This window comes from Flavobacterium sp. AC274, assembly GCF_979258275.1.
In genome coordinates this window covers 4,152,344-4,383,029 of the sequence record NZ_OZ409852.1, presented here as the reverse complement: position 1 = coordinate 4,383,029, position 230,686 = coordinate 4,152,344, and the positions used below count along the sequence as shown (strand labels likewise).

203 protein-coding genes and 16 pseudogenes (2 of these 219 cut by a window edge) are annotated in these 230,686 nt (G+C 33.1%); 98 read left to right on the top strand and 121 right to left on the bottom strand.

Annotated features, from left to right (window positions below):
* The 8 genes and pseudogenes from ACZZZT_RS19900 to ACZZZT_RS19865 all read left to right on the top strand — a co-directional run.
* Nucleotides 1-804 carry the 3' end of a SusC/RagA family TonB-linked outer membrane protein gene (locus ACZZZT_RS19900; RefSeq protein ID WP_463461665.1) on the top strand. 2,262 nt of this gene lie to the left of the window's left edge, so only the last 804 of its 3,066 coding nucleotides appear in the window; the start codon falls outside the window, past its left edge; the stop codon is at nt 802-804.
* Between the two features lie 11 nt (nt 805-815).
* On the top strand, nt 816-2,297 hold the full coding sequence (locus ACZZZT_RS19895) for a RagB/SusD family nutrient uptake outer membrane protein (protein ID WP_463461664.1): 1,482 nt from the start codon (nt 816-818) through the stop codon (nt 2,295-2,297).
* Between the two features lie 12 nt (nt 2,298-2,309).
* Nucleotides 2,310-3,929 carry a hypothetical protein gene (locus ACZZZT_RS19890; RefSeq protein ID WP_463461663.1) on the top strand — a complete coding sequence of 540 codons (1,620 nt, stop codon included), beginning with the start codon at nt 2,310-2,312 and terminating at the stop codon, nt 3,927-3,929.
* A gap of 11 nt (nt 3,930-3,940) precedes the next feature.
* On the top strand, nt 3,941-5,614 hold the full coding sequence (locus tag ACZZZT_RS19885; RefSeq protein WP_463461662.1) for a family 16 glycosylhydrolase: 1,674 nt from the start codon (nt 3,941-3,943) through the stop codon (nt 5,612-5,614).
* A 78-nt stretch (nt 5,615-5,692) separates the two neighbouring features.
* A complete protein-coding gene (locus ACZZZT_RS19880) occupies nt 5,693-6,457 on the top strand; it encodes a glycoside hydrolase family 16 protein (RefSeq protein ID WP_463461661.1) in 765 nt (254 codons plus the stop codon).
* A gap of 321 nt (nt 6,458-6,778) precedes the next feature.
* Nucleotides 6,779-7,362 (top strand): annotated as a pseudogene (locus ACZZZT_RS19875) (RNA polymerase sigma factor).
* A 51-nt stretch (nt 7,363-7,413) separates the two neighbouring features.
* Entirely contained in the window at nt 7,414-7,557 is a 144-nt protein-coding gene (locus ACZZZT_RS19870; RefSeq protein ID WP_165587188.1) for a hypothetical protein, read from the top strand.
* Between the two features lie 578 nt (nt 7,558-8,135).
* Nucleotides 8,136-9,200 (top strand): tetratricopeptide repeat protein, encoded by a 1,065-nt coding sequence (locus ACZZZT_RS19865; protein ID WP_042564114.1) that lies wholly within the window; start codon nt 8,136-8,138, stop codon nt 9,198-9,200.
* Nucleotides 9,201-9,329: 129 nt separating this feature from the next.
* Here the strand turns inward: ACZZZT_RS19865 and ACZZZT_RS19860 are convergent, their stop codons facing one another.
* The gene (locus tag ACZZZT_RS19860) at nt 9,330-9,986 is read right to left on the bottom strand and encodes an endonuclease III domain-containing protein (RefSeq protein ID WP_042564115.1); all 657 of its coding nucleotides are present in this window, start codon (nt 9,984-9,986) and stop codon (nt 9,330-9,332) included.
* A gap of 460 nt (nt 9,987-10,446) precedes the next feature.
* Here ACZZZT_RS19860 and bcp point away from each other — a divergent pair, with 460 nt between their 5' ends.
* Entirely contained in the window at nt 10,447-10,899 is a 453-nt protein-coding gene (bcp, locus tag ACZZZT_RS19855; protein ID WP_463461660.1) for a thioredoxin-dependent thiol peroxidase, read from the top strand.
* A 287-nt stretch (nt 10,900-11,186) separates the two neighbouring features.
* Here bcp and ACZZZT_RS19850 read toward each other — a convergent pair whose 3' ends face one another.
* A complete protein-coding gene (locus ACZZZT_RS19850) occupies nt 11,187-12,647 on the bottom strand; it encodes a TonB-dependent receptor (protein WP_042564117.1) in 1,461 nt (486 codons plus the stop codon).
* A 91-nt stretch (nt 12,648-12,738) separates the two neighbouring features.
* Here ACZZZT_RS19850 and ACZZZT_RS19845 point away from each other — a divergent pair, with 91 nt between their 5' ends.
* From ACZZZT_RS19845 to ACZZZT_RS19835, 3 genes are read left to right on the top strand one after another with little or no spacing between them, the layout of a single operon-like run.
* Nucleotides 12,739-13,503 (top strand): MBL fold metallo-hydrolase, encoded by a 765-nt coding sequence (locus tag ACZZZT_RS19845; RefSeq protein WP_302095362.1) that lies wholly within the window; start codon nt 12,739-12,741, stop codon nt 13,501-13,503.
* Between the two features lie 13 nt (nt 13,504-13,516).
* Nucleotides 13,517-14,020, top strand: a complete 504-nt coding sequence (locus tag ACZZZT_RS19840; RefSeq protein ID WP_042564119.1) for a hypothetical protein — start codon at nt 13,517-13,519, stop codon at nt 14,018-14,020.
* 44 nt (nt 14,021-14,064) lie between these two features.
* Nucleotides 14,065-14,487 (top strand): hypothetical protein, encoded by a 423-nt coding sequence (locus tag ACZZZT_RS19835; protein ID WP_463461659.1) that lies wholly within the window; start codon nt 14,065-14,067, stop codon nt 14,485-14,487.
* 211 nt (nt 14,488-14,698) lie between these two features.
* Here the strand turns inward: ACZZZT_RS19835 and ACZZZT_RS19830 are convergent, their stop codons facing one another.
* From ACZZZT_RS19830 to ACZZZT_RS19805, 6 genes are all read right to left on the bottom strand, one after another.
* The gene (locus tag ACZZZT_RS19830; protein WP_463461658.1) at nt 14,699-15,031 is read right to left on the bottom strand and encodes a hypothetical protein; all 333 of its coding nucleotides are present in this window, start codon (nt 15,029-15,031) and stop codon (nt 14,699-14,701) included.
* A 14-nt stretch (nt 15,032-15,045) separates the two neighbouring features.
* Nucleotides 15,046-15,180, bottom strand: coding sequence for a hypothetical protein (locus tag ACZZZT_RS19825; RefSeq protein ID WP_256365461.1), 135 nt, complete (start codon nt 15,178-15,180; stop codon nt 15,046-15,048).
* 111 nt (nt 15,181-15,291) lie between these two features.
* Entirely contained in the window at nt 15,292-15,936 is a 645-nt protein-coding gene (locus ACZZZT_RS19820; RefSeq protein ID WP_463461657.1) for an alpha/beta hydrolase, read from the bottom strand.
* 200 nt (nt 15,937-16,136) lie between these two features.
* The gene (locus ACZZZT_RS19815) at nt 16,137-16,463 is read right to left on the bottom strand and encodes a hypothetical protein (protein WP_302095365.1); all 327 of its coding nucleotides are present in this window, start codon (nt 16,461-16,463) and stop codon (nt 16,137-16,139) included.
* Between the two features lie 5 nt (nt 16,464-16,468).
* Nucleotides 16,469-17,725, bottom strand: a complete 1,257-nt coding sequence (locus tag ACZZZT_RS19810) for a dihydroorotase (RefSeq protein WP_463461656.1) — start codon at nt 17,723-17,725, stop codon at nt 16,469-16,471.
* Nucleotides 17,726-17,854: 129 nt separating this feature from the next.
* Entirely contained in the window at nt 17,855-19,783 is a 1,929-nt protein-coding gene (locus tag ACZZZT_RS19805) for a BatA domain-containing protein (RefSeq protein WP_463461655.1), read from the bottom strand.
* A 293-nt stretch (nt 19,784-20,076) separates the two neighbouring features.
* Here ACZZZT_RS19805 and ACZZZT_RS19800 point away from each other — a divergent pair, with 293 nt between their 5' ends.
* Nucleotides 20,077-21,189 carry a lactonase family protein gene (locus ACZZZT_RS19800; protein ID WP_463461654.1) on the top strand — a complete coding sequence of 371 codons (1,113 nt, stop codon included), beginning with the start codon at nt 20,077-20,079 and terminating at the stop codon, nt 21,187-21,189.
* Nucleotides 21,190-21,274: 85 nt separating this feature from the next.
* On the opposite strand, the gene ACZZZT_RS19795 is transcribed toward ACZZZT_RS19800, so the two are convergent.
* Nucleotides 21,275-22,627, bottom strand: a complete 1,353-nt coding sequence (locus ACZZZT_RS19795; protein ID WP_463461653.1) for a DEAD/DEAH box helicase — start codon at nt 22,625-22,627, stop codon at nt 21,275-21,277.
* Nucleotides 22,628-22,868: 241 nt separating this feature from the next.
* Between ACZZZT_RS19795 and ACZZZT_RS19790 the strand changes: the two genes are divergently transcribed.
* Nucleotides 22,869-23,483 (top strand): hypothetical protein, encoded by a 615-nt coding sequence (locus ACZZZT_RS19790; protein WP_463461652.1) that lies wholly within the window; start codon nt 22,869-22,871, stop codon nt 23,481-23,483.
* A gap of 15 nt (nt 23,484-23,498) precedes the next feature.
* Here ACZZZT_RS19790 and ACZZZT_RS19785 read toward each other — a convergent pair whose 3' ends face one another.
* The 3 genes and pseudogenes from ACZZZT_RS19785 to ACZZZT_RS19775 form a co-directional block, all read right to left on the bottom strand.
* Entirely contained in the window at nt 23,499-24,263 is a 765-nt protein-coding gene (locus ACZZZT_RS19785) for a TIGR02757 family protein (RefSeq protein ID WP_463461651.1), read from the bottom strand.
* A 116-nt stretch (nt 24,264-24,379) separates the two neighbouring features.
* A pseudogene (locus tag ACZZZT_RS19780) lies at nt 24,380-24,829 on the bottom strand (ABC transporter ATP-binding protein); the annotation flags it as partial.
* Between the two features lie 216 nt (nt 24,830-25,045).
* Nucleotides 25,046-25,258: pseudogene (locus ACZZZT_RS19775) on the bottom strand (ATP-binding cassette domain-containing protein); the annotation flags it as partial.
* A 133-nt stretch (nt 25,259-25,391) separates the two neighbouring features.
* Between ACZZZT_RS19775 and ACZZZT_RS19770 the strand changes: the two are divergent.
* The 3 genes from ACZZZT_RS19770 to ACZZZT_RS19760 all read left to right on the top strand — a co-directional run bounded on the left by ACZZZT_RS19770 (nt 25,392) and on the right by ACZZZT_RS19760 (nt 26,503).
* Nucleotides 25,392-25,745 carry a hypothetical protein gene (locus tag ACZZZT_RS19770; RefSeq protein WP_463461650.1) on the top strand — a complete coding sequence of 118 codons (354 nt, stop codon included), beginning with the start codon at nt 25,392-25,394 and terminating at the stop codon, nt 25,743-25,745.
* Nucleotides 25,742-26,110 carry a phosphodiester glycosidase family protein gene (locus ACZZZT_RS19765; RefSeq protein WP_463461649.1) on the top strand — a complete coding sequence of 123 codons (369 nt, stop codon included), beginning with the start codon at nt 25,742-25,744 and terminating at the stop codon, nt 26,108-26,110. Before ACZZZT_RS19770 ends, ACZZZT_RS19765 begins: the two co-directional genes overlap by 4 nt.
* Nucleotides 26,111-26,206: 96 nt before the next feature.
* Nucleotides 26,207-26,503, top strand: a complete 297-nt coding sequence (locus ACZZZT_RS19760) for a hypothetical protein (protein WP_463461648.1) — start codon at nt 26,207-26,209, stop codon at nt 26,501-26,503.
* Here ACZZZT_RS19760 and ACZZZT_RS19755 read toward each other — a convergent pair.
* From ACZZZT_RS19755 to ACZZZT_RS19730, 6 genes and pseudogenes are all read right to left on the bottom strand, one after another.
* Entirely contained in the window at nt 26,500-26,802 is a 303-nt protein-coding gene (locus ACZZZT_RS19755) for a DUF6787 family protein (protein WP_318803934.1), read from the bottom strand. The genes ACZZZT_RS19760 and ACZZZT_RS19755 overlap by 4 nt on opposite strands.
* Nucleotides 26,803-26,834: 32 nt before the next feature.
* Complete coding sequence (locus ACZZZT_RS19750; RefSeq protein ID WP_463461647.1) at nt 26,835-27,266, bottom strand: DUF6146 family protein; 432 nt, start codon at nt 27,264-27,266, stop codon at nt 26,835-26,837.
* Between the two features lie 205 nt (nt 27,267-27,471).
* Entirely contained in the window at nt 27,472-28,035 is a 564-nt protein-coding gene (locus ACZZZT_RS19745) for a hypothetical protein (RefSeq protein WP_302095372.1), read from the bottom strand.
* 105 nt (nt 28,036-28,140) lie between these two features.
* Entirely contained in the window at nt 28,141-29,091 is a 951-nt protein-coding gene (locus ACZZZT_RS19740; RefSeq protein ID WP_463461646.1) for a D-2-hydroxyacid dehydrogenase, read from the bottom strand.
* 204 nt (nt 29,092-29,295) lie between these two features.
* Complete coding sequence (gene serC, locus ACZZZT_RS19735) at nt 29,296-30,366, bottom strand: 3-phosphoserine/phosphohydroxythreonine transaminase (protein WP_302095374.1); 1,071 nt, start codon at nt 30,364-30,366, stop codon at nt 29,296-29,298.
* 93 nt (nt 30,367-30,459) lie between these two features.
* A pseudogene (locus ACZZZT_RS19730) lies at nt 30,460-31,532 on the bottom strand (acyl-CoA reductase).
* Nucleotides 31,533-31,667: 135 nt separating this feature from the next.
* On the opposite strand from ACZZZT_RS19730, the gene ACZZZT_RS19725 reads away from it, so the two are divergent.
* Both ACZZZT_RS19725 and ACZZZT_RS19720 read left to right on the top strand, forming a co-directional pair.
* The gene (locus tag ACZZZT_RS19725; protein WP_042564137.1) at nt 31,668-32,018 is read left to right on the top strand and encodes a 4Fe-4S dicluster domain-containing protein; all 351 of its coding nucleotides are present in this window, start codon (nt 31,668-31,670) and stop codon (nt 32,016-32,018) included.
* 157 nt (nt 32,019-32,175) lie between these two features.
* On the top strand, nt 32,176-33,342 hold the full coding sequence (locus tag ACZZZT_RS19720; protein ID WP_302095376.1) for a hypothetical protein: 1,167 nt from the start codon (nt 32,176-32,178) through the stop codon (nt 33,340-33,342).
* A 281-nt stretch (nt 33,343-33,623) separates the two neighbouring features.
* Here the strand turns inward: ACZZZT_RS19720 and ACZZZT_RS19715 are convergent.
* A pseudogene (locus tag ACZZZT_RS19715) lies at nt 33,624-34,076 on the bottom strand (class I SAM-dependent DNA methyltransferase); the annotation flags it as partial.
* 124 nt (nt 34,077-34,200) lie between these two features.
* Entirely contained in the window at nt 34,201-36,951 is a 2,751-nt protein-coding gene (locus ACZZZT_RS19710; protein WP_463461645.1) for a TonB-dependent receptor, read from the bottom strand.
* Between the two features lie 320 nt (nt 36,952-37,271).
* Here ACZZZT_RS19710 and ychF point away from each other — a divergent pair, with 320 nt between their 5' ends.
* From ychF to ACZZZT_RS19665, 9 genes are all read left to right on the top strand, one after another.
* Entirely contained in the window at nt 37,272-38,366 is a 1,095-nt protein-coding gene (ychF, locus tag ACZZZT_RS19705; RefSeq protein ID WP_029269139.1) for a redox-regulated ATPase YchF, read from the top strand.
* A gap of 428 nt (nt 38,367-38,794) precedes the next feature.
* Complete coding sequence (locus ACZZZT_RS19700; protein ID WP_463461644.1) at nt 38,795-39,469, top strand: TIGR02117 family protein; 675 nt, start codon at nt 38,795-38,797, stop codon at nt 39,467-39,469.
* 6 nt (nt 39,470-39,475) lie between these two features.
* Nucleotides 39,476-40,147: a lipoprotein gene (locus ACZZZT_RS19695; protein WP_463461643.1), complete on the top strand. Its 672-nt coding sequence runs from the start codon at nt 39,476-39,478 to the stop codon at nt 40,145-40,147.
* Between the two features lie 97 nt (nt 40,148-40,244).
* Nucleotides 40,245-41,159, top strand: coding sequence for a YihY/virulence factor BrkB family protein (locus ACZZZT_RS19690; RefSeq protein ID WP_084540193.1), 915 nt, complete (start codon nt 40,245-40,247; stop codon nt 41,157-41,159).
* Nucleotides 41,160-41,271: 112 nt separating this feature from the next.
* Entirely contained in the window at nt 41,272-41,796 is a 525-nt protein-coding gene (locus tag ACZZZT_RS19685; RefSeq protein WP_463461642.1) for an NADPH-dependent FMN reductase, read from the top strand.
* Between the two features lie 3 nt (nt 41,797-41,799).
* Nucleotides 41,800-42,777 carry a transglutaminase domain-containing protein gene (locus ACZZZT_RS19680; protein WP_463461641.1) on the top strand — a complete coding sequence of 326 codons (978 nt, stop codon included), beginning with the start codon at nt 41,800-41,802 and terminating at the stop codon, nt 42,775-42,777.
* A gap of 97 nt (nt 42,778-42,874) precedes the next feature.
* Nucleotides 42,875-44,050, top strand: a complete 1,176-nt coding sequence (gene pncB, locus ACZZZT_RS19675) for a nicotinate phosphoribosyltransferase (RefSeq protein WP_463461640.1) — start codon at nt 42,875-42,877, stop codon at nt 44,048-44,050.
* A gap of 161 nt (nt 44,051-44,211) precedes the next feature.
* Entirely contained in the window at nt 44,212-46,086 is a 1,875-nt protein-coding gene (locus ACZZZT_RS19670) for a DNA topoisomerase IV subunit B (protein ID WP_042564145.1), read from the top strand.
* 49 nt (nt 46,087-46,135) lie between these two features.
* Nucleotides 46,136-48,853, top strand: a complete 2,718-nt coding sequence (locus tag ACZZZT_RS19665) for a DNA gyrase/topoisomerase IV subunit A (RefSeq protein WP_463461639.1) — start codon at nt 46,136-46,138, stop codon at nt 48,851-48,853.
* Between the two features lie 49 nt (nt 48,854-48,902).
* Here the strand turns inward: ACZZZT_RS19665 and ACZZZT_RS19660 are convergent, their stop codons facing one another.
* The 11 genes and pseudogenes from ACZZZT_RS19660 to murQ all read right to left on the bottom strand — a co-directional run bounded on the left by ACZZZT_RS19660 (nt 48,903) and on the right by murQ (nt 58,470).
* The gene (locus tag ACZZZT_RS19660) at nt 48,903-49,877 is read right to left on the bottom strand and encodes a cytochrome-c peroxidase (protein ID WP_463462473.1); all 975 of its coding nucleotides are present in this window, start codon (nt 49,875-49,877) and stop codon (nt 48,903-48,905) included.
* 35 nt (nt 49,878-49,912) lie between these two features.
* Entirely contained in the window at nt 49,913-50,686 is a 774-nt protein-coding gene (locus tag ACZZZT_RS19655; protein ID WP_463461638.1) for a hypothetical protein, read from the bottom strand.
* 67 nt (nt 50,687-50,753) lie between these two features.
* Nucleotides 50,754-52,238, bottom strand: coding sequence for an alkaline phosphatase PhoX (locus ACZZZT_RS19650; protein ID WP_463461637.1), 1,485 nt, complete (start codon nt 52,236-52,238; stop codon nt 50,754-50,756).
* 157 nt (nt 52,239-52,395) lie between these two features.
* On the bottom strand, nt 52,396-53,022 hold the full coding sequence (locus ACZZZT_RS19645; protein WP_463461636.1) for a 3'-5' exonuclease: 627 nt from the start codon (nt 53,020-53,022) through the stop codon (nt 52,396-52,398).
* 2 nt (nt 53,023-53,024) lie between these two features.
* Nucleotides 53,025-54,944: a DUF294 nucleotidyltransferase-like domain-containing protein gene (locus ACZZZT_RS19640; protein WP_463461635.1), complete on the bottom strand. Its 1,920-nt coding sequence runs from the start codon at nt 54,942-54,944 to the stop codon at nt 53,025-53,027.
* A 146-nt stretch (nt 54,945-55,090) separates the two neighbouring features.
* A complete protein-coding gene (locus tag ACZZZT_RS19635; protein ID WP_042564570.1) occupies nt 55,091-55,462 on the bottom strand; it encodes a hypothetical protein in 372 nt (123 codons plus the stop codon).
* A gap of 142 nt (nt 55,463-55,604) precedes the next feature.
* Nucleotides 55,605-56,179 (bottom strand): annotated as a pseudogene (locus ACZZZT_RS19630) (DUF1572 family protein).
* A gap of 214 nt (nt 56,180-56,393) precedes the next feature.
* On the bottom strand, nt 56,394-56,966 hold the full coding sequence (locus ACZZZT_RS19625) for a pentapeptide repeat-containing protein (RefSeq protein ID WP_042564152.1): 573 nt from the start codon (nt 56,964-56,966) through the stop codon (nt 56,394-56,396).
* A gap of 62 nt (nt 56,967-57,028) precedes the next feature.
* On the bottom strand, nt 57,029-57,163 hold the full coding sequence (locus ACZZZT_RS19620) for a hypothetical protein (RefSeq protein ID WP_463461634.1): 135 nt from the start codon (nt 57,161-57,163) through the stop codon (nt 57,029-57,031).
* A gap of 35 nt (nt 57,164-57,198) precedes the next feature.
* Complete coding sequence (locus ACZZZT_RS19615; protein ID WP_042564154.1) at nt 57,199-57,420, bottom strand: DUF6095 family protein; 222 nt, start codon at nt 57,418-57,420, stop codon at nt 57,199-57,201.
* A 237-nt stretch (nt 57,421-57,657) separates the two neighbouring features.
* Nucleotides 57,658-58,470: an N-acetylmuramic acid 6-phosphate etherase gene (gene murQ, locus ACZZZT_RS19610; RefSeq protein ID WP_463461633.1), complete on the bottom strand. Its 813-nt coding sequence runs from the start codon at nt 58,468-58,470 to the stop codon at nt 57,658-57,660.
* A 178-nt stretch (nt 58,471-58,648) separates the two neighbouring features.
* On the opposite strand from murQ, the gene ACZZZT_RS19605 reads away from it, so the two are divergent.
* A complete protein-coding gene (locus tag ACZZZT_RS19605) occupies nt 58,649-59,791 on the top strand; it encodes a helix-turn-helix domain-containing protein (protein ID WP_073393520.1) in 1,143 nt (380 codons plus the stop codon).
* A gap of 156 nt (nt 59,792-59,947) precedes the next feature.
* On the top strand, nt 59,948-62,335 hold the full coding sequence (locus ACZZZT_RS19600; protein WP_463461632.1) for a TonB-dependent receptor: 2,388 nt from the start codon (nt 59,948-59,950) through the stop codon (nt 62,333-62,335).
* Between the two features lie 193 nt (nt 62,336-62,528).
* Here ACZZZT_RS19600 and ACZZZT_RS19595 read toward each other — a convergent pair whose 3' ends face one another.
* Nucleotides 62,529-63,197 (bottom strand): ZIP family metal transporter, encoded by a 669-nt coding sequence (locus ACZZZT_RS19595; RefSeq protein WP_463461631.1) that lies wholly within the window; start codon nt 63,195-63,197, stop codon nt 62,529-62,531.
* Between the two features lie 89 nt (nt 63,198-63,286).
* On the bottom strand, nt 63,287-64,051 hold the full coding sequence (locus ACZZZT_RS19590) for a class I SAM-dependent methyltransferase (RefSeq protein ID WP_042564159.1): 765 nt from the start codon (nt 64,049-64,051) through the stop codon (nt 63,287-63,289).
* 131 nt (nt 64,052-64,182) lie between these two features.
* On the opposite strand from ACZZZT_RS19590, the gene ACZZZT_RS19585 reads away from it, so the two are divergent.
* From ACZZZT_RS19585 to ACZZZT_RS19575, 3 genes and pseudogenes are all read left to right on the top strand, one after another.
* On the top strand, nt 64,183-65,346 hold the full coding sequence (locus ACZZZT_RS19585; RefSeq protein WP_042564160.1) for a THUMP domain-containing class I SAM-dependent RNA methyltransferase: 1,164 nt from the start codon (nt 64,183-64,185) through the stop codon (nt 65,344-65,346).
* A gap of 91 nt (nt 65,347-65,437) precedes the next feature.
* Nucleotides 65,438-65,674 (top strand): hypothetical protein, encoded by a 237-nt coding sequence (locus ACZZZT_RS19580; RefSeq protein WP_042564161.1) that lies wholly within the window; start codon nt 65,438-65,440, stop codon nt 65,672-65,674.
* 241 nt (nt 65,675-65,915) lie between these two features.
* Nucleotides 65,916-66,607, top strand: a pseudogene (locus tag ACZZZT_RS19575) (aspartate/glutamate racemase family protein).
* Between the two features lie 85 nt (nt 66,608-66,692).
* On the opposite strand, the gene ACZZZT_RS19570 reads toward ACZZZT_RS19575, so the two are convergent.
* The 3 genes from ACZZZT_RS19570 to rlmD are packed head-to-tail and all read right to left on the bottom strand — an operon-like array spanning nt 66,693 to nt 69,434.
* On the bottom strand, nt 66,693-67,502 hold the full coding sequence (locus ACZZZT_RS19570) for a DUF6048 family protein (protein WP_463461630.1): 810 nt from the start codon (nt 67,500-67,502) through the stop codon (nt 66,693-66,695).
* Entirely contained in the window at nt 67,474-68,010 is a 537-nt protein-coding gene (locus tag ACZZZT_RS19565; RefSeq protein WP_463461629.1) for a DUF6452 family protein, read from the bottom strand. Before ACZZZT_RS19565 ends, ACZZZT_RS19570 begins: the two co-directional genes overlap by 29 nt.
* Nucleotides 68,011-68,021: 11 nt before the next feature.
* Nucleotides 68,022-69,434 (bottom strand): 23S rRNA (uracil(1939)-C(5))-methyltransferase RlmD, encoded by a 1,413-nt coding sequence (gene rlmD, locus ACZZZT_RS19560; protein WP_042564165.1) that lies wholly within the window; start codon nt 69,432-69,434, stop codon nt 68,022-68,024.
* 332 nt (nt 69,435-69,766) lie between these two features.
* Here rlmD and ACZZZT_RS19555 point away from each other — a divergent pair, with 332 nt between their 5' ends.
* Nucleotides 69,767-70,642, top strand: a complete 876-nt coding sequence (locus ACZZZT_RS19555) for a sensor histidine kinase (protein WP_463462472.1) — start codon at nt 69,767-69,769, stop codon at nt 70,640-70,642.
* Here the strand turns inward: ACZZZT_RS19555 and ACZZZT_RS19550 are convergent.
* The 4 genes from ACZZZT_RS19550 to epsC all read right to left on the bottom strand — a co-directional run bounded on the left by ACZZZT_RS19550 (nt 70,639) and on the right by epsC (nt 74,073).
* Nucleotides 70,639-71,085 (bottom strand): hypothetical protein, encoded by a 447-nt coding sequence (locus ACZZZT_RS19550; protein ID WP_073393534.1) that lies wholly within the window; start codon nt 71,083-71,085, stop codon nt 70,639-70,641. The genes ACZZZT_RS19555 and ACZZZT_RS19550 overlap by 4 nt on opposite strands.
* A 108-nt stretch (nt 71,086-71,193) precedes the next feature.
* A complete protein-coding gene (locus tag ACZZZT_RS19545) occupies nt 71,194-72,180 on the bottom strand; it encodes an aldo/keto reductase (protein WP_463461628.1) in 987 nt (328 codons plus the stop codon).
* Nucleotides 72,181-72,394: 214 nt separating this feature from the next.
* The gene (gene cysM, locus ACZZZT_RS19540; protein ID WP_463461627.1) at nt 72,395-73,282 is read right to left on the bottom strand and encodes a cysteine synthase CysM; all 888 of its coding nucleotides are present in this window, start codon (nt 73,280-73,282) and stop codon (nt 72,395-72,397) included.
* Entirely contained in the window at nt 73,282-74,073 is a 792-nt protein-coding gene (epsC, locus tag ACZZZT_RS19535; protein WP_463461626.1) for a serine O-acetyltransferase EpsC, read from the bottom strand. The genes cysM and epsC overlap by 1 nt, the downstream gene beginning before the upstream one ends.
* A gap of 193 nt (nt 74,074-74,266) precedes the next feature.
* On the opposite strand from epsC, the gene ACZZZT_RS19530 reads away from it, so the two are divergent.
* On the top strand, nt 74,267-74,968 hold the full coding sequence (locus tag ACZZZT_RS19530; protein WP_463461625.1) for a DUF1003 domain-containing protein: 702 nt from the start codon (nt 74,267-74,269) through the stop codon (nt 74,966-74,968).
* A 14-nt stretch (nt 74,969-74,982) separates the two neighbouring features.
* Here ACZZZT_RS19530 and ACZZZT_RS19525 read toward each other — a convergent pair whose 3' ends face one another.
* The gene (locus ACZZZT_RS19525) at nt 74,983-75,249 is read right to left on the bottom strand and encodes a DUF2752 domain-containing protein (protein WP_089075948.1); all 267 of its coding nucleotides are present in this window, start codon (nt 75,247-75,249) and stop codon (nt 74,983-74,985) included.
* Nucleotides 75,250-75,372: 123 nt separating this feature from the next.
* Here ACZZZT_RS19525 and ACZZZT_RS19520 point away from each other — a divergent pair, with 123 nt between their 5' ends.
* Both ACZZZT_RS19520 and ACZZZT_RS19515 read left to right on the top strand, forming a co-directional pair.
* The gene (locus ACZZZT_RS19520; protein WP_073393544.1) at nt 75,373-75,558 is read left to right on the top strand and encodes a hypothetical protein; all 186 of its coding nucleotides are present in this window, start codon (nt 75,373-75,375) and stop codon (nt 75,556-75,558) included.
* Entirely contained in the window at nt 75,548-76,099 is a 552-nt protein-coding gene (locus ACZZZT_RS19515) for a Smr/MutS family protein (RefSeq protein ID WP_463462471.1), read from the top strand. Before ACZZZT_RS19520 ends, ACZZZT_RS19515 begins: the two co-directional genes overlap by 11 nt.
* Before the next feature lie 139 nt (nt 76,100-76,238).
* Here ACZZZT_RS19515 and ACZZZT_RS19510 read toward each other — a convergent pair whose 3' ends face one another.
* On the bottom strand, nt 76,239-77,216 hold the full coding sequence (locus tag ACZZZT_RS19510) for a hypothetical protein (protein ID WP_463461624.1): 978 nt from the start codon (nt 77,214-77,216) through the stop codon (nt 76,239-76,241).
* 83 nt (nt 77,217-77,299) lie between these two features.
* Here ACZZZT_RS19510 and ACZZZT_RS19505 point away from each other — a divergent pair, with 83 nt between their 5' ends.
* Nucleotides 77,300-78,424 (top strand): cysteine desulfurase family protein, encoded by a 1,125-nt coding sequence (locus ACZZZT_RS19505; RefSeq protein WP_463461623.1) that lies wholly within the window; start codon nt 77,300-77,302, stop codon nt 78,422-78,424.
* Between the two features lie 88 nt (nt 78,425-78,512).
* On the opposite strand, the gene ACZZZT_RS19500 is transcribed toward ACZZZT_RS19505, so the two are convergent.
* From ACZZZT_RS19500 to ACZZZT_RS19485, 4 genes are read right to left on the bottom strand one after another with little or no spacing between them, the layout of a single operon-like run.
* Nucleotides 78,513-79,073: an L-threonylcarbamoyladenylate synthase gene (locus ACZZZT_RS19500; protein ID WP_463461622.1), complete on the bottom strand. Its 561-nt coding sequence runs from the start codon at nt 79,071-79,073 to the stop codon at nt 78,513-78,515.
* Between the two features lie 2 nt (nt 79,074-79,075).
* A complete protein-coding gene (locus ACZZZT_RS19495) occupies nt 79,076-79,996 on the bottom strand; it encodes a glycosyltransferase family 2 protein (RefSeq protein ID WP_463462470.1) in 921 nt (306 codons plus the stop codon).
* A complete protein-coding gene (locus tag ACZZZT_RS19490; protein WP_463461621.1) occupies nt 79,996-80,313 on the bottom strand; it encodes a galactosyltransferase-related protein in 318 nt (105 codons plus the stop codon). Before ACZZZT_RS19490 ends, ACZZZT_RS19495 begins: the two co-directional genes overlap by 1 nt.
* Complete coding sequence (locus tag ACZZZT_RS19485) at nt 80,310-80,789, bottom strand: glycosyltransferase (protein WP_463461620.1); 480 nt, start codon at nt 80,787-80,789, stop codon at nt 80,310-80,312. Before ACZZZT_RS19485 ends, ACZZZT_RS19490 begins: the two co-directional genes overlap by 4 nt.
* A 501-nt stretch (nt 80,790-81,290) precedes the next feature.
* On the opposite strand from ACZZZT_RS19485, the gene ACZZZT_RS19480 reads away from it, so the two are divergent.
* The gene (locus tag ACZZZT_RS19480) at nt 81,291-82,058 is read left to right on the top strand and encodes a Kdo domain containing protein (protein WP_463461619.1); all 768 of its coding nucleotides are present in this window, start codon (nt 81,291-81,293) and stop codon (nt 82,056-82,058) included.
* Here ACZZZT_RS19480 and ACZZZT_RS19475 read toward each other — a convergent pair.
* From ACZZZT_RS19475 to ACZZZT_RS19465, 3 genes are all read right to left on the bottom strand, one after another.
* Complete coding sequence (locus tag ACZZZT_RS19475) at nt 82,039-82,824, bottom strand: glycosyltransferase family 2 protein (protein ID WP_463461618.1); 786 nt, start codon at nt 82,822-82,824, stop codon at nt 82,039-82,041. The two genes, ACZZZT_RS19480 and ACZZZT_RS19475, sit on opposite strands and share 20 nt — an antisense overlap.
* A gap of 1 nt (nt 82,825) precedes the next feature.
* Nucleotides 82,826-83,896 carry a glycosyltransferase family 9 protein gene (locus ACZZZT_RS19470; protein ID WP_463461617.1) on the bottom strand — a complete coding sequence of 357 codons (1,071 nt, stop codon included), beginning with the start codon at nt 83,894-83,896 and terminating at the stop codon, nt 82,826-82,828.
* A 118-nt stretch (nt 83,897-84,014) separates the two neighbouring features.
* Nucleotides 84,015-84,830: a 2,3,4,5-tetrahydropyridine-2,6-dicarboxylate N-succinyltransferase gene (locus ACZZZT_RS19465; protein ID WP_302095423.1), complete on the bottom strand. Its 816-nt coding sequence runs from the start codon at nt 84,828-84,830 to the stop codon at nt 84,015-84,017.
* A 276-nt stretch (nt 84,831-85,106) separates the two neighbouring features.
* On the opposite strand from ACZZZT_RS19465, the gene ACZZZT_RS19460 reads away from it, so the two are divergent.
* The 3 genes from ACZZZT_RS19460 (at nt 85,107) to ACZZZT_RS19450 (ending at nt 87,951) form a co-directional block, all read left to right on the top strand.
* Nucleotides 85,107-85,742, top strand: a complete 636-nt coding sequence (locus ACZZZT_RS19460; protein WP_463461616.1) for a PAS domain-containing protein — start codon at nt 85,107-85,109, stop codon at nt 85,740-85,742.
* Between the two features lie 172 nt (nt 85,743-85,914).
* On the top strand, nt 85,915-86,331 hold the full coding sequence (gene ruvX / locus ACZZZT_RS19455; RefSeq protein WP_042564573.1) for a Holliday junction resolvase RuvX: 417 nt from the start codon (nt 85,915-85,917) through the stop codon (nt 86,329-86,331).
* Between the two features lie 123 nt (nt 86,332-86,454).
* Nucleotides 86,455-87,951, top strand: a complete 1,497-nt coding sequence (locus tag ACZZZT_RS19450) for a malate:quinone oxidoreductase (protein WP_463461615.1) — start codon at nt 86,455-86,457, stop codon at nt 87,949-87,951.
* Nucleotides 87,952-87,990: 39 nt separating this feature from the next.
* Here ACZZZT_RS19450 and ACZZZT_RS19445 read toward each other — a convergent pair whose 3' ends face one another.
* Nucleotides 87,991-90,213, bottom strand: coding sequence for an FUSC family protein (locus ACZZZT_RS19445; protein WP_463462469.1), 2,223 nt, complete (start codon nt 90,211-90,213; stop codon nt 87,991-87,993).
* A 199-nt stretch (nt 90,214-90,412) separates the two neighbouring features.
* Here ACZZZT_RS19445 and def point away from each other — a divergent pair, with 199 nt between their 5' ends.
* The 3 genes from def (at nt 90,413) to mazG (ending at nt 92,423) form a co-directional block, all read left to right on the top strand.
* Nucleotides 90,413-91,003: a peptide deformylase gene (gene def, locus ACZZZT_RS19440; RefSeq protein WP_042564191.1), complete on the top strand. Its 591-nt coding sequence runs from the start codon at nt 90,413-90,415 to the stop codon at nt 91,001-91,003.
* 63 nt (nt 91,004-91,066) lie between these two features.
* A complete protein-coding gene (locus ACZZZT_RS19435; protein WP_042564192.1) occupies nt 91,067-91,552 on the top strand; it encodes a DUF5606 family protein in 486 nt (161 codons plus the stop codon).
* 100 nt (nt 91,553-91,652) lie between these two features.
* Nucleotides 91,653-92,423, top strand: a complete 771-nt coding sequence (mazG, locus tag ACZZZT_RS19430) for a nucleoside triphosphate pyrophosphohydrolase (protein ID WP_302095428.1) — start codon at nt 91,653-91,655, stop codon at nt 92,421-92,423.
* An 8-nt stretch (nt 92,424-92,431) separates the two neighbouring features.
* Here the strand turns inward: mazG and ACZZZT_RS19425 are convergent, their stop codons facing one another.
* Nucleotides 92,432-93,103, bottom strand: a complete 672-nt coding sequence (locus ACZZZT_RS19425) for a Crp/Fnr family transcriptional regulator (protein WP_463461614.1) — start codon at nt 93,101-93,103, stop codon at nt 92,432-92,434.
* A 203-nt stretch (nt 93,104-93,306) separates the two neighbouring features.
* Between ACZZZT_RS19425 and ACZZZT_RS19420 the strand changes: the two are divergent.
* The 8 genes and pseudogenes from ACZZZT_RS19420 (at nt 93,307) to ACZZZT_RS19385 (ending at nt 101,926) form a co-directional block, all read left to right on the top strand.
* Nucleotides 93,307-95,692, top strand: a pseudogene (locus ACZZZT_RS19420) (heavy metal translocating P-type ATPase).
* 114 nt (nt 95,693-95,806) lie between these two features.
* Nucleotides 95,807-95,998, top strand: coding sequence for a cbb3-type cytochrome oxidase assembly protein CcoS (ccoS, locus tag ACZZZT_RS19415; RefSeq protein ID WP_042564196.1), 192 nt, complete (start codon nt 95,807-95,809; stop codon nt 95,996-95,998).
* Between the two features lie 2 nt (nt 95,999-96,000).
* Nucleotides 96,001-98,185, top strand: a pseudogene (ccoN, locus tag ACZZZT_RS19410) (cytochrome-c oxidase, cbb3-type subunit I).
* A gap of 7 nt (nt 98,186-98,192) precedes the next feature.
* On the top strand, nt 98,193-98,387 hold the full coding sequence (locus ACZZZT_RS19405; protein WP_463461613.1) for a CcoQ/FixQ family Cbb3-type cytochrome c oxidase assembly chaperone: 195 nt from the start codon (nt 98,193-98,195) through the stop codon (nt 98,385-98,387).
* A 1-nt stretch (nt 98,388) separates the two neighbouring features.
* Nucleotides 98,389-99,327: a cbb3-type cytochrome c oxidase N-terminal domain-containing protein gene (locus ACZZZT_RS19400; protein WP_302095432.1), complete on the top strand. Its 939-nt coding sequence runs from the start codon at nt 98,389-98,391 to the stop codon at nt 99,325-99,327.
* 6 nt (nt 99,328-99,333) lie between these two features.
* Nucleotides 99,334-100,752, top strand: a complete 1,419-nt coding sequence (gene ccoG, locus ACZZZT_RS19395) for a cytochrome c oxidase accessory protein CcoG (protein ID WP_463461612.1) — start codon at nt 99,334-99,336, stop codon at nt 100,750-100,752.
* An 11-nt stretch (nt 100,753-100,763) separates the two neighbouring features.
* A complete protein-coding gene (locus ACZZZT_RS19390) occupies nt 100,764-101,213 on the top strand; it encodes a FixH family protein (RefSeq protein WP_073393591.1) in 450 nt (149 codons plus the stop codon).
* An 11-nt stretch (nt 101,214-101,224) separates the two neighbouring features.
* Nucleotides 101,225-101,926 (top strand): sulfite exporter TauE/SafE family protein, encoded by a 702-nt coding sequence (locus ACZZZT_RS19385; protein ID WP_463461611.1) that lies wholly within the window; start codon nt 101,225-101,227, stop codon nt 101,924-101,926.
* A gap of 2 nt (nt 101,927-101,928) precedes the next feature.
* Here the strand turns inward: ACZZZT_RS19385 and hemN are convergent, their stop codons facing one another.
* From hemN to ACZZZT_RS19360, 5 genes are all read right to left on the bottom strand, one after another.
* On the bottom strand, nt 101,929-103,293 hold the full coding sequence (gene hemN / locus ACZZZT_RS19380; RefSeq protein ID WP_463461610.1) for an oxygen-independent coproporphyrinogen III oxidase: 1,365 nt from the start codon (nt 103,291-103,293) through the stop codon (nt 101,929-101,931).
* A gap of 187 nt (nt 103,294-103,480) precedes the next feature.
* Complete coding sequence (locus ACZZZT_RS19375; RefSeq protein WP_463461609.1) at nt 103,481-103,888, bottom strand: hypothetical protein; 408 nt, start codon at nt 103,886-103,888, stop codon at nt 103,481-103,483.
* Nucleotides 103,889-104,002: 114 nt separating this feature from the next.
* Nucleotides 104,003-104,350 (bottom strand): hypothetical protein, encoded by a 348-nt coding sequence (locus tag ACZZZT_RS19370; protein WP_463461608.1) that lies wholly within the window; start codon nt 104,348-104,350, stop codon nt 104,003-104,005.
* Nucleotides 104,351-104,462: 112 nt separating this feature from the next.
* Entirely contained in the window at nt 104,463-104,885 is a 423-nt protein-coding gene (locus ACZZZT_RS19365; protein WP_042564206.1) for a DoxX family protein, read from the bottom strand.
* 114 nt (nt 104,886-104,999) lie between these two features.
* Nucleotides 105,000-106,628 (bottom strand): acyl-CoA carboxylase subunit beta, encoded by a 1,629-nt coding sequence (locus ACZZZT_RS19360; RefSeq protein ID WP_463461607.1) that lies wholly within the window; start codon nt 106,626-106,628, stop codon nt 105,000-105,002.
* A 264-nt stretch (nt 106,629-106,892) separates the two neighbouring features.
* On the opposite strand from ACZZZT_RS19360, the gene ACZZZT_RS19355 reads away from it, so the two are divergent.
* The 4 genes from ACZZZT_RS19355 to ACZZZT_RS19340 all read left to right on the top strand — a co-directional run bounded on the left by ACZZZT_RS19355 (nt 106,893) and on the right by ACZZZT_RS19340 (nt 108,553).
* Nucleotides 106,893-107,483, top strand: coding sequence for a TetR/AcrR family transcriptional regulator (locus tag ACZZZT_RS19355; RefSeq protein WP_463461606.1), 591 nt, complete (start codon nt 106,893-106,895; stop codon nt 107,481-107,483).
* Between the two features lie 68 nt (nt 107,484-107,551).
* Nucleotides 107,552-107,947, top strand: a complete 396-nt coding sequence (locus ACZZZT_RS19350) for a hypothetical protein (protein WP_463461605.1) — start codon at nt 107,552-107,554, stop codon at nt 107,945-107,947.
* A gap of 64 nt (nt 107,948-108,011) precedes the next feature.
* Complete coding sequence (locus ACZZZT_RS19345) at nt 108,012-108,332, top strand: DUF3817 domain-containing protein (protein WP_463461604.1); 321 nt, start codon at nt 108,012-108,014, stop codon at nt 108,330-108,332.
* Between the two features lie 14 nt (nt 108,333-108,346).
* On the top strand, nt 108,347-108,553 hold the full coding sequence (locus ACZZZT_RS19340; protein ID WP_302095442.1) for a hypothetical protein: 207 nt from the start codon (nt 108,347-108,349) through the stop codon (nt 108,551-108,553).
* A gap of 75 nt (nt 108,554-108,628) precedes the next feature.
* Here the strand turns inward: ACZZZT_RS19340 and lpxD are convergent, their stop codons facing one another.
* The 3 genes from lpxD to prfB all read right to left on the bottom strand — a co-directional run bounded on the left by lpxD (nt 108,629) and on the right by prfB (nt 111,935).
* Nucleotides 108,629-109,627 (bottom strand): UDP-3-O-(3-hydroxymyristoyl)glucosamine N-acyltransferase, encoded by a 999-nt coding sequence (gene lpxD / locus ACZZZT_RS19335; protein ID WP_463461603.1) that lies wholly within the window; start codon nt 109,625-109,627, stop codon nt 108,629-108,631.
* Between the two features lie 620 nt (nt 109,628-110,247).
* Nucleotides 110,248-110,694, bottom strand: coding sequence for a peptide-methionine (R)-S-oxide reductase MsrB (gene msrB / locus ACZZZT_RS19330; RefSeq protein WP_463461602.1), 447 nt, complete (start codon nt 110,692-110,694; stop codon nt 110,248-110,250).
* Nucleotides 110,695-110,836: 142 nt separating this feature from the next.
* Nucleotides 110,837-111,935, bottom strand: a protein-coding gene (gene prfB, locus ACZZZT_RS19325) for a peptide chain release factor 2 (RefSeq protein WP_463461601.1) whose coding sequence is annotated in 2 segments (ribosomal slippage) — nt 110,837-111,871 and nt 111,873-111,935 — 1,098 coding nt in all. Because the reading frame shifts where the segments join, the coding sequence is not laid out codon by codon here.
* A 150-nt stretch (nt 111,936-112,085) separates the two neighbouring features.
* Here prfB and ACZZZT_RS19320 point away from each other — a divergent pair.
* Nucleotides 112,086-113,104, top strand: a pseudogene (locus ACZZZT_RS19320) (threonine aldolase family protein).
* Nucleotides 113,105-113,235: 131 nt separating this feature from the next.
* Here ACZZZT_RS19320 and ACZZZT_RS19315 read toward each other — a convergent pair.
* Complete coding sequence (locus ACZZZT_RS19315) at nt 113,236-113,556, bottom strand: YbaB/EbfC family nucleoid-associated protein (RefSeq protein WP_042564215.1); 321 nt, start codon at nt 113,554-113,556, stop codon at nt 113,236-113,238.
* Nucleotides 113,557-113,624: 68 nt separating this feature from the next.
* On the opposite strand from ACZZZT_RS19315, the gene ACZZZT_RS19310 reads away from it, so the two are divergent.
* From ACZZZT_RS19310 to ACZZZT_RS19295, 4 genes are all read left to right on the top strand, one after another.
* The gene (locus ACZZZT_RS19310; RefSeq protein ID WP_463461600.1) at nt 113,625-115,760 is read left to right on the top strand and encodes a S9 family peptidase; all 2,136 of its coding nucleotides are present in this window, start codon (nt 113,625-113,627) and stop codon (nt 115,758-115,760) included.
* Nucleotides 115,761-115,830: 70 nt separating this feature from the next.
* Entirely contained in the window at nt 115,831-116,871 is a 1,041-nt protein-coding gene (locus ACZZZT_RS19305) for a PLP-dependent cysteine synthase family protein (protein WP_042564217.1), read from the top strand.
* 355 nt (nt 116,872-117,226) lie between these two features.
* A complete protein-coding gene (locus ACZZZT_RS19300) occupies nt 117,227-118,135 on the top strand; it encodes a LamG domain-containing protein (protein ID WP_463461599.1) in 909 nt (302 codons plus the stop codon).
* Nucleotides 118,136-118,350: 215 nt separating this feature from the next.
* Complete coding sequence (locus tag ACZZZT_RS19295) at nt 118,351-118,770, top strand: hypothetical protein (RefSeq protein WP_463461598.1); 420 nt, start codon at nt 118,351-118,353, stop codon at nt 118,768-118,770.
* A gap of 135 nt (nt 118,771-118,905) precedes the next feature.
* Here ACZZZT_RS19295 and ACZZZT_RS19290 read toward each other — a convergent pair whose 3' ends face one another.
* The 6 genes from ACZZZT_RS19290 to ACZZZT_RS19265 form a co-directional block, all read right to left on the bottom strand.
* Complete coding sequence (locus tag ACZZZT_RS19290; RefSeq protein WP_463461597.1) at nt 118,906-119,406, bottom strand: hypothetical protein; 501 nt, start codon at nt 119,404-119,406, stop codon at nt 118,906-118,908.
* 2 nt (nt 119,407-119,408) lie between these two features.
* Nucleotides 119,409-119,684, bottom strand: coding sequence for a hypothetical protein (locus ACZZZT_RS19285; protein ID WP_463461596.1), 276 nt, complete (start codon nt 119,682-119,684; stop codon nt 119,409-119,411).
* Nucleotides 119,684-120,208 carry a hypothetical protein gene (locus tag ACZZZT_RS19280; RefSeq protein WP_463461595.1) on the bottom strand — a complete coding sequence of 175 codons (525 nt, stop codon included), beginning with the start codon at nt 120,206-120,208 and terminating at the stop codon, nt 119,684-119,686. The genes ACZZZT_RS19285 and ACZZZT_RS19280 overlap by 1 nt, the downstream gene beginning before the upstream one ends.
* 283 nt (nt 120,209-120,491) lie before the next feature.
* Nucleotides 120,492-120,779: a hypothetical protein gene (locus ACZZZT_RS19275; RefSeq protein WP_463461594.1), complete on the bottom strand. Its 288-nt coding sequence runs from the start codon at nt 120,777-120,779 to the stop codon at nt 120,492-120,494.
* A 14-nt stretch (nt 120,780-120,793) separates the two neighbouring features.
* Nucleotides 120,794-121,165 (bottom strand): hypothetical protein, encoded by a 372-nt coding sequence (locus ACZZZT_RS19270; RefSeq protein ID WP_463461593.1) that lies wholly within the window; start codon nt 121,163-121,165, stop codon nt 120,794-120,796.
* Nucleotides 121,166-121,221: 56 nt separating this feature from the next.
* Entirely contained in the window at nt 121,222-121,461 is a 240-nt protein-coding gene (locus tag ACZZZT_RS19265) for a hypothetical protein (protein WP_463461592.1), read from the bottom strand.
* Between the two features lie 465 nt (nt 121,462-121,926).
* Between ACZZZT_RS19265 and ACZZZT_RS19260 the strand changes: the two genes are divergently transcribed.
* Nucleotides 121,927-122,682: a hypothetical protein gene (locus ACZZZT_RS19260; RefSeq protein WP_463461591.1), complete on the top strand. Its 756-nt coding sequence runs from the start codon at nt 121,927-121,929 to the stop codon at nt 122,680-122,682.
* Nucleotides 122,683-122,760: 78 nt separating this feature from the next.
* Here the strand turns inward: ACZZZT_RS19260 and ACZZZT_RS19255 are convergent, their stop codons facing one another.
* The 4 genes from ACZZZT_RS19255 to gcvT all read right to left on the bottom strand — a co-directional run bounded on the left by ACZZZT_RS19255 (nt 122,761) and on the right by gcvT (nt 126,993).
* Complete coding sequence (locus ACZZZT_RS19255) at nt 122,761-123,474, bottom strand: YebC/PmpR family DNA-binding transcriptional regulator (protein ID WP_007811539.1); 714 nt, start codon at nt 123,472-123,474, stop codon at nt 122,761-122,763.
* Between the two features lie 392 nt (nt 123,475-123,866).
* On the bottom strand, nt 123,867-124,142 hold the full coding sequence (locus tag ACZZZT_RS19250; RefSeq protein ID WP_463461590.1) for a hypothetical protein: 276 nt from the start codon (nt 124,140-124,142) through the stop codon (nt 123,867-123,869).
* 71 nt (nt 124,143-124,213) lie between these two features.
* Nucleotides 124,214-125,695 carry a S41 family peptidase gene (locus ACZZZT_RS19245; RefSeq protein ID WP_463461589.1) on the bottom strand — a complete coding sequence of 494 codons (1,482 nt, stop codon included), beginning with the start codon at nt 125,693-125,695 and terminating at the stop codon, nt 124,214-124,216.
* A 215-nt stretch (nt 125,696-125,910) separates the two neighbouring features.
* Nucleotides 125,911-126,993 (bottom strand): glycine cleavage system aminomethyltransferase GcvT, encoded by a 1,083-nt coding sequence (gene gcvT, locus ACZZZT_RS19240; protein ID WP_463461588.1) that lies wholly within the window; start codon nt 126,991-126,993, stop codon nt 125,911-125,913.
* Nucleotides 126,994-127,444: 451 nt separating this feature from the next.
* Here gcvT and ACZZZT_RS19235 point away from each other — a divergent pair, with 451 nt between their 5' ends.
* The 3 genes from ACZZZT_RS19235 (at nt 127,445) to ACZZZT_RS19225 (ending at nt 129,830) form a co-directional block, all read left to right on the top strand.
* Nucleotides 127,445-128,293 carry an NAD(P)H-hydrate dehydratase gene (locus tag ACZZZT_RS19235; RefSeq protein ID WP_463461587.1) on the top strand — a complete coding sequence of 283 codons (849 nt, stop codon included), beginning with the start codon at nt 127,445-127,447 and terminating at the stop codon, nt 128,291-128,293.
* Between the two features lie 384 nt (nt 128,294-128,677).
* On the top strand, nt 128,678-129,457 hold the full coding sequence (locus tag ACZZZT_RS19230) for a HipA family kinase (RefSeq protein ID WP_042564233.1): 780 nt from the start codon (nt 128,678-128,680) through the stop codon (nt 129,455-129,457).
* Entirely contained in the window at nt 129,447-129,830 is a 384-nt protein-coding gene (locus tag ACZZZT_RS19225; RefSeq protein WP_463461586.1) for a DUF3037 domain-containing protein, read from the top strand. Before ACZZZT_RS19230 ends, ACZZZT_RS19225 begins: the two co-directional genes overlap by 11 nt.
* Before the next feature lie 408 nt (nt 129,831-130,238).
* Here ACZZZT_RS19225 and ACZZZT_RS19220 read toward each other — a convergent pair whose 3' ends face one another.
* Nucleotides 130,239-131,345: a pectate lyase family protein gene (locus ACZZZT_RS19220; RefSeq protein WP_463461585.1), complete on the bottom strand. Its 1,107-nt coding sequence runs from the start codon at nt 131,343-131,345 to the stop codon at nt 130,239-130,241.
* Nucleotides 131,346-131,635: 290 nt separating this feature from the next.
* Between ACZZZT_RS19220 and ACZZZT_RS19215 the strand changes: the two genes are divergently transcribed.
* Entirely contained in the window at nt 131,636-132,148 is a 513-nt protein-coding gene (locus ACZZZT_RS19215; RefSeq protein ID WP_463461584.1) for a Crp/Fnr family transcriptional regulator, read from the top strand.
* Between the two features lie 201 nt (nt 132,149-132,349).
* On the opposite strand, the gene ACZZZT_RS19210 is transcribed toward ACZZZT_RS19215, so the two are convergent.
* From ACZZZT_RS19210 to thrA, 7 genes are all read right to left on the bottom strand, one after another.
* Nucleotides 132,350-132,856 (bottom strand): GNAT family N-acetyltransferase, encoded by a 507-nt coding sequence (locus ACZZZT_RS19210; protein ID WP_463461583.1) that lies wholly within the window; start codon nt 132,854-132,856, stop codon nt 132,350-132,352.
* A gap of 368 nt (nt 132,857-133,224) precedes the next feature.
* Entirely contained in the window at nt 133,225-133,581 is a 357-nt protein-coding gene (locus tag ACZZZT_RS19205) for a HutD family protein (RefSeq protein ID WP_463461582.1), read from the bottom strand.
* Between the two features lie 86 nt (nt 133,582-133,667).
* Nucleotides 133,668-133,901, bottom strand: a complete 234-nt coding sequence (locus ACZZZT_RS19200; protein ID WP_463461581.1) for a hypothetical protein — start codon at nt 133,899-133,901, stop codon at nt 133,668-133,670.
* 549 nt (nt 133,902-134,450) lie between these two features.
* The gene (locus ACZZZT_RS19195) at nt 134,451-136,316 is read right to left on the bottom strand and encodes a YaaC family protein (RefSeq protein WP_463461580.1); all 1,866 of its coding nucleotides are present in this window, start codon (nt 136,314-136,316) and stop codon (nt 134,451-134,453) included.
* A gap of 150 nt (nt 136,317-136,466) precedes the next feature.
* Entirely contained in the window at nt 136,467-137,756 is a 1,290-nt protein-coding gene (thrC, locus tag ACZZZT_RS19190) for a threonine synthase (protein ID WP_463461579.1), read from the bottom strand.
* 346 nt (nt 137,757-138,102) lie between these two features.
* A complete protein-coding gene (locus tag ACZZZT_RS19185; protein ID WP_463461578.1) occupies nt 138,103-139,038 on the bottom strand; it encodes a homoserine kinase in 936 nt (311 codons plus the stop codon).
* Between the two features lie 144 nt (nt 139,039-139,182).
* On the bottom strand, nt 139,183-141,630 hold the full coding sequence (gene thrA, locus ACZZZT_RS19180) for a bifunctional aspartate kinase/homoserine dehydrogenase I (protein WP_463461577.1): 2,448 nt from the start codon (nt 141,628-141,630) through the stop codon (nt 139,183-139,185).
* A 629-nt stretch (nt 141,631-142,259) separates the two neighbouring features.
* Here thrA and hutH point away from each other — a divergent pair.
* The 4 genes from hutH (at nt 142,260) to ACZZZT_RS19160 (ending at nt 147,381) form a co-directional block, all read left to right on the top strand.
* A complete protein-coding gene (gene hutH, locus ACZZZT_RS19175; RefSeq protein ID WP_463461576.1) occupies nt 142,260-143,774 on the top strand; it encodes a histidine ammonia-lyase in 1,515 nt (504 codons plus the stop codon).
* 48 nt (nt 143,775-143,822) lie between these two features.
* The gene (locus ACZZZT_RS19170) at nt 143,823-144,467 is read left to right on the top strand and encodes a DUF47 domain-containing protein (RefSeq protein ID WP_042564245.1); all 645 of its coding nucleotides are present in this window, start codon (nt 143,823-143,825) and stop codon (nt 144,465-144,467) included.
* A gap of 32 nt (nt 144,468-144,499) precedes the next feature.
* A complete protein-coding gene (locus tag ACZZZT_RS19165; RefSeq protein WP_073393638.1) occupies nt 144,500-145,834 on the top strand; it encodes an inorganic phosphate transporter in 1,335 nt (444 codons plus the stop codon).
* Between the two features lie 149 nt (nt 145,835-145,983).
* A complete protein-coding gene (locus ACZZZT_RS19160; protein WP_463461575.1) occupies nt 145,984-147,381 on the top strand; it encodes an SMI1/KNR4 family protein in 1,398 nt (465 codons plus the stop codon).
* Between the two features lie 169 nt (nt 147,382-147,550).
* On the opposite strand, the gene ACZZZT_RS19155 is transcribed toward ACZZZT_RS19160, so the two are convergent.
* From ACZZZT_RS19155 to ACZZZT_RS19145, 3 genes are all read right to left on the bottom strand, one after another.
* Nucleotides 147,551-148,066, bottom strand: a complete 516-nt coding sequence (locus ACZZZT_RS19155; RefSeq protein ID WP_463461574.1) for a DUF421 domain-containing protein — start codon at nt 148,064-148,066, stop codon at nt 147,551-147,553.
* Between the two features lie 94 nt (nt 148,067-148,160).
* Nucleotides 148,161-149,531, bottom strand: a complete 1,371-nt coding sequence (gene rimK, locus ACZZZT_RS19150; protein WP_042564249.1) for a 30S ribosomal protein S6--L-glutamate ligase — start codon at nt 149,529-149,531, stop codon at nt 148,161-148,163.
* 139 nt (nt 149,532-149,670) lie between these two features.
* The gene (locus tag ACZZZT_RS19145) at nt 149,671-152,217 is read right to left on the bottom strand and encodes an ATP-dependent Clp protease ATP-binding subunit (protein WP_073393641.1); all 2,547 of its coding nucleotides are present in this window, start codon (nt 152,215-152,217) and stop codon (nt 149,671-149,673) included.
* A 257-nt stretch (nt 152,218-152,474) separates the two neighbouring features.
* On the opposite strand from ACZZZT_RS19145, the gene gyrA reads away from it, so the two are divergent.
* Complete coding sequence (gyrA, locus tag ACZZZT_RS19140) at nt 152,475-155,111, top strand: DNA gyrase subunit A (protein WP_463461573.1); 2,637 nt, start codon at nt 152,475-152,477, stop codon at nt 155,109-155,111.
* Between the two features lie 47 nt (nt 155,112-155,158).
* Entirely contained in the window at nt 155,159-156,430 is a 1,272-nt protein-coding gene (locus ACZZZT_RS19135) for a tetratricopeptide repeat protein (RefSeq protein WP_463461572.1), read from the top strand.
* A 74-nt stretch (nt 156,431-156,504) separates the two neighbouring features.
* Here ACZZZT_RS19135 and ACZZZT_RS19130 read toward each other — a convergent pair whose 3' ends face one another.
* From ACZZZT_RS19130 to ACZZZT_RS19100, 7 genes and pseudogenes are all read right to left on the bottom strand, one after another.
* Nucleotides 156,505-156,924 carry an OsmC family protein gene (locus ACZZZT_RS19130; protein WP_042564253.1) on the bottom strand — a complete coding sequence of 140 codons (420 nt, stop codon included), beginning with the start codon at nt 156,922-156,924 and terminating at the stop codon, nt 156,505-156,507.
* A 364-nt stretch (nt 156,925-157,288) separates the two neighbouring features.
* A complete protein-coding gene (locus ACZZZT_RS19125) occupies nt 157,289-159,259 on the bottom strand; it encodes a DUF349 domain-containing protein (RefSeq protein WP_463461571.1) in 1,971 nt (656 codons plus the stop codon).
* A 248-nt stretch (nt 159,260-159,507) separates the two neighbouring features.
* Nucleotides 159,508-159,714 (bottom strand): hypothetical protein, encoded by a 207-nt coding sequence (locus tag ACZZZT_RS19120; protein WP_463461570.1) that lies wholly within the window; start codon nt 159,712-159,714, stop codon nt 159,508-159,510.
* Between the two features lie 610 nt (nt 159,715-160,324).
* Entirely contained in the window at nt 160,325-161,074 is a 750-nt protein-coding gene (locus ACZZZT_RS19115; protein WP_042564256.1) for a shikimate dehydrogenase family protein, read from the bottom strand.
* Nucleotides 161,074-162,469, bottom strand: a pseudogene (locus tag ACZZZT_RS19110) (tetratricopeptide repeat protein). The gene ACZZZT_RS19115 and the pseudogene ACZZZT_RS19110 overlap by 1 nt, the downstream one beginning before the upstream one ends.
* A 191-nt stretch (nt 162,470-162,660) precedes the next feature.
* Nucleotides 162,661-163,857, bottom strand: coding sequence for an aspartate aminotransferase family protein (locus tag ACZZZT_RS19105; protein WP_463461569.1), 1,197 nt, complete (start codon nt 163,855-163,857; stop codon nt 162,661-162,663).
* Between the two features lie 75 nt (nt 163,858-163,932).
* Entirely contained in the window at nt 163,933-165,615 is a 1,683-nt protein-coding gene (locus ACZZZT_RS19100) for an OstA-like protein (protein ID WP_463461568.1), read from the bottom strand.
* A 439-nt stretch (nt 165,616-166,054) separates the two neighbouring features.
* On the opposite strand from ACZZZT_RS19100, the gene ACZZZT_RS19095 reads away from it, so the two are divergent.
* The gene (locus tag ACZZZT_RS19095; protein ID WP_463461567.1) at nt 166,055-167,926 is read left to right on the top strand and encodes an alpha-amylase family glycosyl hydrolase; all 1,872 of its coding nucleotides are present in this window, start codon (nt 166,055-166,057) and stop codon (nt 167,924-167,926) included.
* Between the two features lie 78 nt (nt 167,927-168,004).
* On the opposite strand, the gene ACZZZT_RS19090 is transcribed toward ACZZZT_RS19095, so the two are convergent.
* The 7 genes from ACZZZT_RS19090 to rsfS form a co-directional block, all read right to left on the bottom strand.
* Nucleotides 168,005-168,787 carry a superoxide dismutase gene (locus ACZZZT_RS19090; RefSeq protein ID WP_042564261.1) on the bottom strand — a complete coding sequence of 261 codons (783 nt, stop codon included), beginning with the start codon at nt 168,785-168,787 and terminating at the stop codon, nt 168,005-168,007.
* Nucleotides 168,788-168,795: 8 nt separating this feature from the next.
* Nucleotides 168,796-169,065, bottom strand: coding sequence for an acyl-CoA-binding protein (locus ACZZZT_RS19085; protein WP_463461566.1), 270 nt, complete (start codon nt 169,063-169,065; stop codon nt 168,796-168,798).
* A complete protein-coding gene (locus ACZZZT_RS19080) occupies nt 169,066-169,719 on the bottom strand; it encodes a phosphatidylserine decarboxylase family protein (RefSeq protein ID WP_042564263.1) in 654 nt (217 codons plus the stop codon).
* Entirely contained in the window at nt 169,709-170,596 is an 888-nt protein-coding gene (locus ACZZZT_RS19075) for a phosphatidate cytidylyltransferase (RefSeq protein WP_463461565.1), read from the bottom strand. Before ACZZZT_RS19075 ends, ACZZZT_RS19080 begins: the two co-directional genes overlap by 11 nt.
* A gap of 1 nt (nt 170,597) precedes the next feature.
* Nucleotides 170,598-171,215 carry a lactate utilization protein B/C gene (locus ACZZZT_RS19070; RefSeq protein ID WP_463462468.1) on the bottom strand — a complete coding sequence of 206 codons (618 nt, stop codon included), beginning with the start codon at nt 171,213-171,215 and terminating at the stop codon, nt 170,598-170,600.
* A gap of 102 nt (nt 171,216-171,317) precedes the next feature.
* Nucleotides 171,318-173,243 (bottom strand): ATP-dependent zinc metalloprotease FtsH, encoded by a 1,926-nt coding sequence (gene ftsH, locus ACZZZT_RS19065; RefSeq protein WP_042564266.1) that lies wholly within the window; start codon nt 173,241-173,243, stop codon nt 171,318-171,320.
* 15 nt (nt 173,244-173,258) lie between these two features.
* On the bottom strand, nt 173,259-173,630 hold the full coding sequence (gene rsfS / locus ACZZZT_RS19060) for a ribosome silencing factor (RefSeq protein WP_042564267.1): 372 nt from the start codon (nt 173,628-173,630) through the stop codon (nt 173,259-173,261).
* A gap of 94 nt (nt 173,631-173,724) precedes the next feature.
* Here rsfS and ACZZZT_RS19055 point away from each other — a divergent pair, with 94 nt between their 5' ends.
* A complete protein-coding gene (locus ACZZZT_RS19055; protein ID WP_463461564.1) occupies nt 173,725-174,453 on the top strand; it encodes a biotin--[acetyl-CoA-carboxylase] ligase in 729 nt (242 codons plus the stop codon).
* A gap of 220 nt (nt 174,454-174,673) precedes the next feature.
* On the opposite strand, the gene ACZZZT_RS19050 is transcribed toward ACZZZT_RS19055, so the two are convergent.
* Together ACZZZT_RS19050 and pyrE are read right to left on the bottom strand one after the other, a co-directional pair.
* Nucleotides 174,674-175,066: an SRPBCC family protein gene (locus tag ACZZZT_RS19050; RefSeq protein ID WP_115845136.1), complete on the bottom strand. Its 393-nt coding sequence runs from the start codon at nt 175,064-175,066 to the stop codon at nt 174,674-174,676.
* A gap of 222 nt (nt 175,067-175,288) precedes the next feature.
* A complete protein-coding gene (gene pyrE / locus ACZZZT_RS19045; RefSeq protein ID WP_042564270.1) occupies nt 175,289-175,939 on the bottom strand; it encodes an orotate phosphoribosyltransferase in 651 nt (216 codons plus the stop codon).
* Nucleotides 175,940-175,946: 7 nt separating this feature from the next.
* On the opposite strand from pyrE, the gene ACZZZT_RS19040 reads away from it, so the two are divergent.
* Nucleotides 175,947-176,549 (top strand): NUDIX hydrolase, encoded by a 603-nt coding sequence (locus ACZZZT_RS19040; RefSeq protein WP_463461563.1) that lies wholly within the window; start codon nt 175,947-175,949, stop codon nt 176,547-176,549.
* Between the two features lie 320 nt (nt 176,550-176,869).
* Here ACZZZT_RS19040 and ACZZZT_RS19035 read toward each other — a convergent pair whose 3' ends face one another.
* The 3 genes from ACZZZT_RS19035 to ACZZZT_RS19025 all read right to left on the bottom strand — a co-directional run bounded on the left by ACZZZT_RS19035 (nt 176,870) and on the right by ACZZZT_RS19025 (nt 179,978).
* Nucleotides 176,870-177,403: a hypothetical protein gene (locus ACZZZT_RS19035; protein WP_463461562.1), complete on the bottom strand. Its 534-nt coding sequence runs from the start codon at nt 177,401-177,403 to the stop codon at nt 176,870-176,872.
* 62 nt (nt 177,404-177,465) lie between these two features.
* Complete coding sequence (locus tag ACZZZT_RS19030) at nt 177,466-178,068, bottom strand: hypothetical protein (RefSeq protein ID WP_463461561.1); 603 nt, start codon at nt 178,066-178,068, stop codon at nt 177,466-177,468.
* A 182-nt stretch (nt 178,069-178,250) separates the two neighbouring features.
* The gene (locus tag ACZZZT_RS19025; protein ID WP_463461560.1) at nt 178,251-179,978 is read right to left on the bottom strand and encodes a M14 family metallopeptidase; all 1,728 of its coding nucleotides are present in this window, start codon (nt 179,976-179,978) and stop codon (nt 178,251-178,253) included.
* Between the two features lie 511 nt (nt 179,979-180,489).
* On the opposite strand from ACZZZT_RS19025, the gene ACZZZT_RS19020 reads away from it, so the two are divergent.
* A complete protein-coding gene (locus tag ACZZZT_RS19020; protein ID WP_042564277.1) occupies nt 180,490-181,839 on the top strand; it encodes a DEAD/DEAH box helicase in 1,350 nt (449 codons plus the stop codon).
* 222 nt (nt 181,840-182,061) lie between these two features.
* Nucleotides 182,062-182,508 (top strand): hypothetical protein, encoded by a 447-nt coding sequence (locus ACZZZT_RS19015; RefSeq protein WP_042564278.1) that lies wholly within the window; start codon nt 182,062-182,064, stop codon nt 182,506-182,508.
* Nucleotides 182,509-182,672: 164 nt separating this feature from the next.
* Here the strand turns inward: ACZZZT_RS19015 and ACZZZT_RS19010 are convergent, their stop codons facing one another.
* From ACZZZT_RS19010 to ACZZZT_RS18995, 4 genes and pseudogenes are all read right to left on the bottom strand, one after another.
* Nucleotides 182,673-183,251 carry a PhnA domain-containing protein gene (locus ACZZZT_RS19010; RefSeq protein ID WP_302095490.1) on the bottom strand — a complete coding sequence of 193 codons (579 nt, stop codon included), beginning with the start codon at nt 183,249-183,251 and terminating at the stop codon, nt 182,673-182,675.
* 266 nt (nt 183,252-183,517) lie between these two features.
* A pseudogene (gene coaD / locus ACZZZT_RS19005) lies at nt 183,518-183,975 on the bottom strand (pantetheine-phosphate adenylyltransferase).
* 112 nt (nt 183,976-184,087) lie between these two features.
* On the bottom strand, nt 184,088-184,780 hold the full coding sequence (locus ACZZZT_RS19000) for a DUF421 domain-containing protein (protein WP_463461559.1): 693 nt from the start codon (nt 184,778-184,780) through the stop codon (nt 184,088-184,090).
* Between the two features lie 108 nt (nt 184,781-184,888).
* A complete protein-coding gene (locus ACZZZT_RS18995; protein ID WP_463461558.1) occupies nt 184,889-185,860 on the bottom strand; it encodes a D-alanine--D-alanine ligase in 972 nt (323 codons plus the stop codon).
* Between the two features lie 352 nt (nt 185,861-186,212).
* Here ACZZZT_RS18995 and ACZZZT_RS18990 point away from each other — a divergent pair.
* Together ACZZZT_RS18990 and ACZZZT_RS18985 are read left to right on the top strand one after the other, a co-directional pair.
* Nucleotides 186,213-186,832 (top strand): annotated as a pseudogene (locus ACZZZT_RS18990) (PASTA domain-containing protein).
* Nucleotides 186,822-187,862, top strand: coding sequence for an RluA family pseudouridine synthase (locus ACZZZT_RS18985; protein WP_463461557.1), 1,041 nt, complete (start codon nt 186,822-186,824; stop codon nt 187,860-187,862). The pseudogene ACZZZT_RS18990 and the gene ACZZZT_RS18985 overlap by 11 nt, the downstream one beginning before the upstream one ends.
* A 122-nt stretch (nt 187,863-187,984) precedes the next feature.
* Here the strand turns inward: ACZZZT_RS18985 and ACZZZT_RS18980 are convergent, their stop codons facing one another.
* From ACZZZT_RS18980 to ACZZZT_RS18935, 10 genes are all read right to left on the bottom strand, one after another.
* The gene (locus ACZZZT_RS18980; RefSeq protein ID WP_463461556.1) at nt 187,985-188,599 is read right to left on the bottom strand and encodes a hypothetical protein; all 615 of its coding nucleotides are present in this window, start codon (nt 188,597-188,599) and stop codon (nt 187,985-187,987) included.
* A gap of 10 nt (nt 188,600-188,609) precedes the next feature.
* Complete coding sequence (locus tag ACZZZT_RS18975; protein ID WP_463461555.1) at nt 188,610-189,053, bottom strand: ATP-binding cassette domain-containing protein; 444 nt, start codon at nt 189,051-189,053, stop codon at nt 188,610-188,612.
* The gene (locus tag ACZZZT_RS18970) at nt 189,050-189,850 is read right to left on the bottom strand and encodes an ATP-binding cassette domain-containing protein (protein WP_463461554.1); all 801 of its coding nucleotides are present in this window, start codon (nt 189,848-189,850) and stop codon (nt 189,050-189,052) included. The genes ACZZZT_RS18975 and ACZZZT_RS18970 overlap by 4 nt, the downstream gene beginning before the upstream one ends.
* Nucleotides 189,851-189,955: 105 nt before the next feature.
* Nucleotides 189,956-190,807, bottom strand: coding sequence for a sulfurtransferase (locus ACZZZT_RS18965; protein WP_463461553.1), 852 nt, complete (start codon nt 190,805-190,807; stop codon nt 189,956-189,958).
* Between the two features lie 52 nt (nt 190,808-190,859).
* Entirely contained in the window at nt 190,860-191,249 is a 390-nt protein-coding gene (locus tag ACZZZT_RS18960; protein ID WP_463461552.1) for a DUF1398 domain-containing protein, read from the bottom strand.
* 138 nt (nt 191,250-191,387) lie between these two features.
* Entirely contained in the window at nt 191,388-192,380 is a 993-nt protein-coding gene (locus ACZZZT_RS18955; protein ID WP_463461551.1) for an alpha/beta fold hydrolase, read from the bottom strand.
* A 273-nt stretch (nt 192,381-192,653) separates the two neighbouring features.
* Nucleotides 192,654-193,496, bottom strand: a complete 843-nt coding sequence (locus ACZZZT_RS18950) for a maleylpyruvate isomerase N-terminal domain-containing protein (RefSeq protein WP_463461550.1) — start codon at nt 193,494-193,496, stop codon at nt 192,654-192,656.
* Nucleotides 193,497-193,499: 3 nt separating this feature from the next.
* Nucleotides 193,500-193,712 (bottom strand): hypothetical protein, encoded by a 213-nt coding sequence (locus ACZZZT_RS18945; RefSeq protein WP_463461549.1) that lies wholly within the window; start codon nt 193,710-193,712, stop codon nt 193,500-193,502.
* Nucleotides 193,703-194,029: a mechanosensitive ion channel domain-containing protein gene (locus ACZZZT_RS18940; protein WP_463462467.1), complete on the bottom strand. Its 327-nt coding sequence runs from the start codon at nt 194,027-194,029 to the stop codon at nt 193,703-193,705. The genes ACZZZT_RS18945 and ACZZZT_RS18940 overlap by 10 nt, the downstream gene beginning before the upstream one ends.
* Nucleotides 194,026-194,361 carry a hypothetical protein gene (locus ACZZZT_RS18935; protein ID WP_463461548.1) on the bottom strand — a complete coding sequence of 112 codons (336 nt, stop codon included), beginning with the start codon at nt 194,359-194,361 and terminating at the stop codon, nt 194,026-194,028. The genes ACZZZT_RS18940 and ACZZZT_RS18935 overlap by 4 nt, the downstream gene beginning before the upstream one ends.
* Before the next feature lie 234 nt (nt 194,362-194,595).
* On the opposite strand from ACZZZT_RS18935, the gene ACZZZT_RS18930 reads away from it, so the two are divergent.
* Complete coding sequence (locus ACZZZT_RS18930; RefSeq protein WP_463461547.1) at nt 194,596-197,589, top strand: LamG-like jellyroll fold domain-containing protein; 2,994 nt, start codon at nt 194,596-194,598, stop codon at nt 197,587-197,589.
* Between the two features lie 232 nt (nt 197,590-197,821).
* On the opposite strand, the gene ACZZZT_RS18925 is transcribed toward ACZZZT_RS18930, so the two are convergent.
* The 6 genes from ACZZZT_RS18925 to ACZZZT_RS18900 all read right to left on the bottom strand — a co-directional run bounded on the left by ACZZZT_RS18925 (nt 197,822) and on the right by ACZZZT_RS18900 (nt 202,557).
* On the bottom strand, nt 197,822-198,259 hold the full coding sequence (locus ACZZZT_RS18925) for an acyl-CoA thioesterase (RefSeq protein ID WP_463461546.1): 438 nt from the start codon (nt 198,257-198,259) through the stop codon (nt 197,822-197,824).
* A gap of 74 nt (nt 198,260-198,333) precedes the next feature.
* Nucleotides 198,334-198,921, bottom strand: coding sequence for a hypothetical protein (locus tag ACZZZT_RS18920; RefSeq protein WP_463461545.1), 588 nt, complete (start codon nt 198,919-198,921; stop codon nt 198,334-198,336).
* Between the two features lie 6 nt (nt 198,922-198,927).
* Nucleotides 198,928-199,953, bottom strand: a complete 1,026-nt coding sequence (locus ACZZZT_RS18915) for a saccharopine dehydrogenase family protein (protein WP_463461544.1) — start codon at nt 199,951-199,953, stop codon at nt 198,928-198,930.
* A gap of 51 nt (nt 199,954-200,004) precedes the next feature.
* On the bottom strand, nt 200,005-200,472 hold the full coding sequence (locus tag ACZZZT_RS18910) for a hypothetical protein (protein ID WP_463461543.1): 468 nt from the start codon (nt 200,470-200,472) through the stop codon (nt 200,005-200,007).
* Nucleotides 200,473-200,506: 34 nt separating this feature from the next.
* Nucleotides 200,507-201,217 carry a hypothetical protein gene (locus tag ACZZZT_RS18905; protein ID WP_463461542.1) on the bottom strand — a complete coding sequence of 237 codons (711 nt, stop codon included), beginning with the start codon at nt 201,215-201,217 and terminating at the stop codon, nt 200,507-200,509.
* 68 nt (nt 201,218-201,285) lie between these two features.
* Complete coding sequence (locus ACZZZT_RS18900; protein WP_463461541.1) at nt 201,286-202,557, bottom strand: Na+/H+ antiporter; 1,272 nt, start codon at nt 202,555-202,557, stop codon at nt 201,286-201,288.
* Nucleotides 202,558-202,939: 382 nt separating this feature from the next.
* Between ACZZZT_RS18900 and dnaK the strand changes: the two are divergent.
* Nucleotides 202,940-204,825 (top strand): annotated as a pseudogene (dnaK, locus tag ACZZZT_RS18895) (molecular chaperone DnaK).
* Nucleotides 204,826-205,019: 194 nt separating this feature from the next.
* On the opposite strand, the gene ACZZZT_RS18890 reads toward dnaK, so the two are convergent.
* Nucleotides 205,020-205,643: a transposase gene (locus ACZZZT_RS18890; protein ID WP_463461540.1), complete on the bottom strand. Its 624-nt coding sequence runs from the start codon at nt 205,641-205,643 to the stop codon at nt 205,020-205,022.
* A 157-nt stretch (nt 205,644-205,800) separates the two neighbouring features.
* Between ACZZZT_RS18890 and corA the strand changes: the two genes are divergently transcribed.
* From corA to ACZZZT_RS18810, 16 genes and pseudogenes are all read left to right on the top strand, one after another.
* Nucleotides 205,801-206,871, top strand: coding sequence for a magnesium/cobalt transporter CorA (gene corA, locus ACZZZT_RS18885; protein WP_463461539.1), 1,071 nt, complete (start codon nt 205,801-205,803; stop codon nt 206,869-206,871).
* A 63-nt stretch (nt 206,872-206,934) separates the two neighbouring features.
* Nucleotides 206,935-209,027, top strand: a pseudogene (gene pta, locus ACZZZT_RS18880) (phosphate acetyltransferase).
* A gap of 187 nt (nt 209,028-209,214) precedes the next feature.
* On the top strand, nt 209,215-210,399 hold the full coding sequence (locus ACZZZT_RS18875) for an acetate/propionate family kinase (RefSeq protein ID WP_463461538.1): 1,185 nt from the start codon (nt 209,215-209,217) through the stop codon (nt 210,397-210,399).
* A 105-nt stretch (nt 210,400-210,504) separates the two neighbouring features.
* Nucleotides 210,505-213,249, top strand: a complete 2,745-nt coding sequence (locus ACZZZT_RS18870; protein WP_463461537.1) for a helix-turn-helix and ligand-binding sensor domain-containing protein — start codon at nt 210,505-210,507, stop codon at nt 213,247-213,249.
* 244 nt (nt 213,250-213,493) lie between these two features.
* Entirely contained in the window at nt 213,494-216,289 is a 2,796-nt protein-coding gene (locus ACZZZT_RS18865; protein WP_463461536.1) for a SusC/RagA family TonB-linked outer membrane protein, read from the top strand.
* 213 nt (nt 216,290-216,502) lie between these two features.
* Complete coding sequence (locus ACZZZT_RS18860) at nt 216,503-217,966, top strand: RagB/SusD family nutrient uptake outer membrane protein (protein ID WP_073393679.1); 1,464 nt, start codon at nt 216,503-216,505, stop codon at nt 217,964-217,966.
* 73 nt (nt 217,967-218,039) lie between these two features.
* Nucleotides 218,040-219,410: a glucoamylase family protein gene (locus ACZZZT_RS18855; protein ID WP_463461535.1), complete on the top strand. Its 1,371-nt coding sequence runs from the start codon at nt 218,040-218,042 to the stop codon at nt 219,408-219,410.
* Nucleotides 219,410-220,135: a carboxylesterase family protein gene (locus ACZZZT_RS18850; RefSeq protein WP_463461534.1), complete on the top strand. Its 726-nt coding sequence runs from the start codon at nt 219,410-219,412 to the stop codon at nt 220,133-220,135. The genes ACZZZT_RS18855 and ACZZZT_RS18850 overlap by 1 nt, the downstream gene beginning before the upstream one ends.
* A gap of 10 nt (nt 220,136-220,145) precedes the next feature.
* Nucleotides 220,146-222,446, top strand: coding sequence for a beta-glucosidase BglX (bglX, locus tag ACZZZT_RS18845; protein ID WP_463461533.1), 2,301 nt, complete (start codon nt 220,146-220,148; stop codon nt 222,444-222,446).
* Nucleotides 222,447-222,592: 146 nt separating this feature from the next.
* Nucleotides 222,593-222,973 carry a glycerophosphodiester phosphodiesterase family protein gene (locus ACZZZT_RS18840; RefSeq protein ID WP_463461532.1) on the top strand — a complete coding sequence of 127 codons (381 nt, stop codon included), beginning with the start codon at nt 222,593-222,595 and terminating at the stop codon, nt 222,971-222,973.
* Nucleotides 222,958-223,377 carry a glycerophosphodiester phosphodiesterase family protein gene (locus ACZZZT_RS18835; protein ID WP_463461531.1) on the top strand — a complete coding sequence of 140 codons (420 nt, stop codon included), beginning with the start codon at nt 222,958-222,960 and terminating at the stop codon, nt 223,375-223,377. The genes ACZZZT_RS18840 and ACZZZT_RS18835 overlap by 16 nt, the downstream gene beginning before the upstream one ends.
* 84 nt (nt 223,378-223,461) lie before the next feature.
* Nucleotides 223,462-225,375, top strand: coding sequence for a discoidin domain-containing protein (locus tag ACZZZT_RS18830; RefSeq protein WP_463461530.1), 1,914 nt, complete (start codon nt 223,462-223,464; stop codon nt 225,373-225,375).
* Nucleotides 225,376-225,494: 119 nt separating this feature from the next.
* Nucleotides 225,495-226,882: pseudogene (locus tag ACZZZT_RS18825) on the top strand (M20/M25/M40 family metallo-hydrolase).
* 258 nt (nt 226,883-227,140) lie between these two features.
* On the top strand, nt 227,141-228,709 hold the full coding sequence (locus ACZZZT_RS18820) for a tetratricopeptide repeat protein (protein WP_463461529.1): 1,569 nt from the start codon (nt 227,141-227,143) through the stop codon (nt 228,707-228,709).
* A 176-nt stretch (nt 228,710-228,885) separates the two neighbouring features.
* The gene (locus ACZZZT_RS18815; protein ID WP_463461528.1) at nt 228,886-229,020 is read left to right on the top strand and encodes a hypothetical protein; all 135 of its coding nucleotides are present in this window, start codon (nt 228,886-228,888) and stop codon (nt 229,018-229,020) included.
* A gap of 89 nt (nt 229,021-229,109) precedes the next feature.
* On the top strand, nt 229,110-230,686 hold the 5' end (the start) of the coding sequence (locus ACZZZT_RS18810) for a M4 family metallopeptidase (protein WP_463461527.1). Its footprint extends 4,558 nt past the window's final position; the window shows 1,577 of its 6,135 coding nt (coding positions 1-1,577); the start codon lies at nt 229,110-229,112; the stop codon falls past the right edge of the window.

Genomic DNA, 230,686 nt, shown 5'->3' with positions numbered 1-230,686 from the left:
AATGTAACCTTTCTTAAAAATGAAGTTATAGAAGTAAATAACGGAACCGGTTTTATCGAACAAGGTTCTTTTGGAGTAGGTCAACCAGCTGCAGCACGCATGGAAGCCGGAAAACCAATTGGATATTTTTATGGATATAAAACCGATGGAATTTTTCAGAATCAGGCCGAAGTTGAGGCTCATCCATCGCAATTAGCTCTAGGAGCAAATGCTTCTCCGGGTGATATTCGTTACGTAGACATAAATGGTGATGGAGTAATTGATACCAAAGACAGAACAGATATTGGCGATCCAATCGCAGATGCTACAATGGGTTTCAATATTCAGTTAAATTATAAAAACATTGATTTTGCCGTATATACATTTGCATCAGTAGGAAATGATATGGTTCGTAACTACGAAAGAACACTTTCAGATGCCAATCGTCTTGATTATGTTTTAGACAGATGGACAGGTGAAGGAACAAGTAATTCTGTACCAAAAGTGACTACAGGAGCTACGGCAAACAATGTGTTATCAGATTATTTTGTTGAAGATGCATCTTATCTCAGAATTCAAAATGTACAATTAGGATATACACTTGATCCGAAAGTGACTCAAAAAGCTGGAATTACAAAGCTAAGACTTTATGCCGGAGTAAATAATCTATACACTTTTACTAAATACAAAGGGTTTGATCCGGGTGCTTCATTTGGACCTACAAATCGAGACGGAGTTTCTCAATCGCCAATTGGTGCCGGAATCGATTACGGATTTTATCCTGTTCCAAGAACTTATTTATTGGGCTTAAACATTAATTTTTAATTTCAATTAAAATGAAAAAATATTTATTTACTACTCTGGTAACGATAACATTAATTCTAACTGTAACAACTTCTTGTTCAGACGAATTTGTGAATCCAAAACCTGAATATTCAATCGACTCTGAGAATTATTTTAATTCTAAAGAAGATTACGATCAGGCATTAATTGCCACTTATGATTTGCTGCAATCAACATATGTAAATGTTTTATTGGGAGAAATTGCTTCGGATAATACATTGGCAGGAGGAGAAAGTCCTACAGATGTAATTGGTTTTCAGCAAGTAGACGATATGATTCACACTGAAGTAAACAGTAACTTAAGAGATGTCTGGAACTGGATGTTTGCCGGGGTTCAAAGAGCGAATTATATACTAGAATTTCAAAATAAAACAGATTTTGCAGGAAAAACACAGCTTATAGCCGAAACTCGTTTTTTAAGAGCATATTACCAATTTGAATTAGTAAAATGGTTTGGTGGTATACCGATGAAAGGCGATGTTAGGTTTAAAATTGGAGATGAAAAAACAATTTCGCGTTCATCAGTTGCAGAAGTTTATGCTTCTATCGAAGCTGATTTGGTTTTTGCGTCGGCAAATTTATCTCCAATTGCAGCTCAAAAGGGCAGGGTTACAAAAGGGGCTGCTCAGGCATTATTAGGAAAAGCGTATTTGTTTCAGGGTAAATTTTCGCAGGCAGCCAGTACTTTGCAAGCTTTAATAAATACTTCACCTTATTCCTTAGAAACAGATTATAATAAAATGTTTGAATTAGATGGAGAAAACGGACCAGAATCTGTTTTTGAAGTACAGTATACAGATGTTGAAGGAGCAGGTTTTGGTTGTTTACAATGTAGTGAAGGAAACGTTGCCGTAGGTTTTAGCGGAATCAGAAATTATTCAGGACCAGTTTTCTCTTCCGGATTTAGTTTTAATCTTCCTACTCAGGAATCATCAGATGCTTTTGAAACCGGAGATAAACGTAAAGCTGTTGCTATTTTAGATATTGCGGCTTGGGCTGGGGCTAATAGTGGAGTAACTTATGGAAAAGGAAATGAGGATACAGGATTCTTCAACAGAAAATATCTTCCAAGAAAAAGAAGTTCAGAGGCTGCCGGAGATTTGAATCTAACAAACCCAAACAACTACAGAGCAATTCGTTATGCCGATGTTTTATTAATGGCTGCAGAAGCTTATAACAGAGGTGAAATCGATGATGCAAAAGCCAGAGAATACCTTAATCAGGTTAGAAGACGTGCTTTTGGAGATAATAATCATGATATAACAGCTTCAGGAGCAGCCTTAACAGATTTTATTTTAGCAGAAAGAAGATTAGAACTTTTTGGAGAAGGACATCGTTTTTTCGATTTGGTAAGAACCGGAAAAGCAGCCGGAACTATTCCTGGTTTTACAGCTAACAAAAACGAGTTATTTCCGCTTCCAATTGAAGAAATTCAGTTTGCAAATGGAAATTGGGAACAAAATCCTGGATATTAAAAAACATCAATTATGAAAAAATTACATTCTATTATAAGTCTTTTCGTTTTGACAGTATTTTTTAGCTGCTCAAGCGATAACAGCGATATTGATTTAGAAGGTTTAGGCGCTCCGACTAATGTATCTGCTTTGACCACAGTAACACAGGACAATACAGGTAAAGTTACCTTTGTGCCAAAAGGCGAAGGCGTAACACAATACAAAATTAGTTTTGGAGACGGAAGCGCAGATTCTGATTATATTGGAGCCGGATCAACAGTTGCACACGTATATAAAGAAGGCGTTTATAAGTCTAAAATTACGGCAATGGGACTTAACGGAAAAACTACCGAAGTAGAAAAAGAAGTAGTAGTTTCGTTTAAAGCACCAGAAAATTTAGTAGTTGAAATAACAAATGATTTAACGGTTTCTAAAAAAGTAACAGTTAAGGCAACAGCAGATTTTGCTTTGTTTTATGATGTTTATTTTGGAGAAACAGGAAAACCAGATCCAATTTCGGCAAACAATGGCGAATCTGTTTCGTATACATATCAAAACCCGGGAGTTTACACGATTCGTGTGGTTTCAAAAAGTGCTGCCATTAAAACAACAGAACATACAGAGCAATTTGAAGCAATTTTAATTTTGGCACCCACTTCTGCAGCACCAACACCAACCAGATCTGCGGCAAATGTTATTTCATTGTTTAGCGATGCTTACACAAATGTACCAATGAGTACCTGGAGAACTTCATGGTCTGATGCTGTATTAGATGATATTAGTATTGCAGAAAATGCAGTAAAAAAATATTCAAATTTAAATTTTGTAGGCGCAGAACCTACGGCTACAATAGACGCTTCGGCTATGACATATCTTCATATTGATGTATGGTCTTTAGATTTTTCAGAATTCAGAATTAAATTAGTTGATTTTGGAGCAAATGGCGTTTATGAAACAGGAGGAGATAATGTAGAACATGAAATTAAAGTTACAGCTCCGGAGCAGGGAAAATGGGTAAGTTTAGATATTCCTTTAAGCGATTTTACAGGATTAACAACCCGCGCCCATATTGCACAATTAATTTTTTCAGGAAATCCTAGCGGAAGCCATACCGTGTACATAGATAATTTTTATTTCTATAAAGAACCGGCAGAGGCAATTAAATTACCACTTGATTTCGAATCTTCTAATTTAACATATGCCTGGGGTGGTTTTGGAAATGTTGATGCAGCTATTATTGCAAACCCAAATAAAACCGGAACTAATGTTTCTGATAAAGTTTTAAAATTAGACAAAAAATCAGGAGCAGAAACCTGGGGAGGAGCAAGCCTGAATTTAGAAAATACGCTTGATTATACAAAGGGAACTACTGTAAAGATAAATGTCTGGTCGCCTAGAGTAGGTACTGATATTTTATACAAAATGGAACTTTCGACCTCTCCAAAAGATGGAAACGGTAATCCAACGGTATTTATAGAAGTAAAGGTAAAAACTACGGTAGCAAATGCATGGCAGGAATTAACCTTTGATCTTACAACGGCACCAGGTTTTAGCACAGGCATTAAATACGACAGAGTAATTTTATTTCCGGATTTTGGAAAAACGGGGGCAGGGGAAACTTTTTACTTTGATGACATCAAACAATCCAATTAAAAGAAGAAATCATGAACAAAAAAATAATCATAAAGATAGTATCCTTATTTACGATTCTCCTTATGGCGGGTTGTCAGAAAGATGATTTCGCATTTGGGTCAATAGATACGCCAACAAATCTTCAGGTAACTGCTGAAATTGTTGGAAAAACAGCCGATGCTCCAGATGGAGACGGTTCAGGAATGGTAAAATTAACAGCAACTGCAGATAATGCAATTTCATATAAATATGTATTTAGCGACGGAACTTCAGAAAATTCTCCAAGCGGCAAGTTTACCAAACGTTTTACAAAAACAGGAGTAAACACTTATACTGTAACGCTCATTGCTACAGGCAGAGGAGGAGTAGCATCAAATATTACGCTTGATGTTACGGTTTTAAGTAACTTTAGTGACGATGAAGCCGTTCAGTTTTTAACAGGCGGAACTTCTAAAAAATGGTATTGGTCAGCTTCAGAACCAGGGCATTTAGGCGTAGGTCAAAATGATGGTGATGAGACTAAAAATTTCTATCCAAACCATTATCAGGCCGGAGCTTTTGAAAAAGCAGGTTCGCCGACAAGTAGTTGTTTGTATGACAATGAATTGACTTTCTCTCTTGATGGTGATCAATTAAAATACCAATTAAATAATGGAGGCGCAACATTCTTTAATACTGCATTTGCAAGCGTAGCAGGAGGAAGTGGATCAAGTGATTCTTGTTTGACTTATGATACCGGCGGAATAAAAACCGTTTCTTTAAGTCCTTCAGAATCTGTTGTGACAAAAAATAAAGATCATGCTAAGCAAACTCGCGGAACAATGATGAATTTCTCAGACAACGGATTTATGGGGTATTATATTGGTCAGAATTCATATGAAATTCTATCTATAACAGCCAACAGAATGGTAGTTAGAGCTGTAATGGGCGGTAATGCTTCATTAGCCTGGTATCATATTTTTACGACTACAAAACCAGTTCAAAATACAGGCCCAGAGGTTGATTATACCAATTTGGTTTGGTCAGACGAATTTAATGTTGACGGAGCTCCAGATGCAACAAAATGGAATTACGATCTAGGAAGAGGACCTAATAATGATGGCTGGGGAAATAATGAAAAACAAAACTATACAACTTCAGCATCAAATGTTATTGTTGAAGGCGGAAGCTTAAAAATTACCGCTAAAAAAGAAGCTTCCGGAGGTGTAGATTATTCTTCGACAAGACTAAAATCGGATGGTAAATTTAAGTTTACGTACGGAAAAATTGAAATCCGCGCCAAATTGCCTATCGGAAAAGGAACATGGCCTGCAATCTGGATGCTTGGATCTAATTTCTTAACCAAACCATGGCCGGCTTGTGGAGAGATTGATATTATGGAACACGTAGGAAACAATCAAAACGTGATTTTAAGTACGCTTCATTATCCGGGACATTTTGGCGGCGGCGGAAACACGGGTTCTAAAACGATTCCAAATGTTTCGACAGAATTTCATGTTTATAAAGCAATTTGGAGTCCGGCATCGGTAACTACTTATGTCGATGATGTACAAATTCACAAAGTTGCCAATGATGCCACTCTTCCGTTTAATAGCGATTTCTTCTTAATATTAAATGTAGCGATGGGAGGAAATTTAGGTGGTACTATTGATCCCGCCTTCACACAATCGACAATGGAGATTGACTATGTAAAAGTTTATCAATAGATTATAATTAATTAGTAGAAAGTATTAGAAGGTCAGTTCAAGCTGGCCTTCTAATTTTTAAAATTTTAAAACTATACGATGAAAAAAATAGTTGTACTAATAATGTTCTTAATGGTTAGTTTTTGCTTTGCACAAAAGGTAGAGAGAAAACTAATTTGGGAGGAAAATTTCAGTAAAAAGAAAATAAACGAGTCCTTCTGGAATTTTGAACTCGGTGATGGATGTCCAAATTTATGCGGTTATGGAAACAATGAAAGACAAATTTATACCAAAACCAATCATGAGATCAAAGACGGTAATTTAATTATCGAAGCCAAAAAAGAAGGAAATAAATATACTTCGACAAAAATTACAACCAAAGGCAAAAAAGAGTTTTTATATGGCCGTATCGAAGCAAGAGCTAAACTGCCGATAGGTCATGGTTTATGGCCGGCATTCTGGATGCTGGGTGCCAATATTGATGCCGTTAAATGGCCAAAAACAGGCGAAATAGACATATTAGAATATATTGGCCGCGATCCGCACATGGTATATACTACATTGCATACACAAGATAGCCACGGAAACACAATCAATACAAAAAGAACTGAGTTTCCAACTATAGAAGAAGGGTATCATGTTTATGCCATTGAATGGACAAAAGAAAAGATTGATTTTTTTGTTGATACCACTTTGGTATATACCTTCAATCCCGAAGTTAAAAACGAAGATACGTGGCCTTTTAATAAACCATTCTATATAATTGTAAATTTAGCAATAGGAGGTAATTTTGGAGGACCAGATGTAGATGATTCTATATTGCCTCAAAAGTATTATATAGACTATGTTCGTGTCTATCAATAAAAAAATAAATACTAATAATACTATTAAAAAGAGGTGTAAGTTGTTTAAAATAAGATATTTAAATTATTTATGCCTCTTTTTTTAATTTGTTAAAACATTCTAATTCTTTCATATTATTAAGCACTTTCGTGGCAAAGTTTAATTTTAATGTATCTTATTTGTAATTTTATTATTAATTATTACTCCATTCATTTGCTTTTTAAAAAAATATTTGTTAAATTTGGACTCAATATTAACATAACTCAAGATAGGCCTATTACATAAAATTACTTTTTAGAAAAATTACTCCAAATTTTAATCAAAAACTAAAAAAGTAGTATTATGGCTGATCTGCATATTCCAGACGCTCTATTGGTAAAAAACTATGTCGAAGGCAATGAAAATGCCCTTGCGACATTGATAAAAAGGCATGAGTCTAAGATATATGGATTTATATATTCTAAGATAGCTGATAGAGATATTTCAAATGATATTTTTCAGGATACATTTATTAAAGTTATTAAAACTTTAAAATCCAATTCATATAATGAAGAAGGTAAATTTTTACCTTGGGTTATGCGAATTTCTCACAATTTAATTGTAGATCATTTCCGCAAAACCAAAAAATGCCAATGTATAGAGAAACAGAAGAGTTTTCTATTTTTTCAATTATGTCTGATGATTCATTAACCATCGAAAATAAAATGATTTTTGATCAGGTTGAAGTAGATCTTAAAAAGATAATTGAAGAGCTTCCTGAAGATCAAAAAGAAGTTCTTGTAATGCGTATGTATCAGGATATGAGTTTCAAAGAAATTTCAGAACTTACAGGTGTAAGTATCAATACAGCATTAGGAAGAATGCGTTATGCCTTAATGAATTTAAGAAAAATAATTGATAAACATCAAATTATTTTGACCAACTAATAATATTTTGAGCATTAGTGCGTTATACTATTATAAAACATTTTTGATAGTATGGCGAAAATTTACTCTAAGAAAGCATTAGCTTCTAAAAACTTAAAACCTAAGAAAGAAGTAGTTTCTTTTCTATTAAACTATTCACAAGCTCTTACAGTTGTGAAAATTGAAGATAAAAGTTTTGAGATTATAGCTAATTAAACAGCCCACTACTTTGGTCGGATGTTTATTTCGAAAGAAAAAACCAAATGGTCGTTTTGGTTGAAAGCTCACTATTTGTATGTAAATACAGGTAGTGAGTTTTTTTTGCCGTAATTTTAAGTCTCTTTTTTCTGTTATTGTTATCGTAATGTTTTCTAACTTTTAATAAAATAATTTTCAGGATCTCCTCTTGATTTAATGCCTGAGTTTGTTAAAGTTTGATATTTTAAGTAATTTTTATTGATTTATTCAATATTTGTTTTATTTTAGTTAAAAAGTTTTTTTTATTCAAGTAAATTACTTTATTGAAGAGTTTTTCGTATTAAAAAACTTTGAATACTAAAAATTGCTCAAAAGTAAGCTAAATATCAGGTAAATAAATGTTTAACCAATAACCAATAATATATGAAGAAAAATTACACTACTCTATTTCATTTTATTTGTTGTGCATCTTAATGTTATTGTTAAGCAAAAGATTTTTTTGCGTACTAATACTATAAGTGCTATTTGTCCCCAAAAGCGACTATAAATAACCACAATAGCCGTTCAAATCTATTTAACAACCAAACTAAAATGAAATGAAAAAGAAACTAAAAATATTATCAATTTTACTATTGATAAACTACGCAGCATTTGCGCAAAAAGAGGAAATCAAAGAAGCGCAATCTTATTTTGATAAAGGAAAACCTGAAGAAGCTTGTGCGATTTTAAAAAAAGTAGAATACTTAGTAATTAATGCACCCGATGAGGTAAAATCCGATTTCTTTTTTACAAAAGGAAATGTTTATAAGGATTTGGCAACCAAAAACATAGATGCTGCAGCAAATTTCGCAATAGCTTCTGGTGCATATCAGGATGTACTTTTGTATGAAAATGATTCCCGCAATTACAAATACGCTTTTAAAGCAAATTTAGCTTTAAAAGAAATGAAGTCTAAACTTGTAGATGGAGCATACAATGATTTTAAAGCAGGAAAATACAAAGAAAGTGCAGATAAGAGTAACGAAGTTTACCAGTTTGATAAAAAAGATACACTAAACTTGCTTAATGCAGCTTCGGCTTCCTTAGCAGGCAAAGATTATTCTTCTGCAATTAAATATTATGAGAAACTAAAGAAAATAAATTATAGCGGAAAAGGGATAATGTTTTACGCTACCAATAAAAAAACAAAAGCAGAGGAATCTTTTATTTCCAGAAGCGCGAGAGAATCAAATATCGCTGCTGGTCTTTATGAAAAGCCAAGAGATGTTTGGCCACCTTCTAAAAAGGAAGAAATTTTAAACTCATTGGCATTTTCTTATATGGAAACAAAAGATTATACCAATGCCGAAAAATATTATGAAGAAGGAATACAGTTAAATCAAAACTGCATAGACTGTTATATCAACCTAGCTTATGTTAAAATCCAATTAAAGAGAGTATTAGTAGATCAGATGGCTTTACTTGGGAATAGTCCGCAGGAGATGAAAGAATACGATAAACTAGATGCTAAAAAAGATGAAATAGTACGAAGTGCCATTCCATATCTCAAAAAAGTATTAGTCATCGAACCAAAAAATGAAGACGCCTTTAAATCACTTTTAGGAATTTACAGATCACTCGATATGACGACAGAATATAACGCATTGAAAAGCAGTCAATAAAGATACAAACACGAATTTCACGAATTGGCACTAATTACTAGTTTGTGAAATTAATTTCGCAAAGTAAGTTTAACAATTTAGATTTGGTGCAAATTAGTGAAATTCGTGTTATAATATTATGTATCACTTTTAGATTTTCTTTTTAAGAGCTTCTTCTATTATCGATTTTTTGCCAATTGTTCTCGTAATAATATCTTTCTCTAAACTCCAGCCTCTTGCAGGTGAATATTCACGTCCATACCAAATAATTTGCAAATGCAAATCATTCCATGTTTCTTTAGGAAATAATCGTTTAGCATCTTTTTCAGTCTGAACCACGTTTTTTCCATTCGAAAGATTCCACCTGTACATTAATCTGTGAATGTGCGTATCAACCGGAAAAGCAGGAACTCCAAAAGCCTGAGACATTACCACACTTGCTGTTTTATGTCCAACAGCCGGCAAAGATTCCAGGGCCTCAAAACTCTGCGGAACCTCACCATTATATTTATCAATCAAAATCTCAGATAAGCCATGAATTCCTTTCGATTTCATAGGTGATAATCCACACGGGCGAATAATTTCCTTAATTTCTTCCACCGACATTTTCACCATATCATACGGATTGTCAGCCTTGGCAAAAAGCAAAGGCGTAATCTGATTTACACGAACATCAGTACATTGCGCAGATAACAAAACAGCAATAAGTAAAGTATAGGGATCTTTATGATCTAGTGGAACAGGTATAGTTGGGTAGAGTTCTTTTAACGTATTTATAACAAATTGTACGCGGGCTTCTTTATTCATTTCCGTATTTTTATTGATGTAAAAATAGCATAATTTTCATGATGTGCCTAATCCAGCTTTCCGTTACAACTCCTCATTGTTAAAGTAACATTTTTAAGCATTAACAAGAGCTTCTTCCAGTCGCTTTCTTAATGCAAAAAATGTAAACTTTCACAATTCCGGGGTTTTCACTTCAATCTGGGGCATGATAATTATAAATTGTTAATTATGAATTGCAAGTTATAAGTTATAAGTTATCAATGGAAGATATTGAGCCCAATCTATAATCTTGACTCTTTATTCTATGTTCTAAAAAAATCTGAAATAGAAAATATTGAGCCCAATCTATAATCTTGGCTCTTTATTCTATACTCTAAAAAAATCTAGAATAAAAAAATATTGAGCCCAATCTATAATCTTTACTCTTTATTCTATATTCTAAAATAAAAAATCTAAAATAAAAAATCTAAAATAAAAAAATATGACAACATTAAAAGCAGGCGATAAAGCACCAAATTTCTCAGGAACAGATCAGGACGGAAAAACACATAAGCTGGCAGATTATGCCGGAAAAAAGTTAGTAGTTTTCTTTTATCCAAAAGCAAGTACACCGGGCTGTACCGCAGAAGCCTGTGATTTAAGAGATAATTTTGAGCGTTTTAAAGCCAATAATTATGAACTTTTAGGAGTAAGTGCCGACAGTGCAAAAGCACAATTAAAATTCAAAGACAAATACGAATTCCCTTTTCCATTATTAGCAGACGAGGACAAGTCTGTAATCAATGCTTTTGGTGTTTGGGGGCCAAAGAAATTCATGGGAAAAGAATACGACGGAATCCATAGAACAACTTTCGTAATCGATGAAAAAGGAATTATCGATGAGGTAATTTCCCAGGTAAAAACAAAAGAACACGCAGCGCAGATTTTGAAATAGGAGATTTTGTTTCAGGTTTCACGTAGAGACGCACAGCAGTGCGTCTTCATATTGTGTTAAACGCACTGCTGAGACGGGATCTTTGTCAAAGTTTAAAACTTTGACAAAGATTAAACGTAACAATTATCAGGCAAAGACAAAAAAATCCGTGTTAATCTGCGTTTTCGCAACGCGAATCCGCGTCATCTGCGTTGAACCAAGATTGTAGTAAAACCTGAAACAAAACAAGCATGAAACCTGAAACAAAAATTTAAAAAAATCCCCGAAGAAAATTTTCGGGGATTTTTTTAAGCGTTTTGTTCCAGTTCCTTTTCCGGATGATATCCAAAAAGGTGGTGTTCCTTTATAATTTCCGGAATACCGGCAGGAAGCATATGTTCCCAGCCTGTTTTTCCCTGATTGATCATTTTTAAAACTTCGCGAGAGAAAACCTCCAGATTATTTGGGTCATAATTGGCGATATCCACTACTTTTCCGTTGAATTTAAAGAATTTGTACAATTCTTTCATCCTTGGATGTACTTTTAAATTGCTTGAATTCATTAATACACCATTTTCATCTAGCATTGGGTATAAGAAAACTTTCATATCGCGGTAGAATAATTTACCGAAAGCTTCCAAAATTCCTCCACTTAAATGACGATAATATTTCTCATCAAAAATATCAACAAGATTGTTAACTCCCATCGCCAATCCCATTCTCGCTTTGGTATAATTAGCAAAATATTCAACCACTTTATAATATTCCTGAAAATTTGATATCATAACGGTTTGACCAAGCGAACAAAGCAATTCGGCTCTGTCCATAAAATCGCGCTCATCAATTTCACCATCCGAACGTAAATTGGAAAGTGTAATTTCGAAAACGACTAAAGTATTGTCTTTTTCAACTTTATTTTCTTCGAGAAACATATTTAATGATTTCTCGTACATATCCATATTTACTTTCGTAACCGGGCGGAAACTTCCTCTTAAGGCAAGTAAGTTCTTTTTATATAAAATCGCAGCCGGAAGAATATTTTTTCCTTCAGGATTAAACATTACCGCATCAGTCATTCCGTTTTTAACAAGCTGTAAACTCATCAAACGGTTGTCAACATCAGCAAAACGTGGTCCAGAGAAGTTAATAGTATCTATTTCAAGCTGGTCTTTATCTAAGTGATCGTATAAATAACGAAGTAATCGTTTAGGGTCATTGTATTTGTAAAAAGCACCATAAATTAAGTTTACACCTAAAATTCCTAGTGTTTCCTGTTGTAGTCTGGCGTCAGTTTCCTTAAAACGAATGTGCAGGATAATTTCGTTGTAAGCTTCGTCCGGTTCAATTTGGTAACGAATTCCAACCCAGCCGTGACCTTTAAATTGCTTGGCAAAATCTATTGTGGCAACCGTATTGGCGTAACTAAAGAAAAGTTTATTAGGGTGTTTTTCACGGCTCAAACGTTCTTCAATCAATTCACCTTCAAAGGTCAACATTTTTTTAAGTCGGTTTTCTGTCACGTAGCGTCCGTCGCCTTCAATACCGTAAACGGCATCACTAAAATCTTTATCATAGGCAGACATTGCTTTTGCAATAGTTCCCGATGAACCTCCGGATCTAAAAAAATGCCTAACCGTTTCTTGTCCAGCACCAATTTCAGCAAATGTTCCGTAAATATTCTCGTTTAAATTAATGCGTAACGCTTTGTCTTTTATAGAAGGAATCTGTTCGATGACCTTGTCACCTTTGAGTTTTATTTCTGTACCCATTTTATTTTAAATAGATTTGTTACAAAGTTAGCAAATTAGGCTTCTAATGAAAGAGAAATAATCCCTATTTTTGTAAAAAAAACAAGTTCAATTGAAGATCTATTTTTTAGGTACCGGTACTTCTCAAGGTATTCCAATTATTGGAATCGATCATCCTGTTTGTAAAAGCACTGATGCTAAGGACAAAAGGCTCCGCGTATCCATCTGGATTACGTGGGATAATCATTCGTATGTCATAGATTGCGGGCCCGATTTCAGGCAGCAAATGCTTTCTTGCGGCTGTAGGCATATCGATGCGATTTTATTCACGCACGAACACGCAGATCACACGGCAGGTTTGGATGATATTCGTCCGTTTAATTTTAGACAAGGCGAAATTCCGGTTTACGCGCATCAGCGTGTAATTGATAATCTAAAACGCCGTTTTGATTATGTTTTCGAAACCGTAAATAAATATCCCGGTGCGCCAAGCGTAAAAACCATCGAAGTTGTAAATGACAAACCTTTTGCTGTTGGCAATAAAATGGCAATTCCCGTAAATGTAATGCACGGTGAACTACAGGTTTTTGGTTACCGAATCGATGATTTTGCTTATTTAACAGATGTAAAAACAATTGATCAATCTGAAGTTAAAAAACTACAGAATTTAAAAGTTTTGGTCGTAAACGCCTTGCGTGTAGAACCTCATGATACACACTTTAATTTACAGGAAGCACTTGATTTTATCAATCTGGTTAAGCCCGAAGTTGCTTATTTAACCCATATTAGCCACGTTTTAGGATTTCATGAAGAAGTACAAAAACAATTGCCTAAAAACGTTTTCCTGGCTTACGACAATTTAGAAATTACAATTTAATTATACCTACAAAATGAAAAAATCCTTAATGCTTTACCTTTTTATCCTTGCGATATTAATGAATATTTTTACTTACATGTTTTATAGCCGCGAAGTAAAATTTGGTGAAGAGAGATATGAGAAAACTACAAAAAAGCTAAGAGATAGTATCAATTTGGTTTCAGGTCAATTAGCCGAGGCGGATTATTTTTCCCTGTCTCATAATGAAAATGCGCAAAATTATTTTGACAACAGCGCTTCTGGCGGGAAAGTAATTTTATACGAAAAATTAATTCCAATTGTAACCGAAAAATTATTAGACCTAAATTCCAATCCAAAAGGGAATCCTTATACAGGACAGGATATGATTGATGGCAAGAAGTTTATCATCAACAAAGTCAAAATCTTAAATCACAGATGGATTATCGTTGATTTTAGTAACGGAGAATTATGGGGCGAAGCCTTATTGAAATACTTTGTTAACGATGACGAAAGCATTTCATTCGAAACAAATCAATCACTTTTATACCAAAAATAAGAAAGATTTTTCCTATTTTTGTGTTTAATCAATAAATAGGAAAAATGAAAAAAGTATTTTTATTTTCAGTTATTATAGGTCTTTCATTTTCTTGTGCCAAAAAAGTATCTCAAGAAAATAAGACAGAAACAAAACCCGAAAAAGTAATGGTTGGTGGTGATGTTGACAGTCACGGTTGTAAAGCTTCAGCAGGTTACACTTGGTCTATTGTTAAAAACAAATGTATTCGAATTTTTGAAGGCACAAAATTATCACACGTCGAAGAAAACGGAAAAACATATACAACAGCTGCTTACGTAGTTTTCGAAGGCAACAAAGCAGAACTTTTCTTAGATACTCAAAAAGAATCGATCATTTTAGAAAGAAAATCTGAAGGAGATTCGTGGGTAAAAGGTGATTATCAATTAATCCCTTGGAAAGGTTATGTTTTGAAAAAAGCTGGAAAAATAATTTATACAGGACAATAAAGTTTACAGTCGCAGTTTTTGGGGCTGAAAATTGCGATTTTCTTTTTATTATTTATTTGGAAGTAGTTTTATTTATTTTCAAAATAGGGTAGACTGTCATTGACAATTGTTTTAATTTCAATTTCATTTTCCAATTTAGATATTAAATGAATATGATGATCTCCATTATGAGGGTCTTTTATTATGATATTCTCACATATGAAATCATTATTTAGATTTTTCTTCTCAAACATTTTACAAAATAAGTTACTTCTAAATTGAGCATCTGAAATATTCTGACGATTTTTATTTTTGGTAATTGGATCGTTACTGCAATAAAAGTATAAAACAACATTATTTTCATCAAGAAACTGTTGAATGGCTGATGAAAGTGAAACAAAGTTTTTCCGTTATTTATTTGGTTTGGTGTTTTCATTACCTCAATTGTAATATCTACAATAGGTAAAATAAAAGTTTCCGGAAGATGATATTTGTTAAATTCTGTGAATTTTATTAGATATTGAAATCCTTCAACCGTTATATACGGTATAATTCTATCAAGCATTTTTTATTGGCAAATTATTTTTTCGGAAAATATTTTGCCCAATCAGCACGCATTTGTTCTTTACGTTCTTCCTTAGCTTTACGTAAATTCCTTAGATTGTCTAAAAGACGATCAGAAGGTTTGTCGATATGAATAGTTGAAGTTTTCATTTGACAAAGTTACATAATAATTACGAAAGAATAAATCTAAATAATATATGTAAAAACTTACAAATTGTAATTTAGATTTATTTAAACGCATTCAATTAAAATAAAAAAAAATTATTCCGCCAGCCAATTCTTAAAATCAAAGAAGTTTTGCGGAGCAACACCATGCCCAACAGGATATTCTTTATAAGTAACCGGAATATTTAATTGCTCTAAAACAGCAGGTGTTTTTCTTGCCCATTCGATTGGGATAACCTGATCTACAGTTCCGTGAGAAGCGAATATTTTTAAGTTTTTGAAGTCGTTTTTCTCGAAACCATCTTTGATAATTTCATGGTTAAAATAACCACTCATCGCTACAACTCTCTGTACTTTTTCAGGATAAGAAAGTGCAACAGAATAGCTTAAAATAGAACCCTGACTAAAACCAACCAACGTTACATTATTAGTATCAATTGGATAATTGGCAACCAATTCATCGATAAATTTTGCTATTACATCACGAGAAGTTTTCGCTTGTTCGTTATCCGAAAATTTATTCTGATCGGCATCAAAATTAATTGCATACCAGGCATAAGCTCCGTATTGTAAATCATAAGGCGCTCTTGCCGAAATGATATAATAATGATCAGGAAGTTCAGTAGCAAACGAAAATAAATCGGCTTCGTTGCTGCCATATCCGTGTAATAAAAGTAAAACAGGATTTTTATCTAAAATTACTTTTGGTTCTTGTATTTTATATTCTAAAGATAAATTCATTCTTTGGAAGTTATGAGTTATAAGTTTTGAGTTATGAGATTCCTTAAAGTTGATATAGTGTAATATAAAATCAGTTTTTATCTGCGTTTTTGCTTGCAAATCCGCGTCATCCGTGTTCAAATTAATACGCTAACAAAAACAGATTCGCTAAAGCGAAAACGCGGATTTTAATTGATTTCTTTTTTGTTGGAATTTAAATTTTACCCAATCGATTTAAACCACTTTTGAAATATATTTCCAACTAAAGGGATCGGTCTCATCTGTCCCTGAATAGCACTGAAAATTCCATAAGTCCATAAAATAGAAATACAAATCCACATTGGGAAAGTGATAAAAAAGCTGTCAAAATTACTGATTATAGCTCCGAAAGAAATAAACGTAAGCGATAAACCTAAAGCCTGACGAATATGAAAAGAAGCAAAACTATTTTTATTTTCAGAGTTCATGGACATTGCAATTAAAACTCCAATAATTAAAATATAACTGGTAATTGCGATTGATTTTCCCTCTTCGATTGAATTATTCATTGTAATTATTTTGTGATAACAAGTTGGTTTTGATTTGAAATTCCGTAGACAGAACCTTTAATTTCAGTTCCTAAAAAGGCAGAATTTTTAGATTTTGAAAGAATATTTTCTTTAGTAAAAGTAGACGTTCCTTCCGGAGTAAAGAAAGTAAAATTAGCTTTTGAACCTTCGGCAATTGAAGTATTTTCAAGACCAAAAACTGTTTTCCCTAAAGTTAATTTTTCAATTACAGTTTCAAGTGGTAAAACGGTTAATAAAGCTCCAAAAGCACTTTCTAAACCAATTGTTCCATTTTTGGCTGTATCAAATTCCATTTTTTTGAATTCAATATCAATTGGATTATGATCTGAAGTAATCATATCGATAGTTCCGTCTAAAACAGCATTTATAAGTGCTTTTCTATCAGCTTCGGTTCTTAAAGGCGGAGTTACTTTAAAACGAGTATCAAAGCCTTCTAATTTTTCATCTGTAAGAACCAAATGATGTACAGCGACGCTACAAGTTACTTGTAAACCTTTTGCTTTTGCTTCTTTAATTAATTCGACCGATTTTGCTGTAGAAATAGTAGGTATATGAAGTTTTCCTCCTGTATATTCTAATAAAAACAAGTTTCTCGAAATTTGCAGTTCTTCGGCCAGAGTCGGAATTCCTTTCAATCCTAATTTTGTAGAAACAATTCCTTCATTCGCAACTCCGTTTCCTTTTATGTTTGGATCTTGTGAATAAGTGATTACCAAACCATCAAAATCCTGAACATATTGCAAAGCGATTTTTAGCAAATTGGCATTGTCAATACTTTTATTATAATCTCCAAAAGCGATCGCTCCGGATTTTTTCATGTCAAATAATTCTGCCATATCTTTTCCTTCACTTGCTTTTGTTAAAGCACCAATTGGAAAAAGTTCTGTAGCAAAACCATTTGCTTTATTTTTTACAAAATTTACCTGCGATTGATTATCGATAACAGGGAAGGAGTTCGGCTGTAAAGCAATTGCCGTAAAACCACTTTTTGCCGCAACGTTCAATCCGTTTGCAATAGTTTCTCTGTCTTCATAACCTGGTTCTCCAAACGAAACGCTGCTGTCAAACCAACCCTGAGAAATATGCAGATTATCTAATTTTACTTCGGTTGAATCATCAATATCAAGAATCGAAGTTCCTATTTTTTCAATTAAACCATCTGAAATTAAAAGATCAACAGTCTGGTTATGAAACGGACTTTTTGAATCTATAATTTTGGCGCTTCTGATGATTATTTTCATATGTAGATTTTTTTTATTCAAACATTAAATGTTTTATTTCTGCCATTAAGGAATTAAGTTAGATTAAGAAGTACTAAAACTTTATTATCTTAATCTCTTAATGGTTCAAAAAAAGTAAAACGTTATGTTTTACTTTACAAATTTGATGATCGCCATTTCTAATGCTAAAAATAACAGTGCAAAGATAACAAACCATTTCCAAATTTGGCTGTCAGTTCGCTCAGTTTGTAGCGTGTTAAAAATGGTCGAAAGAGTATCTGCAGTTTTAAAATCTGAAACTACGTTTGTATTTACCTGATTTAAATCGCTTTCACTTCTTTTATAATTAAAACTCAGGTTTTCGACTGATTCTTTTTTATCAAAAACGCTATAATTTCCCGAAGTTTCAGGAAAATCATTGAATGTTAGTTTAACTTTATTATTCAATATTTGCTGGATCGGAATAAACGAATCATCATTTCCTTTTACTTCTAAAATGGCGTCTTTGCTCAATAAAACATCAACAAAATAAGGCTGATTGTTGCCAATCGTTAAAGCGTTTACACCTGTTTTTTGATTATTTTGTCCCATTTTATAAAAAAGCGGAACAATTAAAGGTGATTGCTGAAAATTTGAATTTGTTGTATTTATAGGTGCCGAAAAAATAGTAATTCCAGAAACAGGATTTTGAATCATTGTTACAAATACACTTTGATCTTCATAAGATAGAACGGCGGGATACGCATTTGAAATATCAAATGATTTACTTGTTTTCGGATATTGAAAATTAGTAATTTTATTTTCGAAAACGCCTGAAAACAAGGGATGATCAAAGTTGATTTTGGTGATTAATTTGTCTTTGTTTTCAAGGTTTTTAAACAGAATTTTTCCAAAATTGCCTAAAAAAGTATTCAGGTTTGAAATGGAACTTTTCTCAGCAGGAATCACAACCAGATTTCCACCTTTTGAGACAAAGGCCTTTAAAGTGGTTTGTAAAGCCTGAGGAACTTCAATTAATTCATTCAGAATAATAGTGTTTTGTTTTTCTAAGCTATTATAATCTAAACTACTGATAGAATAATTACTGTAATTGAATTCGGCAGAAGTATAAATTCTGGATAAGAAATTACTTTTTTCAGGTTCGCCAATGCTAATTACATTTGTTTTTTTAGCTTTTGAAATGCTGAAATAAAGTTTGTTGTCGTAAGTAAGGCCATTATCTTCAATGGTAACATATCCGTGAAAAGCTTCTTTTGGAATCGTAAAATTGATTTTCTTTTTCTTCGAATCAAAATTAATTATCGTTTTGGCAATCAATTTTTTCTGATTGTACAATGCCATCGAAATGGGTTTAAAATCTTCACCGTAAGCAGACAAATTAATACCTATTTCGTAGAAATTTTCTAAAGTCTGATTGATGAAAACACTGTCAATCGAAACGTTGTTTTTTTGTTCGGCTTCCGGAATTATGAAATACGGCTTTTCTTCGCTATCAATATTTTTTACATCTTTTTCTGCTAAACCAACAGCATCTGTAATAATAACAATGTCTTTTTTATGTGCCGATTTATGGGCTTTTATTTTCGCCATTATTGACGAAAGTTCAAAAGGTGTTGCGCTGTATTTTAAGTTTTGTAAAGAATTTTTAGAGGCTTTAATATCTGTATTCCAAAAATTTTCGGTGTTTGTTAACAACGAAAATTGTGCAGTTTCGGGCGTGTTTTCCAATAATTCCTGAACGGCACGTTTTAATAGTTCCCCTTTTTTTCCTTTTGCCTGCATACTAAACGAATTGTCTAAAACAATGTACATTTCGTTTGTTGCATTTTTGCTGTCTTTGGCTTCAAAAAATGGCTGTGCAAAGGCTAAAATTACACATGTAAGTAACAATAAACGTGTCGCTAATAATAGTCTTTTTTTGATTTTAGAACTTTTTCGTGTTTGTACGGCAAGTTCTTTAAGGAAACGGACGTTTGTAAAAAAAGAGGTTTTAAAACGTCGTAATTGAAACAAATGAACCAAAATAGGAACAATCAATAAAAAGAGAAAGTATAGAATTTCGGGCTGTTTAAAGTGCATTCTGGCTTTGATTTACTTCGCTACGTTTTGTTTTTCGCGGAGATATTGGTCAAAAATACAAATTTTTAGTTAAACCTTACAGGGATATTTTTTAAACCATATAAGTAATATAAGATATCATAAGTAAAGCTTCATTATGAGTCAATTAAATGAACTTATCTATCTTATATGGTGAAAAAACACAAATCCCAGTTTAAAAAATGTAACTTTTGGAATTTCATTTGTAACAAAAAAGAAACTTTGTAATAAGAATATTCAGTATTTTAGCTAATTCAAAAAACTATAAAAAAACTATGAAAAGATTGTATATTTTGCTTTTTTCAATTTTAGCTTTTACGAATATGGAAGCACAAAATAAATTTAATTTATTGGTAGGAACCTATACCAATACTTGCGATAGTAAAGGAATTTACGTTTACGATTTTGATGCTAACTCAGGAGATTTTAAATTAAAAAATTCTACAGAAAAAGTGGTGAGTCCAAGCTATTTATCAGTTTCTGCAAATAATAAATTTATTTATGCGGTAAACGAAAACGGAACTCAAAGTTCGGTAAGTGCATTTGGCTACGATTCAAAAACCGGTAAACTTAAATTATTAAATACAAATGCTTCATTAGGAGCAGATCCTTGTCATTTAATCAATGATGATAAAAATGTAATTATTGCTAATTATTCCGGCGGAAGTATTGCTGTTTTTAAAAAGAATGCTGATGGCAGTATAACAGAAGCACAGCAATTAATTCAGCATGAAGGAAAAGGACCAAATGCAGCGCGTCAGGAAAAAGCGCACGTGCATATGGTAGTTTTTTCTCCGGATAAACAATTTGTTTTATCGAATGATTTAGGGCAGGATAAGGTTTTTATTTACAAATACAATGCAGCTTCAAAACATGAAATCCTGACTTTAAAAGGAACTGTTGATGTAAAAGCAGGAAGTGGGCCAAGACATTTAACGTTCAGCAAAGACGGAAAGTTTGTTTATCTGGTTCAGGAATTGGATGGCACTTTGACAACTTTTAGTTATGATAAAACCGGAAATCTAAAATTAATTGCCGAAACTAGTATTCTTGCAAAAGGTTTTACCGGAGGAACTGGTGCAGCGGCAATAAAAATTTCACCTGACGGAAAATTTTTGTACGTAACTGATCGAGTTGATGCTAACAATATTTCGGTTTATAAAATTCTTAAAAATGGAAATATTGAATTGGTTGAACAACAAAGCACTTTAGGAAAAGGGCCAAGAGATTTTGCAATTGATCCTACGGGAAATTTCCTTTTAGTTGGACATCAATATACAAACGATATTATCATTTTTAAAAGAGATAAAATCACTGGAAAACTTAAAAATACCGGAAAAAAGATCGAATTGTGTTCGCCGGTAGGATTGATTTTTACGAAGATATAGATTTAAGAAATTCCAATAAAAAAATTCCAAATTCCAAACGTTGCTAACAATTGGAATTTGGAATTTTTTTATTGGAATTTATATTTTACTTGTCCTTATCTTTTCTTTTCTTATCTCTCGTTTTCAACATGTTTCTGTTGACAGAACCGTGTGTTTTCTTTTTTGTTTTTGAAGGCCCTCCAAGATTGACTTTCTTATTTTTTTTAGCCTTATCATGAAAAGCACCTTCACCGTCCAGTTTTACTTTTTTCATTAAAAACTTAATTGGCTGTTTGTCTTTTTCAGGTTCGATTAATTTGGCTGAAATTTCGACTTCTTCAGGAAATTCTGCTATTTCAAGTTCCTGATTCATTAAAACTTCCACTTCCACTTTAAATTCTTCTTCACGAGGAGTGATAAAACTAATTGCAGTTCCTGTTGCATCTGCACGACCTGTACGACCAATTCTGTGCATATATAATTCAGGAAATTCCGGAAGTTCAAAGTTGATAACGTGAGAGATATTCGAAATATCCAAACCTCTCGCCATAATATCAGTTGTAATTAATCCGCGAAGATTTCCTTCCTGAAATTCAGCCATTGTACTCAAACGATAATTTTGAGACTTATTCGAGTGGATTACTCCAAATTGTCCTTCAAAATGTTCTTCAATTCGCGTATGAAGCATGTCTGAAATCTTTTTATTATTAACGAAAACCAAAACACGTTCCATGTTTTCGTTTGTTTCTAATAAATGTTTTAACAGGTTTACTTTTGTGTTAAAATTAGGAACGTTATAAGTAATTTGAGTAATATTTTCAAGCGGAGTTCCTGAAGCAGCAAGTGTAACTTCTTCCGGAAAATCAAAAAAATCATTTAAAACAGCATCTACTTCATCCGTCATAGTTGCAGAGAATAAAATGTTCTGACGTTTGGTTTTCATCATCGCCAAAAGTGCTGTCAATTGCGTACGGAAACCTAAATTTAGCATTTCGTCAAACTCGTCAATAACTAATTTTTGAGTTTCATCAAAACGAACTACAGCATCAAGTGCCAAATCCATCATTCTACCCGGAGTTCCAACTAAAACGTCAACTCCTTCATAAACAGCTTTTTTTTGTGTATTGATGTTTACACCACCAAAAATACCAAGCGTACTAACCGACATATATTTGGTTAATTTCTCGATTTCATCTACAACCTGAACTACTAATTCACGCGTTGGAACCAGAATTACAATTTTTGGCGTATTGGTTGGGGTAAATTTGTATAATTTTAAAAGAGGCAATAAATATGCAAATGTTTTACCGGTTCCGGTTTGCGCAATTCCCATCATATCGCGACCTGACATAATCACAGAAAAGGATTTTTCCTGAATAGGAGTTGGCGTAACAAATCCTAATTCGTCGATTGCTTTTTGTACTGATTTTGGAAGATTGAATTTTTCGAAAGTGCTCATTTACATTAAATTTTGTGCAAAGGTACACTAAAATGGCGGTTAGATTGCTAAAATTTTCGAATCATCTCATAATCAAGTGATTTAAATCGTTGGTTGTTAGGTATAAAACCCTTCAAAAACTATATTTATTGATGAATTTAAAGCTTAAATGAAAAAATAAAAAGTATCCATTAAATGATTGGTAATTTCTTTTTGAATATTTTTGAAAAAACTGGAACAAAATCTTCTTATATAAAATACAATGGCAACATTTTCGCAAACAAATATAAAATGCAAAGACGTAGAAACGGTATTGGCAGAGTTAAAAAAGTACTTGCCGACAGGCAGAGAGATCTGGCTTGACACAAGAAAGGAATGGTTTTATAATCTGCCACACGATGAAAATTTATCTGAAGAGAAAAACATAACTCTTGTAATTTCAAAAAACCTGAGTAAAGACTGGGTTGAAGTTGAGTTTGACTTTCAGGGTAATTTATATTTATATGACGAAATTTTAAGGCGTATTTCAAAAAATCTGGAGACGGATATTTTGTTAGCTTATTACCAGTCTACATCTGGAGATGGAAGATTGGCAAAATTTAAAAATGGACAATTGGAATTGTCTTTCTATGAAAAATCATTTTATTATAAATTTCATAGTGATGATTCTCCCCCTATAGACAGACTTTATCTTGCAGACAATTTTGGAGTTATGAATTCTAATATTGAAATGATTAAAAATGCAAAAGTGGGAGAAGATTCTGGATTGATTGAATACGATCTTATAAATGAGTTTTATAAATCAGGAGGTTGGGTGCCTGATTTACATGGAGATTTTTCAAATGAAGATTATTTACATGTAGAACAATTAAAATAATTTTCGGTTTTAAAATTAAAATCCTTCAAAAACACCCAAACCAAACAAAGCAAAATCATATTTTACAGGATCATTAGCGTCCATTTTGCGAAGCTGTAAGTCTAGTTCTGCCAATGCTTTTCCGTCGTTTTGCTTTCGCGAAAGTATTCCAAGTTTGCGGGCTACGTTGCCGGAATGAACATCAAGCGGGCAAGATAATGCGGCTGGCGAAATGGTTTTCCAAATTCCTAAATCGACTCCTTTTGTATCCTGACGAACCATCCAGCGCAAATACATGTTGATTCTTTTTGCTGCGGAATTATTTAAGGGATCTGAAATATGTTTTTGTGTTCTTGGCAAATGATCGATTTCGAAGAATATTTTTTTGAATTCGCTGATACTTTTCTGTAAACTGTCTTTTTCCTGATTTTTGGCGAAAACAATTTCTAAGCCGCCATGATTTTTATAAATGTGCTGTAAACCTTTTATAAAACCACTAAAATCTTTTCCGTTGAAGGTACGATGTACAAAATTTTCGAGACGTTCCAGATCGTTTTCAGAGTGTGACATAATGAAATCATAAGGCGTGTTACCCATTAATTCCATCATTTGATGTGAGTTTTTGATGATCATTTTGCGGTTCCCCCAAGCAATTGTTGCGCTTAAAAAACCGGCAATTTCAATATCTTCTTTTTGCGAAAATAAATGCGGAATCTGTACAGGATCACTTTCTATAAAATCCTGATTGTTATATTGAATGACTTTTTCGTCAAGAAATTCTTTGAGTTCTTTTTTGTTCATGTTGAAATGAATGTTCTTGTTTATTCGGGTGCCCTAGCCCTGATGGGAGGGAAAATCCTTTTGTGCCGGGGTTCGGCACAAAAGATTGGAAGGACAGCAGGAAATAGCTCCTAATCCTAATTACTAATCTGTCCGTCGACCATTACGAGTTTTCTATCAGCCATATTGGCCAATTCTTCATTATGGGTTACGATTACAAAGGTTTGTCCGAATTCGTCGCGAAGCTGAAAAAATAACTGATGTAAATTTTCGGCAGATTGTGTGTCGAGATTTCCGGAAGGTTCATCGGCAAAAATAACATCTGGTTTGTTGATTAAAGCTCTTGCTACGGCAACTCTTTGTTGTTCTCCGCCCGAAAGTTCGTTTGGCTTGTGATTGATTCTATGTGATAAACCTAAATATTCCAACAGTTTTTTTGCTTCTTTTTCAGCTTCTGCTTTTGATTTATTGGCCATAAAAGCGGGAATACAAACATTTTCCAAAGCTGTGAATTCAGGTAATAATTGATGAAACTGAAAGATAAAACCAAGATTTAAATTTCTGAAATTGGATAAGGTTTTGTCTTTTTTGCTTTTCTTTTTGAAATATCGGGTGTAATAAATTATCATGGAAATAATAGGTAATAACAGAATACCAGCTGTTATTAACCTTAAATTATCATCGTAGATTTTAGCTCTGAAAAACAAAAAACAAACGATCAGAATTATAACGTAAATGAAACCAGTCCAGGTAATAATCTTGAATGTTTTTTCTTCTTTTGAATTGTCAGTTTCTACATCTTGTAATTTTAATACATTCTCGCCGTTGATACTTAATGATGATTCAGTATTTATTTCGGGTTTATCTAAGGTTCCTAAAATTTGTAATAAAGTAGTTTTTCCGGCACCGGAAGCACCAACAATCGAAACAATTTCTCCTTTTTTAATATGTAAATCAACTCCTTTTAAAACCTCGAGTTTATCGTAGAATTTATGTATGTTTTTTGCGTGTATCATTTTGAAACTGTTTCTACAAAGAAACAAAGATTCTGCCGATATTAAAATGTGTTGTAACAGAATTTTATGAAGAATACAATTTGTGAGATTATTGAATTTATTATTTTACATTTATGATAAAATATTTAAGGAAATGAAGGTAAAAATTCGACTGATTGTATTTATAATTACAATTCTAACCCTATTTGTTAGTTGGAAGGCATGCTATGAGGATAAGTTTGTAGTCTATAAAGTAGATTTGAAAAAACAGGATTTAAGGCTGTATTGGAAAAATGAAAAAGGAGAAAATTTCGGAAGTATTCAAAATCTGAAAAACTGGGTTGAAATGAATAATTTGAAACTTGGGTTTGCAATGAATGCCGGAATGTATAAAACAGATCATTCGCCTCAGGGTTTGTATATTGAAAAGAGAAAAACTTTATCAATATTGGATACGACTAAAGCTACAGGAAATTTTTACTTGAAACCAAACGGCGTGTTTTTTTGAAAAATAATAAAACGGCTGAAATTTGTACGACAGAAAAATTTAAAAATGACAAGAATATTGCATATGCAACACAGTCTGGTCCAATGTTAATTATTGACGGTCAGATTCATCCAGAATTTAAAGTAGGTTCTAAAAATTTGAATATAAGAAACGGAGTTGGTATTCTGCCGGATGGAAAGGTTGTTTTTGTGTTATCTAAAGAAGAGGTTAATTTTTATGATTTTGCAGTCTATTTTAAAGATTTGGGATGTAAAAACGCCCTGTTTTTAGACGGATTTGTTTCGAGAGCTTATATACCGTCAGAAAACTGGATTCAGACCGATGGTAATTTTGGTGCATTATTTGCAGTAACAGATAAGAAGTAAAAAGTTACTAGTGGTAATTAAGAAAAAAATAGCGGTTAAAAATAAATTTACTTAGTGAATTATTTTTAAATTCGATTAATCTCTAAATAAAACAAAATGCAGGATTTGAATGTTGCGAATGACGAAAGAATGAGAAAGCTTCTTTTAGGGCTTCTTTTTGATGGTATCGGAATGATTTCATTTTCGATTCCGGTACTTGGTGAATTTTCAGATGTAATCTGGGCGCCAATTGCGGCTTTTATTATGAGCAGAATGTACAAAGGAACAGTAGGGAAGGTTGCCGGTTTTTTGACTTTTGTTGAAGAAATAATTCCGTTTACAGATATAATTCCATCATTTACAATTACGTGGATTTACACTTATTTTTTTCAAAAGACCAATGAAGATGTTTAGTCTTTAAACATAAATCCCAATCCCATACTTTTAAGCATTCTTTTTTCGAAAGCCCAAAAGAAACGAAATTGTCCAAAAACAGTTCCAATAGCAACCAATAAAACCTGATAAATTGGGAAAATAATAATTAGCCTAATTAAAGTAAACCAACCTCCAAAATCTTCTTTTGTAATGCCTAACCATACACAAAAAGGTTTAGATAACCATGCAGATGCCGATCCGGTGATGGCAAAAACGATAAATATGATGACCAATTGAAAATTTGAGGTGATGCCCCAACGTTGCTTTAATTTATTCATTTTTATTAGTAATGATTACAAATATAGCAACATTATCTTGATGGTACATATCCCCAAAGCTTTTGTTTGTAAGTATTTTGAAAATAAATCATGTAGTTGTAAATTAGATAATTTACCTCGTAACCGTACTTAATAGTCGGGTTGTAATTAATGCTCATTTCATACAAGTCAGGATTGTAGCGTTGTGGTTGTAAAACCCTGTTATTCCATTCTGTAATATACAAATTGTTCTTGTTTTCCAGATAAGACAGGGAATGATAATTTCTAGGAAAAGCTCTCGAAGCCAGCCAGGTACTAAATCCGTTATCAATAATTATGACTTCATATTCGAGAGAATCATTTGCAATTCGAACAGTATCATTTACGGCAACATTTTGTTTTACTACATTATCAGCCGTCTTTTGAGACGTTGAACATGCAATAATCGTAAACAAAACAATTAATATGTAAATGCAGTTTTTCATACCTTAAAGTTACGGATTTTTTTTAAGATGCTATCCCGAGGCTTCGGGACTGAGATTCTAAGATGCTAAGTTTTTTTTGTTACTTAAAAAAAAGCTGTTTGTATTATACAAACAGCTTATAAATATTTCGACAAAGATTTTCACAACCTTTGAGTCTTCGGATCTCAGTCCCGAAGCCTCGGGATAGCATCTTAGCACTTAAAAATTATTTACTCTTAAAAAGTCGCCCAATAAATCCTGAAATCCCACCTTTGCTTTGTGTTACTACCAAAACATCGGCAACATCAACTTTTCCGTCTGCGTTTTGATCTAAGCCAAATTGCATTCCGTATTTAGAAATAGTATCCATAATGCTTGATGCCTGACCACTGTTTCCTGAAATTGAACTGATGATATCCGAAATTTGAAAACCACTATCATTTGGGTCTTTTGCTTTATTTACTAAAGAATTTAAAACTTGTGGAATCATACTCGCCGCAACACCGGAAGAAGCTTCACTGCTTAAACCAAATTTTTGGCCCAGACTTCCTGATAATTGCTGCGTAATTTGCTGAACAATCGGATTAGAACTGTCTATTGATGATTTTCCACTAAACAGACCAGCTAATTGTTCTGCACCACCTTCTGAAGCAATTTTTTGCAATCCAGCAAAAATAGAATTACTTGTTTCATTTACAACGGCCTCGTTGTGTTCATTTGGGACTGCATTGTTTTTTACAATGGCATCACCTCCGTATTGTTGTACTAACTGCGTTAATTGTTCAAACATGATATTTAAAGTTTAAAATTACACAACAAAATTAATAAAAAAGAAAGGGATTTACTACAAAAAAATGCAGTAAATCCCTCTAAAGTTAATCTTTTTATTTTATAATTAGCTCAACAAAGAAATAATTTGTGAGGCTAATTCAGTACCAATTCTGTCTTGTGTTTCTCCTGTTGCAGCTCCAATGTGTGGAGTCAACGAAATTTTAGTATGCATTAAGATTGCCATTTCTGGTTTTGGCTCGCTTTCAAAAACGTCTAAACCAGCAAAAGCAACTTTTCCTGAATCTAAAGCTTTTACTAAAGCAACTTCATCAATAACACCACCACGAGCACAGTTTACGATTCCAACACCGTCTTTCATGATTGCTAATTCTTTCTCTCCAATGATGTAACCATCCTGAGCAGGAACGTGTAATGTAATGAAATCAGCTTCTTTAAACAATGATTCTAATGATTGAGAAACAACTGTCGTAGTGATAGACTGGCCATCAAAAAACTCTACTTTAATATCTACAGATGGAATAAAACTATCTGCAGCGATAACTTTCATACCCAAACCAAGCGCCATTTTTGCAGTAGCCTGACCAATACGGCCAATACCAACAATACCAAGAGTTTTTCCTCTTAATTCAACTCCGTTTGCGTAAGCTTTTTTCAAACCGTCAAAGTTTGAATCTCCTTCAAGAGGCATATTTCTGTTAGAATCATGTAAAAAACGAACACCAGAAAATAAGTGTCCAAATACCAACTCAGCAACAGATTCTGATGAAGAAGCCGGTGTATTAATTACGTGAATTCCTTTGCTTTTTGCATAATCAACATCGATATTATCCATACCAACACCACCACGACCAATAATTTTTAATCCAGGGCAAGCATCAATAATATCTTTACGAACTTTGGTTGCACTACGAACCAAAACAACGTCTACATTGTTTTCATTAACAAAATTAGCCACTTGTTCCTGAGCTACTTTTGTAGTTATAACTTCAAATCCACCTTTTTCTAAAGCCAGAATTCCACTTTTAGAAATTCCATCATTCGCTAATACTTTCATTTTAGTTTATGTGTTTATTTGGTTAATCGTTAAATCGTAAGATTCGTTAATTAACATATGTGATATTTTTTCTTTTTTGTTTAGGAGCTAATCCCGCTATCCGTTCCAATCTTTTATTTTTTTAAAGAAAAAAACAAAAGGATTTCCACTTCTATCGGGGCTAAAAATCCCGTATTCATTATAAATTTTCGTGTAAACTGAAAACTAAACTTTAGCTTCCAAAGCTTTCATTACATCTACTAAAACCTGAACACTTTCGATAGGCATAGCATTGTAAATAGAAGCTCTGTAACCACCCACAGAACGGTGTCCTGGTAATCCTGAAATTCCTGCGGCTTTCCATAAAGCATCAAAAGTTTCTGTGTGATCAGCGTTGTTTAGCAAGAAAGTAACATTCATTTTAGAACGATCTTCTACAGCTGCAGCACCTTTAAATAATGGGTTTCTGTCAATTTCAGTATAAAGTAAATCTGCTTTTGCATCGTTTAATTTTTCAACAGCAGCAACTCCACCTTTTTCCTTAATCCATTGTAAGGTTAATAAAGAAACGTAAACAGCAAAAACCGGAGGTGTATTGTACATGCTTTCTCCTTTAATATGTTTAGCATAATCTAACATACTAGGAATTGTTCTTCCGTTTTTCTCTAAGATTTCTTCTTTAATAACTACAAGAGTAGTTCCAGCAGGTCCCATATTTTTTTGAGCTCCGGCATAGATTAAATCAAATTTAGAGAAATCCAAATTGCGTGAAAATATATCAGAACTCATATCGCAAACAACAGGTACGTTTGTTGCTGGAAATTCTTTCATTTGAGTTCCAAAAATGGTATTGTTACTTGTACAGTGAAAATAATCTGCATCACTTGGTATTGTGTATCCTTTTGGAATATGGTTGTAATTTTCTTCTTTTGAAGAAGCTACAACAACAGTTTCTCCAAAGTACTTAGCTTCTTTTATAGCAGCTGTTGCCCATGTTCCTGAATCTAAATAAGCAGCTTTACCGTTTTCTTTCATTAAATTATAGGGAGCCATTAAGAATGCTGTACTTGCGCCACCTTGTAAAAATAATGCCTGATATCCTTTTCCCTGAAGTCCTAAAAGTTCTAAAGCAAGGGAGCGAGCTTCTTCCATTACTGCAACGAAATCTTTGCTTCGGTGCGAAATTTCCAGAATAGAAAGTCCTGAATCATTAAAATTTAATATTGCTTTTGATGCCTTCTCAAAAACTTCTTGAGGTAAGATACTTGGTCCTGCGCTGTAGTTGTGTTTTTTCATGGTTGTTGTTAATAGTCGGAAATTTTAAAGATGCAAATTTCGGCAATAGGAGCTGAAAAAGCGATAAATTATTCGAAATAATTAAACATTTTTTTACTTTGTTGTTAACAAAAACGTTATAGTATCAACGTTATCTGCATAATCCCACAATTGAGGATTTTGTGTTTCTCCGAACGGAATACTATTTTTAATTAAATCGTTGCTTACGATGCATTGAATTTGTTCGGAATCAGTTGTAAGACGACTTTGCAGATCTTCGATGTTTTCATAAAATTCATAAAAAACACTGGAAATAGGAGAGGCGTAACTCGAATCTTCTTTTAAAGTAAGAAAACCATTGTCTAGTAATTTGAAGTTACTCATTAAAAAAACTGCTTTATTGTAATCGTAATTATTAGCATATTTTTCGTAGTGAATAACATCCTGATATTTGAAAATAGCCTGAAAAAAGCATCAAAAGAATAGCCTTTTGGAACAAAAAGTTTAGAAACATTGCGACATCCCAAACCAAAATACCTGAAAATATCTTCACCCAGCGCTTCTAATTGTTCATGTGTTTCTTTTCCGTTTAAAACAGCAGCCGAATTTCTATTTTTTCGAATGATTGATGGTTTATCTTTAAAGTAATATTCAAAATATCTGGCTGTATTATTGCTTCCGGTAGCGATTACGGTATCAAATTTTTCCAATTTACCTTCTACAAAAGTGATCTTGTCTTTTAAGCTTTCATCAACAGCAATCAAATATTTGGCTAAAAAGGGCAATAAATGCTGATCATTTGAAGAAGTTTTGATTAAAGCTTTATTTCCGGTTATTAAAACGGAAAGAAAATCATGAAAACCTACTAGCGGAATATTTCCGGCTAAAATCAGTGCTACTGTTTTTTCTGTTTTATCGTTTTGAGAAAACTCAGATGAATAGTTTGATAACCATTTGTCGATATTTTGTTCTGTCAGGGCATCTGCCCAGGATTTTATAGCAAAATATACTTGCTCAGGCGTATACCATCCATTATGAGATTGTGATAAAGTGATCAGCTTTTCGAAATCATCAAAAAATAAATCATTATGAAGAACATCTGATTTTTTGATTGTATCCTTTTCAGAAAATTGTTTTAGAAAATTTCCTAATTCAACAAAAACACTTTTTTTTGTTTCTAATGTCATAATGTTTGTTTATGAAGAGTTTTGATTGTAATTTTGCACAAAAATAAGCTATATTAAGTTATAAGACAAAGCAGAATAAAATCTTCACATTATTATTTCTCAACTTGTAACTTTTAACTCATAACCAAGAAAAAAATGGCAATAATTATAACTGACGAATGCATCAATTGTGGGGCTTGCGAACCAGAATGCCCAAATACAGCAATTTATGAAGGTGCCGATGATTGGAGATATAAAGATGGAACGAGTCTTAAAGGAAAAGTAATTTTACCAGACGGAACTGAGGTTGACGCAGATGATGCTCAAACGCCAATTTCTGACGAAGTATATTATATTGTTCCGGGAAAATGTACAGAGTGTAAAGGTTTTCATGATGAGCCTCAATGTGCTGCTGTATGTCCTGTAGATTGTTGTGTACCAGATGATAACCACGTAGAAGATGAAGAAACCTTGTTGAACAGACAAGCGTTTTTACACGGAGAATAATATCTTTAATTCAATTTAAAGATCAAAAAATCCTGAGCTTAGCTGTTCAGGATTTTTTTATTTACGAAATATAAGTTTTTTATTATTTTTATACTGTATTATGCTATTTATAATGATTTATTTTGTTAATTTGATGGCAATATTTAAATAATTGCCTATGAGAGGACTGCTGCTTTTATTTGTTATTTTTGTTAATACTGCCATTTTTGCTCAAAAAGTGGAGTATTCTATTGTCGTAAAAGATATTGAAACACAATTGCCAATAGAAAATGCAACTGTGCTTATTATGAAAACGAAACAAACCTTAATAAGTAATCAGGACGGAAAGGTAACTTTTGAATTGGAAGGTGCATCTAATGTTCAGGTTTGGGAGACCAATTACGAGAAAGTGACACTTCGTTGGGGATCTTTAAAACCGGATTTATTTGTTGTTTATCTTAAAAATAACAACAATAAATTAGAAGAAATTGTAGTATCCAAAGAAAAACCGGAAAAAAATCTTCAAAGAATTGTTTCTAATTCGAGGGAGAAATTGGCCAATGCTTACCGATTAAAAGTCTATGTAAGAGAGTTTTTTATGCTGGATAATAAATATTCTTATTATAATGACGGATTGGTCAATTTTCAATTTGACGGCGATCAAAAGAAATCAACAACAACCTTATTAGTAGAGCAAAACAGATCTTATGGTTTGATAGAAGAAGATGTAAGCGCTGATTTAAAAGGCTATAATTTGAATGATATTATGGAGAATTATTCAAATTTAAAATATTTTGATCCTCTTTTAGATTCAAAAACGAAGAAAGAATATGAGTTTACAACAACAGGACATCCAAATAATAAGGATTATTATATAATGTCTGTAACGCCGTTGGATAAATCTAAAAAGGCACTGGATACTTTTGAAATTATTTACGATCCGACAAAAAAGTTAATTGTAGAATTCACCATTATTATAAAGCCTGGTGATCTTGCTCAAATAGAAGAACAAACAAAAGTAGGTTCAAAGAATGTTACCAGATCACAAGTTAAAGTGACGTACAGAATTGATGATGAGGATTATTATTTACTAAGCTCAAATGAAGAAATTGCGTACGATCTTATTTTAAAAGATCAGGTTAAAAAAAACATTCAGGTTCGAAATAACTTTATCACAACAAATTTTAATAGACAAAACTTTACTTATAAAGAAAGTGACGTTTTTAAGGAGAAAACCCTTTTCAATAAAAAGAATAAAATTCTAACTAAATATTGGGACCTTTCTGGATTTACGGCTACAGAGGAAGAAAAAACATTGATAGAAGGATTAGAATTTAAAATGTAAAGTAAAAATCCCGAGTTCGAAACTCGGGATTTTTTATGTTCTTTTTTTGCTACAATTACATAAGTATCATAAGCATATGTTTTTCGGTCGATAGTTTTTATTATTTCGAAATTATTCAAATATAAAAAAAGCTGCATTTCGTTAAGTGTGAAAACGCGAACGGTCGAAAAATCATTTTCTATAATTTCCTTTTTGCCATCCACCAAAGTATAATATTGAGCAGTCCATTCGAGCATAAAATTTTCTAATGAATTATTTGTGTCCCAATGACTTTCTCTGATATAATTGACGTTTTCGTATTTGGCTTCGTGCGTAATAATTGGGTTTTCTTTGGTAAAAGGAATAAACCTGTTGGCGTCTATAAAATCAAAAATAATCACACCGTCATCGTTTAGGTTTTTATGCAGCGAATCAAAAGTTCTGTTCATGTCATCATTTGTAATCAGATAACTTGTAGATCTTCCGGTAATTAAAATAGTATCTACGGGATTATTGAGCTTAAAATCACGCATATCGCCCTGAGTAAAAGAGCAATTTGAATTTCGTTGTCTGGCTATTGCAATCATATCGTCGCTATAATCCAAACCCTGATAATTTTGATTGTTTTGGTTGAATCTTTTTGCAAGATTTCCGGTTCCGCTTCCAATTTCAAGAATGCTTGACGCTTTGTTTTCCTGAATAAGCTTGTTGTAAAAAGCATATTCTTCATCATAATCAACAAAAGTCTGGTACATTGCATCGTATATCGCTGCCATTTTCCCATCATATAAATTTGCCATAATTTGAAAATTTTAATATAAAAATATAAAAAAGGGCTGTCATAGCGACAGCCCTTTAGCGTTATTAACCAAATTTGAATTAGAATTTATAATTTACAGATAAATTAAACATCGTTCCTAATTGACTAAAGTGTGAACCATCATACGTCATTCTTGAATAACGTTGGTTGAATGTAATTAAGTTAGATTGTGCTTTAACTTGTGCAGGATCTGCTAATAATGCAGCTCCAGCTTCATTTTCAGCTACAAATTTCCATTCTGGTAAAATATTAAATAAGTTGTTTACATTTAATGCGATTGTTAGTTTTTCGGTAGCATTAAAATTTACACCTAAATCAGTAACGATTTTAGCAAGGAATTCTGTTTTAAGATTGGCTGAATCATCACGTTCTGTTTCAGTACTTCCAGGAACTCTTACTAGTTTTCCATCTGCATCTCTTACCTCATTAGAAACTAAACCATCCTGATTAAAAGTAGATTCTCCGAAATAAGTATTATTAAGAGAAAAACCAAATTTTCCAATTTCATAGTTTATTCCTAAAATCCATTTTGTTTTAGGTCTTGATGTAAAGGTCAATGAGTTTAAAATATCACTGAATGAACTGTTGTTTTTTATGCCAGAGATTCTTTCATTTTCAAAAGTAACATTTCCTGATAAATTAAAACCTAATTTACCTTCTCCGATACCTATATTACTGTAACCTGCAACAACATCCAATCCAGAAGTTCTTGAATCAAAAGCATTAGAGAAATACGCAACTTCACCAATTATTTCTCCTGTAGGTAAAACTTCATATTGTCTGTCTCCTAATGTTACTCTGTCTTCTATTTTAATATTGTAGTAATCAACAGTTATATTGAAATTTTTAAAAGGTTTTGCCCCAAGACCAACTGTTATACTAGTTGATTTTTCTGGCTGTAATTGAGAAACACCTAATTTGCGAGCCTGAGGTGAAACGTTATTAATAATTCCGCTCACTTGAATTCCTTCACCTGGAACAAAAGAATATTGTGATTTTTGAGTATAAATCTGGTGTAGTGTTGGCGCTCTGAAACCTGTTGAAACAGATCCTCTAAATGTAATTTTATCATCCAGGAATTTATATCTTGTACTGGCTTTCCAAACTGTTGCACCACCAAAATCACTATATTCTTCGTGACGAACAGTTCCGTTTAATAAGAAGTCTTTTGTAATATCAAAAGCGACATCTAAATAAACACCAACGTTATAACGATTCCATTTTCCTGAGTTTTCAGGTAAGTTTCCGGCAAAAGAATCTGCTCCGGCTCCATCCCAAGATGCCTGATCGCCTTGCATAACCGTAAAAGACTCTGATCTAAACTCAGAACCGAATCCAATACTGATTTGATCAGATACAATTTTAGAAATATCAATATTTCCAACAATATGATTAAAAGAAGTTCCTCCCGGTTTAAACGAAATTGGACTATTTTCTCTGTAAGTCTCATTTCCATCTGCATCAAGAATGCTGGATCTGTTTACAGAATTATTAACGGTATAAGTTTGTTTATTACCACCAACGGTAACACTCGCATCTGTATTCCATCCATTTTTTACGTTTTTAAATCCAAGTGTACCATTATAATCACTTAAATCTCCTTCAAAAGTTGGTCCGTATCCTTCATAAGATGGATTGGCTGGATCGCCGTTTCCAAATAAATCATTAAGATAAGGATCCCCCGATAAAGGTCTCCAATATGGAGTTCTGAAATTGGCAAATGAGTTTACTTTTTTGTAAACATAAGCAGCATTATAATACAAATTAGTATTTTCACTAATTGAGTTTCCACCGTTAATTAAGAATTTTGCTGCTGCAGTTTCCGGAGAACCATTAACGTTTCTTGCATCTGGGTATTTTGCTAAAAATGACTGAACATCAGCGATATCAGCACCAAAATCTCCAGCATCTCCTTCAGCGTCTACAGTTCCGGGTCTGTTAGCTAAATTTACTTTAGAAAAATCTATAGTATAATTTAGGAAACCTTTTTCGCCTACAGTTGTCCCTTGGTTTAAACTAACACCCAACATTTCTCCATCACCTTCAGAAGTAATTCCGCTTCTTACAGTTACAGATCCATCAGTATTGTTTTTCTTTAAAATGATGTTCATTACTCCCGCAATCGCATCAGAACCGTATTGCGCAGAAGCTCCGTCACGAAGAATCTCCACTCTTTCGATCGCATCTGTTGGAATCGCAGAAATGTCTGCACCCGTTTCTCCACGTCCCGGAGAAGTTTGTACATAAAGTAACGAACTTAAGTTTTTACGTTTACCATTAATAAGAATCAAAGTTCTACTTGGTCCTAAATTTCTAATCTCATACGGATCCAGTAATGAAGTAGCATCATTTACAGGAGTTTGTACTGTATTAAAAGATGGAATCTTGTATTGCAGTGCTTTATCAAATGAAGCTTGTCCTGTAGATGTTAAGTCCTTCGAGGAGAGTACATCAATAGGTAATGGAGATGTAGTATTACTTCTCACTGCGGTTCTGGAACCCGTAACGACTACTTCATCCAGATTTTGCCCTCCTTCTTCAGATAAAGCAACGTCAATTTGTGGAGCATTTGCCAGCCTGGTTACGCTGTTGTAGCCCATGTAAGTAAAAATTAATGAAGCGCCCTCTTTAACTGTAATTTTATACGACCCGTCAATATCGGTAGAAACACCGTTATTAGTACCCTTTTCGACAATGTTAACACCAGGCAGCGGAGTGCCTGTATTGTCTTTTACTACACCAGAAATTTGCTGTTGTGCAAAAATGACGACCGTGTTAAATAGGAATAATAGAATTGCAACTTTTTTCATGTTTAATCTAATTTTGGTTAAAATTTGTACGTTGGTTTGTTAAATAATATGATAAAAATAGGGTTATTTAACAAAACATTATAAAAAAGTTTGATTTTTTTAAGAAAAGTAGTAAAAAAACATATATCGTCATTTTTTGTTTACTTAAGAGGTATTAAATCTTATATTTGCAAAATTTTAAGGCTAAAAGCTATCATTTTAGCAAAAAATTAAAAAGAAGAAAAAACGTTCAAATCGGAAGCTAAATATTTGATATATAAATCAATAATTACGGCGTCTGACAGAGATAAAATCAAATAAAAAACAAATATTATCTACATATGAAAGCAGGAATTGTAGGATTACCAAATGTTGGAAAATCGACTTTATTTAATTGTTTGTCGAATGCAAAAGCACAAAGTGCGAATTTTCCGTTTTGTACAATCGAACCTAATATTGGTGTTGTTAACGTTCCGGATCCAAGAATCAACAAATTAGAAGAGTTGGTAAAACCAGAACGCGTGCAAATGGCAACTGTTGATATTGTAGATATCGCAGGTTTGGTTAAAGGTGCAAGTAAAGGTGAAGGACTTGGAAACCAGTTTTTAGGAAACATCAGAGAATGTAATGCCATTATTCACGTTTTACGTTGTTTTGATAATGATAATATTGTACACGTTGACGGAAACGTAAACCCAATTCGTGATAAAGAAACTATCGATATCGAATTACAGTTGAAAGACTTAGAAACCGTTGAAAAACGTTTGGAAAAAGTTAATCGTGCGGCTAAAACCGGAAATAAAGAAGCACAGACTGAAAAAGCACTTTTAGACAGAATCAGAGAGGCATTACTGCAGGCTAAATCAGCTCGTACTATTGTACCTCAGGGTAATGATGAAGAAGTTTTAATGGAATCTTTTCAGTTGATTACTGCAAAACCAGTATTATACGTTTGTAATGTTGACGAAAATTCAGCTGTAAACGGAAATAAATATGTAGATCAGGTTCGTGAATTAGTAAAAGACGAAGATGCAGAAGTTATTATTCTTTCGGTAGGAGCAGAGGCTGATATTACAGAATTAGAAAGCTACGAAGAGCGTCAGGTTTTTCTTGAAGATATGGGATTAACAGAGCCGGGAGCATCAGTTTTAATTCGTGCAGCTTACAAATTATTAAAACAGCAAACTTATTTTACAGCAGGTGTAAAAGAAGTTCGTGCCTGGACGATCAACATTGGAGCTACAGCGCCTCAGGCGGCCGGAGTTATCCATACTGATTTTGAAAAAGGATTTATTCGTGCAGAAGTTATTTCATACGAAGATTACGTTCAGTACGGTTCAGAAGCGAAAGCAAAAGAAGCAGGAAAATTCAAAGTAGAAGGAAAAGAATATATCGTAAAAGATGGTGATGTAATGCACTTCCGTTTCAACGTTTAATTTTTTTTCTTTTAGAGAATAGACTTTAGAGAATAGACTTTAGAGAATAGAATAAAGAATAAAGAGAATAGATAGAACTGCTGGAGAAATTCAGCAGTTTTTTTGTGTTTAAAAATTACAAATGTCAGGCTGAGCGGAGTCGAAGCCCTTCAAAGTAGAAAGCCTTCGACTCCGCTCAGGATGACATTCGTTTTCAAAATAAAATCTGCAAAATCTGCGTGAAAAAATAAACACAACATAAAAATAAAAATCCGTGTAAATCCGCGTTTTCGCTTTAGCGAATCCGCGTCATCCGCGTTAAATTTTTTAACACAATCCAGTTTCTCCCATCAATAAAAATCAATAAAAATTTAGAGTTTAATTTTTTGGCTCAAAAATTGGTTATCAGAAAAAAGTATATTTTTAACAACCAAAAACAAACCAATCAAATGCTAAAAACTTTCAAAATTCTGGGCTGGGCTATTCTTGCCATTATTACTTTTCTTGTCCTATATATAATTGCAGTTTATCTGATTTCTAAAATTACCGTTAACTCTGATAGCGCATTTATTAAAGAACAAAAAACAATTCCAATTTACATTCTCTCCAACGGCGTTCATACAGATATTGTCGTTCCTGTAGTAAATGATATAAAAGACTGGCGTAACCAAATTCAGTTTAGCCAAACACAATCCAAAGATTCTTTAATGAATTTTATAGCTTTTGGCTGGGGTGATAAAGGTTTTTATCTCGACACGCCGGAATGGTCAGATTTGAAAGCCAGTACAGCCTTAAAAGCTGCATTTGGTGTAAGTTCATCAGCGATGCACACTACATTTTTCAAACAATTAAAAGAGGGTGAAGATTGTAAACGAATTTTAATCTCTAAAGAAAACTATCAAAAGCTGGTTTCTTATATTTCAGACAGTTTTAGTAACCCAACAAATCCGGAATGGATTGAAGGACACAGCTACGGAAAAAAAGATGCTTTTTATGAAGCAAAAGGAAGTTACAGTCTGTTTTATACTTGTAACACCTGGGCGAATAGTGCGTTGAAAGCCGCCAATCAAAAAGCCAGTTTATGGACGGTTTATGATAAAGGGATTTTTTGTCATTATAAATAAATCGCCATGAATAAGATATTTTTAATTTTTGTTTTAATTCTTGTTTTAGCTTCATGTAAAAAAGAAGAAGCTTTTAGTGTTGATGATTTTTTATTTTATTTTGAAAACCCTCAACCTATAAATGATTCGGAATTGAATAGCTTTCCTTCTAAATTTAAAGGAATATATATAGGTAAAGACTCAATTTTTATAAGAATTGAAGAAAGCAGAATTTTAAGAGAATACTATTATAAATTTAAAGTTCATAGACAAAAAATGGATTCCTTACGATCTGAATATGATCTTGTTGATGGGGATTTAATTACAAAGGATACAAAGGATAAATTTAAAGTGTATAAAAAAGGTGATTCGATAGAATTAGTAAAGAAAAACATAGACACATTATTCAGATTGTCTTACAATCAAAAACTAAAACGTATCAATGGTCAATTGGTTTTGAATACACGAGATTCTGTTTTCTGGAAAATTAGAATAATTTCATTAGAAAAGAATATACTTAGATTTAAAGATATTTATTTACCAGAAGATTTAAAAAAATTAGATTCACTTACAGCGATTAAAGGAAAAATGTTAGACTCACTTTCGTACCTAATAAAGCCAACTAGAAGAGAATTTAAAAATATTTTGAAATTAAAACATTTTGGTGGTGATCGGGAATATAAAATAGTTACTGAGTAAATAACATGGTAAAAATGTAAAATTTGCTCAAAAAGCAACAATTTAAAATTTTAACTTATTGTTTAAATTTGAGAGAATATCCAAAAATCGAAGTATCGTGAAAATTAAGAATATATTCTCCAAAACGTGGTTTCTGCTCAAGAATACCTTTTTAGAATTTAATGATGACAATGCTATTAAACTTAGTGCAGCATTATCCTATTATACCATTTTTGCATTGCCGCCCTTATTGATTATTATCATAACAATTTGCGGTTTTTTCTTTGGTGAAGAAGCAGTAACGGGACAATTATACGGACAAATTAATGAGATGGTTGGAAATGAAGCAGCAATTCAGATTCAGGAAGCTATAAAAAACGTACAACTTTCCGGAAGTAATGTTTTTGCAACCGTTTTTGGTATAGTAATGTTATTAATAGGGGCTTCGGGGGTTTTTGCAGAAATACAAAGTTCCATTAATTTTATTTGGGGTTTGCGAGCAAAACCAGACAAAGGCCTTAAGAAATTCATACAAAACAGATTAATGTCATTTTCAATGATTGCTTCGGTTGGATTTTTAATGCTCGTTAGTCTTTTGGTAAATACAACTCTAGATTTGGTAAGTACCCGTTTAAAAATATACTTCCCGGAAAGTACTGTTTATTTGTTTTACGTCGTAAATATTTTCATTGTTTTGGCTAGTATTACGCTTCTTTTTACCATTATTTTCAGAACATTGCCAGACGGAAAAATAAGATGGAAAGATGCAATTATCGGTTCATCAGTTACGGCTGTACTTTTTATGATTGGTAAATTTGCTATAGGATTTTATTTAGGAAGCTCTACAGTGGCGTCAGTTTATGGTGCGGCGGGTTCTGTAATTATTATTTTGGTTTGGGTGTATTATTCAGCAATAATTCTGTATTTTGGGGCAGAATTTACAAAAGTCTACGCTAAGTCATACGGAGGAAAAATTTATCCAAATGAATATTCAGTAGAAATACAGAAAGAGATTTTTGAAATAGAAAAATAAGATATTACCACAGATTTTACAGATTAGAAGGATTTCGTTATGATATTTTTAATCTGTAGAATGTAATCTGTGGCAAGAACTTTGCTGTCAGATATAACACAAATACCACAATATGAAAATTATAGCCTTTGGAGGAAGTAATAGTCAACAATCAATCAATAAAAAACTGGCAACTTATGCTGCAGGTTTAATTGAGAATGGAGAAGTTGAAGTTTTAGATTTAAATGATTTCGCAATGCCATTATTCAGCGTTGATTTAGAGAAAGAAATCGGTCAGCATGAAAAAGCAAAAGCGTTTTTAACCAAACTGGCAAGCGCAGATATTTTAGTCGTTTCTTTGGCTGAAAATAATAACAACTACTCAACAGCCTTTAAAAATATATTCGATTGGTCTTCCCGAATTACCAAAGAAGTCTTTCAGCAAAAACCAATGTTACTAATGGCAACTTCGCCAGGTACAAGAGGCGGAGCTTCTGTTTTAGAAATTGCGCGTAATGCTTTGCCAAGATATGGAGCCGAAATAAAAGCTACATTTTCGTTACCGGCCTTCAATGCTAATTTCGATTTAGAAAAAAATCAAATTTCTAACGCCGAATTAGACAAAGAATTAAAAGATATTATAAAAGATTGTTTCTAATTTATGACACCAAAAAAGATTATTTTTTTACTCCTTATAAATGTTATCTTCCTGTATTCTTCATTTGCACAAAAATATAATGCAATTGATAACATCGTTTTAAAATACCCAAAAAGTTTTAGTACAACCGAAAAATTGGCAGAGAGAATCGAAAAGGATTTTACCTCTGATTACGACAAAGCGAGAGCAATTTATAGCTGGATTGCTCTTAATGTAAGGTATGATTATGCTGCTTTTTTGAATCCGCCAAAAACACAGAGCTTTAGCTATCGTTCAGAAGCCGAAAAACAAAGAAAGATTCAGGCGCTGAATGATCAAATGGTTGAAAAAGCATTTAAGTCTAAAAAAGCCGTTTGCGAAGGTTTTACGGTTTTGTATCAACATTTAGCTTCATTAGTTGGAATTAAATGTGAAATTGTTCGCGGAGATTCTAAAACCAGATTAGTAGATATTGGACGAAAAAATACTTCTTCAAATCATGCATGGAATATGGTTTTGATTGATAAAAAATGGAGATTGGTAGACGTTACCTGGGGCCAAGGCTATTATGACAGCAGCAAAGGCCGAATGGCAAATGATTTTTCTTCTGTTTATTTTGATACCGATCCTGATTATTTTTTTGCCAAACATTTCCCAGATTCCGAATCGTATTTAGGTAATAAATTAAGTAAAGAAGATTTCTTAAACGGACCTTTAATTTACAATAAAACCATTGAGAAAGATTATAAAATCAAATCGCCGGATTCTGGAATAATTGAAGTAAGAAATGGCGATAAAATCACTTTTGAAATTAAAAATATTTCAAAATCAGATCAGTTTTATTATTTAAATAAAAGAAATCAACCCGTTAAAATCACTAACGGAAGAGAGAGAAAAGGCGGTTTAGAGTTTCAGATAACTTTTGATAATACAATAGGAGAGTATATTACTTTTTTTGTAGACACAAATAGTATTGCAGCATTTAAAATAGTTTCCAAGTAAGAATTTTTAGCAAAGTTGATTTATATCATTTTCTTCTTTTATCGAATTGGCGTATCTTAGCTGTTACGGATTTGAAAAAAATATAGCAACTTGCCTTATGGAAACAACTTTTTTGAAATCAATTTTAGATAATGATTTCTACAAATTTACGATGCAGCATGCCGTAATCAGACTTTTTCCAAAGGCTAAAGTGCGTTATGGATTTATAAATCGCGGCAAACATATTTTTCCGCCCGGTTTTGCAGATTTGCTTCGAAAATCGGTTGATGCCATGGCAGATTTGCGACTAACAAAAGATGAAAAGCATTATCTGTCACATTACTGTCCGTATCTCGATCCTACTTATTTAGATTTTTTACAGGGATATAGTTTTGATCCGGCAGAAGTTAAAATTACTCAGGAAGGTTCAGAAATTAAAGTTGTTGTAGAAGGTTTTTGGTACCGAACCATTTTATGGGAAGTGCCTTTAATGGCTTTGATTTCTGAACTTTTTTATAAATCAAATCACTTAATTCGACTGAATGATGAGGCTATAAAAACGCTCACTAAAAATAAGATTGACAACTATAATAAATTAGGAGTTTCTGTTTTAGAATTTGGTACAAGAAGACGTCATTCTTACGATGTACATGTTTTGGTTAATGAAACACTGCGAACTTTTGGCTCAGAAAGTTTCATCGGAACAAGCAATGTCCATTTTGCCATGCTCAACAACAAGCGCCCTTTAGGAACTCACGCACACGAATGGTTTATGTTTCATGCCGCACAATACGGTTTTAAAATGGCAAATTCGATAAGTCTCGAACATTGGACACAAGTTTATGGCGGTGACCTCGGAATCGCTTTAACAGATACATACACAACAGATATATTTTTCAATCAATTTGATAAAAAATACTCTAAACTTTTTGATGGTGTAAGGCACGATAGTGGAGATCCTGTTGAGTTTGCCCAAAAAGTAATCTCTCATTATATCAAAATGGGGATTGATCCAAAATCTAAAGCTATTGTTTTCTCAGATTCGCTTAATTTTGATAAAGTAAAAACGATCGCGGACTTTTGTAAAGACAAAATTAAAATGTCATTTGGCATTGGAACCAATTTTACCAATGATGTTGGATTGCCTTCCATGAATATGGTGATAAAATTAACCGACACAAAGCCAGATAATACCCATTGGCAGGGCGTCGTGAAGCTTTCTGACGAAAAAAACAAAAATACGGGAACTCCCGAAATGATTGCTTTGGCAAAAGAAGTTCTGGGAATCAAATAGTGCTTTTTTATTTTAGAACGGATATTTTCTACTTTTAAAGGCTGTATTATTTTAAAATCAATTTAAATAGAATTCAAAGCTGTTATTATTCGTAACAAAAAGAAAATACGCTTTTATTTTTTAGCTAGAAATGGTACATTAGCCGAAAATCCAATTCATTTATGCTAGAGCAAAATCAATATAACGAAGATAATATCCGATCACTCGACTGGAAGGAGCATATTCGTATGCGTCCGGGAATGTATATCGGAAAATTGGGAGATGGATCTTCGCCGGATGATGGTATTTATATTCTATTAAAAGAGGTTTTAGATAACTGTATCGATGAGTTCGTCATGGGCTCCGGAAAAACGATTGAAGTTACCATCAAAGATAAAACGGTTTCGGTTCGTGATTACGGACGTGGAATTCCGTTAGGGAAAGTAGTAGATGTAGTTTCGAAAATGAATACCGGAGGAAAGTACGATTCTAAAGCTTTTCAGAAATCTGTTGGTTTAAATGGTGTCGGAACAAAAGCGGTAAATGCACTTTCGAATTATTTTCGTGTAGAATCTGTTCGTGATGACAAACAAAAAGCAGCAGAATTTTCAGGAGGAAATCTGGTTTTAGAAGAAGATGTAATCGAGACAACCAAACGTAAAGGAACAAAAGTAACTTTTACGCCAGATGAAACAATCTTCAAAAATTACAAATTCCGTATGGAATATGTTATTAAAATGGTCAAAAACTATTGTTATTTAAACAATGGTTTAACGATTATTTTTAATGGCGAAAAATACATTTCTGAGAATGGTCTTAGAGATTTATTAGAAGAAACCATTAATGAAGATGATTTAGAATATCCGATCATTCATTTGAAAGATCATGATATTGAAATCGCTTTAACACACAGTAAAACACAATATAGCGAAGAATATCACTCTTTTGTAAACGGACAAAATACGACACAAGGAGGAACGCACTTAGCGGCTTACAGAGAAGCAATTGTAAAAACCATTCGTGAGTTTTACAACAAAAATTTTGAAGCTTCAGATGTTCGTAAATCGATTGTAAGTGCGATTAGTATTAAAGTTATGGAACCGGTTTTTGAGTCTCAGACCAAAACAAAATTAGGTTCTACAGATATGGGTTCTGATGATGGAACGCCTGCGGTTTCGGTTCGTACTTTTGTAAATGACTTTGTTAAGAACAAACTTGACAATTATTTGCACAAAAATCCGCCAACAGCAGAAGCTTTGTTACGCAAGATTTTGCAGGCAGAACGCGAAAGAAAAGAATTATCAGGAATTCGTAAACTGGCAACAGATCGTGCGAAGAAAGCCAATCTTCATAATAAAAAATTAAGAGATTGCAGAGCGCATCTTCCGGATACAAAAAACCCTAGAAACTTAGAAAGTACACTTTTTATTACCGAGGGAGATTCGGCTTCCGGATCGATCACCAAATCGCGTGATGTAAATACACAAGCCGTTTTTAGTTTGCGTGGTAAGCCGTTGAATTCCTACGGAATGACGAAAAAAATCGTCTATGAAAATGAAGAATTCAATTTATTGCAAGCCGCTTTAGATATTGAAGACGGACTGGAAAAACTACGTTACAACAATATCGTAATCGCAACCGATGCCGATGTCGACGGAATGCACATTCGTTTGTTGTTGATTACTTTCTTTTTGCAATTCTTTCCTGAATTAATCAAAGAAGGACATTTATACATTTTGCAAACACCGCTTTTCAGGGTTCGAAATAAAAAAGAAACCATCTATTGTTATTCTGAAGAAGAGAGAAGAGATGCCATCGAAAAATTAAAACCAAAACCGGAAATCACCCGATTTAAAGGTTTGGGAGAGATTTCTCCTGATGAGTTTAAGAATTTTATTGGAGAAACGATTCGTCTTGACCCAATTATGATGGATAAAAATACTTCGATAGAGCAATTATTGTCTTTCTATATGGGGAAAAATACCCCGGACAGACAAGAATTCATTATCAAGAATTTGAAGGTGGAGTTGGATACGATTGAAGATGTTGCTATTTAAAACAAAGAATTACAGAAGAATTTTTTAGTATTTATACTGAACAAAATATATGAAAGACGAAGAAGACGATAACATAATTCCAAACGAAGACGAAAATAATTCAGACGAAAACCAGCTTGATGAAAATCAGGAAGGAGACGATGAAATTATTGACGTAGACGCTAAACATTTTGAAGGACAGCATTTTTACGAGAATCAGGAAGAAGAAGGAGAAGACGTTATTACGAAAGTAACGGGAATGTATAAAGATTGGTTTCTTGATTATGCTTCTTATGTAATTCTTGAACGTGCAGTTCCGGCAATTGAAGATGGTTTTAAACCGGTTCAACGTCGTATTATGCACTCTTTGAAAGAGTTGGATGATGGTCGTTATAATAAAGTTGCCAATGTTGTAGGACACACCATGCAGTATCACCCTCACGGAGATGCGAGTATTGGTGATGCAATGGTACAGATTGGTCAGAAAGATTTATTGATTGACTGTCAGGGAAACTGGGGGAATATCTTAACGGGCGACGGAGCTGCGGCTTCTCGTTACATCGAGGCACGTTTATCTAAATTTGCTTTGGAGGTTTTATATTCGCCGAAAATTACAGATTGGGGAGTTTCATACGATGGTCGTCGTGCAGAACCAAACAATCTTCCGGTAAAGTTTCCGTTGCTTTTGGCACAAGGAGCAGAGGGAATTGCGGTTGGTCTTTCGACTAAAGTTTTACCTCACAATTTCAATGAATTAATTGATGCTTCGATCAAAATTTTAAAAGGAAAAGCATTCACATTATATCCTGATTTCATGACTCAGGGTATTGCCGATGTGTCAAATTATAATGACGGATTGCGTGGTGGACGTGTTCGTGTTCGTGCGAAAATTTCACAATTGGACAAGAACACTTTGGTGATCACGCAAATTCCGTTTTCGACCAATACGACTACTTTGATTGACAGTATTTTGAAAGCCAATGATAAAGGTAAAATCAAAATCAAGAAAATTGAAGACAATACGGCGGCTGATGTTGAAATTTTAATTCACTTGTTTCCAGGCGTTTCTCCAGATAAAACTATTGATGCTTTATTTGCTTTTACAGCTTGCGAAACTTCTGTAGCGCCTTTGGGTTGTGTTATTGAAGATAACAAACCTTTGTTTATCGGAGTTTCTGAAATGTTGAAAATTTCGACTCATAGAACAGTAGATTTACTTCGTCAGGAATTAGAAATTCAATTAGAAGAATTAAAAAATAAATGGCATTTCTCGACTTTGGAGAAAATCTTCATTCGTGAAGAAATGTATATTGATTTCAAATTGTATTCTGATAGGGAATCTCTTTATAAATATTTATACGACCGATTTGATCCTTTCAAAAAATCATTTGTCAGAGAAATCAACGATGAAGATTTACAGCGATTGACTCAGATTCCGATGATTCGTATTACCCGTTTTGACTCTGATAAAGCCGATGATTTTATCGCTAAGTTAGAGGATGAAATGAAGGAAGTAGAGCATAATTTAGAAAATCTGACAGATTTTGCAATTGCATACTTTACTAAATTAAAAGAGAAATACGGAAAAGGCCGCGAGCGCCAGACAGAACTTCGTGTTTTTGATAATGTTGAGGCTACAAAAGTAGTTTTAAGAAACACAAAATTGTATGTAAATCGCGAAGAAGGTTTTGTGGGAACAAGCTTGAAAAAAGACGAATATCTTACCGATTGTTCTGATATTGATGATGTTATTGTGTTTCTCCGTGATGGAAAAATGCTTGTAACAAAAGTTGATGCAAAAACATTTGTTGGAAAAGATATTATCCACGTCGCTATTTTTGATAAGAGTGATAAACGTACGATTTACAACATGATTTATCGTGATGGAAAATCAGGGCCTTCATACATTAAACGCTTTAATGTGTCGGGTGTAACGCGTGATAAGCCTTATGATTTGACCAATGAAACAGCTGGTTCCCAAGTGGTTTATTTTTCACATAATCCGAATGGGGAAGCAGAGGTAATAACAATTTTATTGCGCCAGGTTGGAACGATCAAGAAATTGAAATTTGATATTGATTTTGCCAAACTAGCCATTAAAGGACGTGCATCAAAAGGAAATTTGGTAACCAAATATCCTATCAAGAAAATTGAATTAAAAGAAAAAGGAATTTCGACTTTATTGCCAAGAAAAGTTTGGTTTGATGATACTGTAAAACGTTTGAATGTTGATGCAAGAGGAGAATTATTAGGTGAGTTTAAACCAAGTGATAAAATCTTGATTATTAATCAAAGTGGTAAACTGAAAGTTATAATTCCGGAGTTATCGACACATTTTGATGAAGATATGATTGTGTTGGAAAAATGGAATCCTAAGAAACCAATTTCTGCTATTTATTATGACGGAGAAAAAGAGCGTTATTATTTGAAACGCTTTTTAGTTGAAAATGAAGGAAAAGAAGAAAGTTTCATTACAGAACATCCAAATTCGCAATTAGAAATTGTTTCGACAGATTATCGTCCGATGGCACAATTGGTTTTTGCTAAAGTAAAAGGAGTTCAAAAAGAAGATTTACATATTGATGTTGAGGAATTTATAGCTGTAAAAGGTTTTAAAGCTTTAGGGAATCAGTTAACAACTGAAAAACTTAAACAAGTTAATTTATTAGACCCGCTACCTTACGAAGAGCCTGTTGAAGAAATTCCTGAAACGCCGGAGATTTCAGAGGATGATTCGGTTGAAACAGAATTAGATGACGACGGCCAGATTGGTTTAGTTTTGGAATAAATTTTAAAAAAGCGCTAAGATTTTCTTAGCGCTTTTTTTACAATATCTTTTACTGATATCTTTTATCAGTCAGTGTTTTCATAAAGGCAACAAGAGCCTTTTCTTCCTTTTTATTCAACTTTAATTCATCAAAAGGAAGTGTTTGGTTTTCTACTTCATATCCCAGACCTTTTCCACCACCTTTATTATAAAAATCAACAACTTCTTCCAGAGTTTTGAAAACTCCGTTATGCATGTATGGAGCTGTAATTGCAATATTTCTAACTGTCGGAGTTTTAAATGCTCCAATTAGCTGCGGCATTTTATTATATAAATAACGACCAGAATCCGGACTCAGTTTTTTTCCGTTTGCTTCAGCAGGAGTTCCAATAACTTCATGTTCAGTTTTTGAGTAGCCTGGAGGAACAGTTCCGTTAAACAAAGGCGTAAAATGACAGGTTGCACATTTGGCTTTGCCCATAAAAAGATTCATTCCTTCAATTTCTTCATTATTCAATGCATTTTTTTCTCCTCTCATATAAAGATCAAATCTCGAATCAAAAGAATTTAAAGATCTGACATAACTGGCAATAGTATTTTGAATTTGCCACGCCTCAGGTTTAGTAGTTTTTGGAAATGCTTTTTGAAATAATTTTATATAATTCAGATCTAATAAAATTTTTGCATGAATACTTTCCATAGAGCCATGCATTTCATCCTTATTTTGAATAACATCAACACTTTGCTTTTCTAAATCCAACTGACGCATATCCCAAAATTGAGCATTTTGTAATGAAGCATACGTTAGTGTAGGAGTGTTTCTTGCCAAATTACTTCCCGTTAATGAAAGATTTGTTTTTAAGCCATCTGTAAAAGCTTTTTCAGGATGATGACAAGAGGCACAACTTCTGTCATTGTTTTTAGAAAGGCTTTTGTCATAAAATAATTTTTCTCCTAAAGTTGCTTTGTCAGCCGTAAAATTATAATCTTTTGAAAGAACAAATCCGTTTACATCAAAAGCATCTTGATCAAATAAAGTAGCAATAGTAGGTTTTAAGGGACTATTCTTTGTTACAATTTTTATATTCTCCTGCTGTTGAAAAAATTAATTTTCTTTGAAATTGGATTTAAATACTCAGTTATAAAAAAGGCCCTGTTGAAAGCGTTGAAGTTATTATTGTCAACACAATACTTTTGGGCTTTAAGTGTTAGCTTTCTTAAATCTGCCAGTATTTTACTATTTGGGTTTATTTTTTCAAATATAACCGGAATCTCTATTAAGCTTTGACTTGTTTCAGGAATTGAAGATTGTAAAATAGGACTGTCAAAACCAGTGATTCCTAAAGCAATGATTCTGTAAACGTTTTGCTGTACCGCATCTAAAACATAATTATTACTAATTGTTATAACTTCAAAAGTGCTTTGTAACTGTTTAATATTCGATTTAAAAATATTGAGTTCTCTGATTAGATTTTCTTTATTTTCAATTTCATATTCAGGATAGATCAATTCTTCTATTACCTGAAAACCATGGGGTTCAAACGACCTGTTTTCTTCAAGTTCCATTTCGTCCAATGCAGGTCCATTCATAAACCTGGCTGTTTCAGGAATAAAATATTCAATCGCCCATTCTGTTTTTTTATAAGCAAGACGAGATTTTTTAAATTGTTCCAGAATTTCTTTTTGTGATTTATTATGATCTGCAAGATTTATAAATTTTTCAATTTCATTGTTTAATTTGCTTAAATCAACTAATATATCCTGTTTAATGGTGGTTTGTGAAACCTTATTTTCTTTGCATGAAAAAAACAAGCAAAGCGATAAAAAGAGAAGAATAAAATGTTTCAATTTCATAATATTACTATAAAAGAAAACAACCCTTATTTTTAAAATAAGGGTTGAATTATTTAGATTAAAAAGATTAACGTTGTACGTTTCTGATAATTACAGTCTGACCGCCTTCTTTATTTGTATTAATTCCTGAACCATCTGCATTTTTAAATGCATCGCTCTGCCATGTATGAGGATGAATATTTACCGTAAAAGTATCCGGAACACCAATAATATCTGAGATATCCTGCATTGCACCAAATTCCCAGCTTCCAAATCTCATTTCACCCGTTTGATTGTACAATGTATTCCACGCTGCATCAGTTCTTTTATGGTTCATGTTTAACCAAGGCTTATTTTGTTTTGAAGCGATATTATACTGCCAGATATAAGAATCGTGTTTGGCATCGGCATAATAGCTGTCACCATCTTCCTGAATGTAAACATAATTTTCTGTAACACATAAATTATCAGGATTAATAATTCCCGTTCCTGGAGTACTGTCACCTTCAACAGCCAGCTCTAATGTTCCTTTTAAAGGATCATTGGCATCCATTTTTAATTTATAAACTCTTCCCCACATTGTGTAGCCTTCAACAGGAACGTTTGAAGTTGCCTGACCTGTAGCCGTAAAATAAACCTCTCTATTATTGCTTGCACTACCTTTTCTGTAATCAACGTCTTCGACTCTTGAAAAACGGATAGCACCCAATGCATTTACAGTTGTATTAATTACAGCACCGGTTAAGTTTTTAGCATCCGGAATTTCGACAAATGAAACTGGGTATGAATTGTTTAAAGTCATTGTAGTTTCTACCTGATTTCCGTCTGTTCTTTTTAAAGCATACAATTTTCCGTTAGATAGATCACCAACAGTATTGCTCATATACATAATTAACTGACCGGCACTTGCGTGAGAAGTTGCATAAGATTGATCTTCGCCAATAATTATAACCGTTTTTCCCGGATAAGCTTCCTTTGTTAACGGAACTGCATTTTCCATAGCCGCTTTTCCTAAAGCAGGTAAAACTCTGTCGGTTCTGCTTTTGTCTGTAGACAATCCCAGAGGATTAATTCCGTGAACCATACTTTCCTGACCACTTTCTCCAGCTGTTAAAAAGATAGGGCCAAATCCATGAACCTCAGGAGTTACCAAAGTTGCAGAACACAAACGTGTTAATCCGCCAATTCCGTCAACAAGATAATCTCCTTTTACAGGTTTAAAAGTTTTATCAAAATAAACTCGTGAAACCGATTGCAAAATTTCGTGATTCGTAATCATGATGTAACCTTCTCCGGTTGGATTTTTCATTAATCCTGCACCGTCAGGCTGCGCACCGTAAATAAAAGCTGGCGATTCTGGTAAAACATCGGTAGTACTGATTAAAGTACTGATTTTAAGATTTTCGAAGCCAGTCATTGGATATACAAAAGCTGGAACTTTTGAATGTGATGTAAAATCAATATCTGCATTGACATCGTTAGAAGAGTCTTTTGAATCATCATTTTGGCAGCTAATTACAGAAAGCCCTGTAAAGCCCAGTAATGCTACTGATTTTAAAAAGTTAAATTTCATAATAGTTTGTTTTTTGTTTTTTAACAAAGCTATCTTTCAAAATCAATATAGATGTTATGCTAGTTTTTTCTTTTTGCTAATAAAAATAAGGTATATATTATTAAATAGTAAATAATTGATGCTAAATGTAAATTTTAGCTTCATAAAAAAATGTGAATTATTTGAAAATCTGATTTAAATTAATTTCTTTTTTCTCTTTTAATTTCTTTACAATTTTCAAAAACGCAATGGCAGTAATATAAGCGTCGCCTAAAGCGGTATGCCTGTCTTTTTTAGAAATATCAAATTTATCGGCAAGATCATCTAAGGTATAATGATCCTTTCTTTCAAATAAATGCGATTTAATTAAAGTCTTTTTATACAAATGTGCTGTATCTAAAGTTTTGTTCGTTAAAGCTGGTAAATTATTTCTTTCCAGTGCTTTATTAATCATTGTAACATCAAAAATAGTGTGATGTGCGATAATAATTGAATCGCCTAAAAAAACTAAAAATTGCTGTAAAGCTTCTAATTCATTAGGACGTTTTAAGACAAAATCTTTCAAAATACCATGAATCTGAGCAGTCGATTTGTCGTAATGATCTTGTTGAATGTAAACTTCAAAACTATCCTGAATCGATATCATATTATTTTGCAAAACCAAGGCGCCAATGCATAGTATTCTATCATTGTCATAATCAAAGCCTGTAGTTTCTGTATCTAAAACAACAAATCTCGTTTCTTCAATACTGATATTTTCATCAAATAAATTATCTTCTTTTTTCCAAAAATTAAATAAACTCATATTTATACCACATTTGAAACATTAAATCTAATACTAATCAATTCCTGAAGTTCCTTGATCGTTTTAAAAGTCCTTTTGAGTTTTATTTTTTCCATTTTTGATAAAGATTCCAATGCTATAAATTGGCCCGAATCATTATGTAAAAGCCCTTGTTTCGTTCTAAATTTTAATAACGCTTTAAATGAATAAGAACAGGACAAATACAGCTCTCTATTGTTGGGTTCCAGTTCGGCCAATTTTTCAAAACGTTCGGCAGTATTGCTGATAGATTTTACAGAGTGTGATAAAATCAAAACTCGTGCTGCATCCGTAAGCGGCATTAAAGCGCGTCTTTTAATATCAAAATTATCTTTATTTGCACCGTCTTGTTCTACTAAAAATTGCCTGAAAAAGCCTGTTGGCGAAGGACTCTGTAAAGCGCCGCTCACTAAGTGAACATAAAAAATAGGGTTTGCTTTTACATTTTCAAAAATAAATTCAGAAAGTTCATTAGTAATCTCTGTATCACCATAAGTAACACTATAATCAAAGAAAATAAAAGAGAGTAAAACCTCATTTTTTCCCGGATTCGTAATCCAATGATGCACCTGGGTTTTCCATTCGTCCAGACTCATACACCATTTTGGATTCGATGCCATCATTTCTGCAGGGCAATAATCGTAGCCAATATCAAAAAGACCTTTATTAACAAGAGCGGCAAATTTTAAAAAATAGACTTTTGTTTCATCCCTAAAAACTTCCGAAACATTTTCATATACAATTGCATTATCCTGATCAGTATGCAGCATTTGTTCGCTTCTTCCTTGACTTCCAAGTGCCAGCCATGCAAATTTTACTGGTGGCGGACTGCTCATTTTTTCGATACAAATTTCAATAACGCGCGTTGTACAGGCTTCATTCAATTCGGTTATGATTTTTGAAATCAATGTCATCGGAATGTTTTGATCTAAATATCCCTGAAGCAATTGCATAATTCTGGCACGAATAGGTTTAATTTCCTTTGCTTTTTTAGCTCTTTTTAAAGCTTTTATCAAAACAGCAGGATTATTTCCCAACGCCACCATTACATCATGTTTGGATAAAATACCAACTGCTTTCGTATTTACAGTTCCGTCTTTTGTAAGACATAAATAGTTGATGTTGCTTTTCATCATTGCCATTTGCGCCTCTGTAACCGTCATTTTTTTAGGATACGTAACCACAGGCTTTGTCATAATCGTTTCGGCTGTAGTCAGGATCGAATAATCACCGGTGACAATCTTATTACGCAAATCTTTATCGGTAATAATACCAATCGGAAGCATTTCATCAACAATCAAAATTGCACCAACTTTTTTCTTATTCATGATTTTCGCAATATCTCTCGCTGTTGTCGACGGACTGCAAGTCACAATTTTCTTCGAATATTTTATAGGCTGTAAATCGAAAGAATCTTTTGTAGAATGTAAATTGTCGTTTCCTAAATCGTCGCCGTATAATTTATCTTTATGAATATCCGAATAAGGATTGCGAGTATTTGAAGCGTAACTTTCAATCAGGAAATTACCAACATTTCTGTTTTCCAGTGCATACGGCTTAAAAACAGCAATTGGAATCGCATAAAGAATACTTTCTTCATGAGCAACGGCTTCCATAATATAATTTTCCTGTGCCAAAAGCGGACGCAATCCAAAAATATCACCTTCATCACACATGTCCAAAACATTGTTTTTAGAACTTTTTTTAAGTGCAATTGCCCCTTTATGAACCACATAAAAAGAATCGTGCGTTTTATCATTTTCTGCAAAAATAACAGCGTCTTTATCTTTGTAAACAATAGAAATTTGCTCAGATAATTTTTCAAGATCCTTTTGATGCATAAAATTAAAAGGCGGATAATCCTTTAAAAAGTCGGCAACTCTATGTGAAATCGTGTTTTTCATGTGTAAGATTTGAGTTGTAATTTAACATTTAAAATAGAAATGTAAAAGAAACACATTAAAATATTTGTATTTTACAAAAAAGGCACAAAAACACCAAGATATAAACTTTGCGTCTTTGTGCCTTTGTGGCAGAATTAGTAGTTTATTTAATCAATTTTATAAACCTTCCCACGTTGTTTTTCTTCAGAACCCACCATTCCAAATTCAAAAGTATATGAATCTTTAGAAGTATTTAAAATCTTCATGCTGATTGCTTTTTCCTCAGCCATGTTTTTTGGGTGTTTTTTCTGCAAAACATATTCGCAATCACTTACCCAGCGAATTGTTGATGTGTCTGTTTTCCCTTCAAAAGTCTCGATCTCGATATTGTCTTTACGTTCAAAAACGGTTGTTTTTTTAACACCATTTACTTCAAACTCAAATTTGAATTTTCCGGTTTTAAAATCTTTGCAATTGTGTTCTGCGTTATAACAGGAGAATAATGTGACTAACGGTAAAAGAAATATAATTTTTTTCATTTTAAATATAAGTTGTTTTTTTAGGAGCTATTTCCTGCTTTCCATTTCAATCTTTTTGTTTTTAAAGAAAAAACAAAAAGGATTTCCATTGCAATCAGGGCTAGTGATATGCTTTGTGTCGCCTCAGAGAAGTCGAAGGGTCTTATTTCAATCTCTTCAATTCATCATCGGTAAAGTTCTTGATTTCTTTTTCTTTGGCAAACTTTTCCGCATTGTAATTTCCGGATTTATTTTTCGGAATAGATAAACTATCCCAATCTCCATTTTTCAATTGTTTTGCATAAAAAACAATTTGCCCTACATGATACGGATAATGAGCCAATTGACGATTTATGGCTTCAATAACGGTGTGCCCTTCGTTTCGAATATAAATAATATCTGAAAGCTGTTCCGGGTTTAAACTGTTTAAAGCATCAAGAAAACAATCCCAGCCTTTGTTCCAAACATCGAGAACTTCTTCTTTAGATTGTAAATCATTTTCAAATTCAGCATCACGATTGCGCCATTTTTTTCACCATCTGATGTTAGAAAGTCTGTCCAGCGCGATAACATATTGCCGGAAATGTGTTTTATAATTGTTGCAATACTATTGGTGTCCTCATTTACAGAAACAAAAAGCTGTTGCGGTTCTAATTGGTCGATGGATTTTTCGCCGAGCATTTTATAATAAAGAAATTGCTTTTTAACACTTTCTAAATAGGATTCATTAGCCTTCATGAATTTATGTTTTAAAGACATTAATATTTCGCTCCGATGGAGCTGCTAGCAATGGATTTATTGTTTTCTATAAATATATTGCCCCAATGGGGCGCTTTATTAGAATTTTGTAATCAAACCACTGAAAATAAACTCCTTTAGGAGTGTAATATTTATAGAAAATTATTTATATCCAGAGGATTCAGCCTCGTAGAGGCGACATAACTCAACGTAATCAAACAATTTTAATATCATATTTGTCTAAAAGTCCCACAATTCCATCATTCGAAAATTGCGCTTTCCTCATCGGATTAAATTCCGGATCTATTTTATAATTATAGGCAGTTTTAAAATTCACCGCAGCCAATTGTGTATCGTTAAAAATAGCACCTTCCAGATTGCAATTATCAAAAACCGAACTTGTTAAATTGGTACCGATAAAAGTTACTTCTCTAACCGAACAATTTATAAACTTGGTTTTAGGCATTTTTTTATTCGAAAAAATAGCATAATCCAAAGTACATTCTTCAAAATAAACCTGAAACAAAAAATCATCACATTCGTTAAAAGCGATTCCAAGAAGTTTACAATTTTTGAAAGTCACATTCTTTAAACTCGTGCTGAATAAACTTGTCATAGACAAATTACAATCAATGAATTCACAGTCTAAAAAAGTGTTATAACCAAAATTACTGTTTGAGAAATCACAGTTTTTAAATACACAATCTTCAAACTCCCGATTGTTTATTTTTTTGTCGATATAAACGACTTTCTCGAATGTTTTCTGAATGTGAATTAGGCTTTCCATGAATGTTTTTTAGGTTTTTGAGGGTGTATTATATGTTATTTTAGATTGCTAAATACACCAAATTATTTCCTTGCCCATTTTTTAGCAATTTCTTTGGCTTGATCTTCAGTATAAAATTTACCTTCTTTTATATTTTTTAATGAATTTTCAATTTCTAAATTGTAATTATCATTAACATCTTTTTTTTCGGTTTTCATTCTTCTCCAATTCATATGTTTTTTTAAGATACAAATTAGTCATTAAACAAACCCTTCATAATAATTTTCAATCCATAAAAAATCAAAAACATAGCACTTAAACAAGCTACAATTCCAATTCCTAAAACCAGATAATGCCAGTTTGTATGCTGATTCTGAAAAGCATTATATATTAAGGAAGGTCCAATAAATAATAGCGGCAATGAACCTGATAGATATTTAATTCCTTTTCCCAGTAATTCTTTATTTGTTGCCATTTTTTAATTTTTGTTTTGAAAAGTTTCAGGTTTCAGGTTTTTTTAGTTTCAGGTTTTACTTTGCGAAATCTTTGTCAAAGTTCTAAACTTTGACAAAGATCGACATCAACTTTGCGATCTTAAAAAACTTTTTTTAACTCAAAGCTTTGTGATCTCTGCGAATCCCGATTGCTATCGGGATTGCGAACTTTGCGGTAAAAATCATGCAGTTAAGCAAACATTCTAGATAAAACCTTTTTACTTATTATAATTATCAACAGCATTCCTAACACTGCCATATTTTTTCAATAATTTAGAACCTTCTTCATATGAAACCGGAATTTCTCCCATAATCATTTTTACGCCACGATCTACCAATTTGATGTTACTCAATTGCATATCGACCATTTTATTTCCTTTTACTTTTCCAAGCTGAATCATGGCTGCAGTCGAAATCATATTTAGAACCAATTTCTGAGCAGTTCCGGCTTTCATTCTCGAACTTCCGGTAACGAATTCAGGACCAACCACAACTTCAACAGGAAACTGAGCCGTTAAAGCCAGCGGACTTCCCGCATTATTGGTAATACATCCCGTAAGGATATTATTTTGATTGCAAGTTTCTAAACCACCAATAACATAAGGCGTTGTTCCAGAAGCAGCGATCCCGATAACGACGTCATTTGCGCCAATATTATTAGCCTGTAAATCAATCCAGGCTTGAGTTGCATTGTCTTCGGCATTTTCTACAGCACGACGAATTGCGGTGTCGCCACCGGCAATAATTCCGTTTACCAAATCAAACGGAACACCAAAAGTTGGCGGACATTCTGAAGCATCAACAACGCCTAAACGCCCTGAAGTTCCAGCTCCGATGTAAAAAATTCTTCCTCCTAATTTTAATTTAGCAACAACTTGAGCCACTAAAGCTTCGATTTGAGGAATTGCTTTTTCAACCGCATTTGGAACGGTTTTGTCTTCATTATTAATATTAATAAGCAATTCATGAACCGACATTTTTTCTAAATGTTCGTATTTTGATGCTTGTTCTGTGGTTTTTATAAACGTCATTTTTTGTCGAAATAGTTATCCTCCAAAATTAAACTTTTTTATTCCAAATCAGGAAAAAGTACAAGCCAAACTCATAAAGATTTTTAATCTTTTTTTGTTGACTTTTCTTTTGAGGAAACTAGTTTTAGAATCTTGTTAAAAGAACTAAAATATTATATTTGTTAATTAATAAAAGAGAATGGATAAATTAGATTTTCTGCAAGGGATTGGTAAGATCTCTGTTTTTGTTTCTTTACTGCTGGCCTTTTTTTTATTAACGGTTAAAACCGAAAATAAATTGGCGAACAGATTATTTGCCTGGTTCTTTATTTTCTCGGCTGTCGATCTCAGTGGATTTTTTATTACTACTGTAACGAGAACTCAATTAAATTGGGAGATTTTCAGGTCAACTGCATGTTTATTCGGAATGCCTTTGTTTTATCTTTTTGTACTGGCGGTTTGTTATTCTGATTTTAGATTACAATGGAAACATTTAGTGCATTTACTGCCCTTTATAGTTGTCAATTTAGTTTTTATTCCTGGAATTTATTTAAACCTTGACACAGATAAAGATACTTTTCTTTCAAGGTTTAATCAATTGCCTGAGATTTATTTTATCCAGATTTTAATTGAATTTCAATATATATTTTACATTGTCAGCGTATTTTTGATTTTAAAAAAATATCGTGATATCTATTTAGAAAATTATGCAAATCCGAGTGCAGCAACTTATAAATGGCTTTTTCAGATTACTTGTGTGTTTCTTACTGCACATTCAATTGTGGCATTAAAAAATGTATTGCGTTACAGCGGATTTAGGGAAATATTTGTTTGGGCAAATGTACTTGTAGGAAGTATCGCTTTGTTTATAACCTGTTGGTTTATAATGAAAGCGCTCAATCATCCAGAACTTTTTAGAGGAGTTAATTCTAAACTAAAACTAACAAAAGAGATTCTGCCGGAAGTTGATGATAAATCTGTTTCAACAAATGTTCAGGATGATTTGATTACGGGTCAAATTTCGACTTTGAAACAATATATGGCGGAGAAAGAACCTTTTCTTGATCCGTCGCTTACGATTCAGGAATTGGCCAATCAAATTGATATTCCGGTTCGGGATTTATCGGTTTTGATTAATCATAAAATGGATCAGCACTTTTTTGACTTTGTGAATGAATATCGCATTCAAAAAGCAATGAATATTTTGAAAGATCAGTCTAAAAATCAGCTTACGGTTTTAGAAATTTTATATGAAGTAGGTTTTAACTCCAAATCTTCGTTTAATACTTCTTTTAAAAAATACACGAATTTAACGCCGACAGCTTACCGAAACGCTTCATAATAAAGGTTTTGTAAAAAGTCGTACGTCACACGCAATAAAGTCGAACCAAATTCTTCAATAGAAAATGGTTCGACTTTTTTTTGTCGGTCGATTCCGGAAAATTTCTAAGGCAACTTTGCTTCAAATTAATCGAAACAAGTTTAAAAATTAGAAATCATGAAAAAACCAAACCTCCTTATCTTTTTATTATTGCCTTTATTTTGTATAGCACAATCAACATTAAAATTAAAAGGAAAAATAACAAACGAAATAGCTTCCTTAGAATGGGCTGATGTTTCAATATCAAATTTAGAAGGGAAAATTATTGACGGAACGACAACCAAACAAGATGGAACTTTTGAATTCAATCTTAAAAATGGTTCTTATAAAATAAATATTAGTCTTTTGGGATTTGAAGAATACGAAAAAGAAATTTCAATAGAAAAGGATATTGATTTGGGAACCATCATCCTAAAAGAAAATACAAACAATTTAGTCGAAGTTGTCGTTCAATCCAAAAAGAAAACAGTCGAACAGAAAACAGATCGTTTGGTTTACAATCTTGAAAATAATGTTACTAATGTTGGAGGAGATGCGTTAAGTGCTATTAACACCGCGCCTGGCGTTGTGGTGCAGAATAACACGATCAATATATTAGGAAAAGGAACTTCGCGAGTTATGATTGACGGAAGAATTATTGAACTAACAGGCGAAGAACTGAATAGTTTTTTAAAATCGATATCGGCAAGTGATATTAAGAATATTGAAATTATCAGCAATCCGCCGGCAAAATATGACGCTGAAGGAACTGGCGGACTGATTAATATTATTATGAAAAAAGGAGTTCGTGATTCCTGGAAAAATACGACGACAGTTTCTTACGATCAAAACAAATTTGGTGTTTCTACTTTAAGAGATAATTTCTTTTACAATAAAAACAAGTTTAGATTTTCTGCCAGCGTAAATGCAAAAACGGGTTATATAAATGCTACTGACGATTTAAAGATATATTTTCCTGACGGACTTTCGCATATGAAAAGTGTAACGAAGGTAAAAACGGAAAACCTTTCCGGAAAATTGGCTTTAGATTATGACCTTTCTGAGCGTACTACGATTGGTTTTCAATATTTGAATGACAGAAACAATCCTGATTTTAAATCGGATATTTCGATTCATAACTACAATACTCAAAATCAATTGGACAAAATTACGTTGAATAAAAGTAATACCGATAGAGGATCAGGAAATCAAACTTATAACGCACATTTGATCACTAAACTGGATTCTTTAAAAAGAAAACTATCTTTTGATGTGGATTATTTTAATTACGATTCAAAATTCGACAGAAATTTTATAGCTAATAATTATACGCCAGATATGATATTTACAGATGTAAATCAGGCGGGAAGAAATATTTCGAATCAGGATATTGACAATTGCAGTTTTAAGGCTGATATGGAGCATCCGTTTCAGGCGATCAATTTGTCTTACGGCGCAAAAATGAGTTTTACAAATAGCATTAGCGATGTACTTTATTACAATACAATTTCGGGAAACCCTGAACTAGATCTAAACCAATCAAACCGATTTAAATACACCGAAAATAATCAGGCGATTTATATAAATGCAGATAAAAAACTGAATGAAAGATGGAATTTTCAATTAGGATTAAGATTGGAAAATACACAGACAAATGGGTTTTCTGAAACGATGAATCAAACGACAGAAAACAATTATTTGAAGTTGTTTCCAACATTTTATGCTTCTTACAAGAAAAATGAAAATAATACATTCAGTTTAAATTATGGAAAAAGAATCAACAGACCTCGTTTTGATTTACTAAATCCGTTTAGAATTTACATTAGTAGTAATAGTTATTCTGAAGGAAATCCGTTTTTGAAACCTTCTTTTAGTGATAATTTTGAGTTTGCACATTCTTATAAAGAAATCCTGAGAACAAGTGTTTTTATTAATTCTGTTACAAATGGTTACGGTGTTTTATTTACTTCAAATCCTGAAACAAATACACAAATTGTAACACGTGAGAATTATTTTAAAAATTTGAGCTACGGAATTGGAGAGAGTTATTCGGCAACTTTTGCAGATTGGTGGTCAAGCGAAAATTCATTATACTTTTTAGGGGCAAAAACTGAATTTATTAAAGATATCGATGCAACGCCATCAAATAGTTTACAAATTGATTTTTCGACAAATAATACTTTTATATTAGGGAAAACTACAAAGCTGCAAATTGACTTTGCGTACAGCACACCTTTTAAAAGTGGTTTGTATGAAGTGGGATATACATCAAGTTTTGATATTGGTTTTAAACAGGATTTGTTTAATAAAACGATGCAGATTGCATTTTTAGCAAATGATATTTTTAATACGTCTTACTTAAAAGATTTTACTTCTGTTGTTAATGGTGTAAAACAAGTTTATGACCAAAAAGAGAGCAATCGATTTGTACGTTTGTCTGTGGTTTATAATTTTGGAAACAAAAAGATAAATGTGAAGGAGAGAGCTTTTGGAAATCAAGAGGAGAAAAAGAGAACTGGAAACTAATTAGATAAATTAGAAAATTAGTCAATTAGATAATTGAATTATGAAAATGGATGCACTGGATGTTCTTTTGTTTTGTTGCGTGAGGGATAGGAGCAATCCGCCGCGGCGGAGCGGATAGCCCGACCGAATTTGCAAAAGGCGCTCATAAGCGGCTTGTTAAATAGCGCCTTTTGTGAATTTGGTCACGCCCTTATTATAATAGAAATGCCAATAAAATTCCGAGAACGATCATGGAGACTTTGGCGATATTGAATTTATGTCCTTCGCTGCTTTCAAAAATAATAGTCGATGAAATATGAAATAAAATACCAATTACAATGGCTGTAATTTCAGTATAATAGTGATTTAAAACGGGTAAATATTCTGAAGCAATTGTACCAAGCGGCGTCATAATGGCGAAAGTAAGCATAAAAGCAAAAATGGCTTTTTTGTTTAAACTTGCGTTGATGAAAAACGTGGTTAAAATCACGGCAATTGGCAAATGATGAATCGCAATTCCAACCGCTAAACCATGATGATGGCTTACCGGAAAACCTTCAAGAAAAGCATGAATGCACAAACTAATAAATAATAACCACGGAATTTGAGACATTTGTGCATGCCCGTGAACGTGTCCGTGTTCGGCACCTTTTGAGAAAAACTCCAGAATGATCTGAAATAAAATCCCAATCATAATAAATAAACCAATATTGTGATTGTGAGATTCGTAAACTTCAGGCAATAAATGCATTACGGTTAACGATAATAAAAAAGAACCACTAAATGCCAATAATAGTTTTAGATTGGTTTTGTTTTTTGGTTTTAAAAACAAAGCCACAGCATAGCCCAGAAGTACAGAAAATAAGGGTAATAAATAGTTCATCTTTATTGTTTAATCGTTGATTCGTTTAATCGGTTAATTGTTTTTTTGCTTAGCGATTAAACGGTTAAACAATTAAACGATTCACCAATTTATTTAAAAATCATGATTAATCGTTCGCTTTCGGTTTTGTGGAATTTTTTGAGTTTGTAGTCTCCAAAAATATCCAATAGAAAAATTCCGGCTTCGGCCATTAATTCTTCAAAATCTTTTAGGGTTAAAGCTTTTACTTTTTCGGTAAAATGGTATTTTCTGCCTTGATCTTCAAAATCTATTTCCTTAAAAATATGACCGTCCTGAACATATCTTTTTATTTTAAAATCGATGTCTTCAACAGTTTTAGTTTCTTCTGGTACCAGGGTTTCAATTACCTGATTAACATTCATGAAATCAATTACGGCAAAGCCATATTCTGATAAACTTTCCTTAATGGCTTTTAAGGTCGTTAGATTGTCATCGTCACTTTCGAAATAACCAAAACTGGTAAACAGATTAAAAATTGCGTCGAATTTTTCTTCAAAAGGTTCGCGCATATCATGCACTTTAAAATGCAGGGTTTCGTTGCTGTTTTTATTGGCTTCGGCAATACTGTTTTCAGATAAATCTGCTCCTAAAACATTAAAACCAAGTTGATTTAAATAAATAGAATGGCGCCCTTTTCCGCAAGCTAAATCAAGAACTTTTGCTTTTTCGGGCAGGTTTAAATAATGCGTAAGATTATCCATAAAAATCTGCGCTTCTCTGTAATTTCGGTCTTTATAAAGAATGTGATAATACGGAGTATCAAACCATGATGTAAACCAGTTTTCTGTGTTACGCTCCTGATTTGGTGTTGATGAGTTTGGTGCTTCAGACATTTATTCTATTTCAATTAATTCAAAGTCCGGCAAATTTAGTGTATTTTTGCCGAAAAATAACTATTTCGTGACGATACCTGAATAATCAGATGTGTGTATGCGATCGGAGTTTTTTTTAAACAAAAATAAAGATGGAAGAAAATTTTAGAATGATAGCCAAATGTTTTTTTGGTTTTGAGGAAATATTAGAAAAAGAATTGCGTGATCTTGGTGCGCAGGATGTCGAGAAAGGGGTAAGGATGGTGAGTTTTAAAGGTGATAAAGGTTTTATGTACAAAGCCAATTTATCGCTAAGAACAGCACTTAAAGTTTTAAAACCAATTTACTCATTTAGAGCTAATAACGAACAGGCTTTATATAAAGGAATTTCGGGTGTAAACTGGTCTAAGCTATTAAACGCCAACCAAACTTTTGTTATTGATGCTACAGTGCATTCAACATATTTTAATCACTCAGAATTCGTTTCTCAAAAATGTAAAGATGCAATTGTGGATCAGTTTAGAGAAAGAACGGGACAACGCCCAAGTATTGATAAAGCTTTTCCTGATTTAAGAATCAACGTTCATATCGATAAAGATCAGGTTTCGGTGGCTTTGGATACTTCAGGGAATTCATTGCATCAGCGTGGTTACAGAACGGCTACGAATATTGCGCCAATCAATGAAGTTTTGGCAGCAGGAATTTTGTTGTTATCAGGTTGGGAAGGACAAAGTCACTTCTTAGACCCAATGTGCGGATCTGGAACTTTTCTTGCAGAAGCAGCTATGATCGCTTGTAATATTCCGGCAAATATCAATAGAAAAGAATTTGCTTTTGAAAAATGGAAAGACTGGGATAATGATTTATTCGATCAGATTGTAAACAGTTTAATGAAAAAAACAAAAGAGTTTCATTATACTATTAAAGGTTTTGATAAAGCTCCAAGTGCTGTTAACAAAGCCAAAGACAATATCAAAAATGCCAATCTTGACGATTACGTTACTATTTCTGAAGATAACTTTTTTGATACTGAAAAAGCTGTTGAAGGAAAATTGCACATGGTTTTCAATCCGCCTTATGATGAGCGTCTGGATATTCATATGGAAGAATTCTACAAAAATATTGGTGATACTTTAAAGAAAAGTTACCCGGGAACAAATGCCTGGTTTATCACGGCAAATCTTGAAGCACTAAAATTTGTGGGATTAAAACCTTCAAGAAAAATTAAACTTTTCAACGCAAGTCTTGAAGCCCGTTTGGTAAAATACGAAATGTACGAAGGAAGTAAGAGAACGAAGTTTCAGGTTTCTGAATAAATTAGGTACAAAGAGACAGAGATTCAAAGCGACAAAGGTTTTTCTTTGCACCTTTGCACCTCTGTAACTTTGAACCTTTAAAAACAAAAAAATGTCAAAACTACAAGTAAGAGCTTTTTTATATCAATTAGGATGTTTCGCGATTTTATTTATTTTAGGTCGCTTTTTGGTCGCAACGTATACACAATTAACCGGACTTTGGATTCCGATGACGGCTTTTATTGTGGCGACTTTGATTTCGCCTAAATTTCAGGCGGTAAAAACAAAAGACGGTGAAAAGCTGTTTATGAAATGGATTTTTATAAAAGGAATTAGAGAAATAGGTTAATTTAGTTAGCCACAAAGGATTATAAAGATTTTTTTTCACGCAGATTTTGCAGATTAAAATTTAGATAATTATCTGCGTGCATTTGCTTAAATCTTTTTAAAATCTGCGTGAAAAAATATTTACACAATGCTTTGCGAACTTAAATTGTGTATATACAACTTAAATCTTAGTGAACTCTGCGAAAAACCTTTGCGTTCTCTGCGTTAAAAATAATTAAGTAATATTTAAAAGATAGTTATTTATGAAGATAATTGGACTTATAGGTGGAATTAGCTGGGTTTCTACAGCAGATTACTACAAACTTATAAATCAGGGAATAAATGAGAAAATGGGAGATTTAAACTTCTCAGAATGTTTACTTTATTCTTTCAATTATGCTGATATAAAAAAGAATAACGAAAACAACGATTGGGATTCGACTTTTAAGATGCTTTTAAAAGGCAGCCAGTTTTTAAAAGCAGGTGGAGCAGAAGCCATTATTTTATGTGCTAATACCATGCATTTAATTGCTGATAAACTTGAAGAAGCTATTGATTTACCAATAATTCATATTGCTACAGAAACAGCGAAAGAAATTCAGAAGCAAAATCTTAAAAAAGTGGGTTTATTGGGAACCAAATTTACAATGGAACTGGATTTTTTAAAGATAAACTTATCGCTCAGGGAATTGAAGCTATTATTCCGGAAAGTGAAAATGATAAAGATTTTATTCACACCACCATTTTTGAAGAATTAGGAAAAGGACTTGTAACTCCCGAAACCAAAAAACGTTATCTGGAAATTGCAAGCGAATTAATAAAAAGAGGAGCTGAGGGTATTATTTTAGGATGTACCGAAATTCCGCTAGTGATTTTACCTGAAGATGTTGATGTTCCTGTTTTTGATACAACTCTGATTCATTCAAAAGCCGCAGTTGAATTTCAATTGTCTTAATTAAAAAATATAAAATTTAAAAGCCACTAATTCACGAATTAAATAATCAATTCGTGAATTAGTGGCTTTTATTTATTTGTAAAAATTATTTCTTTGGACTGCTTTTTTGAATTTCAGGTATAATTACTTTTTTCTTATAAAGCGGAATAAAGTAAGAAACAGTATAGTTAAATCCAATTCCGAAATTACCATCATATGTCCTGTTGAAACCTGGAATATAAAGATTATCAAAGCCATCAGGTGTTTTATTGGCTACCAAAAGCTTTAACTGAACAGAGAAACCTACGAATACATTATTAAAAACTTTTGCTTTTAAACCTGCTGTAACTTCAAGCCATCCTGCTGTTAGGCCATCAAATTTTTGTCCCGCAGCAATTGCAGGTTCTTGACCCCAATAAGGATTTGCGTTATATATTTTATAACTGTTCAATTGCTGGCTAAAGGTACTAAAACCACCACGTAAACCTATGCTTATGATGTTTTCCATATCAAGCCAGTTTTGGTATAGGTTATAATCAAAACCACCTTTAATATATGTCCCTGTTGCGGTAGAATTTAATCTGTCGTCGTCTGTAGTTTTATCTTCAAAACCAAGTTCTGCCGCTATGTAGTATTTTTTCGTTAAACGAAAATCACCTACAATTTCAATTCCTTTATAATCTTTATCATATAAACCACGGGTTAGTTTATACAAATCGACACCCACGCGCAAACCATAACGATTTGTTTTTGGAGGAACAACAGTATCAGTTTTTGCTTCCTGAATTACTGGTTTTGTTGCAGCTTTTGATTTTTCCTGAACGATTTTTTTTGTTGCTGTAGAATCTTGGGCGTTGACCAAAAACATTGAAAGCAATAAGCAAATACTAAAAGTATACTTTAATGTGTGTTTCATCTTCGTATTCAATGTTAAGATTTATTGGGGCGATATTTTGCATCCATAAACCATCACTGGTAGGATCTGTTTGTTCGTAAGGTGTTTGAGTATCCAGTTTAAAAATAGTTTTAAAACCACAAGCTCTTGATACATACACATTTTGCCTGGTATAATTAAATTTTAATTTATCAGTATTAACCAAATCTGCATTTGTATTATCTGAATTTAAAATAAAACTATAAGTGACTGTATCTTCATCTGTTTTTAATGGAATACCAATAGAATCACCGCTGGTAATGTACTTTTCGTCATCAAGGGCACTTTTGTTGAAAACGATTCCTTCCGTTTGTCCGTCGCCAATTACTTTTAATCTTGTTACTTTTTTCTTTACAGTTGGATTATTAATATCGTAAAACGAAATTATCAATCGGGGAGTAGTTGGTGTATTTGCGTCACAAATGTCATCCTTCTCGCAACTTGATAATCCAAAAGCAAAGAGTAATAAAAATGAGATTATTTTTTTCATTTATAATTTAGTTATCGAAGTTCTAAAAGTACAACATTTTCAACATGATGCGTTTGCGGGAACATATCAACCGGACGAACACGGGTTACTTTGTATTTTTCATCCATTAGAGCTAAATCGCGTGCTTGTGTAGCCGAGTTACAGCTTACGTAAACTACTTTTTTAGGAGCAATTTTTAAGATTTGATCAATAACGTCTTTGTGCATTCCATCTCTTGGCGGATCTGTAATAATAACGTCAGGTTTTCCATGCTGTGCGATAAAAGCTTCATTGAAAACTACTTTCATGTCACCAACAAAAAACTCGCAATTTGTAATATTATTGCGTTCTGCATTTGCTTTAGCATCCAAGATTGCTTCCGGAACACTTTCTACGCCAATTACTTTTTTTGCTTTTTTAGAAACGAACTGAGCAATAGTTCCTGTTCCTGTATATAAATCATAAACAGTTTCGTCGCCTGTAAGTCCGGCAAAATCGCGTGTTATTTTGTACAATTCATATGCCTGATCAGAATTGGTTTGGTAAAATGATTTAGCATTGATGCTAAATTTCAAACCTTCCATTTCTTCCAGAATATAATCTCTTCCTTTGTACAATTTTATATCCTGATCGTAAATAGTATCATTTTGCTTCGAATTTACGACATATTGCAATGAAGTAATTTGCGGAAATTTCTCGTATAAATGATCCAGAATAAGTTCACGATTTTTCTTGTCATTTTCAAAGAACTGAATTAAAACCATGATTTCTCCCGTTGAAGCAGTACGAATCATAAAAGTTCTTAATAAACCTGATTGTTCTCTTGGGTTAAAAAATGCCAGATTATGTTCGTTGGCAAAATCTCGAATTTCGTTTCTGATCGCATTTGAAGGATCTTCCTGCAAATAACATTTTTGGATATCAAGGATTTTATCCCACATTTTCGGAATATGAAATCCCAGTGCGTTTCTGTTTCCTAAATCTTCAGTACTTCCAATTTCTTTTTCGGTTAACCAACGGGCGTTAGAAAATGAAAATTCCATTTTATTTCTGTAGAAAAACTGTTTTTCTGAACCTAAAATAGTTTCAAATTCAGGAAGTTCAACTTTTCCAATACGTTGTAAGTGATTTTTTACTTCATTTTGTTTGTAATACAGCTGTTGGCTGTATTTCATGTTTTGCCATTTACAACCTCCACAAACTCCAAAATGATCGCAAATAGGTTCAATGCGATGTTCTGATAACTCATGAAATTTTACGGCTTTACCTTCGTAATAAGCCTTTCTTTTTTTGAAAGTTTGTACGTCAACCACATCTCCCGGCACGACATTCGGAATAAAGATTACTTTTCCGTCAGGAGCTTTCGCAACTGAAACTCCTTTTGCTCCGGCATCAAGAACCGGAATTTGATGAAAGACAACTTTGTCTGTATTTTTTCTTCCCATAGCGCAAAAATAAGGGTTTGTAAACTTTTACAAATTTAATTTTCAAAATATTTTACCAATTTTATCAATTTATTGAGTTTAATAACGTTTAAAAGGTAACTTTGCCTTTGCAACAATCCCCAAATGCTGCATTTTTAACCTATTTGTATTGTTTTTTTATGAAGTTGTACCACAAGCTTTCACAAATTAGCTTTTTAAAAAAGAGTTATGCCTTCAAATTTTTATTTGTTGCGTTTATTGGTATACATATTCCTCTAATCGGAATTTTGTTTTTTGTCCTTTATTATAATAGTGCTATCTCTCCAACTTCTATTTTAGTTTTTTCTTTGATAATGACTTTGTTGGCTACTTTAATAACATTGTTGATTTTGAATCAATTGATAAAACCTATAGCAATTGCATCAAAATCTTTGAACGATTACAGAAACAATCGAAGATTATCTGTTTTACCAACCGGATATTCTGATGAAGCGGGATTGTTAATGTGTAATATTCAGGAATCTATTTATGAAGCCGAAAGTTTTATCAACGAAAAACAGGATCTGATTTATATGCTTTCGCATGATTTGAAAAACTTTGCAGGAAATCCGCAAGGTCTGGCAAAATTAATTATTGAGGAAAATCCATCACAATCTGTAAAAGATATGGCTGCTTTAATTTGCGAATCGACTGATTTGCAATTTAGATATATTGAAAACTTTATTAAGTTGTTAAATGAACAAGATCAGGTTGTAAGACTGAATCAGGAATTGAAAACGATTATTTTCCCGAATATTTTGCCCTTTATTAATGAACAGGTTGAGCAGCGTTTATTGGATAAAAATATAAAATTAAGCCTAAGTGTAGAATTGGAAGAAGCTAAACTTAGAATTGATGAAGGTTTATTGATTCAGGTTTTGGTTAACTTAATAAGTAATGCTATTAAGTTTTCTTATTTTGATAGTGAAATTAAAGTAAGAATGTACATTGAAAATGACCAGTTGATCATTACTGTTACTGATAACGGAATTGGTTTTGATAAAAATCAAATTAATGAATTGTTTAAGAAATTTACCAAAATGAGCCGATTAGGAACTGCAAAAGAAACTTCAACCGGAATTGGTTTGTATTTATGCAAAAAAATAATCGAAAGAAACAAAGGTGAATTAACCGCTGCCAGTGAAGGTAAAAACAGGGGAGCAGAATTTAAAATTGTATTTGAAATTTAGTTTTTCCTCCTTTTTATAATTTCATAGTTGATAATTGTGAAGAAATAAAAACAAGAATCGGCTGTAATTTTTCCAAGAATAATTCCGAAGAAATAATTTCCGCATAAAATCGGCATCCAATACATGCAAAATGGGCGAACTACCAAAAAGTCCAAAAAGGCAGGATATCCAAATTCTAACGCCAGGTTTTTTATAAGAGATATAACATCTTTCAATGTTGTAGTTTTTTCTAAAATCTTATTTTGCCTCGCTAATTTCCTGTATGAAGTAAAGATAATTACACCATAAAAAGCAAAATATTCTGCAAACGTAATCAAATATGCAGTTGTTAATCCGCTATAAATTTTACTGAAAAGTGATGTTAAAAGTGCAGCACTTGTACTCGCTAATTCAGCATATTTATATCGGTTAAACCATTCTTTAAAATTTGATTTTGTAAGCATTTTTTTGGAAGATACTAAGATTCTGAGATGCTAAGGTACTAAGATTACTAGCAAAGTTCTAAAAAAACTTAGTTCCTTAGTATCTTAGGATCTCAGAACCTTAAAAAACTACCATAAGTGGTGAACAGAAGGTTTTATGTATTCCTCATAAATAGCGTTCATAGCCGAAATTTTTTCAGGAGTTAATTTTGGCTGATCATAAACTGATAAATTAGACAAAACATGACTTGTTTTTGAGGCTCCCGGAATAATACAGCTAATATCTTCAAAACTTAAAATCCATTGTAAAGCGTATGGAGCCAGATTTTCAGCTTCAGGAAATAAGGCTTTTAATTCTTCAACAGCTTTCAAACCTAAATTATAATCGATTCCCGAAAAAGTTTCACCTTTATCAAAGGCTTCTCCGTTTCTATTAAAATTACGATGATCATCTGCTTCAAAAGTTGTTTTTGCATCAAATTTACCCGTTAAAAGTCCGCTTGCTAAGGGAACTCTGGCAATTATTCCGATATCTTTTTTTCTGGCTTCTGAGAAAAACAATTGCGACGGACGCTGACGAAATAAATTAAAAATAATCTGAACCGTTGTAACATTCGAATATTCGATTGCTTTCAAAGCTTCTTCGACTTTTTCGACGCTTACGCCAAGATTTAAAATCTTGCCCTGATCTTTTAAACGATCAAACATTTCGAAAATCTCAGGTCGGTAATAAACTTCGGTAGGAGGACAGTGTAGCTGAATGAGGTCCAGTGTTTCTAATCCCATTCTTTTTAAACTGTCTTCAACATATTTCTGAAGCACTTTTGGCTGATAACCTTCATTTACATGCGGATTAATTTGTCGCCCACATTTTGTAGCCACATATATACGCTCAGATCTTGAACGAACGACACGCCCAACGGCAGTTTCGCTCAATCCATTTTCGTAAACATCGGCAGTATCAATAAAATTAACGCCGTTATCAATTGCAGTATTCAAAAGTTCATCTGCTGTTTTATTATCAAACGCAGATCCCCATTTTCCTCCAACTTGCCAGGTACCAAGTGAGATTTCTGATATATTGAAGTTTGTTTTTCCTAGTTTTCTGTAGTTCATTTCTTTAAGGTTGAGAGGTTCATAGTAGCAAAGGTTCAAAGGTTTTTTGTAGAGGCGCACAGCAGTTCGTCTTTTTTGCCCACAGATTTTACGGATTGAGCAGATTAACACAGGTTTTTTAAAGTTGTAAGAATTTGAGTTTCTAAGTTGCTGATTTTTTAGCTCAATAAGAAACTTAGAAACTTAGTGCCTTAGCGACTTAGTGGCTAATTCCTCAATCAAATAAATCCGAAGATAAATAACGGTCGCCGCGGTCGCAGATAACGGCAACAATAACTCCTGATTCTAATTGTTCGGCGATTTTTAGGGCAACTGCAACAGAACCCCCGCTGCTCATTCCGGCGAAAACGCCTTCTTCAAGAGCTAATCTTTTTGTCATTTCTCTGGCTTCTTCTTCGCTTACATCAACAACAGTATCTACTTTTGAAGCATCAAAAATTTTCGGTAAATATTCTTTTGGCCATTTGCGGATTCCCGGAATTTGAGATCCGTCGCTTGGCTGCGCACCAATGATTTGAATGGCAGGATTTTTTTCTTTTAAATAAGTCGAAGTTCCAATGATAGTTCCCGTTGTTCCCATTGCCGAAACAAAATGCGTTACAGTTCCGTCAGTATCATCCCAGATTTCCGGACCTGTAGTTTTGTAATGCGCTTTCCAGTTATCATCATTTGCAAACTGATTTAGCATCAAATAACCACCTTGAGCGACTTTTTTATCAGCATAATCACGCGAACCAATAATTCCTTCGCTGGCAGGCGTTAAAATTACTGTAGCGCCATAAGCACGCATAGTTTGAGTACGTTCTTTTGTAGAATCTTCGGGTAAAACCAGTTCTATTTCAATTTGAAACAATTGCGCAATCATTGCAAGAGCAATTCCGGTATTTCCGCTTGTAGCTTCAATTAGTTTATCTCCTTTTTTAATGTCACCTCTTTCAAGAGCCGATGCAATCATATTGTAAGCTGCTCTGTCTTTTACGCTTCCGCCCGGATTATTTCCTTCTAATTTCAGTAAAAGTTTTACGTTTTTATTTTTAACCAAATTGACAGTTTCCATCAATGGAGTATTTCCAATTAGGTTTAGCAATTTCTGTGGACCCATTATTTTATTTCTTTTATTTTAACTTCAGTTGTAGTGGTATTCATGACAATAGAACCTGCAGGAATAGATTTTGTTACCCATGCATTTCCGCCAATAATGCTGTTTTTGCCAATTGTAGTCTGACCACCCAAAATAGTAGCGTTGGCATAAATGCAAACATTTTTTTCTACGGTTGGATGACGTTTTGCATTTTTCATTTCCTTGCTTACGCTCAATGCACCAAGTGTAACTCCCTGATAAATTTTTACGTTTTTTTCAATCACGGTAGTTTCTCCAATAACAATTCCTGTTGCGTGATCAATAAAAAATGGCGAAGCAATTTGTGCACCGGCATGAATATCGGTTCCGGTAATACGGTGTGCATATTCGCTCATTAATCTCGAAAACAATAACAAATCAAGCTGATATAATTCATGGCTTAATCTGTAAATCGCAATGGCATAAAAACCGGGATAGCCTAAATAAACTTCATCAATACTATTTGATGCCGGATCATTTTCTAAGATATATTCTGCATCCTGATTTAGTTTTTCCAGAACACCAGGCAATTTTTCCAGGAAACGATCCCAGATAGATTCGCACATATTTTGAGGCTTTTTACAGGCCAGAACAGCTATTTCCTTAAAACGTATTTCGAGTTCGTCTATACTTTCGTCTAAAGGCGCATTTGAATCAAAAAGAGTATAAAAAAGCTTTTCGGTAAAATCTTCAGTTTTAGTTTTGATTCCGTAATTTATATTTAAATGGCTTTTTAAAGCTTTTATATTCTCTATGATGGTATTTTTTGACACAATTATAAAAATTGGATGAATAATTTTGAAACGTTAAAAGTAAGGCGTTTTTTGTAAATAAAGGCACGAATTAACTAAAGAAATTTTGTTTTAAGAATTCTATTTGTGATAAATAAAAGATTTTTGAAAGGCAATAATTTATATGATTCTTAAGAAGTTAAATGTGTAATTTAGCCAGTCAAATATATTAAAAATGAAAAATAATCAGACTTTTAAGAGCGCTATTTCTAACCTGTCTTTTCCTGCAAACGAAAAAGTTTCAGGAAAATCTATCCATGATCCTATTTTAGGACTTATTATTCAGGATCATCCTTCTTTTTGTGATGCTGATTTTATTGCTGTTAAAGAATTAAATGACTACCGCCAGAAATATGTTTCAAATTATTTATCTACAGAAATTGGTACATTATCTGATCTTGAAAAAAGTGTTATTACTTCTTTAAAAGAAGATAAATCAATTGTAAATATTGTTGAAGATGAAGAAGAAACTAGAAGTTTTGGTCAAAAAATAGCCGATAAAGTGGCAGATTTTGGCGGAAGCTGGACTTTTATAATTTCGTTTTTGCTTTTTATTGTCATTTGGATCAGTTCAAATGTTTATATTTTGGTTAACAAAGGATTTGATCCTTATCCGTTTATTTTGCTGAATTTGATTCTTTCGTGCATTGCGGCATTACAGGCTCCGGTAATTATGATGAGCCAAAATCGTCAGGAAGAAAAAGACAGAACCCGTGCCAAAAAAGATTATATGATCAACCTAAAATCAGAATTGGAAATCAGAATGATTCATGATAAAATTGATCATATGATTATGCACCAGCAACAGGAATTAATCGAAATTCAGAAAGTACAAATCGAAATGATGAACGATATTCTGAATCAGATTAAGAAATAATTCAGGTTAAAAAATTAAAAATAAAAGTGTTTGAAGTAATATCCGACAACCATAAATAGGCCATTTATGACAGCCGAAACCCAAAGCATTTTTTGATTTTTTTTTGATTTTTGGAAAAGATATAAAGCTCCAAATCCGAAAAATAAAAGGGTAGAATAAAGTGCCGGATACATCTTAAAAGCAGCAAAAAAGTCACCCTGAAAAAGTAAGAATAATGCGCGTTGAAAACCACAGCCCAGACACTCGATTCCGAACAGCGTTTTGAACAAACAAGGCAGCATAAATTTCTCTAAATTCAAAGTGATTATTTTTTACAATTTTACAAAAAAATATCCGATAACATTTCAAGAGGTAGGAACTAGTATTTTAAAGTTTCATACTTTTGGATTCTTATACTTTAAAATATGAAAGCTTTTAAAATTTTAATAATGATACTTGCCATTTCGGTTGCCTTATATGAGCAGGTTTCGGCAGAAAAAAATATCTATATTATGGTAATTGCTATTGCAGTTTTCATGTATGGAATGATGCAGCTGAGTGCAAAAACGCCAAGTAAAAATCAAGAAAAAGAGGAGCATGATGTTGAATAAAGGAGATAAGGTTTCTGTTTTAGACGAAGCCATAAACGGAACAGTTGTTTCTGTAAAAAATAAGGAAGTTTTGATCGAAACTGAAGATGGGTTTTTGATGACATTTTTTGTCAATGAATTACTTAAAATGCAAGATTCCAGTAATTTAATGAATTCTATTAAAAGAATTAATTTAGAAGAAATTTCGAAAGAGAAAACGGAGCCAAAACCGAGAAGTTTTGTAAAAGAAAAGAAAGATAAACGCGAAATTGCTGCTCCGGAATTTGATTTGCATATTGAAAAACTGGTTCCTAATAAACGTGGAATGTCAAATTATGACATCTTGACTCTGCAGACAGAAACAGCAAAAAGACACATCGAATTTGCGATTAGAAATCGAATTCCGAAAATTGTTTTTATTCACGGAGTTGGCGAAGGAATCTTAAAAGCGGAACTTGACTTTTTATTAGGCCGTTATGACGGAATAGATTTTCAGGATGCCAATTATCAAAAATATGGATTGGGAGCAACAGAAGTTTATATTAGACAAAGTAATAAATGAGATTGTTTATTGAATTGAAAAAACTCAAAATAAAGCATAAAAAAACATCCGTTTTTAAAGTCAATTTCGATGAGAAATCAATTTTAAAAACGGATGTTTTTTTGTAAGAATTTAAAGCTTTGAAAAGAACTGGATTGTCTTAGTTTGTAACACTTGTTGAAAACGATCCAATTGCAAAAGTGTTCCCTAATCTAAAGCTGCTGTTTCCTTTTTGAAGTGTTACATTTTTAAGTACAATAGTGTGCTTAAATGCATTTGGTCCATCGGTAGTAGTTGTTACTTCAATAGAACCATTTGTGTCTGTAGCTCCAGTCCATGTTTCTTTTAAAGATGGAGTAGATGGAGTAGTAGTCTGGCAAAAATAATCTTCGGTCAAAGTACTGTTGTAAACTCGGTATAAAAGTTTATTATTGGTAGCACCTATTACCGCAGTTCTTGGCTGATTTAATGGAGTAACAGTATTTTGAATTAAACCAGATTCTACAGCATCAATTGTTATAGCTGCTCCAGATACAATAAAATTATAAATTTGTCCTGATGTACTACATTGTGCGGCTGTTTCATCAAATGTTAAATCTAATGTGGTTTCCAATTTTGTAGAAAAGTCTCCAAATACAATTTCGGGTACAGTTACATCGACACCGGAAACAGAATAAGTAACATTTTTAATTATAATGTTATGACTATATCCATTAATTCTCGTAGCATTATTAGCGTCGGCTTCTGTTACTTTTTGTACGGTTTCTATTTCTATTAACCCTGATTTAGCATACCATTCATCGATAACTTTAGGTGATGTTGGCGGTATTAAACTACAAATGTATGTGCCTGCTATTGTTCCGTCATAACCTCTGTAAACAAGTCTGTAACTACTATTGTCAATATTGTATTGATTTGGCACGCCTACGGGTGTTGGGTTTTCAGGAAAAGTATTTTCAGGTACTTGTAATAGTAATGATTCCTGAGTTTTAAGTTTATAAACCAATAAATTCTCATCAGTACAGCTTGCAGAGTTTGTAATTGTACTAAAGTCAACGTTATCAACAGTTATATCACCATCATCGCAACCATTTAATAAAAAAGCGAATAACAGTAAGCTTGCATATTTTCTCATCATAATTTTATTTGGGTCAAAAATAGTGAAAAATTTGGCAAATGATATTTAAGAATTCACAATTGATATTTCTTAACTTTGCACCAATGAAAAAAGTATATCTCGATAACGCCTCAACTACAGCCATGCGACCTGAAGTTATTCAGGAAATGACAAAAGTGATGACTGAAGATTTTGGTAATCCCTCATCTACGCACAGTTTTGGACGAAATGGAAAAACTATTTTAGAACTTTCCAGAAAAAGTATTGCTAAACAGTTAAATTGTTCTGCACAGGAAATTATATTTACATCTGGCGGTACAGAAGCTGATAACTGGATTCTTCGTTCGGCAGTTGAAGATTTAAAAGTAACCCGTATTATAACTTCAAAAATTGAACACCATGCGGTTTTATATGCTGTTTTAGCTTTACAATCAGATTATGGTATTCAGGTTGATTATGTTGATGTAAATCATGACGGAAGTATCGATTTAACCCATTTATCAAGTTTATTATCTGAGGATAAAAAAACGATTGTCAGTTTAATGCACGTAAACAACGAAACAGGTGCTATTTTAGATCTTGACAGAGTTAGTGTTATTTGCAGGCAATACAATACTTTATTTCATTCAGATACTGTTCAGTCTGTGGGTAAAACCGAAATCGATTTGCAAAAAACTACTGTTGACTTTATTGTTGCAAGCGCGCACAAATTTCATGGACCAAAAGGAATTGGTTTTGTTTTTATTCGTAAAAATTCAGGTTTGCAGCCACTAATTTTTGGTGGAGAACAGGAAAAAGGACTTCGGGCAGGAACCGAAGCGGTACATCAAATTGCCGGAATGGCAAAAGCCTTGTCTGTTTCCTATGAAAATTTGGAGGAAGAAAGAAAATATATTTCCGACTTGAAAATGTATCTTATTCAACAATTAGAAATTCATTTTCCGGGTTTTAGAATTAACGGTAGAAAAGAAGATTTTTATAATATCATCAATATTATTTTGCCTTTTTCTGAAGATAAAACTTCGATGTTATTATTTAGTCTGGATATGAAAGGAATTGCTGTTTCCAGAGGAAGCGCCTGCCAGTCGGGAAGTATAAAACCTTCGCATGTTTTAAAAGAAATGCTTTCGGAAACGGATTTGAAATTACCAAATCTCCGAATTTCATTTAGTCATTATAATACCAAAGAAGATATTGACTGGCTAATTCAAAGTTTGAAAACTCTTTAAAAAGGGACAAAGAGACAGAGTTGCAAAGGTTCAAAGATTTTTAGAGTATAGATTTTATAATCTAAAATCTACACTCTAAAATCTAAAATTACTTACGAATCACTTTTACCTGCGAATCATTTGTTAGTTTTATAATCGTAGAAGGTTTTCCTGCAACTTTATCCTGATTTAATTTTACAACATAATCAACACCTTTAACAATTTCAGGGTTAATATCTTTAAATGCAATTGGAGTGGGCTGCCCAGAAATATTAGCCGAAGTCGAAACCAATGGTTTTTTCATTCTTTCTAATAATTTAAAGCAAAAAGGTTCTTTTACTACACGAACTCCCAATGAATTATCTGCTGCAATAATATTTGGAGCGACATTTCTTGGTTCATCCAAAATTAAGGTTGTTGGTTTCTCAGACAAATCTAAAATCTGCCAGGCAACTTCAGGAATATTTTTAAAAACATTGTACATCATTTTTTCACCATTCATCAAAACAATCATGCTTTGTGTTTCGGCACGCTGTTTAAGTTTGTATATTTTGGCAACAGCTTCAGGATTTGTAGCATCACAACCAATTCCCCATACAGTATCTGTTGGGTAAAGTATTATTCCGCCTTCTTTAATAACTTCATAAGCATTTATTATTTCTTCGTTCATTTTTATTCTGTAATTATTTGCTTCGTTTTCAGTGATTTTGATATTGGAGCTCCAGTTAAAATTAAAAAAAATAGTGACCAATTTTTAGGTTTAAAAATGCTACTAAAAAAATATTTTAGAACTAAAAAGTATAAAACAATTTTATATCCAAATAAACCATAATGTTTTCGGATAATATAAAGCAACGAAATTTTTAATTCTTTTTTGATTGCCAATGATTTTTCAGTACTCGCTCCGTGAAGATGGATAAATTCTGCGTCAGGGATTAAATAAGCAAACTTGGACCTATTAGCTAATCGGATGCACAGATCAGTTTCTTCATAATAAAGAAAAATATTTGTATCAAAACCTCCTGCATCATAAAAATCTTTAGCTCTAAGAAACATAAAACTTCCTGGAATAAAATCCACTTGTAATGGCTGTTTATACCGTTTTTTTCTTTTTGGGTATTTCTTTGGATTAATGGTTTCTAGAAAATTTCTTCCTAAAATTTCTCTCATTGGAGATGCGAAATGATCTAATGAACCTAAAAAATCTCCATTCTCTTTATATGCCTGCGCACCGGCAATACCAATATTAGCGTTCTTTTCTAAAGCATTTTTAACAATTAATAAACAATCATTTTTAAATAATGTATCATTGTTTACAATAGCTAGATATTTAGCATTGGCGAATTGAATTCCAAACATGTTTCCTGCACCAAAACCTGTATTGATACGGTTTCTGTGAAGTTCCAGATTAGTGAAATCTATTTGTTCACAAAACAATTTTAGTTTCAAATAATCTTCTTTCTTCGAACAATTATCAGTTATAATTATTTGATAATTAATGGTTTTTGAAGTTTTTTCAATTATAGATCGAATACAATTGATACTGTGGTCGCTGGAATTATAATTGATTAAAATTATGGCTATGTCGAACATCATAAATATTTATTAATTCCTTTTTCTATAAAAGTAAGTTCCTTTTCGATGGTTTGCCTTTCAATTTCATTATTGATTTCGAGATGGCTCTTAGATTGCTCTTTATGATAAATATGATAAGCTATTCCAGAATATTTTAATCTTTTTCCTTTAATTCCAATGTTATGCAGTCTTTGAATCATTTCAGAATCATCCATTCCCCAGCCTACCAGGCCTTCATTAAAGCCATTAACTTTGATAAAATCTTCTTTCCAGAAAGACATATTACAACCTCTGAGTTTTCTGGAACGTTTATCAATACTTTTTACAAAATTCATAAGAAAAGGTATTCGGATCGTTCGGCCTCTTTTTTTAATTCCTTTGGAAAATAGACCGAAATGAATATTTTTTTCGAAAACAATTCAGGCAATAACTTCTCTTGAATATTTACACGTGAACCAAACAGGTAATGTCCTTTTTGAGCAAAAGTTAAATGATCTTCAATAAAATATTTATTCATGATAATATCACCATCAATCTCAACAATGTAATCATATTTTGCAGCAGCAATTGCTTTATTCATAATACATGGCTTTCTGTTTTTTATATCTTCATGCCAAATATGAATCAAGGGAACTGGAAATGTTTTTTGGAATGTATTTATTAATTTTTTAGTGTCATCGCTCGATCCATCATCAGCAACGATAACCTCATTAGGTAAAACAGTCTGATTTAATATGCTTAATAGCAATAATTCTAAGGCCTGTGGCCAATTATATGTAGGAGTTATTAATGTGCAGCTCGTGTAGGACATGAAAGTAAATTTTTGAGGTAAAAATACACTAAAAAAATGAAGTCTAAAATGCAATACATAGATTTGTTAGACTTTAAACGATATTTGATGAAATATATCGTAAATCTTTTTTAGAAAAGCAGACAGTAATTTTTTTTTTCGTATAAATAATTTTGATTCCTAAATGAGGCTTTTTGATGATAGAAAAAGTATAAATATTTATTATTGTTCAGTCCGGCAATAGTGCCAATGACATTTATCGAACTAAAAATTGAACTTTTGCACAATATATTTTTGATTTATTTCGAGCAATTTATCAAGATTTATTCTTTTCTTAATATTCATATAACACATAATAAAATATTGATAGCACATAATTATATTAAAAAGTTTAACGACAATGAAAGAAGACTTTTTAGATGCAAAATTTGTTAACTGACAAGATAAGTTTGAAACTCAAATAATATTGTTTTTAAAAGACATTTAGTTATTTTTGAACTGTAATAATTACAGTTCCTCGTTATGTCTATAAAAATCAGTGAAAAATTTAAACCCGAAGAAAATAATTTAAAACTAATTATCAATAATTTTCAGACTTCGGGTCAGCTTTTTGGAAATGGTGATCGAAATAAAATAAAATTGTTTGAACTGAACGGAACAACAATCAATATCAAATCTTTTAAAATACCAAATATTGTAAATAAAATTGCTTACAAATATTTTCGAAAGTCAAAAGCAAGACGTTCGTTTGAATTTGCAACTATTTTATTAGAAAAAGGTATTGGAACTCCGCAGCCAATTGCATTTCTTGAAAATTTTAATGCTATTGGGTTAAAAGACAGTTATTATGCAAGTGAGCATTTAATTACTGAATTGACTTATAGAGAACTCGTAGAAATTCCTGATTATCAGGATCATGATAATATACTAAGACAGTTTTCGAAATTTACTTTCGATTTACATCAAAAAGGGGTTGAGTTTTTAGATCATTCACCAGGAAATACTTTAATCAAAAAAACGACTGACAATAAATATGATTTTTTTCTGGTTGATTTAAACCGAATGAACTTTCATGCCGATATGACTTTTGAACAACGCATGAATAATTTTAGACGCTTAACGCCTCATAAAGAAATGATTGCAGTTATGAGTAACGAATACTCAAAGTTTTATAAAGATAAAACAGAAGCTGAAATTTTCGACACTATGTGGAAAGCAACGGTAGATTTTCAAGAAGAATTCGCCAGAAAGAAAAGACTGAAAAAGAAGCTTAAATTTTGGAAGTCTTAGCTTGTTTAATAATTTTTTTAAGTTCCTGATAGCGTACAAAAACGCTTAAAGCATTTAAATAACATATAATAATTCCTTTTCGGCCATCCAGAACTCCTAATCGTAAAAAATACTGATTTAAAAATTTATAAGCAGGGCGCAGATAGAAATGATAAAAGCTTGGTTTTGTGTTTTTTATAAATTGTTCCTGTGCTTTTAATTTTCCATAAAAAATCATTTTTTGCTTATATTCATTGTAACTGGAATACGAGTAATGATTTAGTTTATGTTTTAATTTTTTAGTTTTTCCGTTTACGATTAATTTTTCATGCACAATTTTATTGACATTATAATATGCATGTTCTTTTTTGAAAAGTCGGATGATTTTGTCAGTTTGCCAGCCGCTAAAACGTATTTTTTTGTTTTTGAACATAAAATTTCGATAAACAAAATAAGCAGAAGCACTTTCTTTTTGATTTATTGTAAAATCTATTTCCTGTTTAAGTTTTGGCGTCAATCTTTCATCGGCATCAATAAAAAGAATCCATGAATTTGTGGCGAGACTTAATGCAAAATTACGTTGTAAGGCAAAATTATCAAATGTGCGCTGAAATATTTTTACATTTTTAAATCCTGATACAACCTCAAAAGTTTTATCGGTACTAAAAGAATCTACCACAATTATCTCATCGGCAAAAGCCAAATCATCAAGAAGTGTTTTTATATTCGACTCTTCGTTGTAAGTAATGATTAAAACTGTTAACCGCTGTTTTTCTGCCAAAATCATTTTATTTTGTGCTAAGATTTTGGATTAAAAAAGACTCAATTTTAGCTGCAAAAAATTCTGGTTTAAATTCTTTGTATAAAGATAAGGCATCTTTTTTGAGTATTTTTTCAGTTTTATTTTCAAATAAATCAGGACGATAATCTTTTAGATGTACCGATAGATGATGGATTCCGTCTTCAAAAGTGGCCCAGATTTTCTTTTCAATCCACGGAGAAAAAATAATAAACGAAGGTTTTTCGAGCGCTTTTGCCATATTTATAGCTCCTCCGTCATTACCAATTATAAAATCGCATTGATTTACAATACCAATAAAAGAGCGTAAATCCCCGCCTAGTAAATCAAAATAAATTTTTTCCTGAGTTGAAGGTTTGCAGGCATTAAAAACAGTTTTAGCCTCTTCGAACTGCTTTGGGAAATAATTAAAAAGAATATTTACATCGGCATTATCAGCTACATAATCAATAACTTTTGCCATGAAGTCTAAAGGATATGTTTTTAGCTTTTCACTTCCCAAAAGACTAATCATAACTGTTTTTCGATCTTTTCGAACCAGATGTTTTTCAAAAATTGCAATTGCTTCCTGATTTTCTTTTTCTGAAACAAACAATTTAGGAATTGGATCTATTTTAATTTTTAAATCCAAAGGTTCCAATAACGAAAGTCGTCTCTCTATTGCTAAGCCCAAGTTTGTTTTAGGAAAAGGTTCAAATGGAACATTATCTGTATATAGAAAATTTCTTCCCGGTTTTTTATATGATATTTTTCTTTTAGCATTACTTAATAAAACCAAAATCCAGCTTTCTAATTTTGAATAAGCATCGATTAACAGATCGTATTTTTCTTTACGAATCTGAAATGCAAGATTTAATAATTCCTTTTTGCTTTTTCGATGTTTTTCTTCAAAAAGAATAATATTATCAATACTTGAATTGCCTTCCAAAACAGGAGTTGTTGAGGAATAAACCAAATAATCGATTTGAGCGTCAGGATAGGCAGTACGCAAATTGTTGCATATAATGCTGCTGACTAAAACATCACCAATCATTTTTTGCTGAATTACAAGTATCTTCATAGATAGAATTAAATCTTTTTAAGCGATTACAAATTGAAGCAAAAAAATCCAAATTCCAATCATATTATTGACCGGAATTTGGATTATTAAAATGTAAATTTTCTTTTATCTTAAACTTTTATACAGCAACATCGTACTCACGAAGTGCATTGTTTAATGAAGTTTTTAAATCCGTAGATGGTTTACGAGTACCGATAATCAAAGCACAAGGAACTTGAAATTCTCCGGCAGCGAATTTTTTAGTGTAGCTTCCAGGAATTACAACAGAACGCGCAGGAACAAAACCTTTCATTTCAACAGGTTCGTCACCAGTTACATCGATAATTTTAGTTGAAGCAGTTAAGCAAACATTGGCTCCAAGAACTGCTTCTTTACCAACATGTACACCTTCTACAACAATACAACGAGAACCAATAAAAGCACCATCTTCAATGATTACCGGAGCAGCCTGAAGAGGTTCTAAAACTCCACCAATTCCAACTCCGCCACTTAAGTGTACATTTTTACCAATTTGTGCACAACTACCAACAGTAGCCCAGGTATCAACCATAGTTCCTTCGTCTACATATGCACCAATATTTACATAACTTGGCATCAAAATTACACCGCTTGAAATGTAAGCTCCGTAACGTGCCACGGCATTTGGTACTACACGAATTCCTTTTTCAGCATAATTTCTTTTTAGCAACATTTTATCGTGATATTCAAAAATACCAGATTCCCATGTTTCCATCTTTTGAATTGGAAAATACATTACAACAGCCTTTTTTACCCATTCGTTAACCTGCCATTTGTCACCAACTGGTTCAGCACAACGTAATTTTCCTGCATCAACCAATTCAATAACTTCTCTAATAGCATCAGTTGTTGCTGTTTCTTGTAATAAAGCTCTGTTTTCCCAAGCTTGTTCAATTATAGTCTGTAAAGAATTCATAAGTTTTAATTTTTTGCAAAGATAGCGTATTTGGGTAAAAGCAAAAAAGTAAAAATCTTTGAAAATATTACAGATGTAACTTTTTGTTTTTAATTTGATAAATATTGCGATTTGATTCAGCTTAATAAAAATCAGAAACAGCCCCTAAAAGTTTTTTTAATATTAAAATATGACATAAGTCAGGTTTTGTGGTTTTCCTTCAACTTAATTTCGCCGCATAATTCAAACATTAAATGAATTATCAAATGCCAATCTCAGAAACAAATTTACATACATATGAATCAGGAAAATCAACTTCAGAGACAACAGCGAACTATTATTGATAAAGAGGTTTCGTGGGACAAAACTCAGGTTATTATGAGTAAAACAAATGCATTTGGCATTATAGAATACGCCAATGAAGTATTTGTCGACGTTTCGGGGTACGAAGATTATGAATTAATGGGGCAGCCACACAATATTATACGCCATCCGGATATGCCAAAAGTAATTTTTAAAGTGCTTTGGGAAAATCTAAAAAACGGAAAAAACTTTCATGCAATTGTAAAAAACTTAGCCAAATCTGGAAGGTATTATTGGGTAATTACTGATTTTGAGATTTCGTGTGATGAAAATGATGTAATTGTAAATTATTTTGCAAGAAGGCAAGCTGTGCCTCAGGAAGTTGTTGCCTTGCATATTGAGCCGTTGTATAAAAAATTACTGCAAATTGAAGCGGCAAGCGGAGTAGAATTTAGCGAAAAATATTTAATTGGTTTTTTGGAAGAAAAAAAGAAAAGCTACGTAGAATACATCAAAGAGTTGATTTTTGAACATGAAAAAGGTCATGCAAAATTTGCTCAGTATGAAGAACAGCATATTGAAGAAGAGGAAGAAGAAAGAGGTTTTTTTAAACGTTTATTTAATAGATAATATTTTTTTTTAGGTTTTAGATATTTGAATTTTTAGGTTTTTAAATATTTGGGAAAAGGATCCGTTTTGAGTTTTCAAAGCGGATTTTTTATGAATTTAAATTTATATTTTTTCTGGTTGCCGAGAATTCGAAAAAAAACTAAAATAACTTATCTTTGATAAAAATTAAAAAATGCCAAGAATTCTCTCTATAGACTACGGACAAAAACGAACAGGAATTGCCGTTACTGACGAAATGCAAATAATAGCGTCGGGTTTAACTACGATTCCAACTAATACTGTAATTGATTTTCTGAAAGATTATTTTGCAAAAGAAAAAGTCGAAGCTGTTTTAATTGGAGAACCAAAACAAATGAATGGTCAGCCTTCAGAAAGTGCTTCAATAGTCAAAGGATTTGTAACTCATTTCTCGAATATTTTTCCGGATATGAAAGTTGTTCGTGTAGACGAGCGCTTTACTTCAAAAATGGCATTTCAAACCATGATAGATAGCGGCTTGAGTAAAAAGAAACGTCAGGACAAAGGTTTAATTGATGAAATCTCTGCTACAATAATGCTCCAGGATTATCTTTCTTCAAAACGATTTTAGTTTTTTTTAATCATAATCTTATGATGTTTTAATTTTTAGAAAAACATAACTTTTATCATGCTATTTTAGTTTTTTTTTGCAATTATAAAAATTACCTTTGCACTTTAAAAATAAATTACTGTTATGCCTGACAATACAATACGTTCCAATAGTGAAGTAGTGCTTATTGGAGCTGGAATTATGAGCGCAACTCTTGGATTAATTTTGAAAGAGCTGCAACCTGATATAAAAATTGAAATTTACGAAAGATTAGATGTTGCTGCTGCCGAAAGCTCTGATGCCTGGAATAATGCAGGAACAGGACATTCTGCTTTTTGTGAATTAAATTACACTCCCGAAAAAGCTGATGGAAGTATTGACCCTAAAAAAGCAATAAGTATAGCAGAATCATTTGAGGTTTCACGTCAATTCTGGGCGTACTTAGTACAGCAAAACAAAGTTCCGTCTCCTGATAATTTTATAAAAAGTGTTCCCCATATGAGTTTTGTCTGGGGAGATAAAAATGTAGAATATCTTAAAAAGAGATTTGAAGCTTTACAAAGCAATCCAATTTTTTCTCAAATGACATTTAGTACTGATTTTGAGCAATTAAAAGAATGGATGCCACTTGTAATGGAAGGAAGAGAAGCTAATGAAAAATTGGCTGCCACACATATGGCTATTGGTACCGATGTGAATTTTGGTGCATTAACCAGAAGCATGTTTAATTATTTAGAAAAACTGGAGGGTGTTTCTTTACACTTCAACCATGAGGTTAAAAAACTAAAACAACGCGAAGATAAATTATGGCGAATTAAAATTACTGATTTGGCTACTGGTCAAAAACGTAAAGCATATACCAAATTTGTTTTTATTGGAGCAGGTGGAGGTTCATTACCATTATTAGAAAAAGCAAATGTTCCCGAAGGAAATGGTTACGGCGGTTTTCCGGTAAGTGGGCAATGGTTGAAATGTACCAATCCGGAAGTTATAGCAAAACATCAGGCAAAAGTATACGGAAAAGCAAGTGTTGGTGCTCCGCCAATGTCAGTTCCGCATATTGATACACGTGTAATTGATGGAGAGAAAGCACTTCTTTTTGGACCTTTTGCAGGATTTTCGACACGTTTCTTAAAAAACGGATCTTATCTTGATTTACCGTTATCTATAAAAGCAAACAATTTAATTCCGATGTTATCAGCGGGATATCACAATATACCTTTAACAAAATATTTGATAGAGCAGGTTCGTCAGTCTCCAAAAGACAGAATGAATGCACTTCGTGAATATTTACCGACGGCACGCTCTAAGGATTGGAAATTAGAAAGAGCGGGGCAGCGTGTTCAGGTTATTAAAAAAGACGAAAAAGAAGGTGGAGTTTTAGAATTTGGAACAGAAGTAATTAATACACATGATGGAACTTTAGCCGTTTTATTAGGCGCTTCTCCTGGAGCTTCAACAGCAGTTTCGATTATGATTGATTTAATTAGCAGATGTTTTACCAACCAAATTAAAACACCGGAATGGGAAGCTAAAATGAGAAATATGATTCCTTCTTACGGGAAAACATTAAATGATAAACCAGAGCTTTTAGAAGAAATCAGAAAGCATACTTCTGAAGTTTTAAAATTGAATAATTAAGATATTTTAATTCTTATATAAATAACAAATCCAGATGAATTAATCTGGATTTGTTGTTTTAAGATCTTTCGTGTTTTTCAAAATTTTCTCTGCAAGATTGCTCATCCAGATTAATTGTTCGATAACCATAGAGGCTTCCTGCATTTTAGCCTGACGCGTCTCTTTATCAAGTTCATCATCTGTAGCCAAACGATTAAAATTGATGCGTTTTAGTTCTTCAAATTGCAAAGTCACATCTTCTTTATCAAAAAAAGTATCGGTTACAATTGCTTCATTTTTTAAAATTGAAATAGAATGATCGAGATTTGATAGAATTGTCTTTATAATATAATTAAACGATTCTGAGGCAGAAGTTGTCTGATGCGATTGAATATAAGTTGATAAAGAAGCCAATGCAGAAAGTACAGAATGATTTAAAACTACTAATTTGTTCACCAAAGGCATTGTTTTTTGTTTTGATTTTGGCTCTTGCATCATACGTTGAAACGAAGTCATTAAATTTCCAATTTCAACAAAGGCATGTTTTCTGGCTAATCTGTAAGAAGTAGGAACTTCTCCTTTTTTATTATAAAAATCGGCAATTTCTTTTAAGTAATTTCTATTAGAGCGTATAGAATTTTCAATATGTATCGGTGTATTTATAAATTCCCATGCCGGCCATAAAAACTGATTGGCCAAAAAGGCCAAAACAGCACCTGTAAGCGAATCTAATATCCTAAACTGGATAACTTCAACAACATTTGGTGTTAGAATTCCATAAATAAAAACCACATACATTGTTACAAAAGTGGCACTTATTTTATAATTGATTTGTGTAAATGAAATTCCGAGTAACATACAAACAATAGAAAAAATACTCAGTGCAACATGATTCTGAACCAATGAAACAATTCCGAAAGCAAGTAATCCTCCTAAAATAGTTCCGAAAATTCGATTATAAGATCTTTCTTTTGTCAAACCATAACCAGGTCGCATAATTACAACGATAGTTAGCAAAATCCAATAAACATTTTGAAAAGGAAGAAATTTTCCAACAATAAAACCAATCAAAATAGTAATCGTTAAACGTAACGAATGCCTGAAAATTGAAGATGAAAAACTCATATTTTCTACCAATGTCCGAAACGGGTAATATTGAGGTGTAAGGAATTTTTCTAGTTCTTTATCCTTATCTTTTAATTTATAAGATTGCATTGCGAGCGAAAATGCCCTTTGAATAGTCTTGATTTTTCCAACTTGATTTTTTGCATATTTAAGCATGTTGGTTAACATTAAAACACCTTCGGCAGCTGCTTCTTTTCCTAATGTTTTTTCATAATCAAAAATGGCAAATTCAAGTGCGTCAAGCTCATTTTTCAAATCATGTTTGTCAACATAAACGGCAATGTGATGTACATTTTTAGAAAGTTTTTTTAAGGTCGAAGCCAGTTTATAAGCGACATTCTGATAGGTGCGTAAAACTTCCGGATGCTTGTCAAATTTTTCATGAAGTTTACTATGATCAAATGAGGTATATAATGCTAATTCCTGAATTTCGATCAAAGTAATAAAAACAAGTAACATTTTTCTGTTCTGACTGGTTGCCGCAGAAGTATTTTGATTTCCAATAAGTACCTTTCTTAAATCTTCATTAATTAAATTTAATTCTACCTGAAGCGCTAATTGTTTTTCAATAATGGCGGTTCTTTTAGCTTCGGGACTCCATAAATCACCTCTTAATTTTAAATATTTTGCCGTTAATTTAATGCCTTCGGCAATCTGCAATTCAACATACTTATAAGGTTGTACAAAATGAAAAACAAGTGATACTATTAGATATAAAATACCTCCAATAAAAATAAGACCAGCATATTCAATAGCTTCCCAACCCTGATGTAAATGCCCAAATGATAACGAAATAGAAAGTAAAGCAGAAAAAGATACTAAAGTTGCTCTTTGCCCGTAAACAGAAATCATCGAACATAAAAAAAGTAATATGGCTAAAAACGGATAAAATAAAAACGGATACGGATAAGCAAAATTGACCAATAAATTAACACCCGAAACAATAAAAGAAGCAACTATAAGTCCTTTGATCTTATGCTTTAAAGTACTCGGGATATCACTTGGGTATGTGAAAAAAGCACCTAAAGCAATTGTAAAACCAAGTTCAAAATATCCCAGAAAGTTCAAAATTAAAACAGGAACAACAGAAGCAATAGTTACTTTTGAAGCATTTAAAAAAGAAGTGCTGTTGGTAAATTTCGTGATACGTTCGTACATATAATCAGGTTTACTAGCAAAGGTAAGAATTGTACGAATAACTTTGGCACAATTATGGATGAGTTTTTGAGCATAAAGCAAAAATGAGATTAATCTGTGTTTACAATTATTCATTGACTATTTTTTACTATTTTTGCAAACTGAATTATAAGAATAAATTTTCGATCTTTTTCAGTAGATAATACTTAAATTAATAGTAATGATTTTACCAATTGTAGGATATGGTGATCCTGTTTTAAGAAAAGTGGGTGAGGCGATTACGCCAGATTATCCCGGTTTAAAAGAAACAATAGCAAACATGTACGAGACCATGTACAACGCTTATGGCGTAGGTCTGGCTGCACCCCAGGTTGGTATAGCGATTCGTTTGTTTGTTATTGATACGACGCCTTTTAGCGATGATGAAGATGTTTCGACAAAAGAGCAAAAAGAGCTAAAAGGTTTCAAGAAAACTTTTATCAATGCTAAAATTGTTAAAGAAGAAGGTGAGGAGTGGAGTTTTAACGAAGGCTGTTTAAGTATACCAGATGTTCGTGAAGATGTTTACAGAAAACCAACTGTTACAATTGAATATTGTGAGGAAGATTTTGTAATGAAAACCGAAGTTTTTGACGGATTGATTGCAAGAGTTATTCAACACGAATACGATCATATTGAAGGTGTTTTGTTTACAGATAAAATATCTTCTTTGAAAAAGCGTTTGATTCAAAAGAAATTGAAAAATATTACTGAAGGTAAAACTTTTCAGGAATATAGAATGAAGTTTGCAGCGGCAAAAAAAGGAAGATAAAAACGATGTTCTTAGCGAAGAACATTAACAAAAAAGAAATTCTTAATACTAATTTTAATAAACATGAATTTAGAGAAAATTTTAGCCATTTCTGGGAAACCGGGTTTATATGTATTGAAAGTGCAAACTCGTACAGGTTTTGTGGCAGAATCATTAATTGACGGAAAAAAAATTACAGTAAACTTAAAAAGTAATGTAAGCTTACTATCTGAGATCTCAATTTACACTTACGAAGGAGAAAAACCTTTAACAGAAGTAATGCAAATTATTGCGAAGAAAGAGAAAAATGGTCAGGCGATTTCGCACAAAGAAGATAATGCTGCATTAACAGCTTACTTTAAAGAGATTTTACCGGATTTTGATGAAGAAAGAGTTTATCCTTCAGATATTAAAAAAGTATTAAACTGGTATAATACACTTCAGGCAAAAGGTTTAGTTACAGATTTAGCTCCGGCTCCCGCTGAAACTGCTGAAAAAGCTCCAGTTGCTGAAGAAAAACCTAAGAAAGCTCCGGCTGCAAAAAAAGCAAAAGCTAAAAAAGAAGAATAGTAAATATCTTCCATTAAATATACTAGTCCTGTTAAGAGTTTTCTTAACAGGATTTTTTACTTTTACAACATTAGGTTTACAACCCAAAAAAAACATCAAAATGAGTAAAGAACTTCAACTTCAGGCTTTCGAGAGATTATTAATTATTATGGACGAGTTGCGCGAACAATGCCCTTGGGATAAAAAGCAGACTTTGCAAACTCTTAGACATCTGACAATTGAAGAGACTTATGAATTAGGAGATGCTATTTTGGACAATGACTTAAATGAAGTAAAAAAAGAATTAGGAGATTTACTGCTGCATATCGTTTTCTATGCAAAAATAGGCTCAGAAACAAATGATTTTGATATTGCAGATGTCTGTAATGAAATTTGCGAAAAACTAATTCATCGCCATCCGCACATTTATAGTGATACGGTTGTAAAAGATGAAGAAGAAGTAAAACAAAACTGGGAAAAACTAAAACTAAAGGAAGGTAAAAAATCTGTTTTAGAAGGAGTTCCAAGAAGTTTGCCTGCACTTGTAAAAGCAAGCCGAATTCAGGATAAAGTAAAAGGTGTAGGTTTTGATTGGGAAGAACCGCATCAGGTTTGGGATAAAGTTCAGGAAGAACTACAAGAACTACAAGCAGAAGTTACTGCAGGCGATCAGGATAAAATAGAGGCTGAATTTGGAGACGTATTATTCTCCATGATTAATTATGCCCGATTTTTAAATGTAAATCCTGAAGATGCTTTAGAGCGAACAAATAAAAAGTTTATTAAACGTTTTCAATACCTTGAAAGTAAAGCAGGTGAATTAGGAAAACCTTTAATGGATATGACACTTGCAGAAATGGATGTTTTTTGGAATGAAGCTAAAAAACTCTGATTAATCAGCTATTTTTTTAATGCTTTTACATTTTTAAGAACAATTTTTTTACCAACCAATTCTATCAATTCTAATTTATTAAAATCAGATAATAAACGAATACAGCTTTCAGTCGCAGTTCCGATCATACCGGCTAATTCTTCTCTGGTAAGTTGTATTTTTAATGTTTTATCAGCGTTTTCTCCATAAAAATCATGTAAATAAAGCAATGTTTCTGCCAGTCTTTGTTTTACAGTTTTTTGTACCAATGCAATTTTATCATTTTCAGATTCTTTCAAATCCTCACAAACAGATTGCATCAACTTCATAGAAAATTGATTATTGTTATTAAAAAAGCCAATGATTTCAGATTTTGGAATAAAACAAACTTCCATATCAGCAACAGCTTTTGCGGTTAAATTAGCAGGTTCATTGCTAATCATAGAACGCTGCCCCAAAAGTTCGCCAGATTTAACGAGTTTTATAATTTGGTCTTTTCCGTTGGCGCTCAGCTTTGAAAGTTTTCCAACTCCATCCTTAACACAAAAAACACCATTGGTTACTTCACCTTCCTCAAAAATGGAGTCTCCTTTTTTAATGGTATAAGTAGTTTTGCTATTGGCAAGTTTAATGACTTCGTCTTTATTTAAGGCTTGTAAAGAAGTAAGCTGTCGTACGATACATTGGTCACATTTATTCATGACAAGAAATTTTATGCAAAATTAACCAATATTAGTATCTAATTACATAATAATTTGATAAAAAAAGCAATAAAAAATGTACGGCAGTAATTTGCCTTTTTTATTTTATTAAATTAGAATCATAATTTATTAAACTATGATAAATGTCATATTTATAGTCTTTTGCAATTTATAAACTTTGCATAAGTTAAAAAAAACAAATTATGAACGAGCAAGGTTGTTTTCATTGTGGCTTGACCATAGATAAAAATGAAGAAATCAATTTTGATGAAAAAAATTTTTGTTGTAATGGCTGTAAAACAGTTTACGAAATTTTTAGTCTTAATGATTTAACCTGCTATTATGATTTTGAAAAATCCCCCGGCGCTACTCCACAAGATATTCAGGGCAAATATGATTTCCTTGATAATGAAGCCATTTTGTCAAAAGTGCTCGAATTTCAGGAAGGAAACACAGCTATTGCTTCATTAAACATTCCTCACATTCATTGCAGTTCTTGTATCTGGATTCTTGAAAACCTAAACCGATTACAGTCAGGAATAAATATTTCTCAGGTTAATTTTCCTGAAAAGAGAGTTCGAATTACCTATAACTCAGAAATTGTTTCTCTTAAAACAATTGTGTATTTGCTAAGTTCAATAGGGTATGAGCCTTATATTAGTTTAGAAAATTACGAAACAGGAAAAAGCAATATTGACAGAACGCTTACTTATAAATTAGGAGTTGCTTTTTTTGCTTCGGAAATATAATGTTGCTGTCATTTCCTGAATATTTTGAAATAAAAGAATTTTGGCTCGACAATTATAAACCTTTCTTTAGAGCTTTAATCTTTATTCTGTCATTGCCTAGTTTCTTATATTCGGCAAGTGGTTATTATGTTTCTGCCTATAAAAGTATTAAAGCAAAAATGTTAAACATTGATATTCCTATCGCTTTAGGGATTATTGTCATGTTTATCCGAAGTACTTTTGATATGATTATGGATTATGGCCCCGGCTTTTTTGACAGCTTAACAGGTTTGGTTTTCTTCATGCTGCTCGGAAAGATGTTTCAAATTAAAACCTATAGCTTTTTAAGTTTCGAAAGAGATTTTAAGTCCTATTTCCCTATTGCAGTTACCAGAATTAATCAGGATATTTCTGAAGAAAGCGTTCCTATATATGATATTTTAAAAGGCAATCGTTTATTAATTAGAAACCAGGAATTAATTCCCGTTGATGGAATTTTAATTAGCGAAAAAGCCGAGATCGATTATAGTTTTGTAACCGGAGAAGAAGTTCCGATAACTAAAAAATCGGGAGATAAAATATTTGCAGGAGGAAAGCAAATTGGTAAAATTATCGAAATGGAAGTTTTGCATTCGGTTTCACAAAGTTACCTGACACAATTGTGGAGTAATGAAATCTTTCAAAAAATGTAGATCAAAAACATAAAACTATTACAGATGTAATTAGCCGATATTTTACACCAATATTATTATTAATTGCTTTTGCAGGTTTTGGTTATTGGATATTTATTGATGCCAATATTGCTTTTAATGTTTTTACTGCGGTACTTATTGTAGCATGCCCTTGCGCATTGGCTCTTACGGCGCCATTTACTTTTGGAAATATTCTGAGAATTTTAGGAAAGCGAAAATTTTACCTGAAAAATGCCTTGGTAATAGAACAATTAGCAAAAGTTGATACGATAGTTTTTGATAAAACAGGAACAATTACAACGAATAAAAAAGCCAATATTACGTATGAAGGAGATTTAATTTCTGAAGAAAATAATGTGCTTATCAAAAATGTACTTCGGGCTTCAAATCATCCTTTAAGCAGAATGTTATATGATTTCTTACCGGAAACAAAGAAAATTAAAACAGATGATTTTCAGGAAATAACCGGAAAAGGAATCCAGGCAATAATCCAGAATAAACAAATTCAGATTGGTTCTGCTGAATTTGTCAGGAATTCGGTTTCAGATACATCCGAAATTGAAAAAACTTCACTCCATATTAAAATTGATAATGTTTATTATGGCAGGTTTGTATTTAAAAACCAATATAGAGAAGGTTTGCAAGAGTTGTTTTTAAAACTTAGTAAAACATATCAAATCAAAGTATTATCAGGTGATAATGATGGAGAAAGAGAAAGTCTTGAAGCTATTTTACCTAAAAACACAGAGCTAATTTTTAACCAAAAACCAGAGCAGAAACTTGATTTTATAAAGAAACTTCAGGAAAAGGGGCAGAATGTGATGATGGTTGGGGATGGTTTAAATGATGCCGGTGCTTTGGCGCAAAGTAATGTTGGAATTTCTATTTCAGAAAATGTCAATGTTTTCTCTCCGGCTTGTGATGCAATTTTAGATGCAGGCGAATTTTCGCGACTCGATTATTTCCTGAAATTATCGCATAAATCAATTTCAATAATCAAGATGAGTTTTACTTTATCATTGCTGTACAACGTTGTTGGTTTATCTTTTGCCGTTACTGGCAATTTACTTCCTTTAGTCGCGGCTATTATTATGCCATTAAGTACAATTACGATTGTAAGTTTTGTGACTTTTATGTCTAACTATTTCAGCAATAGTAATTTAAAATAATTATAAATAACAATAAGGTAATTTTTCCTACTTTTAGGATATCTTTTCAATCATGATAATTATCATATTTTACAAGCCTGTTACCTATTAATTTTGTTAACATAAATTTAGGGTATGAGTGTCATTTATCTATTAATTTCAGTAAGTATTTTTGTCGCAATCTGTTTCTTTATTGCTTTTATTGTCGCTGTAAAATCAGGACAATATGATGATGATTATACACCCTCGGTCAGAATGCTTTTTGATGACGAGACCAAAATTACTTCAAAAAATAATATTTCACCAACCGAAGAAAAACAAGTATAATTATGGAAATGGAACAGTTTTATTACGACAACAAAATTGTAAAAAAATTCATTTACGCCACTATCCTTTTTGGAGTTGTGGGTATGTTAGTGGGGCTAACCCTGGCGGTTATGTACCTTTTTCCCAACATGACAGATGGGATCTCATGGCTTAGTTATGGTCGTTTAAGGCCTTTGCACACCAATGCGGTTATTTTTGCCTTTGTTGGAAATGCATTTTTTGCGGGTATGTATTACTCGTTACAGCGATTGCTAAAAAGCCAGAATGTTTAGCGATTTTTTAAGTAATTTGCACTTCTGGGGATGGCAGCTTATTATTGTTGCCGCTGCTATTACTTTGCCTTTAGGATATACTTCTTCAAAAGAGTATGCTGAATTAGAATGGCCAATTGATATTGCCATAGCGTTAATCTGGGTAGTAATGGGAATCAACATGATAGGTACAATGTTAAGACGTAGAGAACGTCATTTGTATGTAGCTATTTGGTTTTATCTTGCTACGTTTGTAACAGTTGCTGTTTTACATATCTTCAATAATATCGAACTTCCGGTTTCAGCCCTTAAAAGTTATTCAGTTTACGCAGGAGTTCAGGATGCACTTGTACAATGGTGGTACGGACATAATGCAGTTGCTTTTTTCTTAACGACACCATTTTTAGGTTTAATGTATTACTTTGTTCCAAAAGTAGCCAATAGGCCAATTTATTCTTATCGTTTGTCAATTATACATTTCTGGTCTTTGATCTTTATTTATATCTGGGCCGGGCCGCACCACTTATTATATTCAGCTTTACCAAACTGGGCGCAAAACTTAGGAGTAGCATTTTCTATTATGTTGATCGCACCATCTTGGGGAGGAATGATCAACGGACTTTTAACTTTAAGAGGTGCGTGGGACAAAGTGCGTGAAGAGCCGGTTTTAAAGTTTTTCGTAGTAGCAATTACCGGATACGGAATGGCAACTTTTGAAGGCCCGATGCTTTCGTTAAAAAATGTAAATGCTATTGCACACTATACCGACTGGATTATTGCTCACGTACACGTTGGAGCTTTAGCATGGAATGGTTTCATGTCATTTGGTATCATTTATTGGTTAGTTCCAAGAATGACAAAAAGTAAAATATTCTCTACTAAATTGGCTAATTTCCATTTCTGGATTGGTACATTAGGAATTATATTATATGCATTACCTATGTATGTTGCAGGGTTTCTTCAAGCCTCAATGTGGAAACAATTTAACCCTGATGGTACTTTGACTTACGGAAACTTCCTTGAAACCGTTACGCAAATCATGCCAATGTACTGGATGAGAGCAATAGGAGGTACTTTGTATTTAGTTGGTATGCTTACATTGGTTTACAATATTATCATGACAGTTAAAGCTGGTGAAACTGTAGAAGATGAATTAGCTCAGGCTCCGGCATTACAAAGAATAAGCAGTGGTAGAATAAATGGAGAAAAATTCCATTCATGGTTAGAAAGAAAACCAATCCAATTGACCATTTTGGCAACCATTGCCATTTTAATTGGAGGTGTAATTCAGATTGTACCAACAATTATGGTAAAATCAAATATTCCAACTATTTCAAGTGTTAAACCGTATTCACCTTTAGAACTTGAAGGTCGTGATTTGTATATAAGAGAAGGCTGTGTAGGCTGTCACTCACAATCAGTTCGACCATTTAGAAGTGAAGTGGAGCGTTATGGACCACAATCAAAAGCAGGTGAATTTGTATACGATCATCCATTCCTTTGGGGATCAAAACGTACAGGTCCTGATTTGTTGAGAATTGGTGGAAAATATAATGACAATTGGCATTTTAACCACTTTTGGAATCCACAAAGTATTTCTGCAGGTTCAATTATGCCGGGTTATAAATGGTTATTCGATAATGAACCAATGGATATTTCTTTAACTCAAAAGAAAATGCAGGCGATGGTTTCTTTAGGTGTTCCGTATTCTGAATCTGAAATTTCAAATGCGCAGCAAACATTAAGAACTCAGGCAATATCAATCGAGAAAAACTTAGAAAACGACCCTGATTTTGTGAAAAGTTACGAGGAAAGCAAGAAAAATGCTGCTGCAAGAGGAGAAAAATTTGTTCCGATGAATGAAAGAGAAATTGTTGCTTTAATTGCATATATACAAAGACTTGGAACAGATATAAAAGTAAAAGAGACTAAATAATAGTATTATGTTCGAACAAATAAAACACAATATGGAGAATATATCGGGTATCGAAATTTACCCGATTCTCTCTCTGCTGATATTTTTCTTCTTTTTTGTATTCTTAGGTCTTTGGGTCTTTACATATAAAAAAGAAAAAATTAATGAGATGAGTCAAATACCTTTAGATGAAGGAAGTAGTTTAATTTCAAAAGATATTTAAAATGAAAAAATTTTTCCCAGTATATGTAAGAGTACCGGTGATTTTCTTCATCGTTTTCGGATTGATGGAGTATTTTATAGATTCAGGCGACAGAGCCGCTTTTATAAAATACCCAATGGTTTCAGTTTTTTTATTTGTATTTCTCTTCATTCTAATTGCAATTGAAATTACGTTAAGCGCTGTAAATCGTGTGATGTATCAATTAATGTCACCGGAAGAAAAGGCTCAGGCAGACCATGAAAACAGTTTAAGTCTAAAAGAAAGTACCTGGTACAAAGACCTAATGCATAAGCTTACTAAAACGCAGCCTATCGAAAATGAAGGGGCTTTGCTAATGGATCATGATTATGACGGAATTAAGGAATTGGATAATAATTTGCCGCCATGGTGGGTTTATCTGTTTTATGCCTGCATTATTTTTGGAGTAATTTATGTTGCCCGTTATGATGTTTTTGGTGCCGATGATCAGGAAATGGAGCTTAAAAAAGAAATGGCTCAGGCGAAAATTGATGTTGATGAATATCTTAAAACAGCACCTGATTTGATGGACGAGAAAACCGTTGTTTTGCTTACGGATAAAGAAAATTTAGATGTAGGTAAAGAAATTTTTACAACAAATTGCGCTGCTTGTCACAGAGCTGACGGTGGAGGACAAATCGGACCAAATTTAACAGATGATCGCTGGATTTTAGGAGGCGGAATTAAAAACTTGTTTCATACTATAACAAATGGAGGTCGTGATGGTAAAGGGATGATTTCATGGAAAGGAACCTTAAAGCCTAAAGAAATTCAAAAAGTAGCCAGTTATATTTTGTCTTTACAAGGAAGTGATCCAAAAGATCCAAAAGAAGCAGAAGGGGAAGTTTGGGTTGATGAAAACGCTCCGCACCCCGATATAGCAAATGGAAAACCAGCTGATAGTACAGAAGTTAAAAAATAATAAGTCATGTCAAATTTACCAGACGAAGCATTTAGAGATACCATTGGAACGATTGACGAAGGTGGTAAGAGAAAATATATTTTTCCTAAAAAACCGTCTGGTAAATTCTATGATTATCGAAAATGGGTTAGTTATGTGCTATTGGCAATATTAGTTGCTAATCCGTTTATAAAAATAAACGGAAACCAATTTATGATGTTCAATATTTTGGAACGTCGTTTTAATATTTTTGGTTTTCCATTTTGGCCACAAGATTTTTATCTTTTTGTAATTTCAATGCTCGTTGGTATTGTTTTTATAATATTGTTTACAGTAGTTTTTGGAAGAATATTTTGTGGGTGGATTTGCCCGCAGACTATTTTCTTAGAAATGGTTTTTCGTAGAATAGAATATTGGATAGACGGTGATCGAGGTGCACAGCTGCGTTTGTCAAGACAAGAGTGGAATGCAGAAAAAATTCGAAAAAGAGTCATTAAATGGATTATCTTTTTTCTGATTTCTTTTGGTATTGCCAATGTTTTTCTTGCTTATTTGGTAGGAAGCGATACTTTGTTTTTAATGATTGAGCAAGGACCTATTGCGCAAGCCAGTAATTTTATTGCGTTACTAATTTTTACAGGCGTTTTTTATTTTGTTTTTGTCTGGTTCCGCGAACAGGTTTGTATTATTGCCTGTCCTTATGGCCGATTACAAGGTGTACTTTTAGATAATAAATCGATAAATGTCGCGTATGATTTTGTACGAGGTGAAAAAGAAGAAGGACGTGCCAAGTTTAATAAAAAGGAAGACAGGGCTACTACCGGAAAAGGAGATTGTATTGATTGTCATCAGTGTGTGCATGTTTGCCCGATGGGAATCGATATTAGAAACGGGACACAATTAGAATGTACAAATTGTACGGCTTGTATTGATGAATGCGATTCTATAATGGATTCTGTTGGTTTGCCCAAAGGACTTATTCGTTATGCATCTGAAGATGAAATTGCAAAAAAGGAACCTTTTAAGTTTACTGCCAGAATGAAAGGTTATACTGCAGTTTTATTTATTTTATTAAGTGTTTTTGTTGGAATGCTTTTTTTACGTGCCGATGTTCAGGCTATTATTTTGCGTTTGCCGGGACAGCTTTTTCAACATAAAGGGGATGAAATTAGTAATGTTTACACCTATAAGATTGTCAATAAAACAATGAAGGATTATAATGATATTCATTTTGAATTGATTGATCAAAAAGGAGATATTAAAAATGTTGGTAGTGAGCATTTTAAAATTATAAAAGAAGGAATTTCACAAGGAACTCTTTTTATAGAAATTGATCAGGCTATTTTAGAAAGTGATAAAACCAAAGTAAAAATAGGTATTTATAACGGAAATGAGTTGCTTGAAACCACCACAACAAACTTTTTAGGACCGCGAAGTTTTAATTAAAAAATAATACCATGAAAATAAATTGGGGAACCGGAATAGTGATAGCATTTGGGTTATTTATGACCTTTATTCTATATTTTGTTTTTGAAGTACAGTCAAATAGTAAATATGATAATGATTTGGTTGTAGAAGAATATTACAAACATGACTCGCATTTTCAGGATGAAATGGCCCGAATTCAAAATGCACATGATTTACAGCAAAGACCAACTATAAAATATGTTGCGGACGGAGTAGAAATAATTTTTCCTGTAAAATTTGAAAGTGATAAAATAAAAGGAAACATATTATTATACAGACCTTCAAACAAAAAATTCGATTTTAATACGCCTATCGCTTTAACAAAATCTTCATTATTAATTCCTAAAAACAAACTCATCAAAGGCCGCTGGGATGTTAATATGGAATGGCAATACGATGGTAAAAAATACTTGTCAAAAGAGGTTGTTTATGTAAATTAATAAGATGAAAAATGTTGTATTCTGCTTTCATATTCGGACTAATTAGTAGTTTTCACTGTATAGGAATGTGTGGTCCAATTGCCATGATGTTGCCTGTAGATCATCAAAATGAAGTGAAGAAAACAACTCAAATTGTTACCTATCATATTGGCCGCTTAACAGCGTATGCAACAATTGGGTTAATCTTTGGATTACTAGGGAGAGGTTTCTTTCTGGCGGGGTTACAACAAAAAATGTCTATTTTTATTGGAATATTGATGATAATCGTTGTTTTGATTCCGGAAAAAATATTTTCAGAATACAATTTTTCAAAACCCGTTTATAAGCTCATTTCAAAAATCAAATCTAATTTAGGAAGTCATTTTAAAAACAAAAGTTATAAATCGCTTTTTATAATCGGGCTTTTAAATGGCTTTTTGCCATGCGGAATGGTGTATGTAGCTTTATTTGGAGCAATAGCAATGCAAAGTGCGGGTTATGGAGTTTTGTACATGCTTTTATTCGGATTAGGTACCATTCCTTTAATGACGGCGGTAGTATATTTACATTCTTTATTAAAAATGTCTTTTAGAAATAAAATACAAAAAGCAATTCCTTATGTTGCTGTGATTATTGGTATTTTGTTTATTCTTAGAGGTTTAGGACTTGGAATTCCGTATTTATCTCCATCAAATATGAGTTTATTTGTGCAGCAAATGCCTAATTGCCACTAAATCTAAACTGTCATAGAAAACAAACTGGTTTCTGGAGATTTTCTTTTTAAATGTAAATCAAAAGCCATACAAATATTGCGTACAAAAGGCCTTCCGGCTTCTGTAATTTTAATTTTATTTTCTTCAATCACAATTAAATTGTCGTTTTCTATTTCTTTTAAATCTGAAATTACATTGCCAAGATCTTTAAAATAAAGGTTTTCATTGCTCCATGAAGTTTCAAATTCGCATGTTAGATTTAGAATATGTTTTCGAATAATCAAATCCTCATTATCAAGAATGTGTCCTTTTACAACAGGCAATTTATCCCATTCTAATAATTGATAATAATCTTCCAGGTTTTTAGTGTTTTGTGCAAAACTGTACCAGCTATCGCTAATAGATGAAACACCCAAACCAATCATTAATTGTGTTTTTGAGGCGCTATAACCCATAAAATTTCTATGGAGTTTTTTGTTTTGAGATGCTTTATACAAACTATCTGATTGTAATGCAAAATGATCCATTCCAATTTCGTGATAACCATTTTTAGAAAGTACTTGTTTTCCTATTTCGTATAGTTTTCTTTTTTCGGCATCTTTAGGAAGATTCTCTTCATTGAATCCACGCTGACCATTTCCTTTTATCCATGGCACGTGTGCATAGCTATAAAATGCTAATCGGTCTGGTTTTAATGAATTTGTTTTTTCAACCGTATCCACAACATCTTCAATTGTTTGAAATGGCAGTCCGAATATAATATCGTGACCTATAGAAGTGTATCCAATTTCTTTTGCCCAAAAAGTTACTTTTGCAACATTGTGAAAAGGCTGAATACGATGAATTGCTTTTTGTACTTTTTCTGCATAATCCTGAACACCAAAACTTACCCGGCGAAAACCTAAATCATATAATTTTTTAAGTTGTTCGTAAGTTGTATTATTTGGATGTCCTTCAAAACTAAATTCGTAATTCTCTGCCTTATTGGCAAAACAAAAAATGCCATTTATAAGATGTTCTAAATTATTTGTTGAGAAAAATGTTGGTGTTCCTCCGCCTAAATGTATCTCTTTTATTAAGGGCTTTTCCGGAAGTAATCTGCAATAAAGGCTCCATTCTTTTAGCAGCGCTTTTATATAAGTTTCTTCAACTGAATGATTTTTTGTGATACGTTTGTTGCATCCGCAAAAAGTACACATGCTTTCGCAAAAAGGCAAGTGAATGTACAAGCTAATTCCGTTTTCTGAATTGCTTTCTGAAAAAGCTTTCTGAAACGATTCTATCCATTTTTCCTGGCTAAAACCAGCTTCGTTCCAATACGGAACAGTTGGATAGCTCGTATATCTTGGACCTGGGACATTGTATTTTTGGATCAGTGAAATTTTCATAAGAGTACATTTTTGGACTATCAAAATTAATTTACTTGCTTAAAACATAAAATGATAAATGTCATATTTATCGTAAAAAAAGAGACTCAAAATGAGCCTCTTTTTACTGAATTAAATAACTAACACTAAATAGAATCCTGAATGATTTTAAGCCATTTTTTTGCAAACTGATGATCTTGATAAGCACTTATTTGCTTAATTCTGTCGTCGTCAAAATCGTAGAATGGAATCGTGATTTTTTTGATGTTTCTTTTTCCTGAAACTCGAAATCAATTTTTAAGATTGTATCTGAATTTCCGTCAGTAGTTGGAATTAATTTGCAGGATGAAACCGTTTTTAAATCTACAAACGTTGATTCTTGTTTATTGGGATTGAAATTCATTAAAATAAATTTTCTGTTTTTTTGATCAATCGTCAGCGTTTTATTGCTTTGAGATTCTGTTAAATCAAAATCTTCCGGATTTACCGGATTGAATTTCTTTTTGATATTTAAGATCTTTGATTTGTTTGCAGCACTTGTTCGTGCAGAAAAATATACCGGAATGGCTACTATGATCGCAATCACAATACCAATTATAGTTACACTTGTATCCATTATGTTTTTAAATTTGAATTAAATTACATGAAATAACAAACTGTTTTCGTTGTTGAAAACGGCCTGATTAATTTTGGAAGAAGATATTCTTCCCGATAAGTTTCATTAATTTAATTACCAGAAATAATGGAAGGGATAGAGCAATAAAGATATTTTCTTGCTCTGATTTGAGAATTGATTGGCAAAATTTGTTGTTGATTTTACAACCTGATGACCGGGAATTGTCATCAATAAAGTTTCAAACCATTTAATTAAAACTGATTGGCTTGTTTTTATATTAGCCGCAAAATGATAACTGGCTTGTGGTTGTATAAATTCTGATGTGTCAACATTTTCTACTGAAAAGGCAGGATTCGTTTTTTTATTTTCAATTTTTGGTACACCAGCTTCACTTGCCTGAAAAGCAAATAAAGTGATGATCAAAAGTGATACAAAAATAATTGTTTTACGAATCCAAATCATGGTGGCGAAATTAGTTCATAAAATACAATAAACGAAACTTTAAAATGCTAATTAATGTTAAAAGAAGACATATCTATCCCCAACAAATGTAAAAAGTCGAGGATAAATCGTGTTATTGCTGCATTTTAAAATAATAATCGGCTGAATGTTTTCCGCCTCCATAAATCAAAAAGAAAATACAAAGTAATAATACAGCTATTGCCAAAATTAAGCTTTGAGAATGCATGTGTCCCATAAAATTTACAAGGACAGCTCCAAATAAAATTGGTAACTGAGCAGCTATTGCCCAACGGGTTAGCAATCCAAAAACAATCATAATCCCGCCAATCATGTGAGCTGGTGCGATGTAATGCAAAAGAAACATTCCGCCGCCAAAGCGATCAATAGGAGAAATCAAATCATGTAAATACTGGACATTCGTTACAAATGAAACTCCTTTCATAAATAAAAAAACACCCAATATAATACGTACTAAATCTACTGGTAAATAAGTGTGCGAATTGGCCCATTTATTTAAACTTTTTACATTTTCCATGATACTACGCTGATTAAAAATTACATACTAAGTTACTAATTTTTAATGAGATAGTTATTTTTTAGAGACTTAAAAATAAATTATGCATTATTTTTTTACGCATTTTTTAAAAAACTAAACCTGAATTACACCTAAATTAAAAGGTTTTTGAATAGGGGCATGGTTGGCAGCTTCGATTCCCATTGAAATCCATGTACGTGTATCTAGCGGGTCGATAATAGCATCTGTCCATAATCTTGAAGCAGCATAGTAAGGTGAAGTTTGCTCGTCGTACCGTGCTTTTATTTTATTGAATAATTCAGCTTCTTTGGTTTCGTCTACGATTTCTCCTTTCGCTTTAAGCGAAGAAGCTTCAATTTGTGCTAATACTTTTGCAGCCTGAGTTCCGCCCATAACAGCAAGTTCCGCACTTGGCCAGGCGAAGATTAACCTTGGGTCGTATGCTTTTCCGCACATGGCATAATTTCCTGCTCCGTACGAATTACCTACAATAACAGTAAATTTTGGAACTACTGAATTACTAACTGCATTTACCATTTTGGCACCATCTTTTATAATTCCGCCATGCTCAGATTTTGACCCAACCATAAAACCGGTAACATCTTGTAAAAATACCAACGGAATTTTCTTTTGATTGCAATTGGCAATAAAACGTGTCGCTTTATCGGCACTGTCAGAATAAATTACACCGCCAAACTGCATTTCTCCTTTCTTTGTTTTTACAACTTTTCTTTGATTGGCAACAATTCCAACAGCCCAGCCGTCGATTCGGGCATAACCTGTTATGATAGTTTGGCCATAGCCATCTTTATAAGCTTCAAATTCAGAATTATCAACCAAACGATTGATAATTTCCATCATATCATATTGCTCGTTTCGGGCTTTTGGCAGAATTCCGTAAATGTCTTTTGGTTCAAGAGTGGGTTTTTCAGCTTTGATTCGGCTGTAACCGGCTTTGTCAAAATCACCAATTTTATCTACAATATTTTTTATTTTATCAAGAGCGTCTTTATCGTCTTTTGCTTTATAATCTGTCACGCCGGAGATTTCGCAATGTGTTGTTGCTCCGCCTAAAGTTTCATTATCAATAGTTTCTCCAATGGCCGCTTTTACGAGATAACTTCCGGCAAGAAAAATACTTCCGGTTTTATCTACAATCAAGGCTTCGTCGCTCATAATAGGCAAATAAGCTCCTCCGGCAACGCAGCTTCCCATTACGGCAGCAATTTGCGTAATTCCCATGCTGCTCATTTGGGCATTGTTTCTAAAGATTCTGCCAAAGTGTTCTTTATCAGGAAAAATTTCATCCTGAAGCGGTAAATAAACCCCGGCACTATCCACTAAATAGATAATAGGTAATCTGTTTTCCATGGCAATTTCCTGCGCACGAAGATTCTTTTTTCCTGTAATAGGAAACCAGGCTCCGGCTTTTACAGTAGCATCATTGGCTACTACAATGCATTGTTTTCCTCGAATATATCCTATTTTAATGACAACTCCGCCAGAAGGGCAGCCGCCATGTTCAGCATACATTCCGTCTCCAACAAATCCTCCAATTTCAATACTTTTTGAATTTTCATCAAGCAAATAGGCGATACGTTCACGCGCTGTCATTTTGCCTTCGGCATGTAGTTTTTCAATACGTTTTTCTCCTCCGCCCAATTTTATTTTGGTGAATCTTTGTTTTAATTCAGAAAGTAATAGTTTATTGTGATCTTCGTTTTTATTGAAGTTTAAATCCATAAGAAATTGTGGTTTTTACAAAATAGTGTTGGCTAATTTACAAAATCAATTGAAACTAGCATAATAAATTAATCCGTTTGGTATAATGCGTAAAATTTAATTAAACACATAGAAACATAGATTTTATGTGTTTGAAAAGTAAATCAAAAGAAACTCTTTTCTAACACATAGTCCCGAGGCATAGGGATTTGTTGCTATTTGAATTTTTAAACTAAATTCACTTTTTTAACTTAATTTGCTGTTTCATACTAATTGGTATTTTTTATGTCTAAAGCTGCAAACACCCGACTTACAATTCTTCAAAAAGCATTTGAATTGATTTATTCAAAAGGGTATCAAACCACGAGTATCGATGACATTATTGCGACAACTCAGGTTACGAAAGGTGCTTTTTATTACCATTTTAAAACAAAGGACGAAATGGGGGTTGCTATTATTGAGGAAATTTTAAGACCTACAATGCTGGAAGGTTTTATAAAACCAGTAGAAAATTCAGCAAATCCAATTGAAGATTTTTATAACATGATTTCGTATTTACTTCTCGACGATCCTTTTTTGCAGGTAAAATATGGATGCCCGGTTGGAAATTTAACGCAGGAAATGACGCCGTGGAATAACCAGTTTAGTAAAGCTTTGACTGAATTGGTCGATCAATGGAAAATTACTATTGAAAAAGCTGTTGCAAATGCTCAAAAATCAGGATTAATAAGGAAAGATATAAATGGCGAACAAGTTGCTTATTTTATAATGTCCGGTTATTGGGGAATACGAAATTTTGGTAAATTACAAGATAATAATTCCTGCTATATTGTTTATTTAAAAGAGTTTAAGAATTATTTGAATAGTTTAAAATAAATTCGATTTCAAAAACATACTAATTAGTATGTTTTTGAATATATTTGCATTGTCTAAATCAAAAAACAATGTATCAAACTCTTTTAATTTGCCATTCTTTTCTTAGATGGTTCGTATTAATAAGCTTATTGTATTCTATATTCAGGGCTTATAAAGGTTATTCCTCTCAATTATTATTTACCAAAACTGATAATGCTGTTCGACACTGGACGGCGACAATTGCTCATATTCAATTAATTTTTGGGATTTTAATTTATGTACAAAGTCCGATCGTGAAATATTTTTGGAAGAATTTTTCAGAAGGAATTCAAAATTCTGAAACTGCATTTTTTGGAATACTTCATATTTTCCTGATGTTAACCGGAATTGTTTTAATTACAATTGGTTCGGCTCTAGCCAAAAGAAAAAAGCAGACAACGATAAGTTTAAAACAATGTTACTGTGGTTCTCAGTTGCCTTATTGATCATTTTTATTGCGATTCCCTGGCCATTTTCTCCATTTTCAAACCGACCTTATTTTAGATAATTATGAAACATTTATTTCAAACAAACATTGGAAGATTACGAATTATTGGATTTTTAGAAGGAACATCTTTATTGATATTATTATTTATTGCAGTTCCTTTAAAGTATGTTTTTGCAGAACCATTTCTGACCAGAATTATGGGAACAATTCATGGCGCTTTATTTTTGCTTTTTATCTTTAATACAATAAGTGTAGGAGTAGAGCAGAACTGGAAATTTAAAGACACAACATGGAAAGTACTTTTAGCCTGTATAATTCCGTTTGGGACTTTTTATATTGATGCTAAAATTCTAAGTAAAATTGGAATAACGTCTCAACAGTAAAATCAATTTAAATTATGGTTTTAGTATTTAAAACAAATGTCAATTCTTCTTCGAAAGTAAAAAGAATTGCTCCAAAATTGAATACCCTATTTCCGAATTCGAAATGGAATTTTGATCTTGAGGATTGTGATCGAATTTTACGATTTGAATCGGATAATGATATTATGAAAGAGATTATTTTTTTGATGAAAATTTTAGGTTTTGAATGTGAAGCCTTGTAAATAAATCTTTCACTTATGTATAAAGCAAAAAAAACAGAAGTAGACTTCTGTTTTTTTTATATAATTGTTTTTAGATTATTTCTTAGAATCGCAAACCATTCTTTTTAGAATAGCCCATTGTTTCAAAGCATCACGAGCTTCGACTGCAGGATATCCTAACATGGTTTTTCCGGCAGGAACATCTCCTGTAACACCAGAACCTGCGCCAACAATAGCACCGTCACCAATTGTAGTATGGTCTTTTATAGAAGCGCTTCCGCCGATTATAACTCCATTTCCTAAAGTTACAGAACCGGCCAAACCACTATTTCCGGCCATGATACAAAATTTACCTAGTTTACTATTATGTCCAATTTGAACTAAGTTATCAATTTTACAGCCATCACCAAGAACAGTAGAACTAAATTTTCCACGATCTACACAAGTATTTGCACCAATTTCAACTCCGTTTCCGATAATTACGTTTCCAATTTGTGGAATTTTCACCAAGCCTTTTTCACTGCAAGGACGGAAACCGAAACCATCTGCACCAATTGTTGCATTTGGATGGATAATGCAATCGCTGCCAATATGACAACGCTCACGAACCACAGTTCCAGACCAGATAATTGTATTTTTACCAATAGTACATTCATCAAGAATTGTCACGTTTGGATAGATGGTAGCATTAGCCCCAATTTCTACTTTTGGACCAATATAACAACCTGCACCAATTCTTGCTCCTTCACCAATAATAGCTGTTTCATCAACTGTTGCAGTTTTGTGAATATTGCTATGGAATATTGGAGTAGGCGGGGCAAAAAGGGCTAAGATTTGAGACATAGCCAAATCAGCATTTTTTACCTTAATAAAAGCACGATTGTCTCCCGGCTCTATCGAAATGTCTTCGTTTACGACTGCAATTGAGGCTTTTGAGCCTTCCCAGTATTTTTCATATTTTTTATTTCCTATAAATGAAATTTCTGAAGTTGTAGCTTTTTCTAGCTGCTCTGTTGCTGTAACGCATTGTGAAGTTGTGCCATAAATTACACCATTAATTACTTCATTAATTTCTTGAATTGAATAGGATTTCATCGAATGAATTTAATAGATTGTGGGGTTATTTTTTGCCAAATAAAATCAATTAGATTCGAATTACCTAATCTTATTTTGAAGTTTTTTAAATTCTTTTTTAAATAATAGTTTAAATATTACAAAATTAACATAAAAGCTATTAAAATATTGATATGTTTTTAATTTAATGAACTTTGTTTAAATTTAAATTAATGCTCAAAACATCTTTTTTAAATAAAATTATCTGTCATAATTAGTGCTGAAATGTTTTCTATTTGGTTGTTTTTCAATTTGATATAAACCAATAAGAGAATACACACTCTTGCAGTTTTTTATAAAATAAACGAGTATTCAGTTGTGTGAATTTTTTATTTTTTTTCAATTGCGAAAATTCATTTTTAATGTTTTTTGAAATTTATCGACAAAAACGGTAGTTGAAGTTTTAGTTAAAAAAATGAATAATCTTAATTATAGAGATTTATTTTTAAAAGCTATGAAATTTGCAGGACAATTCTTCTATTGTGCTTTTTTATTTTTAATATATAACGCTTCATATTTAGTTCTTTAGAGTGAAAATAAGAAACTAAAAAGCGACTCATTTAATTAAAAATGAATCGCTTTAAAAATGAAGTAAAGGTTATTTACTCTTTTATTTTAGAAAGAGAAACCGCATTTATGCAATAACGTAAACCGCTTGGTTCGGGACCATCAGGAAAAACGTGACCCAAATGCGCATCGCAGGTATTACAAACTACTTCAACACGAATCATTCCGTATGATTTGTCGGCGTGATATGCAATTGCATTTTCCTGAATTGGTTGTGTAAAAGAAGGCCATCCGGTTCCTGATTCAAATTTTTCGGAAGCATCAAAAAGCACAGTGCCACAACATTTACATTCGTAAATTCCCGGATCAAATAAACTGCACAGTTCAGAGCTAAAAGATCTCTCGGTTCCTTTTAAGCGTGTTACCTGATATTCTTCAGGAGTTAAAACTTGTTTCCATTCTTCTTCGGTTTTTTCCACTCTTTTTTCAGGAGTTGGATTTCCGTTATTCGAAAAACGAATTATATCTGCCCATTTTATCATAATCGTATTTTTTTTAACCATTAAGACATTAAGAAAAATAAGTCTTGGTTCTTTATTATTTTAAACCATTAAGATATTAAGTTTAGCTTAATGAAACTTAATATCTTAATGGCTTAAAGAAAAATTTTAAATGTTTTAAAATTTATTCTTCCTCTTTTTGTCCCATCATCATTAAGAAAGCTTTCAGAAACGGATCAATATTTCCGTTCATTACACCGTCAACATCGCTGGTTTCATAACCTGTACGAACATCTTTTACCAATTTATAAGGCTGCATTACGTAATTACGTATTTGCGAACCCCATTCGATTTTCATCTTTCCGGCTTCGATATCGGCACGTTGTGCTTGTTGTTTTTTTAATTCAATTTCGTACAACTGAGAACGTAACATTTGCATGGCACGTTGTCTGTTATCTTGCTGAGAACGCGTTTCAGAACATTGAATCTGGATTCCGGTTGGTTTGTGTACCAATTGTACTTTGGTTTCAACCTTATTTACGTTTTGTCCTCCCGCACCACTAGAGCGAGACGTTGTAATTTCGATATCGGCAGGATTAATGTCAATTTCGATACTATCATCAACAAGAGGATAAACATAAACAGATACAAACGACGTGTGACGTTTGGCATTACTGTCAAAAGGTGAAATTCGTACCAATCTGTGTACACCATTTTCTCCTTTTAAGTAACCAAAAGAATAATCACCTTCAAATTCTAAAGTAACCGTTTTAATACCGGCAACCTCACCTTCCTGAAAGTTCAGTTCTTTTATTTTATAGCCATAACTTTCTCCCCACATCATGTACATACGCATTAGCATTCCGGCCCAGTCACAACTTTCGGTTCCGCCGGCTCCGGCAGTAATTTGAACAACAGCGCTTAAACTGTCTCCTTCATCAGAAAGCATGTTTTTGAACTCGATGTTTTCAATATGATCCTGCGTTGTTTTGTAATGCTCGTCTAATTCTTCTGCAGAAAGTTCTCCTTCTTTATAAAAATCATACGCCAATTGCAATTCATCAGTAAGTTCGATTGCTTTGTTATAATCTTCGATCCATTTTTTCTTGTTTCGAAGGTTTTTTACAATGATTTCGGCTTCTTTTGCATTGTTCCAAAAGTTGGGTGCGAAGGTTTTTTCTTCTTCGTTGGCAATTTCGATTAGCTTGGCATCGACGTCAAAGATACCTCCTCAACGCACCAAGGCGCTCCACAATACCTTTTATTTGTTCGGTAGTTGTCATAAATTAATATTAGTTTTATATGTTTTTTATAAATATTACGTTAATTTGGTTCTAGGATATTCCCAAGTTAAAATTTACTAAAACTTGCCAAGAATAACTATAAGTAATACGTAATTTTGTTGTACAAAAATAAGATATAGTTTTTAGAATATGGAAATAAATTTAATTAGCGATACCATTACCAAACCTACCTATGAAATGTTGCAGTATATGTTTAACGCTCAGGTTGGTGACGATGTATACAAACAAGATCCTACAGTTATCGAATTAGAGACAAGGGTAGCTGAGTTTTTTGGTATGGAAGCAGGACTTTTTTTCCATCCGGAACTATGGCCAATCAAACCGCAATTAAATTACACACACAACCCGGAGAGCAATTAATTGCCGATAAATATGCACATGTTTATCATTATGAAGGAGGCGGGGCTTCTTTTAACAGCGGTGTTTCATGCTGTTTAATAGATGGAAATAGGGGAATGATCAATGCAGCGCAGGTTGCAGCGGCAATCAATGATCCTGAGTTTTATCACAGTCCGTTAACGAGTTTGGTTTGTGTAGAAAATACAACCAATAAAGGAGGCGGTGCTTGTTATGAATTAGAAGATTTAAGAGAAATAAAAAAGGTTTGCGACGACAATAATCTGAAATTTCACTTAGATGGCGCCAGAATTTGGAATGCATTAGTTGCCAAAAGACAAAATCCGAAAGAATTTGGAGCAATTTTCGACACCATTTCTGTTTGTTTATCAAAAGGATTGGGCGCTCCTATAGGTTCTGTATTGTTAGGAAGTAAAGCTGATATTCACAGAGCGTTGAGAATCAGAAAGATACTAGGCGGAGGAATGCGTCAGGTTGGTTATTTGGCTGCAGCAGGATTGTATGCTTTGGCACATAATATCGAAAGATTAGCCGAAGACCACAGAAGAGCTAAAGAAATTGCAGCAGTTTTAAGCACGAAACCATGGGTTGCGGCAATTGAACCTGTTGAAACCAATATTTTGATTTTTTCATTGGCCGAAGGTTATAACGATCAGCTTTTAATAGAAAAACTAAAACAGAAAAATATTTCCATCAGTTCAATGGGACATAATAAACTTCGTATTGTAACACATTTAGATTACAGAGAAGTAATGCATACTTATGTGATTGAAACGCTTCAAAAGTTTTAGGAAGAAGGTTCAAAGTGGCAAAGGTTCAGAGGGATATAAAAAAAGATGCACAGTTTTGTGCATCTTTTTTTGTTTAAAAGTTTACAAAATCAAAAACCTTTGAGCCTTTGCAACTTAGAACCTTTGTACCTTTATTTAAACAAATTATCCATTCCTGGAATCATTGGCATATCCATTTTGGCAACAGCATCAAGTTCTCTTTCGTTTACGCTTGTTGCTTTTTCGATAGCTTTATTTAAGGTTACAATTAAATAATCTTCCAATTGTTCTTTATCTTCAAGTAAAGAATCATCAATAGAGATTGATTGTATCTTTCTATTAGCCGTTAATGTTACTTTCAATAATCCGTCAGCACTTTGCTCATCAATTAAAACAGTATCCAGACGTTTTTTGGTATCTTCAATTTTTTGTTGGGTTTCTTTAAGTTTTCCCATCATTCCCATTAAATCCATTTTTGTTGATTTTTAAATTATTTCAGACAAAATTACTATATTGCTGTATTATATCAATACAATATTTTATGAAAAAATTAATTCTGTTCTATTGTGTTTATAGTATTTTTGCCTCGACTTATATAAAAATTAATGCTCAACCAATGCAAAACGATATATCGGCTCCACAGGCCAAAGTAATTCCAAAATCACTAAAAAAGCACAAAGAAACCAGAATTGATAATTATTTTTGGCTGAATGACAGAGAAAATCCAGAAGTTATTGATTATTTAAATCAGGAAAATGCATACTACGAAAGTATGACTTCGCATACAAAAGGTCTTCAGGAATCTTTATACGAAGAAATGAAAGGCAGAATTAAAGAAGATGATTCCTCTGTTCCTTATTTCTATAATGGTTATTATTACATTACTCGTTTTGAAACAGGTCAGGATTATCCAATTTTTTCAAGAAAAAAAGGAAGCCTTTCGGCAGATGAAGAAATTATGTTCAATTGCAATGAATTGGCAAAAGATCACGCTTATTTTAAATTAGGTGGATTAAGTATTAGTCCGGATAACAAATTTGCCACTTTTGGAGTTGATATTGTAGGGAGAAGAATTTATACTATTCAGATAAAAAACTTAGAAACCGGAGAAATCCTTGCAGATAAAATCGAAAATGCAACCGGAGGTTCTGTTTGGGCAAATGATAACAATACTATTTTTTATGTCAGACAAGATGAAGTTACTTTGCGATCTGATAAAGTTTTCAGACATAAATTAAATACAGGTTCAGAAAAAGATGTTTTGGTTTTTAATGAAACAGATGATACTTTTAATGTTTCAATAAGTAAAGAAAAATCAAGAAAATATATTGTTATTGGTTCCGGAAGTACTTTAACAACAGAATATAGAATTTTAAATTCAGATAATCCTGATGGTGAATTTGAAGTATTTCAAACTCGTGTTCGTGGTTTAGAATATAGTATTTCCCATTACGAAGATTCCTTTTATATTTTAACGAATAAAGATAAGGCAACCAACTTTAAGTTGATGAAAACGCCTGAAAACAGAACAGAAAAGAAATTCTGGAAAGATCTTATTCCGCATCGCGAAGATGTTTTATTGGAAGATATCGAAATTTTCAAAAACTATTTAGTGGTAGAGGAGCGCTCGAACGGTTTAAATCACATTCGAATTATGCCCTGGAACGGCGAGGCTGATTACTATTTGCCTTTTGGAAGCGAAACCTATAATGCTTATACAACAACCAATATTGATTTTGATACAGATGTTTTACGTTACAGTTATCAATCGCTTGCAACGCCATCGTCTGTAATTGATTTTAATATGAAAACCAAAACCAAAGAAATCTTAAAAGAGCAACAGGTTTTAGGTGGAAAATTTGACAAAGAAAATTACATCGAAGAGCGCGTTTGGGCAACTGCGAGAGATGGAGTTAAAGTTCCAATTTCGATAATTTACCGAAAAGGATTACAGAAAAACGGCAAAAACCCTTTATTGCTTTATGCCTATGGTTCTTATGGGATAACTATGGATACTTATTTTTCTTCTACACGACTTTCTCTGTTAGACCGCGGATTTGTTTATGCCATCGCTCATATTAGAGGTGGTGAAGATTTGGGAAGACAATGGTATGAAGATGGAAAACTGTTAAAAAAGAAAAATACCTTTACAGATTTCATTGATTGCTCTAAATTTGTAATAGATGAGAAATACACTTCTGCTGATCATTTGTATGCAGAAGGAGGATCTGCCGGAGGACTTTTGATGGGAGTTATTATAAATGAAGCCCCAGAATTGTATAATGGTGTTATCGCTCAGGTTCCTTTTGTAGATGTTATTACAACAATGCTCGACGACAGTATTCCGTTAACAACGGGAGAATATGACGAATGGGGAAACCCAAACAATAAAAAATATTACGATTATATGTTGTCGTACTCACCATACGATAACGTAAAATCACAACAATACCCAAATATGTACGTTTCTACAGGACTGCATGATTCGCAAGTACAGTACTGGGAACCAGCAAAATGGGTAGCCAAGTTGAGAAATTTAAAAACAGATAATAATCTTTTGTTCTTAGATACCAACATGGATGCTGGACATGGCGGTGCTTCAGGCCGATTTGAAGCTTTAAAAGACTTAGCAAAAGAATTTAGTTTTTTATTAGATTTAGAGAAAATTAAAAGCTAATTAGAAATTTTTTGTTAAATTTGCAACCTATCAAGGTCATTAAAAATTACCTTCGATTAACTATTTTTTTATGAAAGAAGAAATAAATGCTTACAATAATGTTTTAGAGTTAATAGGTAACACCCCACTTATTAAGCTAAATAAAATCACCGAAGAGTTAGAAGGAAATTTCTACGCAAAGGTAGAAGCTTTTAATCCGGGTCATTCCTCAAAAGATAGAATCGCGTTATATATTATTGAAGAAGCCGAGAAAAGAGGAATACTTTCTCCAGGAGATACCATAATCGAAACAACATCTGGTAATACAGGTTTTAGTTTAGCCATGGTAAGCATTATAAAAGGTTATAACTGTATTCTGGCAGTAAGTTCAAAATCATCGAAAGATAAAATTGACATGCTGAGAAGTTTAGGAGCTAAAGTGTATGTTTGTCCCGCACACGTTTCTGCAGATGATGAGAGATCATATTACAACGTTGCAAAACGTTTGCACGAAGAAACAAAAGGTTCAGTTTACATCAATCAGTATTTTAATCAATTAAATATTGATGCCCATTACAACTCTACAGGTCCAGAAATCTGGGAACAGACAAAAGGACAAATTACACACCTTGTTGCTTGTAGCGGAACCGGAGGAACAATCTCAGGAACTGCAAAATTCTTAAAAGAGCAAAATCCAAACATTAGAATTCTAGGTGTAGATGCTTTTGGTTCAGTATTGAAAAAATACCACGAAACAAAAGAATTCGATAACAAAGAAATTTATCCGTATCGTATTGAAGGTTTAGGAAAAAACCTGATCCCATCTGCGACAGATTTTGATATCATCGATAAATTCATGAAAGTAACCGATGAAGAAAGTGCTCACTCTGCAAGAGAAATCACTCGTAAAGAAGGTTTATTTGTTGGATATACTTCAGGAGCAGTAATGCAGGCGATTAAACAATATGCAGAAGAAGGAGAGTTTACAAAAGACAGTAATATTATTGCAATCTTCCCTGACCATGGTTCTCGCTATATGAGTAAAGTATTTAGTGATGACTGGATGAACGAACAAGGGTTCTTTGATAGTATCAATGAAGAGGAAGTTCAAAAAATTGAATTTGTAAAGTAAATTAAAAATTACTTTTTAAAATATATGACTCCATTCGTGTAAACGAATGGAGTTTTTTTTTAAGAATCGTTTTACAAATCTATAATCTTAATATTGTTAAATGTTAAAATGGTTTGATTGAATGAGAATAACGTATTTATACACAGGAAGTGTTTGTTTATGTTGAATTAAATTTATAGTTTTAACAAAATTTATAATAGTATAAAATAATTTAATTAAGAGTTTTAAATAATCAATTTTGGTTATTTGACGGTTATTTAGGTTCGTTGTCGACTAAATTTTTAGTCAGAGACATTATAATATAGTTTAGTATTGTTAAAATATAAAGTTTTAAATCCCCAAACATCTATAAAATATGAAGAAATTATTACTAACATTAATGTTTGTAAGTTTTTTAAATACTAATGCCCAAAATCCCATTCAGGAGTTCAAGTTTGATGGGAATTTAAAAAGTACCGATAATACAATTTCTTTTTTGGGAACCCCTATTTTTGTAAATGACAGAACAGGTGCTGTTAAAAGTGCTCTGAGATTAACTAATAAAGGTTTTGAAGTTGTAGTAGGTGATCTTCCGCAGGGGAATAAACCAAGATCAATATCTGTATGGGTGAAATTTAATGCTATAACTACACCAAATTATATTCTGGGTTATGGCAGCGCAGCAAATGCTCAATACTTTGGTTTACTGCAACAAACGGCATCCGCAGGCAATTCTGAGTTAAGCCTTGCAGGCTGGGGAGCCACAAATGATGTAATTGTTGCGGTTCCGCTTGCTAAAGATGTTTGGTATCACTATGCCATCACTTATGACGGAAATACCTCAAAAATATATCGTAATGGTGAATTATTAAAATCAGTTGATGGAATTTCACGATTAACAAAAGGATATATCTTAAGACTCGGAGAACTGAATACAACAGTTGGAATTAACGCCGATATAGACGATGTAAAAGTATATACCGTTGCTATGACGGATGAGCAGGTTATGGAGTCTTATAATAGCTCAAAACCAACGAATGCTGTTGTAGCATCTCAAAGTGCTTCAGCTCAAAAAAATGCTCCTGTAGTAGTAGAGAAAACTGCAGCTCCTATAAAAATGACAGCTCCGGCAACTGCATCAGCAACAGATACAAAAAATGCATCTAAAATTGTTGAGGTTTTTTCACAAGGAACAAAAGTAGCAGGGGCAAATGCTACAAATATTGGTGATTTACCCGAAGGTACCTATTTGTTGAAAGTAACAAATAATCCCGCAAAAAAATAATTTAAATGCATATTAAATAAAAAGCCTTCTAAAGTTTAACTTAAGAAGGTTTTTTATTTTCGTTATCTGGTTTCTTAGTTTTAAAAACTGCAAATTTCGTGTATTTTCGGGTTTTGTAAAATAAAAGGAATAGAGTGAAATTGGTTTCTAAACTTGCTTGTATTATTCATTTTAATATCGATAATTACCTCCTAAACAATAAACAAATAAAATTTATGGAAAATAATTCTCAAAATTTAATGGGTAAATGGGGATGGGTAAGTATTGATGAAATAAAATCAGAAAACTTCAAAAAATATTTGGACCCTCAAACAGCTAAAATTATTACTTCTTTTAACTTTTCTGATTTTGTATTTAAATGTATAGAAATAGGAGAAGATAATTTTTTAAAATTAAAATCTTCAGAAACGGAGTTAGTGTTAAAAAAAGAGGTATTTAGATTAATGCCAACAGAGCCTAAATTCAAGCCTTTGGAAAAAGTGAATTTTTATAATTCAAAAAATATTCTTGAATTCGGAACAATTAAAAATATAAATTGGCATAATAATGACAGTAAGCATATTTATTTAATAGAGGTAAACGGTAAAATGAAAACACAAAGATATTATGATGAAGATTTAGAAATTAGTGAATAAAAGAGATACAGTTTTAAAAATAAGATTACTTCTATATTGGCTTATTGCTTTAAATTCTACTGATATTTATTTGTATGAACTTCAAGTTTTAAAATAAGAGGCTTTTGAAATTTGACGGATACAAAGTCTTCATAATTAACCCACAATGCCAAACTCTATATCTTCTATTAGTGATCCCCAAAAATATCCAGTATCATTTTTTAATAAATCCTCATCTATCTTTAATAGCTCTGTTTTTAAAAATTCAGCATATTTTTTATGATTGCAATTATCTCGATAATTACCAAATTTTTCTTGTGGAATATCAATTTTCCATAAGCTGTCGTAGATATAAAGCTGTTGTGTTAAATTTTTAAGAGATTTTGAAATAAAAAGATCATGATCTCTCATTATGTTCCCTGACTCCAGATTGAGAATTATATTACTATCATATGATGTTTTCCCAATTATAATTTCGGATTTTGATAATAGGCAAATAGCATCAGTAAATTGAAAACTTAAAATATCATTTGGTAATCCAATCTGCGAAATAATTAAATTGTCTTCATATGTTAAGTCTTGACTTAAATTCTCATCAATTGTTCTTGTAATTAAATTAGAACTGAAATATTCGGTTATCTTATTTTCAAATATCATTTTTAAATTTTATGGAAGCGATTGATTTTTAATATATTATTCTTAATAAAATAACTATTTTTATCTTCTTTTGCAGATAAAATATTTTCTATTTCTTTAAAATTTATACTTGCAACAATATTTGTTGTTGATAAATCATCAATGCTTGCAAGGAAGATTCCTTTTATTATTTTTTGATTTTCTAAAAAGCCTTTTAAATATATGTCTTCTATTAATTTAACAGAGAAATCATTAGGTAATGTTTTTTCAAATTTTTTAATAATAGATTCTGTGTTCATTATCCTTTATTTTTAATTTTTTCGATTATCTCGTCTGTTAATAATGGATTTTCCCATATTCCAAGTATATATGTAATATCTTCTCCTAATTGATCTTCTGCTGCACTACGAGGTTGAGTTTCTAAATTCCATCTATTAAACTCAATTAATATATATTCTTTTGCTTCTTCTTCAATTAAAATAATTTCTCCAGGAGTATTATATAGTGAGTTGATTTTTAACGCACTTGAAAAGTACCCTTTATGAATTGCATGTTCTTCAATTTCAAATCCGTATGTTCTTGATAAAAAGGATAATTCGTTTATATTAAAATATTCGTTTGAATTTACAAATGGATTAACTATTAATTTTTTTCGATAAATTTTCTTTTTCTCAGAAGATATAATAGCTCCATTCTCATTTATAAATTTTATTGAAGGTCTAATCAATTCTGTTTTTATAGAAACTATATCTTCTGTAATTTTTTCAGAACCATCACCAAAAATTTCAGTTTGAATACAGTAAAATTTATCTATAGGTATCATTTACAATCAATTTCAAACATTGTTTAGAATGGTAAATTTACTGAAGATCTCCTGACTTTTCCGGAATTTTTTTCTGAGGCAAAGATGGAAATAATAAAACCTAATGGTTTGAATAAATCAAAAGTGACTAATTTTTCTCCATATTCCTTTTCAAAGAGAAACCCTTTTGAAACTAAATAATCATCAATTTTTTTAGAAAATATATGCTTGCTTTTTTATGTTTAAACTATAGTCTAATGCCATTGTATGTCATTTATTATAGATATTATTTTAAAGTAAGTACTTATAAATTGATTATCTTTTTTTGAAGGAGTTCCATTTCTACCTCATTTGAATTGTAATGCTGCCCTCTGTAAATCCATCTAAAAATATTAGGATAAAGTAACTCGTCTGCAATATTTCTTTTATCTATAATTTTTTCTTCTTCTAAATCATAGGTAAAACACAAATTAGAAAATGCCTGAATAACTTGAATTTGTGTACTATTAATTAAATATGCCCATTCGATATCAACATCACTTTCAAACTTTATTTTTTTATGTTGTAAAGTTATTAAGTCAGTTAAAATCAAACTTCGGGTATTAATTAATAAATGTTTCTCAGGATAAAAAAACTTCCCACAAAACCGTCTGTAGTTGTATTTCCGTTCTCTCTAAAGTATACTGTTAGACTGGTTTTGGTAAAATCTGAAGTATTAATTAAAAAGATGCCATTGAACGGAAAAAGCGCAAAATTTTTGGTAGGATGGTGCTCTATTTTATTTTTGTTACTTGCTAAACATTCAATTGTTTTTGTCGAAAATAATTCTTCCGTTTTATCTACGCCATCAATTAGTATGGAGTAATACACAAGCTCCTGACCTCGATTAATTTCGGCCCAGCCCATATACTTTAGCTCTATTTTTTCATTTGTATTTTTAAACAAGCTTAGTATCTCAATTTTTTGTAATTCTATCATCTGTGATTATGAAAGCTTTTTTATTGAAAGAAATAGTTAGTTTTTTTAGAATAGTTTTAACAATGAAAAAGCCTTCCAAAATAAAATTCAGAAGGCTTTTGATTAATTTTTTTCTGTTGTCCAGGCGCGTAAGCTTTGGCGCTTTTGCTTCCTGACATTTTTTTCGCTTGTCCCGGTGGCATTTTTTTCGGTCCACCATCGTTATGCACATGTGCAACACAGCTAATAACGCTAAGGACTACAAACAAAATAACCATAATAACTACGGCGAATTTTGTGTATTTTGATGTCTTCATAAAATGTTTTTTATTTTTTTGTTTTTGGAATTGCAAATATAAGAGATTATGTTTTTTTTCTTGAAACCTTGAATCTATTTAGAGTGTATATAGACAGTCAAAGATTATGAATTTGAAATAAATGTAAAAAGCCTTCTAAAGTTTAACTTTAGAAGGCTTTTCAATTATTAGTATTATTTGTTTTTTTAGCTTATAACGCTTATAACAACAAATAAAATCACCAGAATAATTACGGCGAATTTTGTGTATTTTGATGTCTGCATGATATTGTTTTTAAATTATTTATTCTTCTAATTGCCGCAAATATAATAGTTTATTTGAATTATTAATCTTACAGGTATTTAAATTAACCATAAATTATAAAAATCAAAAAATATTTTTATTTCTTCCCAACCTTTTCGGGAAAAACATTCTCTATATAAGTAGAAAGCATTTTGAAATGATTTTAACTTAAAAATATATACTATGAAAAAGAAATTCACCTTAGAAATAGCAAGTCCTTGTTCTGAAAATTTTAATAAAATGATTCCGAATTCAAAAGGTTCGTTTTGTAATTCGTGTGCTAAAAACGTAATTGATTTAAGTAGTAAATCAAACTCTGAAGTAGCCAAATTTATTGCAGAAAACAAAGGTAAAAACATTTGTGCACGAGTAAAATCAACACAGTTACAAGAAGAATTTGCATATAATGAAACATCAAAAATCAACAATTTTAAATATGCCGCAATTGCCGCATCTGTTTTATTAGCCTCGAATGTTTCAGCGCAAGAAAAAGAGCCAATTCAAACCGAAATTACTTCTCCGAAATTAAATAATCACATTGTAGGTAAAATTGCCTTTAAGCAGCCAGTTGAAGAGGAAGTTTCAATTATTGTAAAAGGAAAAATATTAGATTCAAAAACAAATAAACCTTTAAATAATAAAACATATCCAAACTTAATGCTGACTATAAATGATTCACCAACTCCGTTTAAAGTAAATGCAAAAACGGGTGAATTTGCTATTCCTTTAAAAGTTTTAAAAAATAGTGATAATCTTTATCTTAGTGTTGTAAGCGGTGATTATTATTTATCTAAAACAATACCTTTTGATATAAAATCTGTTAAAGGGAATGTTTTAAAACAAGATATAATTATTGAAACAGAAGAGTTGACTAAAGTTATGATACTGGGCGGATTGGGAATTAATTATATTGATAAAAAAGCAAGTAAAGAAATCTGATTTTTAAAAATAAGAAATAAAATAAACGAAAAAGCCCTGAAAAATTCAGGGCTTTTGATATTTATAAAAAGAAAAAAACTATTCCTCTTTCATAGTATGATAAACGTTCATAACGTCATCATCTTCTTCAATTTTTTCGATTAGTTTTTCAACGTCAGCGATTTGAGCTTCTGTAAGTTCTTTAGTGATTTGCGGAATACGCTCAAAACCAGAAGATAAAATTTCAAGACCTCTGTTCTCTAATTCTTTTTGTAAAGCTCCAAAGCTTCCAAAAGGAGCGTAGATTAAAATTCCGTCTTCATCTTCAAAAACCTCTTCGGCACCAAAATCAATTAATTCTAATTCTAATTCTTCAGGATCAAGATTTCCTTTTGCAATTCTGAAGTTACAAGTATGGTCAAACATGAATTCAACAGAACCCTGAGTTCCCATTGTTCCGTTACATTTGTTAAAGTAGCTGCGAATGTTGGCTACAGTTCTATTATTGTTGTCAGATGCAGTTTCAATTAAAATCGCAATTCCGTGAGGAGCGTATCCTTCAAACAGAATCTCTTTATAGTTGGCAGTATCTTTATTACTTGCATTTTTTATCGCGCGCTCCACATTGTCCTTAGGCATGTTAGCGGCTTTTGCATTTTGTATAACAGCTCTTAATCTAGAATTGGCATCTGGGTTAGGACCACCTTCTTTAACGGCCATAACGATATCTTTACCAATTCGGGTAAATGTTTTAGCCATTGCTGACCAACGTTTCATTTTTCTTCCTTTTCTAAATTCGAACGCTCTTCCCATTACTAATTTTTTATTTTGAGATGCAAAAATACGGTTATTCCTTATTTTTCCAAAATCAATTTCAATTATATTTTTGGTTAAAAAGTTTCAGGTTTCAAGTTTCAGGTTTTTGTTGACTTCAATAAGATCAAAAATCAAAATTCTAATTAAGAATTTGAGATTTTTTATTGACTTGAAACTTGAAACAAGATATTACTTAGCCGCATTAAAATCTGTAATAATATTTACAGCTTCGTTTAAATAAGGATTTGTTCTAAGATTATCAATCTGATATTGATTGATTGTTTTTTCGGTCGGGTAGGCGCCTAATAGAAACTGGTTTACACTCGAATTATAAACATCGAGCGGATTATTTTCGTCGTTGAATGTGTTAATCTCAGACCAGATATAATTTACGTTTTTTTCTGTTTAAAAACCGCATCCAAAGTCATCGGGATTTCAGCTTTAGGAACATTCACCATTTCATCAATTTTTAAGTTGATTTTTTTGATGTTGTTAAAGTAATAATTATCCGCAAGTCGGAGCGTACTGCTTTTAGCAATTTTATCAATAATACTTCTTTTTACATAAGTTTTATATTTTAAAAGTGATTCTATGCTATCATTTTTTATAGCAGTCGGAAAATCGCTTTCCTTTTGATAAATACCTTCATAAAATTCCGGAAGCACAACATCGGGTTTAACCCCAATATATTGATGGCTTTTACCCGTAACCCTGTAAAATTTATTAATGGTGATTTTTAAGAAATCAGTATTTTTTCCTCGTCAAGCGAAAGAATAGTCTGCATAGTTGCTTTCCCCAGCGTATTACTGCCTAATAATAACGCACGATTATAATCTTGCAATATCGAAGAAAAAAACTCGCTTGCCGAAGCAGTATTGCTATTAATCAAAACAACCATCGGGCCTTTGTAAATAACGCCTCGATACGGATCATTAATAATCGATTTTTCTTGTTTGTTATCAACAACAATCGAAATAGGACCATAATCAACAAACATTCCCGCAAGTTTTATAGCTTCCTCCATAGATCCGCCGCCATTATCAATTAAATCAATAACAAGACCCTTAATATTGTCTCTTTCCAGTTTTATCACTTCGCGGGCAACATCGTCGGCACAGCCTTTTCGGCTATTTCCATCTAAATCAGCGTAGAAACTCGGAATTTTAATATAACCAATTTTGTTTTCTTTGCCCACTATAAAACTAAAAACCGAATTTTCTTCGTCTTTCATCACCTGCTTTTCAATATAAACATCAAAGCTTTTGCCTGAATTACGTTTTATGGTCAGAACAATACTTTTGTTCGATTCTGATAAAATCATGGTAGAAATTGATTCTAATGAAGCACACGAAACCTGCAAAGTTTCCTTATGATTGGATACCGAAAGAATTTGATCGCCCTTTTTTATTTGTCCCGTTTTAAAAGCCGGACCATTCGGATCAATTTCATCTATTATAATTTCGTTTTTCTCGTTTAGGTTTACGGTCATTCCCAATGATAAATGCTCTTTTGAGAGCGAAGCAACAAAACTCGATTTCGAGTCATTGCTAAAATAAGCCGTATGCGGATCAAAATACAGGCAAAAGAAATTGTATAATTTTTCTTCCTGTTTCAGATTATTTTCCAAAAGCGTAGTAATTCGGCAAATTTCATTAGATAAAACCAATTTTCTGGATGCCAATTCAATTGATGTAAAATTTACCTTAATAGAATCCAGATTATCACCTGTTTCTGCAATATCATCTAATATTTGATAGCGAAGTTTTTTAAGCCAGACTTTCTCCAGATTTTCTTTTTTGAGATAAAAATCAAATGATTTTTTATAAAACCTAATCGTATCTTTTTTACTATAATCGATAGTTCCTGAATCTATTTTTTCTAAAACAGCTTTTGTTCTCAAAAGGCCTGTTTTATATTTATTTGTAATATCTGCTAAAAAACTACAATCATTACTCAAAATCATGTCGTCGAGTTTCAAGCGGTATTTTTGCGCCATCTCATCATATTCACTTTTAAAGAAGATATTTCGTGACGGATCTAATTCATCAATAATATTGTCAAAAACAAAAATAGACAAACTATCATTTACCGGTTTTGGGCGTATATGTTCGGTTTGAATCAGGGCATTTATTTTGTTTAATATTTCGCATGTGGGATCACCACTCTGACTAAACAGAATGTTTGTACCTAACATTAATACTAATAATATTCTTTTCATAAAAGGCGGAGATCAATTTGCTATATTAAAATTACGCTTATTTTTTGACACCATTTTATATTTTTTCGAAAATATCTTACAAGAAAATCATTTTTTTATTGCTATTATTATAAAAGTATTCGCCACGAATTCACCAATTCTTACAATAAGAAATTCGTGAATTCGTGGCGAAAAAAAGCATCATTTAAGTGATGCTTTTAAAATTTATGTAAAAATTATTTCTTGTAAAAAGGCAATTTAACCACTTTTGCAGGAACATCATTTTTTCTGATTCTGATAAAAATATCGCTGTCAACAGCAGTATTGTTTACAGTAACATATCCTAAACCAATTCCTTTATTCATAGAAGGCGACATAGTTCCAGAAGTTACAACACCAATTACAGCACCTGCAGCATCTACAATTTCGTAATCGTGTCTAGGTACGGCACGTTCCTGCATTTCAAAAGCAACTAATTTTTTAGAAACACCTTCTTCTTTTTGTTTTTTCAAACTTTCAGAATTCGTGAAATCTTTATTAAATTTCGTAATCCAACCCAAACCGGCTTCAAGTGGAGAAGTCGTATCGTTGATATCATTTCCGTACAAACAGAAACCCATTTCAAGACGCAAAGTATCACGAGCTGCCAAACCAATTGGTTTAATTCCAAAAGCCGCTCCGGCTTCAAAAACTTTATTCCAAACCTGTTCAGCTTCGCTGTTTTTACAGTAAATTTCAAATCCGCCAGAACCTGTATATCCTGTAGCCGAGATAATTACGTTTTCGATTCCGGCAAAATCAGCCACTTCAAAATGGTAATACGGAATCGCTGCTAAATCTATAGAAGACAAAGCCTGCATAGCCTCAACCGCTTTTGGACCCTGAATTGCCAATAAAGAATAATCATCAGAAAGGTTTTTCATTTCAACACCCATATCATTGTGCGATGAAATCCAGTTCCAGTCCTTTTCGATATTCGAAGCATTTACAACCAGTAAATACTCTTCCTCTTTCATTTTATAAACAATCAAATCATCTACAATTCCGCCGTCATTATTTGGCAGACAAGAATATTGCGCTCTACCAATCGTCAAAGTCGAAGCATCATTCGAAGTCACTTTCTGAATCAAAGCCAAAGCATTTGGACCCGTCAGCAAAAATTCACCCATGTGCGAAACGTCAAAAACGCCCACACTATTACGAACAGTCTCGTGTTCAGCATTCACGCCCTCATAAGTAATAGGCATATTATAACCAGCAAAAGGCAGCATTTTAGCTCCCAAACCTTCATGTATGTGCGTAAGCGCAGTATTTTTCATTGTGTTGATTTATAAAATTGTGTCGCAAATTTATTCAAAAAATATCTAAAAATGATAGTCTAAATTATAAATTTCGCAATAATATGAAGCAATTCCAGCTTTCCGTTACAAGTCCTCATAAAAAAAGCAAAGTTTCTAATGTTCCAAAAAGAGCTTCCGTTGGTCGCTTTTTTAGAACAAGAAACTTTTGCTTTTTTACTCCGGGCTTTCCTCTACAATCTGGGCTAGGGATTTACGTTCAAAAGAAACATTCACTTATTCGAATTTTATGTAACTTTAAGTCATAAAATTTTCTTCTTATTAAAATTAAGGCAGAATGTACAGGCGTCACCAAATTTAAAAATCCGTTTTTATCCGCGTTTTTACGAAGTAAATCCGTTTTATCCGCGTTACAATTAACCACAATCCATAAGTAATTAAAAATAAAATATTAAAATAGATAATAAGCCAAATGAAAGATCCATTTTTAATTACAAAAGAAGAAATTCTACAATTATATAAGCCAGTAAATCCTAACACACATAAAGGACTTCAGGGACACGCCGTAATTATTGCCGGAAGCTACGGTAAAATCGGAGCAGCCGTTCTCGCATCAAAATCCTGCTTGAAAACAGGATGCGGACTCGTAACCACTTTTACACCAAAATGCGGTTATCAGATCCTTCAAATTTCCATTCCCGAAGTCATGGTTGTCACCGACGAAAATACCAATTTCATTACACATATTCATCTTCCATTAATTCCGCAAGCTGTCGGAATAGGTCCCGGAATAGGGAAGGAGTTAGGAACACAAAAAGCACTATTCGAATTTTTAAGAATCAACAAAGCGCCTTTAGTTCTTGATGCCGATGCCTTAAATATTTTATCAGAAAACCAATCCTGGCTCGAATTAGTTCCCGAAAATACTATTTTGACACCACATCCAAAAGAACTCGAACGGTTAATAGGCAAATGGAATTCAGAATCTGAAAAGTTTCAAAAAACAATTGCATTTTCAGAAAAATACAAAGCAATCATTGTCATGAAAGGCGCGCCAACCTACATCATCAATCAAAGTAAAATTTACGAAAACACCACCGGAAACGCGGCACTCGCAACAGCAGGAAGCGGCGACGTCCTAACCGGAATCCTGACTAGTTTATTGGCACAAGGCTACGAACCAAAGTATGCCGCAAAACTTGGCGTTTTTCTCCACGGTTTAACTGCAGATATTGCGTTGCCAAAAACAGGATATCAATCGTTTACAGCCTCAGATATTATTAAGAACTTAGGAAAAGCTTTTTTAGAATTAGATAATTAGAAAATTAGATAATGTGACAATTAGAAAATTAGATAATGAAATCTTATCTATCAACTTTTGTCTATAAACTAAAGTTTACATTAAAGTATAGTCAATAAAATTCGGCATAGTTGTGTCATCTCGATGGAGGAGAGATCACACACGGAACTCTACAAAGATTGTCGATTCAGTTTGCGGAGCTTCTAGTGTGATCTCTCCTCCGTCGAGATGACAAAAAAGGCAGCAAATTGTTAAACATCAAGCTTTGCGACCTTCCAAAAGCTAGCAAACTTAGGAATTTAACCTTAGCGAACTCTGCGAAAAAACTTTGTGATCTCTGCGGTTAAATCCCCCAATAATCTAAAATCTAAATTCGTAAGTTTGTATTCTCAGTAAATACTGCTTATGAAAAACTTCGATCTCAGATCCGTAAACGTTACCCGTTATATAACGCCATTACGCGAAGGCGGTTCCTTACCCGCTTTGGCAGAAGCCGACGATGATTTTAAATACGTCTTAAAATTTAAAGGAGCCGGACATGGCGTAAAAGCTTTAATAGCCGAATTAGTGGGCGGACAAATTGCAAAAGCCTTAAAACTACAGCTTCCTGAATTAGTTTTTGCCAATCTCGACGAAGCCTTTGGAAGAACAGAAGCCGACGAAGAAATTCAGGATTTACTGCAAGGAAGTCAGGGATTAAATCTGGCACTTCACTTTTTATCCGGTGCAATAACTTTTGATCCTGTTGTAACAACTGTTGATGATAAATTGGCATCGCAAATTGTTTGGCTGGATTCATATATAACCAATGTTGACAGAACTTTCAAAAATACCAATATGCTGATTTGGCATAAAGAATTATGGCTAATTGATCACGGAGCATGCTTGTATTTTCATCATTCCTGGAACAATTGGGAACAGCATGCCAAAAGTCCGTTTGCATTGATAAAAGATCACGTTTTATTGCCACAAGCCTCACTTTTAAAAGAAGTAGATGCCGAATTTAAAGCACTTTTAACTAATGAAATTCTGGAAGAAATTGTAAACACAATTCCTCTGGAATGGCTGCAATGGGAAGATACCGACGAAACTCCGGAAACCTTGCGAAATGTATATCTACAATTTTTGCAAACCCGATTAAATAATTCCGAAATCTTTGTAAATCAAGCCCAAAATGCAAGATAGTCACTTATATGAGTACGCCGTAATTCGTGTAGTACCAAGAGTAGAACGCGAAGAATTCCTGAATATCGGAATCATTTTGTTTTGCAAAAAAGCCAAATTTATAAAAGTATTGTCTCACATCGACGACGACAAAATTCAAACACTTTCAAACGACTTTGATATTGAGCAATTGCATTGCAACGTTACCGCATTAAAGAAAATCGCAGCCGGAGATAAAGATGGCGGACCAATTGGCGAAATGGATATTCCGTCGCGTTTTCGTTGGTTAACCGCGATTCGTAGTTCGGCAATTCAAACATCAAGACCACATTCTGGTTTGTGCGAAGATTTAGAAAAAACAATTCAGAGATTATTTGAAGAATTAGTTCTTTAAAGGAGGCTCAAAGCAACAAAGGTCCAAAGGGACAAAGGTTTTCTGTAGAGACGCACAGCAGTGCGTCTAACATAAAGTTTACACGCAATCAATTAAAAAACTTTGCTCCCGAAGCCTCGCGACTGCTACTTTGCGCGATTCAAAAAACAAAGGTTAGCGAACTTCGCGGAGATAATGAAACCAGATAAAAAATACCCAGATTTATAATAAAATTCCAATCAATTTAAATCTGCTCAATCTGCAAAATCTGCGTGAAACAAAAAAAATCTGTACAAAATAAAAAAGTCAAACCCTATAAGAATTTACACTTATAGGGTTTGACAAAACTAAACTAACTAACTCACATTCTCTAAAACCATAGTTTCAAGTGATGAATTTGAAACTATGAAATTTAAAAATGAAAATTTATTAAAACGATCCGCAAACATTTCCGCCTAAAGTTGGTCCTGCATTTGCAGAAACATCAGCTTTAACAGCAGTTTTATCAAGTTTTACAATTGTGTATGGAGGTGTAAAAGCGGTTTTGCTTCCTGCTTGATTTCCAGATGTATTAGTGAAAACGTTATCAACTGCTGTAACAGCTGTATACCCCGTCATTAAATCGATAGGAGTTTTTACACCCTCAAAAACGTTTGATTCTACACGAATATCAGCTTCAAAACCTGCAGCGATACATTTATTGCTCACAGTACTGTTAAAGAAACTATTTACGATATGCACTTTTCCAAAACGAACTCTTGGCATTCTTTCTTTACATCCCGGAGCCCACCAGCAACGAGCGAAAGTAATTCTTAGTTTTCCACGATCTCCCGTAGCACCGTCGCTTGAACCAATTAAGTTAGAATATCTGTGATCATCTGATCCTCCTGAACCTCCTGCTTTTGGTGGTTTTAGGTAGTGGAATTTAGAATAAGTAACTGAAATATAATCTGATTTGTTTTTGATGTCAAAGTTTCCGTCTACACCGTCTCTGAATTCGCAGTGGTCAACCCATACATTTGTACATTCGTCAAGAATTGCATTATCCCAACCATCAGTATCATAAGCACCAGGACCTTCAAAAATAAGGTTTCTGATAATGATGTTTTTACATCTTTTGATGTTAATGATTCCAGAAGCATCTTTGGTTTGATTAGTCGAAACCAGTTTTGCACCGCTTGCACCATAAATAGTTTTACCGGTTTGATCCTGAAAAGACAATCTGGTTGTAACAGTAATAGTTCCGCTCACTTTAATAACCTTTACAGAGCTGCTTTCAATTGCAGATTTCAATTGAGCATAAGTAGTAACAACTGTTTCAGCAGCACTTCCACCACCGGTTGTACCACCATTTTGAGAAGCCCATCCCGGAACCTGTGCACAATTTCCAATTTTTGCTGTCAAATTACCCGAAGCAGGTGTAGTTTCTACAACAGCGCTTGCATCTGTTGATGATGCAATTTCTTCGGTATTACAACTTGTAAAACCTAAAGTAAGTGCCAATACCAAGACTGACAAATTTAATTTTAATTTCATAATAATTTAAGTTTGGGGTTTTTTGTTAAAATATTTAACAGTACAAATCTGCTTATAATAATTGTTAAAAAAGTTGAACAAGTTCAATATTTTGTATTTTTTTCGGATAAAATATTTTTTTAACAATTGTTAAGAGACAAAAATATCAAAAGAAGTATTTTTACGTAATCGATTACATCATTTTTAATTCATTCAAATACTTACGCCCCCAAGTAAGAATAAAAGTAAAAACACATGTACAAAGCCCTCAGATTAAACATTGAACGTAAAATTAACTTAACCGAAGAAGAATGGAAATGCATTACAGAAAAAACAGAATTTATAAAACTGAAAAAAATGAATTCCTGCAAATTCAGGACTCAAACAGTTCTTATGAAGGATTTATTTTAAAAGGTGCTTTTAAAACCTACATTATAAACGACAGCGGAGGAGAAAGCGTCATTTTCTTCTCTTTTGAAAACGAATGGATGTGCGATCTCGAAAGTTTCTATCATCAAAAGCCTACAACCTACAATATCAAGGCCATAGAAGATAGCGAGATTTTGGTAATTAGTAAAGCCAACAAAGCACTTTTGTTTGAACAAGTACCAAAGCTGGTACAGTTTCATATTATTATGGTAGAAAAAGCCAACATCAACATTCAGCAAAGACTTTTAGATGTTTTAAACAAAACCTCAAAACAACGGTATTTGGAGTTTGTAGAAAGATATTCGCATAAGATTGATAAAATCAACAACAAAAATTTATCATCTTATTTAGGTGTTTCACACGAATTTCTGTCAAAGATTAAAAAAAGCTGCTGAAGAAAGTTACTATCCCGAAGCTTCGGGACTGAGATGCTAAGGTTCTAAGTTTTTCTGTAGAGGCGCACAGTAGTGCGTCTAAAATCTCGCAAAGTCGCGAAGACGCAAAGAAATTAAACTTGGCGCCTCTGCGATTTTGCGAGCATATTGCACACCAGCTTAAAAAAAAACTTAGTGCCTTTGTGTCTTCGTGGCAAAAAATTAAATGCCCTTCTCTAAATATATAAACTCCAAAGGCTTATCAGAAACATTAATATGTATATCACTGGAAGGAAAAGGTTCTCTTTCTCCGGTTTCAACATAACCGTGGCGTTTGTACCACGCAATAAGCTCTGAACGAACCGAAACTACCGTCATAATAATACTCGACAATCCCAGAGTTTTAGCATGCTTTTCACCTTCAGCCAATAGCTTTTTCCCGATACCGCTATTTTGTAATTCTGGTGAAACGGTTAACATTCCCAAATACAATTGCTGTTCTTTCTCGACCAATAAAACCGACCCAATAATTTGATCGTTTTCGGTATATTTCAGGAATGTATTTTTAGGATCAGCAATGATTTCTGTTAATTCTTCTTCCGTTGTTCTTTTTCCTTCTAATAAATGAGCTTCTGTTGTCCAGCCTTTTTTAGAAGTTTCGCCTCTGTATGCGGAGTTGATTAAGGTTGTTAATGATGGAATATCTTGTAATTTTACTTTTGCGATCATGGAATGTTTATGCTGTAATTATAATTTTTTTAATATTTTGAATTGCCTCCTGCTTTAGCTGGAGGAACAAAATTACAATATTGAAAAATGGCTTTAGCCAAAATTATTGAGTTTTTTGCTAAAGTCAATTTGATATTTTGATTGCATTAAAGATTTTTTCTGCGACTGATATAACTACAGTGATTCCAATATTCCATAAAGGCAATCATTAGAAAAATGGAGCATTATATTTTCCTTTTTTTATTTTCAATGACTAATAAATCATAAGGTTCCAGATAATATGGCTTTTCATTAATTTTAATAACCGTTGTATGTAAAGAAAATAAAAGTACTATTTGAGCATTACAATTCTGATTACTCTGTGTTATTTACAGTTTGTGATGGCCTATTTTTTCAGAAACCATCCAATTAAAATCGATACCTTTTGTATAAGAAGTCACTTTATCGTCCGAATTAAATTCCATGATTTCATATTTCGTATATACTTTTTTCTCTTTGTTTACCTCAATATCTAAGCTGTTATCAAGCATAACCAAATATCGATGGTAACCCTTAAATTTGGTAAACTCCGAAGGCACTTTCTCTATTGTAGCACTGCTTATTCTGAATACAAAATCTCTATCGGTATAATTTGCCGTTTCCGGATATATCATATATTCATATGTCAATCCACCACTCCAAATAGCAGATGTACAATCTTTTTTAGGAAAAAGGCGTATGTTCATTTTTTATTATTTTAAAATGAATGTTGGGATTTGGGAGGTTTTCTCTCTTTGTGTTCATGAGCGGGATGCTTGCGCAATCGAGGAAATTATTTGTTTTTTTGAGATTCAAGCCATATCAATTGATTTTTAATTCTTTCAATAATATCTAAATCATTATCATTGTGAATATCTCGTATAGTATAACTTGCATTTCTTGGTTCGCTTGTTTCGTTAAATTCATTAATATTGAGATTAAAAAGCGCCTGACCAAATCTTTGACTTGGATTTTTTTCTAAATACGATTCTAACAAATCAAGTATAATTTTATGTTCCTTTTTCATTTGAATTATTTTGGCTTAAATTATCTAAAAATTGTAATGGATAGGTAGTAAAATCTTAGCTGCCGATATATCTAAATTCTAGTTTTGGCATTCTTGTAATTAGACATTTAGGCCAAATATGTTCCTCAGTAAGTTTGGTTTTTATATCACAATATGCGCATTTTTTCATTGAAAAAAAGTTGATTAAATAGTAATATGTAGTCACATCAAATTGCTAGCGCGAGCGTCCCGCTCGTGCCCGTTCCAATTATTGGTTTTTGAATTTCTTTGTGTTCACGAGCGGGACGCTCGCGCTAGCAGGGTACAAAACCAATTTTAAATTCAGCCAAATGCCCAAATCTCGTGTAACGGCTGTTATACGCTGGCAAATAGTACTTTGTTAATCTCTTTATCATTGTAAAATTTCCCGCTACTATATTCCGTTTCAATTGCGTATAATTTTCTTTGTGACTAATTGGAACGGGTACGAAGTCGGGAGACTTCGCACAGCGATCATAACACTTTGCAGAGCGGGGAAAATTTGCTAACATAAGATTTTAAAAATATAAATTAACCCCAATAGGATTGACTAGCTAGTATAATTCTTCTTTCGTAGAATTTATCCAAAAATAAGTTTGGAATTACCCGTTCTGCAGCATCTGTGAGAATGGTAAAAAGAGAGCGATACTGATCATACTGTCCGTCGCAAACTTCTCGCCATAGATTAGGTCGATATCTAGTCCATATACTTAATATGTAAAATAACTTAAAATATAATAAAAGCATATCATCAATTCCTAGCAATTGTTTTATTTGGCAATCATTTGCTATAGGTGAACTATATTTTGGATTAAAATTAATTAACTCACTTGGTATATTTTCGCAAATAAATTGTTCATTAGGAGAAGAATTTGTTTTTTTATATTCAAAAATAAATTCTTTAGGTAAATTTAATATATTATTTATTTGTTCAGATTTTAAAAAGTCAGTATTTTGGTTTTCATCAATCGATATTGAATATTTGCCTTTATTTTCATTATATTGATTTATTGCAAAATAATTTAAATAGTTTGGTTGCTCTTGGAAGATTTCTACATAGATATTTTTGAGCTCAGGTATTCTTGAAAGTAAATCTTTTAGTGAAATTAGTTTATGAATTTCTATTTCGGGTATGTCTTTAAATTTTTTATAATTTTGAGGCATTACAATATTTTCAAAATTATAACCAAAACTTTTTAAAAGTTCTTTGTAAAAACCATTATTACAACAATAAATAAATTCATCATTTGCTAAGTCAAAGGTTGGTGAATTGTAAATTGATTTTAAGCCATGACCACCATTTTTAGAAAAATTTTCAATACTTTCTAATGTTAAATCATTTGCCACATTCCCTATCATTAAAGCACTTAACAAGTTGTATGTACCGTAGTAAAGAGAAGTTAAACTAGGGGTTAAATTTTTTGAATTGGATTGACTAAATAAATCTCTCGAACTTCGAATACAAAATGCAACTCCTTTTGCTTTTTCAATAATTAATTTTTCAGATAAATTAATATTTTGATTTGAGCTTTTGATTTCTAATTGTTTTTTAACACCATTTAAAGTTGTTAAAATGTCAATTCTGTCCCAAATAGCTATTTTAGGAGTTTCAGTAAATATTCTTTCATATTTCATATAAGCTAAATTAAGAATTTGGATTTGAATGAAACATTTTTTTAATTCATTAAATTTTCTTAAATGTAAATAATTGTAAACTCTCCAGCAAGAACAATTAAATGCATTATGTTTGTGGCGTAATTCTTTTTCGATATTTGAAAAACCATTTTTTTGTATAACCTGATCGATTTCTCCAGTTAGAATTTGTGTAAGAAGTTTTTTTTCATTTTTATAATTGACAAACAGATTGGGGTTGTCTAAGATGAATCGATTTAGATGTGGTCTAAGTGGCATTTTTCCATCAAGACCTTTAAAAATAAACATTGAGCCCACATCAGATGCCTTGTTTCCTTTTTTATATTTGTTGTCAAATTCATTTAAATCACTATAATACCAGTCTTTTTCTGTTTGATGTTCCTTCCAATGAACAGGATTCATTTTTGTTATTCTTATAGTCTTAATTTCCTCAGATTTTAATAGTTCAAGATTAAATGAAAACAAAAAAGGACCATATTTATTTCGTCTATTAAATTCTGTATGGATATCCATTACATCTAAGAAAATATCATCATAAATATTGAATTTTTTATCTTTTGAATCAGAGTACTGAGGAGTTTGAAAAAGTTTATTGTCGTCTACATATTTTCTTGATAAAAGTTTTTTTTCATTTAGAAAAGTTATAGAAGTAGAAATTGTATTAGCATGATATAAATTAGATATCCCTTTCTTTGATAGTATATCATACAATTCGAATTTATTTACGTCAAATTCTGATGCCATTTTTTATTTGAATATTATAATGTTTTTTTGAAGTGAAATACCAATCAAACATAATCATTTCTCTTACAAAAAGCTATTTTAAAATAATAAAAAGCCACAAATTACATAAAAAAGCAATTCGTGGCTTTAAAATTTTATAAAGAAAAATTATTACCCCAAAAACGCCTTCAATTCCTCATAAGTCTTAATCTTCACACTAACTTTCTCCTCATTCATAACACTTTCAATTTGTTCCGGAATCGGAAGCGTAATTCCTAAAGCAGGTTCAACCACATCAAGAAATTTAATTGGATGAGCCGTTTCTAAGAAAACACCAATCGCATTATCGTGTTTTTGTAATTCTTTTTTCAAACCTAAATAACCAACAGCACCGTGCGGTTCTGCGATGTAACCGTCAGCTTTGTAGATGTTTTTTAAAGCTTCCAGCGTTTCTTCATCAGTATAACTGTAAGATGAGAAATCTTTTTCGAAAGCCTTTAAATCGTTGTTATACAATTCCTGAATTCTAATAAAGTTACTTGGGTTTCCAACGTCCATTGCGTTAGAAATTGTCGCTTTAGAAGGTTTTGGATCGTATTTTCCGTTTTCTAAGAATCTTGGTACTGTATCGTTTACGTTTGTAGAAGCAACGAAATGTTCAATTGGCAAACCTAATTTCTTCGCCATAATTCCGGCACAGATATTTCCAAAGTTTCCACTTGGACAAGAGAAAACCAAAGGTTTGTTTTGGCTTTTCAACGCTTTGTAAGCAAAGAAGAAATAAAACATTTGAGGTAACCAACGCGCAATATTAATAGAATTCGCCGAAGTCAGGTTTTTATGCGCCAGACTTTCATCCAAAAACGCTTTTTTCACCATATCCTGGCAATCATCAAAAACACCGTCAACCTCAAGTGCTTTAATGTTTTTTCCTAAAGTCGTCAATTGTTTTTCCTGAATGTCGCTCACTTTTCCTGAAGGATATAAAATGACAACATCAACGCCGTCAACGCCAAGGAATCCGCTGGCAACCGCACCGCCCGTATCTCCTGAAGTGGCAACTAAAACGGTATTTTTACTGTCTTTTTTATCTTTATTAAAATACGCCAGACAACGTGACATAAATCGCGCTCCAACATCTTTAAAAGCCATTGTTGGCCCGTGAAATAATTCTAAGGAATAAATGCCGTTTTCAACTTCCACAACCGGAAAATCAAATGATAAAGTCTCAGCAATAATCTCTCTTAAATGATCCTCCGGAATATCATCGCCTACAAATTGCTGAATCACATCATAAGCAATATTATGATGCGTTAGATTTTCGATTACATTAAAAAATGCCGGATTTAAAGGGGTAATATTTTGCGGAAAATACAATCCTTTATCGCTAGCTAATCCTTGTATTACAGCTTCTTTAAAAGAAACTTCCGGGGCATTATGGTTTAAACTATAGTATTTCATGGTTTAATTTTAGATTTTAGACTTTAGATTTTAGAAAAAAGAGGATAGAGTATAGAAAATAGACTTTTCTTTAAATCGAATTCCAATTTTTTATCCCGAAGCTTCGGGACCAAATTCCAATAATTATTATTCGGTTTTTTTGTCATTTCGAGGAACGAGAAATCACATCCAGAGAGCAACGTACTGTGTGGTTACGTTATGTGATTTCTCCTCCGTCGAAATGACAAACTGTGTGTGTCATCTTTGTGTGCTATACTTTGCGGGACTTCTCCTGAAGTCTCGGGACGCTCAGTCTGACAAACGTGACACACAATTTTTAATTTTTAATTATAAATTTTTAATTCTTTTAAAGAACACGAACTCCATCCGGATTAATCTTCGAAACGTGAATTTCATACGGCAAATTCATTTTTTCGTAAACATCGCTCATGGCTTTGGCGATTTGGTCGGCGGTATTTTTTCCTCTGCTTAAAGCAAAAATCGACGGACCAGAACCTGAAATTCCGGAACCTAAAGCGCCGTTTTCAAGAGCTGTTTGTTTGATTAAATCAAAACCCGGAATCAAAACGCTTCTTAAAGGTTCAACTATTTCGTCATGAAGCGAACGCCCAATCAAATCGTAATCTTTGGTGTATAAACCGGCAATTAATCCGCCCACATTTCCCCATTGCATAATCGCGCTTTTTAAGGAAACCGTTTGTTTCAATACCGAACGTGCATCTGATGTTTTTAACTCAATTTGAGGATGAACCACCGTGGCAAACAATTCTTCCGGACTGTCAATTCTGATAATATCAAGCGGAGCATAACTTCTTACCAAAGTAAATCCACCTAAAAGGGCAGGGGCAACGTTGTCGGCATGTGCGTTTCCACTGGCTAGTTTCTCGCCCTGCATTGCAAATTGCACCAAATCTTTACGAGAATACGGTTTTCCTAATAATTCATTGATTCCGAAAACTGCTCCGGCAGAACTTGCGGCGCTGCTTCCAATTCCGCTTCCTGCTTTTATGTTTTTATAGATCTCAATTTCAAATCCAAAATCTATCGGATTAAAATGGCTTTCATAGGCTTCTAACATGGCCAAAGCCGCAACTCCGGAAACATTTTTCTCCGTTTCCATAGGCAAATCGGCACCGACAATTTTAGTAATACGAACGCCTTTTTGATCTGTTTTTCGAACAATCATTTCATCGCCCGCATTGTCTAAGCAAAGTCCAAGTACGTCAAATCCGCACGAAAGATTCGCGATTGTTGCCGGGCAAAATAGTTTAATTTGTGTCATTTTTTATAGGTTCAAAGTGGCAAAGGTTCAAAGGAACAAAGGCTTTGCCTATAGATATTTTTATATTTAGGTTAAAAGGCTCAGAGAGGCAAATAGACAAAGTGAAAACCTTTGAACCTTTGCACCTCTGTGCCTTTGTACCTTCTAATCGTTCCCAATGCGAATTACATCCGCAAAAATTCCTGATGCCGTAACTGCAGCTCCGGCTCCGGCGCCTTTGATCAATAGCGGCTGATCTACGTAACGATCTGTGTAGAAAAGTACGATATTGTCTTTTCCTTCAAGATTGTAAAACGGATGATCTTTTGGGATGAATTGCAGTCCTACGCTTGCTTTTCCGTTTTCGAATTGCGCTACGTATTTCAATCTCGAATCTTTCGCTAAAGCTTCTTTATAGATGTTTTCAAAATGTTCAGCGTGTTTGGTTAACGAAGCAAAAAAGTCGTCGTTGTTTGTTGTTGCCAGACATTCTGCAGGCAGAAACGATTCGTTTTCGATGGCATCAATATCCATTTCGTAACCGCTTTCGCGAATTAAAATCAGGATTTTACGTGCCACATCAATTCCGCTTAAATCAATTTTTGGGTCTGGTTCTGTAAATCCCTGAACTCCTGCTTCTTTTACAACATCGTGAAAAGAATTTTTCTCATCAAAATTATTGAAAATGAAGTTTAAACTTCCCGATAAAACCGCCTGAATTTTATGCACTTTATCGCCAGATGCAATTAAGTTTTTTACGGTATCGATAATTGGCAATCCCGCACCAACATTCGTTTCAAACAAAAACGGAGCGTTGTATTGACGAGATAAACTTTTTAGTTTTTTATAATTATCGTAGGCAGATGAACAGGCAATTTTGTTGCAAGTTACAACCGCAATACTTTGTTTTAAAAATTGCTCGTAAGTTTCAGAAACCGTTGCATTTGCTGTAATATCTACAAAAATACTATTACGTAAATTCAGTTCTTTGGCGCGCTCTATAAAAGCTTCTTTATTGGCTGGTTCGCCTTTATCCAAATCGGCCTGCCATTCTTTTAACGAAATTCCATCTTCATCAAAAAGCATTTTTCTGGAGTTTGATAAAGCAATTACGCGAACATTTATCTTTAAATTATCTTTTAAAAATTTCTTTTGAGTATGAATCTGTTCGATGAATTTTTCACCCACATTTCCAACACCCATTACAAACAAATTCAGCTGTTTTGTGTTTTCTTCAAAGAAATTTTCGTGTAACGTATTCAACGCTTTTTTAACGTCTCTTTCGTTAATTACAGTCGAAATATTTCTTTCAGATGCACCTTGTGCAATAGCACGAATGTTTACGTTGTTTTTTCCTAAAGTACTAAACATTCTTCCGCTTAAACCCTGGTGATTTTTCATGTTTTCACCAACCAAAGCAATAATACAAAGGTCTTTTTCGACAATGGCAGGATCAATTTTGTTTTGAAGAATCTCTACTTCAAAAGCTCTGTTAATCGCTGCTTCGGCATTTTCAGCATCAGAATTTAAAATTCCGATACAAATCGAATGCTCAGAAGAAGCCTGAGTGATAAAAATTACGTTGATTTTTTCCTGAGACAATACTTCAAACAAACGTCTTGATGAACCTGCAACTCCAATCATTCCGGGACCTTCAAGTGTTACAAGCGAAATATGATCGATATGACTAATTCCTTTTACAACCGTATCTTTTGATGAAACATGACTGGAAATTAAAGTTCCTTCAGCTTCTGGTTCAAAAGTATTTTTGATTAAAATTGGAATATTTTTTCTTAAAACAGGCTGAATCGTTGGCGGATACAACACTTTGGCACCAAAATGCGATAATTCCATTGCTTCCTGATATGAAATTGCAGCAATTGGCTGAGCTTGTTTTACGATTTTTGGGTTGGCAGTAAACATTCCGTTTACATCTGTCCAGATTTCAAGTTGATCAGCATCAAGAGCTCCGGCGATAATGGCGGCTGTATAATCAGAACCTCCACGACCAAGAGTTGTAGTGATTCCGTCAAGCGTTAGAGCTATAAAACCCGGTAAAATATTGATTTGTGATTCATTTTGACCGAAGTATTCCTGAATCAGCTGATTTGATATTTCGAAGTTTACAGCGGCTTTTCCAAAATCAGCATTTGTTTTGATGATTTCGCGGCTGTCCTTATAAACTACATCTTTATTAATTTGCTGATAAGCCTGTGCAATGATGTATGACGAAAGCAATTCTCCAAAACTTAAAATTGTGTCTGCCGTTCTTGGAGATAATTCGCCCAATAAAAAACAGCCGTCTAATAAGGTTTCTAAGTGATTGATGATTCTTTTTACGTGGCTTAGCAAACTGCTTTGCTCGCTTACGGGAATCAATTCTTTTAAAGTGTCAAGATGTTTTTTCTCGATTTCGGCAACAATTTCTCTAAAACTTTCATCGTTTGCAGCGGCTTTCGCAGCGGCTAATTGCAATAAATCAGTTACTTTGCTTAAAGCAGAAACAATAACAACTAATTTATCATTTTTAGATTTTTGATTTATAATTTCGAGAACGAGTTTTATATTTTGAGCATTGGCAACCGAAGTTCCGCCAAATTTTAATACTTTCATTTTGATGATTTTTTTCTTTTTTGCAAATGTTTTTATGTATCCAATGCCTTTCTTCTTTCATGAAAAAAGTATAGATAACCAGGATTATATGTAAAAATGTATACCCCTAAGGGGTAGTTGTTGTAGTAGAAGTTGTTGTAGCAGCAATTGCAACTCTTGTTTGAGTTGTCATTGTAGATTGATATTTAATACTGTTACTTTTCATTTTTGATTTTTCAAAAGTACAGCTTTTTATAAAAGTTAAAAATCTTTATTTCCTTTTTACGAATATTTTAATATTTCCAAAAGATCAATTTCAATATTGAGCATTTGTTAAGATTCGATCTTCAAAGTTGCCTTATTCGTATATTTAATGTGCTTTTGCCAATATAATTAGCCGTAAGGAACGGATTTATTTGTTTTGAAAAGAAGAAAAACACATAATTTAGTCTATATGTTAAATAGGAATCTTTTTTTGAAATGTAAGTTTCACAATGCAAAATCAAGAAGAAGACCGTTTTAATACCAATTTCGATTATGAAATAGGCAAAAGGAATAAACTGAAATTGTTTAAATTTTAATTATTATGAACAAATGTTGCTTTTTAATATTGATTTGCTGAATTTTGATGCCTTAAAATAAATATTACCATGAGAGAAGTCCATTATATAAGTACCGAAACATTGAATTTAGAAAATTTACAAGAGATCATTGTAAACCAAAAGATGCTTGAATTATCTGAAGAAGCAAAAGTAAATGTTCAGAAATGCCGTGATTATTTAGATAAAAAAATGGCTTCACATTCAGAACCTATTTACGGGATCAATACTGGTTTTGGCTCACTTTATAGTGTGAAAATCTCGAATGAAAATTTATCAAAACTTCAGGAAAACTTAGTAAAATCGCACGCTTGCGGAACCGGAGAAGAAGTTCCTGCCGAGATTGTAAAAATGATGCTGTTTCTTAAAATTCAGTCTTTAAGTTACGGGCATTCAGGAATTCAGCTGCAAACTGTAAATCGTTTGGTTGATTTTTATAATAATGATATTCTACCCGTAATATATACACAAGGTTCTCTTGGCGCATCTGGAGATTTGGCTCCTTTGGCACATTTATCTTTACCATTATTAGGAGAAGGAGAAGTTTATTTTGAAGGTAAAAAAATGGCTTCTGCCGAAGTTTTGAAGCATTTTAACTGGGAACCAATTGTTTTGCAGTCAAAAGAAGGTTTGGCCTTATTAAACGGAACTCAATTTATGAGTGCTTACGGAGCGCATATTTTGATTAAAGCCTATAAATATTCGTATTTGGCAGATTTAATCGGAACTATTTCTTTAGAAGGTTTTGATGGAAGAATCGAGCCTTTTAACGAATTGATTCATTTTATTCGTCCGCATAAAGGACAAATTATTACAGCACAGCGTGTTAATGAGTTTTTGGAAGGAAGTGAAATTATTGCTCAGGAGAAAAAACACGTTCAGGATCCGTATTCTTTCCGTTGCATGCCACAGGTTCACGGCGCTTCAAAAGATGCGATTGATTATGTTCGAAAAGTATTCAAAACCGAAATTAATTCAGTAACTGATAATCCTAATATATTTATTGAAGCCGATCAAATTATCTCTGGAGGAAATTTCCACGGACAGCCGTTGGCTTTAGCCTTAGATTTTATGGCAATTGCTTTGGCAGAATTAGGAAGTATTTCTGAAAGAAGAACGTATCAGTTAATTTCGGGATTGCGTAATCTTCCGGCATTTTTGGTAGATAATCCGGGATTAAATTCAGGATTTATGATTCCGCAATATACCGCTGCAAGTATTGCAAGTCAAAATAAACAATTGGCTACACCATCAAGTGTTGATAGTATTGTGTCGAGCAACGGACAGGAAGATCACGTAAGCATGGGCGCAAACGGAGCTACAAAAGCGTTGCGTATTTTAGATAATTTAGAGCGTATTCTGGCTATCGAATTAATGAATGCTTCGCAGGCAATTGCTTACAGAGAGCCTTTAAAATCAAGTGATTTCATCGAAATGTTTTTAAGCAGTTACAGAGAAGTTGTGCCTTTGGTAAAAGAAGACAGAATCTTACATTATGACATTGAAAAGACGGTTTCGTTTTTGGACAGTTTCCAAATTGAAAACGATTTGTTAACAATGGCTTAACATTACCGAATAATATTGAAGTAATTTTGCACTATCAAAAATATAAAAATGTCAATAAACAGTATTTTCCAATTTTTAGTGCCGAAAGACAAGAAATTCTTTCCACTTTTTGAAGAGGCTTCAAGCAATTTAATTGAATTAGCTTCTAATTTACACGAAGCTGTAAATCTTCCATTGAAAGAAAGAGAAGTTCTTTTTCAAAAAATTGATGAGTTAGAGCAAAGAGGAGAAGACATTACACGTCAAACCAATCTTGAGTTGAGCAGAAACTTCATTACTCCATTTGATAGAGAAGATATTCACACGCTTATTACTTCTATTGATAACGTTGCCGATTATTTGCACGGTGCGGCGAGCAGAATGAGATTATATCAGGTTGATAAGATTACAAAATCGATCAGAAAAATGACTGAAATCAACCTTGAAGCTTGTCAAAACATCGACAGTGCTGTAAAAGAGTTGAGCAATTTGAAAAACATGAATATTATTAAGGAGGCTTGCGCCAGAATTAATAAATTGGAAAATAAATCAGATAACGTTTATAACAAAGCAGTTTTTGAAATTTTTGAGAACGAAACAGATGCTAAAAATATTATTAAATATAAAGAAGTGTTATCTGTTTTAGAATCAGCGACAGATAAATGTAAGAGTGTTGCAAACATATTGGAATCTATTTCTGTAAAACATTCTTAAATTCAATTTATTTCATTCTGAAGTTATAATTTATGACGCTACTTATAATTATTATAGTATTAGCCTTAATTTTTGATTACATCAACGGTTTTCATGATGCAGCAAATGCTATAGCAACCGTTGTTGCAACAAAAGTACTTACGCCTTTTCAGGCCGTACTTTGGGCAGCATTTTTTAACTTTTTAGCTTATTGGGTTTTCGGATTTGGTGTTGCAGATACTGTTGCCAAAACAGCGCACACTATGGAAATCAATCTTGTTGTAATTCTTGCCGGTGTAATTGCAGCTATTTGCTGGAATTTATTAACCTGGTGGTTAGGAATTCCTTCAAGTTCTTCACATACTTTAATTGGTGGTTTTGCAGGAGCAGCAGTTGCTCATGCGATCGCTGTACACGGTTTTTCAGGTTATATTGGCGAAGATGGAGCTACTCATTATTGGTATGAAATCGTAAGCTGGTATAAGGCCGGAAAAGATGGCGGAATGCCTTCGGGCGTTATTATCATTATTGCTTTTATTGTTTTAGCACCATTATTGGGAGCATTTGCTTCTTATTTAATTTCGATATGGTTATTAAATGCTTCTCGTAAAAGTATTTTTCCTAAGATATTTACTGTTGCTTTAATGATTGCTACAATTTGGGTTGTAAGCAGTTTAATGGTTCCATATTCAGAAATTGATAAACCTCGTTTTGACTCTCATTTTTGGAGTGTAGCTTTTGATCCGCACAATATTAAATGGTTTTTAGTTGCTTTTATTATCTTAACGGTAAGTGCTTTTTGTTTAATTTTCAGTAGTTTAAATCTACATCAGGCAGATGCTGCTTTGAAAAAAATGCAATTACTTTCTTCTGCTGCTTTTAGTTTAGGACACGGAGGAAATGATTCACAAAAAGTAATGGGTATTATTGCTGCTGCTGTAGCCGTTTATATCCATACAAACCCGGGAGTTCATATGGCTTCCTGGTTAGATGTTGTTTTACCAAATGATGATTTAGGTGTTAAAGGTGTAATGCCAGGCTGGATTCCGTTAGCATGTTATTCTGCAATTGCTGCAGGAACATTAAGCGGAGGATGGAAAATTGTAAAAACAATGGGTTCTAAAATCACAAAAGTAACTTCATTTGAAGGAGTTGCTGCTGAAACTGCCGGAGCTTTAACATTGTATTTTACAGAACACTTAAAAATACCGGTAAGTACAACCCACACAATTACAGGTTCTATCATCGGGGTTGGATTAACAAAACGTGTATCTGCCGTTCGTTGGGGAGTAACTGTAAGTTTGATCTGGGCTTGGATATTAACGATTCCTATTTCGGCTATTTTAGCAGGATTGGTTTACTTTGTTTTAAGTTTATTTATTTCGTAAACAGATTAATATAAAATGTGAGAGAGTAATCATCACATTTGTCAAAATATAGTAAGCCGCTTTCAATTCGAAAGCGGCTTTTTTTGTTTGTTGAACATCTTTTCAATACTTATAAAGTAATATATTTGATACAAATTCAATATACATTTATGATAGATCAAAAAACTTCAAATCAAATAGAGAGAATAAAAAAGAAGTTGGTTATAGCAAAAAATACAGATAAAGATTTAAAAGTATTTGCTGCCGATAGTCATGAATATGTTGTAGGTAAAATGGCAGATATTGCCGATATTTTGCAATTTGAAAGCAATTACAATGTTTCTCTTCCTGACTGTTACAAAACGTTTTTACTGCATATTGGGAATGGCGGAATATCTTATCAGAATTCTGCTGCCGGTCCTGGTTATGGAATATTTCCTCTAGGGAAAAATGTTGAGGAATTCATTTGTGCCAATCCGAAAAAATATTTAAAAGAAGGCTGTAAGTTAAATCCCGAAATGAGCGATGAATTCTGGAAAGATTTGACGAAAAATATAGATGAAAATGAAAATCTGTCTAACGAGGATTTTGATGCTGAATCAGGGAAATTATATTCGGGAATTTTGCCTATTGGAACTCAAGGCTGTACGTATTATTATGGACTTATTTTAAATGGAGAATTTAAAGGCAGAATTGTGAATGTTGATTTAGATCTTCAAAAGCCATTTTTTGTTTTTGAATCCAATTTTCTGGATTGGTACGAACGCTGGCTTGATGAAATTACTTCTGAAAATGAAACAGAAACAGAGTTATTCAATTATACATTAGGCGGTGTTGTATCGCATATTTTAAATGTTTATACTGCAACGGATGATGAAGAGATAAAATTAGAATGTTTATATGGAATCTTAAAAAAGAAAAAAATAGATTCGGGCGAATTCGATTTTCTGGAAGAACAGTATAAATCGGGTAGTTGTAAAATTAAAAAACTACTGCTTCAGGTACTTGTTAAGTTTAATTATAATAGGGCTTATCCTTATTTGGTAGATTTTGCCAAAGAAGATATTCTATCGGTTTTTCAATTTGTATTTTGGTATGCAAAAGATAAAAGTGCTGATTGGAAAGAATTTATCAAAAATAATATTGACAGAATAAACGATGAAGAAACCTTTACATTCTGTACTTATTTACTAAAAGAAATGAAATTCGATTACGGAGCTGTAATTGTTCCATTTGTATATAACGAAAATGAAGAAATAAAAAAGGCTGCTTATTATTCGCTTGGACAATTAGAAAATAAAAGTGACTATGTCGATACTTTTATAGTAGGTTTACAAGATAGCTCAAATAGGGTTATTCATGCGGCGTTGCAGGCTGTGAATGGAGTAAACGATAAAAAACTCTTAGTTTATTATAAGATGATTGCTGAGAAATTTCCAAAAGAGCAGGATTATATTTTATCCAATTTAAATCAAAATCTTAAGTTATTCGGATTGTCAACTACAACTATAAAAACCATTAACATCGATGTAATTAATGAGAAGAAATGGTTTGAGTTTTGGAAATAAAAAAGCGGGTTTCAGAATTAAATTCCAATATTTTAAAATTCCAAATTCCAAGGCAAATGTGAAAAGCACAAAGCGTTGGAATTTGGAATTTTTTATTTGATTTTTTTTACTTGAATTTATCTTTTCAGTTGGAATTTGGAATTTAAAAATATTGGAATTTTAATAAATTTTATTTTCTAAAATTCTTATGATTGTGCTTTCTTTTATAATGCGTTTGTTTCAGATTCTTTTTGTCTTCAGAAATTACACTGATTGTACCGTCAATTTCGAGCATACAAAGCTTTACATCGGTATAATGTTCTAAACCATGCTCACGCATCGCTTCTTTCAATTCGTCGTGTGAAATGTCTAATTTGCTTAAAGCTTTAAAATCGAGTTTTCCGTCGTGAATCAGGATTTCGGGTTTATCCAAAAGTAAATCGTTGAGCACTTTATATTTGTGCGTAAGTTTTTTTATAACAAAGTTGATTACAAACAAAACCAAAGCCGCAACCAAACCTCCCCAAAGACTTGTATCGGGTCCCACCATGGCATTTTGAACGGAGTTGCTAATCAGTAAAATCAGAATTATATCGGCAGTGTTTAATTGCGAAAGTTCTTTTTTACCGAAAATTCTAAGTGCAATTGTCATGAAAAAATAAACAGCGGCGCTTCTAAGAATAATGTCTAAATAAGGGAAAACCATATTTTTTATTTAAAGTTAATAAAAAAGCTTTGTCAAAGTTTTAAACTTTGACAAAGCTGCTAAATTAATTATGTGTTGTTAAGTTTAAATGAACTTATATCAATTTAAAATTCTTCTCAATCGCTTTAATCATTTCTCCGGCAATGTCTTTATTTGTTGCACCTTCAATTCCTTCCAAACCTGGGGAAGAGTTTACTTCGAGTAATAACGGGCCTTTTGAAGAACGAATAATGTCTACACCTGCAACCTTTAGATCCATTGCTTTTGCGGCTTTAATCGCAATCTTTTTCTCTTCGGCAGTTACTTTTATAACAGAGGCTGTTCCGCCCAAGTGAATATTGGCTCTAAATTCGCCCGGCATTGCTTCGCGCTGAATTGCAGCAACTACTTTTCCGTCAATTACAAAACAACGAATGTCTTTTCCGTTGGCTTCTTTAATGAATTCCTGGACTAAAATGTTTGCATTTAAGCTTTTAAAAGCGTTGATAACACTTTCTGCCGCTTTTTTGGTTTCTGCCAAAACAACTCCTTTTCCTTGTGTTCCTTCTAGTAATTTTACGATTAAAGGAGAACCTCCAACCATTTTAATCAGGTTGTCAGTATCCAAAGGCGAATTCGCAAATCCGGTTGTCGGAATATCGATTCCGCTATTCAAAAGTAATTGCAGTGAATATAATTTATCACGTGATTGTGTTATAGCTGTAGCCGAATTTAAAACGAAAACCTTCAAAGCTTCAAACTGACGTGTTAAAGCGCAACCATAAAAAGTAATACTTGGTCGGATTCTCGGAATAATAGCGTCAAACTGATTCAATATTTTTCCTCCACGATAATGAATTTCAGGAGTTTTAGCATCCAGTTTCATGTAACATTCTTTGATATTCAAAAAATGCATTTCATGACCGCGCATTTCGCCGGCTTCCATAATTCTTTTATTGCTGTATAATTCAGGATTACTGGCCAAAAGTCCAATTCGTAAACCAGAACTTGCTTTTTCAGAATTTTGGTATAATTCTTTTAATGCTTCGGTTGTGGGTTGTCCCAGCATATATTTGTCTTCGGGATCAACCAATACACGTCCGCTCATGGCTTCACGGCCTAAAAGCATACGAAAACCCATTGAGTCACGATTGGTCAATGTCATTTCGATTGGCCATTTTGCATCGCCAATTTTTAAGTTCGTTTGAATAACATAACGATGTTCTCTAAACCCGCTTGAACTTTTTACAATTCGTTTATCAACCAGTGGAGCTTCACAATGAATAATGGTTTTAATATTATTCTGAATTGGGTTAATGTCGAATTTTACCCAATTGGCATCATTTTTTATAAAAGGAGCTATGTTTATGGCGTGCATTGCCGAAGTTTTTGCGCCTGAATCGACGCGAGCCTTGATTGTAGGGATTCCTAGTTCTGGAAATGAGCACCATTCTTCGCTACCTAAAATGACTTTATTTTGAAGCATACGTTATTATTTGTTATAAAATTTAATATTCAAAAGTAGCTATTTGCTTTTAATAAATATACGATTTTATCCAAAGAAAAAACCCGTTATGTTATAAAAACGTAACGGGTTTGTTATTTCTGTTATAAAATTTATCGATTTATAGATTTGTTGGCTCTTCGGCTTTGTGTACTTCTACAGAAAGCTCTTGAGAATCATCTTTCAAATCCATTAAGATTTCATCACCTGAATGTATTTTTGAGGTAATAATTTCTTCTGCTAACAAATCTTCAACATATTTCTGAATCGCTCTTTTTAGAGGTCTTGCGCCAAATTGTCTGTCAAAACCTTTTTCAGCGATAAATGCTTTTGCCTTATCAGTAAGACTTAATTTATATCCTAATTCAGCAATACGATTGTACAGTTTTGTAAGTTCGATTTCGATAATCAAATCAATATCATGTTTTTCTAATGCGTTGAACACGATTACGTCATCAATTCTGTTTAAGAATTCAGGAGCGAAAGTTTTTTTCAATGCATTTTCGATAATGCTTTTTGAGTTTTCATCGGCCTGAGCCACTTTTGCAGCGGTTCCGAATCCTACACCTTGTCCAAAATCTTTCAACTGACGTGCTCCAACGTTAGATGTCATAATAATGATAGTGTTTTTAAAGTCGATTTTGCGACCTAAACTATCAGTCAAATATCCATCATCAAGCACCTGAAGCATCATATTAAACACATCCGGATGCGCCTTTTCGATCTCGTCTAAAAGCACAACACAATAAGGTTTTCTACGAACTTTTTCTGTCAATTGTCCACCTTCTTCGTAACCTACGTATCCCGGAGGCGCTCCAACTAAACGAGAAATAGCAAATTTTTCCATGTATTCGCTCATATCGATACGAACTAATGCATCTTCAGAATCGAATAATTCTTTTGCTAAAACTTTAGCCAATTGGGTTTTACCAACTCCGGTCTGACCTAAGAAAATAAACGAACCAATTGGTTTGTTCGGATCTTTAAGTCCGGCTCTGTTACGTTGAATAGAACGTGCAATTTTCAAGACAGCTTCATTTTGACCAATTACTTTATTCTGAATCAATTCAGGTAATTTGGCTAATTTGTTGCTTTCTGTTTGTGCAATTCTGTTTACAGGAATTCCGGTCATCATCGAAACAACATCGGCTACATTATCTTCTGTAACTTCAATTCTGTTGTTTTTAGAATCTTCTTCCCATTGCTCTTGCGCAACAGCTAAATCTTTTTCGATACGTTTTTCATCATCACGAAGTTTGGCAGCTTCTTCATATTTTTGTTTTTTCACTACCATGTTTTTGTTTTCACGCACTTCTTCTAACTGACGCTCTAAATCCAAAATTTGTTTTGGAACATCAATATTAGTAATGTGTACACGAGAACCTGCTTCGTCAAGAGCATCAATAGCTTTGTCCGGTAAAAAACGCTCAGACATATATCTGTTGGTTAATTTAACACAAGCTTCGATCGCTTCCTGCGTATAAGTTACGTTATGGTGATCTTCATATTTATCTTTTACATTGTTCAAAATGGCGATTGTTTCTTCAACAGAAGTTGGTTCTACAATTACTTTTTGAAAACGTCTTTCAAGAGCACCGTCTTTTTCAATATATTGTCTGTACTCATCAAGCGTTGTTGCACCAATACATTGAATTTCGCCTCTTGCTAATGCAGGTTTAAACATGTTTGAAGCATCAAGAGAACCTGTTGCTCCGCCAGCACCTACAATAGTGTGAATTTCATCAATAAAAAGAATGATGTCGTCATTTTTTTCAAGTTCGTTCATCACGGCTTTCATTCTTTCTTCAAACTGACCGCGGTATTTTGTTCCGGCTACTAAACTAGCCAGATCAAGCGTTACTACACGTTTGTGGAAAAGAATACGTGATACTTTTTTCTGAATGATGCGCAATGCTAATCCTTCAGCAATAGCAGATTTACCAACTCCTGGTTCACCAATAAGAAGTGGGTTGTTCTTTTTTCTACGGCTTAAAATTTGCGATACACGCTCAATTTCTTTTTCGCGTCCTACAACAGGATCTAGTTTTCCTTCTTCGGCCATTTCTGTTAAATCTCTCCCAAAATTATCTAAAACCGGAGTCTTAGATTTTTTGTTTGACTTATTGGCTGGATTATTAAAACTACTTTCCTTAAGACTGTCATCTTGTCCTGAATCGTCATTGTATGATTCGTTTCTAGGCAAGTTTTCTAAGAATTCTTCTTCGTTTGGAGTCATATTTAAATATTGTTCTTTAGCTATGTCATAATCTATTTTTAGTTTATTCAACAGCTTGGTTGTTGGATCGTTTTCGTTTCGTAAGATACATAAAAGCAGGTGCGCCGTGCTAATTGACGAGCTCTGAAATACTTTGGCTTCCAGGAAAGTTGTCTTCAGTGCCCTTTCCGCTTGACGGGTAAGATGAAGATTTTTCTTTTCAGCATTTACTTCAACGCTTTGATTGGCCGGACTCAGTATTTCTACCTTTCTGCGCAAATGATCTAAATCGACTGCAAGGTTATTAAGTATATGAATGGCTTTACCGTTTCCATCCCTCAAAATGCCTAGCATTAGATGTTCAGTACCAATAAAGTCGTGACCCAAACGTAAGGCCTCTTCTTTACTGTAGGTAATAACATCTTTTACTCTTGGTGAAAAATTATCATCCATAATATATAATTGTAATTGTAAATTTAGTGAATTAGTCTTTGAAAAACAAAAACCATACCCTTCCGAATCTCCTGTCAGCTAATAGACAAAAAAAATAACAATAAAAGCGTTAAAAAACGCTTAATTTATTAACTAAAAAGTAAAATAAAGTTGTTAATAAATCATTGAAATAAGTGTAAGTAAATAGCTGAAAAAATTTCAAAAAACCGTATCTTGGCACGCTTTGAAACTAATATAATTATTAAACATAACAACTTATGTCTGAAGGAGAAAAGTTAATTCCTATTAACATAGAAGATGAAATGAAATCAGCTTACATCGATTATTCGATGTCAGTAATCGTATCAAGAGCACTTCCGGATGTTAGAGATGGCTTGAAACCAGTGCATCGAAGAGTTCTTTACGGAATGTATGACTTAGGAGTAACATCAAGATCTGCCCACAAAAAATCTGCGAGAATTGTAGGGGAGGTTCTGGGTAAGTATCACCCGCACGGAGATACATCTGTTTATGATGCGATGGTACGTATGGCTCAGGAATGGAGTTTACGATATTTATTAGTTGATGGTCAGGGTAACTTTGGTTCTGTGGATGGAGACAGTCCGGCAGCAATGCGTTATACTGAGGCGAGAATGCGTAAAATATCTGAAGATATTATGGCAGATATCGAAAAAGAAACAGTTGATTTTCAATTGAACTTTGACGATACTTTATATGAGCCTAAAGTAATGCCAACCAGAGTTCCTACTTTATTAATTAATGGAGCAACAGGAATCGCGGTAGGTATGGCAACCAATATGCCGCCACACAACTTAACTGAAGTTATCAATGGTACTTTAGCTTACCTTGATAATAATGATATTGAAATAGATGAATTAATGACCTATATTAAAGCTCCGGATTTTCCAACCGGTGGTATAATATATGGTTACGAAGGTGTTCGTGAAGCATTTAAAACAGGTAGAGGTCGTATTGTAATGCGCGCCAAAGTTGGTTTTGAAGAAGTTGACGGAAGAGAATGTATCATCGTTACCGAGATTCCATATCAGGTAAACAAAGCCGAAATGATCAAACGTACGGCTGATTTGGTTAACGATAAAAAAATTGAAGGTATTGCCAATATTCGTGACGAATCTGACAGAAACGGTATGCGTATCGTTTATATCCTGAAACGTGATGCTACGCCAAACGTAGTTTTGAATACCTTATATAAGTTTACATCATTACAATCCTCTTTTAGTGTAAATAATATTGCACTTGTAAAAGGACGCCCACAAATGTTGAATCTAAAAGATATGATTCACTATTTTATTGAGCACCGTCATGATGTTGTTGTTCGAAGAACTCGTTTTGAATTGCGTAAAGCAGAAGAAAGAGCACATATTTTAGAAGGATTAATTATTGCTTCTGATAATATTGATGAAGTAATTGCAATAATCAGAGGTTCTAAAAATACAGAAGAGGCTCGTGAGAAATTAATCGAAAGATTCAATTTGTCAGATATTCAGGCTCGTGCTATTGTTGAGATGCGTTTGCGTCAGTTAACAGGTCTTGAGCAAGATAAATTAAGAGCCGAGTTTGAAGAATTAATGAAATTAATTGAGCACTTAAAAGCTTTATTAGCAGACGTTAATTTAAGAACTAATTTAATTAAAGAAGAACTTGAAGAAATTCGTGAGAAATACGGAGATGAGCGTCGTTCTCAAATTGAATATTCTGGTGGAGATGTAAGTATCGAAGATTTAATTGCCGATGAAAATGTAGTAATTACAATTTCTCATGCAGGTTATATCAAACGTACCAACTTAACAGAATATAAAACTCAAAACAGAGGAGGAGTTGGACAAAAAAGTGCAGGAACAAGAGATCAGGATTTCCTTGAGCATATGTTCGTTGCGACCAACCACCAATATATGATGTTCTTTACCCAAAAAGGAAAATGTTTCTGGATGCGTGTTTACGAAATTCCTGAGGGAAGCAAAACCGCAAAAGGTAGAGCAATTCAAAACTTAGTAAACATTGAAAGTGATGATAAAGTAAAAGCTTTCATTTGTACACAAGACTTAAAAGACAAAGATTATATCAACAGTCATAATCTTGTAATGGTTACCAAACAAGGTCAGGTTAAGAAAACTTCTTTAGAGAAATATTCTAAGCCAAGAGTAAATGGTGTTGCTGCTATTACTATTAAGGAAGGCGACGAATTAATGGGAGCGCAATTAACAGATGGAGAAAGTCAAATTATCCTGGCAGTTAAATCTGGTAAATTAGTTCGTTTTGAAGAAACTAAAACACGTCCGATGGGAAGAACAGCTTCAGGAGTTCGTGGAATTAGCTTAAAAGATGATACTGATGAAGTAATTGGTATGGTTACTGTTGGTAAAAATGATGTTAACGATTCGCAAATTTTAGTTGTAACTGAAAACGGATACGGAAAACGTACCAAATTAGTTGACGAAGATGGAGAAGATGTTTACAGAATCACAAACCGTGGTGGAAAAGGTGTGAAAACACTTAACATTACAGAAAAAACAGGAAAACTGATTTCTATCAACGCCGTAACCGATGCTGATGATTTAATGATTATCAACAAATCAGGATTGACAATTAGAATGGCTATTGAAGATTTACGTGTAATGGGTCGTGCAACGCAAGGGGTTCGATTAATTAACTTAAAAGGTAAAGATTCTATTGCAGCCGTAACAAAAGTCATGAAAGATGATGTTGAAGAAGTTGTTGTTGATGAAGACGGAAACGTAGTTGGGCCAGTTATAGAAAGAATTAAGCCAGACTTAGAAGTTCTTGAAGACGATGGTACAGTTGAAGACGATGACGACGATACTGATGAACCAGTAGAAGACGAAGATGACTCTGAAGAAGAATCGGAAGAGTAAAAATATATAACCACGAAAATTAAAATTAAATACACAAATTGAATATTATGAAAAGTAAATATGTAATACTTGCATCAGCATTATTGATTTCGGTAGCTACTTTTGCTCAAAAAGATCAAATTAAAAGTGCTGAAAAAGCATTAAAAAGCGGAGATGCTCAAGGAGCAATTACGATACTAAAAGATGCTGAAAACATGGTGGTGAATGCCAAAGATGTTGAACAGGCTCAATATTATTTTGTACAAGGTAATGCTTACCTTGATTTAGCAAATAAAAAAGTAGAAGAAAGTAAAAATTTATCTTCAGCTGCTCAAAGCTATAATAAATTGATTGAAGTTGAAAAAGCATCTGGAAAACAAAAGTATTCAACTCAGGCTGCAGCTTCAATTACTCAAATTAAAGGTTTGTTGATTAATTCAGCAATTGCTGATACTCAGGCAAACAAACATGCTGACGGAGCAAAAAAATTGTATGATGCTTATTTGTTAGACAGAAAAGATACAATTAACTTGTATTATGCTGCGTCAACAGCTGTAAATGCTCAGGATTACGATACAGCTTTACCAATGTATGAAGAGTTGAAAAAATTAAACTATTCCGGAAAAGGAACAAGCTATACTGCAATCAACAAAGCTTCTGGTAATGAAGATGGTTTTAATACAGCTAGCGAAAGAGATTTGGCTATTAAACTAGGTACTCACGAAAAACCTAAAACAGAAGCAATTCCTTCTAAAAGAGGTGAGATCTACAAAAACTTAGCTTTGATTTTAGTACAAAAAGGACGTGTTGAAGATGCTAAAAAAGCAATTGCAGATGCAAGAAAAGCAAATCCTGATGATTCTTCTTTAATTCTTTCAGAAGCTAATTTATATTTAGAAACTAAAGATTTTGATACTTACAAAAAATTAGTTGGAGAGGCTTTGCAAAAAGATCCAAACAATGCTGATTTAGTTTTCAACTTAGGAGTTATTAGCGCAAATGCTAAAAACAATGCCGATGCTGAAAAATATTATTTGAAATCAATTGAAATTGATCCAAACTATACAAATGCATATCTTAACCTTGCAGCTTTAAAATTAGAGGCTGAGAAACCAATCATTGACGAAATGAACAAATTGGGAACTTCTGCAAAAGATATGAAGCGTTATGATGTTTTGAAAACAGAAAGAGAAAATGTTTTCAAAGGAGTTATTCCTTATCTTAAAAAAGCACACGAATTAGATCCTAAAAATGATGATGTTTCTAAAACATTATTAGGGGTTTACAAAGCTTTGGAGATGACTGCTGAAGCAAAAGCATTGAAAGCTACAATGAACTAAGGAATCCATTTCTTTACATAAAAAAAACCATTCGTTTCAACGAATGGTTTTTTTTATGCCTAATACTTTTTAAATTAACTTACTAAAGTAGCAGATAAAGTAATTGTAGTATTCAATAATTTAGATATCGGACAAATTTCTTTTGCTTTTGCTGCTGTTTTCTCGAATTCTTCCGCAGAAATAGAAGGAACTTTTCCTTTTAAGTCTAAATGAATTAAAGTAATTGTACCATCTTCAAAAGTTACAGTGGCTTCTGTAGATAAATCATCTGCAGTAAAACCTCCCTCATTTAGTAAAAAACTTAATTGCATTGTAAAACAACCCGAATGAGCTGCAGCAACAAGTTCCTCAGGATTTGTTCCAACACCATCTGCAAATCTGGTTTTAAATGATAATTGAGCGTTATCCAGGGTTGTACTTTGAGTACTAATTTTTCCAGTTCCTTCCATACCGGTTCCTTGCCAGTTAGCGTTTGCTTTTCTTGTAAATTTCATGTGATATTGTATTAAGGTTTATAATCTTTTGATACTCAAATATAATCAATATTTTACAGAATAGTTTTATGGAATTTAATTAGAATGTTAAGTTTGGGGTTGTTTAAGCTTATTTTGTTTCAGGTTTAAAGTTTCAACGTTTGTCAGGCTGAGCGGAGTCGAAGCCCGTTACTATTGGAAGATATTAAAAAACTTTATGATGTCTTCGGTTTGAAACACGATAAAAAAAGCTGCAATGAAAATTTTCAATGCAGCTTCTATATTTTAGGATTGAACTTAATGTTGCGTGGGTTTCGACTCCGCTCAACCTGGCAATTGCCGCTCAACCTGACAATTTAATTATTACTCAATCTAATAATTCATCTTATTCCTGACCTAAATTTCGTAATTGTTTCAGTTTGTCTTTCCAAACGTCAAGACTTTCTTTGTGAATAGCAATGTTTTTACGAACTTCAAGAACAATTGAATTCTCTTTTTTAGCGTTTTTAGTATTTGTAAAAAACTGAATGTTATTCTCTAATTGGAATATTTCGTTTTGTACTTCTTCAATTTTACGCATTAAGAAAATCTTTTCGTTATCTAATTTTCTGGTATCGTTACTTTCAGATAATGAATCAATTCTGTTTGAGAAACGCATCATTTCTGTTTCTTTTTTACTCAAACTTAATTTTTCGAAAAGCGCATCCAGAATTTTGTTGAATTTACCTTCGATATGACGTCTTGAAAAAGGAACTTTTCCAAAGCCTTTCCAGGTTTCAATATGTTGTTTTATTGCATCTAAATCTGTTTTGTGATCACCAGTTAACTGGTAAGCTCTCAAAATATCTAAATAAGCTTTTTTATTATCGAAAGCGGCAACTTCATCACCGTTTTCTTCAGATTTATGCTCTTTTAATTTATCAAAATAATGATTGCAGGCATCTTTGAATTCTTTCCAGATTTTATCAGAATATTTTTTAGGAACATGGCCAATTTGTTTCCATTCTTCCTGAATTTGCTTCATTATTGGAGTAGTGGCAGCAAAATCTGTACTTTCCTGTAATTCTTTGGCTTTAGCAACCAAAGCCATTTTTTTATTTAAATTATCGTTTTGGTCTTTTTTAATGTCTTTGTAAAACGAATTTTTAAATGAATTAAAGTTTCTAACAGCAGTTTTAAACGCGGCCCATGTTTCTTCATTTACTTCTGAAGGTACTTTACCAGCTGCAAAAAACTCATTTCTAAGTGTCTCAACTTTTTGTATTTGTACCAGCCATTGCGAATGCGAATTTACTTTTTCGGTACCCAGAACTTCTATTTTTGCAATAATTTCCTTTTTAACCTCAAGGTTTTGCTGCTCGTTTGCTCTTTGGCTTTCAAATAAAAGTTCTCTTTTATCATGAATTTTTTTAGTTAACTCACTAAATTTATTCCAAATCACATCACGGTGTTCTTTAGAAACCGGTCCGATATCTTCTTTCCAAATTCTGTGTAAATCCTGTAATTCACGGAAAGCTTTGCTGATATCAGTTTCATTAACCAATTCTTCAACACGTGCAATAATTTTTTGCTTTTGATCTAAGTTATATTTAAAGTCCAGATCTCTAGCTTCACGATCTAAATGCAGATAATCATAGAAATTTTCTACATGAAAGTGATAATTATTCCAAACGTGATTGTATTTATCTTTCGGAATTGATCCTGCATTTTTCCATCTTTCTCTTAAATCATTAAAATGTTTAAGTGTGTCTTTGATGTTTTCCTGCGGATTTATAAGTTCTTTTAGTTCTTCAACAATAGCAAGTCGATTCTCTAAATTTGTTTTTAAATTAGTTTGTAAATGTTTAAAATGAACATTTCTTTTTTCTCTAAAGATGTTGTAGTATTCGTCAAATTTAGATTTTAAAGGAGAATGATACTCAAATTCTTCATTCGGATCCTCTTTAGAAGCATTAAATTCTTCTTTTTTCTCCTCTATAAGATGGTTGTATTGTAATAAGAATGATTTTTTAATTTCTTCAATATGATCTTTTACAGACATTACTTTGTCTGTATTGACAAGTTTTTTCAATTCATCAACAAGCGCATCCATTGAAAAAGTGTCATAATCCTGCATAGGAATATCATGACGCTCTTTTAGCGTCTCATCTTCACTCTCTTCGGCATTCGAATTTGTAATAGCGTCTAATGCTGTTTGATGATTTGCTTCCTCAGTTTCATCGGCACTTTCTATTTCATTTTCGGGTGCTGTCACTGTGTCTGATGTTTCAATTGCATCATTTTCTATAGAATCACTAATTTCGATTCCAACTTTTCCGTCTGCCTCTTGCAGGTTATCATTCTTTTCTTCTAACATTTTAAATGTATAAGTATATTGATTTAAACATTGCGAAAGATAGTAAAGGTGTTTCTAAATACAAAATAAATCGTTTGTTTATCTGCTATTTTGCGGTGAAATTCTTATTTATTGAAGTGATTTAAGATTATGATACTTGTTTTTTCGCTTTATTTTTGAAGTAAATTTAAATTTAAAAACGATATCGTTTTAAGAAAAACAATTATAAAATAATATTTTAGTAAAGAAGTTCTTATTTTAATTAAAGCTTAAAACAGGATTAACATTCCGACTTCGATACCAAAATTATAAGACTTATGACTTCCAAAACCCACGCTCGGATGAATATAAGCCATATCGTTTGCTGTTATTCTTCTTCCAAATTCTAAAAAAGCATTGTTTGGAAATCCCTTGTTTGTAGCGTTATATCTAAAGGCAGCATCTGCAGCAATCCAGTTTTTTCCGATTATAAACATGAAATAGTTTTCAAATGAGGTTGTATTAACGTCGTCTCTATTGTCAGAACCTGCAAAACTAAGCTGGTTTTCTAAAGAAGAAATCCATAGTATTTTATCTTTCTTTAAATATTTTCCGTAGAAAACTGCGGGAGCGAAAACCCATTTTCCGGATCCGCGAGCGGGATCAGTTGCAGAATTAGAAATGACTCTGGCGCGAAAAGCAATTCCGCCATTTTGATGTTCTAAATAAGGAATATAACTAATTCCGGCACCAATATCACCAATTCCGGTTTTATTATCAGAACTTGAGTTGGTTGAAATTAAAGGAAGATCTAATCTTAAATTCCATGCTTTGTTGGCGATAGGATGTAAAAATCGAAGCTCGGTCGTATTAAATGACCCGGAATCTGTATCTAAATATTCATTAAATAATAAAATGGTTTTTAGATAATAATGATAGCGCGCCTCTGTATATACATTTTTGGCAGCTTCTTCAGTATCCTGAGCTTTTGCGAAAAAAGTAATAAAAAAATAGCAGTAAAAAAAGGTAGAGTTTTTTCATAACTACTTATAAATGAGTAGTCTAAAAGTACGAAAATTACCTTAATATTTTATCCTCTGCTGTTTTTTATTTATTCCATATTTTCCATGCTTTTTCAGCCTGAAAAATAAGCATATCATAACCGTTTTTAATTATTGCTCCTTTTTCTTTAGCATTTTTTAAAAATTGCGTTTCGGCAGGATTATAAATTAAATCGTAAGCGATGTGTTTATCTGTAAAAAACTCATACGGAAGATTAGGACAAGCTTCAATATTCGGACTTGTTCCTACTGGAGTACAGTTGATTATGATTTGAAAATTATCAAATGTAGTTGCATTTATCAAATCGTAATCAATAATATTTTCTTTTGCCTCTCTGGAAACAAAAGTATAAGGAATATTAAGTTCGTCAAGAGCAAAGGCAACACCTTTTGATGCGCCGCCTGTACCCAGAATAAGCGCTTTTTTATGATGTGGTTCTAATAAGGGCTTTAAAGACTTTTTAAAGCCATAATAGTCTGTATTGTATCCTTTTAGTTTTCCTTTTTTGGTGAATTTAATGGTGTTAACAGCCCCAATTAAGGCTGCTTTTTTTGATAATTTATCTAAAAACGGAATAACTTGTTCTTTGTAAGGAATTGTTACATTTAAACCATTTAAATCAGGATTGTTTTTGATTAATCCGCTGAAATGATTGATTTCAGAAATATCAAAATTTTCATAGCTATTGCCTAAAAAAACTTCATCATTAAACTTTTCAGTAAAATATCCTTTTGAAAATGAGTAACTAATATTACGCCCTAATAAGCCAAAACGTCTTTTTAAAATATCAACCATTATTGTTTTCTATGTTTCTCAATATAATTTCTAACCATTTTTTTGCCCAGACAACCGGAAATAAATCTTCGATTAAAATATAATTATCAAAGTTTAAACGTAACCCGTTGCTTAAATGGAATTTTGCTTTTGTGTTGTCCTGAATCATAAAATACAATCCGGCCAAACGATATTCTATTTCATTTTCTTCAGGAAAATACTCTGTAGCTTGCAATAAGGTTTGAATTGCGCTTTCAAATTCTCCTAAAAATTGTAAAATATCAACCCAGAATAACCAGGTATCCAGCGCATAATCACCAAATTCTACCGCTTTTCTGTATCCAAATTCTGCTTCTTCAAAAAGTTCATTTGTTTGTTGATCGTTGCATAACGTTTCCAGTACAAACGATTTTGATTGTCGATAGCTAATGCCTTATTGACAAAAAATAATGCTTTTTGAAAGTTTTTCTGGCGAACATGAAAATCAGTAATCGCAATCCAGCCTTTGTCTAAAAGGGGATCTTCATGTACTGTTTGGTTGTAATATTGAAGCGCTTTTACAGAATTTCCAAGTTTTTCATAACATTTACCAATTCGTAATAATGCATACGAAGTCGCATCGTCCAATTCGATGGTGCGGTTGTAGCTTTCAATTGCTTCGTTGTATTTTTTAAGACGCTCATAAGCTTTTGCTTTTTCCATAAAAGCACCTAGAAACTCATCGTCAATAAGTGTTGCATAGTCAAAAGCACGAATGGCGTTTTCGTATTCTTTTACCCCATAATGCAAACGTCCTAACTGATGCCAGGCGATTTCACTATATGGGTTTTTGTTGATATAATCGTTAAGATAAAGAATAGCTTCCTGATTTTGATCTAAAAATTCAAAACAGTAAACTACATTATACAGCGCAGATTGATCTTCTAAATCTTCTTCAAGACATTTGATGAAACTGTCTTTTGCCATCTCAAGGTTATCCATGAAAAGATATTCCATTCCAATCAAGTTGTACACGTCAGCGTAGTCGTCAGTATATTGCAAGGCAATTTTAAGCAATTCTACAGCTTTTTCGTGTTGATCTCTTTTAGAACAGATATTCGCTTTCTGTATGTAAATTTCCTCGTTGTTTGGTTCAATTGCATACAACTCATTTAAAAGCTTTTCAGCGATCTCAAGTTTGTCGTCATACACCAGCATTTCTACTTGTACTAATTTTAAGCCTGTAGATTTTGGGTGTTGGTCTAATGCAAGTTTTAAGGCCTTTTTTGCTAAATTAGCCTTACCTATATCTAAATAATGAAGAATAATTTCTTCAAATTCTTCAGAATCAAAAAAGAGTACTTTGTTAGTTTTTAACATCGACTCAAATTTGGATAGGGATAGGTTATAATCTTCTTCTTCGTTGCTTAATTGCATACTTTGTTTTATTTGAAATTAGCCTGTTATAAATTTAGGCAACCATATTATTGTTGTGTGGAATGGAAATTAATTGTTTTGAACAATTTAATTAACAATATGGACAGAATTTACATTCTGTTTTTAATCATAATCTTCTGAAATGTAAAAGATTATTCGTTATTATTCTTCTTTTTAATGTAAAGCTTTAATTAAGCTTTTTGTTGTCTTTTAATGATTTGATCCATAACTTCTAAAATTATGGCGCAGCCTTCTTTTATTTCTTCTTCAGAAATGGTTAACGGAGGCGTTATTCGTATCGCGCATCCTTCAAATAATAACCAGAATAAAATAAGGCCTTTGTCCTGACAGTTTAAAATAACTTCATTGGTTATTTCGGCTGTTTCGGTCATTGCGGCTAGCATTAATCCTTTTCCTCTAACTTCCTTTATCAAAGGATGTACCAAAAGCGATCTGAACAGTTTTTCCTTCTCTAATGCTTCCTGCATTAAATTAGTTTCAGTTAATTCCTGCAAAGTAGCTAAACAAGCTGACGCAATGACAGGATGACCCCCAAAGGTGGTTATATGCCCTAATTTAGGATTTTCTGTCAAAAGGTCCATTTTTTCTGCTGAAGCTGTAAAAGCTCCTACAGGCATTCCACCGCCCATTCCTTTTCCCATAACTACAATATCCGGAACGACATCGTAATTTTGAAAACCAAAAAGTTTTCCCGTTCTGCCGAAACCCGGTTGAATTTCATCGACAATCATCATGGCACCAACTTCATCACAACGTTTACGAACTTTCTGTAAAAAGTTATCGTGAGGCTGAATAAACCCGGCACCGCCCTGAATTGTTTCAAGCAAAATTGCTGCGGTTCTGGTTGTTATTTTTTGTAAATCTTCTTCGTTGTTAAAGGTAATAAAATCAACGTCAGGAAGCAATGGTCGAAAGGCTTGTTTGCGTTCTTCAAATCCCATAACACTCATAGAGCCCATTGTGTTGCCATGATATGCATTATGACATGAAATAAGCTGACTACGACCTGTTGTTCTTTTGGCTAATTTAAGGGCGCCTTCAATTGCTTCTGTGCCTGAATTAACCAAATATGTTTTATTTAAAGATTCCGGCAGGAGTGAAGCAAGTAACTTGCAATACTGAACGGCCGGACTTTGAGAGTATTCGCCATAAACCATTACATGCGAATATTTATCTAACTGATCTTTTATAGCCTGATTTACCCTCGGATGCTGATGCCCTAATGTGCAGGCAGAAACACCGGCAACAAAATCTAAATATTTTTTATCGTTAGTGTCGTAAATATAAGAGCCAATGGCGTGCGAAACTTCCATTCCTAACGGATAAGGAGAAGTTTGTGCCTGGTATTTTATAAAATCTGGATTCATTTTTTTGAGGTTCTAAGCTACTAAGATTCTAAGTTTTTTAGTTTTGGATAGAAAACTGAAAACTGCGACTGAAAACTACTTTTTTGCTTTGGCAGTTTTTGTCGTATCCGCTTTAGCTGTATTTGTTTTTACAGCAGGTTTCTTCTTGCCATAATCAAGTGTTTCTTTCCTGACTTTCATCGGGACATTTTCTTTTGCGTTTTCGTCTTTTCCTTCCTGAATTAATTTCTCATTCATTTCATTTTCTTCGGCTGTAAAAATATCATCTTTCGATTTTATCCTCTCATCTCCGCGCCAGACCAAACCTCTTAATTTACGGGCATTTTCGGGTAAATCAGCTTCGGGATAAATATCACCATCTACTTTATTGAAAAACGTAATGGTTTCAACCGCATTATTCTCTAAAATAAGATTGATTTTACTGCTTACATTTTTATTAATTCCGATGAGTTCATTCGCGTCATTTCTCATATAATAAATGACTTCGGTATTTTTGATGACGTCAACATCATGCAGTTTTCCTTCTTTGAATTTTCCAAATAAATTAAGTCCTTTTACTTGGTTAAAACCGGTACTGAGCGTGTCCCGCGAGACCAGAAATGTATTATTGAGAACTTTTAGTGAATCCAGTTTTTTGGTGTTATTATCACCAATTAAATGCATAATATCTCCGGTAATTTGATTTTCGCCATTCCATAAAATCGGATTTCCGATTAATTTTGTCAAAGCTGTTTTAGAATTAGAATGAATCGAATCACATTTTCCGCTCATGTCAGTTTTGTAAAAACGAACATTATTATAAGCTCTCAAAATGCGTTCGCCTTCTTTTCCTGTAACCATCAATTTAGTTCCGTGAATGTAAACAGAATCATTTTCAACCAGGTTAATCGCAACAGCTCTTTTTGTTACAAACATGGAATCCTTTAGTTTGTATAATTCTGCATAATGGCCTTTTACAATTCCTTTATTAATAGAATCCGTGATTTTTACATTTCGTGTTGCCGAAGCAAATTCGGTATTTCGATTATAAAATAAACTATCGCCTTCTATGCGCCTGTCATCATATTTTATATAAGAGTTTCGAACAAAATGGGCTATATTTTTCTTCGTATCGTAAAATCCTTTTTCGGTATAAATATAATTGGCTTTACTTGTAATTGTCGACGGGCCAAGTAAATAACTATGGCCTGAATTACTATAATAATCTAAATGATTTGATTTAATAACATATTTTGGATTCGTAATTGTCACTTCGGTTAAAAACTGAAACTTCTTTTGAGCAACATAATAACGACCTGATTTACTTACCAAAGTATTGTCTTTATTTACAATTGTTCCTTTTGAGTTATAAAAAACTTCCTGAACATTTCGGTCAAAATTAATGGTATCCGTTTGCAAAGTTGCGTCCGGAGAACTCATAACGGCATCTCCTGTGGCGAAAGCTTTTTTGAAATTCCCGTTATATTCGGCGTATTTACTATTAAGAAATAAAGTATCTCCCTGCACCAATTGTACATTACCAAAGGCTTTTAGATAGTTTTCTTTTTGAAAAAAATAAGCTTTATTGCAAGTTAGCACAACACCATCATGATTTACTTTTACATTTCCGGTTAGTAAAAGTGCATCAGGCATTAATTCCTGATTTACATCGGAATAATCAGCATTTTCGACAATAATTTTTTTAGGTGCCTGCGCAAAAATGCTTTGAACACTTAAAAACAGCAAACAATAAGATATGAAAAAGAGTAATTTCTTCAATTGATTAAATTTTTGTCAAATTTATGAAAAAGGTTACAACCTTTGAGGATATTAGGATTAATTTATATTTTTTATCAGGTTCAGAGGTTCATAGTGGCAAAGGTGCAAAGTAGTATCTTTTAACAAAATCAAATTTATAGACAATATATAGCGTAGAGACGCACAGCAGTGCGTCTAACCCAAAGAAGAGCAAGAAAAAATCTTGTGTCCCTATGAACCTCTGCCACTTTGAACCTTTTTTAAGTTACCAACAAAATTTGAAACTATTTCGTTGTAGTTTTATTTTTCAGCTTTAAATTAAAATCATTTCTTTTGAATTTTAAAAATTAGTCTAAATTTAAAAAATGGTTCCATGATTAATGAAATAAGCCTATAAAAACTAATTTCATTTTATTAAGATTGGAATTTGGAATTTAAAAATTGGAGTTTAAAGTGGATTATGATAAATAAAAGAATTTTGGTTGCAGGAATGGCTGCAACAATGCTATTTTCGGCATGTAAAACAAACGATTTGAGAATGAATACAGCAAATGAAGAAAATACTACAAATAAGAAAATTGTAGTATATCAGGTTTTTACACGTTTATTTGGAAATAAAAATACAACCAACAAACCTTGGGGAACAATTGAAGAAAATGGAGTAGGAAAGTTTAATGATTTTACAGATAAAGCGCTTCATGAAATTAAAGATTTGGGCGTTACTTATATTTGGTATACCGGAGTTCCGCATCATGCTTTGGTTAGGGATTATACAGCTTACGGAATTTCAAATGATGATCCCGAAGTAGTAAAAGGCCGCGCCGGATCGCCATATGCGGTAAAAGATTATTATAATGTAAATCCTGATTTGGCTGTTAATCCGGCAAATAGATTGCAGGAATTTGAGGCTTTAATAGCCCGCACACACAAAGCAGGTTTAAAAGTAATAATAGACATTGTGCCCAATCATATTGCCCGAAAATACGAAGGAAAAAATAATCCCGAAGGAGTTAAAGATTTTGGTGCCGATGATAATATAAATGTAGAATATAGTCGCGATAATAATTTTTATTATATACCGAAAAATCATTTTGAAATCCCGGATGGAGATATTCCTTTAAACGGAGAAAAAAATCCAATGGTTGACGGTTTCTTTGATGAAAATCCTGCTAAATGGACAGGAAATGGATCTCGAAAGGTAAAACCGGATCAAAATGATTGGTACGAAACCGTAAAAGTAAATTACGGAATTCGTCCGGATGGCTCAAAAGATTTTCCTGAACTTCCTTCGGGATTTGATCAAAAGTCATATCAAGAACATTTTGCTTTTTGGCAGGATAAAGACGTTCCCGATTCCTGGAAAAAATTCAAGTCTATCGCTTTGTATTGGACAGCAAAAGGAGTTGATGGATTTCGTTATGATATGGCCGAAATGGTCCCGTATGAATTTTGGAGTTATATGAATTCGGCTATCAAAATGAAGAATCCTGATGCTTTTTTATTGGCAGAAGTTTATAATCCAAATGAATATCGCAATTACATTCGTTTAGGGAAAATGGATTATTTGTATGATAAAGTAGAGACTTATGACAAACTAAAAGATATAATTAGAGGGAAATCGTCGCCGGATGGATTATCGGATATTCAAAAAGGAATGTCGGATATTGAGCATCATATGTTGCATTTTTTGGATAATCATGACGAACAACGTTTGGCAAGTCCTGAATTTGCAGGAACACCCGAAAGAGGAAAACCTTTAATGGTGGTTTCTACGACAATCAGCACATCACCAACAATGATTTATTTCGGTCAGGAAGTAGGAGAGGCCGGAAATGAAAATGCAGGTTTCGGTACGCGTTCCCGAACTTCAATTTTTGATTATATTGGAGTTCCAAATCATCAACGCTGGATGAATGAAGGAAAATTTGATGGAGGGCAACTTTCTGAATCAGAAAAAAACTTACGTGATTTTTACAAGCGATTATTGAATTTTTCTATTAACAGTTCTGCTTTAATGGGGAGTTTTCAGGAAATTCAATCTGTAAACCGTCAGAATAATCCAGGTTACGACGAATCTATTTATTCGTATGTTCGTTGGTCACAAAACCAAAAACTAATAATAGTTACAAATTTTTCATCTGAAAAAACAAGTGAATTTGATTTGAAGATTCCAACAGATATTATTTTAAAATGGAGTTTAAAAGATGGAAAATATCAGCTAACAGATCAATTATATCAAAAGAGTTCTATTCAGTTAGAAGTAACAAATGGAGAAGGAATTGCAAGAGTTAAAATTAGTCCTTCAGAATCATTTATTTATGAGTTAAAATAGATTTCTCAGTTCGGGCGTGGTCGAGAACTTTTAATACATAAAAAAAGCTGATACTTAATTTGTATCAGCTTTTTTCTTTTATACTTTTCGAACCTTTTTTAAGGCTTCTATGTAGTTTTCGTTTACTTTTTCCCAATTGATATGTTTGTAAAAAGCATCAATATAACTTCCTTTTCTATTTTGATAGTCAAGATAGTAAGCATGTTCCCATAAGTCAATCCCTAAAATTGGAGTTCCCGGAACCAAAGCATTTCGCATCAACGGATTGTCTTGATTTTCGGTAGTAGTTACCTGAAGTTTTCCCAGTTTATCAACTACCAGCCAAACCCAGCCAGAACCAAATTGTTTTGTCGCCTGACCTTTAAACTGATTAGTAAGATTATTAAAAGAACCAAATTCCTTATTGATAGATCCGGCTAAAGTATCCTGAGGCGTTTGTTCCTTAGGTGTTAAAAGATTAAAGTACATCGTGTGGTTGTAATACCCACCTGCATTTTGACGAAGCTTGGCATTATTAAGATCTAACTTTTTTAAAATATCCTCAATTGGCATATTTTCAAACTCCGTAGACACAATCTCTTTATTCAGATTATTTGTGTACGATACATAATGTTTCGAATAATGCGTTTCTAAAGTAAGAGAACGAATTTCGGGAGCCAGTGCATCGTAAGAAAAAGGTAATTTGAGCAGTCCAAAAGAACCAGGCTCTGCTTTTACTTCGTCTGGAGAACCAATGGTTATTTTTTCCTCCTTTGTTGGCAAAGGTACTTCAACAACTTCAGTTAGCTTATTATTGTCGTTACAAGAAAATAATATTAAAAATGAAGCCGAAATTGTCAAACAGGTGATGATTTTCTTCATGATAGAAATTATTTTGATGTTAGAGAATTAATTATTGCAATATAATTTTCTTTTGCTTCATCAATCGAAATATGACTAATTTGTATCCATGCATTTGTTTTGAACGCATCGCGCAAATCAAAATTTTCAGATTGATTGTATACTGCGGTTCCAAAAGTTGCCTGTTTGTAATACGCATAAAGCCTTAGCTGCACATCTTGCGGCAGCGAGGCCTGAGTCATTTTTAAAGCAGTTTCTACAGCCTCTAAAAAGCGAGTATCTAAATCTTTTTGAGTCATTTATGCTTTTGTAGCGATAATGGTTTTACCGCCAATTGCTTTTTGGTTCAACTCTACATTAATTTCTGTACCTAAAGGTAAAAATAAATCTACTCTAGAACCAAATTTAATAAATCCGGCATCAGTACCCTGAACAACCTGCATTCCTTCCTGAGCGTAGTTTACAATTCTACGCGCCAAAGCACCTGCAATTTGTCTGTATAATATTTGTCCAAAAGTTTCATTTTCAATTACAACCGTTGTTCTTTCATTTTCTTCGCTTGCTTTTGGATGCCATGCTACTAAAAATTTTCCCGGATGGTATTTGCTAAATTTAATAATACCGTCCATAGCATAACGCGTAACGTGCACATTTATAGGCGACATAAAGATAGAAACCTGTAAACGTTTGTCTTTAAAAAATTCACCTTCGTAAACTTCTTCAATTACCACAACTTTCCCGTCTACCGGAGCAAGAATGTGATCGCTGTTTCTGATTGCGATTCTTTTAGGATTTCTAAAAAATTGCAAAATGATAATCAAAACTACAACGCCGGCAATTTGTACCAGCATTCTTAGCCAGGTAATATCAATGAATTTGTCAGCAATTAAAAGCACAGCAACTGCAAAAACAGTACCTAATAAAATGGATGGGCCTCCCTCTTTATGAAACATAATATAAAATTTGGTAAAATAAATATATAACTGGTGCTACAAATATAACACTATCTAATCGATCTAAAACACCTCCGTGTCCCGGCATTATCGAACCACTGTCTTTTACGCCTGCAATTCTCTTAAATTTTGATTCAATCAAATCTCCTATAGTTCCAAAAACACTAACAATGAGGGCAATTATCATCCATATTAAAATAGATTTATTGCTAAACTCAGGAGTAGGCTGAATATAAAATTTAGAAATTAAAAAACCTGCAAAAGCCGCAAAAACAACTCCTCCAAAGAAACCTTCAATGGTTTTTTTAGGAGAAATACGTTCGAATAATTTATGTTTTCCCATAGACTTACCAACCAAATAAGCAAAAGTGTCATTTGTCCAGATTAAGATAAATAGACCAATTATGATTTTTGGATTATAAGCTGCAATTCCAAAAGAAATTTTGACTATAAAAAGAAATGGTAACATTATGTATCCAATTAAGTAAATGTATTTTGATACTTTACTTATAATCTGAGTATCATCAAACAGAAACACGATACATTTTATGGAAATAATTAATGTAATAATGAGTAATACAGTGAATAATTTATCTGTATTAACGGTAAGAAGGGTGCTTTCTTTTAAAATTTTACTGATGTAACCTTCAGTTTCAGTTCTATAAAAACTGATTAAAGATACAATTGAATAAAAAAGCGAAACAAATAGTATAGCAAAGTACTTGTTGATTTTTACTAAATTACAAAATTCATAAGTTGCTATGACCAGAAATATACCAAAAAGAATGATAAAGCTCTCTGTAGAAAACAGAATTGAAGTTAAAAGTAAAGCGATATAAACAGCACCAGAAATGGTTCTCTTGAGTGTTTCATTCATCTTAAAGGTCCTCTAAAAGCAATAAATACAAATTCTTGGCAACACTTCCGTATTGTGTAAAATCTTCTTCTTTTGCTTTTTCGAAATATTTTATGGTGGTGATATTGGTAGGATAGTCTCTTTCGTATTTGCGTTTAATAGCGCTTAGTCCATCACTTTTCATTGGCAGCATCTGGCTTGTTGTGGCTACAATAACAATGTTTGGAGGTAGTTCGTTTGGTTTATTTTGTTTGATTTGTTTTGATGAAAATAAAATAGATCCTTCGTCAGCAATTAAATTTTCGCAGGTTGCAAATAAAAATTTTGGATTTGAAGGAGAAAGATATGATAATTTATTTTCTTCTAATAAGCTAAATAAGGCAGGTTCATAACATAAAACTTCTTTTTCAAACCAGTCGTTTTCTTCAAGGATATTTTCAAACTGTTCAGCTACTTCCTGTTTGTTTTCACAATACAAAAATTTACCGCCATTTTTCTTGAAATTAAAAATGAATCTTTCATCTATAGACAAATGACTATCCTGAACGGGAGAGCCTGCATATTCACTTTCGTTTTCTTCATCAGAAGCGGCGTCGCTGGAACCAAATATTTTTTGAAAAAATTCATTTTTATATGAAATACTTTACATGTTAATTGAAAACGTTCAAAGATAAAAAAATCTTAATTCAAAAGGCTATTTTGAATTAAGATTTTAATAAATAATGTATATTTCCTGAATAATTTACGAAACTACTTCTTCCAAGTTTTTGTCAAAAGTACGTTTTCCGAAAATCGTTTCTAAGTCATCTTTAAAGATAACTTCTTTTTCAATTAATATATCAGCTAACTGATTTAACTTGTCTTTGTTTTCCTGTAAAATTTGAATTGCTCTTTGGTATTGACCTTCAATTAATTCTGAAATTTCTTTGTCAATAACTTTCGCAGTTTCATCAGAATATGGTTTAGAGAAATTATATTCGCTTTGTCCGCTTGAATCATAATAAGTAACATTTCCGATTTTATCATTCAAACCATAAATTGTTACCATCGCACGAGCCTGACGTGTTACTTTTTCTAAATCGCTTAATGCTCCCGTAGAAATTCTGTCAAAAGTTACCTTTTCAGCAGCTCTTCCACCCATAGTAGCACACATTTCGTCCAACATTTGATCTGTTCTCACGATTTGTCTCTCTTCAGGTAAGTACCATGCAGCTCCTAAACTTTGTCCACGAGGTACAATAGTTACTTTAATAAGCGGTGCAGCATGCTCTAACATCCAGCTTACAGTTGCGTGACCAGCTTCATGAATTGCGATTGCTCTTTTCTCTTCTGGGGTAATAATTTTGTTTTTCTTTTCAAGACCTCCAATGATTCTGTCAACAGCATCTAGAAAATCTTGTCTATCTACTGCAGCTTTGTTGTTACGGGCAGCAATCAAGGCAGCTTCGTTACAAACATTTGCAATATCAGCACCAGAGAATCCCGGAGTTTGTTTCGCTAAGAAATCTAAATCAAGACCTTCAACTTTTTTGATAGGAGCTAAGTGCACTTTAAAGATTTCAGCTCTTTCGCGAATGTCCGGTAAGTCAACAAAAATTTGTCTGTCAAAACGACCGGCACGCATTAAAGCTTTATCAAGAACATCAGCTCTGTTTGTCGCAGCCAAAACAATTACGTTTGAGTTTGTACCAAAACCATCCATTTCTGTTAATAACTGGTTCAAAGTATTTTCTCTCTCGTCGTTTCCGCCAGACATATTACTTTTTCCTCTTGCTCTACCAACAGCATCAATCTCGTCGATGAAAATAATAGCAGGAGATTTTTCTTTAGCTTGTTTAAACAAATCACGAACACGTGAAGCACCAACACCTACGAACATTTCAACAAAATCAGAACCTGATAATGAGAAGAATGGAACCTGAGCTTCACCGGCAACCGCTTTTGCAAGCAAGGTTTTACCAGTTCCGGGAGGTCCTACAAGTAAGGCACCTTTTGGAATTTTACCTCCAAGATTTGTATATTTTTCAGGGTTTTTAAGGAATTCTACAATTTCTTGTATTTCCTCTTTTGCACCTTCTAAACCAGCTACATCTTTAAATGTAGTTTTGATGTCAGTTTTTTCGTCAAACAACTTTGCTTTTGATTTTCCAATATTGAAAATTTGTCCGCCACCGCCACCAGCGCCGCCTGACATTTTACGCATAATGAAAATCCATACACCAATAATAATGATGATAGGAAGAAGGCTGATTAAAATATCGCTCCAATTGTTTTTTTGAAGGAAGTTAAAATCTTTCAGTTTGCCTTCGCCAACCGCTTTTTCTAATTTAGTTTGAAAAATTTGGTCGTTACCAATTTCTAAAGTATAATGAGGACCTTTATTTGGTCTGTCAAAAATATCTTTAGCTACTTTTTTATTGGCAGCGTCTTTAAGAGCTGCAGCATTTAAGTATACTTCAGCTTCAGCTTTATTATAAACGATCACTTTTTCAATTTGTCCTTTTTCTAATAATACATTGAATTTAGAAGAGGTTAATTGAGCAGGTTCGCTTAAGTTAGATCCACCGGTTGCAAAACTTATAAATAAAAAAACTAGAAGTATTGCAGTATATATTAACCAGGGACTTATTTTAAATTTATTCGGATTTGGATTATTATCTTTAGCCATTAGAAGAAATTTTCTTTAGTATTTGTTTTCGATTGTAGTTATTTTGGCGTCACCCCAAAGGCTTTCGATATTGTAATATTCACGAATGTGTTTCTGGAAAACATGTACGACGATGTGCACATAATCCATAAGAACCCATTCCGCGTTATCGGTTCCTTCTACGTGCCACGGTTTATCTTTTAAGTCTTTTGATACTGTTTTTTGAATTGAATTCACAATGGCGTTAACCTGAGTGTTAGAGTTACCGTTGCAGATAACAAAATAGTCACAAACAGCCGTGTCTATCTCTCTTAAGTCAAGAATATCGATATCATTTCCCTTTACTTCTTCAATCCCTTTGATTATGTTCGCCAATAGAACATCATTATTAATAGTCTTTTTCGCCATGAATTATTTTATATGATTTTGTAAAGTTACCAATTTTTGTGATTAATTTTGAACCTTAACAAAATATTAAATTAAGTATAAATAAATTATTTTAATGAAACTAATCAAACTCGATGCCATAGATTCTACAAACGATTTCCTAAAAGCTTTAGCAAGTCAGGACGAGCTTGATAATTTTACCGTCGTAACGGCTGAAAATCAGACAAAAGGCAAGGGGCAGATGGGTTCGAAATGGCAGTCTGAATCAGGTAAAAACTTAATTATGAGTGCCTTGGTAAAGGATTTTCTATATAATAATGAACAGGTTTTTAATCTGAGTATTGTAGTTTCATTAGCCGTAATTGAAACGTTAAAATCTTTTGATATTCCCGATTTAAGTATAAAATGGCCTAACGACATTATGTCATACAATAAAAAAATTGGTGGCATACTTATCGAAAACACCCTCAAAAGTGATGGCAGAATCGTGTCAGTAGTTGGATTAGGCTTAAATGTAAATCAAACCAACTTCACCGAATTGCCACATGCGTCTTCATTGGCAGTAATTACCGGAAACACATTTGATAAAGATATTCTTCCTGCTTTAATCATCGACAAAATACAAGAGAAAATAGGATTATGGGAAACCAATTCAACCGATTTTTGGAAACAATATTTCAATACTTTATTTAAAAAAGGAATTCCAATGCCGTTTAAAAATGGAGCCGGGCAAAACTTCATGGGAATTATTCAGGGCGTTTCTTCCATCGGAAAAATTCAAATTTTATTAGAAGATGATTCTGTTTCAGAATTCGATATAAAGGAAGTTCAAATGCTATACTAAGTTACTAAGGTTCTGAGATGCTAAGATGCTAAGTTTTTTTATATATAATTTAGGATTGTCAAATAGAAACTTTGCGTCTTTGCGCGAGATAAAAATCTGCTTAATCTGCAAAATCTGCGTGAAAAATCATTTTGAATCACTGAAATCTATGGCATAAAAAAAGCCCAATCATTAAGATCAGGCTTTTCAAAATTTATAATTTACAATTAACAATTCACCATTAAAGTTTGGTCATATTAGTGGCCAAAGTTTCAATGAATTTGCTAATTGGCCCTTTAATCATCATGGCCATCATTGGGTTAAATTCACCCTCAAATTGCAATTGAACAGCGCTTGAAGCATCAGAAACACTTTCGATATTCGAAACTAAAGTAAAAGGAAGTTTATCACTTGCTGCACCCAAAACAATTTTGTTTGGCGCTACTTTTTCCTTCATTTTTAATTTTATTTCCGGCATACCTTTCAGTCCAAAAATAAAAGCATCTTCGCCAATTACTTCAAATTTAGCAATATTATCCGGCATTAATTTTTCGAAATTCTTTACATCAGTCAATAAATCAAATAAATCCTGAGCTGATTTCTGAACAGTAACTTTTGGACTTTCTAAGTTCATATTTTTATTTTTTTATTTTTTTGTTAAATCAAAAGTAAATCTAAAATCTACAATTTGAAATCTAAAATTATTTAACCGCAAAGTGCGCAAGGTTCTTTTTTGATTTTGATTGTAAATCTTTATGAATAAAAGTTCGCAAAGCTAAAATTAAAATAAATTCCAATTTTTTAAATTCCAAATTCCAAAATCTTGCATCTTGCTTCTCTTATCTAAAATCTAAAATTATTCCTCCTCCTGCATCCACGTCGATGGCTCTTCACTCCATTCCTGTAAAGTCGACTGTTGATCTTCGGTAATGTATTGTTTTTGAACGGCTAAGTCTAATAAATTTTCGTAATTGCTTAACGTAAACAAATCGATATTTGCATTTTTGAAGTTCTCTTCGGCAACGCCAAAACCGTAGGTAAAAATTGCCGCCATACCTTTAATGTTAGCACCTTCGTTGCGTAAAGCTTCTACAGCCATTAAACTGCTGTTTCCGGTACTAATTAAATCTTCTACGACAACCACGTTCTGACCTTTTTGCAAAAATCCTTCAACCTGATTTTGTCTTCCGTGTTTTTTCGCTTCCGGGCGCACATATACGAACGGCAATCCAAGGCTTTCAGCAACAAGTATACCAATTCCAATAGCTCCGGTGGCAACTCCGGCAATTACATCTGGTTTCCCAAATTGTTTCTCAATATTCTTCGCAAACTCGTCGCGAACGTAATTTCTTATAGCCGGAAATGAAAGAATTAACCTATTATCACAATAAATAGGAGATTTCCATCCAGAAGCCCATGTAAAAGGATTTTCTGGATTCAATTTAATTGCATTTATTTGCAAAAGTAATTCGGCTGTTTTTTCGGCAGTATCTTTATTAAAAATCATAGTACAAATGTATAAAGTTTTTGTGAACGACAAACCACTTTTTTTGACAAATGAAATCTCAAAAGAGACCGATTTTCAATTGTTCTTGTTAGAGAGTATTGATATTGAGCATCTTATAGTGAAAATGTTTCAAAATAAAATTCAAAAGGCTTATTTGTATTATCCTGACGAAAAGGAAATCATGAAGACCTTAAAAGCTAAAATTCCCGTAAATAAAGCCGGCGGAGGATTAGTTTACAACAAAAAAGGTGAAGTTTTATTCATTTTCAGAAACGGAAAATGGGATTTACCAAAAGGCGGAATCGAAAAAGGCGAAGAAATTGAAGACACCGCCATGCGCGAAGTCGAAGAAGAAACTGGCGTAGGCAAACTCACAATCACAAATAAACTCGAAAAAACCTATCACGTTTTTAAACGCAACGGAAAATACAAACTCAAAATCACGCATTGGTTCGAAATGCAATCTGATTTTGAAGGAACTCCGGTTGGTCAGGAAAACGAAGGCATCGAAAAAGTAGCCTGGCTAAATCCCGAACAAATCAAAGAAGCCTTAAAAAACTCCTACGAAAATATCAAGTTGCTTTTTGAAGAAGAGAATCAATTGCAGTAATAAATTCCAAAATTTTTAAATTCCAAATTCCAATATAGACCGTAATTAAGTTTCAGATTTGGAATTGGAATTTGGAATTTAAAAATTGAGATTTAAAATAATTTGGGCATGCCACCAATTAAAAAAAGGCCTAATCAACTTTGCGTTCATTAGGCCTTTTCTTAATTGCTGTCGGGCTATCCGCGCTACTTCGGTAGCTTGCTTCTATCCCTCATGCGGAGCTGCACTTTGAGAGTGGTTTTGTTTCAAGTTTCAGGTTTCAGGTTTTCCGCTAGCGCCAGATTGGGGCTCGCGTTAGCTGGTGAGATTTTTAGTTGTTTTTAATTATCCCAACTACAGGCAGATATTTCCCAGTTATCACCATTTCTTATAAAAATGGCTTCATATCCCAATCCTGCAAGATAATCTGAAGTTATTGAAAATTTGATTATCACAATTTCATAGTTTCTTAGAAATATGGGAGAAGAAAATTGAGCAATTGAGCCTCCATATTGTTTTTGAAATTCATTCCAACCATTTGCGTTGTCTTTAAAAATTTCATCAATTTTTTTGCTTTCAATAATTTTACAATTAGGAAAGAAATCTTCTGTCCAATATTTAATTTTTGGGTTTTTAATGCATTCACGGACATATTCTTTTTCATTGCTGTATAGCATTGGTGAATCGTAAGTTGAAGTACAGTTATTAACTTCGACAATTGTTGCAGTTTTATCAATATTTATATTACTTTCTTGTAGAAAATTTCTAAAAATATAGCTAATCACCAATTTCGTCTCATTTTTATATTTGTCATCAAATAGATTTTCCTGACAATAAACAAAATTTGTGAGATTTAATATTAAAAATAAAAGCAACTTTTTTTCATTTTTAGTTTTCTTTTGATTCCTCGTGCTAGTAAACGAAATCTATTACATAATTATACTTTATTCAAATCACTAATATTAATCCAGCCTTTCGTTATCTTTTTTCCGAAATAAGTACAAAATACTTTGTCGTTTTCTATTTTCTCAATACAAACAACATCTCCTTTTACTAAATATATTTTTGTTTGATTAGCATTTGATTGATCTTTATAAAAGAAAGATTTTGGTTTGTCGATATAACGAATTTGTGTCCAGTTTGTTTTTTTATCTAAACCAAATTCTTCAGGTTTATCGGCAAAATGCTGCACATTCCAGCAACCTCCATGTTCCTCGGGAAGTTTGATTTTTATGGTTTTATTGTTTATTATTTCAATTGTGCCTGAAATAATATCGTCTTTCTTATCTTCCGGATAATACGTTTTAATCGAGAATTTCTTTCCCGTAACTTTTCCTTCAATATAAAAAATACAGGAAAACTTAGGATTTTGGGTTTGTTCATCCAAACCGGTATAACTTTCAAAATAACCAGTCAGAATATTCGAAGATGCATCATACGAAAGTTTCATTCCTGAATCATATTCGCCCGAAATTAATTTTTGTGCAGATGATAAATTTGAAAACAGTAATAATAAAAGAGTTATAAAGATATTTTTCATATTTAATGTAATTTTTATTGACTTAGATTTTGCAGTTTTTACTTTTCAAATGATAATTATCTAATCTTTGTCAAAGTTTAAAACTTTGACAAAGATCTTCACGCACAGCTTTGCGATCTTAACCTCTACACAAAGCATTTCAAGCTAAAACAAAAAACCTTAGCGAACTTTGCGGTAAAAAATTAAAGCAATCGATAAACAGGATATTGCAAATACGCCTTTTCATAATAAACAGAGTGTTTATAAATCCAGTCCAACTGTGCTTCAGGATTTTTAGCAAACTCTCCGTCAGATTGTTTTTTGGTTTCTAATTCGGCTTTTAATTGTGGATTATCCTTTAATAATTTCGCTGCCGTATCTTCAAAAATATATTCAGAATAATGTTCTTTTTGCTGTAAAATAGGATCGAAGAAATTCCAATTAAAGAAAGAATCAACACCTTCCGGTTCAAAAGCTTCAACTAAATATTTTACACCTTTTTGATTTGTTGGAACCAAGTAATCTCCTTTGGCAAAAGTTATTTTTACTATTTTAGAAGTAATCTTTGTATTTCTATGAATATAATGCCCTTCATAAGCATTTGTAGCTGTTTTAAAATCGGCAATTCTATAACTTTCAACCTCAATAATCGTATCGTTTTTAAGTTGTTTAAATGAGATATTATTGTTCTTCAAAAGGTCAATAATGTTCCAATAACCTTTCGGAATGATATAAGCAGAAGGTATAACAACATCTTTTACCGATTGGAATTCTTTGATATACGGGACATCTTTTTTATACGGTTTGCTTCGGTCGTAATACAAACGATTTCCGGTTGTGGCTTCGCTTTTTTTGTAACCCGCTTCATATCCTAAAAACGAAAAAGTAGTTGCTTTTGTGCTGTCTAGTTCCCATTGCAAAGTGTATGACTTTTTGGGTTGATATTGTTCGAGATTTTTCACTCGAAGCTCTTTTATCTTCTGATAATTGGCATCGGTAAAATCCATTGTAGATTTCATGTATTCGTACGTCATTTTTACACGTTCGGTATATTTTTTTAGCATATGCGTTTCCACCACAAAACCAATTGTATTAAACAGCGAAGTATAACCCGTTGTATAACGCGGACTATCCACAAACTGACCGAAACCTTTGTCTGGTGTATCTTTAAAAGAATCTACATAAGGAGTTGTTTCGATTTTCTTTTGCTGTAAATCTTTGACCAAAGCCGGCATCATTTCGTTATTCATAAAATCGCCCAAAACGGTTCCCAGTTTATTATGCTGTGTCATAATATAGGTTAGTTTATATTGATAATCAGAACCGTTGCTTACGTGATTATCGATAAAAACATCGGCATTTATTTTCTGGAAAATTTCTACAAAACTCTTTGTGTTTCGGGTATCAGATTTCATTAAATCTCGATTCAAATCATAGTTTCTGGCATTTCCCCTAAAACCATAAATTTCCGGTCCGTCCTGATTGGCTCTTGTGGTTGAATTTCTGTTTAAAGCACCGCCAATATTATAAACAGGGATACAAACCAGAACCGTATTTTTTGGAGCTTTCATTTTTCCCGTTGCTAAATCTCTGTAAAATTGCATTGTTGCGTCGATTCCGTCAGGTTCTCCGGCGTGAATTCCGTTATTGATAAATAGAACCGCTTTGTTTTTCTGGATTTTTTCAAAATCAAATTCTTTTTCAGGATTATAAACTACCATATGCAAAGGTTCACCGGAATCGGTTAATCCCATTTCTTTCATTTGAATCGTTGGAAAATCATTAGCCAAAAGTTTGAAATAGGCTATAGTTTCGGGATAAGAAGCAGATTGATTTCCGTTTCCTTTCTCAAAAAAAGTATCGTATTTTTTATTGTTTTGAGCGGAAATAATTATTGTGAAAAGTGAAATGATAATGGTAAAAAGTTTCATGGTTTTGGTTTTAATAGAAAAGTCAAATATAAAGTTTTATTTGTTTCAGGTTGAAGTAGGAGTAGAGCAACTTTGGCATTTTTACCGCAAAGGACGCAAAGTTTTTTTTACTATAAAGCTTTTATAAAAGGTAAAGTTCGCAAAGCTTTGTAAATATAGCTTTGTGAACTTCGCCTTCGCCAAGATTGTATACGCCCAACTTTGTGAACTTTGCGAAAAACTTTTGCAAACTCTGCGGTAAAATTTGTTTCAGGTTTAAAGTTTGACATGCTGTGCGTTTTTTTACCGCAGAGTTCGCTAAGTTTTTTATAATAGATTGTGTTGACAAACACAGAGATCGCAAAGCTTTGTAAATATAACTTTGCGAACTTTGCCTTCGCTAAGATTGCATACGTACAGCTTTGTGAACTTTGCGAAAAACCTTTTTAAACTCTGCGGTAAAAAACGCACAGTATATCAAACCTGAAACAAACAAAAACCTGAAACAACTTTTTTTAACTACTTTTGCAAAATGAATAAAAATCACCATTCCAATAATATACTTTCGAATTTAGGCATTGAAAGCCTGAACGAAATGCAAGAAGTTGCTCAGGATGCAATTTTGAACGATAATAATGTTTTACTGCTTTCACCAACAGGATCAGGAAAAACATTGGCTTTTTTACTTCCGGTTTTAGAATTATTGCAACCCGAAATTCTTTCGGTTCAGTGTTTAATTTTAGTGCCTTCACGCGAATTAGGTTTGCAAATCGAGCAGGTTTGGAAAAAAATGGGAACGCAATACAAAGTAAATATCTGCTACGGCGGACACTCCATTGATACTGAAATCAAAAATTTAAGCAATCCTCCGGCAGTTTTAATAGGAACTCCGGGCAGAATTGCAGATCACATCGATAGAGATACTTTTAGAACAGATAAAATTCAGACTTTAATTCTGGATGAATTTGACAAATCATTGCAATTGGGTTTTCATGAGCAAATGTCTTATATCATTGGTAAATTAACAAAACTAAACAAACGTGTTTTGGTTTCGGCAACTTCAGATATTGAGATTCCGAGATATACGCGAGTTATCAATCCAACGGTTTTAGATTTTATTCCTGAGGAAGAAGAAAAAGCAAATCTTTCGATGAAAATGGTGGTTTCGCCAGCAAAAGATAAATTAGGAAGTTTGTTCAATTTACTTTGTTCGCTGAAATCAGAATCGGCTATTATATTTTGCAATCATCGCGATGCCGCAGAACGTATTAGTGATACCTTAAACGAAAAAGGAATTTATTCTACTTATTATCACGGCGGAATGGATCAGGAAGAACGGGAACGTGCTTTGATTCAGTTTAGAAATGGAAGTATGAGTTACTTAATCACAACAGATTTAGCGGCACGTGGACTGGATATTCCGGAAATGAAACACGTAATTCATTATCATTTGCCTTTAAAAGAAGATGAATTTACACATCGTAACGGTCGTACGGCACGTATGCAGGCTTCTGGAACGGCGTATATCATTATTCACGAAAGTGAAAAACAATTAGATTATATTGATTACGGAATGGATGTTTTGAATGTAGAAAATGCAACTACTTTACCAAAACCACCAGAATATCAAACTATATATATTAGTGGAGGAAAGAAAACAAAACTGAATAAAATTGATATTGTTGGTTTCTTTTCTCAAAAAGGAAAACTGGAAAAAGGCGATTTGGGTTTGATCGAAGTTAAAGATTTTATTTCGTTTGCAGCTGTAAAATACAATAAAGTAAAAGACTTGCTTAAAAACGTAAAAGATGAGAAAATGAAAGGGAAAAAGTTCAAAATTGAAGTTGCCCGCAAAGTTGTGAAGAAAGAAGAAGAGCGTTAAATTTTAAAAACAATCAGATTTTTTAATTAAAGGCACACGCTTTAGAGTTAAAATTTTGCGTATAATTTATTGATAATTAAAAAGTTGCAATATTTTTGCCTTAAGTTGAAATAAATTTAAACAAAAATCACAATTTAATGTTAATAAAAGAGTGTTTTTAGAAGTAATTTTTCATAATTTCGGCGTTTATTATAGTAGTACAAATTAACCCCAAATTCCGTTATGAAAAAGATTATTACCCTTGCCACTTTGTTCTTTAGTGTTGTTTCGTTTGCACAGATTAAGGTTCTTGAGACTGTTCCTGTTGAAAAATTAGGAAAAGTAAATAACAACTATATTCAAAAAATTGGAGATGAATATACTGTTTATTACACAAGTATTCAAAACGATGACGATTCTTCACCAATGAGAAAGTTTTCATTTAAAAATGTAAACAACGATTACAATAGCCTTTATAGTATTATCATGGGAGGCTTTACTGCAAGCCCTTTGTATGATATTAAATTAGAATTACCTAATAACTATATCTGGTTGCACTACACAGGAAGTGTTCTTCCTGAGAAAGCTACAGTTCAGTTTATGGTTTCAAGCAAAGAAGCTACTTCTGCAACAAGCAGTGTTTCTGAGCCATTCGTAAAAGATCAAATCAATAAATTATTCCAAAAATAATTTACTTCAAGTATAAAACTAAAAAAGGCTATTCAGATTTTGAATAGCCTTTTTTGTTTAGTTTCAGGTTTCAGGTTTTTTAGTTTCAGGTTCTAAACCTTAGAATCTTAGAAACAAAAAACTTTGTTCCTTTGCAACTCTGAGCCTTTGAACCTCAAAAAAAACTATATCTTCTTCACGTATTGCGTTATAATCACAATCTGTTGTCCGTCTACTTTTCCTTCAATGTATTCGGCGTTTTCGTGATCCAGACGAATGTTACGTACAGCAGTTCCTTGTTTGGCCACCATACTTGATCCTTTTACTTTAAGGTCTTTAATTAAAACGACAGAATCTCCGTGTTCTAAAATTACACCATTACTATCGCGGTGAACCAGTTTATTTTCGTCATCTTCACCTTCTCCGGTTGCTTGTGCCCATGCAAGAGTATCTTCGTCTAAATACATCATGTCCAGTAATTCCTGTGGCCATCCTGCAGCGCGCATACGGCTCAACATTCTCCAGGCAACAACCTGTACAGCAACGTTTTCATTCCACATACTGTCGTTAAGACATCTCCAGTGATTTAAATCTACATTATCAGGGTTTTCAATTTGGTCAATACAAGTTGCACAAGCAAATATGCTTTCGTCAAGTCCGCCTTTTTGAGTTGGTAATACCTGATATACTTTTAGGTTTTCCTCTGCTCCACAAAGTTCACATTTAGATCCGCTGCGTTTGTTTAATTCTCTTTCGATGCTCATTATTTCTGTTTGTTTAAAAATGCGAAATTACTTATAATTGCATTCGCTTGCAAGTTTATGTTTTGGGATTGGATTAAAAAAATGCTTTCGCTCATGACGGATTAAAATCCGTCGCTACAAAATAAATCGTTCCTCCGGAACTTATTGAATAGAGAGCCCGAGGCTCTGAACATTTTGTAGCGACGGAATTTATTCTGTTGGATAATAAGTCAAATCGTATTTGAGTTCCGTAGGAACGGATCGTATAATTTATGCGTTTAGATTGGCTATTTCTTCACCCTAACCGCATCCGGAACCAGCATTTCATACTGACCACCATTTCGCAATACATCACGCACAATACTTGAACTGATGTAAGAGGTACTTGCTGCAGTTAATAAAAAGACAGTTTCTATTTTAGACAGCTTTCTGTTGGTGTGTGCAATGGCTTTTTCGAATTCGAAATCGGCTGGATTGCGTAAACCTCTTAATATGAAATTTGCTTTTAGTTTTTTGGCTAAATCTATCGTTAAACCTTCATAAGTAATAACAGATATTTTTGGTTCATTTTTGAAAGTTTCTTCTATAAAACGTTTTCTTTCTTCAAGTGAAAACATGTATTTTTTTCGGCATTGACACCAATTGCGATTACGATTTCATCAAAAAGTGAAATTCCTCTTTTGATAATATCTTCGTGACCAAGTGTAATGGGATCAAATGATCCAGGGAATATGGCTTTTCTCATTTTTTTTAAGGTTCAAAGTTGTAAAGGCTCAAAGATGATTAAATAAAATTAAAATGTTTTGAAGCTTTGTTGTTGGAATTTGGAATTTGAATTTTGAATTTTGTAATTTATTCTAAGTTATTCTGAGTGTTTTTATTGCGGGAACCCATTCTTCTTTTTTGCAGATTTTACATCTGGCAGTTCCGGGTTTTTGTTCTTCGGTATGGCCACAAAAAGTACAGGCATGAATACCATCGGTTGCAATAATTTTGCTTTTTTTATTGAATGCAGCTGGCAAAATTGGCAAACCAAATTGTACCTCTTTATCTTCATAAAAAAACACACTTACTTCTCCGCTGGTTTCTATAAAAGCATGTTTTACCTGACCCAAATGTTCAATGGATCGTATACGAAGTTCTGAGAAAAATTCATCCTGCGCCAAAGTTTCTTTTTTGAAACTCGATATAGAAAATTTTCCGTCCTGAATTAAACATTCGGTTTTTCCTTCTATAAATTCTTCAAATTTTTTACTTTTTCCGGTAAGCCAGGTTACAGCGCGGTATAAAATAATGATTGTCAAGAAGACAATTGCTGCGGGTACAATTCCGACATCTTCATAAAACATCGGGTCGCCGGCTGCTGATCCAAGTGCAATAATAATTACAGTTTCGAAAATTGATAATTGTTTTACACCTCTTTTACCTGCCAATTTTAGCGTAAGCAGTAAAATAGTAAACATTACAGTTGAACGAAATATTACTTCCAGAATAAAAATTTCGGGGAGCTCGTTAAAAAAAAGTCTATTCCATTCAAAGATTTCTTTCATTTCTTTTAGTTGCTAAGGTTCTTAGATTCTAAGTTACTAAGTTTTTTTATTATATTAAAAAAGGTTCTGAAGTCTTAGAACCTCAGAACCTTACTATCTTAACATCTTTTAAGCAAGTGCTAATTCAATCGCATTGGTGAATAAATCTTCAAGAGAAATTCCGGCTGCTTTGGCTTGTTGCGGAATCAAACTTTCGGTTGTTAAACCCGGAATAGTGTTCATTTCAAGCATATGTGGTTCGTTGTCTACAATAATGAATTCGCTTCTTGAGAAACCTTTCATCTTTAAAACTTCGTAAGCACGTTTGGCAGTTTCACCCACTTTTTGTGTTAGTTCGTCTGAAATTCTTGCTGGAGTGATTTCTTGTGATTTTCCTTCATATTTTGCTTCGTAATCAAAGAAATCATTGTCTGAAACGATTTCTGTGATTGGTAAAACTTTAATTTCTCCTTTGTAATTGATTACGCCTACAGAAACTTCTGTTCCGTCAAGGAAACTTTCTATGATGATTTCGTTGTCTTCTTTGTAAGCCACTTCAATAGCGATTGGCAATTCGGCAGCGGTTTTTACTTTAGAGATTCCGAAACTTGAACCGGCTTTGTTTGGTTTTACGAAACATGGCAAACCTACTTTTTTTACGATTTCGTCTGTATTGATTTCGTCACCTTTATTTAAGTAATAAGAAATTGCCGTTTTGATTCCGTATGGTTTTAAAACCGATAGTAAATCACGTTTGTTGAATGTAAGCGCCGATTGGTAATAATCGCATGATGATTGCGGAATGCCTAATAATTCAAAATAGGCCTGCATTAATCCGTCTTCGCCCGGAGTTCCGTGAATGGCATTGAAAACACAGTCAAAAGTGATTTTTTTTCCGTCTACTGTAACAGAGAAATCATTTCTGTCGATTGGAAATTCAGCGTCGTTTTCGTCTACATAAACCCATTTTTCTTTAAAAATATGAATGCGGAATCCGTTGTATTTTGTTTTGTCAAGATATTGGTGTACTACGTTTCCTGAGATAAGTGAGATTTTATATTCGCTTGAATATCCGCCCATTATAATGGCTATGTTTTTCATTTTTATATTTTTGTTTAAAGTTTTATTTTGTTTCAGGTTTCAGGTTTTTTTGTCACAAATTCTCGACTTCGTTCAGTCTGACAAAACGATGTCTTATAAAAAAGAACGTCTTATGAAACCTAAAGCCCTAGCCCTGATGGGAGCGGCATCCTTTTTCTGGCTTTTTTAGCCAGGAAAAGATACAGCGGACAGCAGGAAACAGCTTCTGAAAAATGAAATTCCAAATTTTGAAATTCCAAAATCCAAATTTTTTTAATAATGGTAACATAGTATTACTAATATTACTTAAAACAAAATTATCATTTTTTTGAAACGAAATAGCTTTATCTTTGCGACAACTAAAAATAAATTTATGAGTTTACGTAAGTATTTAACTAGCCGTGTGTTTTTTTACAAGTATTGGGTGCGGCTGCTATTATTGCCGTTTTAGGCTATTTGTTTATGCATTGGCTGACTTTTACAACTGATCACGGACATGAAATTACGGTTCCGAATTTGTCTAAATTGACGGAGGAGCAAGTAGAATCAAAATTGGATGAATTAGACCTTGATTATGTGCTTTTGGATAGTGTTGATTACCGAAGCGGATTTCCTAAATACAGTGTTGTTGAGCAAGATCCGTTGCCGGGAACGAAAGTAAAAGTAGGTCGAAAAATATATATTAAAATCAATGCTTCCGGTTTTTCTTCTGTTAGAATTCCGGATTTAATCGAAAAAACGTATCGTGAAGCGGTTCCTACTTTGAAAGCTTTAGGGCTTGAAGAGGGAACGATTACTTATATTCCGAACTTAGGAAAAGATATGGTTTTGGAAATGCGTTATAAAGGAAGAAACTTAAAAGTTGGAGATCGTGTATTGAAAGCTTCTAAAATTGATTTGGTTTTAGGAGACGGAAAAGCGACTTATGTAGATGAAAGTCAGGCGACAGATAGTACAGCAGTGCCTGCAGAAACCCCACAAGATGAACAATAATATTGAAAATTTAGATCTGGAAGACGAATTATTCGAACATTTTAGATTTGAGGTACCTAAAGGTCAGGCGCTTTTGCGTATTGACAAATATTTAATGAATTTGATTCAGAATGCGACCCGAAATAAAATTCAGAACGCCGCAACTGAAGGAAACATTTTTGTAAATGATATTCCGGTAAAATCAAATTATAAGGTTAAACCTTTTGATGTCGTGACGGTTATGTTATCGCATCCGCCGTTTGAAAACCATATTTTGCCGGAAGATCTTCCATTGAATATTGTTTATGAAGACGACGCACTTTTGCTGATTAATAAAGAACCGGGAATGGTTGTGCATCCGGGTCATGGAAATTATACCGGAACTTTGGTTAATGCTTTGGCACATCATTTTGATAATTTGCCAATGAACAGCAGCGAACGCCCAGGATTGGTTCATAGAATTGATAAGGATACATCCGGACTTTTGGTTGTTGCCAAAACGGAAGCCGCAATGACGCATTTAGCAAAACAGTTTGAAGCTAAAACGTCTGAACGTGAATATATTGCCCTTGTTTGGGGAAATGTTGCCGAAGAAGAAGGAACGATTGAAGGAAATCTTGCCAGACATTTAAAAGACCGCATGCAAATGGCGGTTTTTGCTGATCCTGAAATTGGAAAACCTGCTATTACGCATTATAAAGTTTTGGAACGCTTCGGTTATGTAACCTTGATTTCTTGTAGGTTAGAAACGGGAAGAACGCACCAAATTCGTGCGCATATGAAACACATTGGGCATCCGTTGTTTAATGACGAGCGTTATGGTGGTCATTTGATTTTGAAAGGAACTACGTTTACAAAATACAAACAGTTTATTGAAAATTGTTTTAAAGCGTTGCCACGTCAGGCTTTGCACGCTAAAACACTTGGTTTTGTGCATCCAAATACAGGCGAAATGATGCGTTTTGATACTGAATTACCTCAGGATTTTCAGGATTGTATTGAGAAATGGCGCAACTACGGAAAGTCGCATAATATGGATGAAGAAAATTAATTTGATAATTTGTCAATTAGGCAATTAGATAATTTTATATAACACAAATTCCACTAATTTACACGAAAATTAATCTGTGTAAATTAGTGGAATTTGTGTTTTTATTTAGTTCAAAATGTTATTTATTGAATGGCTTTAATCGTCAAATCAATTATTTTGGCTTCTCCGTTTGTTATAAATCCCAGCTTTCCTTTTTGGCTCAGATTGCTTTTTTCCAGAGAACATTCTAATATAGTTTCGTTATCAACGGAATAGAATAATTGATTATTTACCACTCTTATTTTGACAGCGTACCATTTATTATTTTCTAATTTTAATGCTTTTTTAAATAAAGTTGGGCCGCCGCGCTTATTATATTCATCGCTTCCTTTTTTGTAGGTGCCTTTACCGATTACTATATTTTGATCAATTTTATAAAGATAAGTTCTGATGTAGTTTTCTTTATCGATGTTTAACATAACTTCAAATAAAGATTCTTTTGTCATGTTTACTTTAAAATTGATTTCGTAGTTTTTAGGAAGTTGTTTTTTAGATTCTATAACGCCCCAATGCATTGGTCCTCCGGTTCCTGTTAAAGTATCACTTGCAAGAATCCATTCTTTGGAATTAAAATTCCATTCTGATTTAAGTTTTGAGGTGTTTGTTATTTTATATTGTTTTTCTGTGGTTGAAATTGTGCTTGCGCATGAAGAAATTAATAATGCTATTGTTATTAATAAGAGGTGTTTAAAATTCATTTACGTGTTTTTAATTCAATTCTGAATGGTATTTTATTTTTCCGATTGATCCTGTCGGAGTAGGAATAAGTTCAAAAACAGAAGTAGGAGCGAGGCCTTGTTCTATACGATGTGAAACGTATAAAATACTCACGTTTGTTTCTTGTTTTATAGTGTTGATAAGCTGAATTACTAAATCTACATTTTCATCGTCCAGACCTTCTACCGGTTCGTCGAGAATTAATAATGGCGGATGTTTTAAAACGGCGCGAACAATTAACGCAACTCTTTGCTGGCCGATGGAAAGATCGATGAAACGTTTTTTTCTTAAATGTGTCATTTCAATTACTTCAAGCCATTGCGCAACAATTTGTTTTTGATGTGTGGTTGGTTCAATGTAAAGCCCGATAGAATCGAAAAATCCGGAGAGAATCATTTCTTCTAAAGTGTGACTTTTTTGAAACAAATCTGTCATTGAAGTGGCGAAGATTCCGATTTGCTTTTTGATATCCCAAACGCTTTCGCCGCTTCCTTTTTTCTTCCAAATAAAAATAAATCCTGACCAAAACCTTTTGGATTATCGCCTGTTATTAAAGATAAAATAGTGCTTTTTCCGGAACCATTTGGACCGATTAATTGCCAAAATTCACCTTGTTTTATGGTCCAGGAAATGTTGTCGACGATTTTTCGTTCGTCATAACTTACAGAAACATTTTCTAGTTTTATTAATACACTTTCGTGGAAGGAATGCGTTTCTATGGCTTTTGGAATTGCAGCTGTATTTAAGGTTTTAAAGTGGCTTTCGGTTTTTGAAATGGGATGCAGTTCAAATGTATTGTCTTTAATCTGGGCTTTATTGGGAACAAAATTTAATACGTCTGTAACACGATTTACAATTTGAATAATAGCAATAATATTGGATAAATCTTTTAATGATTCTGCCAAAATTACCCGCGAAGCCTGATCTAAATGATCAAACGGATTGTCGAAAATAATGAAATCAGGTTTTTGATTGATGCAATATTTTAAAAACTCTTTCTTGCGCTCTCCAGAAGAAAAAGTGCGTAGTTGTCTGTGTGATTCCGGAGAAGCTTCAACAGAATCGTATTGGTATTCTTTTTCGATGAATTTTTCAATTGCAATATCAGAAAACAAAATTCCTTTTTGATTGTTAAAAACGGCTAATTCTCCTTTTGCTTCGCCAGAAAGTATGGTTTCTATGAAAGCTTTTTTATTTACCAGATTTGATAAAAGTATATCCCAATGCTGCATTTTTGTTATTTATTTTTTTGCCACAGATTAAAAGATCAGCGCAGATTTTAAAATCATTTTAATCCTTTAATCTGTGGCAAATAATTATGAATTTTACTTCACTGTTTATGTTCTTTCTTGTGTAAACATGTCGCGATCGTTTCTCGACCATTCGCTCCATGATCCCACGTAAAGTTTTGGAATTTCAATTCCCGCATAATCCATTGCTAATAAAGTATGGCATGCAGTAACTCCTGAACCGCAATGTACAATTACATTTTCTGGGTTTATATCGCCTAAAATTTCAGTATATTTTTCAGCCAAAACTTCAGGTGATTTATAAAAACCATCTTCGTTTAAATTTTCACTAAACGGAACATTAATTGCGCCTGGAATATGTCCGGCGATTAAATCTAACGGTTCTGTTAAGCCATCAAAACGATTTTTATCTCTTACGTCAATTACGATATTTTGACTGTTATTTCGGGCTTTTTCGACGTCTTCAATATCGGCAACGGCTAAACTCCATTTTGTGATGGGATAGTTGTAGGTTGGTTCAATATTTTCAATTTCAGGACTTGTCTTATAACTAGCTTTTATTGCAGCCTGCAAACCACCATTCAAAACCTGAACTTTTTGATGTCCGATTGATTTTAACATCCACCAAAATCTTGCGGCAGCATTCGATCCGTTTTTGTCATCGTAAATAATAATGTGACTTTGGGGTGAAATTCCGAGTTTTGAAAGTACTTCTGCAAATTTTTCTAATGATGGCAAAGGATGTCTTCCGCCATTTGCAGGATTTTTTTCTACAGCTGCCAAATCTTTATTCAAATCGATATAGCGAGCACCTTTTAAATGTTCGTTTCTATAATTTTCTTCGGCATTTGCGCCGGCTCGTGCATCAATTAAAACAATTTCGGATGAATCTTTTAGATTTAAAAGTTCTTCGGGATTTATAATGGGAGAAAGTTTCATTTGGTATGGGTTTGTTTTCTGGTATTGCTCAAATAAAAATTACCGTTGTTTATTAATCAGGGATTTTTTCGATCAATATTTCATATTCAGCCTTATCAAAATAAGTACAGGTCATGGCGATAATATCCACTCTCCATTTTGCGATTCCGCATTGTGCTGCGTGATTACAAAAAGTAAGATAATCTGTTTGACCGTTCTGGTGCATTACCAAAAATTCGATAAAACGTTCTTTATTAGCAACAGCTTCAACCTTAATTTCAGTATATTTTTCGTCAGCACTAACATTGTAATTATTAACGCCGTAATATTCAACATGACCATCATTTACGAATGTATCGTAGCCTAAAACACCTAAAATAATTAAGTCTTGTATATAGTTTGGAAAATCGGCTCCGCTTTTTACCTTGGCATGTGCTTCTTTTATTTGTTCGATTGTAAACATGATATTTTAGTTTTTAGATTAGTAAGTGGAGTTTTTCTGCCACGACCCGAGCGATAGCGAACAGGCGAAGCAATTCACGAATTTTATTCATAAATTAATTAAAAATAATTCGTGAATTCGTGGCGAAAAAAAATAAAATTATTGTTTCAAAAATACAATTAATGGTTTTATAAATTGATCGAAAGATTCAATATGTGGTAAATGCCCTGTATTTGGAACTTCTATTAATTTTGAATTCGGAATTGTCTTTTGCGTTTTTTTACCTAATTCGGCATAATTTCCCATTGTTTTTCTAACTTCTTCAGATACAAATTGTTTTCCGATTGCGGTTTTATCTCTTGTTCCGATGATTAATAAAGTAGGACTTTTGATGTTTTTAAATTCGTAAACAACAGGCTGTGTAAAAATCATATCGTACATCAATGCCGAATTCCACGCCACCCGGTCGTAATTTGGTGCCGATGTCCAGCCCGCGCTAAGTTCTGCCCATTTCTGGAAATCTGCATTCCATTTTCCATCATAATAATTCGCCATTTGGTACTTTTTTATGGCTTCGTAATTTTGTTTTAATTCGCTTTCGTACCATGAATCTATGGTTTGATAGGGAACAACAAGTTTCCAGTCTTCTAAACCGATCGGGTTTTCCAATACTAATTTTTCAGCTGTTTCAGGATACATCAAGGTAAATCTTGTGGCTAGCATTCCGCCCATCGAATGCCCTAGAATAGTTGTTTTTTTAATTCCCAAATGATCTAATAATTTCTTGGTGTTTTGGGCAAATTGCTGAAAACTATACTGGTAATTTTCGGGTTTTGTTGATTTTCCAAAACCAATCTGATCTGGAACAATAACACGAAAACCTTCTTTTGTCAGGGCTTTTATGGTCGTTTCCCAATAAGCTCCGTTGAAATTTTTTCCGTGTAGTAAAACGATATTTTTGTTGTTGTAATTATCGGGTTTAATATCCATATACGCCATTTTTAAAAGCTGGCGCTGATTGCTCAATTCTAAAAACTGAACAGGAAAAGGATATTCGTAATTGGTTAAATTAATGTCAAGTGCTTTTATATTTTCTTTCTGCGAAAAACAGAGAAAAGGAAGGAGAAGAATTATAAATTTCAGATTTTTCATTTCAGTTTAGTGTTGGTTTGCTTTAACTATAAAATTAAAGTTTACCATTTTAAAAGCAAAACTTAAAATCTTAAAGTTATCAGAAAATAACAGTTTTGCATTATACCATAATCGACCATCTGGACACAATTATTATAAATCAATTTTAAACACAAATTGCACGAATTTGCACAAATTCTAATAGTTTGCTTAGTTTGTGAAAATAATTCACAAACTAAAATTAGTGACAATTCGTGCAATTTGTGTTTGCTTTTTATACTTTATATCCAGACGCTAGGCCATAACTGCAATAATATTTAAGGCAACTTCGCCCAATTTTTGATCACCAATAATTTCTACTTTTTGTTTTGCATCTTCCGGGGTTATTCCTTTTGAGAACAATAGCCAGGCATCATCAGGATTTATTTTAATAATTGCAGTTGGCTTTTCTTCAAAGGATTCAATAAATTCCCATTGTTTTTCTTTTTTAATTATGCTCCATTCACCTCCAATTTCAGTCTTTACAATCAAAGTTACAATTGTGCCTTTTTGTGCCGAAACATCTCGATAAGTGTGGGGTAAAGCATACATGAAAGTGCTGATAAACGGATAGAATAATTCTTTGGTAAAAAGTGCCTGTTTGCCAACAGCATTTCGAATTTGTTGTTGATGCAGGAATTTTTCGGTGTATTCCCGGGCAATATGAAACCAGTTTAAAGATGTTTCTTCGCCAGCCCAATCGACTGAAAAAATAGCATCTTCAAAAGGATCTAATGTTTTTAAATGAGCTGAATATTGTTTCCCGGTACTTTCTAATAATTCAATTATAACATTCGGGCTAAGTCGTTTTGTAGCGTTTGTCCAGGTCATATTGAGCTGATTTAAAAAGTCGACCAGATCACGGTATGAATTAATATTTTCGGGTTTTTCTCCAAAATAATGATCTCTTGAAAAAGATAAACCTCTCAGGTTTCCGTCAAGTAAATGTGAAGCAATATCTTTTACTATCCATTTTTTTGCCACAGTTCTGGCATTCCATTCATCTTCGGTTAATGATTTTAAAAGTTGAATTAACAAATCATCAAGAATAGAAAAAAGAGGTAAGGTTTTTATCGGAACAATTTCAGAAGATTTCATAAACTAATTCGCTTTTGATGTTTTTATGTCGTTATTTTTAAGTGTTACAACCTGTTGCGGATACGGAATATTAATATCAGATTCATCAAAACGTTTTTTAATACTTTGCAATAAATCGCAATACATCACAAAACCATCTGTAGAATTTTTGGCCCAGGCCCATGCTTTTAAGGTCACGCTCGAATCTGCAAGAGCAACAACGCGTGCTACAACCAAAGGTGTTTTTTGTTTCTTTTTTCGGCCGTTCTGGTATCGATAAAAAGAGGATGTTTTGCAATTTCATCTTTCATGATTTCCAACGCTTTGTCAATATCTGATTCGTAACCAATACCAATTTCGATGATTTTACAGCATTTTGTATCGTGCATATTCGTGTTTACAATAATCTGATTGCTAATGACGGAATTGGGAATAATGATCCGGTTGTTTTCGGCATCTTTTAAAACAACTTGTCTCAGGTTTATATCTTCAACCGTACCCACAAAATTGTTGATGGTGATTTTATCGTTAATTCGAAAAGGTTTGAAAATCACCAAAAAATACCGCTTACAATATTACTTAAAGCTTGTTGGGAAGCAAGACCTGCGACCAGGGAAATCATTCCCGCTCCGGCCAGAAAAGAATGCCCAATGATTTTAAATTCAGGAATTTGAATTAAAGCAAAAGCAAATCCCAGAATATAAATTACGGTAATAATTAAGTGTTTTAAAAACTTAAAACCAGTCGCATCATATTCTTTATTGCTTTGTTTTCGATACAAAAAATAGCGAAGTACTTTATCTGTTACAGCACCCAAAACAATGGTTGTAAGAGCTATTATCGCAATGAAAAAGCCAATTCTAAAGTCTTTTGTAAAATCGATCATGCGCTTTGAGTTTTGTAAAAATCCTAAAAAGTTAGAAAAGCTAATTTACGAAGTTTTCCAGCTATCAGCGTAATTGTTGTAAAAAGTATTACAAGACTCTTGCTGAAAAAAATATTTTTTGCTGATTTTGAAATTATAATTAATTGATAACTAATAGGATAAAGCAGGATAGGACAGGATGGTCTCTTTTGAGCTTATAAGTAAATTAGTTATGCTAACATATAACCAAAATTTATGAAAAAAAGTAACCAACCATTTAAGTTTTTGCTTAAATTATTTATGATCTACGGATTTATTAACAGTTTTGTTAATCTGCAGGCTCAGACATTAGCTTTTCCTGAAGCGACTGGTTTTGGGCGATTTACAACAGGGGCAAGAGGGGCTGCAAATCCTCAAATTTATTTGGTAACCAATTTAAACGACAGCGGTCCGGGTTCGTTTCGAGATGCCGTTAGTCAGGAAGGACGATTTGTGATTTTTAAGGTTGGGGGTATTGTAAACTTGCAAACTCAGATTGTTGTGGCAAGTAATACGACGATTGCGGGACAAACTGCAACAGGAGAAGGAATTGTGTTTTTAGGACCAAGAGTAACTTTTACAGGAGCCAATAATACGATTGCCAGATACCTTAGAATTCGGTATGGCGGAACTGCCCAAAATCAGGATGCATCCGGACTTGCAAATGGTGCCAATATGATTTTTGATCACATGACTTTTACTTGGGGAACAGATGAAGTTTTTTCTATCAACTGGGATAGTAAAGGAGTGAGTCCCGATAATATTACGATTCAGAATTCTATTATTGGTCAGGGATTGCATCGTCATAATCATTCGGCGGGAGGATTGATACAACCTTCGGGCGGAAAAATAAGTTTGATTGGAAATTTATATATCTGCAATAAAACACGTAACAATAAAATTAAGGGAATTAATGAGTTTGTAAACAATGTGGTTTACAATTGGGGAAATTACGGTAATACATACGGACATACAGAATCTGGTGATGCTTATATTATGGGAGGAGATTCTGCAGGAAGTTCTGATGTAAACATTATCAACAATTACTTTATTGGCGGACCAAATACAAGCAATTCACTTTCGACACCTTTTAACCGCGGAAACAATAATTTCTCCTTATACGGATCCGGAAATTACTTTGATAACAATAAAGATGGGGTTTTAAACGGAACTTTGGTTCCCGCAGATTTAACCGGATATCCTACAGGAGATATTTCTACGATATTATCAACTCCCTATGATTATCCAATGAAGAACACTGCTTTAAGTGCTCAGGATGCTTATAATAAAATAGTTTCAGATGTTGGGGCTTCTTATCCAAGACGTGATCAGGTTGATGATTTAATGATTTCTGATTTGATGTCGAAAGGAACAACGGCGACTTATGTTTATGTTCAAACAGATTTGACGACCCAATTTGGATTTATTAACGGCGGCGCAGGTCATGTTTACGGCGCTCCGGCTCCTTTGGATACTGACAATGACGGAATGCCGGATGCCTGGGAAGATGCAAATGGATTGAATAAAAACCTTGCTGATGCTTTATTGGTTAGTACATCGCAGGCGCCTTACCTGAATATTGAAGTTTACATTAACGGATTAACGAATGAAACACCGCTATCTTTTATTATTCCGCCATCAAATATAAATTTTACCAATGTAGTATCGACAGAAATTCCGATTGCCAGTTCTTTAACGGTTAACTGGATTGATGGAACCACAAATGAAGATAATTATGTTGTGGAGCGCTCAATAAATGGTACGGATTTTACAGTAATTACTACACTAGACGCTAATATTACAAGTTATAATGATACGGGTTTAGTGCCAAATACTACCTATTATTATCGTGTTAAAGCAACTAACAGTACTGAATCATCAGTTTATGAAACTACATCTTTAACTACACCGCCAATTCCGTTAGCGCCAACTAAGGCAGAGACTCCAAGCCCTGCTTCGGGATTTATTAATGCTGAATTGTCGGGCGGTAACTTAACTTTGAAATGGAGCGGGAGTTCAAATACAGTAAACTATGCTGTATATTTTGGCACAGATTCTTTAAACTTAACCAAATTAGGAGATGTCGCTTATAATGCAAATCCATCTTATCAGGTTACGGGTTTAAATTTCGCAGTAAATTATTATTGGAGAATCGATGCCGTAAATGATAAAGGAACAACAACGGGAGATGTGTGGAGTTTCCGTGCACTTACACCAAGTCTTGTTGGTCATTGGCCGTTTAAAGAAACTGTTTCTCAGGGAGAACAAATTACGGATATTACATCTTATACCAATCATGGTACTTTGGATATTGCTTTTGATAATGCCAATGTAAGAGTACCCGGAAAAGCAAATAATGCTATTGATTTTGCAACATCGGCAAATGATAAAATTATGGTGAAGATTCCAAATCAGGATCATTTGTTGTTTGATAAAAGTTCGTTTACGATTTCATTTTGGATGAAAGCGGCTCCGGCTTTATTGCCAGGTTCTTCAACCACGAGTATTTATGTTTTGTGTAAAGGTTCGTTTACCAAAAACACAACAACAGGAGCAACCGGCAGAAGGTATAATATAGAAATAAAGGGCGGACTCTTGCGTTTTGCGATTGATGATGATAAAACGAAAAAAGAAGTAACAACAGCCGCCGCCAAATATTTTACAGATGATTGGGTAAATGTTGTTATTATGAGAGATGTTCTTGCTCATAAAATGAGAATTTATACCAATGGCGTATTTTCTGCTGAATTGGATGAAACTGCCGTAACCGGAATTTCTGAAGAAACGGATTTAATAATTGGAAATATCGGAGAATTAGAACTCGCATCAGGAACTGCGCCTGCACCTTACAACGGACAATTTGATGAACTTCAGATATTTAATTATCCTTTAAACGCTACTGAAGTATTGGGATTATTTAATCAGGAATTTTTAAGTACCGAAAAATTTAGACAGCATAAAAATGAAGGAATTGTATATCCAAATCCCGTGAAAGACCAAATTTTTATTAATATTCCGGATCATGCATCGTCTTATGCAACGGCAACTTTGAGCGATATGACAGGGAAAATTATTCTGAAAGAAAAAATTACTTCTGATGGAAACGGAGTTTTTATTTTGAATATCGGCAATAAAAAGATAGCAGGAATGTATGTTTTGAATATTTCTTCGGAGGATTTAAACAGAACTTTTAAAATTGTGGCAGAATAACTTTCTAAACGCATAGAAACATAGGTTTGTATTGTCAAAAAAGAATACAAAAAGAAACGAGTTTCTCACACATAGTCAGCTATGTTTGTTTAGATAAGTAAAACGCCTTTTTAGGTTTTTAAAATCTATGTTTCTATGTGTTTAAATAAATTATAGTCAAAGATTTTTAATAAAAAAAACCGTTACATTGATTTGTAACGGTTTTGTAATTTATAAAAATCAGATTTTAATTTTAAAGTCCAACAAAATCATCACTTTTCGGGAAAATACTTAAAGCTTCGATAGCAATTTCCGGCGTTGGAGAAGCTAATTTACGCAATTTCGTATCCATCCAGGCGCCGTCTACGGTAATTACGGCACAAAGTGTATCGTCTTCTTTTCTAAATTCGTGAATGATAGACCAGCGCGAAGCATCGGCTTTCATTTTTGATGTTTTGGTATGAATGAATATTTTGTCTGAAAGTTTTAATTCTTTTCTAAAAACACATTCTTCTCTAAATAAAACAGGACCAAAACCCTGTGTTTGCATTACTCTTAATGTTAAGCCTAATTCTTCTAAAATTTCGATACGATGCTGTGCGCCAAAATCGTAATAAGCACTGTGACGAACGTGAAAATTAGGGTCAAGATCTGACCAGCGAAAAGATATTTGTTTGATAAATGAAGCCATTTTTTATTTATAATTTTATGAAAATCGAAATTACAAATAAAAAAGGAATGGCAACTTTTTTGAAAAGTTAAATCTTAAAAATACTCTGTTTTAAAAGGCGTAAAATCCTGTAGTTTTGGCAACGGCCGAATCATCATTTTCGTTTGGTTTTTTGTTTTCGGAAAATCGTCTTCGCCGTAAGGTTCTGTTGTTTTTATTCTGATTCCCGTGGAAAGATTAAAATCAATCATTCCCATTGTTCCCTGCCCGTCAGAATACACTTGGGAGAAACCAATTAACTCAAAATTTCCATTTTGATATCTGAATTTGTGTTCAAAATTTCCACGGATAAGTTCATTATGAATGCTTAAAATTCCTTTTATAATGGTGATTTCATAAAAAGAATTTCCGTTGTAATAACCGTTTCTCCCTTCTGGAAATTGCGGATCTATTGCTTTAATTGTAGAAATTATTTTTTTGAAAGTACCATTGGTTTCTGCGAAATAAATTTCGAGTTTGTATGGTGCGGTTTCACTTATAGTATCTTGTAAAACCTGAGCGTAATCAATTAAACCATCTTTGTTTAAATCACCTTTTACTTTTTTAATTTCTTTGGTGAAATTATTTTGGGCAGAAAGCATTACTGAAAAAAGAAAGACAAACGGAAATATAAACTTGGGCATTATAAATTATTTTAATTTTGATTCTTCAATGACTGAAATTGTTATGTCATCTTCATTTAATGATTGTAAAAAATCAGAGGCGTCAAATACTTCACCAATTGTTGTTACACCGGTTTTCTTCAATTTTCCTGATAGTATTCTGTTTACAGTTTCAACAACCAATGGTGCTGTAACGGCATATATATCTTGGCCTTGTGCCAAAATAGTTCTTTTTGTGTTGTTTTTTGTTGCAACAACTTCCAAACAAAAAAGCTGAGATGATCTGTTCTTTTCGTCGGTCGGTTTTGGTTCCGGAGTTTCTGCATTTCGAAGATCATCTAATGAGTTTTGACTTAGAAAAGTATTAATGGAATTTACTTTTAAATGACGCGAGATTGTAATAATTTCTGAAAGAGGCAAAGCCACCACATCTTTAATTCCGATTGGATTTTTAAAATCCCATTGTATTGGAGCACTCGGCTGGAGTTCCTGTAAACGGCTGTCCTTTAAGGTTAATCTTGTGTAATGATTTCTATCTCCTGTTAATCTTGTTCCTTTTGTAGGATGCCAGGAATCCAGGCCAATGTAAACATTTATCTCGTCAATTGTGTCCCAATCCTTAGTTATGGTGGTGCTTAATAAATCAGCCAATCCGCCGTAAAAAGCAACGGCAGGAATTACTGAAATTTCGCTTGATTTTGCTTTTTCCGAAAACTTTTCAAATACATCTAAAACAGCTTTTTGTTCGGCACTTAAATCTATATAATGAATTCCTAATCGCAAAGCTGATTGAATGATAGGTTCTGCCGTGTCTAAAAAAGGACCAGCGCAGTTTATAATAACTTTTGTTCCGAAAAATGCTCCGTCTAATGATTTTGAATCACTAATATCTGCCGCTTTTATCGCTGAATCCGGATATTGTTGCTGTAGATATAATAACTTTTCATAATCTCTTCCGGAAAGAATTAATTTGTAGCCTTGCCTTTGAAGTTCGGCTGTAATAAATTTTCCGGTATGTCCGTAAGCGCCATAAATTGCAATGCTGTTTTCCATTATTAGAAAGATTTATTTTGTTTAAAAAGACTGATTTATTTGGGAGAAAAATTAAATGGTTTCTAAATTATCCCATTCATATTCTATCTTATTTAATTTTAGATAATACGGGATAAGAAGAAAAATTTCGATTCGAATTTGAATATGACCGTCTCCAGTTGTAAAGGGAAGTATAAACATAGAAGCAATACAAATTACAACTCCGCAAATGGCATCTATCTTACCAATTGAGATTGCATTTGGTTTTTCAAACCAAAGAGAATAAGCAGCAAAACCTTTAAATGCTGCAATTGCTATAATAAAAAGCCCCGTACCGGTATACGCATTGTTGCTGGAAAAACCATAAATAGATAAGTCAATATTTGACATAAATAAATTACCAATTAGCGAGCCTACAGCACAAATACTCAAAAGCATAAAAATCCAGCAAAATGTTTTGATCCACCATGGCAAAAGTTTTCTTCTGATGACAGGAGGTTTTTCAAATTCGTTAAATTGGCTTTCTAATTCCTGATCCATTATATTTATTTTTCTTGTTTGTAAAATTATTTTCTTAAAAAACCTGATAGGTTATTCCAAATCTAAAAATTTTAGAATATACGGTATTTGTGCCTCCAACATATCCTTCCATATAATTTAGCAATCCGAAAGAATATCCCAGATAAACACCAAATTTTTTATAATCTGTTGATACCTGAATCCTCGGGCGAAAATCGGTACTTATTGTTTTTCTGTCTATAGAAGTTGTATAGTTATTTCCGTCTTCATCATTTGCGTCTCCGCATTCTTTAGTGTTTAAAATGCTGGCGAAATCAAAACCGGCTACTAAATCAATTGGTAATTTTGATGCATTAAAACGATATCCTATAAAAGGATTTGCATTTATGGTATTGCTGCTCATAATAGTTTTCCCGGAAGCAGGAACGTTATAACTATTTACTTCATCATACACAGATATAGAGTTTATCGAAGTTTTGCTTCCTATGTTTTCGTACCCTAAACCAATCCCATATATAAGATTAGCTTTTGTTACTCTTTTTAAATTTACAGAAACGCCGTAAGAAAGTACATTTTTTGAGCCATAAGGATTGTTTGTATATCCTGAATCTGAGTTGTTATAAAGATTTATAGACGAAGAAGATTCTGTGCTCTCTCCGGTAAAAGAAGAAAGTCCTGAATCCAGAGATACTCTCAATTCGGTTTTTTGGCAATATGAATTTGAATAGATTAGAAAAGAAAATGCAAATACAAGTAACTTTTTCATTAGGTTTTTGGTTTTGTTAATGGAACGCTAATGTAGCTAAAATTGTATTATATGTTATTTGCAAATTGTTATTCTTTTTGTTCTTCTTGTTTTAAATTCAGCTTTTTCACAATCCACGGAAGTGTCAGTCCCTGTCCAATAAGCGTTAAAAGCACAACGGCTACAGAAATGAATATTATGGCATTTCGTTGGGGAAAAGGAGTTCCGTCTTCGAGGAATTTTGGCAAACCTAAAGCGATTGCAAGAGAAACAATCCCGCGCATTCCGGACCAGCTGATAATGAAACTATTTTTGGTATCAAGTAAGGCGTGTTCGCTTACTTTTCGTCTTTTTTTGTCATTTTTCAGGAAATTTTTTTGAAGACTTGATTTCTGAAAAAATATCCTTACCATTCTGGTCAATAATGCTACAATAGTAATAATAAGTGCATAACCAATGTATGGTAAAATCATATCGTTATCAATATCTTTTAGGATATATCTAAAATTTAGTCCGATTAGGATAAAGATTAGTCCGTTTAGAAGAAAAATAATAATGTCCCAAAGGCTTTTTGAACTGTCTTTTAAGTTTTGAGGAAAAATTTTATTGCTGAAACGGGAAATAGCCAAACCTAATACTACAACAGCAATTACTCCCGAAACGTGAAGATGTTCTGCAATTAAATATGTTACAAATGGCATTAAAAGCATAAATCCAATGGTAGCATTGGTGTTTTTATGGACTTTGGTAAGAATTACGGATAAAATTTTTGCCATAACAAAACCAACTAAAAAACCTCCGCCTAATAATAATACAAAGTTAAGTGTGGCTTTCCAGATTATAAACGCAGAGCCCATTGCGGCTGCCACGGCAAAACGATACGCAACTAAGGCTGAGGCATCATTAATAAGACTTTCTCCTTCGAGTATTGTAATGGTTTTTTCGGGTATTCCTAAACCTTTTGTTATGCTTACTGCTGCAACGGCATCTGTAGCAGAAAGTATGGCACCGAGTACAAAAGATAGTGGCCAGCTCATGCCGGGAATCATGTAATGTGAAACGACTGCGATCCAAAATGTGGTTAGAAAAACCAATGGTATTGCCAAATTGCTTATTGTACCCAGGTTTGTTTTAAAATGTTTTGGAGAAATATTAAATGAAGCATCATACAAAAGTGGCGGTAGAAATATCAGAAAGATAATTTCGGGATTGATTTCGATTTCACCCATTGAAGGGATAAAGCCAATTGCGATTCCGGCAATTACTAAAAGAATTGGGTAGGGTAATTTTACTTTATCTGCAAATGCAGAGAGACCAATTACGATGGCGAGTATAAAAATAATGATGCTGTAGTTTTCCATTTTTATATTTTAGAAAAATGCTAATGTAAGTATTTAGGAATTTAATTGAAAATATTGAAAGACATTAAACTGTCAAAATAAGAATATGTTCTGATGAAAACGATTGTCCTAGCCCTGATGGTCCCGAAGCTTCGGGAGTCATCCTTTTTCTGGCTTCTTTAGCCAGGAAAAGATACAGCGAACAGTAGGAAACAGCTCCTTATAATGACACGTAAAGTACTGATATGCCATGATTGTCAGGTTTTGAAAATGTCATGTTGTCAGATGATTTTTATTGCGCCGACATGAAACTGACAATTTACTTTGGTTTTTTATATTGGCACAAAGATTGACTTATGCCACCTGAGTTATAAAATGTATATCAAAATTAAATATATAAAAAATGGGTAAAATAATCGGAATTGACTTAGGTACGACGAACTCTTGTGTTTCTGTAATGGAAGGTAACGAAGCAGTTGTTATTCCTAACGCAGAAGGAAAAAGAACAACGCCATCTATCATCGCTTTTGTTGAAGGTGGAGAAATTAAAGTAGGTGATCCTGCAAAAAGACAAGCGGTAACGAATCCTACAAAAACGATTGCTTCTATTAAACGTTTTATGGGACACACTTTTGCTGAAACTCAAGAAGAGGCAAAAGAGTTCCTTACAGTGTTGTAAAAGGTGACAACAATACGCCACGTGTGGATATTGACGGTCGTTTATACACTGCTCAGGAATTGTCAGCAATGACACTTCAAAAAATGAAAAAAACTGCTGAAGACTATTTAGGTCAAACTGTAACTGAAGCGGTTATTACTGTTCCTGCTTACTTTAACGATGCACAACGTCAAGCTACTAAAGAAGCTGGTGAAATTGCTGGTCTTAAAGTTATGCGTATCATCAACGAGCCTACAGCAGCAGCTTTAGCTTACGGATTAGATAAAAAAGGAACTGATCAAAAAATTGCTGTTTACGATTTAGGTGGAGGTACTTTTGACATCTCTGTTCTTGAATTAGGAGACGGTGTATTCGAAGTATTATCTACAAATGGTGATACTCACTTAGGTGGAGATGATTTTGACCAGGTTATTATTGACTGGTTAGCTGACGAATTCAAATCTGAAGAAGGTATTGATTTACGTTTAGATCCAATGTCATTGCAACGTTTGAAAGAAGCTGCAGAGAAAGCTAAGATTGAATTATCATCTTCTGCTGAAACAGAAATCAACTTACCTTACGTAACTGCTACTGCTTCTGGACCAAAACACTTAGTGAAAAAATTAACCAGAGCTAAATTTGAGCAATTATCTGATACTTTAGTAAAACGTTCTATGGAGCCAGTTGCTAAAGCATTAAAAGATGCAGGTTTATCTACATCTGATATCGACGAAGTAATCCTTGTTGGAGGTTCTACTCGTATGCCAAGAATCGCTGACGAAGTTGAAAAATTCTTTGGTAAAAAAGCATCTAAAGGAGTTAATCCTGATGAAGTTGTTGCTATTGGAGCAGCTATTCAAGGTGGAGTTTTATCTGGAGATGTAAAAGATGTATTGTTACTTGACGTTACTCCTTTATCTTTAGGTATCGAAACTATGGGTGGTGTAATGACTATCTTAATTGAGGCTAACACAACTATCCCAACTAAAAAATCTCAAGTATTCTCTACTGCTTCTGATTCTCAACCATCTGTTGAGCTTCACGTTTTACAAGGAGCTAGAGCAATGGCTGTTGATAATAAAACTATCGGTCGTTTCCACTTAGATGGTATTCCACCAGCACCAAGAGGAGTTCCTCAAATCGAAGTTGCTTTTGACATCGATGCTAATGGTATCATCAAAGTAACTGCTACTGACAAAGGAACAGGTAAATCTCACGATATTCGTATCGAAGCTTCTTCTGGATTAACTTCTGAAGAAATTGAAAAAATGAAGCAAGATGCTGAAGCTAATGCTGAATCTGACAAAATCGCAAGAGAAAGAGCTGAAAAATTGAACGAAGCTGATGGAATGATCTTCCAAACTGAGTCTCAATTGAAAGAGTTAGGAAGCAAATTAGCTGACGACCACAAAGTTGCTGTAGAGTACGCTTTAACTGAATTGAGAATGGCTCACCAATCTCAAGACATTCCAGCTATTCAAACTGCTCTTGACAATATCAATGCAGCTTGGAAAACAGCTACAGAAGCTATGTATGCTCAAGGTGGTGATCAAGGTCAACAAGCGGCTCCACAACAAGAGCAATCGCAAGGTGACAATGTTGAAGACGTTGAATTCGAAGAAGTAAAATAATTCTTCTTTAACAATAATGAAAACCGGACTAGTGATAGTCCGGTTTTTTTGTGGGGTATTTTTATGTTGTGGATTTAGATTGTGGATGTTTTTTTATAAACGTTATGTTATTAAACCGGACAGGTTTTAAAAACCTGTCCGGTTTCTTTTGCGGATTTTGATTATGGGTATTAGTTTTTTATAACCTTAATCACTTATAAATTAAGAAAGCGCTCTAAAGAATCAAATTGTTCATTTTTGCTATGAGAGATTTTTAAACCCTCAATATTTTCAAATATAGAAATTACTTTTTCACGTTTTAGTTTAGTTGGTTTTTCAGAAACGCAAGTTAAATAAGAACTCCACGGATATTCTATAGGATGTTGACAAAATCCATGATTTACAGGATTGTAATGAATGTATTTTATCACAGATCGTAAATAATATTCATTATCAATTAGTTTTCTTTTAAATGATCGTTCAAATAATGCTCCATGTCTATTGTATCCTTTATTGATTGCTTTTGTATAGGCGTTAAATAAATTACCAAAGGATTGATATGGTGCAATAATCTTTTTGCTTCCATTTTCTTGCTGATTTTGTAGAATCTCTTCACTTGTTTTAATTCTAACTAATAAATGGAAATGATTTTTGAGTAAGCACCAGGCAAAAGTTTCAGCAATTGGGTCGATATGTTTATTATATAAAGTTAAAAAATATTCATGATTTCTATTTTCTTTAAAAATATTTTCACTGTTAATTCCTCTATTATAAATATGGTAATATTTTCCAAATTCAAGTGGTTCAATTATTTGCATCGATTGGTTATTGGTTGACAAACCAGACAGGTTTTTAAAACCTGTCTGGTTTAATTAAAAGTAGTAAAAATAGTACAAATTAATTAATTGTATTTTGAGTTATCTCGCATCAAAATGACAATTGTCATTTCGCGTTCGAATTCTTTTTTGTAATATTACTATATAATTGACTTTTTGAATGAGAAAGATAAAATACAAGAAAGGGCGGAAGCTTCAACATATCACTTTAGAGTATACAGGCTCTCATAAAGATCATGAATCTGAGATGCAGCTTTTTGTATATGATAATGAAGACGTTATTGAATACGATAAATTCACGATTCTGGCTTTAAATACATGTATAGATTACTCTAAGAATAATTGGCTGAATATCCACGGATTAAATGATATTAATCTGATAAAAACGATTGGGGCGCATTTTAAAGTGGATGATTTTTTGCTGGCAGATATTTTAAATACCACTAAAAGAACCAAATTACAAGAGCAAGAGGATATCTTGTTTTTTAATATAAAATCGCTTTTGCCATCTGAATATTCAGATAATATAAGTGTCGAACAGCTTAGTTTTATTCTAAAAGATGGAGTTTTAATTTCATTTCAGGAAAAACGTAGTGACTTTTTTACCCACATTAGAGAGCGTCTTCGCACACATGCAGGAATTGTTCGCACAAAAAAAGTCGATTATCTATTGTATTTACTCTTGGATGCTGTAATGGAAAATTTTTACATTACAATTGAAGACGAAGAGGATAAAATTGAAGAATTAATCAATTTGACGAAAAAAGGAGCAGATCCGATTATTCTGGAAAAGATTGAAAATCATCGTGATAATTTCAATTTTTTAAAGCGAGCCATTGTACCGCTTCGGGATTCATTGTATTATCTTAAAACCATTAAAGATGATGATACAAATAAACTCATTCAAAAAGATACGTTTAATTTTTTTATCAGATTGCATCAAAAAAGTTTAGAACTTTTAGAACAAATTGAGTCCGATATGAGTTCATTAGAAAGCGCTTCAAATTTTTATTTTTCGGAACAAAGCCGAAAAATGAATGAGATCATGAAAACGCTAACAATCATTTCTGCAATCTTCATTCCGCTTACTTTTATTGTGGGAGTTTATGGAATGAACTTTGATTATATGCCGGAATTACGTGCCAGAAATGGCTATTTTATGGTCATGGGAGCCATGTTTTTATTGGTAATTGCCCTTATCATTTATTTCAAAAAAAGACGTTGGTTTTAACGTTTGTTTCAGTTGAAAATTTTTCATTTAGATTACCTTTGTTTAGAATCAATATAAATAACTATGAGTAAAGCAATATATATAGCCACAAGCGATCAAAATAGCGGAAAATCGATTATTACACTCGGTTTGATGAGCATTTTGATTGGTAAAACGGCTAAAGTAGGTTATTTTAGACCTATAGTTGAAGATTTCGTCGATGGAGAACAAGACAATCATATCGAAACTGTTCTCTCTTATTTTAACCTTGATATTAAGTTTGAAGACGCATATGCCATTACAAAAAGCAAGCTGATCAAGAAAAAAATAAAGGAAAAATAGGTGAGGTTCTGGATCTTATTATCGAGAAATATAAAAAGCTGGAAGAACGTTTTGATTTTGTTCTTGTGGAAGGAACAAGCTTTACGGGCGAAGGAACTTCAATCGAATTGGATTTGAATGTTTTAATTGCAAAAAATCTCGGAATTCCTACTATAATTATTGGTTCAGGAGTTGGTAAAACATTAGAAGAATTGGTAGACAGCCTTTATTTGGTTTATGATTCTTTCAAAATAAAAGAAGTTGAGGTTCTATCGGTTTTTGCTAATAAGGTTCAGCCGGAAAATATCGAGCTGGTTACGAAAAGCCTTCAAAAAAGTTTACCAGCGAATGTTTTGATCAATACAATTCCGCTTATTTCAAGTTTGAATAATCCGACAATGCAGGAAATTGTAAATGAACTGGATGCCAAAGTTTTATTTGGAGAAAATTATCTTAACAATGAAATCGGGCACTTTAGTGTGGGAGCAATGCAATTGCATAATTATTTAGTGCATTTGCATAATAATGCACTTGTAATTACTCCGGGAGATCGTTCTGATATTATTTTAGGTGCTTTACAAGCCAATGAATCAGCAAATTATCCGACTATTTCAGGAATTATTTTAACGGGAAATATTGTTCCGGAAGAAAGCATTTTAAAACTTATTGAAGGACTTTCTGCAATTGTACCAATTATTGCTGTTGATGGCGGAACGTATCATATTACAAACCGAATTGGTGCGATAAAATCTGAAATTTATGCCAACAACACCCACAAAATTGAAACTTCCATTACAACATTCGAAAAATATGTTGATAATGACGCGTTATCTGAAAGATTAATCACTTTTGTGCCGGAAGGAATGACACCAAAAATGTTTCAATACAATATGGTGAAAAGAGCCAAGCAGCATCGTAAACATATTGTTTTGCCAGAAGGAAATGATGACCGAATTATCATGGCCGCTTCAAGATTATTAGATATGGATGTGGTTGATATATCGATTATTGGAGATAAAAAACAAATTGAAAGTAAGGTTACAGAACTCGGAATAACATTTGATTTTTCGAAAGTAAATATTATAAATCCGAGCGAATCAAAAAATTATGAAGATTACGCCAATACTTATTATGAGCTTCGAAAAGCCAAAAATGTAAGTATTACAATGGCAAAAGATTTAATGGAAGACGTTTCGTATTTCGGAACGATGATGGTCTATAAAGGTCACGCTGACGGAATGGTTTCCGGAGCCGCGCATACAACACAACATACTATTTTGCCGGCATTACAATTCATTAAAACAAAACCAAATTCATCTGTAGTTTCATCCGTATTTTTTATGTGTCTGGAAGATCGTGTTTCTGTTTTTGGAGATTGTGCTATTAATCCAAATCCAACCGCAGAACAATTGGCAGAAATTGCTATTTCTTCGGCAGAATCAAGTTCAGCTTTCGGAATTGAACCTAAAATTGCCATGCTTTCGTATTCTTCCGGTTCATCAGGAAAAGGGGATGAAGTAGAGAAAGTAAGAGCCGCAACGGAGATTGTAAAACAAAAACGTCCTGATTTAAAAATCGAAGGGCCAATTCAATATGATGCCGCAGTAGATCGCGCCGTAGGAAAAAGCAAAATGCCGGATTCTGAAGTGGCAGGGCAGGCGAGCGTACTTATTTTCCCTGATTTAAATACAGGAAATAATACCTATAAAGCCGTACAAAGAGAAACCGGAGCATTAGCCATCGGACCAATGTTGCAAGGTTTAAACAAGCCTGTTAACGATTTAAGCCGTGGCTGTACTGTAGATGATATTATAAATACAGTTGTAATTACAGCAATTCAGGCGCAAGGACTTTAATTAATTATTAATGGTGAATTATGAATTATATTGTGTTATTATCTTAAAAAATCCGTTTTTTATCCGCGTTTTGCTTTAGCAATCCGCGTCATCCGCGTTCAAATTTGCGTTCTTAAAAAAATATAGGCTTAAGCCTTTTAGTAAAAAAACTTAGTGACTTAGTGCCTTCGTGGCAAAAACATAAAAAATGAAAATATTAATTATAAACTCAGGAAGTTCATCAATAAAATATCAATTAATGATTATGCCAACAAACGAAGTAATTTGTAGCGGTATGATTGATAGAATTGGTTTAGAAACTTCAAATGTTACGTTCAAAACAGCTTCAGATTCATTAGAAGAATTGCTTCCAATTGCGAACCATAAAGTAGGTTTGCAAAAAGTTGCCGATATGCTTTTAGATGCTGAAAAAGGAGTTATAAAATCGACTTCAGAAATTGGCGCAGTTGGGCATCGTGTGGTGCATGGAGGAAGTTATTTCTCTGACACAACAATTATAACAGAAGAGGTTAAAGAAAAAATAAAAGAACTTTCAGAATTAGCGCCTTTGCATAATCCGGCACATTTGGTTGGAATTACTGTTGCTGAAGAAATTTTTTCGGATGCAAAACAAGTCGCCGTTTTTGATACCGCTTTCCATCAGACAATTCCGGTTGAAGCCTATAAATATGCGATTCCAAATTACCTTTTAACAGAGAATAAAGTTCGTGTTTATGGTTTTCACGGAACAAGTCACAAATATGTATCTGAAAAAGCGATAGGTTATTTAGAAAATAATTCTAAAATAATCACAATTCACTTAGGGAACGGGTGTAGTATGACAGCGATTAAAGACGGAAAAAGCATCGATCATACCATGGGATTTTCGCCTGCAAATGGCTTAATTATGGGAACTCGCGCCGGGGATATCGATCAATCGGTAATTTTTTATCTGACTAAAAATTTAAGCTACACTGCAGATGAAGTAAATGCAATTTTACTAAAACAAAGCGGAATGCTAGGGCTTACAGGTTATAGTGATTTGCGTGATATTGAAGCAGAAGCCGAGAAAGGAAATAAAGACTGTAAATTGGCTTTATTAATGAACGCTTACAGAATTCGAAAATATATAGGCTCTTATACCGCAGCTTTAAATGGTCTGGACGCTATTATTTTTACTGCCGGAATTGGTGAAAATTCATCTTATATGCGAAAATTGGTTTGTACTGATATGGACTATTTCGGAATTGAATTAGATCAAGAAAAAAATCAGGTTCGTTCGAAATCAATCAGAGAAATTAGTAAGCCAAATTCAAAAACAAAAGTTTTGGTTATACCAACCGATGAAGAATATGAAATTGCCAACCAGGTTTATCAATTGCTTCAAAACTAAAATTTAAAATGTATTTTATAAGTAAAAAAGCTTCTCAGTTGAGAAGCTTTTTTACTTATAAAAATTAAATATTTGTCATTATCTTTGAATATAAATCTGAATATTTTGAAATCGATACTTCTAAAATTATTTTTCTTCTTTTTCATCGCTTCTCAAATTCAAGCACAAGAATTACTTCCTTTCGTTGAAAACTATAATAAATCAGATTACCAGGGTGATAATCAAATTTGGAATGTTGCTCAGGGAAAAGATGATGCGATGTATTTTGCTAATAATCACTACTTATTGCGATATGATGGTGTAATGTGGGAAAAATATACATTGCCAAATAAAACCATTATTCGTTCAATTATGATCGAAGGCGATAAGATTTATTCCGGTTCGTATAAAGAATTTGGTTATTGGTACAGGAAAGACGGTAAAATGCGATATGTTTCGATTACCAAAAACCTGCGTTTGTTTGATGAAAAAGATAACGAAGAAATCTGGAAAATTTTCAGATTTAATGGTTCTATTTATTTCCAGTCATTTAATGATGTTTTTATTTATGACGGAAAACATATTCAAAAAATTAAATTTCCATTTTTAATTTCTTATTGTTTTGTAATCAATAAGAATGTTTACGTTGCTTCTGTTGAAAAAGGTCTTTTTAAAATGGATGGCTCCAAAATTTCGAATCCAAAAGGTTGGAATGTTTTAAAAAATACCGTGGTACATGCAGTCGAAAAATACAATGACAAATTCTATATTTTTACTCAGAAAAAAGGAATTTTTATTATTGAAAACGACGGATTAAGGGCTTGGAATAATCCATTGAATGAAACATTAAAAGCAGCCACAATTAATATTGCTAAATTTATAAAAACAAACAAACTGGTTGTTGGAACCGGAAACAGGGGTGTTTTTATTTATGATTTTAATACAGACACCTATAAAAACATTGATAGAAGCAATGTTTTAATGAATAATTCTATTTTAAGTATTGGCTTTGATAAAGAAAATGATTTGTGGCTGGGATTAGATAACGGAATTGCGCATGTTGAAGTAAATTCGCCAATCTCCTTTTTTTACGATAATTCAGGAACGTTAGGTTCTATTTATTCTGTTGCTACAACTAATAAGGGATATTTAATTGCTTCAAATCACGGTGTTTTTGAATTTGATTCCGGAAAATTTAAAATGATACCTAACACACAGGGTCAGGGCTGGAATATTACTAAAATAAATGAAAAATATATTATTGGTCATAATGACGGAACATTTTCATATGATAATGGATTTTTAAGCAAGATAAATAAAGTAAGCGGAGGGTGGAATTTATCGAAAAGCAGCATCAATGATACTTATTTTCAATCTACTTATAGTGGCGTTTTGGTTTATGATAATCCTTTAGACCTTACTAAATATAAAGTAATTAACGATTTTACTAAACCAATTAAATACGTTGCCCAAAATAAAAAGAATGAAATTTGGGCAGCAGATAATTATCGTGGTTTGTATCGTGTTTTATACGACGATAACTATAAAACTAAGAAAATTGAGAATGTAACCCAGCAAAGTAAAATCAAAAATGACTTTGGAGTTAAGATTTTTGAATTTAGAAATGAAATACTCTTTTTAATCAACAATTCATGGTATACGTATAATTCGATAACCAACAAACTTGAAGAAAATGAATTGTTTAATGAAAATTTCAAGAACGTTTCTGATGTAATTGGCATAGATGAAGATCATTTTATGGTACTTCAGGATGGAATTTTATACCATATATATGTTAAGGGAAATAAATTTGTTTGGAATATTATTCAGGAGAAATATTATAAAGGAAAATTAATCAATGACAATCTGAGAATTTTTAAAAACAAGAATCATTATTTATTAAATCTTGATGATGGTTTTATTTCTCTTCAATTGAAGTATGAAAATAAGCAAAATACACAGATAAAAGTTGAAGCTTTTAATGATGGAAATCTAATTCCTGATGATTCTAAAATTAAATACAACACCGAGCTAAAAATTAATGTTATATCTGGAATTTATGGAGCCAGCAAACCAAATTTGTTTTATAAACTAAATAAAGGCAAAGATTTTAGTTCAATTTCAGATGGATTGATTGTGCTGAATAATTTGAGCAGCGGCTATCATTCAATGGTAGTCTATAAACACGATGGTGCTAATTATGACAAAGTATCAAGTTTTGAATTTAAAGTAGCTCAGCCCTGGTACTTTTCTTTTTGGATGATCTTATTGTATCTTTTAATAATTGGAGCGGTTTTATTTTTCTATTACAAATGGAATAAACTTCGTTATATGCAAAAATTAAAGTTGCAGGCCGAGGAATTAAAACATCAAAGAGAAATTCTTGAAATGGAGTTGAAGGCTGAAAACGAATTAAATATTCAGGAGTATGAAAAACATATTTTAGAATTGGAACTACAAACTAAATCATCCGAAGTTGCCGGAAAGTCATTGTCTATAGCCAAACAAAGTGAGATGATTGAAAATATCCAAAGTATTTTGGATTCTGAAAAAGATTTCAACAAACTTAAAAGTGAAATTAAAAAAGCAATAAAGATAAATGAAGTCAATAAACACGAGTGGGAAATTTTTGAAACCAACCTGAACCAAATTCATAATGAATTCATTATAAATCTTTCAAAGAAGTTTCCAAATTTAACTCCAAAAGATATAAAATTGTGTGTTTATCTTAAAATGAATCTTTCATCAAAGGAAATTGCCCCTATGATGAATATCTCTTTTAGAGGTGTAGAATTACACAGATATCGCCTTAGAAAGAAATTAAATCTCTCACAGGAAGAAAATCTGTCAAAGTTTTTATTAAGTCTGTAAGATTTGCATTTGTTTTTTACATATTTTATATTTTTCTACATCATTTTTTATAGAATTACAATACATCATTACTACATCATAAGGTTATGTTAAGGAAATGAAATTAACATTTAAAACTTTGATTTTTAGCACAATATATTAATGTTTTAACATAATGATGTAGCTATGTAGTAGTGGTATTTGATGTACTACAACGTTGTAATTGTTTAATTTGGCTCTACTAACTTAAACGATTACGAACTGTATGAAAAATTTTATTTTTAGCTTTTTAGCACTCTTGCTTCTTCCGGCTTATATGTCTGGACAAGCAATTAAAGGAAAAGTAGTAGACAGTAGTGGAATGGGAATTCCCGGAGCAGTTATTAGCGCTCCCAATTCACGAACTTCTGCTGATGCTGATTTCGACGGAAATTTTACAATAAATGCTAAAGTGGGTGAGATTATAAAAATCTCAATGCTTGGTTTCGACGCTGTATCTGTACCCGCAACAGCAGAACCAATGTCAATTACATTAAAAGAATCAGGTGATACTGCCTTGAAAGAAGTTGTAGTAATTGGATATGGTACAAGAAAGAAAATTGATAATACTTCGGCTGTAAGCTCAATTAAATCGGAGGAAATTACCAAAATGAAGGTTGCAAATGCATCGCAAGCCATACAAGGTAAGGCGGCTGGTGTTCAGGTATCTACTTCAGATGCGCCTGGAAGCACACCTTCAGTTGTAATCAGGGGAGCTGGTACTGCATTAGGAGGAAGAAATCCTTTATATGTTGTAGACGGTATGCCAACTGATAATATCAATAACATTAATAGTAATGATATTACATCTTACGAGATTTTGAAAGATGCTTCTTCATTAGCTATTTATGGAACCAGAGGGGCAAATGGAGTAATTATGATTACAACAAAAGCCGGAAAAGGGAAACTTACTGTAGATGTTGAAAGTTTTGCTGGTATTAGAAGCCCTTTGAAAAAAGTAAAAATGGCTAATAGTGACGAATATGTTCGCTATAGCAATGCTGCTTACAGTAACGATTTTCCACAAGGGAGATTCTCTGCAAATCAGCCTTATAATACAGATTGGTTAGATGAGATTACAAGAACAGGAACCTATACTCAAAACAACATTGCAATCTCAGGATCTTCAGAAAATGTAAAATACTTTTTTAGTGTTGGAAATTATGAAGAAAAAGGAATTTTAAACGGATCTGATTACGGACGTACTACTATCAGAAACAATAATGAGTTTAAACTTTCAGAAAAAGTTAAAATAACCCAAAATCTAAGTGTAAGTACTATTAAGAATACACCAATGCCTTTGAGTGCATTTACGAATGCTTACAGACAATCTCCACTAGTTCCTGTGCGTTACGCTGATGGGAAATATGGTGTGCCATTTGTTTCTAATGGAGTTGTAGCTGAAACCGGAGCATCTTTTAACAATGTTGGAAATCCGGTAGCTCAATTGGATTATACAAATGAGCAGCAACAAACTGTTATGTTGCAAGGTGGATTGAAATTAGATTATGATATTATCAAATCTTTAAAATTTACTTCACAATTCAATGGAGAATTTTATACCTACAAACAATATAATTATGTTGATAATTTAGCACTTTGGTTATCAGCTGATCCAACTCGTGTACAATCAGGTTACGATACTAATAGTTTGAACACAAACACTTTGACAAGAAACAGAGATCAATACTTTAACTGGAATTTGTCCAATTACTTTACTTATAATAAAGTTTTTGCTGATATTCATGACGTTGAAGTTACAGCGGGTATTGAGGCGAATGTACAAGGAACAAGAGAAAAGTTAACTATTGACAGAAAGAATGTAAATGCAAACTCAAATTACTGGTCTTTAAAAGATGTTAATGTTGCAGGATCTGTTACAGGTTTTAAAGATGAAGCTTTGAATCAAAGAAGACTGGCATCTTATTTTGCACGTTTTCAATATAAATTGTTAGACAAATATTTGGTTACAGGTACTGTAAGACGTGACGGATCATCACAATTTGCTGAAGACAAACGCTGGGGAACATTTCCATCAGTTGGTTTAGGTTGGATTGTATCTAAAGAAAGCTTCTTAAGTAATGTAGAACCAATTAATTTATTAAAAATTAGAGGATCTTGGGGTAGATTAGGAAATCAAAATGTGCCTCTTAATACTCAGTTATTAACTTCTGGATTAGATTATGGTGGTTTAGGTTCTGGTACTACCGTAAATTCTCAGGTAGATCCTAATTTATCTTGGGAAATTGTTGAAGAACTTTCAGGAGGTTTTGATTTTGAAGTATTGAACAGTAGATTAAAAGGATCTTTTGATTTGTATGATAAAAATACAACAAATACAATTTTGAATGTTAAGCCATATTCAAGCTCAGGAATTACTGTAGCTACACCTGCACATGTTGGAGAAGTATCTAACAAAGGTTATGAAATTGCATTACGTTGGGATGATAAAATAAACGACAATTTAAGCTATTGGGTAGGCGGAAATTTTTCTCATAATAAAAATGAGCTTACAAGCCTTAAAAATGTTCAGTTAAATCCAATTATTGGAGGAAGTTTAGGAAATGGTCAAAACACCAAAATTCTTGATAACACTTCTGTAGGTCAGCCATTAGGTAGTTTTTATATGTATGAGTATGCAGGAGTTGATCCAACAAACGGTCAAATGTTGTACTACAAAGCAGATGGTTCTAAAGTTGCTCAATCAGGATTAGACGAACTTAAAGACAAAAAGTATGTAGGTTCTCTTTTACCTACTTCTAATTATGGAGTTACTTTAGGAGTAAATTACAAAAACATCGATTTTTCTGTTGACGGTTACGGTGTTGGAGGATCAAAAGTATATAATGGAAAAAAAGCGCAGCGTTTTGGAGGTGAAAACATAGAGGCTTCAACAGCTCGTGATTTCTGGACACCAACTAATACTACAGCTTCTAATCCTGCACCTTCTAATTTAACTCCTTTTGCTTCAACTTATTACTTGGAGTCTGCAGATTTTTTAGAATCAATAACATTACTTTAGGATATAAACTTCCTCTTAAAGAAGATCAGTTTATTAGCTTTTGCCGAATTTATGTAAACGCAATTAACCCATTTATCACACAAAAATTCTCAGGATTTTCACCAGATGTTGTGTCTGATGGTAAGTTAGTTGAAGGCACTCAAGGGGTTGAGTTAGATGCTTACCCATCATTGAGATCATTTGTTATAGGTGCTAATTTAAAATTTTAATATCATGAAAAGATTATATATATCAATATTTGTGCTTTCTGGATTATTTTTTTCCGGATGTTCAGATGATTTTTTAGATGTAGATTCAACAGAAGCTATTCCGGCTGATCCGGCTTTGGTTAATAGTGATGCGGGAGCATCAGGTTTTGTAACAGCAATTTACAATCAATTTTTAGGCTGGGAAATGTCCTCTTTTGGGTGGAATGCAGTTTCAAGTATTATCTCAGATGATGCAGATAAAGGATCTGACCCGGGAGATGCTGGTGGAGATAAAGATATTGTTGATGCATTGACTTATAACGCTTCAACGCCATCATTTCAATCTACCTGGGAGGCTAATTATGCTGGAATTAACAGATGTAATCAGGCATTGGCAATGTTTCCTAAGTTAGATCTTGTAACACCTAGTTTAAAAGCGAGATTAACAGGAGAAGCGAAATTCCTGAGAGCTTTTATGTATTTTACTTTAGTAAAAGGGTATGGTGGAGTGCCAATTATAGATCATTTAGCTACAGTTCCAATCTCTGAGGATGATAGAAAAATGCAATTGACACGTAAAACAGTAGCAGAAGTTTATGCTTTTATAGAGCAAGACCTAAATGATGCTGCAGAAGCTTTGCCTTTAAAATCAGCTTATACAGGGGCAGATGTTGTCAGAGTTTCTAAAGGATCTGCATACGCTTTATTAGCAAAAGTAAATCTATATCAAAAAAATTGGCAAAAAGTAATTGACAATTGCGATAAAGTAACGGGTTATTCTTTAGTTTCTGATTATTCATTACAATTTAAAAAAGAAGGAGAATTTGGTCCAGAATCTATTTTCGAAATTAATGGAGTTGGTTCTACTTCTACACCTGGATTTGGAATTGGAAATTACTCTGTTTCTCAAGCACCACGTGGTGCCGGAGGTTGGGGATGGGGATTCAACACACCAACTCAAGGTTTAGCAGATGCTTATGAGCCAGGAGATGTTAGAAGAGAAGCAACTATCATTTTTAGAGGTTCAGTTTTATACGATGGTAGAGAAATACCATCAACTGTAGCAAATCCAAGATACAATTATAAAGCATACTCATCATCTTTTTATAATCAGGAATTTACAGATACAAATCTTAGATATTTAAGATATGCTGAAGTTATATTAATGAAAGCTGAGGCGCTAAATGAATTAGGTCAGACTGATGCAGCCATTCCATTATTAAATCAAATTAGACTTAGAGCTAAAATAGGAGAAACATCAGCAGTGTCACAGGCAGATGTGAGAACAGCAATCTGGAAAGAAAGAAGAGTAGAATTTGCTTTTGAGCATGACAGATGGTTTGATCTTGTTAGAACAGGACAAGCTGAAGCAGCCATGACAGCAGACGGGAAAAACTTTATTGTTGGAAAACATGAATTATGGCCTATACCAACTTCATTCTTAAGAGAAGCCGGAGCGCTTTCACAACAAAACCCTGGTGGTTACTAATTAAAATCTCAAAATCACTCCTTTCGAAACTTGAAAGGAGTGATTATTTTCAAATTCCCATAATTTTTTTATAATGATTAGAATTTCAGTTTTACTAATGGTTTTTACTTTTTTTGGTTGTGGTTCAAATACTGACAAACCAAAAGAAAATGCAGAAGAAAATACTGCAACGGAGAAATTATCTGATGAGCAACTTTTAAACGTGGTTCAAAAAGAAACCTTTAAGTATTTCTGGGATTATGCTGAACCAAACTCTGGATTAGCCAGAGAACGTTATCATCCAGATGGAATTTATCCTGAAAATGATTCGAATATTGTAACTACAGGAGGTTCTGGTTTTGGATTGATGGCGCTTGTTTCTGGAATGTCTCAAGGTTATGTTACCAAAGATCAAGGTGTTGAAAGATTAAACAAAATTGCAGATTTTTTAGGCAAAGCCGATCGTTTTCACGGAGCTTGGTCACACTGGATAGACGGAAATACAGGAAAAGTAAAGCCTTTTGGAACCAAGGATAATGGTGGAGACTTAGTCGAGACTTCATTTTTGGTTGCGGGAATGATTACAGTTCGCGAATATCTAAAAGACGGTTCTGAAAAAGAAAAAGCAGTAGCTCAAAAATATGACGCACTTTGGAAAGGAGTGGAGTGGAACTGGTACACAAACAACAAAAATGTTCTATACTGGCACTGGTCGCCAACTTATGCGTGGCAAATGAATTTTGCATTAGAAGGATACAACGAATGTTTAATTACTTACGTAATGGCAGCTTCTTCGCCAACTCATGGAATTGATGCAAAAGTTTATCACGAAGGCTGGGCAAGAAGCGGAGGAATCGTTTCATCAAAAACAAAATACAATCTTCCGTTAATTTTAAAACATAACGGAGCAGAAGAATTTGGAGGCCCGTTATTCTGGGCGCATTATTCTTATGTAGGACTTGATCCAACTCAATTAAGCGATAAATATGCGAACTATTGGGATTTAAACGTAAATCAAACCAAAATCAATTATGAATATTGTGTAGAGAATCCTAAGAAAGGCTACAGTGCTGATTATTGGGGATTAAGCGCTTCGTATTCAAGAAATCCTGATGGCTCAATAGGTTATAATGCACACATGCCAAGCAACGATCAGGGCGTTATGTCGCCAACTGCTGCTATAAGTTCGATCGTTTATACACCAAAAGAATCTATGGCTGTAATTCGTAATTTATACGATAATCATAAAAAAGAAACTTGGGGAAATGCCGGTTTTTATGATGCTTTGAGTTTACAGAATAATAACTGGGTTGCAAAACGCTATTTAGCAATCGATCAGGGACCAGAAGTTGTGATGATAGAAAATTACAGAACTGGATTATTATGGAAATTATTCATGAATGCTCCGGAAGTAAAACAAGGTTTAGTAAAACTTGGATTTAAATCAGGTAAATACGGTTTTTAATGGCATTTAAAATTAAAAATAGTATACCGTTATTGTTGATTCTTTTTTCTGTGATTGGTTTTGCACAAAGTGAGACAAACGGAAAATTGAAAACAGTTGTGGTGGCCAATTATGAATTAGGTTACGCTTTACATAAACCCGCCAATACAAAGGAGAAAAAATCTTTAATAGTTTTTATTTCCGGTGATGGAGAAAAAGGAACTGACATTGAAAAAGTGAAAATTAATGGGCCTTTAAAGTACTTAAAAACACATCAATTAGATACTTATGTTTTGGCGCCGCAATGTAAAGAAGGCGAAAAATGGAGTATTGAATCTATTTATGAATTGATTTTAAAAATTCAGAAAGAAAACAAAATAGATCCTAACAGAATTTATGTTACAGGTTTAAGTTCCGGAGGCTGGGCAGCCTGGAATTTGGCACTTTCGTATCCGGATATGTTTGCAGCAATAGTCCCAATTTCCGGTTTTGTTGATTTAATTGAATTAGAAAGTGCGTGTAAAATAGCCAATATTCCAACCAGAATTTATCACGGATTATTGGATGATGTGGTAAAAGTAGATTATGCAATTGCGATTTACAAAGAATTAAAAAAATGTAATGCAAAAGATGTTCAGCTGACCATTTTTGATGATGCAGGTCACGATAGCTGGACAAGAGTTTATGATAATCCGGAAATTTATGACTGGATGCTTAAACAGATTAAAACAAATACAAATAAATAAAAACAATAGAATGAAAAAGAAATTAGTCTTACTGTTTTTAGGATGTGCTGTTTTGGGTTACGCCCAAAAAAAGAACACTAAAAATGCAGTAAAAATTAAACCGAAATCTGAGTTTGTAGCCGAGTTAATTTCAAAAATGACTTTAGACGAAAAACTAGGGCAGTTAAATTTACCAACTTCTGGAGATATTACTACAGGACAAGCTAATAGTTCTAATGTTGCAAAAAATATTGCCGAGGGAAAAGTTGGAGGTTTGTTCAACATCAAATCGGTACAAAAAATTAAAGAAGTTCAAAAAATTGCTGTTGAAAAAAGCCGCTTAAAAATTCCATTGCTTTTTGGTATGGATGTTATTCACGGTTATGAAACTACATTCCCAATTCCGTTAGGATTATCTTGTACATGGGATATGAATTTGATCGAAAGAAGCGCGCAAATTGCTGCTCAGGAAGCAAGTGCAGACGGAATTAACTGGACGTTTTCACCAATGGTTGATATATCCCGTGATCCGCGTTGGGGAAGAGTTTCTGAAGGTTCAGGAGAAGATCCGTATTTAGGAAGCCAGATTGCAAAAGCAATGGTAAACGGATATCAACAACACGATTTATCTAAAAACAATTCAATTTTAGCTTGTGTAAAACACTTCGCTTTATACGGAGCTCCAGAAGGCGGACGTGATTATAATACAGTTGATATGAGTCATATCAGAATGTTTAACGATTATTTCCCACCTTACAAAGCAGCTGTTGACGCAGGAGTAGGTTCAGTTATGGCCTCTTTTAACGAAGTTGACGGAATTCCGGCTACAGGAAATAAATGGTTAATGACTGATGTTTTAAGAAAACAATGGGGTTTTAAAGGTTTCGTTGTAACAGATTTTACAGGAATTCCTGAAATGATCGAACACGGAATGGGTAATCTGCAAGATGTTTCGGCTTTATCATTAAACGCTGGTGTTGAAATGGATATGGTTGGAGAAGGTTTCTTAACCACATTGAAAAAATCTTTAGATGAAAACAGAGTTACTATTTCACAAATTGACAATGCGGTAAAACTTATTTTAGAAGCTAAATATGACTTAGGATTATTTGAAGATCCTTATAAATATTGCGACGAAAAAAGAGCTAAAACGGAGATTTTTACAGCAAGCAGCAGAAAAGAAGCAAGATCGATTTCTGCTCAGTCATTGGTTTTATTGAAAAATCAAAATCAAGTATTGCCTCTTAAAAAATCTGGAACTATTGCACTTATCGGGCCATTGGCAGATGCAAAAGAAAATATGCCGGGAACATGGAGCGTAGCTACAAAAATGGAGAATGCGATTTCATTATTAGCAGGAATTAAAGAAGTTGCGGGACCATCAACAAAAGTTTTATATGCAAAAGGAAGCAATTTAGATTATGATGAAACTTTTGAAACAAATGCTACAATGTTTGGTAAAACCTTACATCGTGATTCTCGTTCTAAAGAAGAATTATTGGCAGAAGCTTTAAAAGTTGCCAATCAATCTGATGTAATTGTGGCGGCTTTGGGAGAATCTGCTGAAATGAGCGGAGAATCAAGCAGCCGTACAAATTTGGAAATTCCACAAGCACAAAAAGACTTATTAAATGCTTTATTAAAAACAGGAAAACCGGTTGTTTTAGTTTTATTCGACGGTCGTCCTTTGGTTATTACAGATGAAGAAAAAACAGTTCCGGCAATTTTAAATGCCTGGTTCGCTGGTACAGAAGCGGGTTACGCTATTGCTGATGTTTTATTTGGAGATGTAAACCCATCAGGAAAATTGACAACAACTTTCCCAAGAAGCGTAGGACAAGTGCCAATTTATTATGCACACAAAAATACAGGAAGACCACTTTCTAATACAGAAGGAAAATTCGAGAAATTCAGATCAAATTATATCGATGAAAGAAACGAGCCATTATTTCCATTTGGGTTTGGTTTAAGTTATACTTCTTTCGAATATTCAAACCTGAAAATTTCATCTGATAAAATGAATTTCAGCGGAAAACTAAAAGTTACCGTTGATGTTGCAAACACAGGAAATTATGACGGTAAAGAAACCGTTCAGTTATATATCAGAGATTTAGTTGGTTCAGTAACAAGACCCGTTAGAGAATTGAAAAACTTTCAAAAAATAGCCCTTAAAAAAGGGGAGAAACAAACAGTGACTTTTGATATTACTGTTGAAGATTTAAAATTTTATAATTCTGATTTACAATTCGTAGCAGAATCTGGACAGTTTGATGTTTTCGTTGGTGGAAATTCAAATGCCGATAAGAAAGTTAGTTTTGAGTTAACTAAATAATTGGTTTGTTAATTAGAAATTGCCCTTCGTACTGGTTATACGGAGGGCTTTTTTATAGTTTTTTAGTCTTAAAATGTATTAAAATTAGTACGGATTTTTAGATCAATAAAAACTCAAATTTTTCAAATAATTTAATTTTCTATACAATGAAAACCATTAAAACATCTAAAATATTCCTGTTTTTGTTTGCAATAGTTGTTTTGTCTTCTTGTACGGCAAAGAAAAATGCGATTGTTGCGCATCGCGGAGCCTGGAAAACAAATAATCTTCCTGAAAATTCAATTGCTTCACTTCGACATGCGATTGATTTAAAATTGGCAGGATCAGAGTTTGATGTATGGAGAACAGCCGATGATTCATTGGTAATCAATCATGATGCTCATTATAACAAACTTCTTATTGAGGAAACAAATTATGCCGACTTAATAAAATTTAAACTTTCAAACGGAGAGAAGCTGCCTACTTTGCATGAATATATTACTGAAGGCAAAAAAATAATAACCACACACTTTTGGTCTGTGAAATAAAACCTTCGGAAATAAGTAAAGAACGAGGAAAGAAAACGGCGCTAAAAACTGTTGAAACCATCAAAAAGCTTAAAGCCGATAAAATTACGGGCTACATCAGTTTTGATTATGACATTCTGAAACAAATTAGAGAAGTTGACACTAAAACTTCTTTGCAATATCTGGAAGGAAATAAATCTCCAAAAGAAGTAAAATTAGACAAAATAACGGGTGTTGATTTCCATTATTCAGTTTTTGAAAAACATCCGGAATGGATCAAAGAAGCTAAAGGAAATCATATTACACTAAATGTCTGGACAGTTAATGATGCGAAAGTTATGGATTGGATTATCGAAAATAAATTCGATTATATCACAACCAATGAACCGGAATTATTGTGGGAAAGATTAAAGATTAAAGATTAAAGAATAAAGATTTAGAAATTAAGCGTTAAGAATACTTTTAATACATAACTCCTAACGAATAATTCATAACATAAAAATAAAAAAATGTATAAACTATCGTCTATATCGCTTTTGTTGCTTTTGATAGGATTTAATATCTCGGCGCAAAATTCCATTCCTGGAAAAACAGAATGGTTTGATCCTAATAAACCAGCTTCAACATATTGTAATCCAATAAATATTGGTTACAATTACACGACCTTTAACCACAACGGGATTCCTGAATCGCGTCGTTCAAGTGCAGATCCTGTTATTATTACTTATAAAGGCGAATATTATTTATTTGCTACCAATCAGGCAGGTTTCTTTTGGAGTAAAGACATGTCTGACTGGAAATTTGTATACGGAAGTTTTCAGAGACAGCCGGGAGATGATGACCAATGCGCACCAGCTGCTTGGGTGGTAAACGATACTTTGTTTTATGTTGGATCAACATGGAAAAAAGATCATCCGATTTGGAAAACAGCCGATCCAAAATCAGGAAAATGGTTGCGACATGTTGATAAAGCAATGTTACCAACCTGGGACCCTGCTATTTTTCAGGATGATGATAAAAAAGTATATATGTACTACGGTTCAAGTGGGAAATTACCACTTGTTGGCGTAGAAGTAGATTATAAAACATGGTTGCCAAAAGGAAATCAGGCAGATTATGCACAATTGTACGCAGCGACAGAAGTTGAGGATATTCAAAAACCTTACGGTCAGGCAAAAGCAGTTGTTGGTTTAGATCCTGCTTCACACGGTTGGGAACGTTTTGGACCTAACAATGATATGGAACCTGCACCCTGGGGTAATTTTATTGAGGGCGCATGGATGACCAAACACAACGGTAAATATTATATGCAATATGGTGCTCCTGCTACTGAATTTAAAGGATATGCAAACGGAGTTCACGTTGGTGATAATCCGTTAGGACCATTTGTGTATCAAAAGCACAATCCAATGTCGTATAAGCCCGGAGGATTTGTAATTGGTGCCGGACACGGAAACACTTTTGCAGATATTTACGGAAATTACTGGAATACAGGAACATGCAAAATTTCGATAAAAGACCGTTTTGAACGTCGTATTGATATGTTTCCTGCCGGATTTGATAAAGATGATGTAATGTATTCTAATACTTCTTATGGAGATTTCCCGATAAAACTTCCTACCGAACAACGCAATCATGAAAATGGAGCTTCTTCCGGATGGATGCTTTTATCTTATAAAAAAATGGCTACAGTTTCTTCTTCAGAAGATTGTATGGAAGTGGAAACACACAGAATGGATAATGGAGGCAAAAAAGTCTATGAAAAATTCTGCTACGGACCAACAAATTTAACCGATGAAAATATTCAAACGTATTGGTCTGCAAAAACAGCTAATCCGGGTGAATGGTTACAGCTTGATTTAGGGAGAAAAATGCAGGTAAATGCTTTGCAAATTAATTATGCCGATCATAAAGCAACACAATACAATAAAGCGATGGATATTTATTATCAGTATAAAATATTCATGTCTGACGATGCTGTAAACTGGACATTGGTTGTAGATAAATCTCAAAATGATAAAGATGCTCCGCATGATTATGTTGAATTAACAAAATCAATCGAAGCGCGTTACATCAAAATGGAAAACATTCATAATGCTTCGGGATTATTTGCGGTTTCAGATTTCAGGGTTTTTGGAAACGGATTGATGGCAAAACCAAAAGCTGTTTCTGGTTTTAAAGTAAATAGAAATACCAAAGATTCTCGTAATGCAATGATTTCCTGGAAGAAACAAACTGACGCAATTGGATATAATATTTATTACGGAATTGCCCCGGATAAATTATACAATACCATTATGGTTTATGATGAAAGTGCGTATGATTTTAGAGGTTTGGATAAAGACACAAAATATTATTTTACGGTTGAAGCTTTTAACGAAAATGGTATTAGTACAAAAACGAAGCTTATTGAAGTAAAATAATTATGTAACTATTTTTTCATAAAAGGTTGACTAAAATGGCAACGATTTATAAAAGAATTTGTTCCTTTGCATAGCTATCATGTAGCAGATTAAGTAACCCGAAAAAAGCCATTAAACCTATGAAAAAAACAATTCTTTTAACTGCATTAGTTTTAAGCGGATTGACATCTTTTGCCCAGTCAAATGATGAAAAAAATATTAAATTATTTTATAAAAAGGCCTTAACCGAGTCTAAAGCTTACACTTGGTTAGAGTATTTGTCTAACGATATTGGAGCTCGTTTATCAGGATCACAAAACGCACAGCTGGCTGTTAATTATACTAAATCTCAGCTTGAAAGCTTAGGACTTGACAAAGTATATTTACAAGAAGTTATGGTTCCGCATTGGGTTCGTGGCGAAAAAGAAAGTGCTTTTATTTTAAACGGAAAAGTTAAAACTGCTGTGCCAATTTGTGCTTTGGGTGGATCTGTTGCAACTGCAAAAACAGGACTTACGGCAGAAGTTATAGAAGTTCAGGGAATTAAAGAACTTGCCGAATTAGGAGATAAAGTAAAAGGAAAAATTGTGTTTTTTAACAGACCAATGAATCCTGAAAATGTTGAAACTTTCATTTCATACGGAGCTTGTGTTGATCAAAGATTTGCTGGTGCAAAAGAAGCCGCTAAACTTGGAGCAGTAGGAACAATTGTACGTTCGATGAACTTACGTTTAGACGATTTTCCTCATACAGGTGCACAAAGTTATGGTGATTTGCCAAAAGAACAATATATTCCAACAGCGGCGATTAGTACAAACGGAGCTGAATTATTAAGTGCGACCTTAAAAAGCAATCCGGCTTTAAAATTTTATTTCAAACAATCTTGCGAAACATTGCCTGATGTATTATCATATAATGTTATTGGAGAATTAACAGGAACAGTAACTCCGGAGAATATTATGGTTGTTGGCGGTCACTTAGATTCTTGGGATCTGGCTGATGGTTCTCAGGATGATGGAGCAGGAGTAGTACAAAGTATGGAAGTAGTTCGTATTCTTAAAAATTTAAACTACAAACCTAAAAATACAATTCGCGTAGTTTTATTTATGAATGAAGAGAATGGCGGAAAAGGTGGAGCGAAATATGAAGAAGTTTCAAAACAAAAAAATGAGAACCATATTTTTGCTTTAGAAAGTGATTCAGGCGGATTTTCACCAAGAGGTTTTTCAATTGAAGCAGACGATGCGAACCTAAAAAAATACAAGGATTCAGAGATCTTTTTGAGCCTTATTTAGTTCATAGTTTTACAATTGGACATGCAGGATCTGATATTAGCCATTTAACATCTAAAGCGATTGTTAAAGCTGGTTTAAAACCTGATTCTCAACGTTATTTTGATTACCACCACGCAGCAAACGACAAATTTGATGCTGTTAATAAAAGAGAATTAGAACTTGGAGCAGCAACAATGGCAAGCTTAGTTTATTTATTAGACCAAACCGGAATTGAAATGCCAAAGGCTAATTAATTTTAAATAGATATTTACAAAATGAAGCCGTCTCAAATACGTTTGAGACGGCTTTTTAATTTAATTCACAATTGATTCCTTAGAGTATAATATTTAATCACTTAAAGCAGTTTATAATTTCAAATTAGGGATAAAATGACATTTTTCTTTTAATTAAGTATGTACTATTAATCCTATTTTTTTACTTAAATTTGAAACCTTCTTTAGAGTTATTAATATGGCGACACGATTATTTTTTTCTTTTTTCTTATTCTTTCTTTGAGTATTCATTCACAATCGACAAAGGGGCTGATTGATGGTCTAAATACTATTAATGATCATCAGAAAAAAGTAGAACTCTGTCGAAAAATTGCTTTAAGGTTACAAAAATCGGATTGGGACAGAGCTATAAAATATATTGAATTAGCCGAATCTGAAGCCAAAAAAACAGAAAATCCAGAACTCACGCTGGCGTATGTTTATGTTACTGCAGGAAAAATGTATGCCTCTAAAGAAGTATTTGATGTTAGTTTGAAATATTATTTTAAAGCACATGATATTTACAGGCAAAAAAATAATATTGAAGAATTATCAAAAGTAGAAAACAATCTCGCCATTATTTATTCGCTCGGGAAAAATAAAGAAAAAGCATTAAAATATTTTTTAAACGTATATCACTATCAAAAGTCTAAGAATGATTCCGTTAAGCTCGTAAAAATTTTAAACAATATTGGTACTTTATATCTGGATAAAAATGTAGATTCTTCCTTGCATTATTACCAAAAGGCTGAAGCCATAAACGCAACGATAAAAGACAATACCTTAAAAATTTATGTCTATACTAATTTAGCGCGAGCGTATGCATTAAAAAAGGATGAACAAAATGCTTACTATTATTTTGACCAGGCTTTTTCTTTAGTAGATAAACCGGTTGATAATGCTGTAAAAGCCTTTGTATATGAATCTTTTTCGCAATATAAATTAAAAGAGAAAAACTATGATGCCGTAATTGTAAATGCAAAAAAGGCATTAGAATTAGGTAAAGATAATATTTACAGTTTTTCAGGTTTAAACCTTAATAAAATGCTTTACGAGGTTTATATAAGTACGGCAGATTATAAAAATGCGGTACATTATTTTCAGAAATATAATGCAATCAACGACAGCATTAATGTTGAAGAAAAAGCAGTAAATCTGGAAAGAATAAAATTGGAACAGGATTACAAAGTTCGCACACAAATAAAAACACTTATAGAACAAAAGAAACTCTTTAAGTATTCTGTGGTGGGATTGATATTGGTAGTTGGCATTTTGATTTTAATTATTTTACTCATAAAATATCGAAACAGAAACATTAAAAATCAACTGGAAAAAGAAAAATTAAACACCAAAATGCAAGGTTTAAAAGAAAACCTGAAAGCTAAAAATATGGTTCTGATAGGAAAAGCAATGTCAGAAATACATCGTACAGACAGCATTAATGAAATTCTTACTGATCTTAAACAAATTAAACTCAAAGCTATTAATAAAGAAATGCAGCAGGCTATTGATATAGTTTTAAAGCGTTTGGAAAAGAATTTAAATACCGATATCTGGAAAGAATTCGAAATAAGTTTTGAACAGGTTCACCAGTCTTTTTTTGATAAACTAAAAAACGATTATCCTTCCCTTAGTCCAAAAGACCGAAGATTATGTGCTCTTTTATACCTGGATTTAACAACAAAAGAAATTTCTCAGATTACCGGGCAGTCATTCAAAGCGATCGAAAATTCCAGAACAAGGCTTCGGAAAAAGTTTGATTTGACTAACGAAAAGGTAAATCTCTCCACTTATCTCAATACATTTTAAACCTAATAAATATAAAAAATAACCCAAACTAATCGTCTGATTTAGTTTGGGTTATTTTTTTTGAGTGTTTTTTGAGTGACAATTTTTTACCTGTGAGTGTTTTTGTAATAGTACTTTTTTCCAAAAATATATAGCGTCCATTCTACATTTACCAAATCGATGCAAATAAATTTAGAATGAACGAGAAGAAAAAAGTACCTCCTAAAAGTTTAGAACAGCTTTTGGAAGAAACAAAAACCCAAAAGGAAATCCTCTTAAAGATTCTTGAAAAAATAACAAAAGAAAATCCTGAAGATCAAACTCCAAATTGATTTTTAGAAAGGCACTTGAGTGGCTGCTATACCATTTAAAGTGCGATTATAACCAAACTAACCATAATATTAATTTTAAATTTAAAGAAATGAAGCAGATTTACCTCAAAACCAAGTGTTTGTTTGTTTTGTTAAGTTTCTTCGCCTGTTCCGTAGGAATGGCTCAGTCTCCTTTTCAAAGCGTAAAAAAAGATGGTGTGAAAATGGCTGTTGACGAGTCAGCACCAAATCAGACAAAAGATCAAGTTAGTAAGACAAATAATGATCCAAATTCTACTCAGAGTAACAATGCCGGCAATCTTCTAATTCAGGAAGAAGAAAAGATAAGTGGCAAAGAGCTTTCTAAAGCAGAAAGTGAATCGATAACAAAACAGCTACAGCAAAGCCAGCAATTATTTGGACAAAAACTAAATGATTCAGAGAAAACAAACGCACAGGATACTGTAAGCACGAAGGTTAAATCTTTTGCTAAATCATCAAGTTTAACTGCCAAAAACATATTCGAAGTTAAAAAAGAAGCTTTTGATTTGTCTGCATCAGATAAAATGCAATTAAAATCAATCTCTGATAATCATGGAAGAACACTGGCTACTTATCAGCAATTGCATAATTCTGTTCCGGTAGAAGGAGCAATTTACAAGGTTAGAGAAAATAAAACCAAGATAGACGCATTTGGTTATACTGCTAAAAAATTGTCTATAAGCAGCAGTTATAAAGTAAGTGCTACAGCTGCTTTAGAAAATGCACTTAGAAAAGTAAACGCCAAACAATACATTTGGGAAAGTAAAAAATTAGGTGCTTTACTTGATAAAAATATAAGTACAAAACCAGAAGGAGAATTGGTTTATGTTGGACCTAATTTTTCTTCGGAACTAAAGGAATATTACCTGACATGGAAATTTGATATTTATGCAATCAATCCGCAATCAAGCCAGACTATTTACGTAGATGCAAACTCTGGAAAAATAGTTCTTATTATCGACTTAAATCGAGATGCCAGTTTAGAAGGCCAAAGGCTGGGTAGAGGTAAATCAAGATACGCCGGAGATGTAACTTTTAATACCAAACAATATGCTGATGGTTATAGATTAGAAGGCCTGCAGGGAAAGTATAATGTGCCAATGTATACGATGAACCTGAATCACAATGATCAGGCTTCAGATGAAGTAATTACTGATTTTATTGATGAAGATAATATTTGGAATGAACTGCACAATAAAAATAATGATGAAGTTGCCATTGATATCCATTGGGGTATGCAGAAAACCATAGAATATTATGGTGAAAAATTTGATCGAAATAGTATCGACGATAAAGGAATGACAATTATTGGTCTCGCACATTTAGGCAATAATGTCGAAAATGCTTCATGGACTGGAGGATGGGCACAATTTGGAGATGGTTACGATACGCCTTATGTTGGATTAGGAATTACAGCTCATGAATTAACGCATGGCGTAACACGTTTCACGGCTGGTTTAATCTATCAGGGAGAATCAGGTGCTATGAATGAATCCTTCAGTGATATTTTTGGTGTTTCTGTTGAGTTTTATGTTGGAAAAGACAAAAAAGATGACATTTGGATGTTGGGTAACGAATTGTATACACATGGTAGTATGAGAAGCATGTCTAATCCGAAAGCCCAAGGACAACCTGATACTTATAA

What these genes read in the sequence shown, in the direction of transcription:
- ACZZZT_RS19280 (WP_463461595.1), bottom strand. Translation starts at nt 120,208, where the DNA reads ATGATACCTATAGATAAATTTTACTGTATTCAAACTGAAATTTTTGGT.
- ACZZZT_RS19725 (WP_042564137.1), top strand. Translation starts at nt 31,668, where the DNA reads ATGGCAATAATTATAACTGACGAATGCATCAATTGTGGGGCTTGCGAA.
- ACZZZT_RS19235 (WP_463461587.1), top strand. Translation starts at nt 127,445, where the DNA reads ATGAAAGATCCATTTTTAATTACAAAAGAAGAAATTCTACAATTATAT.
- ACZZZT_RS18975 (WP_463461555.1), bottom strand. Translation starts at nt 189,053, where the DNA reads ATGACAGATTTGTTTCAAAAAAGTCACACTTTAGAAGAAATGATTCTC.
- ACZZZT_RS19665 (WP_463461639.1), top strand. Translation starts at nt 46,136, where the DNA reads ATGAAAGACGAAGAAGACGATAACATAATTCCAAACGAAGACGAAAAT.
- ACZZZT_RS19585 (WP_042564160.1), top strand. Translation starts at nt 64,183, where the DNA reads ATGGAAGAAAATTTTAGAATGATAGCCAAATGTTTTTTTGGTTTTGAG.
- ACZZZT_RS19030 (WP_463461561.1), bottom strand. Translation starts at nt 178,068, where the DNA reads ATGAAAAATATCTTTATAACTCTTTTATTATTACTGTTTTCAAATTTA.
- pncB (WP_463461640.1), top strand. Translation starts at nt 42,875, where the DNA reads ATGGAAACAACTTTTTTGAAATCAATTTTAGATAATGATTTCTACAAA.
- ACZZZT_RS18960 (WP_463461552.1), bottom strand. Translation starts at nt 191,249, where the DNA reads ATGTTTACAATCGAACAAATAAAAGAAGCACATGCCAAGGTAAAAAGC.
- ACZZZT_RS19400 (WP_302095432.1), top strand. Translation starts at nt 98,389, where the DNA reads ATGAAAAAATTTTTCCCAGTATATGTAAGAGTACCGGTGATTTTCTTC.
- ACZZZT_RS19200 (WP_463461581.1), bottom strand. Translation starts at nt 133,901, where the DNA reads ATGAAAAAGGAACATAAAATTATACTTGATTTGTTAGAATCGTATTTA.
- ACZZZT_RS19525 (WP_089075948.1), bottom strand. Translation starts at nt 75,249, where the DNA reads ATGCTGCCTTGTTTGTTCAAAACGCTGTTCGGAATCGAGTGTCTGGGC.
- ACZZZT_RS19790 (WP_463461652.1), top strand. Translation starts at nt 22,869, where the DNA reads ATGGCAACATTTTCGCAAACAAATATAAAATGCAAAGACGTAGAAACG.
- rlmD (WP_042564165.1), bottom strand. Translation starts at nt 69,434, where the DNA reads ATGGGAAGAAAAAATACAGACAAAGTTGTCTTTCATCAAATTCCGGTT.
- ACZZZT_RS19385 (WP_463461611.1), top strand. Translation starts at nt 101,225, where the DNA reads ATGTTGTATTCTGCTTTCATATTCGGACTAATTAGTAGTTTTCACTGT.
- ACZZZT_RS19115 (WP_042564256.1), bottom strand. Translation starts at nt 161,074, where the DNA reads ATGGTTGATATTTTAAAAAGACGTTTTGGCTTATTAGGGCGTAATATT.
- ACZZZT_RS19085 (WP_463461566.1), bottom strand. Translation starts at nt 169,065, where the DNA reads ATGACTCAAAAAGATTTAGATACTCGCTTTTTAGAGGCTGTAGAAACT.
- ACZZZT_RS19670 (WP_042564145.1), top strand. Translation starts at nt 44,212, where the DNA reads ATGCTAGAGCAAAATCAATATAACGAAGATAATATCCGATCACTCGAC.
- mazG (WP_302095428.1), top strand. Translation starts at nt 91,653, where the DNA reads ATGAGTAAAGAACTTCAACTTCAGGCTTTCGAGAGATTATTAATTATT.
- ACZZZT_RS19860 (WP_042564115.1), bottom strand. Translation starts at nt 9,986, where the DNA reads ATGAATAAAGAAGCCCGCGTACAATTTGTTATAAATACGTTAAAAGAA.
- ACZZZT_RS19795 (WP_463461653.1), bottom strand. Translation starts at nt 22,627, where the DNA reads ATGAGCACTTTCGAAAAATTCAATCTTCCAAAATCAGTACAAAAAGCA.
- ACZZZT_RS19580 (WP_042564161.1), top strand. Translation starts at nt 65,438, where the DNA reads ATGTCAAAACTACAAGTAAGAGCTTTTTTATATCAATTAGGATGTTTC.
- ACZZZT_RS19815 (WP_302095365.1), bottom strand. Translation starts at nt 16,463, where the DNA reads ATGAATAATTCAATCGAAGAGGGAAAATCAATCGCAATTACCAGTTAT.
- ACZZZT_RS19040 (WP_463461563.1), top strand. Translation starts at nt 175,947, where the DNA reads ATGTATAAAGTTTTTGTGAACGACAAACCACTTTTTTTGACAAATGAA.
- ACZZZT_RS19015 (WP_042564278.1), top strand. Translation starts at nt 182,062, where the DNA reads ATGAAAAAGATTATTACCCTTGCCACTTTGTTCTTTAGTGTTGTTTCG.
- ACZZZT_RS19600 (WP_463461632.1), top strand. Translation starts at nt 59,948, where the DNA reads ATGAAAAAACCAAACCTCCTTATCTTTTTATTATTGCCTTTATTTTGT.
- ACZZZT_RS19805 (WP_463461655.1), bottom strand. Translation starts at nt 19,783, where the DNA reads ATGCACTTTAAACAGCCCGAAATTCTATACTTTCTCTTTTTATTGATT.
- ACZZZT_RS19695 (WP_463461643.1), top strand. Translation starts at nt 39,476, where the DNA reads ATGAATAAGATATTTTTAATTTTTGTTTTAATTCTTGTTTTAGCTTCA.
- rsfS (WP_042564267.1), bottom strand. Translation starts at nt 173,630, where the DNA reads ATGGCGAAAAAGACTATTAATAATGATGTTCTATTGGCGAACATAATC.
- ccoS (WP_042564196.1), top strand. Translation starts at nt 95,807, where the DNA reads ATGAGTGTCATTTATCTATTAATTTCAGTAAGTATTTTTGTCGCAATC.
- lpxD (WP_463461603.1), bottom strand. Translation starts at nt 109,627, where the DNA reads ATGAAATCCTATTCAATTCAAGAAATTAATGAAGTAATTAATGGTGTA.
- ACZZZT_RS19480 (WP_463461619.1), top strand. Translation starts at nt 81,291, where the DNA reads ATGTCTATAAAAATCAGTGAAAAATTTAAACCCGAAGAAAATAATTTA.
- ACZZZT_RS19740 (WP_463461646.1), bottom strand. Translation starts at nt 29,091, where the DNA reads ATGAAAGTATTAGCGAATGATGGAATTTCTAAAAGTGGAATTCTGGCT.
- serC (WP_302095374.1), bottom strand. Translation starts at nt 30,366, where the DNA reads ATGAAAAAACACAACTACAGCGCAGGACCAAGTATCTTACCTCAAGAA.
- ACZZZT_RS19865 (WP_042564114.1), top strand. Translation starts at nt 8,136, where the DNA reads ATGAAAAAGAAACTAAAAATATTATCAATTTTACTATTGATAAACTAC.
- ACZZZT_RS19890 (WP_463461663.1), top strand. Translation starts at nt 2,310, where the DNA reads ATGAAAAAATTACATTCTATTATAAGTCTTTTCGTTTTGACAGTATTT.
- ACZZZT_RS19490 (WP_463461621.1), bottom strand. Translation starts at nt 80,313, where the DNA reads ATGAATTTTGTAAAAAGTATTGATAAACGTTCCAGAAAACTCAGAGGT.
- ACZZZT_RS19810 (WP_463461656.1), bottom strand. Translation starts at nt 17,725, where the DNA reads ATGAAAATAATCATCAGAAGCGCCAAAATTATAGATTCAAAAAGTCCG.
- ACZZZT_RS18840 (WP_463461532.1), top strand. Translation starts at nt 222,593, where the DNA reads ATGAAAACCATTAAAACATCTAAAATATTCCTGTTTTTGTTTGCAATA.
- ACZZZT_RS19505 (WP_463461623.1), top strand. Translation starts at nt 77,300, where the DNA reads ATGAAAAAAGTATATCTCGATAACGCCTCAACTACAGCCATGCGACCT.
- ACZZZT_RS19530 (WP_463461625.1), top strand. Translation starts at nt 74,267, where the DNA reads ATGAAAAATAATCAGACTTTTAAGAGCGCTATTTCTAACCTGTCTTTT.
- bcp (WP_463461660.1), top strand. Translation starts at nt 10,447, where the DNA reads ATGACAACATTAAAAGCAGGCGATAAAGCACCAAATTTCTCAGGAACA.
- ACZZZT_RS19425 (WP_463461614.1), bottom strand. Translation starts at nt 93,103, where the DNA reads ATGAATAAATGTGACCAATGTATCGTACGACAGCTTACTTCTTTACAA.
- ACZZZT_RS18965 (WP_463461553.1), bottom strand. Translation starts at nt 190,807, where the DNA reads ATGAAACTTTCTCCCATTATAAATCCCGAAGAACTTTTAAATCTAAAA.
- ACZZZT_RS19445 (WP_463462469.1), bottom strand. Translation starts at nt 90,213, where the DNA reads ATGTACGAACGTATCACGAAATTTACCAACAGCACTTCTTTTTTAAAT.
- ACZZZT_RS19435 (WP_042564192.1), top strand. Translation starts at nt 91,067, where the DNA reads ATGAATTTAGAGAAAATTTTAGCCATTTCTGGGAAACCGGGTTTATAT.
- ACZZZT_RS18955 (WP_463461551.1), bottom strand. Translation starts at nt 192,380, where the DNA reads ATGAAAAATCTGAAATTTATAATTCTTCTCCTTCCTTTTCTCTGTTTT.
- ACZZZT_RS18860 (WP_073393679.1), top strand. Translation starts at nt 216,503, where the DNA reads ATGAAAAGATTATATATATCAATATTTGTGCTTTCTGGATTATTTTTT.
- ACZZZT_RS18970 (WP_463461554.1), bottom strand. Translation starts at nt 189,850, where the DNA reads ATGCAGCATTGGGATATACTTTTATCAAATCTGGTAAATAAAAAAGCT.
- ACZZZT_RS19135 (WP_463461572.1), top strand. Translation starts at nt 155,159, where the DNA reads ATGAAAAGTAAATATGTAATACTTGCATCAGCATTATTGATTTCGGTA.
- ACZZZT_RS19165 (WP_073393638.1), top strand. Translation starts at nt 144,500, where the DNA reads ATGACGCTACTTATAATTATTATAGTATTAGCCTTAATTTTTGATTAC.
- ACZZZT_RS19465 (WP_302095423.1), bottom strand. Translation starts at nt 84,830, where the DNA reads ATGAATTCTTTACAGACTATAATTGAACAAGCTTGGGAAAACAGAGCT.
- ACZZZT_RS19405 (WP_463461613.1), top strand. Translation starts at nt 98,193, where the DNA reads ATGTTCGAACAAATAAAACACAATATGGAGAATATATCGGGTATCGAA.
- def (WP_042564191.1), top strand. Translation starts at nt 90,413, where the DNA reads ATGATTTTACCAATTGTAGGATATGGTGATCCTGTTTTAAGAAAAGTG.
- ACZZZT_RS19475 (WP_463461618.1), bottom strand. Translation starts at nt 82,824, where the DNA reads ATGATTTTGGCAGAAAAACAGCGGTTAACAGTTTTAATCATTACTTAC.
- ACZZZT_RS19020 (WP_042564277.1), top strand. Translation starts at nt 180,490, where the DNA reads ATGAATAAAAATCACCATTCCAATAATATACTTTCGAATTTAGGCATT.
- ACZZZT_RS19565 (WP_463461629.1), bottom strand. Translation starts at nt 68,010, where the DNA reads ATGAAAAAAATAATCTCATTTTTATTACTCTTTGCTTTTGGATTATCA.
- ACZZZT_RS19680 (WP_463461641.1), top strand. Translation starts at nt 41,800, where the DNA reads ATGACACCAAAAAAGATTATTTTTTTACTCCTTATAAATGTTATCTTC.
- ACZZZT_RS19270 (WP_463461593.1), bottom strand. Translation starts at nt 121,165, where the DNA reads ATGATAGAATTACAAAAAATTGAGATACTAAGCTTGTTTAAAAATACA.
- ACZZZT_RS19340 (WP_302095442.1), top strand. Translation starts at nt 108,347, where the DNA reads ATGGTTTTAGTATTTAAAACAAATGTCAATTCTTCTTCGAAAGTAAAA.
- ACZZZT_RS19750 (WP_463461647.1), bottom strand. Translation starts at nt 27,266, where the DNA reads ATGAAAAACTGCATTTACATATTAATTGTTTTGTTTACGATTATTGCA.
- ACZZZT_RS18925 (WP_463461546.1), bottom strand. Translation starts at nt 198,259, where the DNA reads ATGGCTTCATTTATCAAACAAATATCTTTTCGCTGGTCAGATCTTGAC.
- ACZZZT_RS19755 (WP_318803934.1), bottom strand. Translation starts at nt 26,802, where the DNA reads ATGAATAAATTAAAGCAACGTTGGGGCATCACCTCAAATTTTCAATTG.
- ACZZZT_RS18865 (WP_463461536.1), top strand. Translation starts at nt 213,494, where the DNA reads ATGAAAAATTTTATTTTTAGCTTTTTAGCACTCTTGCTTCTTCCGGCT.
- ACZZZT_RS19720 (WP_302095376.1), top strand. Translation starts at nt 32,176, where the DNA reads ATGAGAGGACTGCTGCTTTTATTTGTTATTTTTGTTAATACTGCCATT.
- ACZZZT_RS19470 (WP_463461617.1), bottom strand. Translation starts at nt 83,896, where the DNA reads ATGAAGATACTTGTAATTCAGCAAAAAATGATTGGTGATGTTTTAGTC.
- ACZZZT_RS19830 (WP_463461658.1), bottom strand. Translation starts at nt 15,031, where the DNA reads ATGCTTGATAGAATTATACCGTATATAACGGTTGAAGGATTTCAATAT.
- ACZZZT_RS19745 (WP_302095372.1), bottom strand. Translation starts at nt 28,035, where the DNA reads ATGTTTGAACAATTAACGCAGTTAGTACAACAATACGGAGGTGATGCC.
- ACZZZT_RS19650 (WP_463461637.1), bottom strand. Translation starts at nt 52,238, where the DNA reads ATGAAATTTAACTTTTTAAAATCAGTAGCATTACTGGGCTTTACAGGG.
- ACZZZT_RS19285 (WP_463461596.1), bottom strand. Translation starts at nt 119,684, where the DNA reads ATGAACACAGAATCTATTATTAAAAAATTTGAAAAAACATTACCTAAT.
- ACZZZT_RS18850 (WP_463461534.1), top strand. Translation starts at nt 219,410, where the DNA reads ATGGCATTTAAAATTAAAAATAGTATACCGTTATTGTTGATTCTTTTT.
- msrB (WP_463461602.1), bottom strand. Translation starts at nt 110,694, where the DNA reads ATGATAAAATGGGCAGATATAATTCGTTTTTCGAATAACGGAAATCCA.
- ACZZZT_RS19315 (WP_042564215.1), bottom strand. Translation starts at nt 113,556, where the DNA reads ATGGATTTAATGGGAATGATGGGAAAACTTAAAGAAACCCAACAAAAA.
- ACZZZT_RS19895 (WP_463461664.1), top strand. Translation starts at nt 816, where the DNA reads ATGAAAAAATATTTATTTACTACTCTGGTAACGATAACATTAATTCTA.
- ACZZZT_RS19185 (WP_463461578.1), bottom strand. Translation starts at nt 139,038, where the DNA reads ATGACACAAATTAAACTATTTTGCCCGGCAACAATCGCGAATCTTTCG.
- ACZZZT_RS19375 (WP_463461609.1), bottom strand. Translation starts at nt 103,888, where the DNA reads ATGGATACAAGTGTAACTATAATTGGTATTGTGATTGCGATCATAGTA.
- ACZZZT_RS19350 (WP_463461605.1), top strand. Translation starts at nt 107,552, where the DNA reads ATGTATCAAACTCTTTTAATTTGCCATTCTTTTCTTAGATGGTTCGTA.
- ACZZZT_RS19210 (WP_463461583.1), bottom strand. Translation starts at nt 132,856, where the DNA reads ATGATCGCAAAAGTAAAATTACAAGATATTCCATCATTAACAACCTTA.
- ACZZZT_RS19840 (WP_042564119.1), top strand. Translation starts at nt 13,517, where the DNA reads ATGAAAAAATCCTTAATGCTTTACCTTTTTATCCTTGCGATATTAATG.
- ACZZZT_RS19220 (WP_463461585.1), bottom strand. Translation starts at nt 131,345, where the DNA reads ATGAAATTAAAATTAAATTTGTCAGTCTTGGTATTGGCACTTACTTTA.
- ACZZZT_RS19090 (WP_042564261.1), bottom strand. Translation starts at nt 168,787, where the DNA reads ATGAAGAAAATCATCACCTGTTTGACAATTTCGGCTTCATTTTTAATA.
- ACZZZT_RS18980 (WP_463461556.1), bottom strand. Translation starts at nt 188,599, where the DNA reads ATGAATTTTAAACACCTCTTATTAATAACAATAGCATTATTAATTTCT.
- ACZZZT_RS18935 (WP_463461548.1), bottom strand. Translation starts at nt 194,361, where the DNA reads ATGATCGATTTTACAAAAGACTTTAGAATTGGCTTTTTCATTGCGATA.
- ACZZZT_RS19390 (WP_073393591.1), top strand. Translation starts at nt 100,764, where the DNA reads ATGAAAATAAATTGGGGAACCGGAATAGTGATAGCATTTGGGTTATTT.
- ACZZZT_RS19760 (WP_463461648.1), top strand. Translation starts at nt 26,207, where the DNA reads ATGCAGGATTTGAATGTTGCGAATGACGAAAGAATGAGAAAGCTTCTT.
- ACZZZT_RS19550 (WP_073393534.1), bottom strand. Translation starts at nt 71,085, where the DNA reads ATGCTTACAAAATCAAATTTTAAAGAATGGTTTAACCGATATAAATAT.
- ruvX (WP_042564573.1), top strand. Translation starts at nt 85,915, where the DNA reads ATGCCAAGAATTCTCTCTATAGACTACGGACAAAAACGAACAGGAATT.
- ACZZZT_RS19870 (WP_165587188.1), top strand. Translation starts at nt 7,414, where the DNA reads ATGGCGAAAATTTACTCTAAGAAAGCATTAGCTTCTAAAAACTTAAAA.
- ACZZZT_RS19850 (WP_042564117.1), bottom strand. Translation starts at nt 12,647, where the DNA reads ATGGGTACAGAAATAAAACTCAAAGGTGACAAGGTCATCGAACAGATT.
- ACZZZT_RS19515 (WP_463462471.1), top strand. Translation starts at nt 75,548, where the DNA reads ATGTTGAATAAAGGAGATAAGGTTTCTGTTTTAGACGAAGCCATAAAC.
- hemN (WP_463461610.1), bottom strand. Translation starts at nt 103,293, where the DNA reads ATGAAAATTTCACTGATCCAAAAATACAATGTCCCAGGTCCAAGATAT.
- ACZZZT_RS19640 (WP_463461635.1), bottom strand. Translation starts at nt 54,944, where the DNA reads ATGAAAAACACGATTTCACATAGAGTTGCCGACTTTTTAAAGGATTAT.
- ACZZZT_RS19825 (WP_256365461.1), bottom strand. Translation starts at nt 15,180, where the DNA reads ATGAAAACTTCAACTATTCATATCGACAAACCTTCTGATCGTCTTTTA.
- ACZZZT_RS19345 (WP_463461604.1), top strand. Translation starts at nt 108,012, where the DNA reads ATGAAACATTTATTTCAAACAAACATTGGAAGATTACGAATTATTGGA.
- ACZZZT_RS19495 (WP_463462470.1), bottom strand. Translation starts at nt 79,996, where the DNA reads ATGTTCGACATAGCCATAATTTTAATCAATTATAATTCCAGCGACCAC.
- hutH (WP_463461576.1), top strand. Translation starts at nt 142,260, where the DNA reads ATGAGAGAAGTCCATTATATAAGTACCGAAACATTGAATTTAGAAAAT.
- ACZZZT_RS19080 (WP_042564263.1), bottom strand. Translation starts at nt 169,719, where the DNA reads ATGTTTCATAAAGAGGGAGGCCCATCCATTTTATTAGGTACTGTTTTT.
- ACZZZT_RS19370 (WP_463461608.1), bottom strand. Translation starts at nt 104,350, where the DNA reads ATGATTTGGATTCGTAAAACAATTATTTTTGTATCACTTTTGATCATC.
- cysM (WP_463461627.1), bottom strand. Translation starts at nt 73,282, where the DNA reads ATGGGTCCACAGAAATTGCTAAACCTAATTGGAAATACTCCATTGATG.
- pyrE (WP_042564270.1), bottom strand. Translation starts at nt 175,939, where the DNA reads ATGATTTTTAATAAAGATACTGCCGAAAAAACAGCCGAATTACTTTTG.
- ACZZZT_RS19310 (WP_463461600.1), top strand. Translation starts at nt 113,625, where the DNA reads ATGAAAAAATTAATTCTGTTCTATTGTGTTTATAGTATTTTTGCCTCG.
- ACZZZT_RS19295 (WP_463461598.1), top strand. Translation starts at nt 118,351, where the DNA reads ATGGAAAATAATTCTCAAAATTTAATGGGTAAATGGGGATGGGTAAGT.
- thrC (WP_463461579.1), bottom strand. Translation starts at nt 137,756, where the DNA reads ATGAAATACTATAGTTTAAACCATAATGCCCCGGAAGTTTCTTTTAAA.
- ACZZZT_RS19075 (WP_463461565.1), bottom strand. Translation starts at nt 170,596, where the DNA reads ATGAATGAAACACTCAAGAGAACCATTTCTGGTGCTGTTTATATCGCT.
- ACZZZT_RS19170 (WP_042564245.1), top strand. Translation starts at nt 143,823, where the DNA reads ATGTCAATAAACAGTATTTTCCAATTTTTAGTGCCGAAAGACAAGAAA.
- bglX (WP_463461533.1), top strand. Translation starts at nt 220,146, where the DNA reads ATGAAAAAGAAATTAGTCTTACTGTTTTTAGGATGTGCTGTTTTGGGT.
- ACZZZT_RS19225 (WP_463461586.1), top strand. Translation starts at nt 129,447, where the DNA reads ATGCAAGATAGTCACTTATATGAGTACGCCGTAATTCGTGTAGTACCA.
- ACZZZT_RS18830 (WP_463461530.1), top strand. Translation starts at nt 223,462, where the DNA reads ATGTATAAACTATCGTCTATATCGCTTTTGTTGCTTTTGATAGGATTT.
- rimK (WP_042564249.1), bottom strand. Translation starts at nt 149,531, where the DNA reads ATGCTTCAAAATAAAGTCATTTTAGGTAGCGAAGAATGGTGCTCATTT.
- gyrA (WP_463461573.1), top strand. Translation starts at nt 152,475, where the DNA reads ATGTCTGAAGGAGAAAAGTTAATTCCTATTAACATAGAAGATGAAATG.
- ACZZZT_RS18900 (WP_463461541.1), bottom strand. Translation starts at nt 202,557, where the DNA reads ATGGAAAACTACAGCATCATTATTTTTATACTCGCCATCGTAATTGGT.
- ACZZZT_RS18920 (WP_463461545.1), bottom strand. Translation starts at nt 198,921, where the DNA reads ATGCCCAAGTTTATATTTCCGTTTGTCTTTCTTTTTTCAGTAATGCTT.
- ACZZZT_RS19460 (WP_463461616.1), top strand. Translation starts at nt 85,107, where the DNA reads ATGAATCAGGAAAATCAACTTCAGAGACAACAGCGAACTATTATTGAT.
- ACZZZT_RS18915 (WP_463461544.1), bottom strand. Translation starts at nt 199,953, where the DNA reads ATGGAAAACAGCATTGCAATTTATGGCGCTTACGGACATACCGGAAAA.
- ACZZZT_RS19360 (WP_463461607.1), bottom strand. Translation starts at nt 106,628, where the DNA reads ATGGATTTAAACTTCAATAAAAACGAAGATCACAATAAACTATTACTT.
- ACZZZT_RS19095 (WP_463461567.1), top strand. Translation starts at nt 166,055, where the DNA reads ATGATAAATAAAAGAATTTTGGTTGCAGGAATGGCTGCAACAATGCTA.
- ACZZZT_RS19365 (WP_042564206.1), bottom strand. Translation starts at nt 104,885, where the DNA reads ATGGAAAATGTAAAAAGTTTAAATAAATGGGCCAATTCGCACACTTAT.
- ACZZZT_RS19545 (WP_463461628.1), bottom strand. Translation starts at nt 72,180, where the DNA reads ATGAACTACAGAAAACTAGGAAAAACAAACTTCAATATATCAGAAATC.
- ACZZZT_RS19025 (WP_463461560.1), bottom strand. Translation starts at nt 179,978, where the DNA reads ATGAAACTTTTTACCATTATCATTTCACTTTTCACAATAATTATTTCC.
- ACZZZT_RS19265 (WP_463461592.1), bottom strand. Translation starts at nt 121,461, where the DNA reads ATGAAGACATCAAAATACACAAAATTCGCCGTAGTTATTATGGTTATT.
- ACZZZT_RS19510 (WP_463461624.1), bottom strand. Translation starts at nt 77,216, where the DNA reads ATGATGAGAAAATATGCAAGCTTACTGTTATTCGCTTTTTTATTAAAT.
- ACZZZT_RS19485 (WP_463461620.1), bottom strand. Translation starts at nt 80,789, where the DNA reads ATGTCCTACACGAGCTGCACATTAATAACTCCTACATATAATTGGCCA.
- ACZZZT_RS18855 (WP_463461535.1), top strand. Translation starts at nt 218,040, where the DNA reads ATGATTAGAATTTCAGTTTTACTAATGGTTTTTACTTTTTTTGGTTGT.
- ACZZZT_RS18815 (WP_463461528.1), top strand. Translation starts at nt 228,886, where the DNA reads ATGAACGAGAAGAAAAAAGTACCTCCTAAAAGTTTAGAACAGCTTTTG.
- ACZZZT_RS19230 (WP_042564233.1), top strand. Translation starts at nt 128,678, where the DNA reads ATGAAAAACTTCGATCTCAGATCCGTAAACGTTACCCGTTATATAACG.
- murQ (WP_463461633.1), bottom strand. Translation starts at nt 58,470, where the DNA reads ATGACGTTTATAAAAACCACAGAACAAGCATCAAAATACGAACATTTA.
- ACZZZT_RS18950 (WP_463461550.1), bottom strand. Translation starts at nt 193,496, where the DNA reads ATGAAATCTTCTGAAATTGTTCCGATAAAAACCTTACCTCTTTTTTCT.
- ACZZZT_RS19450 (WP_463461615.1), top strand. Translation starts at nt 86,455, where the DNA reads ATGCCTGACAATACAATACGTTCCAATAGTGAAGTAGTGCTTATTGGA.
- ACZZZT_RS19125 (WP_463461571.1), bottom strand. Translation starts at nt 159,259, where the DNA reads ATGTTAGAAGAAAAGAATGATAACCTGCAAGAGGCAGACGGAAAAGTT.
- ACZZZT_RS19645 (WP_463461636.1), bottom strand. Translation starts at nt 53,022, where the DNA reads ATGAGTTTATTTAATTTTTGGAAAAAAGAAGATAATTTATTTGATGAA.
- ACZZZT_RS19710 (WP_463461645.1), bottom strand. Translation starts at nt 36,951, where the DNA reads ATGAAAAAAGTTGCAATTCTATTATTCCTATTTAACACGGTCGTCATT.
- ACZZZT_RS19500 (WP_463461622.1), bottom strand. Translation starts at nt 79,073, where the DNA reads ATGAACGAAGAAATAATAAATGCTTATGAAGTTATTAAAGAAGGCGGA.
- ACZZZT_RS18910 (WP_463461543.1), bottom strand. Translation starts at nt 200,472, where the DNA reads ATGGATCAGGAATTAGAAAGCCAATTTAACGAATTTGAAAAACCTCCT.
- ACZZZT_RS19685 (WP_463461642.1), top strand. Translation starts at nt 41,272, where the DNA reads ATGAAAATTATAGCCTTTGGAGGAAGTAATAGTCAACAATCAATCAAT.
- ACZZZT_RS19055 (WP_463461564.1), top strand. Translation starts at nt 173,725, where the DNA reads ATGAAACTAATCAAACTCGATGCCATAGATTCTACAAACGATTTCCTA.
- ACZZZT_RS19520 (WP_073393544.1), top strand. Translation starts at nt 75,373, where the DNA reads ATGAAAGCTTTTAAAATTTTAATAATGATACTTGCCATTTCGGTTGCC.
- ACZZZT_RS19620 (WP_463461634.1), bottom strand. Translation starts at nt 57,163, where the DNA reads ATGAAAACCGAAAAAAAAGATGTTAATGATAATTACAATTTAGAAATT.
- ACZZZT_RS19625 (WP_042564152.1), bottom strand. Translation starts at nt 56,966, where the DNA reads ATGGAAAGCCTAATTCACATTCAGAAAACATTCGAGAAAGTCGTTTAT.
- ACZZZT_RS19355 (WP_463461606.1), top strand. Translation starts at nt 106,893, where the DNA reads ATGTCTAAAGCTGCAAACACCCGACTTACAATTCTTCAAAAAGCATTT.
- ACZZZT_RS19195 (WP_463461580.1), bottom strand. Translation starts at nt 136,316, where the DNA reads ATGGCATCAGAATTTGACGTAAATAAATTCGAATTGTATGATATACTA.
- ACZZZT_RS19105 (WP_463461569.1), bottom strand. Translation starts at nt 163,857, where the DNA reads ATGAATCCAGATTTTATAAAATACCAGGCACAAACTTCTCCTTATCCG.
- ACZZZT_RS19245 (WP_463461589.1), bottom strand. Translation starts at nt 125,695, where the DNA reads ATGAAAAGAATATTATTAGTATTAATGTTAGGTACAAACATTCTGTTT.
- ACZZZT_RS19010 (WP_302095490.1), bottom strand. Translation starts at nt 183,251, where the DNA reads ATGAGCATCGAAAGAGAATTAAACAAACGCAGCGGATCTAAATGTGAA.
- ACZZZT_RS19050 (WP_115845136.1), bottom strand. Translation starts at nt 175,066, where the DNA reads ATGAACTTAGAAAGTCCAAAAGTTACTGTTCAGAAATCAGCTCAGGAT.
- gcvT (WP_463461588.1), bottom strand. Translation starts at nt 126,993, where the DNA reads ATGAAAAATACTGCGCTTACGCACATACATGAAGGTTTGGGAGCTAAA.
- ACZZZT_RS19155 (WP_463461574.1), bottom strand. Translation starts at nt 148,066, where the DNA reads ATGGTTTTCCCTTATTTAGACATTATTCTTAGAAGCGCCGCTGTTTAT.
- ACZZZT_RS19160 (WP_463461575.1), top strand. Translation starts at nt 145,984, where the DNA reads ATGATAGATCAAAAAACTTCAAATCAAATAGAGAGAATAAAAAAGAAG.
- ftsH (WP_042564266.1), bottom strand. Translation starts at nt 173,243, where the DNA reads ATGGCTAAAGATAATAATCCAAATCCGAATAAATTTAAAATAAGTCCC.
- ACZZZT_RS19255 (WP_007811539.1), bottom strand. Translation starts at nt 123,474, where the DNA reads ATGGGAAGAGCGTTCGAATTTAGAAAAGGAAGAAAAATGAAACGTTGG.
- ACZZZT_RS18995 (WP_463461558.1), bottom strand. Translation starts at nt 185,860, where the DNA reads ATGAAAAACATAGCCATTATAATGGGCGGATATTCAAGCGAATATAAA.
- ACZZZT_RS19130 (WP_042564253.1), bottom strand. Translation starts at nt 156,924, where the DNA reads ATGAAATTTACAAGAAAAGCAAACGCTAACTGGCAAGGAACCGGTATG.
- ACZZZT_RS19595 (WP_463461631.1), bottom strand. Translation starts at nt 63,197, where the DNA reads ATGAACTATTTATTACCCTTATTTTCTGTACTTCTGGGCTATGCTGTG.
- ACZZZT_RS19605 (WP_073393520.1), top strand. Translation starts at nt 58,649, where the DNA reads ATGGATAAATTAGATTTTCTGCAAGGGATTGGTAAGATCTCTGTTTTT.
- ACZZZT_RS19615 (WP_042564154.1), bottom strand. Translation starts at nt 57,420, where the DNA reads ATGGCAACAAATAAAGAATTACTGGGAAAAGGAATTAAATATCTATCA.
- ACZZZT_RS19555 (WP_463462472.1), top strand. Translation starts at nt 69,767, where the DNA reads ATGACTTTGTTGGCTACTTTAATAACATTGTTGATTTTGAATCAATTG.
- ACZZZT_RS19770 (WP_463461650.1), top strand. Translation starts at nt 25,392, where the DNA reads ATGAAGGTAAAAATTCGACTGATTGTATTTATAATTACAATTCTAACC.
- ACZZZT_RS19260 (WP_463461591.1), top strand. Translation starts at nt 121,927, where the DNA reads ATGAAAAAGAAATTCACCTTAGAAATAGCAAGTCCTTGTTCTGAAAAT.
- ACZZZT_RS19145 (WP_073393641.1), bottom strand. Translation starts at nt 152,217, where the DNA reads ATGGATGATAATTTTTCACCAAGAGTAAAAGATGTTATTACCTACAGT.
- ACZZZT_RS19590 (WP_042564159.1), bottom strand. Translation starts at nt 64,051, where the DNA reads ATGTCTGAAGCACCAAACTCATCAACACCAAATCAGGAGCGTAACACA.
- ACZZZT_RS19785 (WP_463461651.1), bottom strand. Translation starts at nt 24,263, where the DNA reads ATGAACAAAAAAGAACTCAAAGAATTTCTTGACGAAAAAGTCATTCAA.
- ACZZZT_RS19880 (WP_463461661.1), top strand. Translation starts at nt 5,693, where the DNA reads ATGAAAAAAATAGTTGTACTAATAATGTTCTTAATGGTTAGTTTTTGC.
- ACZZZT_RS18930 (WP_463461547.1), top strand. Translation starts at nt 194,596, where the DNA reads ATGAAAAAAAGTAACCAACCATTTAAGTTTTTGCTTAAATTATTTATG.
- ACZZZT_RS19655 (WP_463461638.1), bottom strand. Translation starts at nt 50,686, where the DNA reads ATGAAATTGAAACATTTTATTCTTCTCTTTTTATCGCTTTGCTTGTTT.
- ACZZZT_RS19000 (WP_463461559.1), bottom strand. Translation starts at nt 184,780, where the DNA reads ATGAAAGAAATCTTTGAATGGAATAGACTTTTTTTTAACGAGCTCCCC.
- ACZZZT_RS19120 (WP_463461570.1), bottom strand. Translation starts at nt 159,714, where the DNA reads ATGTTTATAATCGGAAAAAACTGGATTGCTGCAGATGCTGCCTTTAGA.
- ACZZZT_RS19570 (WP_463461630.1), bottom strand. Translation starts at nt 67,502, where the DNA reads ATGAAACACACATTAAAGTATACTTTTAGTATTTGCTTATTGCTTTCA.
- ccoG (WP_463461612.1), top strand. Translation starts at nt 99,334, where the DNA reads ATGTCAAATTTACCAGACGAAGCATTTAGAGATACCATTGGAACGATT.
- ACZZZT_RS18985 (WP_463461557.1), top strand. Translation starts at nt 186,822, where the DNA reads ATGAACAATAATATTGAAAATTTAGATCTGGAAGACGAATTATTCGAA.
- ACZZZT_RS19290 (WP_463461597.1), bottom strand. Translation starts at nt 119,406, where the DNA reads ATGATATTTGAAAATAAGATAACCGAATATTTCAGTTCTAATTTAATT.
- ACZZZT_RS18905 (WP_463461542.1), bottom strand. Translation starts at nt 201,217, where the DNA reads ATGAAAAAGTTACTTGTATTTGCATTTTCTTTTCTAATCTATTCAAAT.
- corA (WP_463461539.1), top strand. Translation starts at nt 205,801, where the DNA reads ATGAGAAAGATAAAATACAAGAAAGGGCGGAAGCTTCAACATATCACT.
- ACZZZT_RS19635 (WP_042564570.1), bottom strand. Translation starts at nt 55,462, where the DNA reads ATGAAAAAAATTATATTTCTTTTACCGTTAGTCACATTATTCTCCTGT.
- ychF (WP_029269139.1), top strand. Translation starts at nt 37,272, where the DNA reads ATGAAAGCAGGAATTGTAGGATTACCAAATGTTGGAAAATCGACTTTA.
- ACZZZT_RS19885 (WP_463461662.1), top strand. Translation starts at nt 3,941, where the DNA reads ATGAACAAAAAAATAATCATAAAGATAGTATCCTTATTTACGATTCTC.
- thrA (WP_463461577.1), bottom strand. Translation starts at nt 141,630, where the DNA reads ATGAAAGTATTAAAATTTGGCGGAACTTCGGTTGCCAATGCTCAAAAT.
- ACZZZT_RS19300 (WP_463461599.1), top strand. Translation starts at nt 117,227, where the DNA reads ATGAAGAAATTATTACTAACATTAATGTTTGTAAGTTTTTTAAATACT.
- ACZZZT_RS19820 (WP_463461657.1), bottom strand. Translation starts at nt 15,936, where the DNA reads ATGAATTTATCTTTAGAATATAAAATACAAGAACCAAAAGTAATTTTA.
- ACZZZT_RS18875 (WP_463461538.1), top strand. Translation starts at nt 209,215, where the DNA reads ATGAAAATATTAATTATAAACTCAGGAAGTTCATCAATAAAATATCAA.
- ACZZZT_RS19305 (WP_042564217.1), top strand. Translation starts at nt 115,831, where the DNA reads ATGAAAGAAGAAATAAATGCTTACAATAATGTTTTAGAGTTAATAGGT.
- ACZZZT_RS19215 (WP_463461584.1), top strand. Translation starts at nt 131,636, where the DNA reads ATGGAAATGCATTACAGAAAAAACAGAATTTATAAAACTGAAAAAAAT.
- ACZZZT_RS19835 (WP_463461659.1), top strand. Translation starts at nt 14,065, where the DNA reads ATGAAAAAAGTATTTTTATTTTCAGTTATTATAGGTCTTTCATTTTCT.
- ACZZZT_RS19800 (WP_463461654.1), top strand. Translation starts at nt 20,077, where the DNA reads ATGAAAAGATTGTATATTTTGCTTTTTTCAATTTTAGCTTTTACGAAT.
- ACZZZT_RS19700 (WP_463461644.1), top strand. Translation starts at nt 38,795, where the DNA reads ATGCTAAAAACTTTCAAAATTCTGGGCTGGGCTATTCTTGCCATTATT.
- ACZZZT_RS19205 (WP_463461582.1), bottom strand. Translation starts at nt 133,581, where the DNA reads ATGAACATACGCCTTTTTCCTAAAAAAGATTGTACATCTGCTATTTGG.